Origin of the sequence: Paenibacillus sp. S-38 (assembly GCF_049942825.1) — a bacterium.
Lineage (GTDB): Bacteria > Bacillota > Bacilli > Paenibacillales > NBRC-103111 > Paenibacillus_G.
Genome location: NZ_CP187970.1, coordinates 1,249,165 through 1,479,850, shown reverse-complemented (window position 1 = coordinate 1,479,850; position 230,686 = coordinate 1,249,165). Strand labels below are relative to the sequence as shown.

Annotated in this window: 200 protein-coding genes, 7 tRNA genes, 3 pseudogenes, 2 riboswitches and 1 other annotated feature (2 of these 213 running past the window's edge); of the genes and pseudogenes, 72 read left to right on the top strand and 138 right to left on the bottom strand. The window is 57.6% G+C overall.

Annotated elements, in window-relative coordinates:
- On the top strand, positions 1-953 hold the 3' portion of the coding sequence (locus ACP26L_RS06990) for a Gfo/Idh/MocA family protein (RefSeq protein WP_426451845.1). It extends 76 nt beyond the left edge of the window; the window shows 953 of its 1,029 coding nt (coding positions 77-1,029); the start codon falls outside the window, past its left edge; the stop codon is at positions 951-953.
- A gap of 309 nt (positions 954-1,262) precedes the next feature.
- On the opposite strand, the gene ACP26L_RS06985 is transcribed toward ACP26L_RS06990, so the two are convergent.
- Together ACP26L_RS06985 and ACP26L_RS06980 are read right to left on the bottom strand one after the other, a co-directional pair.
- Positions 1,263-1,964, bottom strand: coding sequence for a YesU family protein (locus ACP26L_RS06985; protein WP_426451844.1), 702 nt, complete (start codon positions 1,962-1,964; stop codon positions 1,263-1,265).
- 93 nt (positions 1,965-2,057) lie between these two features.
- Complete coding sequence (locus ACP26L_RS06980) at positions 2,058-2,657, bottom strand: TetR/AcrR family transcriptional regulator (RefSeq protein ID WP_426451843.1); 600 nt, start codon at positions 2,655-2,657, stop codon at positions 2,058-2,060.
- Positions 2,658-2,823: 166 nt separating this feature from the next.
- Here ACP26L_RS06980 and ACP26L_RS06975 point away from each other — a divergent pair, with 166 nt between their 5' ends.
- Positions 2,824-3,252 carry a VOC family protein gene (locus ACP26L_RS06975; protein WP_426451842.1) on the top strand — a complete coding sequence of 143 codons (429 nt, stop codon included), beginning with the start codon at positions 2,824-2,826 and terminating at the stop codon, positions 3,250-3,252.
- A gap of 3 nt (positions 3,253-3,255) precedes the next feature.
- Positions 3,256-3,597 (top strand): DUF1801 domain-containing protein, encoded by a 342-nt coding sequence (locus ACP26L_RS06970; RefSeq protein ID WP_426451841.1) that lies wholly within the window; start codon positions 3,256-3,258, stop codon positions 3,595-3,597.
- 71 nt (positions 3,598-3,668) lie between these two features.
- Here ACP26L_RS06970 and ACP26L_RS06965 read toward each other — a convergent pair whose 3' ends face one another.
- From ACP26L_RS06965 to ACP26L_RS06940, 6 genes are all read right to left on the bottom strand, one after another.
- Positions 3,669-3,848, bottom strand: coding sequence for a hypothetical protein (locus tag ACP26L_RS06965; protein ID WP_426451840.1), 180 nt, complete (start codon positions 3,846-3,848; stop codon positions 3,669-3,671).
- A 78-nt stretch (positions 3,849-3,926) separates the two neighbouring features.
- A complete protein-coding gene (locus ACP26L_RS06960; RefSeq protein WP_426451839.1) occupies positions 3,927-4,211 on the bottom strand; it encodes a hypothetical protein in 285 nt (94 codons plus the stop codon).
- A 281-nt stretch (positions 4,212-4,492) separates the two neighbouring features.
- Entirely contained in the window at positions 4,493-5,467 is a 975-nt protein-coding gene (gene yjfF, locus ACP26L_RS06955; protein WP_426451838.1) for a galactofuranose ABC transporter, permease protein YjfF, read from the bottom strand.
- Positions 5,467-6,483 (bottom strand): ABC transporter permease, encoded by a 1,017-nt coding sequence (locus ACP26L_RS06950; RefSeq protein ID WP_426451837.1) that lies wholly within the window; start codon positions 6,481-6,483, stop codon positions 5,467-5,469. The genes yjfF and ACP26L_RS06950 overlap by 1 nt, the downstream gene beginning before the upstream one ends.
- Before the next feature lie 5 nt (positions 6,484-6,488).
- Entirely contained in the window at positions 6,489-7,976 is a 1,488-nt protein-coding gene (locus ACP26L_RS06945) for a sugar ABC transporter ATP-binding protein (protein ID WP_426451836.1), read from the bottom strand.
- 264 nt (positions 7,977-8,240) lie between these two features.
- Positions 8,241-9,290 (bottom strand): ABC transporter substrate-binding protein, encoded by a 1,050-nt coding sequence (locus ACP26L_RS06940; protein ID WP_426451835.1) that lies wholly within the window; start codon positions 9,288-9,290, stop codon positions 8,241-8,243.
- A 280-nt stretch (positions 9,291-9,570) separates the two neighbouring features.
- Here ACP26L_RS06940 and ACP26L_RS06935 point away from each other — a divergent pair, with 280 nt between their 5' ends.
- The 3 genes from ACP26L_RS06935 to ACP26L_RS06925 are packed head-to-tail and all read left to right on the top strand — an operon-like array spanning position 9,571 to position 13,982.
- The gene (locus ACP26L_RS06935; RefSeq protein ID WP_426451834.1) at positions 9,571-11,370 is read left to right on the top strand and encodes a cache domain-containing sensor histidine kinase; all 1,800 of its coding nucleotides are present in this window, start codon (positions 9,571-9,573) and stop codon (positions 11,368-11,370) included.
- Positions 11,371-11,377: 7 nt separating this feature from the next.
- Complete coding sequence (locus tag ACP26L_RS06930) at positions 11,378-13,012, top strand: response regulator (RefSeq protein WP_426451833.1); 1,635 nt, start codon at positions 11,378-11,380, stop codon at positions 13,010-13,012.
- Positions 12,996-13,982, top strand: a complete 987-nt coding sequence (locus ACP26L_RS06925; protein ID WP_426451832.1) for a substrate-binding domain-containing protein — start codon at positions 12,996-12,998, stop codon at positions 13,980-13,982. Before ACP26L_RS06930 ends, ACP26L_RS06925 begins: the two co-directional genes overlap by 17 nt.
- Before the next feature lie 106 nt (positions 13,983-14,088).
- Here the strand turns inward: ACP26L_RS06925 and ACP26L_RS06920 are convergent, their stop codons facing one another.
- Positions 14,089-14,406 carry a hypothetical protein gene (locus ACP26L_RS06920; RefSeq protein ID WP_426451831.1) on the bottom strand — a complete coding sequence of 106 codons (318 nt, stop codon included), beginning with the start codon at positions 14,404-14,406 and terminating at the stop codon, positions 14,089-14,091.
- A 277-nt stretch (positions 14,407-14,683) separates the two neighbouring features.
- Between ACP26L_RS06920 and ACP26L_RS06915 the strand changes: the two genes are divergently transcribed.
- A complete protein-coding gene (locus ACP26L_RS06915) occupies positions 14,684-16,330 on the top strand; it encodes a hypothetical protein (protein WP_426451830.1) in 1,647 nt (548 codons plus the stop codon).
- A gap of 344 nt (positions 16,331-16,674) precedes the next feature.
- Here ACP26L_RS06915 and ACP26L_RS06910 read toward each other — a convergent pair whose 3' ends face one another.
- From ACP26L_RS06910 to ACP26L_RS06900, 3 genes are all read right to left on the bottom strand, one after another.
- On the bottom strand, positions 16,675-17,340 hold the full coding sequence (locus ACP26L_RS06910) for a hypothetical protein (RefSeq protein ID WP_426451829.1): 666 nt from the start codon (positions 17,338-17,340) through the stop codon (positions 16,675-16,677).
- Between the two features lie 159 nt (positions 17,341-17,499).
- Positions 17,500-18,891 carry a group II intron reverse transcriptase/maturase gene (gene ltrA, locus ACP26L_RS06905; protein ID WP_426445489.1) on the bottom strand — a complete coding sequence of 464 codons (1,392 nt, stop codon included), beginning with the start codon at positions 18,889-18,891 and terminating at the stop codon, positions 17,500-17,502.
- A gap of 461 nt (positions 18,892-19,352) precedes the next feature.
- Positions 19,353-20,864: an extracellular solute-binding protein gene (locus ACP26L_RS06900; RefSeq protein WP_426451828.1), complete on the bottom strand. Its 1,512-nt coding sequence runs from the start codon at positions 20,862-20,864 to the stop codon at positions 19,353-19,355.
- 688 nt (positions 20,865-21,552) lie between these two features.
- On the opposite strand from ACP26L_RS06900, the gene ACP26L_RS06895 reads away from it, so the two are divergent.
- On the top strand, positions 21,553-22,218 hold the full coding sequence (locus ACP26L_RS06895; RefSeq protein ID WP_426451827.1) for a glycoside hydrolase family 73 protein: 666 nt from the start codon (positions 21,553-21,555) through the stop codon (positions 22,216-22,218).
- Between the two features lie 129 nt (positions 22,219-22,347).
- Here the strand turns inward: ACP26L_RS06895 and ACP26L_RS06890 are convergent, their stop codons facing one another.
- Positions 22,348-23,724: an aldehyde dehydrogenase gene (locus ACP26L_RS06890; protein WP_426454839.1), complete on the bottom strand. Its 1,377-nt coding sequence runs from the start codon at positions 23,722-23,724 to the stop codon at positions 22,348-22,350.
- A 442-nt stretch (positions 23,725-24,166) separates the two neighbouring features.
- On the opposite strand from ACP26L_RS06890, the gene ACP26L_RS06885 reads away from it, so the two are divergent.
- Together ACP26L_RS06885 and ACP26L_RS06880 are read left to right on the top strand one after the other, a co-directional pair.
- A complete protein-coding gene (locus ACP26L_RS06885; RefSeq protein WP_426451826.1) occupies positions 24,167-25,819 on the top strand; it encodes a rhamnogalacturonan acetylesterase in 1,653 nt (550 codons plus the stop codon).
- Positions 25,820-26,162: 343 nt separating this feature from the next.
- On the top strand, positions 26,163-26,696 hold the full coding sequence (locus ACP26L_RS06880) for a hypothetical protein (protein WP_426451825.1): 534 nt from the start codon (positions 26,163-26,165) through the stop codon (positions 26,694-26,696).
- Positions 26,697-27,105: 409 nt separating this feature from the next.
- On the opposite strand, the gene ACP26L_RS06875 is transcribed toward ACP26L_RS06880, so the two are convergent.
- The 10 genes from ACP26L_RS06875 to ACP26L_RS06830 form a co-directional block, all read right to left on the bottom strand.
- Entirely contained in the window at positions 27,106-27,555 is a 450-nt protein-coding gene (locus tag ACP26L_RS06875; RefSeq protein ID WP_426451824.1) for a PTS sugar transporter subunit IIA, read from the bottom strand.
- 24 nt (positions 27,556-27,579) lie between these two features.
- Positions 27,580-28,965, bottom strand: coding sequence for a PTS fructose transporter subunit IIC (locus ACP26L_RS06870; protein WP_426451823.1), 1,386 nt, complete (start codon positions 28,963-28,965; stop codon positions 27,580-27,582).
- 28 nt (positions 28,966-28,993) lie between these two features.
- The gene (pfkB, locus tag ACP26L_RS06865) at positions 28,994-29,950 is read right to left on the bottom strand and encodes a 1-phosphofructokinase (RefSeq protein ID WP_426451822.1); all 957 of its coding nucleotides are present in this window, start codon (positions 29,948-29,950) and stop codon (positions 28,994-28,996) included.
- Positions 29,951-29,953: 3 nt separating this feature from the next.
- Complete coding sequence (locus ACP26L_RS06860; protein WP_426451821.1) at positions 29,954-30,748, bottom strand: DeoR/GlpR family DNA-binding transcription regulator; 795 nt, start codon at positions 30,746-30,748, stop codon at positions 29,954-29,956.
- Positions 30,749-31,078: 330 nt separating this feature from the next.
- Positions 31,079-31,303, bottom strand: a complete 225-nt coding sequence (locus ACP26L_RS06855) for a hypothetical protein (RefSeq protein WP_426451820.1) — start codon at positions 31,301-31,303, stop codon at positions 31,079-31,081.
- A gap of 334 nt (positions 31,304-31,637) precedes the next feature.
- Complete coding sequence (locus ACP26L_RS06850) at positions 31,638-32,408, bottom strand: SDR family oxidoreductase (protein ID WP_426451819.1); 771 nt, start codon at positions 32,406-32,408, stop codon at positions 31,638-31,640.
- A gap of 35 nt (positions 32,409-32,443) precedes the next feature.
- Positions 32,444-33,265 (bottom strand): MerR family transcriptional regulator, encoded by an 822-nt coding sequence (locus tag ACP26L_RS06845; RefSeq protein ID WP_426451818.1) that lies wholly within the window; start codon positions 33,263-33,265, stop codon positions 32,444-32,446.
- Between the two features lie 170 nt (positions 33,266-33,435).
- Positions 33,436-33,837: a VOC family protein gene (locus tag ACP26L_RS06840; protein WP_426451817.1), complete on the bottom strand. Its 402-nt coding sequence runs from the start codon at positions 33,835-33,837 to the stop codon at positions 33,436-33,438.
- Between the two features lie 97 nt (positions 33,838-33,934).
- On the bottom strand, positions 33,935-35,443 hold the full coding sequence (locus ACP26L_RS06835) for an extracellular solute-binding protein (RefSeq protein WP_426451816.1): 1,509 nt from the start codon (positions 35,441-35,443) through the stop codon (positions 33,935-33,937).
- Between the two features lie 138 nt (positions 35,444-35,581).
- Complete coding sequence (locus ACP26L_RS06830; protein ID WP_426451815.1) at positions 35,582-37,876, bottom strand: helix-turn-helix domain-containing protein; 2,295 nt, start codon at positions 37,874-37,876, stop codon at positions 35,582-35,584.
- Between the two features lie 318 nt (positions 37,877-38,194).
- Between ACP26L_RS06830 and ACP26L_RS06825 the strand changes: the two genes are divergently transcribed.
- The gene (locus ACP26L_RS06825) at positions 38,195-38,365 is read left to right on the top strand and encodes a hypothetical protein (protein ID WP_426451814.1); all 171 of its coding nucleotides are present in this window, start codon (positions 38,195-38,197) and stop codon (positions 38,363-38,365) included.
- A gap of 100 nt (positions 38,366-38,465) precedes the next feature.
- Here the strand turns inward: ACP26L_RS06825 and ACP26L_RS06820 are convergent, their stop codons facing one another.
- Positions 38,466-39,341 (bottom strand): copper amine oxidase N-terminal domain-containing protein, encoded by an 876-nt coding sequence (locus tag ACP26L_RS06820; protein ID WP_426451813.1) that lies wholly within the window; start codon positions 39,339-39,341, stop codon positions 38,466-38,468.
- A 254-nt stretch (positions 39,342-39,595) separates the two neighbouring features.
- Here ACP26L_RS06820 and ACP26L_RS06815 point away from each other — a divergent pair, with 254 nt between their 5' ends.
- The 3 genes from ACP26L_RS06815 to ACP26L_RS06805 are packed head-to-tail and all read left to right on the top strand — an operon-like array spanning position 39,596 to position 41,306.
- Positions 39,596-40,492 carry a hypothetical protein gene (locus ACP26L_RS06815; protein ID WP_426451812.1) on the top strand — a complete coding sequence of 299 codons (897 nt, stop codon included), beginning with the start codon at positions 39,596-39,598 and terminating at the stop codon, positions 40,490-40,492.
- Positions 40,489-40,629: a hypothetical protein gene (locus tag ACP26L_RS06810; RefSeq protein ID WP_426451811.1), complete on the top strand. Its 141-nt coding sequence runs from the start codon at positions 40,489-40,491 to the stop codon at positions 40,627-40,629. Before ACP26L_RS06815 ends, ACP26L_RS06810 begins: the two co-directional genes overlap by 4 nt.
- Positions 40,626-41,306 carry a hypothetical protein gene (locus ACP26L_RS06805; RefSeq protein WP_426451810.1) on the top strand — a complete coding sequence of 227 codons (681 nt, stop codon included), beginning with the start codon at positions 40,626-40,628 and terminating at the stop codon, positions 41,304-41,306. Before ACP26L_RS06810 ends, ACP26L_RS06805 begins: the two co-directional genes overlap by 4 nt.
- Positions 41,307-41,835: 529 nt before the next feature.
- On the opposite strand, the gene ACP26L_RS06800 is transcribed toward ACP26L_RS06805, so the two are convergent.
- Together ACP26L_RS06800 and trhA are read right to left on the bottom strand one after the other, a co-directional pair.
- Positions 41,836-42,300 (bottom strand): hypothetical protein, encoded by a 465-nt coding sequence (locus tag ACP26L_RS06800; protein WP_426451809.1) that lies wholly within the window; start codon positions 42,298-42,300, stop codon positions 41,836-41,838.
- Positions 42,301-42,682: 382 nt separating this feature from the next.
- A complete protein-coding gene (gene trhA / locus ACP26L_RS06795) occupies positions 42,683-43,327 on the bottom strand; it encodes a PAQR family membrane homeostasis protein TrhA (protein WP_426451808.1) in 645 nt (214 codons plus the stop codon).
- Positions 43,328-43,662: 335 nt separating this feature from the next.
- Here trhA and ACP26L_RS06790 point away from each other — a divergent pair, with 335 nt between their 5' ends.
- The 3 genes from ACP26L_RS06790 to ACP26L_RS06780 all read left to right on the top strand — a co-directional run bounded on the left by ACP26L_RS06790 (position 43,663) and on the right by ACP26L_RS06780 (position 46,424).
- Positions 43,663-43,944 carry an ArsR/SmtB family transcription factor gene (locus tag ACP26L_RS06790; RefSeq protein WP_426451807.1) on the top strand — a complete coding sequence of 94 codons (282 nt, stop codon included), beginning with the start codon at positions 43,663-43,665 and terminating at the stop codon, positions 43,942-43,944.
- Between the two features lie 73 nt (positions 43,945-44,017).
- Entirely contained in the window at positions 44,018-45,223 is a 1,206-nt protein-coding gene (locus tag ACP26L_RS06785; RefSeq protein WP_426451806.1) for an MFS transporter, read from the top strand.
- A 172-nt stretch (positions 45,224-45,395) separates the two neighbouring features.
- Entirely contained in the window at positions 45,396-46,424 is a 1,029-nt protein-coding gene (locus tag ACP26L_RS06780) for an LLM class flavin-dependent oxidoreductase (protein ID WP_426451805.1), read from the top strand.
- 126 nt (positions 46,425-46,550) lie between these two features.
- On the opposite strand, the gene ACP26L_RS06775 is transcribed toward ACP26L_RS06780, so the two are convergent.
- Positions 46,551-47,132, bottom strand: a complete 582-nt coding sequence (locus ACP26L_RS06775; RefSeq protein WP_426451804.1) for a LysE family transporter — start codon at positions 47,130-47,132, stop codon at positions 46,551-46,553.
- 120 nt (positions 47,133-47,252) lie between these two features.
- Between ACP26L_RS06775 and ACP26L_RS06770 the strand changes: the two genes are divergently transcribed.
- Positions 47,253-47,804, top strand: a complete 552-nt coding sequence (locus ACP26L_RS06770; protein ID WP_426451803.1) for a helix-turn-helix domain-containing protein — start codon at positions 47,253-47,255, stop codon at positions 47,802-47,804.
- 222 nt (positions 47,805-48,026) lie between these two features.
- Here ACP26L_RS06770 and ACP26L_RS06765 read toward each other — a convergent pair whose 3' ends face one another.
- Positions 48,027-48,194 (bottom strand): hypothetical protein, encoded by a 168-nt coding sequence (locus ACP26L_RS06765; RefSeq protein ID WP_426451802.1) that lies wholly within the window; start codon positions 48,192-48,194, stop codon positions 48,027-48,029.
- Between the two features lie 1,220 nt (positions 48,195-49,414).
- Here ACP26L_RS06765 and ACP26L_RS06760 point away from each other — a divergent pair.
- The gene (locus tag ACP26L_RS06760) at positions 49,415-49,750 is read left to right on the top strand and encodes a hypothetical protein (RefSeq protein WP_426451801.1); all 336 of its coding nucleotides are present in this window, start codon (positions 49,415-49,417) and stop codon (positions 49,748-49,750) included.
- A gap of 154 nt (positions 49,751-49,904) precedes the next feature.
- On the opposite strand, the gene ACP26L_RS06755 is transcribed toward ACP26L_RS06760, so the two are convergent.
- Genes ACP26L_RS06755 through ACP26L_RS06745 form a run of 3 tightly spaced genes read right to left on the bottom strand, consistent with a single transcriptional unit; the run spans position 49,905 to position 51,797 of the window.
- Positions 49,905-50,405, bottom strand: a complete 501-nt coding sequence (locus tag ACP26L_RS06755; protein ID WP_426451800.1) for a hypothetical protein — start codon at positions 50,403-50,405, stop codon at positions 49,905-49,907.
- A gap of 32 nt (positions 50,406-50,437) precedes the next feature.
- Positions 50,438-50,842 carry a hypothetical protein gene (locus ACP26L_RS06750; RefSeq protein ID WP_426451799.1) on the bottom strand — a complete coding sequence of 135 codons (405 nt, stop codon included), beginning with the start codon at positions 50,840-50,842 and terminating at the stop codon, positions 50,438-50,440.
- A 28-nt stretch (positions 50,843-50,870) separates the two neighbouring features.
- On the bottom strand, positions 50,871-51,797 hold the full coding sequence (locus ACP26L_RS06745; RefSeq protein ID WP_426451798.1) for a tyrosine-type recombinase/integrase: 927 nt from the start codon (positions 51,795-51,797) through the stop codon (positions 50,871-50,873).
- A 69-nt stretch (positions 51,798-51,866) separates the two neighbouring features.
- Between ACP26L_RS06745 and ACP26L_RS06740 the strand changes: the two genes are divergently transcribed.
- On the top strand, positions 51,867-52,169 hold the full coding sequence (locus ACP26L_RS06740) for a YolD-like family protein (RefSeq protein WP_426451797.1): 303 nt from the start codon (positions 51,867-51,869) through the stop codon (positions 52,167-52,169).
- Positions 52,170-52,262: 93 nt separating this feature from the next.
- Here the strand turns inward: ACP26L_RS06740 and ACP26L_RS06735 are convergent, their stop codons facing one another.
- Both ACP26L_RS06735 and ACP26L_RS06730 read right to left on the bottom strand, forming a co-directional pair.
- On the bottom strand, positions 52,263-52,679 hold the full coding sequence (locus tag ACP26L_RS06735) for a hypothetical protein (protein WP_426451796.1): 417 nt from the start codon (positions 52,677-52,679) through the stop codon (positions 52,263-52,265).
- Positions 52,680-52,717: 38 nt separating this feature from the next.
- Complete coding sequence (locus tag ACP26L_RS06730) at positions 52,718-53,515, bottom strand: hypothetical protein (RefSeq protein WP_426451795.1); 798 nt, start codon at positions 53,513-53,515, stop codon at positions 52,718-52,720.
- Between the two features lie 250 nt (positions 53,516-53,765).
- On the opposite strand from ACP26L_RS06730, the gene ACP26L_RS06725 reads away from it, so the two are divergent.
- The 3 genes from ACP26L_RS06725 to ACP26L_RS06715 all read left to right on the top strand — a co-directional run bounded on the left by ACP26L_RS06725 (position 53,766) and on the right by ACP26L_RS06715 (position 55,783).
- Positions 53,766-54,200 (top strand): hypothetical protein, encoded by a 435-nt coding sequence (locus ACP26L_RS06725; protein WP_426451794.1) that lies wholly within the window; start codon positions 53,766-53,768, stop codon positions 54,198-54,200.
- A gap of 331 nt (positions 54,201-54,531) precedes the next feature.
- Positions 54,532-55,272, top strand: coding sequence for a DUF6973 domain-containing protein (locus ACP26L_RS06720; RefSeq protein WP_426451793.1), 741 nt, complete (start codon positions 54,532-54,534; stop codon positions 55,270-55,272).
- Between the two features lie 76 nt (positions 55,273-55,348).
- Positions 55,349-55,783 carry a hypothetical protein gene (locus ACP26L_RS06715; RefSeq protein WP_426451792.1) on the top strand — a complete coding sequence of 145 codons (435 nt, stop codon included), beginning with the start codon at positions 55,349-55,351 and terminating at the stop codon, positions 55,781-55,783.
- Between the two features lie 730 nt (positions 55,784-56,513).
- On the opposite strand, the pseudogene ACP26L_RS06710 reads toward ACP26L_RS06715, so the two are convergent.
- Positions 56,514-56,750, bottom strand: a pseudogene (locus ACP26L_RS06710) (AbrB/MazE/SpoVT family DNA-binding domain-containing protein); the annotation flags it as partial.
- A gap of 197 nt (positions 56,751-56,947) precedes the next feature.
- On the opposite strand from ACP26L_RS06710, the gene ACP26L_RS06705 reads away from it, so the two are divergent.
- On the top strand, positions 56,948-57,400 hold the full coding sequence (locus ACP26L_RS06705; RefSeq protein ID WP_426451791.1) for a PLAT/LH2 domain-containing protein: 453 nt from the start codon (positions 56,948-56,950) through the stop codon (positions 57,398-57,400).
- Between the two features lie 374 nt (positions 57,401-57,774).
- A pseudogene (locus tag ACP26L_RS06700) lies at positions 57,775-57,885 on the top strand (carbon storage regulator); the annotation flags it as partial.
- 491 nt (positions 57,886-58,376) lie between these two features.
- Here the strand turns inward: ACP26L_RS06700 and ACP26L_RS06695 are convergent.
- The 7 genes from ACP26L_RS06695 to ACP26L_RS06665 form a co-directional block, all read right to left on the bottom strand.
- Entirely contained in the window at positions 58,377-58,823 is a 447-nt protein-coding gene (locus ACP26L_RS06695; RefSeq protein ID WP_426451790.1) for a helix-turn-helix domain-containing protein, read from the bottom strand.
- Between the two features lie 531 nt (positions 58,824-59,354).
- On the bottom strand, positions 59,355-59,981 hold the full coding sequence (locus tag ACP26L_RS06690; protein WP_426451789.1) for a hypothetical protein: 627 nt from the start codon (positions 59,979-59,981) through the stop codon (positions 59,355-59,357).
- A gap of 478 nt (positions 59,982-60,459) precedes the next feature.
- Positions 60,460-61,203, bottom strand: a complete 744-nt coding sequence (locus ACP26L_RS06685; protein WP_426451788.1) for a GTP pyrophosphokinase — start codon at positions 61,201-61,203, stop codon at positions 60,460-60,462.
- 138 nt (positions 61,204-61,341) lie between these two features.
- Positions 61,342-63,882, bottom strand: a complete 2,541-nt coding sequence (locus ACP26L_RS06680; protein ID WP_426451787.1) for an Ig-like domain-containing protein — start codon at positions 63,880-63,882, stop codon at positions 61,342-61,344.
- Between the two features lie 244 nt (positions 63,883-64,126).
- Complete coding sequence (locus ACP26L_RS06675; protein WP_426451786.1) at positions 64,127-66,760, bottom strand: glycosyl hydrolase family 95 catalytic domain-containing protein; 2,634 nt, start codon at positions 66,758-66,760, stop codon at positions 64,127-64,129.
- Positions 66,761-66,900: 140 nt separating this feature from the next.
- Positions 66,901-67,065 carry a hypothetical protein gene (locus ACP26L_RS06670; protein ID WP_426451785.1) on the bottom strand — a complete coding sequence of 55 codons (165 nt, stop codon included), beginning with the start codon at positions 67,063-67,065 and terminating at the stop codon, positions 66,901-66,903.
- A 74-nt stretch (positions 67,066-67,139) separates the two neighbouring features.
- Complete coding sequence (locus ACP26L_RS06665; protein WP_426451784.1) at positions 67,140-69,212, bottom strand: glycoside hydrolase family 65; 2,073 nt, start codon at positions 69,210-69,212, stop codon at positions 67,140-67,142.
- A gap of 185 nt (positions 69,213-69,397) precedes the next feature.
- Between ACP26L_RS06665 and ACP26L_RS06660 the strand changes: the two genes are divergently transcribed.
- The gene (locus ACP26L_RS06660; RefSeq protein ID WP_426451783.1) at positions 69,398-69,541 is read left to right on the top strand and encodes a hypothetical protein; all 144 of its coding nucleotides are present in this window, start codon (positions 69,398-69,400) and stop codon (positions 69,539-69,541) included.
- A 430-nt stretch (positions 69,542-69,971) separates the two neighbouring features.
- Here the strand turns inward: ACP26L_RS06660 and ACP26L_RS06655 are convergent, their stop codons facing one another.
- The 3 genes from ACP26L_RS06655 to ACP26L_RS06645 form a co-directional block, all read right to left on the bottom strand.
- The gene (locus ACP26L_RS06655; protein ID WP_426451782.1) at positions 69,972-71,555 is read right to left on the bottom strand and encodes an extracellular solute-binding protein; all 1,584 of its coding nucleotides are present in this window, start codon (positions 71,553-71,555) and stop codon (positions 69,972-69,974) included.
- A 130-nt stretch (positions 71,556-71,685) separates the two neighbouring features.
- Positions 71,686-72,555 (bottom strand): carbohydrate ABC transporter permease, encoded by an 870-nt coding sequence (locus ACP26L_RS06650; RefSeq protein ID WP_426451781.1) that lies wholly within the window; start codon positions 72,553-72,555, stop codon positions 71,686-71,688.
- On the bottom strand, positions 72,555-73,454 hold the full coding sequence (locus ACP26L_RS06645) for an ABC transporter permease (protein WP_426451780.1): 900 nt from the start codon (positions 73,452-73,454) through the stop codon (positions 72,555-72,557). The genes ACP26L_RS06650 and ACP26L_RS06645 overlap by 1 nt, the downstream gene beginning before the upstream one ends.
- 151 nt (positions 73,455-73,605) lie before the next feature.
- Here ACP26L_RS06645 and ACP26L_RS06640 point away from each other — a divergent pair, with 151 nt between their 5' ends.
- Positions 73,606-73,818, top strand: a complete 213-nt coding sequence (locus tag ACP26L_RS06640; protein WP_426451779.1) for a hypothetical protein — start codon at positions 73,606-73,608, stop codon at positions 73,816-73,818.
- A gap of 95 nt (positions 73,819-73,913) precedes the next feature.
- Here the strand turns inward: ACP26L_RS06640 and ACP26L_RS06635 are convergent, their stop codons facing one another.
- From ACP26L_RS06635 to ACP26L_RS06590, 10 genes are all read right to left on the bottom strand, one after another.
- Positions 73,914-76,214, bottom strand: coding sequence for a helix-turn-helix domain-containing protein (locus ACP26L_RS06635; protein WP_426451778.1), 2,301 nt, complete (start codon positions 76,212-76,214; stop codon positions 73,914-73,916).
- Between the two features lie 274 nt (positions 76,215-76,488).
- Positions 76,489-78,786, bottom strand: a complete 2,298-nt coding sequence (locus ACP26L_RS06630; protein ID WP_426451777.1) for a glycoside hydrolase family 88/105 protein — start codon at positions 78,784-78,786, stop codon at positions 76,489-76,491.
- Positions 78,787-78,810: 24 nt separating this feature from the next.
- A complete protein-coding gene (locus ACP26L_RS06625) occupies positions 78,811-80,100 on the bottom strand; it encodes a Gfo/Idh/MocA family oxidoreductase (RefSeq protein ID WP_426451776.1) in 1,290 nt (429 codons plus the stop codon).
- Between the two features lie 302 nt (positions 80,101-80,402).
- Positions 80,403-82,109, bottom strand: coding sequence for a methyl-accepting chemotaxis protein (locus ACP26L_RS06620; RefSeq protein WP_426451775.1), 1,707 nt, complete (start codon positions 82,107-82,109; stop codon positions 80,403-80,405).
- Positions 82,110-82,329: 220 nt separating this feature from the next.
- Positions 82,330-83,895 (bottom strand): ABC transporter substrate-binding protein, encoded by a 1,566-nt coding sequence (locus ACP26L_RS06615; RefSeq protein WP_426451774.1) that lies wholly within the window; start codon positions 83,893-83,895, stop codon positions 82,330-82,332.
- A 271-nt stretch (positions 83,896-84,166) separates the two neighbouring features.
- Positions 84,167-85,792: an extracellular solute-binding protein gene (locus ACP26L_RS06610; RefSeq protein WP_426451773.1), complete on the bottom strand. Its 1,626-nt coding sequence runs from the start codon at positions 85,790-85,792 to the stop codon at positions 84,167-84,169.
- A 340-nt stretch (positions 85,793-86,132) separates the two neighbouring features.
- Complete coding sequence (locus ACP26L_RS06605) at positions 86,133-87,014, bottom strand: carbohydrate ABC transporter permease (RefSeq protein WP_426451772.1); 882 nt, start codon at positions 87,012-87,014, stop codon at positions 86,133-86,135.
- Positions 87,015-87,045: 31 nt separating this feature from the next.
- Positions 87,046-87,963 (bottom strand): ABC transporter permease, encoded by a 918-nt coding sequence (locus tag ACP26L_RS06600; protein ID WP_426451771.1) that lies wholly within the window; start codon positions 87,961-87,963, stop codon positions 87,046-87,048.
- Between the two features lie 270 nt (positions 87,964-88,233).
- On the bottom strand, positions 88,234-89,991 hold the full coding sequence (locus ACP26L_RS06595) for a sensor histidine kinase (protein ID WP_426451770.1): 1,758 nt from the start codon (positions 89,989-89,991) through the stop codon (positions 88,234-88,236).
- 1 nt (position 89,992) lies between these two features.
- Complete coding sequence (locus tag ACP26L_RS06590) at positions 89,993-91,543, bottom strand: response regulator transcription factor (protein ID WP_426451769.1); 1,551 nt, start codon at positions 91,541-91,543, stop codon at positions 89,993-89,995.
- 377 nt (positions 91,544-91,920) lie between these two features.
- Between ACP26L_RS06590 and ACP26L_RS06585 the strand changes: the two genes are divergently transcribed.
- Complete coding sequence (locus ACP26L_RS06585; RefSeq protein WP_426451768.1) at positions 91,921-93,204, top strand: amino acid permease; 1,284 nt, start codon at positions 91,921-91,923, stop codon at positions 93,202-93,204.
- 133 nt (positions 93,205-93,337) lie between these two features.
- On the opposite strand, the gene ACP26L_RS06580 is transcribed toward ACP26L_RS06585, so the two are convergent.
- The 5 genes from ACP26L_RS06580 to ACP26L_RS06560 all read right to left on the bottom strand — a co-directional run bounded on the left by ACP26L_RS06580 (position 93,338) and on the right by ACP26L_RS06560 (position 103,470).
- Positions 93,338-93,553: a spore germination protein gene (locus ACP26L_RS06580; RefSeq protein ID WP_426451767.1), complete on the bottom strand. Its 216-nt coding sequence runs from the start codon at positions 93,551-93,553 to the stop codon at positions 93,338-93,340.
- A gap of 211 nt (positions 93,554-93,764) precedes the next feature.
- The gene (locus ACP26L_RS06575) at positions 93,765-93,875 is read right to left on the bottom strand and encodes a hypothetical protein (protein ID WP_426451766.1); all 111 of its coding nucleotides are present in this window, start codon (positions 93,873-93,875) and stop codon (positions 93,765-93,767) included.
- A complete protein-coding gene (locus ACP26L_RS06570) occupies positions 93,872-94,702 on the bottom strand; it encodes an S-layer homology domain-containing protein (RefSeq protein ID WP_426451765.1) in 831 nt (276 codons plus the stop codon). The genes ACP26L_RS06575 and ACP26L_RS06570 overlap by 4 nt, the downstream gene beginning before the upstream one ends.
- A 129-nt stretch (positions 94,703-94,831) precedes the next feature.
- Positions 94,832-98,299 (bottom strand): immunoglobulin-like domain-containing protein, encoded by a 3,468-nt coding sequence (locus ACP26L_RS06565; protein WP_426451764.1) that lies wholly within the window; start codon positions 98,297-98,299, stop codon positions 94,832-94,834.
- An 86-nt stretch (positions 98,300-98,385) separates the two neighbouring features.
- On the bottom strand, positions 98,386-103,470 hold the full coding sequence (locus tag ACP26L_RS06560; protein ID WP_426451763.1) for an Ig-like domain-containing protein: 5,085 nt from the start codon (positions 103,468-103,470) through the stop codon (positions 98,386-98,388).
- 665 nt (positions 103,471-104,135) lie between these two features.
- Between ACP26L_RS06560 and ACP26L_RS06555 the strand changes: the two genes are divergently transcribed.
- On the top strand, positions 104,136-105,083 hold the full coding sequence (locus tag ACP26L_RS06555; RefSeq protein WP_426451762.1) for a cation diffusion facilitator family transporter: 948 nt from the start codon (positions 104,136-104,138) through the stop codon (positions 105,081-105,083).
- 123 nt (positions 105,084-105,206) lie between these two features.
- Here the strand turns inward: ACP26L_RS06555 and ACP26L_RS06550 are convergent, their stop codons facing one another.
- The 5 genes from ACP26L_RS06550 to ACP26L_RS06530 form a co-directional block, all read right to left on the bottom strand.
- Positions 105,207-106,346, bottom strand: a complete 1,140-nt coding sequence (locus ACP26L_RS06550; RefSeq protein ID WP_426451761.1) for a glycoside hydrolase family 88 protein — start codon at positions 106,344-106,346, stop codon at positions 105,207-105,209.
- Positions 106,347-106,398: 52 nt separating this feature from the next.
- Entirely contained in the window at positions 106,399-107,466 is a 1,068-nt protein-coding gene (locus ACP26L_RS06545) for a LacI family DNA-binding transcriptional regulator (protein ID WP_426451760.1), read from the bottom strand.
- Positions 107,467-107,645: 179 nt separating this feature from the next.
- Positions 107,646-108,413 carry a succinate dehydrogenase iron-sulfur subunit gene (gene sdhB / locus ACP26L_RS06540; protein WP_426451759.1) on the bottom strand — a complete coding sequence of 256 codons (768 nt, stop codon included), beginning with the start codon at positions 108,411-108,413 and terminating at the stop codon, positions 107,646-107,648.
- A 2-nt stretch (positions 108,414-108,415) separates the two neighbouring features.
- On the bottom strand, positions 108,416-110,176 hold the full coding sequence (gene sdhA, locus ACP26L_RS06535; RefSeq protein ID WP_426451758.1) for a succinate dehydrogenase flavoprotein subunit: 1,761 nt from the start codon (positions 110,174-110,176) through the stop codon (positions 108,416-108,418).
- A 16-nt stretch (positions 110,177-110,192) separates the two neighbouring features.
- Positions 110,193-110,849 (bottom strand): succinate dehydrogenase cytochrome b558 subunit, encoded by a 657-nt coding sequence (locus tag ACP26L_RS06530; RefSeq protein WP_426451757.1) that lies wholly within the window; start codon positions 110,847-110,849, stop codon positions 110,193-110,195.
- 268 nt (positions 110,850-111,117) lie between these two features.
- Here ACP26L_RS06530 and ACP26L_RS06525 point away from each other — a divergent pair, with 268 nt between their 5' ends.
- Positions 111,118-112,029, top strand: coding sequence for a LysR family transcriptional regulator (locus tag ACP26L_RS06525; RefSeq protein WP_426451756.1), 912 nt, complete (start codon positions 111,118-111,120; stop codon positions 112,027-112,029).
- Between the two features lie 76 nt (positions 112,030-112,105).
- On the opposite strand, the gene ACP26L_RS06520 is transcribed toward ACP26L_RS06525, so the two are convergent.
- The 3 genes from ACP26L_RS06520 to ACP26L_RS06510 are packed head-to-tail and all read right to left on the bottom strand — an operon-like array spanning position 112,106 to position 115,421.
- A complete protein-coding gene (locus ACP26L_RS06520) occupies positions 112,106-113,335 on the bottom strand; it encodes a cation:proton antiporter (protein WP_426451755.1) in 1,230 nt (409 codons plus the stop codon).
- 56 nt (positions 113,336-113,391) lie between these two features.
- Positions 113,392-114,054 (bottom strand): potassium channel family protein, encoded by a 663-nt coding sequence (locus ACP26L_RS06515; protein WP_426451754.1) that lies wholly within the window; start codon positions 114,052-114,054, stop codon positions 113,392-113,394.
- A gap of 14 nt (positions 114,055-114,068) precedes the next feature.
- Positions 114,069-115,421 (bottom strand): TrkH family potassium uptake protein, encoded by a 1,353-nt coding sequence (locus ACP26L_RS06510; protein ID WP_426451753.1) that lies wholly within the window; start codon positions 115,419-115,421, stop codon positions 114,069-114,071.
- A gap of 77 nt (positions 115,422-115,498) precedes the next feature.
- Positions 115,499-115,647: riboswitch (cyclic di-AMP (ydaO/yuaA leader) on the bottom strand.
- Between the two features lie 232 nt (positions 115,648-115,879).
- Here ACP26L_RS06510 and ACP26L_RS06505 point away from each other — a divergent pair.
- Positions 115,880-117,562, top strand: coding sequence for a CPBP family intramembrane glutamic endopeptidase (locus ACP26L_RS06505; RefSeq protein ID WP_426451752.1), 1,683 nt, complete (start codon positions 115,880-115,882; stop codon positions 117,560-117,562).
- On the opposite strand, the gene uvrC is transcribed toward ACP26L_RS06505, so the two are convergent.
- Positions 117,498-119,513, bottom strand: coding sequence for an excinuclease ABC subunit UvrC (uvrC, locus tag ACP26L_RS06500; protein WP_426451751.1), 2,016 nt, complete (start codon positions 119,511-119,513; stop codon positions 117,498-117,500). The two genes, ACP26L_RS06505 and uvrC, sit on opposite strands and share 65 nt — an antisense overlap.
- A 166-nt stretch (positions 119,514-119,679) precedes the next feature.
- Positions 119,680-119,997, bottom strand: coding sequence for a thioredoxin (gene trxA / locus ACP26L_RS06495; RefSeq protein ID WP_426451750.1), 318 nt, complete (start codon positions 119,995-119,997; stop codon positions 119,680-119,682).
- A gap of 167 nt (positions 119,998-120,164) precedes the next feature.
- Here trxA and ACP26L_RS06490 point away from each other — a divergent pair, with 167 nt between their 5' ends.
- Complete coding sequence (locus tag ACP26L_RS06490; RefSeq protein WP_426451749.1) at positions 120,165-120,314, top strand: YqzM family protein; 150 nt, start codon at positions 120,165-120,167, stop codon at positions 120,312-120,314.
- A 92-nt stretch (positions 120,315-120,406) separates the two neighbouring features.
- Here the strand turns inward: ACP26L_RS06490 and dnaI are convergent, their stop codons facing one another.
- From dnaI to ACP26L_RS06475, 3 genes are all read right to left on the bottom strand, one after another.
- On the bottom strand, positions 120,407-121,363 hold the full coding sequence (dnaI, locus tag ACP26L_RS06485) for a primosomal protein DnaI (protein WP_426451748.1): 957 nt from the start codon (positions 121,361-121,363) through the stop codon (positions 120,407-120,409).
- A 40-nt stretch (positions 121,364-121,403) separates the two neighbouring features.
- The gene (locus ACP26L_RS06480) at positions 121,404-122,909 is read right to left on the bottom strand and encodes a helicase DnaB (protein WP_426451747.1); all 1,506 of its coding nucleotides are present in this window, start codon (positions 122,907-122,909) and stop codon (positions 121,404-121,406) included.
- Positions 122,910-123,076: 167 nt separating this feature from the next.
- The gene (locus ACP26L_RS06475; RefSeq protein WP_426451746.1) at positions 123,077-123,361 is read right to left on the bottom strand and encodes a YuiB family protein; all 285 of its coding nucleotides are present in this window, start codon (positions 123,359-123,361) and stop codon (positions 123,077-123,079) included.
- A gap of 442 nt (positions 123,362-123,803) precedes the next feature.
- Between ACP26L_RS06475 and hemQ the strand changes: the two genes are divergently transcribed.
- Positions 123,804-124,550 (top strand): hydrogen peroxide-dependent heme synthase, encoded by a 747-nt coding sequence (hemQ, locus tag ACP26L_RS06470; RefSeq protein WP_426451745.1) that lies wholly within the window; start codon positions 123,804-123,806, stop codon positions 124,548-124,550.
- A 75-nt stretch (positions 124,551-124,625) separates the two neighbouring features.
- Here the strand turns inward: hemQ and ACP26L_RS06465 are convergent, their stop codons facing one another.
- The 3 genes from ACP26L_RS06465 to ACP26L_RS06455 all read right to left on the bottom strand — a co-directional run bounded on the left by ACP26L_RS06465 (position 124,626) and on the right by ACP26L_RS06455 (position 127,725).
- Positions 124,626-126,089: a glycosyl hydrolase family 18 protein gene (locus tag ACP26L_RS06465; RefSeq protein WP_426451744.1), complete on the bottom strand. Its 1,464-nt coding sequence runs from the start codon at positions 126,087-126,089 to the stop codon at positions 124,626-124,628.
- A gap of 169 nt (positions 126,090-126,258) precedes the next feature.
- Complete coding sequence (locus ACP26L_RS06460; RefSeq protein WP_426451743.1) at positions 126,259-126,531, bottom strand: hypothetical protein; 273 nt, start codon at positions 126,529-126,531, stop codon at positions 126,259-126,261.
- Positions 126,532-126,534: 3 nt separating this feature from the next.
- A complete protein-coding gene (locus ACP26L_RS06455; RefSeq protein WP_426451742.1) occupies positions 126,535-127,725 on the bottom strand; it encodes an NAD(P)/FAD-dependent oxidoreductase in 1,191 nt (396 codons plus the stop codon).
- Positions 127,726-128,149: 424 nt separating this feature from the next.
- Between ACP26L_RS06455 and ACP26L_RS06450 the strand changes: the two genes are divergently transcribed.
- Positions 128,150-129,136 carry an NAD(P)/FAD-dependent oxidoreductase gene (locus ACP26L_RS06450; RefSeq protein ID WP_426451741.1) on the top strand — a complete coding sequence of 329 codons (987 nt, stop codon included), beginning with the start codon at positions 128,150-128,152 and terminating at the stop codon, positions 129,134-129,136.
- A gap of 108 nt (positions 129,137-129,244) precedes the next feature.
- Here the strand turns inward: ACP26L_RS06450 and sda are convergent, their stop codons facing one another.
- The gene (sda, locus tag ACP26L_RS06445; protein ID WP_013917435.1) at positions 129,245-129,400 is read right to left on the bottom strand and encodes a sporulation histidine kinase inhibitor Sda; all 156 of its coding nucleotides are present in this window, start codon (positions 129,398-129,400) and stop codon (positions 129,245-129,247) included.
- A 317-nt stretch (positions 129,401-129,717) separates the two neighbouring features.
- Here sda and ACP26L_RS06440 point away from each other — a divergent pair, with 317 nt between their 5' ends.
- Positions 129,718-130,014, top strand: coding sequence for a DUF4870 domain-containing protein (locus tag ACP26L_RS06440; protein ID WP_426451740.1), 297 nt, complete (start codon positions 129,718-129,720; stop codon positions 130,012-130,014).
- 232 nt (positions 130,015-130,246) lie between these two features.
- On the opposite strand, the gene ACP26L_RS06435 is transcribed toward ACP26L_RS06440, so the two are convergent.
- Together ACP26L_RS06435 and ACP26L_RS06430 are read right to left on the bottom strand one after the other, a co-directional pair.
- Positions 130,247-130,606: a HesB/IscA family protein gene (locus ACP26L_RS06435; protein ID WP_426451738.1), complete on the bottom strand. Its 360-nt coding sequence runs from the start codon at positions 130,604-130,606 to the stop codon at positions 130,247-130,249.
- 126 nt (positions 130,607-130,732) lie between these two features.
- Positions 130,733-130,927, bottom strand: coding sequence for an aspartyl-phosphate phosphatase Spo0E family protein (locus ACP26L_RS06430; protein WP_426451736.1), 195 nt, complete (start codon positions 130,925-130,927; stop codon positions 130,733-130,735).
- 443 nt (positions 130,928-131,370) lie between these two features.
- Between ACP26L_RS06430 and mqnE the strand changes: the two genes are divergently transcribed.
- Both mqnE and ACP26L_RS06420 read left to right on the top strand, forming a co-directional pair.
- Positions 131,371-132,471: an aminofutalosine synthase MqnE gene (gene mqnE / locus ACP26L_RS06425; RefSeq protein WP_426451735.1), complete on the top strand. Its 1,101-nt coding sequence runs from the start codon at positions 131,371-131,373 to the stop codon at positions 132,469-132,471.
- A gap of 29 nt (positions 132,472-132,500) precedes the next feature.
- Positions 132,501-133,565 (top strand): NAD(P)/FAD-dependent oxidoreductase, encoded by a 1,065-nt coding sequence (locus tag ACP26L_RS06420; RefSeq protein WP_426451733.1) that lies wholly within the window; start codon positions 132,501-132,503, stop codon positions 133,563-133,565.
- On the opposite strand, the gene ACP26L_RS06415 is transcribed toward ACP26L_RS06420, so the two are convergent.
- Positions 133,566-133,820, bottom strand: a complete 255-nt coding sequence (locus tag ACP26L_RS06415; RefSeq protein ID WP_426451732.1) for a YuzB family protein — start codon at positions 133,818-133,820, stop codon at positions 133,566-133,568.
- 80 nt (positions 133,821-133,900) lie between these two features.
- Between ACP26L_RS06415 and ACP26L_RS06410 the strand changes: the two genes are divergently transcribed.
- The gene (locus ACP26L_RS06410) at positions 133,901-134,149 is read left to right on the top strand and encodes a NifU family protein (protein ID WP_013917428.1); all 249 of its coding nucleotides are present in this window, start codon (positions 133,901-133,903) and stop codon (positions 134,147-134,149) included.
- An 83-nt stretch (positions 134,150-134,232) separates the two neighbouring features.
- Here ACP26L_RS06410 and ACP26L_RS06405 read toward each other — a convergent pair whose 3' ends face one another.
- The 5 genes from ACP26L_RS06405 to ACP26L_RS06385 form a co-directional block, all read right to left on the bottom strand.
- Positions 134,233-135,036 carry an SDR family oxidoreductase gene (locus ACP26L_RS06405; protein ID WP_426451730.1) on the bottom strand — a complete coding sequence of 268 codons (804 nt, stop codon included), beginning with the start codon at positions 135,034-135,036 and terminating at the stop codon, positions 134,233-134,235.
- Between the two features lie 79 nt (positions 135,037-135,115).
- Entirely contained in the window at positions 135,116-135,871 is a 756-nt protein-coding gene (locus ACP26L_RS06400; RefSeq protein WP_426451729.1) for a Cthe_2314 family HEPN domain-containing protein, read from the bottom strand.
- Between the two features lie 260 nt (positions 135,872-136,131).
- Entirely contained in the window at positions 136,132-137,106 is a 975-nt protein-coding gene (locus tag ACP26L_RS06395) for a DMT family transporter (protein WP_426451727.1), read from the bottom strand.
- Positions 137,107-137,191: 85 nt separating this feature from the next.
- Positions 137,192-138,142 carry a COX15/CtaA family protein gene (locus ACP26L_RS06390; RefSeq protein ID WP_426451726.1) on the bottom strand — a complete coding sequence of 317 codons (951 nt, stop codon included), beginning with the start codon at positions 138,140-138,142 and terminating at the stop codon, positions 137,192-137,194.
- A gap of 276 nt (positions 138,143-138,418) precedes the next feature.
- Positions 138,419-138,844: a thioredoxin family protein gene (locus ACP26L_RS06385; protein WP_426451724.1), complete on the bottom strand. Its 426-nt coding sequence runs from the start codon at positions 138,842-138,844 to the stop codon at positions 138,419-138,421.
- Positions 138,845-138,915: 71 nt separating this feature from the next.
- On the opposite strand from ACP26L_RS06385, the gene ACP26L_RS06380 reads away from it, so the two are divergent.
- Both ACP26L_RS06380 and ACP26L_RS06375 read left to right on the top strand, forming a co-directional pair.
- A complete protein-coding gene (locus tag ACP26L_RS06380; RefSeq protein ID WP_426451722.1) occupies positions 138,916-139,761 on the top strand; it encodes an SPFH domain-containing protein in 846 nt (281 codons plus the stop codon).
- Positions 139,762-139,773: 12 nt separating this feature from the next.
- Positions 139,774-139,974 (top strand): hypothetical protein, encoded by a 201-nt coding sequence (locus ACP26L_RS06375; protein WP_426451720.1) that lies wholly within the window; start codon positions 139,774-139,776, stop codon positions 139,972-139,974.
- Between the two features lie 488 nt (positions 139,975-140,462).
- Here the strand turns inward: ACP26L_RS06375 and ACP26L_RS06370 are convergent, their stop codons facing one another.
- Complete coding sequence (locus ACP26L_RS06370) at positions 140,463-142,046, bottom strand: copper amine oxidase N-terminal domain-containing protein (RefSeq protein WP_426451719.1); 1,584 nt, start codon at positions 142,044-142,046, stop codon at positions 140,463-140,465.
- 222 nt (positions 142,047-142,268) lie between these two features.
- On the opposite strand from ACP26L_RS06370, the gene ACP26L_RS06365 reads away from it, so the two are divergent.
- Positions 142,269-143,438 carry a DUF2515 domain-containing protein gene (locus tag ACP26L_RS06365; protein WP_426451717.1) on the top strand — a complete coding sequence of 390 codons (1,170 nt, stop codon included), beginning with the start codon at positions 142,269-142,271 and terminating at the stop codon, positions 143,436-143,438.
- A 183-nt stretch (positions 143,439-143,621) separates the two neighbouring features.
- Positions 143,622-145,214, top strand: coding sequence for a DNA-binding protein (locus ACP26L_RS06360; protein ID WP_426451715.1), 1,593 nt, complete (start codon positions 143,622-143,624; stop codon positions 145,212-145,214).
- Between the two features lie 371 nt (positions 145,215-145,585).
- Here the strand turns inward: ACP26L_RS06360 and ACP26L_RS06355 are convergent, their stop codons facing one another.
- From ACP26L_RS06355 to asnB, 4 genes are all read right to left on the bottom strand, one after another.
- A complete protein-coding gene (locus tag ACP26L_RS06355) occupies positions 145,586-147,250 on the bottom strand; it encodes a putative polysaccharide biosynthesis protein (RefSeq protein WP_426451714.1) in 1,665 nt (554 codons plus the stop codon).
- Between the two features lie 61 nt (positions 147,251-147,311).
- Positions 147,312-147,794 (bottom strand): DUF456 domain-containing protein, encoded by a 483-nt coding sequence (locus ACP26L_RS06350; protein WP_426451712.1) that lies wholly within the window; start codon positions 147,792-147,794, stop codon positions 147,312-147,314.
- A gap of 34 nt (positions 147,795-147,828) precedes the next feature.
- The gene (locus tag ACP26L_RS06345; protein WP_426451710.1) at positions 147,829-148,572 is read right to left on the bottom strand and encodes a Cof-type HAD-IIB family hydrolase; all 744 of its coding nucleotides are present in this window, start codon (positions 148,570-148,572) and stop codon (positions 147,829-147,831) included.
- Between the two features lie 201 nt (positions 148,573-148,773).
- The gene (gene asnB / locus ACP26L_RS06340) at positions 148,774-150,648 is read right to left on the bottom strand and encodes an asparagine synthase (glutamine-hydrolyzing) (RefSeq protein WP_426451708.1); all 1,875 of its coding nucleotides are present in this window, start codon (positions 150,646-150,648) and stop codon (positions 148,774-148,776) included.
- 244 nt (positions 150,649-150,892) lie between these two features.
- Here asnB and ACP26L_RS06335 point away from each other — a divergent pair, with 244 nt between their 5' ends.
- Positions 150,893-151,732: a sugar phosphate isomerase/epimerase family protein gene (locus ACP26L_RS06335; protein WP_426451707.1), complete on the top strand. Its 840-nt coding sequence runs from the start codon at positions 150,893-150,895 to the stop codon at positions 151,730-151,732.
- 624 nt (positions 151,733-152,356) lie between these two features.
- Here the strand turns inward: ACP26L_RS06335 and ACP26L_RS06330 are convergent.
- The 9 genes from ACP26L_RS06330 to ACP26L_RS06290 all read right to left on the bottom strand — a co-directional run bounded on the left by ACP26L_RS06330 (position 152,357) and on the right by ACP26L_RS06290 (position 162,889).
- Positions 152,357-153,238 (bottom strand): metal ABC transporter permease, encoded by an 882-nt coding sequence (locus ACP26L_RS06330; RefSeq protein WP_426451705.1) that lies wholly within the window; start codon positions 153,236-153,238, stop codon positions 152,357-152,359.
- Complete coding sequence (locus tag ACP26L_RS06325; RefSeq protein ID WP_426451704.1) at positions 153,235-154,203, bottom strand: metal ABC transporter permease; 969 nt, start codon at positions 154,201-154,203, stop codon at positions 153,235-153,237. Before ACP26L_RS06325 ends, ACP26L_RS06330 begins: the two co-directional genes overlap by 4 nt.
- A gap of 5 nt (positions 154,204-154,208) precedes the next feature.
- On the bottom strand, positions 154,209-154,976 hold the full coding sequence (locus ACP26L_RS06320) for a metal ABC transporter ATP-binding protein (RefSeq protein ID WP_426451702.1): 768 nt from the start codon (positions 154,974-154,976) through the stop codon (positions 154,209-154,211).
- A gap of 69 nt (positions 154,977-155,045) precedes the next feature.
- Positions 155,046-156,029: a metal ABC transporter solute-binding protein, Zn/Mn family gene (locus tag ACP26L_RS06315; protein ID WP_426451700.1), complete on the bottom strand. Its 984-nt coding sequence runs from the start codon at positions 156,027-156,029 to the stop codon at positions 155,046-155,048.
- Between the two features lie 197 nt (positions 156,030-156,226).
- Positions 156,227-158,281, bottom strand: coding sequence for a peptidoglycan D,D-transpeptidase FtsI family protein (locus ACP26L_RS06310; RefSeq protein WP_426451698.1), 2,055 nt, complete (start codon positions 158,279-158,281; stop codon positions 156,227-156,229).
- A 2-nt stretch (positions 158,282-158,283) separates the two neighbouring features.
- Positions 158,284-160,323, bottom strand: coding sequence for a peptidoglycan D,D-transpeptidase FtsI family protein (locus tag ACP26L_RS06305; protein WP_426451697.1), 2,040 nt, complete (start codon positions 160,321-160,323; stop codon positions 158,284-158,286).
- A 31-nt stretch (positions 160,324-160,354) separates the two neighbouring features.
- Entirely contained in the window at positions 160,355-161,056 is a 702-nt protein-coding gene (locus ACP26L_RS06300; RefSeq protein ID WP_426451696.1) for an HAD-IA family hydrolase, read from the bottom strand.
- Between the two features lie 183 nt (positions 161,057-161,239).
- Positions 161,240-162,382: a transglutaminase domain-containing protein gene (locus ACP26L_RS06295; protein WP_426451695.1), complete on the bottom strand. Its 1,143-nt coding sequence runs from the start codon at positions 162,380-162,382 to the stop codon at positions 161,240-161,242.
- 72 nt (positions 162,383-162,454) lie between these two features.
- Positions 162,455-162,889, bottom strand: coding sequence for a hypothetical protein (locus ACP26L_RS06290; protein WP_426451693.1), 435 nt, complete (start codon positions 162,887-162,889; stop codon positions 162,455-162,457).
- Positions 162,890-163,136: 247 nt separating this feature from the next.
- On the opposite strand from ACP26L_RS06290, the gene ACP26L_RS06285 reads away from it, so the two are divergent.
- From ACP26L_RS06285 to ACP26L_RS06275, 3 genes are all read left to right on the top strand, one after another.
- Positions 163,137-164,303: an MFS transporter gene (locus ACP26L_RS06285; RefSeq protein ID WP_426454837.1), complete on the top strand. Its 1,167-nt coding sequence runs from the start codon at positions 163,137-163,139 to the stop codon at positions 164,301-164,303.
- A 477-nt stretch (positions 164,304-164,780) separates the two neighbouring features.
- Positions 164,781-166,346, top strand: coding sequence for an S-layer homology domain-containing protein (locus ACP26L_RS06280; RefSeq protein WP_426451692.1), 1,566 nt, complete (start codon positions 164,781-164,783; stop codon positions 166,344-166,346).
- Between the two features lie 218 nt (positions 166,347-166,564).
- Positions 166,565-166,924 carry a toprim domain-containing protein gene (locus ACP26L_RS06275; protein ID WP_426451690.1) on the top strand — a complete coding sequence of 120 codons (360 nt, stop codon included), beginning with the start codon at positions 166,565-166,567 and terminating at the stop codon, positions 166,922-166,924.
- A 3-nt stretch (positions 166,925-166,927) separates the two neighbouring features.
- Here the strand turns inward: ACP26L_RS06275 and ACP26L_RS06270 are convergent, their stop codons facing one another.
- The 9 genes from ACP26L_RS06270 to ACP26L_RS06230 all read right to left on the bottom strand — a co-directional run bounded on the left by ACP26L_RS06270 (position 166,928) and on the right by ACP26L_RS06230 (position 174,645).
- Positions 166,928-167,854 carry an AEC family transporter gene (locus ACP26L_RS06270; RefSeq protein WP_426451688.1) on the bottom strand — a complete coding sequence of 309 codons (927 nt, stop codon included), beginning with the start codon at positions 167,852-167,854 and terminating at the stop codon, positions 166,928-166,930.
- A gap of 63 nt (positions 167,855-167,917) precedes the next feature.
- A complete protein-coding gene (locus ACP26L_RS06265; RefSeq protein WP_426451686.1) occupies positions 167,918-168,523 on the bottom strand; it encodes an SCO family protein in 606 nt (201 codons plus the stop codon).
- Between the two features lie 92 nt (positions 168,524-168,615).
- Positions 168,616-169,563 carry a heme o synthase gene (gene cyoE, locus ACP26L_RS06260; protein WP_426451685.1) on the bottom strand — a complete coding sequence of 316 codons (948 nt, stop codon included), beginning with the start codon at positions 169,561-169,563 and terminating at the stop codon, positions 168,616-168,618.
- Between the two features lie 265 nt (positions 169,564-169,828).
- A complete protein-coding gene (locus ACP26L_RS06255; protein ID WP_426451684.1) occupies positions 169,829-170,674 on the bottom strand; it encodes an urease accessory protein UreD in 846 nt (281 codons plus the stop codon).
- A complete protein-coding gene (ureG, locus tag ACP26L_RS06250) occupies positions 170,667-171,329 on the bottom strand; it encodes an urease accessory protein UreG (RefSeq protein ID WP_426451683.1) in 663 nt (220 codons plus the stop codon). The genes ACP26L_RS06255 and ureG overlap by 8 nt, the downstream gene beginning before the upstream one ends.
- Positions 171,330-171,397: 68 nt before the next feature.
- Positions 171,398-172,099 carry an urease accessory protein UreF gene (locus tag ACP26L_RS06245; protein WP_426451682.1) on the bottom strand — a complete coding sequence of 234 codons (702 nt, stop codon included), beginning with the start codon at positions 172,097-172,099 and terminating at the stop codon, positions 171,398-171,400.
- 35 nt (positions 172,100-172,134) lie between these two features.
- A complete protein-coding gene (gene ureC, locus ACP26L_RS06240; RefSeq protein ID WP_426454836.1) occupies positions 172,135-173,859 on the bottom strand; it encodes an urease subunit alpha in 1,725 nt (574 codons plus the stop codon).
- Between the two features lie 9 nt (positions 173,860-173,868).
- A complete protein-coding gene (locus ACP26L_RS06235; RefSeq protein ID WP_426451681.1) occupies positions 173,869-174,234 on the bottom strand; it encodes an urease subunit beta in 366 nt (121 codons plus the stop codon).
- 72 nt (positions 174,235-174,306) lie between these two features.
- Positions 174,307-174,645, bottom strand: a complete 339-nt coding sequence (locus tag ACP26L_RS06230) for an urease subunit gamma (RefSeq protein WP_426451679.1) — start codon at positions 174,643-174,645, stop codon at positions 174,307-174,309.
- Between the two features lie 371 nt (positions 174,646-175,016).
- Here ACP26L_RS06230 and urtA point away from each other — a divergent pair, with 371 nt between their 5' ends.
- The 7 genes from urtA to ACP26L_RS06195 all read left to right on the top strand — a co-directional run bounded on the left by urtA (position 175,017) and on the right by ACP26L_RS06195 (position 181,333).
- Positions 175,017-176,285 carry an urea ABC transporter substrate-binding protein gene (gene urtA, locus ACP26L_RS06225; RefSeq protein ID WP_426451677.1) on the top strand — a complete coding sequence of 423 codons (1,269 nt, stop codon included), beginning with the start codon at positions 175,017-175,019 and terminating at the stop codon, positions 176,283-176,285.
- A gap of 16 nt (positions 176,286-176,301) precedes the next feature.
- Positions 176,302-176,442, top strand: a complete 141-nt coding sequence (locus tag ACP26L_RS06220) for a hypothetical protein (protein ID WP_426451675.1) — start codon at positions 176,302-176,304, stop codon at positions 176,440-176,442.
- A gap of 14 nt (positions 176,443-176,456) precedes the next feature.
- The gene (urtB, locus tag ACP26L_RS06215; RefSeq protein WP_426451674.1) at positions 176,457-177,362 is read left to right on the top strand and encodes an urea ABC transporter permease subunit UrtB; all 906 of its coding nucleotides are present in this window, start codon (positions 176,457-176,459) and stop codon (positions 177,360-177,362) included.
- A 39-nt stretch (positions 177,363-177,401) separates the two neighbouring features.
- Positions 177,402-178,508 (top strand): urea ABC transporter permease subunit UrtC, encoded by a 1,107-nt coding sequence (gene urtC, locus ACP26L_RS06210; protein ID WP_426451673.1) that lies wholly within the window; start codon positions 177,402-177,404, stop codon positions 178,506-178,508.
- A 102-nt stretch (positions 178,509-178,610) separates the two neighbouring features.
- Complete coding sequence (urtD, locus tag ACP26L_RS06205; RefSeq protein ID WP_426451671.1) at positions 178,611-179,408, top strand: urea ABC transporter ATP-binding protein UrtD; 798 nt, start codon at positions 178,611-178,613, stop codon at positions 179,406-179,408.
- Between the two features lie 79 nt (positions 179,409-179,487).
- On the top strand, positions 179,488-180,273 hold the full coding sequence (urtE, locus tag ACP26L_RS06200; RefSeq protein WP_426454834.1) for an urea ABC transporter ATP-binding subunit UrtE: 786 nt from the start codon (positions 179,488-179,490) through the stop codon (positions 180,271-180,273).
- A gap of 229 nt (positions 180,274-180,502) precedes the next feature.
- On the top strand, positions 180,503-181,333 hold the full coding sequence (locus tag ACP26L_RS06195) for an aldo/keto reductase (protein WP_426451670.1): 831 nt from the start codon (positions 180,503-180,505) through the stop codon (positions 181,331-181,333).
- Positions 181,334-181,958: 625 nt separating this feature from the next.
- On the opposite strand, the gene ACP26L_RS06190 is transcribed toward ACP26L_RS06195, so the two are convergent.
- The 3 genes from ACP26L_RS06190 to ACP26L_RS06180 all read right to left on the bottom strand — a co-directional run bounded on the left by ACP26L_RS06190 (position 181,959) and on the right by ACP26L_RS06180 (position 186,544).
- Positions 181,959-183,611 carry a transposase gene (locus ACP26L_RS06190; RefSeq protein ID WP_426454832.1) on the bottom strand — a complete coding sequence of 551 codons (1,653 nt, stop codon included), beginning with the start codon at positions 183,609-183,611 and terminating at the stop codon, positions 181,959-181,961.
- A gap of 707 nt (positions 183,612-184,318) precedes the next feature.
- Positions 184,319-185,191, bottom strand: coding sequence for an SDR family oxidoreductase (locus tag ACP26L_RS06185; RefSeq protein WP_426451669.1), 873 nt, complete (start codon positions 185,189-185,191; stop codon positions 184,319-184,321).
- A gap of 366 nt (positions 185,192-185,557) precedes the next feature.
- Positions 185,558-186,544 (bottom strand): NAD-dependent epimerase/dehydratase family protein, encoded by a 987-nt coding sequence (locus ACP26L_RS06180; RefSeq protein WP_426451668.1) that lies wholly within the window; start codon positions 186,542-186,544, stop codon positions 185,558-185,560.
- 302 nt (positions 186,545-186,846) lie between these two features.
- Between ACP26L_RS06180 and gerQ the strand changes: the two genes are divergently transcribed.
- On the top strand, positions 186,847-187,566 hold the full coding sequence (gene gerQ / locus ACP26L_RS06175; RefSeq protein WP_426451666.1) for a spore coat protein GerQ: 720 nt from the start codon (positions 186,847-186,849) through the stop codon (positions 187,564-187,566).
- Between the two features lie 154 nt (positions 187,567-187,720).
- On the opposite strand, the gene ACP26L_RS06170 is transcribed toward gerQ, so the two are convergent.
- Both ACP26L_RS06170 and ACP26L_RS06165 read right to left on the bottom strand, forming a co-directional pair.
- Positions 187,721-188,179, bottom strand: a complete 459-nt coding sequence (locus ACP26L_RS06170) for a DinB family protein (protein WP_426451665.1) — start codon at positions 188,177-188,179, stop codon at positions 187,721-187,723.
- A 91-nt stretch (positions 188,180-188,270) separates the two neighbouring features.
- Entirely contained in the window at positions 188,271-188,564 is a 294-nt protein-coding gene (locus tag ACP26L_RS06165) for a hypothetical protein (protein WP_426451663.1), read from the bottom strand.
- A gap of 206 nt (positions 188,565-188,770) precedes the next feature.
- Between ACP26L_RS06165 and ACP26L_RS06160 the strand changes: the two genes are divergently transcribed.
- Entirely contained in the window at positions 188,771-189,907 is a 1,137-nt protein-coding gene (locus tag ACP26L_RS06160) for an acyltransferase (RefSeq protein ID WP_426451661.1), read from the top strand.
- A 99-nt stretch (positions 189,908-190,006) separates the two neighbouring features.
- Here the strand turns inward: ACP26L_RS06160 and ACP26L_RS06155 are convergent, their stop codons facing one another.
- A complete protein-coding gene (locus ACP26L_RS06155) occupies positions 190,007-190,306 on the bottom strand; it encodes an HAD domain-containing protein (RefSeq protein ID WP_426454830.1) in 300 nt (99 codons plus the stop codon).
- A 134-nt stretch (positions 190,307-190,440) separates the two neighbouring features.
- Here ACP26L_RS06155 and ACP26L_RS06150 point away from each other — a divergent pair, with 134 nt between their 5' ends.
- Positions 190,441-190,887 carry a hypothetical protein gene (locus ACP26L_RS06150; protein ID WP_426451659.1) on the top strand — a complete coding sequence of 149 codons (447 nt, stop codon included), beginning with the start codon at positions 190,441-190,443 and terminating at the stop codon, positions 190,885-190,887.
- A 242-nt stretch (positions 190,888-191,129) separates the two neighbouring features.
- Here ACP26L_RS06150 and ACP26L_RS06145 read toward each other — a convergent pair whose 3' ends face one another.
- Positions 191,130-192,062, bottom strand: a complete 933-nt coding sequence (locus ACP26L_RS06145; protein WP_426451657.1) for an L-lactate dehydrogenase — start codon at positions 192,060-192,062, stop codon at positions 191,130-191,132.
- Positions 192,063-192,122: 60 nt separating this feature from the next.
- Complete coding sequence (locus ACP26L_RS06140) at positions 192,123-192,914, bottom strand: formate/nitrite transporter family protein (protein ID WP_426451655.1); 792 nt, start codon at positions 192,912-192,914, stop codon at positions 192,123-192,125.
- Between the two features lie 446 nt (positions 192,915-193,360).
- Here ACP26L_RS06140 and ACP26L_RS06135 point away from each other — a divergent pair, with 446 nt between their 5' ends.
- The gene (locus ACP26L_RS06135) at positions 193,361-194,374 is read left to right on the top strand and encodes a pectate lyase family protein (protein WP_426451653.1); all 1,014 of its coding nucleotides are present in this window, start codon (positions 193,361-193,363) and stop codon (positions 194,372-194,374) included.
- 401 nt (positions 194,375-194,775) lie between these two features.
- Positions 194,776-195,708, top strand: coding sequence for a manganese-dependent inorganic pyrophosphatase (locus tag ACP26L_RS06130; protein ID WP_426451651.1), 933 nt, complete (start codon positions 194,776-194,778; stop codon positions 195,706-195,708).
- Between the two features lie 414 nt (positions 195,709-196,122).
- On the opposite strand, the gene ACP26L_RS06125 is transcribed toward ACP26L_RS06130, so the two are convergent.
- The 4 genes from ACP26L_RS06125 to ACP26L_RS06110 all read right to left on the bottom strand — a co-directional run bounded on the left by ACP26L_RS06125 (position 196,123) and on the right by ACP26L_RS06110 (position 200,275).
- Entirely contained in the window at positions 196,123-197,541 is a 1,419-nt protein-coding gene (locus tag ACP26L_RS06125; protein ID WP_426451647.1) for a HEAT repeat domain-containing protein, read from the bottom strand.
- Between the two features lie 222 nt (positions 197,542-197,763).
- Positions 197,764-198,273, bottom strand: coding sequence for a hypothetical protein (locus ACP26L_RS06120; protein ID WP_426451645.1), 510 nt, complete (start codon positions 198,271-198,273; stop codon positions 197,764-197,766).
- 200 nt (positions 198,274-198,473) lie between these two features.
- A complete protein-coding gene (locus tag ACP26L_RS06115) occupies positions 198,474-199,235 on the bottom strand; it encodes a YheC/YheD family protein (RefSeq protein WP_426451644.1) in 762 nt (253 codons plus the stop codon).
- Positions 199,236-199,300: 65 nt separating this feature from the next.
- Positions 199,301-200,275, bottom strand: a complete 975-nt coding sequence (locus ACP26L_RS06110; RefSeq protein ID WP_426451643.1) for an aldo/keto reductase family protein — start codon at positions 200,273-200,275, stop codon at positions 199,301-199,303.
- 271 nt (positions 200,276-200,546) lie between these two features.
- On the opposite strand from ACP26L_RS06110, the gene ACP26L_RS06105 reads away from it, so the two are divergent.
- The 5 genes from ACP26L_RS06105 to ACP26L_RS06085 all read left to right on the top strand — a co-directional run bounded on the left by ACP26L_RS06105 (position 200,547) and on the right by ACP26L_RS06085 (position 204,769).
- Positions 200,547-201,275, top strand: a complete 729-nt coding sequence (locus ACP26L_RS06105; RefSeq protein ID WP_426451642.1) for a superoxide dismutase family protein — start codon at positions 200,547-200,549, stop codon at positions 201,273-201,275.
- A 179-nt stretch (positions 201,276-201,454) separates the two neighbouring features.
- Entirely contained in the window at positions 201,455-201,601 is a 147-nt protein-coding gene (locus ACP26L_RS06100; protein ID WP_426451641.1) for a hypothetical protein, read from the top strand.
- A gap of 94 nt (positions 201,602-201,695) precedes the next feature.
- Positions 201,696-201,794, top strand: a riboswitch (purine riboswitch).
- Positions 201,795-201,845: 51 nt separating this feature from the next.
- Positions 201,846-203,282, top strand: a complete 1,437-nt coding sequence (locus ACP26L_RS06095) for an NAD(P)/FAD-dependent oxidoreductase (protein WP_426451640.1) — start codon at positions 201,846-201,848, stop codon at positions 203,280-203,282.
- A gap of 228 nt (positions 203,283-203,510) precedes the next feature.
- On the top strand, positions 203,511-203,663 hold the full coding sequence (locus ACP26L_RS06090) for a hypothetical protein (protein WP_426451639.1): 153 nt from the start codon (positions 203,511-203,513) through the stop codon (positions 203,661-203,663).
- A 320-nt stretch (positions 203,664-203,983) separates the two neighbouring features.
- Positions 203,984-204,769 (top strand): YheC/YheD family protein, encoded by a 786-nt coding sequence (locus ACP26L_RS06085; protein ID WP_426451638.1) that lies wholly within the window; start codon positions 203,984-203,986, stop codon positions 204,767-204,769.
- Positions 204,770-204,958: 189 nt separating this feature from the next.
- Here the strand turns inward: ACP26L_RS06085 and ACP26L_RS06080 are convergent.
- The 10 genes from ACP26L_RS06080 to ACP26L_RS06035 all read right to left on the bottom strand — a co-directional run bounded on the left by ACP26L_RS06080 (position 204,959) and on the right by ACP26L_RS06035 (position 211,476).
- Positions 204,959-205,030, bottom strand: a tRNA-Gly gene (locus tag ACP26L_RS06080).
- Between the two features lie 3 nt (positions 205,031-205,033).
- Positions 205,034-205,120: transfer RNA gene (locus ACP26L_RS06075), tRNA-Leu, on the bottom strand.
- A 10-nt stretch (positions 205,121-205,130) separates the two neighbouring features.
- Positions 205,131-205,203 (bottom strand) — tRNA-Lys (locus tag ACP26L_RS06070).
- A 13-nt stretch (positions 205,204-205,216) separates the two neighbouring features.
- A tRNA-Asp gene (locus tag ACP26L_RS06065) sits at positions 205,217-205,293 on the bottom strand.
- A gap of 17 nt (positions 205,294-205,310) precedes the next feature.
- Positions 205,311-205,386, bottom strand: a tRNA-Val gene (locus tag ACP26L_RS06060).
- 12 nt (positions 205,387-205,398) lie between these two features.
- Positions 205,399-205,470, bottom strand: a tRNA-Glu gene (locus ACP26L_RS06055).
- 20 nt (positions 205,471-205,490) lie between these two features.
- Positions 205,491-205,566, bottom strand: a tRNA-Ala gene (locus ACP26L_RS06050).
- 290 nt (positions 205,567-205,856) lie between these two features.
- Positions 205,857-208,748: a family 78 glycoside hydrolase catalytic domain gene (locus ACP26L_RS06045; RefSeq protein ID WP_426451637.1), complete on the bottom strand. Its 2,892-nt coding sequence runs from the start codon at positions 208,746-208,748 to the stop codon at positions 205,857-205,859.
- Between the two features lie 46 nt (positions 208,749-208,794).
- Positions 208,795-210,177, bottom strand: a complete 1,383-nt coding sequence (locus ACP26L_RS06040; RefSeq protein ID WP_426451636.1) for an MFS transporter — start codon at positions 210,175-210,177, stop codon at positions 208,795-208,797.
- Between the two features lie 39 nt (positions 210,178-210,216).
- Entirely contained in the window at positions 210,217-211,476 is a 1,260-nt protein-coding gene (locus ACP26L_RS06035) for a glycoside hydrolase family 1 protein (protein WP_426451635.1), read from the bottom strand.
- A gap of 290 nt (positions 211,477-211,766) precedes the next feature.
- Between ACP26L_RS06035 and ACP26L_RS06030 the strand changes: the two genes are divergently transcribed.
- A complete protein-coding gene (locus ACP26L_RS06030; protein WP_426451634.1) occupies positions 211,767-212,756 on the top strand; it encodes an AraC family transcriptional regulator in 990 nt (329 codons plus the stop codon).
- A 169-nt stretch (positions 212,757-212,925) separates the two neighbouring features.
- Here the strand turns inward: ACP26L_RS06030 and ACP26L_RS06025 are convergent, their stop codons facing one another.
- The 3 genes from ACP26L_RS06025 to ACP26L_RS06015 all read right to left on the bottom strand — a co-directional run bounded on the left by ACP26L_RS06025 (position 212,926) and on the right by ACP26L_RS06015 (position 217,272).
- A complete protein-coding gene (locus ACP26L_RS06025) occupies positions 212,926-215,064 on the bottom strand; it encodes an ABC transporter ATP-binding protein (RefSeq protein ID WP_426451633.1) in 2,139 nt (712 codons plus the stop codon).
- Positions 215,061-216,884 (bottom strand): ABC transporter ATP-binding protein, encoded by a 1,824-nt coding sequence (locus ACP26L_RS06020; protein WP_426451632.1) that lies wholly within the window; start codon positions 216,882-216,884, stop codon positions 215,061-215,063. The genes ACP26L_RS06025 and ACP26L_RS06020 overlap by 4 nt, the downstream gene beginning before the upstream one ends.
- Positions 216,885-216,975: 91 nt before the next feature.
- Complete coding sequence (locus ACP26L_RS06015) at positions 216,976-217,272, bottom strand: hypothetical protein (protein ID WP_426451631.1); 297 nt, start codon at positions 217,270-217,272, stop codon at positions 216,976-216,978.
- A 102-nt stretch (positions 217,273-217,374) separates the two neighbouring features.
- Between ACP26L_RS06015 and ACP26L_RS06010 the strand changes: the two genes are divergently transcribed.
- Complete coding sequence (locus ACP26L_RS06010; protein WP_426451630.1) at positions 217,375-218,358, top strand: metal-dependent hydrolase; 984 nt, start codon at positions 217,375-217,377, stop codon at positions 218,356-218,358.
- A 203-nt stretch (positions 218,359-218,561) separates the two neighbouring features.
- Here ACP26L_RS06010 and ACP26L_RS06005 read toward each other — a convergent pair whose 3' ends face one another.
- Positions 218,562-218,786 carry an alpha/beta-type small acid-soluble spore protein gene (locus tag ACP26L_RS06005; RefSeq protein WP_269868893.1) on the bottom strand — a complete coding sequence of 75 codons (225 nt, stop codon included), beginning with the start codon at positions 218,784-218,786 and terminating at the stop codon, positions 218,562-218,564.
- A gap of 148 nt (positions 218,787-218,934) precedes the next feature.
- Here ACP26L_RS06005 and ACP26L_RS06000 point away from each other — a divergent pair, with 148 nt between their 5' ends.
- Positions 218,935-219,114 carry a DUF5325 family protein gene (locus ACP26L_RS06000; protein WP_426451629.1) on the top strand — a complete coding sequence of 60 codons (180 nt, stop codon included), beginning with the start codon at positions 218,935-218,937 and terminating at the stop codon, positions 219,112-219,114.
- Between the two features lie 1,218 nt (positions 219,115-220,332).
- On the opposite strand, the gene trpS is transcribed toward ACP26L_RS06000, so the two are convergent.
- Complete coding sequence (trpS, locus tag ACP26L_RS05995; RefSeq protein WP_426451628.1) at positions 220,333-221,322, bottom strand: tryptophan--tRNA ligase; 990 nt, start codon at positions 221,320-221,322, stop codon at positions 220,333-220,335.
- Between the two features lie 52 nt (positions 221,323-221,374).
- Positions 221,375-221,675, bottom strand: a binding site (T-box leader).
- Positions 221,676-221,798: 123 nt separating this feature from the next.
- Here trpS and ACP26L_RS05990 point away from each other — a divergent pair.
- The 5 genes from ACP26L_RS05990 (at position 221,799) to ACP26L_RS05970 (ending at position 226,962) form a co-directional block, all read left to right on the top strand.
- Positions 221,799-223,034 (top strand): permease, encoded by a 1,236-nt coding sequence (locus ACP26L_RS05990; RefSeq protein WP_426451627.1) that lies wholly within the window; start codon positions 221,799-221,801, stop codon positions 223,032-223,034.
- A gap of 107 nt (positions 223,035-223,141) precedes the next feature.
- Entirely contained in the window at positions 223,142-224,140 is a 999-nt protein-coding gene (locus tag ACP26L_RS05985; protein WP_426451626.1) for a TIGR03943 family putative permease subunit, read from the top strand.
- An 87-nt stretch (positions 224,141-224,227) separates the two neighbouring features.
- Positions 224,228-225,181, top strand: coding sequence for an aldose 1-epimerase (locus ACP26L_RS05980; RefSeq protein ID WP_426451625.1), 954 nt, complete (start codon positions 224,228-224,230; stop codon positions 225,179-225,181).
- Positions 225,182-225,384: 203 nt separating this feature from the next.
- Positions 225,385-226,572, top strand: a complete 1,188-nt coding sequence (locus tag ACP26L_RS05975) for a CapA family protein (protein WP_426451624.1) — start codon at positions 225,385-225,387, stop codon at positions 226,570-226,572.
- Positions 226,573-226,809: 237 nt separating this feature from the next.
- Positions 226,810-226,962, top strand: coding sequence for a hypothetical protein (locus ACP26L_RS05970; protein ID WP_426451623.1), 153 nt, complete (start codon positions 226,810-226,812; stop codon positions 226,960-226,962).
- Here ACP26L_RS05970 and ACP26L_RS05965 read toward each other — a convergent pair.
- Positions 226,952-227,443, bottom strand: a complete 492-nt coding sequence (locus tag ACP26L_RS05965) for a hypothetical protein (RefSeq protein ID WP_426451622.1) — start codon at positions 227,441-227,443, stop codon at positions 226,952-226,954. The genes ACP26L_RS05970 and ACP26L_RS05965 overlap by 11 nt on opposite strands.
- 96 nt (positions 227,444-227,539) lie before the next feature.
- On the opposite strand from ACP26L_RS05965, the gene ACP26L_RS05960 reads away from it, so the two are divergent.
- Positions 227,540-227,767: an alpha/beta-type small acid-soluble spore protein gene (locus ACP26L_RS05960; RefSeq protein ID WP_269868902.1), complete on the top strand. Its 228-nt coding sequence runs from the start codon at positions 227,540-227,542 to the stop codon at positions 227,765-227,767.
- A gap of 460 nt (positions 227,768-228,227) precedes the next feature.
- On the opposite strand, the pseudogene ACP26L_RS05955 reads toward ACP26L_RS05960, so the two are convergent.
- The 3 genes and pseudogenes from ACP26L_RS05955 to ACP26L_RS05945 all read right to left on the bottom strand — a co-directional run.
- Positions 228,228-228,608 (bottom strand): annotated as a pseudogene (locus ACP26L_RS05955) (KGG domain-containing protein); the annotation flags it as partial.
- Between the two features lie 155 nt (positions 228,609-228,763).
- Positions 228,764-229,159, bottom strand: coding sequence for a VOC family protein (locus tag ACP26L_RS05950; protein WP_426451621.1), 396 nt, complete (start codon positions 229,157-229,159; stop codon positions 228,764-228,766).
- 88 nt (positions 229,160-229,247) lie between these two features.
- Positions 229,248-230,686 carry the 3' portion of a M3 family oligoendopeptidase gene (locus tag ACP26L_RS05945; protein WP_426451620.1) on the bottom strand. The gene runs 358 nt beyond the window's last position, so 1,439 of the gene's 1,797 nt are visible here — the last part of the coding sequence; its start codon lies beyond the right edge, outside the window; the stop codon is at positions 229,248-229,250.

The window sequence follows — 230,686 nt, the reverse complement described above, 5'->3', positions numbered from 1 at the left end:
AGGACGCCGAGATCGTGGCGCTCGTGGACCTCTTCGAGGAGAGTGCACGCCGGATGGCCGAGGAATTCGGGCTTACCTGCCCCCTCTATACGGATATCACACAGGCTTTGCAGCAGACGGACGCTAACCTGGTCTTCGACGTCACGATCCCGGCCAGCCGGGTTCAGGTGGTCTCGGCCGCACTGCGTCACGGCTGCCATGTCATGAGCGAAAAGCCGATGGGCAGCACGATGGAGGAAGCGCGGGCTATGGCCCGGTTAGCGGATGAGCACGGCCTGCAGTACGCCGTGATGCAGAACCGGCGGTACCTGAAGGATATCCGCGACTTCCGTTCGCTGCTTGCGAACGACACCATCGGGCGCCCGGGCTTCGTGAACGCCGACTTCTTCCTCGGCCCGCACTTCGGCGGCTTCCGGGATGCGATGGAGAGCCCGCTCGTGCTCGACATGGCGATCCACACGTTCGACCAGGCGCGCTTCCTGACCGGCGCGCACGCCCTGTCCGTGTACTCTCACGAGTTCAACCCTCCGGGCTCATGGTACCAAGGGAATGCGGCGGCCATCTGCATCTTCGAGATGTCGGACGGCTCGGTCTTCTGCTACCGCGGCTCGTGGTGTGCCGAAGGAGCTCCGACTTCGTGGGAGGCCGACTGGCGCATCACCGGCGAGCGCGGCACCGGCCTGTGGGACGGCCGGTCTGCCCCTTACTGCGAGGTCATCGAGCCTGCGGAGGCGCAGCCGTTCCTGAACACCTACCGCCGCGTCGAGCCTAGGGAAAGCTGGAAGGGACGCGAGCACCACTTCGGCTGCCTCGACGAGATGTTCCTCGCTCTGGCGGAGGGACGCCCGGCCGAGACCGCCAGCAGCGACAACCTGCACAGCATGGCGATGGTCTTCGGCGCACTCGAAAGCGCGGCCAAAGGGCAGAAGATTCTGCTGGACACCAACCGGTAGGTTAGCATACAGCGGACAGCGGACTGCTGACAGATGACCGCTCCGTACAAAGGCAGCACGGCCGATGCCTTGTTCCAACTTGGCCGACATGCCTTGACAATGCCTTGACAAGATATACAGTTCTTATAACAAAGGCCGGTATCCAGCAGCATGCTGGATACCGGCCTTTGCCCTCTGCTTGGGAACGGGGCAATTCCGCCGGCTGCCCCCAGCCTTCCCGCTTTGCGGTTCGGAATTCAGACCGCTTGTCCTGAAGCAGGGATCGCCCCGGTCTTGGGGGTCGGCGCGGCTGCCTGCCCTGTCCAAGGATTATCCCTCTATCGGCTCAAGCGCATACACTTCCAGGTTCGCATAGTCCGCGATGAGCGGCACGAGCTGACGGAAGCCAATACGGCCGGGACCGAGCACCGGGCCCAGCGTCTCCCCGTCGTCGATCCAGTTCAGCACGGGCAGGCCCTGGATCATGAAGCGGATGTCGCCGCCCGCCTTCACGAGCTCGATCCGGTACGTGCCCTGCACCTCGGCGACGCCGGGAATCGGGTCCGCTCCCTGGGCGACCAGGTGCATGCCCCGGCTCTTGCGCAGGTTGCAGACATGCAGCGCCCGCTCGTCCGGCAGCGCCCGGCGGAAGTAGGCGATATGATAGGCGTTGATATCCCCGCTGTGGTATTGGTTGTACGGACCGCTGCGCAGTGCCAGCGAGGGATCGAAGAGATCTTCGCCCTGCGCTCCCGCCGCCGCGAAGAACAGCATGCAGAGCCCCGGCTCGCGGATCGGGCGGAAGTCCCACCGGACGACGAAGAAGTCCGGGAATTCCACCGGGCACCACAGCACGAAGTTGGCGTTCTGACCCGCAGACGGATCGAGCCGGCTTTCCATCCGCATCATCCCGTTCGGGAACGAGAGCACCCCCGGCCCTTCCATCCGGAAGCCCTCCACATCCGCCGGGCTCTCCAGCTTATTGGCATAGAGCAGTTCCCCCTGCCTGTACCGGTTCAAACCGATGTCCATCTGTTTCTCCTCCTCAGCTTTTGTCCATATCTCCCCATCCCCCACCTTACACCTTCGCCGGCCTGCCTTCAATACGACTTTCTTGCAGCCGCCTCAGGAATCCATCTTGAACATCCGTTCGCTGATCAACCGGAGAAACTGCCCCCATTTCTCTTGGAACTCGGGCTCCTCGGGGGTATGACCCGTAATCATTCGTGTCACATTGCCGTAGAGGAGCGGATAGACCGTCAGGCTGGACATCATCAGCGTGATCAGCGCAGGGTCCAGCTCCAGAGGGACGAGTCCTTGGGCCTGCTTGGACCTCATATCCTCGTTATAGGACTGCAGCATTTTGTGCCTCAGCTCTTCGCCATTAACGTTCTCAGGCAGCACATCAATGGCTTCCCAGGCGGTAAATTTCAAGAACTCCAGCAAATGCTCCTGATTGACCTTGAGCCGGAATGCCGCGATGTCGACGGGACTTTCCGGCAGCTTAAAATTCCCAGACGGGAGCGAGGTGAGAAAGTCTTCTATCGTCTCGTTGATGAGCTGATCCTTCCCCTTAAAGTAGTGGTAGATCAATTGTTTATTAATCCCGGCGCGCTTCGCTATCGATTCAATCCGGGCTCCCGTGTACCCCTTCTCGAAAAACTCTTCCCTCGCGGCCTGGAGGATTAGGCTTCGTGTACGCTCGGCATTGCGGATTTCACCCAATTGCTTTCACCATCCTTGTGTTACCAATACCTACAGCCTAGTGATATGGAAAGGTAAAGTCAAGAATGCAACTTAACAAAAGGAAAGTTGTAACTTGACAAGTGGTAAGTTAGATTTTATGCTTCTTCATGACAACCTAATTTATCTATAGGAGAGGCTGATGGACATGGGAGCACAGTTAACCCCTTTTTTGATGTCGGAGGATGCAAGGACGCAGGCGGAATTTTATAAAAGCGCTTTAGGCGGAGAGATCCGGTCGCTCACGACCTTCGGTCAAGTCCCCGGAACGCCCGAGGCTGCCAAGGATAAAGTCATGTACATGGAATTGGCACTGGCCGGGTCCAATACGCTGATGATGTCAGACTCCTTCGAGCCGCTGGTCCCCGGCAGCCCACTCTCCCTCTCCTTAACCTATGACAGCGAAGCGGAAGCGAGAGAAGCCTTCGCCAACCTGCAGCAGGGCGGCCAGATGAAGTACCCGTTCGAGCTGCAGCCATGGGGCGCCTATTTCGGTGAGGTGGTAGACCGCTATGGTGTTCTGTGGCAGATCCTGAAGCCTGTCCAACAGCCTGCCTATGCTGAACAGGAGGGATGAGGAATGAGCCAGGAAGTCATGGAATATATCGGCGCCGTACAAGCTCCATGGCAGGCTGAGCTTTGCGTTCAGCTTCGGGATGCGGTCCACGGAGCAATCCCCGGCGTACAGGAGCGGATGCAGTACAAGAAGCCGCATTTCCTGAGGAACGGCAAATATGCCGCTGTCATCTCCGTGGCCAAGGATACGGTCAGCTTCACGATTTTTAATGCCGCTGCCCTTGATCTGCCGGAAGGCCTCTTCGAGGGACCTCCCGAACGGAAGACCATCAAGCTGCGCCAGAACCACACGGCTGATCTGAATCAGCTGTCTTCCTGGGTGCGTGAGGCCGCCGGGACGCTATAATGAGTTTCAGATAGAAGCGTAAACAAAAAGCCCATTCCCTAGGGAAGATGGGCTTTTGGGCGGCTCCAGCCTTATTTGATCAGCATCCTCAATAACAATTCGACAGCCTTCACATCATCTCGATCATGAAAACCCAAAGTAATCAAAATCACGATGAACACGAGAATCAAGGCTGCTGCACCCGCTGCTCTGCCATAGCGTTCTTTAATAACAATGGTTGCGGCCCCACACCCGATAACTAAAACATACATAAGAACTTTCAAAAACGTTTCTATAAGAAACAACCTCTGGATAGACTCATCATTCCATTTTAGCATCGCTCCCGGTTTTTAATAAGCCCTTGAAGCGGAAAGAAGATCCCCCTCACGCTCAAGATAACGCAGCATGGTTTCAATGTCTTCAACTTCATAACTTCTCACAATAATCAAGTGCGGAATATGTATCCCTGGTGGATTTATATCAGGTCGCGAAAGGTTATTGTGCAGTCTTTCGGGTGTGTATACAATACTCCACCTTTTGCTGCCGTCCTCTAAGAACAGAGTAATCTCCACCCAATTCCATTCCTCTCGAGAACCACTGATCTTGTCATCAAATTTCCAGCTAATCAACTTCATAGTTCACCTGTCCCCGATCACGCCGGCAGCCTCTTCTTAGGCTGAGATTATAGAGCTGCAACTTCCATCATCCTTTCTTTTGACCTTTGTAATTATAGCGACCGTGGAAGCCTCTACATAAGTGAACGATTTGTGAAAGATGTGATAAAAAACACAGGCTGCGGTTAAGCATCCTGCAGTACCGAGTACCATTACATCCTAACGAAAAAGGACAGCCCCCACACAGGAAGCTGCCCTGAAACATGATACATGCTATAGCTTGCACGGCTTACGGCATTATCCTAAGCCGCCTTCGCCTTGCGGGAGACGAGCACCCGCTGCAGCAGGATGAAGAGGAACAACAGGACTCCAATCGCAATCTTCGTCCACCAGGAGCTCAACGTTCCTTCGAACATGATGATCGTCTGGATGATGCCCTGGATCAGCACGCCGAACAGGGTGCCGGCGATGTAGCCGACGCCGCCGGTCAGCAGCGTGCCGCCGATGACGACGGCTGCGATCGTGTCGAGCTCCAGGCCTACCGCGTGCAGGCCGTAGCCCGAGAGCATGTAGAACGTAAACACGACACCGGCCATCGCGGAGCAGAACCCGCTGAACGTGTAGACCAGGATCTTCGTGCGGCCGACGGGCAGGCCCATCAGGAGGGCGGAAGCTTCACTGCCGCCGATCGCGTAGGTGTTGCGGCCGAACTTGGTGTAGTGCGCGAGATATATCGCGAGGCCTACGACCAAGAGGGCGAGCACCACCGAGATCGAGACGTAGTTGCCGCCCGGCAGCGGGACTTTGGCCTGCGAGATGGCGGTGTAGGTCTCGTTGGTGATCGTGATCGTCTCGATCGAGATCACGTAGCAGAGACCGCGGGCCAGGAACATGCCGGCCAGGGTCACGATGAACGGCTGGATCTGGTACTCGTGGATGATATAACCCATGACCCATCCGAACAACGAGCCGATCACGAGCACGAGCGGGATCACGACCAGCGGCGACCAGCCGTGATGCTCGACCAGGCTCGCGGAGATCATCGTCGTGAGGGCGATGACCGAACCTACGGAGAGGTCGATGCCTCCGGAGATGATGACGAAGGTCATGCCGACCGCCGTAATGATCAGGAAAGCATTGTCGATGAGCAGATTCAGGAACACCTGCGCCGAGAAGAATCCGGTATAGTGGGCCGACGCCGCCAGGAACATCAGGCAGAACAGCACCATAGTGACGAGCGCCGGGACGAACTGGCTTCCGATTCGCAGCTTGGACATTATGCGGTTACCTCCTTCTTCGAAGGCACCTTGCCTGCGGCCTTGTCCTTCTTCCATTTTTTGCGGAACTGCTCGGAGCCGATGAGGCATACCAGCAGGACGACGACCGCCTTGACGACGAGCGTGATCTCCGGCGGTACGCCGAGCGAGTAGATCGTCGTGGTCAGCGTCTGGATGATCATCGCTCCGATGACGGTGCCTGCGAGATAGAACCGGCCGCCGTTCAGCGACGTGCCGCCTATGACGACCGCGAGGATCGCGTCGAGCTCATACCAGAGGCCTGCGTTGTTGCCGTCGGCGCTGGAGACGTTGGAGCTGAGGATCAGCCCGGCGATCCCGGCGCAGAGGCCGCAGAACATATACACGAGGAACACCACGAAGGTCGAACGGATCCCCGCCAGGCGGCTCGCCTCCGGATTGCAGCCGACCGATTCGATGAACAGGCCGATCGCCGTGCGGCGGGTCAGCAGGGCGGACACGAGCAGGACGAAGGCCACGATGAAGATCGAGAAAGGCAGACCGGCCAAATACCCGGCCCCGATGAAAGAGTACGGCTTCGACGAGATCGTAATGATCTGTCCGTCGGTCACCAGCTGGGCGATCCCCCGGCCGGCCACCATCAGGATCAGGGTCGCGACGATCGGCTGGATGCCGATCCCGCCGACCAGCAGTCCGTTCCAGAGGCCGGAGACGACCGACACGAGCAGAGCGGCCCCCAGGGCCATCCACACGACACTTAGGGAAGAAGCATCCTCGCTCTTTGAGATCGTCAGGCAGGCCAGGGCGCCGGAGATGGCGATGACCGAGCCGACCGACAGGTCGATCCCTTTGGTGGCTATGACGAGCGTCATGCCGACCGCCACCAGAATCAGCGGAGCGGCACGGTTCAGAATGTCGATCAGGCTCCCGAACAGATGCCCGTCGACCATCGTGATCGAGAAGAAATCAGGCTTATGGATTACATTGATAAGCAGCAGAACGGCCAGCGTAACGAGCGGCCAAGTTAGTCGTTTCATTCGTGTCACCCCCCGGCTATGGCCTGCATGATATGCTGTTGACTGATATCCTCGTTGACGATCTCCGTCACCTTGTGACGGTCCCGCAGCACGGCGATCTTATGGCTGACCCGGAGCACTTCCTCGAGCTCCGAGGAGATGAAAACGATCGACATCCCCTTCTCGCAGAGCGAGAGAATCAGCTTCTGGATCTCCGTCTTCGCCCCGATATCGATCCCTCGTGTCGGCTCATCGAGGATGAGCAGCTTCGGATCGGTGAGCAGCCAGCGGGCGAGCAGCACCTTCTGCTGGTTGCCTCCGCTGAGGTTCTTCACGAGATGCTCCGGGTTCGGCGGGTTGATGTTCAGCTTGCGGATATACTCATCAGCGATCTCATCCTGCCTTTTGCGGGAGATATACTTGAATGAACCCATCGAAGCCTGCAGGGCCAGGATGATATTCTCACGGACCGTGAGGTCCGGAATGATGCCCTCGGTCTTGCGGTTCTCGGAGCAAAAAGCCACCCCGCTGTCGATCGCCTGCCTCGGGGACGACATCGGCACCCGCTTATCGCCGATGCGGATCTCGCCCTGGTCGGGCTTGTCGGCACCGAACAGGAGGCGTGCCGCCTCCGACCGCCCCGAGCCGAGCAGGCCGGCCAGCGAGACGACTTCGCCTTCCTTGACCTCCAGGTCAAACGGCTGGATCGATCCCCTGCGGCCTGTGCCGCTCGCCTGCAGCAGCGTCCTGCGCTCCGCCTGCCGCTTCGCGCCGGCTCCCTCAGTCTTCGGCAGGGACTCCAGCGCCCCGAGGTCCTTGCCGATCATTTTGGCGACAAGCTCAATCCGTGGCAGATCCTTCGTGAGGTATTCGCCGACGAATTCGCCGCCCCGCAGGATCGTGATCCGGTCGGTAATCTCGTAGACCTGATCGAGGAAGTGGGTTACGAAGAGGATCGCCAGCCCCTCGGACTTCAGCTTGCGCATCACCGTGAACAGTTCTTTGACCTCATTCGTATCCAGGGAAGACGTCGGCTCGTCGAGGATCAATACCTTGGCGTCGATGAGCAGGGAGCGCGCAATCGCCACCATCTGCTGCACCGCCACGGAATAGTGATTGAGCGGCTTCGTGACGTCGATCTTCACATTCAAGCGGTCCATAAGCCCGGCGGCACGACGGTTCGCTTCCTTCCAGTCGATGCGTCCCCAGCGCTTCGGCTCGCGGCCGATGAGGATGTTCTCCGCCACCGACAGGTTCGGACACAGATTCACCTCCTGGTAAACCGTGGAAATCCCGAGCCGCTGCGCTTCCAGCGGGCCGCCTACCGTGATTCCCTGCCCCTCCAGGGTAACCGTGCCGCCGTCAATCGGGTGAACCCCGGTCAGCACCTTGATCAAGGTGGATTTGCCGGCGCCGTTCTCTCCCATGAGCGCATGGACCTCACCGGGGAACAGCCGCAGCCGGGCTCCTGACAGCGCCTTGACGCCGGGGAAGCTTTTGACGATATCTTTCATTTCCAGAGTTGGAACAGATGCAGGTGCACCAGCTGTACTCATTATGGTCTTCTCTCCCTTCCGTTCCGGTTCGTGCCGGTGATCTGAATCTCCGCCCGATTCTCTCTCTTTTCTTCTATACAGGCTGCCCTTCAGCCATGGAATGCCCAGGGGGAAAAGCCGCTTACGGCGGCACGGTCTTGTCACCGAAGCAAGCGGCTTTCCTCTGACGTCACGTACGCTGGACCTCCCGGCCCTTTTTTACACCTTCCATCCGTACAAACCTTAGTACTTCCGGTTAGGCAGCTCTTTCTCGGCGGTTTCCTGCGGGAACACGCCTTCCTTCGTGACGATCCGCTTCGGCAGCGACTTGCCGGCTACGACGTCTTTGGCCGCCTGCATCAGCTGAGGCCCGAGGAGCGGATTGCACTCGACGACCACGTTGATCTTGCCGTCCTTCATAGCCACGAACGCGTCTTTGATGCCGTCGACGGAGATGATCAGGATGTCCTTGCCCGGCTTCAGGCCGAACTCTTCGATCGCCTGGATGGCGCCGAGCGCCATATCGTCGTTATGCGCATAGACCACGTGAATCGGCTTGTTCTCGGATTTGGAGGACTTCAGGAACGCCTCCATGACTTCCTTGCCCTTCGTGCGGGTGAAGTCGCCAGTCTGGGACTTGACGATCTTCAGGTTCGCATTTTCCTTGATGACTTCCTCGAAGCCCTTCTTGCGGTCGATCGCCGGAGCGGAGCCCGTCGTGCCCTGCAGCTCCACGATGTTCATCGGCTCCTTGGCGTCCTTCGCCTTGTCCACGAGCCATTTGCCTGCCTTGCGGCCCTCTTCCACGAAGTCCGATCCGATGAAGGAGACGTAGAGCGAGGTGTCCTTGACGTCAACGGCACGGTCGGTCAGGATGACCGGAATGCCCGCATCCTTCGCTTCTTTCAGCACGGTCTCCCAGCCGGATTCCACGACAGGGGAGAAGGCGATGACATCCACCTTCTGGGCGATGTAGGAGCGAATCGCCTTAATCTGGTTCTCCTGCTTCTGCTGCGCGTCGGAGAATTTCAGCTCGACGCCGGCTTCCTTGGCGGATTCCTGGATCGACTTGGTGTTGGCCGTTCTCCAGCCGCTCTCCGCACCAACCTGGGCGAAGCCCATCGTGATCTTCTTATCTCCGTCCTTCTGAGCGGTGGACGTATTCGTCTCTGCGGCCGCCCCTCCCTTCGCATCTCCGGCTGCCGGCTTCGAGCCGCCGCCTCCGCAGGCTGCGGTAAGCATCAGGACCGCCGACATCATCAGAACGGCGCCCGTTTTGGCGAAATGTTTCATGGATAAATCCTCTCCCCTTGTCTGCAGTCACCAGTTCGTTGTGGTGTAGGCTTATTATAAAACGCTTTCTTCCGCCAAGGAATGGAATCTCTCTTGCGTTTCTTTCAATATTTTGAGTTCCTGCGGCGCCTGCTCTCCGATTTGTTGGAATTCCTTATGCCGTTTGTATAAATTTTTTCGGAGCCTTCTCCGGGCCGTGGCTAACCCCCTGCAAATTTGGTATGATGAAGACAATTAAATTGAAACCGTATACATTTAAAATGAAGAAGGTTGCCCGCCCATGATTCTAGTCCAGCGCATTACCTCCAGCCTGAGGGCCAAGCTGCTTACCATCTTCGTGCTGCTTACCATGATCCCCCTGATCGGGGAAGGACTCATCTCTTATATGAAGTCTTACCAGACCGTATCCGAGCACAGCACCGCGGCGAATGCTCTGATAGCGGAAGGCCTGCGCCGCGACATTGATATTTTGTTCCAGGATACGACAAGCTTCCTGCAGATCCGCAAGAGTCCGCCCGTGCTCCGCTTCCTCACCACCCAGAGCGAGACGTATGAGGACGCCAAGGAAATTCTGCACACCTTCGAGCTCTACCGGGAGACCTACAAGCTCGGGGAGCAGATCGTCAACATCTCGATGGTGAACACGTACGGCAAGGGCATCTCGGAGAAAAAAGGGGTGTTTCAGATGGACGCCGATCCGCTGAAAAACCCTCACTTCCTGACGCTGCTGAACAATCCGGAGCAGACGCTGATCATCCCGCCCCAGGCAGCTAGGCCCGAGGACCGGATCGACGGCTCGGATTATGAGGGACGCCGGGTCATCTCCATCGCCAAGGCGGTGACCCAGCGCGTGACGCATGAGATCATCGGCTTCATCCTCATTGATCTGGATGACCGGACGGTCGAGAATTTCTGCGATACGACCCTGATCGGGGATACCGGTTTCTTCTATGTCGTCGACGAGCAGGGCAATCCGATCTTCCTGCCCTCCCGTGTGGAAGGCATCGATCCTGCGGCCCTGGCCTATGCGCCGGATACCGCGAAGGGCACCCGGATCGACCGCTCGGGAAGCAGCCCGCTGTTCTATGTGCATACCCGCTCCGAGATGACCGGGTGGAGCATCGTCGGCCGGGCCCCTCTGAAGGAGATTATGCGGGATGCCGACGAGATCAAGAGCCTGACCCTGTATTCGCTGCTCTTCAATATCCTGTTCACCGTCTCCCTGTACTTCTTCCTGACGAACCGGCTGATCCGCCCCGTCCAGTATCTCAAGAACAAGATGCGCCAGGCGGCCTCGGGCAACCTGGATGCGAAGGTCCGCAATACCGGCACCGACGAGATCGCGGACCTCGGGCGTTCCTTCAATATTATGCTCGGCCAGATCAAGCAGCTGCTGGAGCGGAGCCTGCGGGAGCAGGAGCAGATCAAGAAGGCGGAGCTGCGGACGCTGCAGGCGCAGATCAACCCGCATTTTCTCTACAACACGCTTGAGTCGATCATGTGGATGGCCGAGACGCGCAAGCACGACGAAGTGATTGCCCTGGTCAAGGCGCTCTCGCAGTTTTTCCGCATCACACTCAGCAAGGGCCGCGACCAGATTCATATCCGGAGCGAGCTTGATCATATAGAGAACTATCTGGTGATCCAGCGGATGCGCTACCGCGATATTCTCGACTACGAAGTCGAGCTTCCCGAGGAGCTGAACCCCTATCCCATCGTCAAAATGTCCCTGCAGCCGCTTGTCGAGAACGCCCTCTACCACGGCATCAAGAACAAGCGCGGCCGCGGCCTGATCCGGATCACCGGCGGCTTCACACCGGAGGGCGACATCCGCATCGACGTGCATGATAACGGCGCGGGTATTCCCGAGGCCAAGCTGGCGCAGCTGCAGGAGCAGCTTGCTCACGGCCCCGGCGCGGCGGCCCTGGAGGCGGATACGGCGTCCTCGGGCGGGTTCGGACTGCTCAATGTCCACCAGCGCATCCGGATGCACTACGGCGACCCTTACGGCGTCAGCATTGAAAGCGAATACGGCGAAGGCTCCTGCATCTCGGTGCGGATTCCCGCCGCTTGGAGGTAAAGACCCGATGAAGAAAGTTTTTCTGGTGGACGATGAGATTGTGATCCGCGAGGGGATCCGGGACCGCATTGCCTGGAACGAGGAAGGCTTCGAATACTGCGGTGATGCGCCTGATGGGGAGCTGGCCCTGCCCCTGATCGAAGAAACGAAGCCGGACATCGTCATTACCGACATCAAGATGCCGTTCATGGACGGCCTGGAGCTCAGCCGCATCATCCGGGAACGGTTTCCTTCCATCAAGATCATCATCCTGAGCGGCCATGACGAGTTCGAGTATGCCCGCGAAGCTCTGCGGACCGGGGTGACCGAATACTGCCTGAAGCCGGTCTCCTCCGCCGACCTCATGAAGCTGCTGCAGGACGTGAGCGCCCTCATCGACCAGGAGGAGCGGGAGCGCGAAGAGATGGAGCGCCTGAAACGGCGTGTCGACGACGGGGTCCGGCACAGCCGGGAGAAGCTGCTCAGCGACCTGTGCAGTGGCCTCGTCACCACCTCGGAGGCGATGCAGACGGCGGCGAAGCTGCAGCTGAACCTCGTCTCGAAGTGCTACGCTGTCGTGCTCAGCGAGCAGGAGGGTCCGGCCGATGCCCCGGAGGCCGGGGAGGTCTGCCGGAGGCTCGAGGAGCTGATGCACGGCCGGTTCGGCGAGAGCGCCTCCTATCTCTCCTTCAAGCGCAGCAAGAAGGAGACGGTCTGGATTCTCCAAGGCGACAGCGCCGCCCAGCTGCAGGGTCTGGAGGAGAAGCTGCTGAAGCCGCTGGCCGAGGAGGCGCGGTCCGCGCTGTCAAGCCGCGTCCGCTTCGGGCTCGGGAGCATCAAGGACCGGCTGCAGGGGCTGTACCCCTCCTTCCAGGAAGCGGAGGAGAGCCTGAAGCGCCAGCATCTCCCCGGCAGCCTCCCCGGCCCCGGGGGCGACTGGCAGGAGGCCGGCGAGGCGGGCGGCCCGCTCCGCTACCTGGACCGCAGCCCGCTGATCCGCTTCCTGAAGCTCGGGTCTCCGGCGGATCTGCCCGCCTTCGTCCGGGAGTATGCCTCCTGTCTGGCCGACTGGGACGGCAGCCGTTCCTTCTATTATTACTACCTGCTCCACGACATGACCGCGACCGTCTCCCAGCTTGCCAAGGAAAGCTATCCGGAGCACGAGCGGATCGAAGACATGCTCCAAACGCTGCAGAGCCAGGTCGGTCTTATTCAGCGGGCGGATGAGGCCTACCGCTATCTTGAGGGCATGATCGGCGCCTTCCTTCAGGTACGGGACGGTAACGCCGACAAGTACAGCGGGCTGATCCGCCGGGTGAAGGACTACATGCATGCGAACTACGGCCAATCCGAGCTGTCTCTCCAGCATATCGCCGAGCATGTGAGCATGAGCCCGAGCTACATCTCCTCGGTGTTCAGCAGCGAGACCGGGCAGACGATTACGGAATACCTGACCGGCCTCCGGATCGGCAAGGCGATGGAGCTGCTGCGCTGCACGCATGCCAAATCGTATGAGATTGCGTATCAGGTGGGCTATCAGGATTCCCATTACTTCTCGAACCTGTTCAAAAAGTCGACGGGCATGACCACCAGGGAGTTCCGCAGGAACCAGGCCGCAGCCGGCCCGCATGAGGGGGAGGAACGGCATGCCGCTCTCTCGTAAGCTCGGCCTCCTCCTGTTCCTGGTTGCCGGCATGACCCTCGTGCTCGTGTCCTGCCGGGAGCTGTGGCCCTGGCCGGGTGAATCGCCGCTGGCCCCGCCAGCCGAGCGGACTGTGGAGGCCAGCGAGCCTAAGACCTTCGCCGTCATCTACCCGATGAGCCATCCTTACTTCGAGTGGATCACGGAGAGTACGGAGGCGGCTGCCAAGGAGATGGGCGTCAAGCTGCTGGTAAAGGCACCGGATGAAGCCCACCTGGAGCAGCAGATCCGCATGCTCGAGATGACCATCAGGCAGAAGGTCGACGGCATCGCGATCGACCCCGTCGATGCCGAGACTCTGTCGCCTTACATCGACAAAGCCGTCGAGGCCGGCATTCCCGTCGTCTGCTTTGACTCGGATGCGCCGCTCAGCCGCCGGGCCGCCTTCATCGGCAGCGACAATACGCTGGCCGGCCAGCAGATGGGTGCGCTCATCGACAAGATGCTGAAGGGCCGCGGCATGATCTTCATCGGTGTCGGGATGGAGAGCATGCTGAGCCAGCAGCAGCGGCTGCACGGCCTGCTCGATTACCTGCATTCGCGCACGGGGATCCAGGTGCTCGAGATCCGCGCCAATGAAGGCTCCGAGGACCTCGCCGTCAGTCAGCTCGAAGAGATGATCGAGGCGCATCCGCATTTCGACGCCTTCATCGGTCTCGACTCGGTCTCGGGGCCGGCATCGATCCTGGTGTGGAAGGCCATGGGGCTGCACCAGACGGCGGTGACCTTCGATCTCATGCCGAAGATCATCGAAGGCATCAAGAACGGCCAGGTGTCCGCTGCGCTGTCCCGGCAGGAGCATACCTGGGGACGCCTGATCGTGAAGCGTCTGCTCGAGGCAAGCCAGGGAGTGCCCGTTCCCGAGTTCGAGGAAACGGATACCGTCGTCGTCTCCCCGGAGAACGTCCGGGAGACCGACGGATGGCGGTAGATGGCACAGCCCGGCATCTCCTGTGAAGGAAGGTGCCGGGCTGAAGTCCGTTGCGATGAAGGGCAGCGGCCTGCCGCTCTTTGATATGCCGGGTATACCTCCCCTCCTACTGAAGAAGGAACGAGTCGTTCCGGTGCCACCGGCCTCCTTCATCCATGCTGCGGTAGTAGAGGACGGCCGCGCGCAACGCCCCCTTCGCCGCCTCTTCCGCCGAATCGAACGAATTCACCGCCGAGACCTTCGGGTCGGCTGCGTCCGCCCCGCGGTACGTGTGGCTGGTTTCATAGAAATAATGCCCGCTCGCATTCCGGCAGATCCGGATGCCGATCTCCTGCCCGTCCACCCGGGCTTTCAGGCTTTGTACGATCTCGTGGACGGATTGGATATCCGCATGAAGCTCCTCCAGCTCCTTTAAATTCACCATGTCGGGCCTCCTGTCTCCTGTTCGGTAAGATAACGGCTGCAATTCACATGCAAGGTGATCTTTCATTTCTGCGAACGATGCCTTCCTGACGGCGGTACTCCCTGTTTCCCATAAGGATGCCCAGCATGCCCTGCTTTATCCACTTCTCCTTCGGCTGCCCGTGCCACACACTCTCTCCCACCTAAACCCTTTTTTAGCAACAAAAGAGCAGCCAAACACGTATGTGTCTTAGGAGAATGGTTCCCTGATTCCCTATACCGCTTACGGAGGTCTCTTCATGACATTTCTTACCGGCCTGCTCAATAACCGGCTGCAAAGACTGCTCACTGTGATCATGCTGGTCGCCGGGCTTACCTGGCTCTATCTCTGGTGGAGGATTCTCGACCATACGCTCAGCGCTTACTTCCAGGCGGGCGGCTTCTGGCTCGGCCTGCTGCTGTTCCTCTCCGGTCTCGTTCCGGGCCCTAACGGCTCCGGCAAAACCGGACGTCTCGAATTCACGGCGGGAGCCCTCTTGATGCTCCTGTGGCTGTTCCTGGCGTTCGTCTACGGCATCACCACGGCCGACGACAAATTCCAGGCCGCGAAGGCCGAGGTACGCGACGCGAAGATGGAGCAGATCGATATCAAGCACATTCCTTCGGTCCCCAAGGCGTTCGCCAAGTACAAGGGCGACAAGATGCTTGGCCAGGTGCCGAACTTCAGCTACTACCAGATGGGCGATTACAGTATCCAGAAGATCGACAACGAGCTCGTCTGGGTCGCTCCCATCGAGTACAACGGCTTCTTCAAGGCGCTGAGTGCGAAGGCTGTCACCGCTTATGTCAAGATCTCGGCAGAGGATGAGAACGCCCCCGCCGAGCTGCTCTCCGGCTATTCCATGAAGTATGTGCCGAGCGGTTATTTCTCAGGCAATATTTACAGGCACATCCGTGCCGACTATCCCGCCGCGGTGCTGTATGAAGCCTCCTTCGAGCCCAAGGACGACGGAACGCCCGTCTATGTCGTGCCTTACGGACACTATGAGAAGTTCCGGAACGTGCCGTTCGTCGACGGCGTATTCCTCGTGGACCCGGAGTCGGGAACGATTGAACAGTACAGCACCGATCAGGTTCCCGCCTTCGTCGATCAAGTAATCCCAACCTACATCGCGGATACCTACAACACGTACTTCGGCAAGTACAAGCACGGCTTCCTGAACTCCATCATCGGCAAAAAAGACCTGCACATGCCCACCACCTGGGAAGAAGGCGACGAAGTGGTCGCTGTCTTCGACCAGGAAGGGAACATGTCGTGGTTTACCGACCACACGACTCTGGATGAGACCTCGAAATCCCTCGTCGGATATTCGCTCATCAACGCCCGGTCCGGGAAGTTCACTTACTATGGAGGCCAAACCGTCTCCTCCAGCGGCCTGGCCAACGGCAGCGCAGCCATCAGCAGCGTCAACAAGACCTTCATCAAAGATCAGTGGACCGGCACCTCTCCCACGCTGTACAACATCTACGGCGAGGATACCTGGTTCGTCCCCGTGATTGACGGCAACGGGCTGCTGCGCGAGCTGGCTCTCGTCAATGCGAAGAATCCGCAGATTCTCGCCCATCATAAGAACAAGGCGTCCGCTTTCGCCTCCTACAAGAATCTCCTGGTCTCATTCGGCTCCGGACAGATGGACCCCACGAGCACCGCGCAGCAGAAGGAAACCCAAGGCCGGATCGTCCGCGTCTCCTTTGTCTCCGAGGGAGCAGACCTGCGCGTCAAGTGGATGATGGAGAACTCGGACAAAGTGTTCGTCGTCCTGGAATCGCAGTACCCGTACGCCGGCTTCCTTCAGGCGGGAGACCAGGTGCAGGTACAGTATGTGGATACCGAGGAGCTGGTCGTTACAGCAAGCAAGGTCGTGAACCTGACGGTGAACAAATAAGCGCTGCCTTTGACGCGTCAAGTCGGTTTTCTACCTGAGCCCTGTGGGCGCAGCCCTGCTCTAAGCAAAAACCAGCGGCATCCCTTGTCCGGTGCCGCTGGTTTTATTCTCGTATACTCCCTTTGGACCATGCGAACTCTTGTGCAGCCCCCACCGGCTCACTCCAAGAAGGTTATATAGATTCAGTCCAATAGGTACTGGAGGTTCATCAATGAGGCATCATCACGTAACCCTTGGCCCTCCGTGATTCAAACACTCTAATCGTCTGGTGCTGCAAAGAAGCATCGCAGGTTACCTTGATGATCACCTCACTTTTGCGGCCCGCAAAAACGTTCGGCTTCTTTTTACTGACCGCTAAGGCAAAAAAGAAACCACTGCCAGTCCACAATGGCAGCTGCGCTGCTAAAATCGCCGAGGAACGAATAGAGCCAGGCACGAATGGCCATGGCCTTATAGCAAACAAAGATCCACCACGCCAAAACAAAGGTGCCCACAATCGTACTGCCACCATATAGCTGCCCCAAGCCGGGTGTTAAAATGGACCAGACCATCCCCGCCCAGGGATTTTTCTTATCCAGGATGATAACATCAAAAAAGCTAACATCTGAAGGTGTGATCGGTGCATCTTCAATTTCAGCCAGAACGTGACTTTTTTTGATCTCAACAGCATAACGGTAACTGTCCCAGATGCTGTATACATATACTCCAACATAAAGCAGAGCCCAGTCCTGATTGATTTGAGCCTTTGCCTCCTCGAATCTGCCGAGAAAGGATAAGGCAATCCCCATGTTCAGATTGGACAGGTCGTTTACCATGAGCTCCCATATGATCAGCACAAAACCATGCAGATACTTGCCCAAATACATATGCCCAAATCCTGGAAAAGCAGCTGACCACCAGGCCGAAATCCAAGGCGTGCGGGGATATACAGAGTTAATCCCAAAGACGGAGATATGCCCTTTGGCATAGCGGGGTTTTATGTCAGCTGACGGGAACTTCTGGTGCGGCATAAGTGATCTTCTCCTGCGCCTGGATGTCTTTGACTAATATAACCAATAACTGCCTTAGTTATTTCGCAGGGCTTGGAGCAATCGAGTAGGAGGAGGCGGCTAGCCTCCGTCCTCTCACACCACCGTACATGCGGGTCCGCATACGGCGGTTCCAAAAGGTTAACAAAGTTCCGAGTAACGAGAAAGCAAACTTTTAAGCCCTTTCGCTTCCCAGTAGGAAGTCGGGAGGGCATTGTTTGTGCTACGGGACATTTCCCACGGACCTCGACGGGAGTTTGCCAACATATAGGCAGCCCAGTTCGGAACGCCGAGCGCACGTAGTTCGCGAATGCGTGTCTTCACCCGTTTCCACTGTTTCCATAGACACATGCGGAGTCTTCTCCGAATCCACTTGTCAAAGGCTTGGCAGTGCGTCTTCGCCGAGGCTAGGCGAAAATAACCTAGCCAGCCCAGCATGTACTGGTTCAGGCGCCGGATGCGTTCCTCCATCGGTACAGGCTTGGTTCGGTTCGTCAGTTCCCGGACTTTCTCTTTGAATCGCGAAATTGTCTTAGGAGCCAGCCGAATCGTCGCCTGTTTGTTCGACAGGAAACTAAAGCCTAGGAATTTGCGGTTCCATGGCCGGTCCACTGCACTTTTATCCCGGTTCACTTTCAGTTTCAGCTTTCCTTCCACAAAGCGAATCACCGATTCCATCACGCGCTCCCCGGCTCGCTTGCTGGAGACAAAGATGTTGCAGTCGTCCGCATAGCGGACAAACCGCAGTCCCCGTCTTGTCAGTTCCTTGTCCAGATCGTCCAGCAGGATGTTCGCCAGAAGCGGACTGAGCGGACCGCCCTGCGGCGTGCCTTCCGGTGTGCGCTCCAACGCTCCATGCGACATGACTCCGGCGTTCAAATAGGAGCGGATGAGCTTCAGGACACGCTTGTCCTCCACCTTCCGTGCTACTCTAGCCATGAGCATGTCATGGTTCACCCGGTCAAAGAATTTCTCCAGATCCATATCCACGACCCATCTGAGGCCGCTTTGGATATAGCTTTGTGCCTGCTTTACGGCGTCATGCGCCCGTCTTCCCGGGCGGAAACCGTAGCTGTACCCCGAGAAATGTGCATCAAAAATCGGATTCATCACTTGCAGAAGCGCCTGCTGGAGAAAACGGTCCATTACGGTCGGGATGCCAAGCAGCCGTACACCGCCTCCGGGTTTGGGGATTTCCACCCGTTTGACTGGCGCGGGTCTGTAGCTTCCCGTCAGGAGGTTGGCTTTCACCTGTTCCCAGTGGGTTTTCAGGTAAGCTTGTAGCTCGGCTACCGTTACACCATCCACTCCGGGCGCTCCTCCGTTCTGTACCACTCGCTTGTAGGCGAGCCGAAGGTTGTGCCCTTCGAGCATCTTCTCCAGCAGCCTGCTCTGGCCTTTGCGAGAGAAAAGGTCGGCTTGTGCCGGCGAAGAACTCGGCGCTCCGGCATACCCTGGCGGCTTCACCGCTTCTCTCTGCCGCGAGCTCCCTTGCGGAATATTCTGCTGTCTCTGCTCTTCACGCGAACGCACCGGTTTCCTCTCTCCTTTCGGTTCAGCCCTTCCGCTTTCCGGCGTCCCGTACTCGCGTACTATGGCCTCTGCTGACTCCTGCGGATTCAGCGCGGCTTCTCAGCCGCGGTTACGAAGTCACTTCGCGTATCCGCAGGCCTCCCCAGATAAGAACGCCATCTGTCTGCCCGCGACCACCTAAGTTTACAGCATCAGCCCTTGGCGGCTTTGGATTTCGTCTTGTCTTGGAGACTCATCCGACTGACACTGCCTCAAATTAGGTTCGTGTACCTTGGCCCGTGCATTTGCCTCCGGCTTCCTTCAGATTCCGCCTCACGGCCGACACCCTTGCCCTTGGCTAACGGTAGGCGCTCGCCAGCCCCCGTTCGGGACTCTCACCCTAGAGATGGCGCCCATGCTGGGCGTACAAAAAAACAGGATGACTGAGTGATGCTCAGCCATCCTGCCTTTGTTGTCCGCCCTTACTTGCCGCCGTTCTTGTACTGCTCGTTGTATTCGTCGATGATCTTCTGGCCGCCGTCTTTCTTCCACTTGTCGACTGCCGCCTTAAAGCCGGCTTCGTCGATTTTGCCCAGGATGAACTGGTACGTAGCGTCCCTGATGATGTCCTGCAGACGGTTCCCCGTCGAGTTGTATGTCGGCGAGTCCAGAGCCGCCGTCGGGTCTTGTACCATGAACTTCTCTGCCGCGATCGACAGGTTGTTCGCTTTCTCATGAGCAGGCAGTGAATAAAGCGCAGGCTTCACGTTCGTTGTCTCGTAGAGAGCCAGGTTCAGGTAAGGTCTGACTTCCTTCTCGATGAGCTTCGGATCCTGTGCCGGCTGCACTTTGCCATCCTTCAAAGTATAGTGTTCGTTCTCAATACCATACTTCAGCAGATCGGCCACTTCCGGAGAATAGAACTTGTCCATAACACCGAGAATCCGCTTCAGCTCGTTCTCCGTCTTGATTGCGGATTTAGGGAACACCACTACCGTGCCATAGCCGGAGAGACCCCAGGATACATTTTTACCGTCTACGCCTTTAATTTCGTTCGTTACGTCGTACATTGCATCCGGAACGTTCTTGGCTGTCTTCTCCTGCATCGTCTTCACGTCGCCCATCGTACCGATATACATGCCCGATTTGCCGGAGTACATCAGGTTCTGCTGGTCGGTTTTACTGGTTACAGGGAAGTCTTGGTTGATCAGGCCTTCCTTGTGCAGCTTCTGGAAGAACTTCATGGTATCGACATAGCCCTTGGTTTCGAATTCTGGTACAAGCTTGCCATCCACGACACCCCAGTTGTTAGGTGTGCCGAAGTACATGGAGACCGTCTTGAAAGCACCGTATACAAGGTCGCTGCGGTCAGCCAGTGGAATCGTGTTGCCTTTGCCGGCTGCGTCGCTTTCCTTGAACTTCTTCAGCATGTTGTAAATATCATCTGCGGTCTGGGGTGCGGCCAGGCCGAGTTTGTCCGCCCAATCTTTACGATAAATAATACCGGTACGCGAAGGCTGGCGCTCCTGATACAGCGTGTAGATCTTGCCGGCGACCGCCGTATTCTTCAGCGTCTCCTGGTTCAGGCTCTTCAGGTTCGGATAATCCTTCAGCAGCGGACCGACCTCCCAGAACTGGCCGTCCTTCATCGCGTCTCTCATGAGAATGAAGGAAGCCTGGTTTTTCAGGTACACCACCTGAGGAAGGGTACCGGTAGCGAAGGAAGCTTGGAACTTCTCATCATAGGAACCGTCCGGAATCCACGAGATCTCGAGCTGGGAGTTCGTCTTCTCCTCAATGAGTTTCTCCAGCTTATCCGACGGAACCTCCGGAGTCTGCAGGTTCGCCATCATCGTGATTTTAACGGGACCTGTATCTGCGGCCGCATCGCCTGCAGCGCCCCCGTCCGTTTTATTCGCGCAGCCTGCGAATACCGAAGCTGCTAACGTAAGCGCACAGAATGCACTGAGTTGTTTGAAACGCTGTGTCTTCATTCTCTTTCTTCCTCCCCTATGAGCTTCCTGTCTGAGCATTGAGCCTTGCGTCTCTCTGCCTCTTATAGTAAACCCTTTGCCGGATTACATCCATAATCTCTGGATTATATCTTGCCTCAGCCCCCGCTTGGGGTGCGGCTTTGCCTCTCAATCTGAGACAATGATTATCCCCGTCAAACTTCGACAAAAAAGAAGCATCCGACCGGACAGGCAGGGCCGTTTGGGAGCTATCTTTCACCGGGTATATCCGTGTTGGACGGAATCGAAACGGAAAGCATGCATCCCTCCCCTCCGGCAATCAAGCTCGCCGCGCGTAACGATGGGGTATACTTTCTGGGGGACGTGAACGACCTTACGGAGCACGCGTCGGAGCCGGCAAACCTTCAGCTGTCCTTCGGTCCCCCGACTCTCCTTATGAACAGGTCTGTCTCCCAAGTGCAGTGATGAGCTCCCCTGCATTCTATGCTTTTCTATGCTCCCCAGCAATACTCCCGGCGGCCATGGGGCGGAATAGATGCGATCTGATCTAATTAGATGCGATCTGATCTAATGATTATCGGTGGAATCGCGGGATGCATCTCCTGTACAGCTGCCTGTCCGGTGCATTCGCATTGGTTCCCATGGGACGGTCCCTGCATATCCTGATAGCGTAAGGCTGCAGAACTGCACATCACAGGGGGTGATGAGAATGAAGCCTCAGGAGTTCTTCGACCTGCTTGGTCCGGCCGCGGCGGCCGAACAGATCGAGCATGGCATCTTGGCCTCGGTCACATTGGCCCAAGCTGCACTGGAGAGCGGCTACGGCGCCTACGCGGAAGGCAACAACTTGTTCGGGATCAAGGCCAAGGGCTCCGCGAACAGCGCCAACCAGACGACCAGCGAGTATATTGACGGGGAATGGAGACAGATCGTCGACAGCTTCCGCGTCTACGGCACCTGGGCGGAGAGCATCCGGGATCACAGCGAATTTCTGCTCGAGAACCCCATCTATACCAGGGCCGGCGTATTCACCCGTTCGCGGGCACTCGATTATAAGGGAACGGCGAGAGCACTGCAGAGCGCAGGGTACGCTACGGACCCGGACTATGCGAACAAGCTTATTTCGATTATCGACAAATACAAGCTGCAGGAGTGGGATCTGCAGGCAGCGGAGGAAGGGGGATGGATACCGATGAGACTGCAGCACGATTGGCAGTGGAAGCAGCTGGGGGATGCCCTGCAGGGACTGCTTGACCAAGGGGTCATCACCGACCCGGCCTGGGCCCGGAAGGCATACAGCAAGCAGCTTACCCTGACGGAGCTGACCTGGCTCAATGCGATCATCCTGGCGCGGCAGAGCGGCGTCAAAGTGTAGGGATCGTGTTCACCGGCACCGAGCGAATGCCGGGTATCCTTTCTGTTCTTTCAAAAAAAGTCTGCCAAGCCGCTTAGGCCGGGCAGACTTTTCGCTTGATAGGGCAAGTGTGCGCTATCTTGAAGAGGCTTATTTCATGAATCTTCGCATAAGCTTCAAGCCGCTCTTGGCCGAAGGGTACCGGAAGGCGATATCGAATAGAGTCGTCTGCTTCAGCACGCTTTTGAAATGGGAGAACGCCTTGAAGCTGCTCTCGCCGTGATAGCTGCCCATCCCGCTCTCCCCCACACCGCCGAAGGGCAGATGAGGCGTCGCGATGTGCATCAGCGTATCGTTGATGCAACCTCCGCCGAACGGAACCTTCTCCACCACCTCGCGCTGCACGCCGGCATCCTCCGTAAAAAGGTACAGGGCCAGCGGCTTCGGCCTCGCGTTCACCGCCGCAATCGTCTCCCCGATCTCGCGGTAAGTCAGCACCGGCAGGATCGGGCCGAAAATCTCCTCCTGCATCACCGGCGCTTCCGGGCTGACGCCGTCCAGCACCGTCGGAGCGATGCGCAGCGCCTCGTCGTCCGACTGTCCGCCAAAGACCGCCCGCCCGTCGCCGAGGAAGCGCACCAGCCGGTCATAATGCCGGCGGGATACGATCCGGCCGTAATCGGGACTTCGCAGCGGCTCTCTGCCGTAGAACTCCTCCACGGCCCCCCGCAGGTGACGGAGGAATTCGTCCTTGACCTCCTCATGGACGAGCAGATAGTCCGGTGCGATGCAGGTCTGGCCGCTGTTGGCGAATTTGCCGAAAGCCACCCGTTTGGCGGCCAGCTCCAGCTTCGCATCGCGGTGGACGATGCATGGGCTTTTGCCCCCGAGCTCCAGCGTCACGGGAATCAGCCGCTTCGCAGCCGCCTCCATGACGATCCTGCCGACCGGAACGCTGCCGGTGAAGAAGATGTAATCGAAGGGCTGCCGCAGCAGCTCCGTCGTCTCCTCGACGCCGCCTTCGATGACCGCGACCACCTCGGGAGCGAAGGTATCCGCGACGAGGCGGGCGAGCAGCGACGAGACGGCAGGCGTCAGCTCGGAGGGCTTCAGCACGGCCGTATTGCCTGCGGCTATCGCACCGACGAGCGGCGAGAGCGCCAGCTGGAACGGATAGTTCCAGGGCGCGATGATAAGAGCCGTGCCGTAAGGCTCGGGAACGATGACGCCGCGGGAGCCGACGTGCGTCAGAGCGGTCTTTACCTTCCTTGGCTTTGCCCAGCCCTTCATACGCTTGCTTACGAAACGGATCTCTTCGAGCAGGAAGCCGATCTCCGTCGAATAAGCCTCGAGCTCCGACTTGCCGAGGTCCGCCCTCAGAGCGGCGATGATGTCGGCCTCATATCTCTTCACCGCCCCGCGAAGCGCGTCCAGATGGGCCTGCCGGACGGCAAGAGAACGGGTTAAGCCCCGGTTAAAATGGTCTTTCTGTTGTATGATCACGGATCGGATCCGCTCCGAGTCCATTCCTCTCACCTCGTTCATTCTCCCGTATTCCCCCCTACTCTATCCCAAGGCTCCCATGCCGTCAAATCGACCCCGCCCCTCTCGATTCCTAGCGGTTGACTTTAGTCCACTTACAATTTCACACTATCTAATCCACATATTCCCTGAATTTTGGAGAAAAAACACTGATTTTTGTACTTACCTCGAAGCGGATTTCCATTACAGTAGATTCCATGGGACAACCCTAGCCACAGATTACCGAAAAGGAGGGAATGCTCACCATCCTCTTGCATGCGCTTACATCATGAGAACAAGCTGCCTTCATCTTTTTACTCTATTCAAGCAAAGGAGCCTGTTGATATCCGCCCCAATGAACCGTACCGAACCAAGCCGGCCCTTCGGGCCATGCTCTAACCCTTGCCTAATCCATAGAAGAAAGAGGTGCCCCTCCATGTACAAGTTCATGAGTCAAAACATCTTCAAGACCGTCTCCGCCGTCCTGCTCAGCGCCGCGCTCGGTGCCGGCAGCCTGCCGGCCGGACTCCCGTCCGTCCAGGCGGCCGATTCCGCCGATGCTGCAGGCACAGCAGCCAAAAGAAGCCTGCTGCTGCTCGACTGCGGACCAGGGACAGCCGCTCCGGGCTATACCCGGCTCCAGCCCTCCACACTCTACAAGTCCTCGTCCGGCTTCGGCTTCCTGAACCCGAAGCTCGTCACCGGCGCTGACCGGGGCACACCGGATGCGCTCCGCGGCGACTTCTGCGCGCCGAAGAGCCCGCTGCGTGCCGACGTGCCGAACGGCGAGTACCAGGTGACGATCCTCTCGGGCGACAGCGCCGAGGCTTCATCCACTTCCGTGACTGCCGAAGGTACCGTCAAGGCCGACTTCACTGCCCCGGCCGGCCAGTACGACCAGAAGACGCTTACCGTTCCGGTCACCGACCGCAGGCTCGATCTCGAGTTCGGCGGAACGGAGCGGCGGATCAATGCGATCGAGATTTCCCGCGTGTACAAGTTCGATTTCGGACCGGGTGCCGTGGAGCAGGGCTACACGCCGGTCAGACAGACAAGCGCCTACAGTGGTGCGGTGGGCTACGGCTTCTCCGATGTCACCAAGGTGACCTACGGGGCGGACCGCGGCGCACCGGATGCCCTCCGCGGCGACTACCTCGGAGCGGATGGAGCCGCGTTCCTGCTTGATCTGCCGAACGGGGACTACGAGGTCAGCCTGATTTCCGGCGACCAGACGGAAGCCAACCTCGTGGACATCAAGGCCGAGGGAATCTATAGAGCCCGGGCGCTGGCGGCCGCCGCTGGCGAATTCAGCACGGCGAACTTCAACGTCGCCGTGATTGACGGCCAGCTCAGCATCGAAGTGCTCGGCGCCGTGCCGCGCCTGAACTCCCTTGTCGTCAAGAAGCGGCCCAACCGCGTGAAGGGGGACAAGCCGACGGCTTACCTGGCCGGCGATTCGACCGTTCAAACGTACAGCTCCCGCTACTATCCGCAGGCCGGATGGGGCCAGAAGATCGGTGAATACTTCACGGACGACGTCATCTTCGCCAACAAAGCGATCGGCGGCCGCAGCTCCCGCAGCTTCGTGAACGACGGCCGCCTCGATACGATTCTGAACGAGATCCGGCCCGGTGACTACCTGTTCGTCCAGTTCGGCCACAATGACGCGTCCTCCAATCCGGAACGCTACGCCGCACCTTACACGACCTACAAGGAGTACCTCAAGATGTACCTGGACGGCGCCAAGCAGCGGGGAGCGACTCCGGTTCTCGTGACGCCGGTTGGCCGCCGCAGCTGGGATGCGAACGGCCTGTTTAAGAACGACTTCCCGGACTACTACGCTGCCATGAAGCAGGTAGCTGAAGAGCAGAACGTGCAGCTGCTGGACCTCAACTCACGCAGCATCGCTTTTTACAACACGGTAGGCATTGAGGAAACCAAGGCTCTCTTCCTGTGGCTCGAGCCGGGAGTGTACCCGAACTTCCCGAACGACGTGCAGGACAACACGCACTTCCAGGAAGCCGGTGCCGTTGAGATCGCCCGGCTCGTCACCGAGGGGATCCGTGATCTGCAGCTGGGGATTGCTGCTTTTATTAAGTAGGGGCGCTTGGCGCTCGGGTCTATCTTTTTGCGCTCGGACGCTCGGGTCTATCTTTTTGCGCTCCGTTGTGCTTCGCACAAAGGTCGCTATCAAAAAGATAGATCCTCGCTGGCAGGGGAACACGTAACTCCTTTTTGCGCTACATTGTGCTTCGCACAAAGGTCGCTATCAAAAAGAATAAGGGAATAGGGGCGCTCCCCAACGGAGCGTCCCTTTGTTATGCGCAGGGTTCCCCATGCGGCCGAAATGACAGGGCCCTGGCTTTGAATAGGCTGAACTGCAACCTTGGAGCAAATCGCGGCGTCCGTTACTTATCATGCTATTAGACAGGAGCGTTGAGAAAATGACGGTTAGGTTTAAATGCAGCAAACGCTCCTTTACTCTCTTCGCGGCGCTTTTTCTGGTCATTGTACTGTATGGGGCCAGCCGGCTCTATCTCCTGCTGGGACCGCGCGAAGCCCATTATGTGCTCACCGCCAGTACTTCCCTGACGGAAGAAACGCTCGGCGGCTTCCAGCTCGGCCAGCGTATCGATGCCATAGATCCGCCGCCGGTGCCTGATACTAACAACAGCGTCCTGGATTATTACCGGTATGCTGACGGCACGACGGTTGCTGCTGAACCCGGTACGCCCCGTGTCGTACGCATTATCCTTCCTTCCGGTTCGAAGGCGGCGCTTCAGACCTCCAAGGGCATTGGAATAGGAGATCCTGCTGCCAAGGCCCTGGCCGTTTATGGCGACCATTACTATCGCCGTTCTGAACAGGGCGCCGAAATCATCGGATATATCGATAAATTGAACCACTCCACCCTTGAATTTTGGCTCGACGGCGATACGGTATCCATGATCCGATTGGATTCGGACGAGCTGAAGTAGTGTTTGTGATGTTTTGCATCAGATCATTTCAAAAGCAGCATAGTTACGGGGGTTATCCGATGAAAAACATCATATACACTGAAAAGTGAGCCAAAAAAACCAGGCAATGCGGAACAAACGATACAAAACATCAGATAACCCGGGGGAGACAAGGACTTAGACATTTATATGATGTTTTGTATCGCATACCGGTTGTCTAAGACCCGAAGACAGCCCGGGACCGCCAGGATCGGAGCGCCATAGACCTCCGCTTCTGTATATTACCGATACAAGCATCCTTTTGTGTGAGAGAGTATTCAGGAGTCCACCTGAGACACAGCACAAACAGCAATAAAAAAGAACCGCAGCCTCCGCTGCAGTCCCTTTTACCGTACAACCAACCTATGTTGAAGCGTCGCAGCTTCTTTGATTAAAAATCCAGCGCCTTCAGCACATCTTCCGCCGAAGCGGCATCCGCCAGCGTTTGGCGGAACGACTCATGGATGAGCTTGCGCGCCAGCGTAGTCAGAATCTTGAGGTGCTCCTGCCCCGCCTGCTCGACCGGTACGCCGATCAGGAAAGCCATCGTCACCGGCTGGCCGTCCATCGACTCCCACTCGACCGGCTCCGCGAACTTCGCGAAGGCCAGGGCCGCCGACTTCACGCCGGACGACTTGCCGTGTGGGATCGCTACGCCGAAGCCGATGCCTGTCGACGAGCTGCTCTCACGGAGGAGCACGTCCTTCACATACTGGTCCTGGTCGCTGAGGAAGCCGGCGTTTCCGACCAGGGCGGCCATCTTGGCAATCGCTTCTTCCTTCGTCGCTGCCGTCATGTTCAGTTCAATCGTTTCGGTACGCAGAATGCTTGCAATGTTCATCTCTATTCTCTCCTTACGCAGCCCTTAGGCTGTGGTTTTGTTGGATTTAAGCAGATTCACTGTAATGGCCGTTACCACCATGCCTGCCGCTATCGCGATAGCATAGAGCAATACATGCTCGACCGCGTGCGGGATCGCCATCACGAAAATCCCGCCGTGCGGCGCCTTCAGCGTCACATGAAACGCCATCGACAGAGCCCCGGTAACCGCCGAGCCGGCCACGATGCTCGGAATGACGCGCAGCGGATCGGCCGCGGCGAACGGGATAGCCCCTTCCGTGATGAACGAGATCCCGAGGATGGAAGCCGCCTTGCCCGCTTCGCGCTCTTCCTTCGTGTACTTCTTCGGTGCCAGCATCGTTGCGAGCCACAGCCCCAGCGGAGCCGTCATGCCTGCGGCCATTACCGCAGCCATCGGCGCATATACGGAGCTGCCGAGCAGCCCGATTGCGAAGGTGTACGCGGATTTGTTCACCGGCCCGCCCATATCGAACGCCATCATGGCGCCGAGGATGAGGCCGAGCAGAATCGCATTGGTCGAGCCCATGCCCGTCAGCCAAGCCGTCAGGCCGTCCATGACCGCCTTCAGCGGGCTGCCGATGACGTAGACCATGAGCAGGCCGACGGTCAGCGTGGAGAGCAATGGGATGAGCAGGATCGGCTTCAGGCCTTCGAAGTTCTTCGGCAGCTTGAGGTACTGCTTCAAACCCTGCGCGATATAGCCGGCCAGGAAGCCGGAGATGATGCCGCCAAGAAAGCCCGCGCCAAGCTGGGAAGCGAGCATGCCGCCGACAAGACCCGGCGCCAGGCCGACCCGGTCGGCGATCGAGAATGCGATGAAGCCCGAGAGAATCGGAACCATGAGGGCGAAGGCCGCTCCACCACCGATATTCATGAGGGCGGCTGCCAGAGTGCCTTCCTGCTTGAAGGCCTCGATGCCGAAGACGAACGACAGCGCGATGATCAGACCGCCGGCTACCACGAGCGGCAGCATGTTCGATACGCCGGTCATCAGGTGCTTATACAGACCCGAGCGCTGCTTACTCCGCTCTTCCTTCGCCTGCTCCACCTGCGCGATGGCATCCCCTGCGGACACCTGCTTGGCTTCCTTCGCCAGCGCCTGATCGAGCAGCCCGTTCGGGTTCTTGATCGCTTCGGCGACCGCCACCTTCACGATGTTCTTACCGGCGAAGCGGGCTTCCTGCACGTCCGTGTCGGCCGCAATGATGACCGCATGCGCCTCGCGGATCTCCTCATCCGTGAGGCCGTCCTCGACCCCCATCGCTCCGCGCTTTTCCACCTTGAGCGGAATGCCGCGGGTCCCTGCCGCCTGCTCCAATGCTTCCGCCGACATATACGTATGTGCGATTCCCGTAGGACACGCCGTAACGGCCAATATCTTTTTCTCCATGGTGAATTCCTCCAGTTCCAATGTAGCCTTACAGTGGATGCACTCCGATTGAATGTACCTCGACCCGGTGAACATGCTCCTGCACTTCGGCGAGCGTGCACAGCTGGGTGCCTTCCTTGGAAGCGGTCAAGGTGCCGGCCGCAGCCGTCCAAGCCGCTATATCGCGCAGTCCCTTGTCCTGCAGCAGGCAGTGTACCAGGCAGGCGACCATGGAATCCCCGGCGCCCACCGTGCTTTTGACGGTGATCTCAAAAGGCTTCACCCGGTACGCTTCCTCCCCGCTGACAGCCATGGAGCCCGCTTCGCCCATCGATACGATAACGATCGACACGCCCTGCCCAAGCAGCTCCCTCGCCGCTCCGACGATCTCCTCATCCGAACCCAGCGTCCGGCCGAGCAGCCGCTCCAGCTCGTGAATGTTCGGCTTGACCGCGAACGGAACCGCTTGCAGCCCTTCCCGAAGCGCTTCGCCATCCGCATCCAGCACCGTCTTCACTCCGTGCTCCCGGGCAATGCCGGCAAGCCGGGCATAGATCGTGTCGGGCACGCCCGGCGGGATGCTTCCGCCCAGAATCAGGTACGAGACATCCTGCAGCTGCGCGGTAAAATCCCAGATGAAAGCAGCCAGCTCCGCCTCCGTCACTTCCGCTCCCGCTTCGTTAATCTCCGTCGTCAACTCCTTCGACGAGTCGACGATCTTTAGGTTCGTCCGCGTCCGGCCCTGCACAGGCGTGAAGCTTGCCGCAATGCCGTCCCGCTTCAGGTATCCCATCAACGCCTCGCCTTCGGCGCCTCCGCTCCAGCCGGCCGCCGTAACTCCAACGCCGAACTCGTGCAGCAGACGGGCTACGTTAATCCCTTTGCCCCCGGGATCGAGCCGCACTTCCGACGTCCGGTTCAGCGAACCGACCCGCAGCTCGGGCAGCACAATCGTCTTGTCAATCGACGGGTTCAACGTTACCGTCAGTACTTCCGATTTGGTCATGGTCTAATCATTCCTATCCGTATCTACCGTCACTACCGTGATGCCGCGGCTGCGAAGGCTTTTGATATCATTCTCGGGGATGCCCCCGTCCGTGATGCACGTGTGGACCTGCTCGAGCTCCCCGAACTTGGCAAAATGCGTCCGTCCGAACTTCGACGAATCCGTTACGAGCACCACTTCCTGTGCGCAGGAGATCATCCTGCGCTTGATCGCCGCTTCGGCCATCGTCGGCGTCGTCAATCCCTGCACGGGATCCACTCCGTTGGTGGCGATGAAGCACTTATCCACCCGGATCAGGCCGAGGCTCTGCTCGGTGAACATCCCGACCATGGACTGCGTCTGGGCCCGGAACGTTCCGCCCAGGAAGATCAGCTCGATCCCCGGGTGGTGGTCCAGATGCTGGGGAGAAATGACGGCATTGGTGACGACCGTCAGCTGTTGAAACGCTTTCAATTCCTGCAAAATATAGAATGTCGTCGTCCCCGAATCCAGCAGCACCGTGTCTCCCTCGCGAATCCACTCTACCGCCTTGCGGGCGATGGCCTGCTTCTCGCGCTGGTACTGCACTTCCTTCTCGCGGAAGCTCGGCTCGAGGTTCACCCCGTTCTTCACGGCGATCTTGTTCGACACCGCGCCGCCATGTGTGCGCTTGAGCAGCCCGGCCTCTTCGAGCTCCCGCAAATCCCGGCGGACCGTGGATTCGGACACTTCGAGGCTCTGGCTCAGTTCGACCACGTCGACCCGTTCCTCGCGTTCGAGCCGTTCCATGATCTTCGTTTTTCTCTCTTCTCCGAACACGGAATCCTTTCACCCTCCATCGGCAATGCACATGATTTTAAACTAACCTGCTCTAACCTGACTATATCTGCTCATTTATGATTATCTATGCTTGAATTTGATTATATACCTTTTGTAATCGTTGTCAACAATCAATTTTCGTTCACATTCAATCAGAGTTGTTCATAAGCAGTCTACCTTCCCTATTTTTCCCGTATCACTGCACAATCACCAAGTTTCGCTGCTCATAAAAAAATAATAAAAGCCATCGCGTTGTTACCTTAGATGCATTGAATGGGGCTGGAGATATTGGCGCAAAAAAACACCCCCCCGAATGATGGGAGGGCGTACTTATTGTTCCTTCCTTCGTTCCGACAAGATGAGGTACGCCAAACCGGTGAGGAACAAGATCACACTGATGAGATCCGGCACCCAACCGACCGTCTTATAATATTCGAAGAAGTAAACCGTTTGTCTTATATAGCTAAGAGTGGTGATAGCCGTAGCAACCAGTTTGGCGCTGAAAACAAAGACGGCCATGAAACAAAACATCACACCTGCGAATCTTTGGTTCAAAGAGATCGCTCCTTCCTTACGGCCTAAATTCGTACACAGCTCACTAAGAAAGCTTCAACTTCATTGAAATCTTATACTTTCTTATATCTTAAGAGCAAAAAGCCCCCTTGGGGCTTCCCGCATCACACGGAAGAAGGGCGGCTGATGCAAGCTTCAACGATTTATTGTCTATTAACGCCGTGACGATTTCTCGACTCTCCAACTTATGATTCCCGATGGTCGCGATCCTAGGGCGGCAACCCTTTCAGGCTGTTCTACTCCCCGGCTCCCGCATTACCGCTGTCAGCCACTCCCCGCCGCTTCTTCCCTTTCCTGCTTCCCTGCCTCGCCGCGCTTACAAATGCGAACCGCCGGTCGCATCGATCATCTGGACCGTCACCCAGCGGCTGTCGTCCGAGGCCAGGAAGCCTGCGATATCGGCAATATCGCCCGGCTGCCCCACACGGCCCAGGGCGGACATCTCCGAGGCGAACTTCCAAGCCTGGGGCTCATGCAGCCAGGCGGCATTCATCTCGGTATCAACAATGCCCGGCAGGATCGCATTGACCGTGATGCCCCGGGGACCGAGCTCCTTGGCGAGCGTCAGCGTCAGCGTGTTCAGCGCTCCTTTGGTCATGTTGTAGGCCGCCAGGTCCGGATACGCAATCCGGGTTACGCCCGAGGAGATGTTGATGATGCGCCCGCCATCCCTCATTCTCGGCAGAGCTCCCTGGATCAGAAAAAACGGGGCCTTGACATTCACCGCCATCAGCTCGTCGAACATGGCCTCCGTCGTCTCGCCGATCTTCGCCCGGGTGCCAATCCCGGCATTGTTGACCAAGATATCGAGCTTGGCTTCACCCGTCAGCTCGGCCAGCTTCGCCTCCAGCTGCCCCCACATCGCGTCGATGCTCTGCAGGCTCCCGAGATCGGCCCCCACCGTGAAAGCCAATCCGCCCTCTGCCTTGATGCGTGCGGCCGCTTCCTCCGCGGCTTCCTTCCGGCTGCCATAATGAATGGCTACCACAGCCCCATCCCGGGCCAGCCGCTCTGCGATGCCTCTTCCAATCCCGCGGCTCGCACCTGTCACCAAAGCCGCTTTGCCTTTCAAACCGCCTGTATTCATCCTCGATCTCCTCCTTCATCATGGTTCCGTCTTCGTCAGTCTATGATCCGTTCTACGGGGATCAGCAGCTCCGCATGACGCAGCGCTCCGGTGCCCTCCCCTTCCGCTTCAGGGTAGAACAGCTCCCGCTGGGGAAGCCCATCCGCGATCCGGCATCCGTTCGTCTCGATCCACCGGGCCAGCTGGGAAGAGGCTCTGCATACGCCCCAGGGGTCGCAGCGGTGCAGGAACGAGGCGACGAGCGGCATCTCCGGCAGGGCTGTCACTCGAAAGCGGCCGTCCTCCCTGATGCGTTTTCCCAGCAGGATGCCGACCTCGATATCCACCCGGCCGTCCGGCAGGCCGCAGTCATGCCACTGCACCACCAGCGGGCCGGGTGCAGCCCCCTGCTCCCGCGCATACCGCTCCGCCTCCGCAGCAAGCTGGCCGATATGGGATCTTGGAACCTGGACCCGAAGGGTCGCGGCCAGTTCCGCGTCAATGCTTTTGAACACCGGTTCGCTGACCGGCGCCTTCCCTTCCTCCAGGCGGATCTGCTGCACCCGCGCTTCGATCCGGGCCAGCCGCGCCTGCTCCTCGAGTACCTTCTGCTGCAGCTCCGCCTGCTTCAGCCGCAGCATGCCGTTGATTTCCTCGCACGATACCTCGTCGAGAATCGGTCCGATCTGCTCGAGCGTGAAACCGAGATCCTTGAACGCCAGGATCCGGTGCAGCCGGTACAGCTGGTCGGCCGTGTAATAGCGGTAGCCTGAATCCCCGTCCGTATGGGCGGGCCTCAGCAGCCCGATCTGATCGTAATACCTCAGCGTTTTCACCGATACCCGGCTGAGCTTTGAGAAATCACTGATTTTGAACATGCGCGCACATCCCTTCCTATTTCCTCTCCTTCACTGGTTGATCGAGGCCTCTGAAGCGACTATATACCTTCCCCTATAGGGGAGAGTCAAGAGGAATTTTCCTTTTTTTCCAATCTGCACTGCAGTCACAATAAAAAGCCCGACCTGCGCGATCGGGCATCTTCCCATCCTTATGAAATGTCCTGCTGCCCCATGTCGGAATCGGGGTTAAACTGCAGCACTCCCCCCAAATTCCCTTCCGGATCATAAAACTTGAGCACCCAGGCGAAGCCGTCATTGCGGTACAGCTGAATCCGCGTGCCCAACTCCTTCAAACGGTCATGAAGCTCATGAATCCGCTCCGTCCGGTATAACAACACCGGAAAATCCGTACCGTTCACCGTATAATGCGCATAGGTCGTCTCATCATCGGTCTGCCAAAGCATCAAAACCGGACCTTCCGGCAGGGTCAGGAAGGCGGTGCTTCCTCCGTCGCGGTTCGCCAGCCGAAAGCCCAGCTCCTCGGTATACCACTTGATGGCCCGGTCCATCTCACGCACGGGAATCTGCATATGCTCAAGCGAAGTAAGCAAGCTCCCATTCTCCTCTCTCCCCTTTAGAACTACACCCCCACATTTTACCAAAGGGAAGGGCTGGGAGGGAATCTTTTCCTGCGTCAGCCCATGGCCATCACCGGCCGGAAGACGCCTTCTTATACGCTTCCTCATACTCCCGCATCATCTGCTCGCCGCCCGCCTTCAGCCAGGCCTGCACCTCCGCCTGCCAGCCCGCTTCGTCGATCCGGCCCATGATGAACTTCGTCTGGGCGTCCCCGATGCGCTCCTCGAGCTCCCTCCCCCGCTCGGTGTAGGTCCGGGATTCGAGGCCGGCGGCCGGGTTGCGCACCGCCGAAGCAAGGCTTTCCTTCGGAATCCGCTTGCCCTTCTCCCCGAGCGGCGTGTCCTTGAGCGGCACGCCTTTGTAGCCCTCGAGGTTGAAGAAGGTATCCCGGTAAGGCTTCACTTCCTTCTGGAACAGCTCAAAGTCCTTATACTCCGCAGCCCCGCCTTCCGTACGGACGTAATGCCGCCCCTCGAGTCCCCGCAGCTGCAGCGTCGCCATCTCTTCATCGAGCATCTTGTCAATGAAGCCCAGAACCCTCTTCAGCTCCTCCTCGTTCTTGACGGAGGACTTCGGGAACACATAGAAGCCGTTGTTGCCCGGCTCCGCCGTCGCCCTGACCCCGGAGGGGCCAGTCATCGGCGCGAGATCGTACTCGCCCTTGATGCCCGAGCCTGTGAGCCGGTCCTGCATGCCCTTCGCGTTCTGGGCCACGCCGACCCGCAGGCCTCCGCGGCCGGTGTCATACTGCTTCTCCGCTTCATCGTCATCCAGGACCGCGAAGTCGCGGTTCACGAGCTTCTCCTCGTACAGCCGGCGAAGCAGCCTGAGTACGTCCATATAGGGCTCGGTCATGAACTCCGGGGTGAACTTCCCTTGTTCATCCACGCCCCACTTGTTCGGCGCCCCAAGAGAAACCGCAATCCGCGTGGTGGTGGCTGCAGAGCCGTCGCTGTATTTTTTGCCGAGAATGAGTCCGTACGTGTCGTTCCTGCCGTTCCCGTCCGGGTCGCCCAGCGCCATGGCCCGGCAGACCTCGTACCACTCCGCAGCTGTAACGGGCAGCTTCAGCCCCAGCCTGTCCAGCCAATCCTTCCGGTATACGACGGCGGAACGGGCAATATCCCGAAACAGCGGGATACCATACAACTTGCCGTCCACCCGGATGTTGTCATAATACTGCGGACTGAGCGCTGACAGGTTGGGATAGGCGTTCAGATACGGACCGATCTCCCAGAACAGGCCCGACTGGATCGCGCGCACGGATGGAGCCGTCGACTTCAGGCGCAGCATCATCGGAAGCTTGCCCGAGGCGATCATCACACTCACCTTATCATCATAGGCGGCGCTGGGAATCCACTGGATGTCCAGACGCGTGCCCGTATACGCCTCGATCGCCCCTTCCACATCATTGCCGTCCGCCAGCGCCTCTCCCACCTGGGCCGCTGCAATCGTTATAGGGAACCGCTCCGCACTGCCCGCTTCCGTTCCGTTCACCCGTTCTTCACCGGCGCAGCCGGCAAGCAGCATCGTGCAGCAGGCCGTAAGGCCGGCCGCCATTCGTTGCACTGAACCCATCCGCATTCCTCCTCTGCCGCCTTCTTCCTTTGGAGCCATACGACCTGTACCGGCCTTCTTCTCTTAGCTTTCTTCTCCTAGCTTTCTTCTCTTTGCCTTCTTGGCCTTCCCCTCTTAGCCTGCCTCTCTTGGCCCTCCTCACTTGCCGCTGCATTGCTCCCTGTATTTGCCCGGGGTCATGCCGACGACCTTGCGGAACACCCGGATGAAGGCCGAGGTGTTCGTGTACCGGAGCTTGTCCGCAATATCCGAGATGCGGATATTCGATTCCTCGAGCAGCTGCTTGGCCACCTTCATCCGGTACTCCATCAGGTACTCGCTGAAGTTGACGCCGGTCTCCTTTTTGAATACACGGCTGAGGTACACCGGGTGAAAATTCAGGGCCGCCGCGCACGAATCGAGCGACAGGTCCTCATCATAATGCTCCTGGATCATGCGGAGCATCCTTCCCGCAATGTCCATATGCTGCGAATCCGCCTGCCGGTTCAGGTGGGACGACACCGGTCCCAGGAGATCGTTCGTAAACCAGGATTTGAGCTGCTCCAGGGTATACAGCTTCAGGAATACCTCCATGGACGCTCTCGGCCCGCAGATGTTCTCCACCGTGTCCCCCTGCTCCTGCACGAGCCCGTAGACCTTCGCCACCAGCTGGATCATCACGGCGGCATATTCCCCGAAGCCGATCTCCTTGTCCGCCACCGAGCCCATATACTCTTCGAACAGCTCCGGAACCCGGTCGGGATTCATCTTCAGGGCATGCACGATCTGATCCTCCAGCAGCCGGAGATGGTGCGAACCCGCAGCGCTGAGTCCCCCGCCCGTGCCGATATCCCCGTAATGCACCACGATGTCGCTCCCGAGACTGAGCCGGCTCCGGAGGGCATACAGGGATTCGGAGTATGCCTCCGCCGCCTCCCCGATGCATCCGAACGGCCGGGACACGCCGATGCTCACCTTCAACCCGAGATATTCGTCCACCTTGGTCCGAATCTCTTCGGCCACGGCGTGCACCTGGTTCTTCAGCTCCTGCGGGTCCTCCCGGTCGCTTGCGAATAATGTGACTTGGGAGGATTCAAGAATGATGGGGCTGAACCGCAGCGGCTCCGGCAGCAGCTCGCCGACCATGTTGTTTATCGCGAACAAAAGGAGATCCAGATCCTCTTCGCGGTACCGCGTGCCCTTCAAGGAATCAATCTGGAGGGTTAACACCGTGAGGTGCTTCCAGCTTCTCGGAAACCCGTACTTCTCCGCCTGATAATGGTAATCCTTCTCACTGGCCTGCCCGGTAAACAGCTTGAGCACATGCAGCTCCTTGAGCTGTCCGGCGTGCTTCGAGAGCTGGTCCCGCAGCTCCCTGCCGGTGAGCGAGAGGTCCCTCAGCCGGTTCTCGATGTAAGAGAACTCGTCGAGCGCGGCCGCCGTCTCCCCATCGCCGCCCATCGCCCGGGTGGCATCGAACAGCCTGCGGATCGGCGTGTACATCCTCCGGCTTCCATAGAAGGCAAGCACGGCCACGAGAGCGGCGATCGACAGGCAGACGAGTCCCGTAATCACCGCAATCTTGCGGGAGGCCGCTCCCATTTCTTTCATGGACACTACGGAAGTGTAGATCCAGTTGTTATAAGCGGATTTGCGGAAGGATACCCCGAGCTCTTCCCCGCTGCCATCCTCCATCCGGAAAAAGCCCTTCTCCTCCCCGCTGGCCAGCACCTTCTGGACAATCAGCGGCGTGCGGCCGGACGCGCCTTGGGGCACACGGCCCACCACGACCTCAGCCCGGCCCGGGTCCAGAACATAATGGGTCCCGCTCCCTTCTCCGGTGCCGAGCATCGTCTCGATGTCCTCCTCCGGCAGCTCGATCACCAGCATCTGCTGCGGTTTGGCTGCCGGCACGGTAGGAATCTTGAGCACCATGCGGATCATCGGTTCCCCGTCCGCCGTCTCGCGTTCCTCCTGGCTTCTGGCATCCGCCTGCCCCGGGGTCACCCAGAAGAGACTCTCCTGGTGCCCGGCATACGAAAGAAAGCGCTCTCGGGAAGGGTCGGAGGATAAGGTCCGGAACAGACGGTAATTGACCAGCCAGTCATGCTTGAAATTAATGAGATACGCATCATTAATGCCGGTCAGCGTCTGCAGCTGGTACAGGCCTTTGGACAGCGTACGGATTTCTTCGTAATCCTCTTCGGTAAGCGTCCGGTTCGCCATATCGGAGAATTCGGGCGAATTCACGAACTGGATCGCCGACAGCTCGAGCGTCTTCAAGACCTGCTCCACCCGCATCTGCGTCTGAAGCAGCACCTGGCCGCCTTCTTCCTTCACTTTCTCTTCCATATCGCGTGATGAAGCCGTATAAGAGAGCCACCCCGTAAGCAGGACGGGAAGCGTGCCCAGTAGAAAACTGAATAGAAGTAAGCGCTTTAAATAATTCGCCAAATAGGGCCCCTCCCCGGATCACCGTGAATCTTTTGCTGTCGATTCGTGCCTGTTGAAGATCATTATACCATAAAATGACTGATTAATCGTCTATCAGACATGCTGCTTTCCTTCCTTCTTTTTCCTCCCGAAGAAATCCCCTGCCGCGGCCATCTGCTCCGTCCCCCTGACTTGCGTCGACCGCTTTCCGCTGTACTGTGGAGAACGCCCGTGCCCCCAAACCCATAGGGAACTCCCCATGGATGGTGCCGCTTCACCGTACGTGGTATAGTTGGATTTGGAAGATATTACTTAATAGAGGGAGGTGCAGCTTGAGGCATGAAACGCTTTTTCCTCTTCACCCCGCTATTTATTCTGTTGAACCTCTTCATCAGCTGGAATTCGATCTCGAGCTGGGGAGCCTTGGATCTATTCCGGATCTTCATCCCAGCCGTCATCTTCGGCGTCATCGTGTCCGTCCTCTCTTCCCGAGGGGATTCATCCCCATAGTGAAGCCTGCGGATCCTTCAGCGCAACCGCTGCCGCGCGGCAAAAAGAAGCCCTTGCCGGACGGCAGGGCTCCTTCTGTTTCACTAGTATAAAAAACGGATTATTGCTCTTCGTAGATCACGACGAACTTCGTTTCGTTCTCCCACTTCACCGTTGCCTTCAGAGCTTCGCTGACGAAGCGGACCGGTACGACCGTGCTGCCGTTCTCAATGGCTGCAGGTACTTCCAGCGTTACTTCCTCGCCGTTTACGTAAGCCGTCTTGCTGTCGATGAAGAGCTTCACGGTGATCCCGTCACGGGTTACCGTTACGGAACGCTCCTCCGCATCCCAGCTCACTTCCGCCTTCAGGGCTTCGGAGATCGCACGGAAAGGCACGAGCGTATTGCCTTCACGGATGAACGGACGAACCTCCATCGAAGGCTCTTCGCCGTTCACATACAGCTTCACGCCGGCTTCGCCGGACTTGTCGAGCAGCTTGCCGAGCTTCTTGTAGGAGTCGATGTTCTTCACGTTGACTTTAACGGCTTCCTTCTGGACATAGACCGCTTCCGTCACGCTGCCTTGAGCGTCGAGCACGTCGGCTGCTGCCGTCAGTGCCGCATCCGCTTCTACGAGGGCTTCGAATTCAGCCTTCTGCTCAGCCGTCAGCTGGCTGCCGTACTTGCTTACGAGCAGGTCGGCGATGACGGCGCCCGCCGGCTTGTCCTTCACGTTCTCGATCGCCTGAAGCAGGCCCTTGTAACCCTGGTGCCCGTGCTCACTGTACGTATCGGAAGTTACCGTAGCGTCCGCCTGCGCGTCCACCTTCACCTTGGCATCCTTCTCTTCCTTCGCCGCAGTGGCTTGCACCGAAGCGGAGGCTGCCGCGTTTGCGGAAGCATTGCCGTTCTCCGATTTCGCGAACGCGGAACCGGTCATCAGACTGGTAGCGACGATCGCCGAAGCGGTGATCATCCAAGGTTTGTTCATTTTCATCATTTGTCTCTCCTCTGAGGTCTTCCCCATGTAGTGTGTCAAGCTCCCTAATCTGTTCGTGCCCCCCGCATGCTTTGTAGGGGTGAGAGATCGCATTGCCACATTCCTAATGATGGAAAGGATCAGAGCCCCATGCCCCTCCCCCGTCTTCACGATATCTTAAAGTTCCGCGCAGCACGGTTCCGTTATAATGAAGGAATCCCCAGGGCCGGACCAAGCCCCAATCGGCCCGCAAGATTTGCTAAGGAGGAACCATGCGGATTCACAGACGCTTCAACACCATTTTTCACCGGCTCGTATTCTCCTATATCCTTCTGATCATCCTGACCGCGATCTTCATGGGCATCGCATCGTATCTCTACTTCTCGAACCACTTCAACCGCGAGATCGAAAAGGCGCACGAAGTCACCCTGGAGAACGTCAGCTCCACACTCCGCCACCAGGTCTTCGACCGCATGGTCCAAACGTATGCGGAGCTTACCGTGAACAAGCTGAACGCGGAGCATGCCCTGTTCTTCTTCACGAATCCGGTGAAGCAGCATAACGCCAAGATCGGCGAAGCCCACAGCTACCTGCAGTATCTGGCCTCCGTAAGCGAAGGGACGATCCGTTCCATTGATATCTATTATAAAAAGAACCGCATGCTGATCTCCTCCGAGCAGGGTTACCGGCAGCTGCAGGGCTCGGAGCCCTGGCCTGATGTCGAACGGCTCGACGGGATGGATTTCTCGGAGAGCTCCCTGCTGTGGCTCGACGACGCCTCCCCCCTCACGGGAGGAATACCGGGCGAGATCACCCTGGCCGCCTCTTATCCGTATGTGCCCGGGGAATCGAATCAAGGCTATGTCGTCATCCGTGCCGATGCGCAGGCCCTCTCGCGTCAGCTCGGCCGCTCTTCCCTGAGCGAGCATGGTCTACGAGCTGAAGCCGAACTGCACGCCGGAGGATATCCGGACCAGCTTGGAGACGCTGTCCGCCCGGCTGCTGGCGCTGCAGGAAGGGGCGGGCATATGAGCGGCGATAGAGACGATCGTTTGCTGGAGTTGGCCCTAGCGGGGTCTAAGGTCGACTGCACGCGGGTGGGCAGCCGGGTTGGCGGGGAGACGTCGGCCGCCAGGCTGCAGGTACTGCAGAAAGGAGTCGGCGTATGAGCGGTAGTGGAAGTGATCGTATGCTAGAGATGGCCGTGGCGGGGCTTAAGGTCGACTGCATGCGGGTGGGCAACCGGGTTGGCAGGGAGACGTCGGCCGCCAGGCTGCAGGTACTGCAGAAAGGAGTGGGCGTATGAGCGGTAGTGGAGACCGTTTGCTGGAGATGGCCGCTGCCCATGCTCCCGTCATGCTGCTTGACGAGCATGAGCCCTTCCTGCCCGTCCGCTGCGGAGTGACGCTGCTGGAGACCCCCGGACCTTCCCCGTCGTTCCGTCGCGAGCTGCGCTTCGATCCGGCCGAGGTTTCCTCGGTGATTGAATATGCGGTCTACTGGGACTATGACATCGGCCACCTTTATGACCTCGAGCATGTCTGGATCTACCTCGGCCATCAGGGAGAAGTCTTGCGGTGCGAAGCCAGCTTTCACGGAAAATTCTTCCTTGGCCTGCTGCCCGACCGCAGCAACCTGGAAGACGGCCGGCGGCCCGTGCTTCATGTGCAGGCCGGCAAGCATGCCTTCGGTGCGATGCCGGAGCTCTTCCGCCTGCTGCCGGACGGCGAGCGGGCCGGAATGGAGCTCGCCGGTGAGGGCGGTGTGCTCGTGCCGGACCTGTTCCTCGGCACGTTTGCCACTGACGCCGAGCTGGATGGGCTCGCCGTACGGCATCTGCAGGCGTTCCGCTTCCGGCCCTCGCACCGCTACCGGCGGTACGACTGGCCCGCGGACGCCTTCGTGCCGTGGAGCGCGCTGCGCGCGGAGATTCCACAGCGCATCAACGCGCTCCTGGCGCGTCTTCGTGCGGAGGTGCAGTAAGGCGGCGCGGGCGGAGCCGATGTGCCTGCACCGCAGGGCACCTGCAGGCGTTCCGCTTCTAGCCCTTGCACCCCGCTATGGCGGTATGAGTGGCCCGCGGACGCTTTCGTGGCGTGGAGTGCGCAGAGGCCCACCGCAGGCGGCTTTATCGGGCAAGTCTACTCCGTTGTTTATCTGATCCACCAAACTAAAATAACGGAACTCAGATGCCTTATCGCAGTATTTCCCATCATTTCCCGAGAAATAGCGGAACTCAGGTATCTTATTGCTAGAAAGACAGGGATTTCTCCCCCTCCCGACCAAAATAGCGAATCTCAGTTCCGCTATTCGCCAAACCAGCCGGCAAAAGCATAAGGAGCGGAGCGGCCGGCCGCACAGCATCCGCTGTCCCTGTGGAAGCCCCCGCCGCATACAACAAGAGGCACGCTCACCCGAGCGTGCCTCTTGGTTACATTGCTGCGCGAGCCAACGGAAAGCCGCGGCCGCAGGAATCCTCTTGCATACCCTGCCTGGCCGCCGCACCCCTATCTTACTGGATCGGATCAGGCACCATGCCGCTTTCCTTGACCTCTTTGTTCGTCGGGTAGTCCGACATCACCTTGCCGAGCTGCTTGACCTCTTCCTCGTTGTTCGACATCCGCCCGTTCTGGGCCTCGTCAATCGGCGTGGATTCGTTCTTGTACGGCTCGCCCTGCAGCTTCTCCCGCAGGGTCGCAAGCAGCTTGTCCGCCTTGGCGGAAACCTCCGCAGGCACCTCGCCCTCTCCGGCGAAACGGGCCTGGCTCAGGTCAACCACGAGCTGGTTGTTCTCCGCAGGGCGGGTATACACGCGGAACGGGTAGCCTTTGGACTCCCCTTCCGAGCGGATCGGAAGCTCATAGAAGCTGTTCTCCTTACCGGCCACTTCATCGAATCCGTGGGCGGTGAGAAGGGTATGCACATGGGCAAAGGGTTTCGTGAACGAAGACGATTCATTGCGGTTTTGGATACTCATAGGGAACACTCCTTCGTTATGGCCGCCCCCTGCAGAGGGACGTGCCTCGGTTACCCTTTTTTACCCCCAAAGGGACCGGGCTTAAACATCGGAGGGCCAATGTCGCTATGATCCTATACATACAGCAAAAGGCCCTCTGCGGAAAGCCTCAATAGAGTCCAAACTCACTCTTCACCAGCCCCCCATGCCCTAACCCTTCCTCCCAGCCGCCCTCACTTCCCATATTCGGTTCTATAAAACCGCTTCAGCCAGCACCCCATAATACCGGCTGCCGAGAGCCAGCAGTCAGACGGCACCTTCGGATGATAAGCCGTTCTATATCACTCCCATCAGGGAACGATGAGCGAGCCAACCCATAGCAGCCGGTCAATCCCACCCCCATTCACCTTCCCGGCAGAGGAGCCAGATAAGCATACACCGTGATAAAATGGCAGCCGCTGCCTGCCAGCACGAAGAGATGCCAGATCACGTGGTGGTACCTGAGACTGCGCCAGACGAAGAACAGAATGCCCGTGCTGTAGAGTACACCGCCAGCCAGCAGCCAGGCCAAGCCTTCGGGCGGCAGCTTGTCCTGCAGCGGCCCGATCAGGAAGACGATGAGCCAGCCCAGCACGAGATAGTAGATCATCCCCCAGGGCATGAAGCGGCGGATGATCCAGCGGACGAGCCCGATGCCGGTGAAGGCCAGTGCCCATACCAGACTCAGCATGGCATAGCCTGGCGCCCCGGGGAAGGTATAGAGGAGAAAGGGCGTATAAGACCCGGCAATCGCAACAAAAATGGCCGCGTGATCCAGCCGTTCGAACCGTTCGCTCCACTTCGCGGAGCGCGCGCTGTGAAGCAGCGTGGAGGACAGGTAGAGCAGAGTGAAGGACACCCCGTACACAGCGCTCGATATCGTATAAGCCGCATGGCTGAAAAGCGCGGCCCGCTGCAGCAGCAGGACGAGCCCGGCCGCACTCAGGACCGCCCCGATGCCGTGAGTCCATGCGTTCCACCGCTCTTCCCGCAGCCTGGCGTGATCCATAGGGTAATGCCTCCTTCCATTGGTCGCATGCTTGTTAGCCGCTGGCAATCTCCCCTAGGTTTCCCGGCCGGGGCCTGAAGCATGCGAAGCCGGAGCCGGAGGCGGCAGATGCAGTGATCGCTTTCGAAGGCTTCAGGCTGGTCAAACGGCAGAAGAACTTGTACAGCAGTTCCCGGTAATTCGCCCCTTCACTCAGGGGTCCAAGCTTGTTCTCCTCCCTTCCCCTAAACCACACCCTCTCAACCGGAAAAATGGGGTTTACAACCAAGGAAGGATATGGTAACCTAATTTCCATAGTTATAGAAATATCAAAACACAACAAGGGTGATCGCCTTATGGTCCAAGAGAACGCAGAATTACGCGAAGCCGTCAAAGTATATAAGGCGCTCGGAGAACCTACCCGCCTGAAGATCGCCATGCTGCTCACCGAGGAGAAGAACCTGTGCTGCACCGATATCAGGAGCAAGCTGGAATCCATCGCCGGATCGACGCTTTCCCATCACCTGAAGCAGCTGACGGACTGCGGACTGCTCGACCTGCGCAAGGACGGCACGTTCATTTATTACAGCGTGAATAGAGAGATAGCGCAGAAATACGCCCCTTACCTGCTGCAGTAATTTTTTTTATTTGTTATTTCTATATTTTTAGAAATATAAAATTATATGAGGTATGAAAGGAGCTTAGTACTACATGTCGAACACGTGGAAAATCTACCTGCTCGCTGTCGCCAGTTTTCTGGTCGGTACGTCGGAGAATATCATTGCAGGCATACTGGATAAGGTGGCGGCTGACATCGGCGTATCGGTCTCCGCTGCCGGTCAGCTCATTACCGTCTTCTCCCTCGCCTATGCCTTCGGTACGCCCGTCCTGATGGCAGCTCTGGCCCGGATCGAACGCAGGAAGCTGCTGCTCTACTCCCTGGCCGTGTTCGTAGCCGGCAATCTGCTTGCGGTTGCCCTGACCGGCTACTCCTTCCTGATCGGTTCGCGGATCATCCTTGCGCTCAGCACCGGCGTCTTCGTCGTCACCGCCCTCACCGTAGCCTCCAAGCTCGCTCCTCCCGACAAGCAGGGCAGTGCCATCGCTACCCTCGTCATGGGCTTCAGCACCTCCCTGATCGTCGGCGTGCCTCTCGGAAGAGTCATCGCCGCGGCGTATGACTGGCAGTGGATCTTCGGCGGCATCGGCGTACTGGGTGTGCTGGCTATGCTGGCCGTAGGCTGGGTCATTCCACGGACAGAAGGCGAACAGCCCGTACCGATCCGGGACCAGCTCGCGCTCCTGAAACAGCCGAAGATTGCCGCTGCTCTGCTCGTCACCTTCTTCTGGATCGCAGGCTATTCGATCACCTATACGTACATCTCCCCGTTCCTGCTTACCGTAACCGGAATGAGCGAAAAAGGCGTGAGTGCCGCCCTGTTCGCCTTCGGCATCGCCTCCCTGCTTGGGTCGAAGCTCGGCGGCTACGGCACCGACCGCTGGGGTGTCCCCCGCACGCTCATCGGCGGCATGCTGCTTCATGCGCTGACCCTGCTCGCGCTGTCCCTCGCCGCCCATTCTCCCGCAGCCATGTTCCCCCTGCTGATGCTGTGGGCCTTCTCCGCCTGGTCGTCCGGCCCGACGCAGCAGTACAACCTGATCCTGCTTGCGCCGCAGGCCTCCGGGATCATGCTCAGCCTGAACTCCTCGGTGCTGCAGCTGGCGATGGCCGCAGGTGCCGGCATCGGCGGTGTGGTCATCCAAGGCGTCTCTCTCGCCTCCATCTCCTGGATCGGGGCGGCGGGCGTAGCCGTGGCTGCTGTGACTGCGGCGGCTTCCCTCCGGCGTTCCCGCACCGCAGCTTCCCCCGCACAGGACGCCGATGTCGAAGCGGTGCTGCAGAAGGCCGGAACCTGATCCGAGGGGAAATCGACCGAACGGCGCCCCCTTTGCTAATGCAGGGAATCAGCCTTGCATGACCAGACCTTAGCACGGAGATCCTAAGGGTTGTTGTTCCCCCGCCACTTCTGTTATTATATTAGTAACAGTTGCAAGGCATCACGCTATCCTTAGGAGGTACTTTACGATAATGACTGCTACCCATACAGACGACCTGCTGCAGAACCTGACCCTCTCCGTGCTGGACCTGGCGCCGATCCGCACCGGCGGCACGGCCGCTGAGACCTTCGGCCATACGCTCGACCTTGCCCGGCATGCCGAGCAGTGGGGCTACCGCCGCTTCTGGCTCGCGGAGCATCACAGCATGCCCGGCATTGCCAGCTCGGCCACTTCCGTGGTGATCGGCTTCGTCGCCGCGGGCACGGAGACCATCCGCGTCGGCTCCGGCGGCATCATGCTGCCGAACCACGCACCGCTGATGATTGCCGAGCAGTTCGGCACGCTCGAGTCCATGTACCCGGGCCGCATCGACTTGGGCCTTGGCCGCGCGCCGGGCTCCGACCAGTTCACGGCCCGTGCTCTCCGCCGCGGCCTCGGCAGCGACGGCAGCGACTTCCCGGAGCAGCTCAGCGAGCTCCGCGCCTACCTGAGCGGCGACCCTGACAGCCGCCCGATGGGCGTGCGCGCCGTCCCGGGTGAGGGCCTCGACATTCCGATCTACCTGCTCGGCTCCAGCGGCTTCAGTGCCCAGCTGGCCGGCCAGCTCGGGCTGCCGTTCGCTTTTGCGAGCCATTTTGCCCCCGAGTACCTGCTGCCGGCCCTCGATCTGTACCGCAGCAACTTCCGGCCGTCGGAGGTGCTGGAGAAGCCCTACGTCATTGTCGGCATGAACATCGTGGCCGCCGACACCGACGAAGAGGCGCAGCGCCTCGCCACCTCGCACCAGATGGCGTTCCTGAATATCATCCGCGGGCGCACCGGCCAGCTCAAGCCTCCGGTGGACAGCATGGATGCGCTGTGGAACGAGCAGGAGAAAGCCATCGTGCTGAAGCAGCTCGGCTACTCGATCGCGGGCAGCAAGGCCACCATCCGGGAGAAGCTGCCGCGCTACCTGCAGGAGACCGGTGCGGATGAGATTATCGTCACCGGCCAGATTTATGACCACGAAGCCCGCCTGCGGTCGTATCAGCTGCTGGCTGAGGCAGTGAAGGGCCAGTAAGGCGAGGCCTCAGCATACTGCATTGATAAGCTGCATTGATAAGCTGCATTGACAAAAAGCCAAATGCATCCGGCCGGCGGCCGGGTCATTTGGCTTTCTTTGCTCTAAAGCTGAATAGGCGTGCGCTCACATAAAGATCGCCGCGGCGCTGTAGATCAACAGCAGGCCCATCAGCAGATTGAAGGACCTTTGCCAGCCGGAGAGGAATCTCTGGAACAAGGAACCGAAGAGCGCCCAGCTCGAAGTCGACAGGACCCCGACCAGCGCGAGACCCAGCGAGAATAAGATCAGGCTCAGATGCGACTGGTAGAACGGCAGAATGAAAGTGGAAGTGACCGTGATCCCGTACAGGATCGCCTTCGGATTGACGAACTGCAGCATGGCGCCGGCTGCGAAGGAGTTCAGGGATTCGGGCTCCCCGTCCGGAGCGCCCGGTTTGCTCCGTATGATTTTGAACGCAAGATAGATCATATAGGCGCTCCCGAGCAAGCTCATCACGAATTGGATCGTGGGGATGAGATTGTACAGGAACAGATTGAAGTAGCTGCACAGCAGGACAATCACGAAGAAGCCGGCGCCTACCCCCAGACTGAAGCGAAGCGTTCTTCCGAACCCGTACCGGCTGGCATTGGACATTGCCATGAAGTTGTTGGGCCCCGGAGTGAAGCTGGTCACAAGCACATACAGCAAGAACGGTACAAAACCCATTGTGATCCACCCCTATTATGCTCTATAATTGCACAAAAAGTGCGCCTTAACGTATGTACGTTATGATTATACAATAAAGACGCCATAGCGCACAACCAAAAAAGGGGGATCGTCACAAGCATGGACAATATTAATGTGGTGCTCGCCAAAAATCTCAAGCTGCTGCGGGAGAAAGAGAAGCTGAGTCTGGATAAAGTGGCGGAACTGACCGGCGTCAGCAAGACGATGCTCGGGCAGATCGAGCGCGGGGAGTCCAATCCGACGATCAATACGGTATGGAAAATCGCGAACGGCTTGAAGGTGAGCTTCACTTCGCTCATCCATGATCTTCAGCCGGATGCCGTGGTGGTGCCGAAGAGCGCTATCCGTGCGCTCCACGAGGATAACGGCAGCTACCGGATCTATCCTTTTTTCCCTTTCGAGGACGGGAGGCGGTTCGAGGTGTATACCATTGAGATCGACAAAGGAGGCTACCTGAGCGCCAATCCGCATCAGCCCGGGACGGAAGAATTCATCACGGTCTTCGACGGGGAGCTGACGGTCCGGATCGACAATGCGGAATATACGGTCAAGGCTGGGGATGCTATCCGCTTCAAGGCGGACAAGCCCCATGACTATCACAATTCGGGCAGCGTAATGACACGGATGAGCATGGTCATCCACTACGCCTGATGCCGCCGCGGAGCAGGGTTTAAACATACATCAGGCAGTACCCGCTCGTTGTCAGATCAGCGGCCTTCGCCGCTCTTTACGGACGATGCACGTTTATAAGATTACAGAATCGAGCCCTGATGAGATTTACATTCCTATATTTCAGCGAAAAGGGGCTGTCCACAAGGCGATTAGTGATTTTTAATCCCCCACTTTGAATAAGAATTCAGCTATAAATGATCTCTACTTTTGGGACAGCCTCTTTGGCCTGCTTGTAGAGGAGGAGCGGTGGAACGAAACAGGTCCGGGCCGTCGGCCGTCAGGCTCGACCGGCGATTGCAGCCGTCCTTGGGCCCCGGCCAGCCCGGCGATGATGAAATAGAGGAACTCCAGTGCGTTATTCTTGCTCACGACAGGGCTGTTTTCATTATAGCGGAACTGGGATTCGCTATTTCGGTGTTTGAGGCGGCTTTTCCCCCAAACGGACAGCAATAGAGCACCTGAGTTCCGCTATCCGTCGGGAAGCCGCGGAAAACGGGCCAATAAGGCATCCTGGTTCCTTTATTTATTCAACCGGTTGGCTGCAACGCCGCCATTCTCTATTCGGACAGAACGATTCGATCCTTCCTCATCTCCTCGCCCCGTCGTACCATTCCACTTCCAGATAGACGCTGCTAATGGGAGCCCGCTTTCCAATAGGAGTCTCTTCCGTGGAGCCCAGATCCATGGGATCTTTGAAGGAGATGCTTCCCGGCGGTCCCGATGCGGAACCGCACCCTACGGATTCAGTCTGCTGCTTCCCTTCCTGCTGTTCGTATAAAGTACAGAGAAAATAAGACGTTTACTTGATTCATAGATCATCGTTGACAGGCTACTGGAGCACAACTATACCAGCAAACTCATCTCTCTCCTGGAATAGTTGGGCTGAATTCCCGGAAGGACTGAAGAGTGGTGATTACACGATTACGTTCTCCGGCGGAAACTATGACGTTAGCGGTACTTACTTGGGGAAATCAGCAGACGGCATTTCAGCATTCACGACTTTGCCCGTTAGTCCTAGCTTCTGAAAAGATATAGATTTCCCGATGGACTACAGCTAAAACAAAGGATCTGATGGCGATATATTAATTAAACAGGAACCATAAACGAATATGGAAGCCTATCCGGTACCGCAAAGGGATCTAGTAATGCTAAAAAAATATTAAACCTATTCGGTTTAGTTGTTGGTGTAATTATTCTTATTACTTTTAACTACATTATCTGGGGTAAGTCTGTTTCCCCAAATGAAATAGGCTTTCAAAGTGTTATTGTCTCAGAAAAGCACATTATTTTAGAGGGCTCGTTCGCCTCAAGTGCACTTCAATATAAAGGCTATAAGAAAGATTATCTAAACGGAACTCTGGAGATAACGGTCAAAGCTGGTTTGATTGCATTCCCCCATGAAGGTGGAGGCATCAGAATAATCTTAGAAAATAAATATCAGGATTTGCAAAAGATTATTTTGGTGCGTGATCAAACTACTAGTTTGGTTTGGTCAAAAGGCCACGAATGAATAAATACAAGTTATCCATACATAAAGCCAAAAAGACTAAAGGAATACAGAAAACATTTGAAGGAATGATGTGCCGCCCATGTCGCGTTTAAGAAAGAAGATTGCATTAGCATCAGTTACTGTATTTTCGATTGCAGTCGCCGCGGGTGTTGCTGCTTTTGTTTTTAGTGAGATACCGGAAGAAAAAGAAACAGACATGGTATATGTACGCACTTTTTCCGCTGAAGAATTTGATCAACTTTATGGCCATGTAGAGAAAATGGCAAGCCCTCATGTTACGTATAGCTTGGTCTCCGCCGAGCAGTTCGATAGGTCCAAGTACAGCCAGTCTGAGATTGTAAAGGACATTGAAGATACAACGAAAAAAACGAAAGTTATCATTGAAAACGACGGGGACATTTATATTAAAGAATGAAGGACAGAGACAGTGAGATACTTGGGAACGATGGCACAAAAAGTTTGTCGCGGCTATCAGTCGCTCATGAATAGACTAGGAAGCGTATCGGCTGCCGCACCATACGCTTCTCTTTATGTGCATCCAAGATTGCTTGTTGCCCCTTTTGGCCATGTTAGGATTCACTATTATTTTTATCAAAAAATACATCTAAACCGTTGAAACCAATATCATCGTTATATTTCTCCGGATTGCATATGTCCTGCAGAAATTCATCCACATTGTTTTGTAAAATCTGTTCATACCCCATCAGTTGCATTTCGAAATGTGCGATTAATGTCTTTCCCGAATACCCTTCATCCAGAAGTTTGCCCAGCATATCTAGGACATCTTTTCTGTAAAAGGAAGTCTCGTTGCTTCTTGCATACATACGACCAACGTTTTGAATATGTTCTAACCATTTATTTGGGGTAAATCCCTCCTCAGAAGCCTTACAAAACTCATGAGCGTAATATGCTGGAGATTGACTGTAATCATCCAAAGCATAGAGCACAGGGCGATACTTTTCAAAGAGTTTAAGCGCAGCTGCTTCATTCATTTGGGGGCGATAATTCAATATCTCTTTAATAATGTAATACTCAAACCCATCTAGCTCTTCAAGCTTTGGGGTAGGCATCGATTCAGCTACCTCCTTTTTATTTGACGTGATTAAGCCACGTGTCCTTCAGTATCCTCTTCTAACAAAGTTATCCCCTTTTTGCCTCGCTTCCCCCGCCGTTTACGTTTAGGTACAGATACATCACCTACAAAGTATCGTTTAACACAGGAGATATTCGTTAGCTTATAGTCTTCTTGCTTGTCGTTTAGTTGACCCTTAGTATATTTTACGACTTTTGCTCTAAAGATGATTCTTTCACCTTCGACTAAGTTAAGTTCTGTGAGCTCCGGATTGGAATAGATCCAGATATGGTCTGTCAGCAAAAGATCATCCTCATTCTTTACATTGAGGAGAAGCACTGTCCCTTTTCTTCCCCTTTTTGAAGAGAATGTTTTTACATAGTCTGCTGTAAAAACTCCCTTGATCTCAACCATTTCTTTCAGCTTTTGGCGCATATCTTCCCCCTGTTTGATTTTCTATTATCTATGCCTCCACCAAACGGTCAATGTGTCTTTGTAAATCCTTCAATGTTGGTACGGTATAGATCATCTGTGTCCTGATATTTGGTTCTCCGGACTTGGTGAAGTGTCCTGCGATATATGCAATGTACGCAGGGGGGACCCCCTGATCTGTGAGCTTCTTTAAGCATGTGTGACGCAGAGTGTGTGGTGTCAGGTGAGGAATATTTGCCCGTTCCCTGTACCGATCGAAGATGTAATTTATCGTACTGACGGCCAGTGCCGGACGGTCATCAGCCCTATCATCTGGCTTGCCAGGTTTGCTCTTTTGGCTGTAGAAGTAGTAGTCCACCGGCTTGTATTCCTCTTCGTATTTCTTTAGAGCATCGATAACGGTTTTGTTCAGCGGCACGACCCGCGGCTTATCACCCTTGCCTTTTCGGATATGGGCTTCACCTACCCGGTCCTTATAGACCAGATCGGGTACCCGCAGCTGGCATATCTCCTCACGCCGCAAGCCGGCTTGACGCATCAGCTCCACAATGGCAAGGTTCCGGGAATTCCTTTCCTTTTCCACCTCACGCATGAATCGGTGTTCCTCAAGTCGATCCAGCCATTTGGGATCCCGGATAAACTCTACGGTGACAGGTTCAATGCCGGCAGCTGGATCGTCAGGCATTATCCCTTCCTCAACCGCCCACCTGCAGAACTTCTTGATCGCGTAAACGAATGTGTTAATGGAACGTGGGCTCTTTTTCTCCTGTACCATTTGGCGTTTGAAACTGGCGATATCCCGCGGCGTGATGTTCTCCAGAATAAACGGCTCCTGGTTGTAGATCACGAACCATTTTGCGAATTTGCCCACCTCGCTGACATACTGCCTGATTGTTGTCGGAGCTATCTCCCCTGCTGACTCCATCTTTTCTTTAAAGGAAAGAATAAGCTCGTTCATCATCAAGGCCCCCTTTCACAGAAAATATATTACGGCTATAATAAGAACAAACATTCGTAGGAGGGCGTTATGAAGGAGACACGGCTTACCCCAGGATCCAATATGCGCTGGTCCACTAAATTCATGTTGCCAGAGCATATAGAGGCCCTACAGCAGCATACTCTGAAGTCCCGCCAGAAGGCCCGACCCACGCTCGATGAGCAACTGCTTCAGGATTTCGCCTCATACATACAGCGGTCCAAGCAAGACAAGATTCCTCTAAAGATCACCCTGTTCGATCCATACATAGATGAAGTGCTCACCGGCGTAGTCGAACACGTAGACCAGTCGCAACGAAAAATCGTACTGCTATTGGAAGAAGATGAAACCTGATCGATCCGTCTGGACGATATCATCGATATGTCGATTTTCAACTGAATTCAGGGATAGGGAGGCTTAACACGTGTTAAGTACTCCCTATTTTGTTTACCGTAACACAATGGATAACGAATTAAGCATTGCATGGGTCCGTGTAAGCAAATAATATAATTCTGCATCTGAAAGAGTATGTGAGATTCCATGCGTGTGCTTATTGAGAAATTGGAACCAATCTGTTGCTTGCTTTATATCGTTTTCTAAGAATTTAGCCATAGGACCATGGGCAATATGACGATAAATATACTTGAACCTCGCCGGCCGTGTTGGCTTATCGTTACTATAGAAAGTCGGATCTTCTGTCCACTTCCTGACCTCTTCGTCAGGAGCTAGGGTATGAATAATGTGAGTTAGCAACTCCCGAAGTGAAACAGTGACGTGCCTGACTTTATCAGGATTGGACGACCCAAGCGCATCACAAGCTCCCAACCACAATCTTTCTAATTGTGGTACTGCTGTTTTGATCACATCTGGAACCTCCAACAACAATTCCGACTTTTCCTTAATCACAGGGGGGGCGTTTCACTTTCCGTTTCTGCCCCCTGAGCCTTGCTAACTTGTTCAGCTAACTTTAACTCATTAGCATATTCTTTATGAGAGACCTGGACCAGCTTCAGAAGGTCAGGGTCGCTTGTATCGAGGTCCTTTGTCAATTCAACGTAAGACTCGGTGAAAGGAACAAAATTCGTTTCTTCAATGATCGGTGCCCAAGGGCGAGTTACACGTGATTGGGTTAAGGATGTTGCGTCAATCCACTGAGAGGATCTAAGCAACTCCTGTAATGGACTCATCATTTTTTCCCAACGATGCCAATAGTCCAGCATTTTAATTCCTGACGTGCTCATCTCTTCTGCTCTAATACCAAAACCAAGAGTGAAATTCACCCTTTCAGCTAAACTAGAATAATCCGCAGCTGCAGAAACAGTCTCAGAGATCATTTTCCACTGAGCCTCAGTACCACGAAGAGCCTCCGAAATCGGCTGCCATTGAGCTTCCGAAATTCGAGCAGCTTCTGTGATTGATATAATCTGGTTCCTTAGCTCGGAGAAACCATTTGATTCCCCTGCAATACCGCGGAGCTCCAACCCATCTGTAAACCCTGGGAGCCTCAGTCCATCTGTAATCTTCATCACTTCACTACTAATCCCCATACCTTTAATCCGGTCGTGAAAGCTTGTCACTTCGTTCATTGCCTTACCAAACTGGGATACAACTGATTTGGGGAGATTTAAGCCAGCAGTCCGGTCTATTACCTGTGATAAGGACTGCACAGTACGGCTGGCATTTTCGAAATAATCAGCCATACCCTTATGTAGTCGATCAAAGAATTCTTGGTCCGGGCCGTCAATGTATTGCGAGAAAATGGGGTCAAGGGAAATGATGTGTTTACCAAATTCAATCCACGATTCGTCCTATGGGACTTTCTTGGAAACTTGAAGAACTTAATAAGTAATATTGAATGGAGGGTGCATCACGTTGTGGTGTGCCTTTCTTCATGGAAATGTAAGAAATTATCATGTAGAATAAATATAGGAAGTAGTCAGGAGGAGAGATATGCAAAAATATATAAGATACTCTTTTTCACTCGGGTTCGCATCAATTATTTTAGCTTTGTGTTATAAGTTAAATGTTTTTAATTTTTCTTTTTTAGGTATGGAACAAGGCTCGGAAGATGGTTATGTTAGACTCTGGGCTAACGCAAGTCTTCTACTAGGTGTATTCATATCGATTTTGACAATACCTTTTCTTTATAAAAATGTAGTATTAAAAAAGATATTAGCCCTCATTTTACTCTTATTGGGGGTAGCATCAATCATTATACAGGGACCACCTATATTTTGGTGGACACTTACAGGACTCGGAAGATATGCATATCTACTAGTTGACTTGCTTCATATAATCGTTCTTGTGCTGTCTGTTACATTAATAGTTCATATTTGTTACGCATTAAAATACAACAAATGGGAAAGAACAAATGGAGAACAATAAACTCCTTCGGGATCGACGATAATGCGAATGTCTCTAGATTCTTATGTAAGCCGGGATTTCCCGGCATTCCCCTTTCCGTCGCCAAATGACCCGTTACGTCCGCACTCTAAATGTACGGTATCCCTTCCTCCACACCTTTCGGTCACCAAAAAAGGAAAATAGAACCCTCAGCTTTCTGGCTGAGGGTTCTATGTATTTACGATGTTACTGTAGAATACCGGCCCCCCCTCCTGACCATTATATATGTTATTTATATTAATATATTGTAATATTATCCTTAGATGGTAGAGTTATACATGTATTACATATTATATAAATAGGAGTGAGATACATGTTCAAAAAGTTGGCTCTCGCAAGTCTGGTGTCGGTTTCCTTGGTCTCTTCAGGTACAGCAGCATTTGCTGCCCAGGAAGAGCATAGTGTTGAGGCAGGTAAAAAACAGGAAAAATTGACGATAGATCAAATTCTGAAAGATCCGAAATATAAAGACCTTCCTAAAGATCATCCTTTAATTCCGTTTTACAAAGAAATTGAATTATATAAGAAACAAAATCCGTCGCTAACTACCGAACAGGTGCTTCAGCATTTTACACAAGGGGCCAATTCCCAACGTTCTATTTCTCCAGCCGTATCCTACTCTGAATTCGAAGCACTTACCGCTACGGAGAAATACTGGGTTGTTATGAACCCTCCGTTTGCAGCACTTACTCTCATGACAAGACAAAAGGCATTCAAATATACCGATAATAACTACGGACGACATGATTCCCTTGGCGACGAAGGTGATGCATTTCGTCATGCCATTTGGAATGCCTTGATGTGTAAGTATATTACCAAGGCATGGGCGGAACTGTATGCCACAGCTCATGAAGATAAGCCTACAAGCTTCCTGGAGCAAATCAACAGTGATGGATATTCCAATTATGAACATCGCCGTATGGATCTCCATAACAACCAAAAAGGCAGAGATTGTTGGTTGTGGTCTGATTCAATCACCACGATCACTGATTCAGTTTTACAAAATAGAGTCATTGCGAAAATCGATGCCGGCCAGATGGTAATCTTGCATTAATAAATAAGAATATGTAACAATGGGATGGAAGGAATTCCCTGTCCTTCAATCTGGTTCTAAGAGCGGAGGGTAGACTGTGAAAAGGATTAACTTCTTTTTACTGATTATTATTACGGCAACAATCCTTATTAGCTGTGGGAAAGAACCTACTCCCATTCCAAAAGCTAGTGTAACAACAGCCGGTAACATTTCATTAACCACTCATCAAATGGGATCGTTCTGGAATGGTAAAAGGGAGTACAGTACCAGACTGATTCTAAAGGATAAAGAAGCAGATGTAGTGCCGGCCAACTCCCAAATAAAAATCACCTACGATATACCTCCAAAAGAAAATACTTTGGATATTATTCTCTGGCCAGAGCAGTACACCGGAACTGCATTTGAAAAAGTAAAACTGGAGAATAATAGCTTCACGGTTCCAGCGGATAAAGGACTATATATTTATTCCTTTAGGGCTCAGTGGGCTGGTGGGGATGAAATAGAATATGGTTTAAAAATACAAGTGGAGTAATTTGGGCACTGTCATGGTTATCCCTGGCAGTATTTTTATAATTCATTCTTCACCGCAAACACATCCACCTAAGACCATATTTACTGATCAATTACTTAAAATGATCTTTTAGAACGACATAAGAAAAAGCAGACCTCTCTACGAGGGCCTGCTTTTTCTTTGCATCAAAGTGCCATTTTTTTTAATTCGCTTGCTCCTCCATGGAAGGTTCTTTCTTAATTATCTCTTGCCTTTTGTCGTCCCCGCCTACGCTCTCGTACAACTCTTCTAGTGCTACTAAGTATTCAGAAAGTTGCCAATAAGTCATGAGAAAAAAGGCCCTGTAAAGGGCCTTAAAGGGTCTTTTAATAAAGAATCATTAACTTACATTCACCCAGCTAGACAGACGCCTTGTCGTTCAAATGAATCTACAGAGTTCCGTAACACATGTTTAAGCCCTGTTTCGATTCTTCGCCTTTGAGAGTTCATCTTGAAGCTTAAGCAGCTGGTATACCCTTTGTGGAGTAACATCCAAAGCCGCAGATAACTCTTTGTAAGATGCTTTTGGATGCTCAGTAAGGTAAGCCTCAATGCGGGTAAGTTTTTGGAGCGTTGGCCTCTTTAGTTTGATTGACTGCTGGTTAACCTGCTTTTTTTGTTCCATTGAGGTTTCTTCTACGTATGCTGCAGCCGCAACTTCTCCTGCAGCTGTCTCGAGCTCAACCAAGGGTGGGTCTGGATCAGGAAAAGCTTCATGGAGACAATCGGAACAGATCATTTTACCCTTGAAGTATTTCAAATCATCATTAGACCCTTCGCAAAAAAAACATGACTGTCCTATATATCGCTTCAGGTATATCCTGTTCTCATCCGTGTAAATTTCAAGGGATGTCCCTTCGTTGATTAGCATTGCACGCCGCATTTCGATAGGAAACACGATCCTCCCTAATTCATCAACCAAACGTACGATACCTGATTGACGTTTCATCACCTCACCTCCAGAAGATTAGAATACTTGCTAATTTTAGCACATTATTACTCCAAATAAAAAACACTTCCCTGCCTCTACACTATCGAAAATGTGTGATATTTCACAGAATGGTGTCGTAGACATATTACGCCATTATATGGTATATTTCTTCTCGGAATACTATTATTCCAATTTAATACAAAGGTGGAATTTAGATGAAAAAGAGACTTCTCCGTGTACTGTCTACTGTATTAGCTGTTCCAATGATCGTAGGTGCTCTCGCTGCACCGGCTTCTGCTGCTACCAAAGGCTATACTGTTTACGTTCAAACAGCGAACGTAGATAATGCAGGAACTGATTCCAACATTAAGATTAAGATCCTTGGTGCTAACGGCAGTCTTGGTCCCACGCCGCTGGACAACCCCGGCGTAAATGACTTCGAACAAGGCGCTTACGAGAAATTCCCTACCATCTCCTCGCCAGACTTGGGAAATTTGAGCTCGCTCATACTATATAGCGACGGGTCTGGCAGCAAGTCAGGTTATCTGGTTGATTATGTAAAAGTGTATGCGGACGGGGTTCATGTGGGTACATTCCGTCCAAAAGCTAATGAATGGCTGGGTGAAGTTGCACTTACATCGGATTCAATCACTTTGGTTAAACTATAAAGTTCAAATAATCCAGAATTACTGGAGAGTATACAAAAAGGAGCCCAGAAATGGGCTCCTTTTTCGCAATTCGTGCCGTAGATGGATGATTACAGATAGAAAGTGCCTTGTCGTTGTATATGTGTCCACATGTTAAGCTCCGTTTCGTTTCTTTGCTTTGGATAGTTTATCTGGAAGCTTATGCAGCAGATAACCTTTGTCGGGTATCATCCAGAGCCTCAAGTAAGGCCCTATAAGACGCCTGGGATGCTCAGTAAGGTAGCCTCCACGCGGGCAAGCTTAGCTGCCTTAGGGGCAAGCCCTTCCCCTTTGATGTGGTATAATCATGATTATCTTCTAAGCACCCATCCGAAGAAGCTGAAAGAGGTGTATCTATGCTTGTGCTTTCACGCAAGGTAAATGAATCCATCATGATTGGTGAAGAGATCGAAATCATCGTGGTTGGAGTAGACGGAGACACAGCAAAGATCGGTATAAGGGTCCCATGCTCCAGAAAGTAAAAAGAACCGTTCTGCTGAGAATGGTTCTTTTTTATTAACACGTGTTAATTCTGCTTAACATTCATGTAGGCCACGATTTAATTTCGCTCTAAATTCTATGGTCTGGACCGGCCGACACTAGCGCTTTTTATTATTAATCCTCTCATCTTCATAGTGATATTTCGGATAAGCCTCTGTGGTAAAATGAGGGCATAGCGCGTAGAATAAAAAGAGCAGGGGCGGCCACCCCTTCCCTCAGTACTTGTTTTTGAGCGCACCATCCGTTAGTTAGCGCACAGCAAACATAGAAATGACCGTCCGGACCGTAAACTCATTAGGTCGGTCATTTCCGTTTGCCGGCATCGGTCATAAAAAGCACCCCACCGAAGTGGAGGCGCTTTTTAGGGATAGTAGGGTAGTATCTTTATCACTGGTGAATAGGAGTGCTTTTACAAACGCATTACTGTCCCACTGGACCCGGATAATCGTATCTGTTTTCATTCTTCGTCTATACCACTCCCAGCAGGATCGTCAAACTCTACTGCAGCATCACCAATAAGCTGCTTTCTTGTTTGCAACACCCTATCTCGGAGGGAAACACGTTCCTTAAACTGATCTTTGGGAATACGGTATCCCTTTTGGGAAAAGGGCCCTTTATGGGCTTTGATCTTACCGGTGTGAATCCATTTATAAATGGCTTGCTCAGAATAATTGAATCGCTTGGCAACCTCAGCTACCGAATAACATCCATCGTTCACTTTTGCTACTAACACAGGAGACTTGGAATATCCAACCCGTTTGGCCTTGGCCTTACCTAAGTTCTGAATAAGTGTATGAAGCTCTTCAGCCGTTAAAGCAACGGTAACACCCTGTCCAGTCTCCTTAGCTTTCTGTTCAAGCTGGTTCAGCTTTTCTTTAAGCTCACGCTCGGCCACCTTAACCATTTGCATGACCTCCTATCCTATATTTATATTATACCACGTCATTTAACTTTTTATACACGTTTTTAACTTTTTAAACCAATAAATCAACAATCGAATGCCGGTGCCTAACAAGACTTCTCGTTGATTGAACACAGGTTGGATATGTCAGGTCTGATACTTGCTCATTTTCGAAACGTCATACATTTATTCCATTCCCAACAATTGCCGCGGTGCGGCCACTTGTCTGCTGCAGGTGAGGCACTTGCCTATTCCTGGCTACACAAACTGATTAAATTGTGCTTTTGAGGATCCTTCTTACTAAACATGTGTTAAGATTTTTATTCTTCTTCATTCGAGCAAGGGAAATAGACAAGCTGAAGGTTACAATTGGGACACATAGGGGGTCTACCTTGTTTCCTGATATCCTTCAGTGTCTCATTGGCTGCTAACAAACTTGTGGCTGGCATGACAAATGTATTGTGTCCGCATACCACACAACATAAGGAAATACCGTACTTTACCCCCATAAATCTAACTCCTTCAGCAGACGTATTACTTGCGGAATTTTCTCTCCTTTTTATCAAATACATCTATAAACTGTTTCCATGCTTCTTCTGCGGTATCGCAGTTGTATGTATAGTTTGCTAGTCTACATGGAAACCACATACTATCGGGATCCTCCAAACCATTCGAAAGGGCAACAAACACAGGTTTACCTATTCCTACAGCATAGCCAATCTCCGCTATCGTACCGTAAGCATCATGACTATCTATCCAGGCAAACAAAACAGAAGAGGAGTATATGCCATTCAAACATTTATTCAACACAGTGTATCGAGTTTGCCTGGCAGGTTCTTGTCCATTATATTCATCAATCCCACCTCGACAGCCAGTACTTACTAAGCCCCTTCCATGACTATTTTCCCCATGATAACAGCCATGATCACACTTGATAAAATATGGTCCGCAATAATGAAATCCATCTACCTTGCTCATTTCAAATCCGTTTTCCGCATACCTTAGGTCTGTAAATATTTGATGTCTCCAGTCATTCTTACCGATCTTACCTGCCATATAGACCAACAACTTCCCCATTAAAACCGCGGCGCTATCCTTGGGGTCCCCCACATGGGTTAACTTCGCTCCTCCCCGCCACAGCTTGTCTTTGGTACGGACCACCGTATAATGCTCCACCTTCCAGGTCGGGCTCTGCCCGCCGAAAGTTTGAACCTGGACTGTTTGCTCGCCCTTCCGGGATATCGTATGTATAGAGAACGTTGGATCCACCCGGAGACACAGAGTAGGCCGAAGGTGACGGTATTGGTCAGAACCAATAGGATGAGCAGCAGGGTAATCAGCCGTTGATTGATTTTCATTCCCTCCTCTTTTCTTCCCTGCAACCCCCCACAATTCTTCTCTCACTTCTTATCCATCAGGAAACTGACCACGGTTCTAAGGTAGATCCTGGCATCGTGGTCACTCGGGACACGGGACCTGAAATGGCAGAGCAAGCTGTTTCAGGGCAGCAATGAATGCCTGACCAAGTACATCCTGCGACGGCTGCTGCAAAACAAAAAACGATGCTCGCCATAACGGCTAACATCGTTTCGCTCTCTTTTTATCGGATGGCACTCTAGTACGGCCGCCCACGAGGTCACTACTCCGTCCCCTCGTCCGCCAGCCTCAGCAGCGCCTCCGGAATGGGCAGCCCCTTCCCTCCGGTCAGCTGCCCCAGCAGATTTGGCTCGGCCGAAGCCTCGTCGGCGGATTTGATCGCTTCGATTTCCTTATGCAGCTTCTCCATCTTCCGGTCCAGGGCCGTCGCGGAATCGGCGGCGTCCTTCAGCTCTTCGAGCAGACGCGGCGGCACGGAGCCGTCGTATTTGTAGAAGATTTTGTGCTCCAGGCTCGCCCAGAAGTCCATCGCGATTGTCCGGATCTGCACTTCCACATACACGGGCTCCTGCCTGTCCGACATGAACACCGGCACCTGAACCAGCAGGTGGAGGCTGCGGTAGCCGTTCGGCTTCGGATTCTTAATGTAATCCTTGATCTCCACGACATGGAGGTCGGATTGATTCTGGAGCATCTCGCTGATCCAGTAAATATCTTCAACGAAGGAGCAGGTGATGCGCAGCCCCGCGATATCCCGGATCGTTTCTTTGATGCTTGCGAGCGATTCCCCTCCCCCTTTGCGGTTCAGCTTCTCCAGGATGCTCTCCGGCGATTTGATGCGGGATTTGGTATGCTCGATCGGGTTGTATTCATGCAGAAAATGAAATTCCTCATTGAGAATATCGATCTTGGTCTCAAGCTCCTCCAGAGCAAACTTGTACATCATCATGAAGCGCGTCACTTTATTGCGGATATGGCGCAGTTGGTCGATCTGTCTCTTTTCCATGGCTGTTCTCCCCTCCGAAGGATGCCCTTAGGGTTTCCTCCATTGGAAGATAATATAGCGTACGGTCCGCATGGCGGCAAGCTCAAAAAAAGCGCTGCCCCCTTCACAGGGACAGCGCCTTCCATCCGGTACATCCGGTTACAAATCCTCCGGCACTCCGTCATCCGATGAAGCTCCCGAAGCTTCCGTTCCCGCCGCGGTGTCAACGGAGCTTTCCTCCACCCGGACGGAAGCGGTGCGCGGATCCCAGTTCAGGACCAGCACCTTCGGTTCGGCCGGGTTGCCGTCCCTATCCACGGCCTGCAGAGTGAACTTGTTCGGCCCCGGATAGAGCTTCACATCCGCCGTGAAGCGCAGGGAGGCATCCACCTTCGCCGCCCGGTTGTTCACACTCACGTTCGCCGGCTCGCTCACCGATCCCGACAGCCGGTACACGGCCGAGGTCACCGTTCCCGATCCATAGACCGATGCATTCACCGTGCCGCTCTGCTGGTCCGGACGGATCTCCGGAAGCCCGGCCAAGCTCACCTGGCGGAACACCGACGTATTGTAATTGTCGATGAGGTTGTTCTCCTCGGCAGCTTCGGCCGCCAGACCGATGTACACCTCATTCATGCCCGGGAACGAAGCCGAGGAGACAAGCCTCCAGTCCGTGCCGTTCTGCGAAATGTAGCCTTCGACCGTATCGCCGTTCTTGGCCAGCTTCACATAATACGGCGTATGGAGCGCCACGATCGGCGGCGTCTCAGCCAGAGGCTGCCCCGCTTCCCCGCGGTGATAGAACACGCCGACATACGCCTCCCCGCGGACGGACAAGGCCATCATGGCCTCCCGCGCCAAGGGCTCCAGGCTCTCGCGGATGAGGACGCCCGCCCGGTTATGCGGCGTCGTGTTCGTCAGCGTGTCGATCCGGGCTACGATCTCGCCGCTGCCTTTGAGCTTGCGGTAAGCGGTATGGAAGGAATCGTTCTCCCGCCAGTTGCCCGCCCCCTTGACCGTGATGCTGTCCCCGCTGACCGACACGTGGCCGCGGATCCCCGGCTCCCCCACATCCTTGGAGATCCAAGGGTAGGTTGATCCCTTCGTATTCACATGAAGCGGAACGGTCGAGGAGTCCGTCGCGTAGCCGCTGCGGTCCACCGCTTTGGCCCTGAGGAAATAACTGCCGTCCTTCAGGTTCTTCCACTCGAAGCTGTACGGAGCGGAGGTATCCTCCCCTAGGAGCACATCGTTCGCATAAAACTGCACCTTGGCGACCGCACCGTCCCCATCCCGCGCTTCAGCCCTCAGGGTTACGCTGCCGCCCGTCTCGGCAAGCCGATTGATCGACGGCGAAGTCAGCCGGACGACCGGGTTCCGGTCTCCTTTCCAAACGATGGAGTTCAGGTACCGTTCAAGATGCGTATACCCACCCGGCGTCTGCGTACCATTACGGTCCGCGTCATCCGCCGGATTCAGCCCTTCGGCGGTCTCCCAGACGTCCGGCATGCCATCATGGTCGGTATCTGCAGGTGCCGGCGCGCTCTTGAGCTCAGGCCAACCGCCCACCTCCGACTGCGAGTTGATCTGCCGGCCGGTCCGGTCCCGCACATCGGCCGTCAGCCGCGCATCCACGCTGTCGCGTTTGGGCAGCACCGAACCCGCCTGCTCCAGCACGAGACGGTAAGCTTCCTCCGCCGAATGCGTCGTGACAGGGTACGCCGGGATCGGCTCGGAGACGCGCTCTTTGCCCGCATCCAGCGCCACCCCGAGCCAGTTATCCGCCGTCACATCAGGGAACGAATCCACATAGTTGCCGTCCACATACACCTTGCCGTTCGCACCGGTCAGCTCGTACAGGTTGGTCCGCTCGGAGATCGCCGTATCCGGACCATACTTATAGTAATTATTGATCATATTCACGTCCGCATGATCGCCGCCGTAGGACGTCTGGTAATTCCAGTTGTAGATGACGTTGTTGCGGAAATCTAGTGTTTTGCTCTCCGTCAGCGTGCCCTTGTAGCGTGCGTTCCGGCTGGCGTTATGGATGAGCAGGTTGTGGTGATACGTGGAATTGCCCGCCCCCCAGAGGCCGCCGAAGCCATGCCGCCCTTTCTGGTGCCTGGACATGTGCAGCGCCTCTCCCGCGATAGACCACTGAACCGTGACGTTGCGGTTCTCGTAGGGCGAGAGCACCTCGTCGATCGCCCACGTGAACGAGCAGTGGTCGATGATGATGTTCGCATGCTTGCGGATCGACATCGCATCCTCCTCGGCCAGTACGACGTCACCGGGACGGAACCGCAGGTAGCGGAAAATGATGTTATCCGCATCGACAATGACGGGATAATGGTTGATTGAGATCCCATCGCCCGGCGCGCTCTGTCCGGCGAAGGTGAGGTTCGGGCTGCGGACGATGAGCTTCGACTTCAGGTTGATGTTCCCCGACACGCGGAAGACGATCGTGCGGTTGCCCTGCGAGACGGCATCCCGCAGGGAGCCTGGGCCCGAATCGTTCAGATTCGTGACCTCATACACGGTGCCGCCGCGTCCGCCGGTCGTGTACATGCCGCCTCCTTCCGCGCCGGGAAAAGCGGGAAGCGCCTCCTCCGCCGCAGCGGACGGGGGGATGGAGCCCAGCAGCAGCGAAGGAACCAGCAGGGCCGCAAGCAGCCGCTTCTTTCCTTGTCTCTTCCTCATTCATTCATCATCTCCTTGGGATAAAATGGGCCCGTGAACAGGTGTCCCATTGGAGCGGGGCGGACACCGTCTCAATGGACCGGCTTGCTTCGGTCAACGCCTGATCCGGTGCAGTCGGTCCCGGATCACCTCCTTTCCCAGGCGGAGCAGCGGGCGGGCCCGGAGAAGCCGCTGAAGCGGACAGGCGGCATACATTCCCATCAAAATCCACCTACATTCACACCAAGGCCTTACCTGCTCTACATTACTTTCCAAGCCCCGCCTTCGCCGTAAACCTCAGCGTACTGCCTGCCGCCAGCCGGACGGGGAGGGCCGGACCGGTGCAGCCGGCCGCCCAGTCGCCCCCTTCGGCTTCTACCGCCGCCAAGCGGAACCCCGGCGGCAGCGTGAGCAGCAGGTCCGTCGGCCGGGCAGCCGCCAGCTCGGCTTCGAGCTGCCCCTGCTGCAGATCCCAGGCGAAGGTGACGCGGCCGGTCTCGAACCGCAGCTCCCGAACGCTCCCCCGCGTCCAGGAAGCGGGCAGGGCCGGCAGCAGCTTCAAGCGCCCTGGCGCAGCCAGGAGCAGCATCTCCTGCACGGCGGATACCCAGCCGAGGTTGGCGTCCATCTGGACCGGCGCCCGGCCGTAGGATAAGCTCACGCCCATATGCCGCCAGTCGTTGTGCACGGTATAGAGATTATCCTGCAGGCAGGAGCGGGCCAGCATGGACAGACAATCCAGCGCCTGCTCTCCTTCCTCCATCCGGGCGTAAATATTGGCAAGATGGGCCCACGACCAGGCGGTCTGGTCTCCGACCCCGACGACCTGCCGCCGGCGCACCGCCTCGGCGAAGGCTTCGAACAGCGCCGGATCGCTGTCCCGCGTGACTTCATAAGCCGGGAACACGGGATAAATATGCGAGATATGCCGGTGCCGGTAGCGGTCCTTGAAATCGGGATGAAGCCACTCCCGGACGGCCCCCTCCTCGTTACCTTCATAAGCGGGAATCCGCTCCAGCAGCTGCCTCCACCGCAGGACCGCTTCCGGCCCGACCTCCTCTGCGTCCTCCACGGCCTCCAGAAGATCCGTGAGCAGCTCCTTCAGGATCGCGAAGTCGAGCAGCGCATTGACCGCCGTCGGCATGGCATGGGCCATCGCCCCGAAGGTGCCTTCTTCGGAGATATAATTGCCCGGCGTATTCTCCGGCGACACGGACGGATACGAGAGGAGCTTCCCGTCCTCCCCCTCCACCAGGAAGTCCTCATAGAACAGCGCCGCTTCCCTCATGAAAGGAAGCGCCCGCGTACGGAGGAATTCCAGGTCGCCGGTAAACCGGTAGTATTCAAAGAAGTGGCGGGCCAGCCACCCCGCCGCCCCCGTCCAGTGCATAATCACCGGCACGGTCTGGAACGGCTCGGCCATCCCCGGCGTCGTCCCGGCAGGGATGAAGATACCCCGGCAGCCGTACAGCTTCCTCGCGTTGTCCCGAAAGATCTCCAGGCGGGATTCGTAATAGTCCAGCATGGGCAGGATCAGCTCGGAGAGGCCGCCGGAGGCCGCGTGCCAGTACATCATCTGCACATTCTCGTTGGCCATATAGTGGCTCCAGACCGCCTTGTAATCGCCGCCCCACAGGCCGTACAGGCCAAACGGAAGCCCGCCCGGACGGGTCCCCGAGATAAACAGGTAGCGGCCGTAAGCCCACATCAGCTCCGCCAGCCCCTGGGTCAGCCCGCCGTCGTACACCTCCTGAAGCATCTCATCCGTGCAGGTGAAGTCCGCCTCCTCCCCCTCCCCGCCCAGCTGCAGGTCCGCAGAGCGCATCAGCGGCCCGTGCAGCGCCGTATGGCGGTCGAGCAGTTCGCCGTACGTGGAAGCCACTGCCTCAAGCTCCGCTTCGAGCCTCGACCAATCCTCCGAGCGGCCGCCTCCGGCAAAAAGCTTCACCAGAATCAGCACCCTGCCGGCGCCCGCAACAGACAGACGGCCCTGAGCATGACTCAGCGTCCCCCCGGAAGGCACCACCCGCAGCACTGCGCCGAAATCCCGCCCGTCGTCATTGCGGGCAGCATACCGGAGGAAGCCGCCCTCCGCCGTGATCTCCAACGACTCGGACACATAGGTGGGAATGTCCGCCCGGCTGGCCGTCCCCTTCTCATGCGGCTGGAGGAGCAGGTCCACATCCACGCTCCCTCCCCGGGCCCCCAGCTCATAGACGATAACATCGTCCCGGCGGGAGACGAACAGCTTCCGTTCGTACGCCGCTTCTCCCTCCTCCCAGCTGACGGTCACTTCTCCCGTCTCCAGGTCCAGCTCCCGGCGGTAGCGGCGGAAGCCGGCCCGGGCCGTACGCAGCACCTTCAGGTCCGCCAGCGGCAGCGGCGTCTCGCGGACCGGCTCGTATCCGGCCTCGCGGAGCCGGCCCTCCAGCAGCCCGTTCGCTTCGCGGTAGGAACCGTCGTCCATCAGGCGCCTGATCTCGGCCAGCGTGCCGCTGACCTCCGGCAGCTCCTGCTTCGTGCCTCCGGTCCACAGCTGCGCGTGGGTCAGGAGCACCGTTTCGCTGCCGATAGCCCCGTGCACGGCAGCGCCGATCAGGCCATTGCCGGAAGGCAGCGCCTCGCGCCACAGCTGGCCCCACCACGACGCCGGCCTCCGCAGGACCAGCCTGCGCCGGTTCCGGCCGCCGTAGGTCGGCTCGCCGACCTCTTTACCGGCGTGCCCGTCAAGTAATGTCGTCATGACGCCCGCCTCCTCTTCAGCTGACTTGCTCTCCGGCCCGAAGGCTTCGGCGTGCCCGGCTGCAGCAGTCCCGCGACAGGCCCACGGTCTGCCGCTCCGGACCGGGCGGCAGCCAAGCCCCCGCTTCCAGTCGCTCCATATGCCGATTCTTCTCATGGTTACCTCCCGCCTTTCGGCCGGCCGGCAGCACTGTGAAGGCCTCGGGCGGCCGGCGGGCTTCCCTCCTCTGCCGGCAGCTTCGAGTGCATAGGAATACCTCCACCCCGCCTGCACGCCGTTCTGCAGTGAAGGGAGCCTCAGGGGCAGTGCTCCTTGACCGGCCTGCCCCGCTGTTCACCTTCTTCAGACACGTACTTGCCCGACTGAAGCTCTCTTCCGCGCATCCCCTCAGATCGCGCCGGCTGATTCATCCCGCTCACCCCGAGGATACCGCGGATCGGATCGCCGTCCGCCGGGCGCACGAGGGCCGCACCTCTTCATCCGAAGGACCTTACACTTGCCTTCTTGCCCTACGTTGTCCCCTCCGCCTTACGGCTTACAGCCAAGGGTTCAGCCCCTCGGCCCGCACGGTCCAGCTGCCGTCCTGCGGGAAGCCGGGCGCATGCCCTTCCGGCCCGCCCTGCCAGCCTCCAGCCATCAGGGCGACGGCCGCCAGCAGCCCGCCGTTGCCCGGCAGGTAGGCGGTCAGCCCCGGCCTCTGGTAGTTGTGGCCGCTGGGCAGGTAGGTGTTCTTGACCTCCTCCTTCAGGAGCAGGTCGACGGCCAAGGCGCCCTCTCCGAGCCGGGCGGCGGTCATCGCCGCCATCGGGAAGTCCCAGCCCCAGGACGTCTCCCACCGCCAGCTCTCAAGCACCCGGCCAAGCGTAGCCCGCATCACGTCGGGCTTCACGAGCCTGCCGGGCAGCAGGCCCAGCGCCCCGAGCATCGAGGGATGATCCGTGTTGAAGGCGGTATAGGTGTCCGGGCAGCGCTCATGCGCCAGGTACACGCCGTCCTTCTCCGGCAGCGCCGCGAGGTGACGGCACACGCGCTGCCAGCGGTCCGGCACCGGCCGCCCGATCCGCTCGGCCCAGCGGATCGCGGTCTCCAGCCCGTGATGCCAGTATTCCAGCTCATAGGCCGGGTTCCGGCAGCCCGCGGGCTTGTGGTTCTCCTGCGCCGGGATCACCGGCGGCCCGAGCACATACAGGCCTTCCGCCTCGTCCCAGGCGGCGAAGGAGGCCATGAACTCCGCGGACTCCAGCACGATGTCCGCGAAGCGTTCCAGGGTCTCCGCGGTCGGATCGGCCTGATAGGCCAGCTCCGCGAACACGATCGGGTGCGGCTGCTGCCAGATCAGCAGTGCCGCGATCGGCGACGGGCTCTGGTTCCCCTCGGGACCGACCATCTTCGGCCACCTCGCTCCGGTGTAGCCCTGCGAGGCCGCCAGCGCCTTGGCCTTGGGCAGGATCTCGCGGTACCAGTCCATGCTGCGCAGCAGCAGCTCCGTGCGGCCCCACAGCGGAAAATGCACCGCATGCCACCAGTGCATCTCGAGATGCGGCTTGCCGAACCAGCTGTTGTAGAGCAGCCCGGTTTCCTGAGGAGGCACGGAGCCCGCCGAGTGGATCGCGGTCAGGAACTGCGAGAGCACGATGCGCCGCTCCAGCTCCAGAGCGCGGGGATCCCGGCTGTCCGCCAGCTCCACAGCCGCCCCCTCCTGCCAGAAGCGCTCCCAGTGGCGGCGGCTCGCCTCCAAGGTGCCGATGACACCGGCAAGCTCCGGCGGCTGCCGGTCCTGCGGAGCGAACGAGAGCGTGAGCTCCAGCCGCCCGCCGGGAATGACGCCCCGCACAGCGTACGCATGGGGCTCCTCTTCACGCGCCAGCTCTCCCTCCGAGAGCCGGAGCAGCGCCCCGTACCCGTCCACATCCATCGTCCGCCGGATGAGGAAGCTGCCGCCGCTGAGCCTCTCCAGCTCGCTGCGGTGCTCCTCCGGCCCGCCCCAGTGCAGCCCCGTCGTCTTGTCCCAGGCCTGTGAGGTGACTCCCGGGGCGGGGAACCGGAGAGAGAGCCCCAGCCGGCCCTCCGCGAGCAGCGGGCTCTCCACCGTCACCCCGATCCCGTCCAGCTCCGGGTGGCAGACGGTCTGCACCGCCACCGGCACGCCGTCCGCGCGGAACCGGCTTGTCAGAACGCCGGTCCACAGGTCCAGCGTCTGCTCCGCGTCCGTGATGTCTTCCGGCGTCATCCGCCCGCCGTTCTCTTGCAGGAGCAGCAGACCCAGCTGGCCGAGCTGCAGCCGGTGCGGGTTCTGCCTCAGCCAGTGATACGCTTCCTCCCGGTCCTCGGCATGCACCGGATACCCGCCGAGACCCGTGGCTTCATCACGGTACTGCAGCCGGACATCGTCCAGCGTCCAGACCTCCCGTCCTCCCGTAGAGTGCCAGCCCCACTGGGACTGGGTGCCGAGCGGCACCTCGTACGCTTCCGGAAACGTCTGAAGCCCCGTCAGGTCCGCCGTGAATGCGAACTCCCCGTTGCCGACGGACAGCGGCGAGAGTGGCACAACCTCCCGGATCACCGGATTGTGCCGGCCGACCAATGCCTTGCGATCGATTATTGACATAGCTCCTCCTTCTAAGAACAACGCCTGTCGGCGCTCATTAAGATTACTCTCACTAATCTCCCTCCGGTTTGCCCTGAAATTGATGTGCAGCTGTACTGCCTGTACCGCTGGGAGGCGGCGGGCCGGCTGTTTTTCAACCTATCCTGGCAGAATCCCTACCTCAACGCGGTCCATGCGGGACAGAGATGCGGGGAGTATGCCTGCCGGACGGATGGTTTCAGCTGCAGCCGCTGCAGGCGGAACCGAACTGCTATTTGCCTCAGGCGGCCGCGATCCGCGACCAGCAGTTCGAGCCGGAAGGTATACGGTTCAGCCTCCGCCTCCGGTGACCGATCGTTTTAAAATAGCGGAAGTGAAGTATCTTATTGAGGGTTTTTCCGGCATTTCCAGGAAAATAGCGGAGCTCAAATTCCTTATTAGGGAAAAACGGGCCTGGAAACCACCCCCAATCCTACAATAGCGCATCTGAGTTCCTTTATTTCTGGTGGGAACCATCGAAAAGTGGAAATAACGCACCGTGCTTCCGCTATTTTCATAGATGGCTTGCGCGCCAGCAGAATCGAGCCCTGAAGAGATCTAAAATGGATAATATTTAAGACAAACGGCTTCGCCCTCCTATATGGACGGCAAGCGCAGAGGGAGCCTGCTCCAACCGGTCCCCTGCTGCGCTGCGCATCGTCACCCTGCTGCTTCCATCCGTAATCCTGGAAGTCCTTTTTCTACTCTCAAACTCGCTCCACCGGGGATTCCTCCCCTCCGTCACTGCGACTGCTTCTGAAACTGCTCGACCCGGCCGTACCATTCCTGTACGCGTTTGGTGACCGCGTCCCCGCCGGACGACTTCCACTTCTCCACGAACTCGTCGAATTTCTCCAGCGGCCATTCGCCGATGATGATCTTCGCCACGTACTGCTGGAACAGCTTGTGCGACTGGATGTCCGGGAAGCCCTCATAGACGGAGGAGCTCATCCCGTCCCCGGCGATCCGGCGCGCCTGCGAGATGCCGACATCGAAGATGTCCATGACCATCTTCACCTGGTCGGCCGGATACGTCTGCTCGATCCGCTTCTGCATCGTATCCTTCGTGTTGAAGTTCTGCATACCCAGTGCGATCGGACGGTCCTCCGACTCCGGCAGGAGCCTTTTGACACCATCCACCACTTCGTGCTGCTGGCCTTCGATCCCGAAACGGACGAATTCCTCGTTCTCCGGATTGTAGAAGAAATCGAGCAGCTTGAGCGCATTCGGCGCGTTCTTCTCGGAGGCCGTCGGGATCATCCATTCGACCTCGCCCATGGACTTCTGCGTGACGAAGCCCGTGAAGCCCTCCACCTTCGGCAGCGGCATACCGGCCACATAGGCGTCCGGCGCCGTCTTTTTCATTGCCGCATATTTGTCCTTGAGCGAAGCGGGCAGATGGTACCAGTGGCCGACCAGGTTGTTGTTGATCTTCGCCTGCCACACCTCGCCCTTGTTCAGGAACGTCTCGTTGTCGAGCAGCTTCTCCTTGTACATGTCGCGGATCATGGAGATCGCCGCCTTCATGTTCGGCGTGATGCCCGCATACTGGATCTTGCCGTCATAGATGTCCCACTCCGGGTTGCCCTCCCACATCGCGACGCCGTACATCCCGAACAGGTGGTCCATCCACTTCCCGAGCTCGCGCCCTGTCGTCGGCAGCTCATCCGCTTTGCCGTTGCCGTTCGGGTCCTTATCCCGCATCGCCCGCATCATCTCGAAGTACTGCTCCTTCGTCTGCGGCATCGATAGGCCGAGCTTATCCAGCCAGTCCTTGCGGATCATCGGAACCCGCTCGGGAATCGTGTACACCTTCGGGACAAAATAGATCTTCCCATCCGGCGAAGCCGCCCGCACGATGTCCCACGCTTCCTCCGGGATCAGCTTCCACACGTTCGGCGCATATTTCGGCAGCAGGTCGTCGAGCGGCAGCGCGCCCCCCTGCTGGATCAGCGTCTGCTCCACGCCGCCGATAGGCCGCAGAATATCCGGCAGATCGTCGGAGGCGATCATCACGTTGAGCGTCTCTGCCGGGTCGGAGCCGGGTGCGGAGGTCATGAGCTGATACTCGACGCCTGTCCGGTCCGCAATATATTTGATGTGCTCGTTGCTCCCTTCGGGAATTTTCCCTTTGCCCAGGTGGCTCTTGAACACGCGGACCTTCACCGGCTTGCCGTCCTGCCCCGCTTCCGCAGCCCCTTGATCCGCTCCCTTGTCGGAGCTGCAGCCCGCCGCCAGCGCCGCCGCCAGCACAACGGCGAGACCCGGCCGGGCCGCCGCACCGTAACTCCGCTTTTTGCCTTTTTCCACAGCCATTTTTGCCATCCCCTGCCATCCCCCTTTTCATGTTCAACCTTTGATCGACCGGATTGATGTTCACCTTTTGATCGACCCGACTGATTTTCGTCCTTTAATCAAACGCCTGAGCTCTCCCTTTCATCAAACCGACAGATGTTCACCCTTTGATCGATCCGATCAGCGCTCCCTTAATGAAGTACTTCTGCAGATAAGGATACACGAGCAGGATCGGTACCGCTGCAAAAATAATCGTCGCTGCATGCAGCGTCGCCGCGTTGTAATCGAACGTGCCCAACATTTGGCTCGTCGTGATAAGCTCTTCGTTGCTCATGAGATACTCCCGCAGCTTCATCTGCAGCGGCCACAGGTCCGGATTGCGGATGAAGAGCACCGCCCGCTGGAATGTGTTCCAGTAGCCGACGGCATAGAAGAGGCTGACCGTGGCTAGCACCGGCTTCGAGAGCGGCAGACAGATCTGGAACAGGATGCGAAGATCGTTGCAGCCGTCCATGCGGGCCGAATCGTCGAGCTCGGGCGGGAGCTCCATGAGGAAAGTGCGAATGATGATCATGTTGAAGGTCCCGATGAGACCCGGAATAATGTAAGCCCAGAACGAGTTCAGCATCCCGAGCTCCTTCACGGTAAGGAAGAACGGTATGAGCGGCGCGTTGAAAATCATCGTGATCACGATGCCCAGCATCACGGCCTTGCGGAGAAGGAATGCCCGCTGGGCCAGCGGATAGGCGGTAAGTACCGTGAAGAGCATACTCATGGCCGTGCCCACGGCCGTGATCATCACGGTGACCCAGAAGGCCCGCCACAGGTCATCCTTGTTCAGGATGTAGTCCCAGGAGGCCAGGGTAAAATCCACCGGAAGCAGGAGCACCTGCTTCGCATCGGCGGCATAAGGCGAGCTGAGCGATACCGCCAGCAGGTGAATCAGCGGCAGCACCATCGACAGTGAGGCGGCCGCGAGGAAAATGTAATTGAGCGGCTTGAACAGCTTTTCTCCCCAGGTCTCTGTCATCACCACAACCCCTGTTCCGATTTTCTCGCTAATCTGTTAAAGATCCACAATAAGAGGAACCCAATGACCGATTGGAACAAGCCGATCGCCGTCGTTACGCTGTACTGCGCCTGCAGCACCCCGGCTCTGTACACGTATGTCTCAATGATATCCCCGACAGAATAGGTCATCGGCGTCAGCAGGTTGAATACCTGGTCGAAGCCTAGTTCCAGGAAATTGCCGATCCGCAGCAGGAACAGCACGAGAATCGTGGGCATCAGCGACGGCAGCGTGATGTAGATCGTCTGCTTCCATTTGTTCGCCCCGTCGACGACCGCCGCCTCATAGAGGTGCGGGTTGATGCCGGCGAGCGCCGCCAGATAGATGATCGTGCCCCAGCCGACCTCCTTCCAGATCCCCGAGATGACGACGATCGAGCGGAACAGCGACTCCTCCTGCATGAACAGGATCGGGGAGAGCCCGAACCAGCCCCGGATCATGTTCGCAATCCCCTGGGCGGACAGCAGCTCGAAGACAATACCGCCGACCACCACCCACGACAGGAAGTGAGGGAGGTAGAACAGGCTCTGGAAGAGCTTCTTCGCCAGCGCCAGCCGCACTTCGTTGAAGAGGAGCGCGAGCAGGATCGGCGCCGGGAACCCGAACACGAGATGATACATCGCCAGGAGCAGTGTATTGCGTAGGACATTGTAGAAATCCGGGTATGCAAAAATGAACTTGAAATTATCCAGCCCCACCCAGGGGCTGTCCCAGATCCCGCGCATGATCTGGTACTTCTGGAACGCGATGATGCTTCCCGCCACGGGCACGTATTTGAATACGATATAGTAGGCAATGCCCGGGAGGATCATGAGATAGAGCATCCAATGCTTCTTGGCATTCTGCCAATACTTGGCCAATCGTCACACCGCCTTTCTTCTGAACGGAGTCCATAGTAGGAATGGGATTGGCCTCATCGTACCCGGCAGGGCGGGCCGTGGCAATCGATCATTCCGTTATCCCGTGCGCCGAACCGGGATGGCGCCCCGTTCTGAAGGATCGGTTGGTCCCGTGGCCGTTCGGTTGATTCTGTCTGCGGCTTCGACCGCCGGGGGATGGCCGCGCAAAAGAAGCGGTCAGGCTGCGGGCGGGCTGCCTTGGCCTAGCGGCGCTTCGCCGCGGGGACAGCCGTGCCGCGTTTGCGCCGGCCCTTCGCTGTGGGGACCGCTGTGCCACGCCCGGGCGGCGCTTCGCTGCGAAGACAGCCGTGCCACACTTGGATAGCTGGCACGCCTGCACCAAAAAGCCCCCTTGGAGCGAAAATGAATTCCGCTCCAAGGGGACTCTGCCCTGCCTCTATTGACCTTGCCGCCTGCCCGCTATTCGGCTGCCGGCGCGGCTTTGGCTTTCATCAGCTCCCGGTATTTGCCCGGCGTGATGTCCTTATACTTGCGGAACACCCGGATGAAGCTGTTCTCATGCTGGTAGCCGACCATCGAGGCGATATCCGCAATCTTGCTCGGCGTCTGCAGCAGCAGCTCCCCGGCCCGCTCTACCCGCAGCGCCGTCAGGTAATCATGGATCGTCTCGCCGGTTTCCTGCTTGAAGAGCTGGGAGGCCAGGGAGATCGAGATGCCGGCCGCCGCCGCAATGTCCTGCACGCCGACGTTGTCGCCGAGATGCTGTCTCATGTATTCGATCATGCCCTGCACCTGCAGATACTCCTTGCTGCGGGCCGTACGGGCAAAGCTTTCCGCCAGCTCGCGGATCTCTACAGCCATGGCTTCGCCGATCTCGCTCAGCGGCATCGTTTCGCCGTACGAGGCCTCCCTCGCTTCCACTGCGCCGCCGTGCTCCTTCACGCGGGAGATCCCGTTCAGTCTTCGCTTCAAGGCAATCACATAGGAGAGGGCGGCGGCCGGCGCCGATTGCGATGCTTCGAGCTCCCGCCGGACCCGCTCCCACAGGCAGAGCGCATGGTCTGCAGCCCCTGCCTCCACCGCGTCCGCAAGCCCTCCGATCAGCGATTCGGAGGGCAGACTGCCTGCTCCGGCGCCACGTTGAAGCGTTTCATCATACGTGATGACGCTCCCGCATCCGAGATACAGCCTGTAGGAAAGGGCCGTCTCCGCCTCCTGCATGGCCCTTTGCAGCGAACCGGCATCCGGACTGGGCCGGCTGATGCCTGCCGAGATGCTGAAGCTCAGCAGGCGCCGGATCGTCTCCTCCGCCTCCCGCAGCTCCTGCTCCGGCCCCTCTGCCGCAGGCTCCCGCGGCTGAAGCAGCAGCGCCATCCGGTCCTGGCCGAGGTCCAGGCATACGGTCCGCCACTTCGCAGCGAACAGCTCCTCCGTAATATTCGCGAGGGCGTACTTCAGGAGCAGGTGATCGTGGTCGGGGTAACGGCGTCCCCACTCCCCGTACCGGTCGATAGAGAGCACGGCGAGGGTCAGCGGCCCCTCCTCCCAATCCCGGAAATAGCACGCCCACTTATGCGTCCATTCCTTGGAGGAGCGGATCTGCCCGGCGAGCGCTTCCTTCACGAACTTCGAGGCGGCCTCCGGCATCGTCTGCCGGATGAGCTGCGACAGCTTGTCGTGATCGCTGAGCAGCCGGCCGGTCACCTGCTCGAGGTCGTTGAGGTCCGGAGATACGCCTTCCTTCTTGTATGCATGCAGCATGGAACGCATGCGCCGGACAGGCTGGAATGCCACGGAATTAATGTGGACAATCGTCCAAGCGCCGAGCAGCAGCGCACCGGCCGCCACAAGAAGAACGACGTCGCGGATCTTCTCCGTCTTCGCCAGCAGCTCGTCCTGGGAGACGAGCGAGACGAATTCCCACTGCGTGAGCTCGGAACGGGTATGCGACAGGAGCAGCCGGCCTTCCTTGTAAGCCAGCTCGCCGAAGTGGTCCCCTCCGAGGTCCTGCAGCGCGCCGAGCACCGTACCGGTATCCACGCCAAGATCCTCCGCCCCCGCAGCAAACACGAGCTTACCCGCCGAATCGAAAATAAACTGCGGACTCTTCAGGCTCGATACCTCACTGCCCGTCATCTGGGAGAACAACGCATTCGGGTTGAAGTTCACTGCAATCAGGCCTTCGCTCTGTCCCGCGATCTTGATCGTGCGGTACAGGGTCACCTGGTCACGGCCGGAATGGCTCGTACCTTCCGGAAGCTTGCGGCTTGCGATCATCATCGGGCGGTCGCCCATCGCTTCGGCTTCCTTGACCCAACTGTTGTCCGGGAACGTCTCAGGACGCGAGCTGTATCCGTCCGGGTAGCCGATGAAGCTCTGCCGCTCCTTGTCATATATATGGATGCTGTCAAGGTAAGGGGAGTTCAGGAACAGCGCATCAAGCACCCCATAGAGCTGCGTCGTCGGACCATAAGCCCCCTGGTCGGTTGTCGTGAGGAATTCCCTCACCGCCGGGTGCAAAGAGACCTTGACCGCCAGCCGATTCGCCTCATCCACCTGTTTGTCGATATAGCTCATCCCTATCCTCAGCTTGAGGTGCTGGGGCTCACTGAGCTCACTCTGCAGCACGGACTTCGAGGTATAGTAGGAAGCGAGTCCCACCGTGAAGATGATCAAAGAAACCGAAAGCGTCATAATCAGCACCAGCCGGGTTTGGGTATTGCGCCAATTGCCCTTGAGCCACTCCTGGAATCTGGACATCCCGTCACCTCCCGTGTGTATTGTAAGCGCACTCTTTTTTATATTCGACTAAGCGGGTGCCAATTCCTACCTTGACTGGCCGTTCCCATGAAAAAACAGACAGCCGCCGGGCTTCAGGCGGACTGTCTGCCTTATTCGGTTCTTCCGGTATCCCCGCGAGGACGAAAGCATCGCTCAGCTGGCGAACCGTGGAGGCCATCGCCGCTCAGGTCCCTGGATGCCTTGCCGCGGAGGCGGGCAGGGTTCCTGCCCTTCCCGCCTCACTCCCCGGCGTCTATCGCTTACCCGCCGCCTCAGCCGGCTGTGTCCCGGACGCCAGATGCGCCTGCAGGCGCAGCGTCTCGATCCCCGCCAGCAGGACGATGCCGATGCCATGCGTATCGTTGAGCAGCCAGGACAGACGTTCCTTATAATACAGCGCCGAGTAGGAATAACCCGAGCCGCGGCACACGCCGTACACATTGCCCTGCTTGTCGATACAGGTACGGGTGAGCCCGTCGAACCCCCGGCGCACCGCCTGCACATAAGGAGCCGGATCGGGCAGCCAGCCGAAGCGGACGCCGCGGGCGAAGGCGTAGATGAACATCGAAGTGCAGGAGGCCTCCGGGTATGACTGCGGATCCGTCAGCACCTGGTGCCACAAGCCGTTCTCATCCTGCAGCGCCGCGTACCCGGAGCACAGCTCCCGGTAGAAGCTCAGGATCTCGCCGCGCTTCGCATGCCCTTCCGGCATCGTCTCGAGCAGCTCGGTCAGCGAGAAGAGCACCCAGCCGTTGCCGCGGCCCCAAGGTACCGTATTGGGCTTGCCGAAGCGCAGGTTATACACATGGTGCATGATGCGGCGCTCCGGCATGAACAGCAGCTCCTTGTACCGCAAAAACTGGTTCGCCGCATCCGTCAGATAAGCTTCGTCGCCCGTCAGCTCGTAGTACCGGCACAGGAACGGAGTGCTCATGTACAGATCGTCGCACCACACAGTACCGTGCATGAGCTGGCTGTGCCCCCGCCGGCGGTACAACATTCCGTTCGGCAGACGGTCCTGCTCCCGGGTGATGTACTCGGCGATCCGGTCCGCCGCCCACCGGGCACCCGGCATTTCCCTCTCCCGAGCTGCCCTCAGCAGCGTGGCTCCGAAGGAACCGCAGTCATCCAGCGAGTCGATCAGCGCGAGCTGGTGATTCGTTCCCGGTCCGCCATAATGCTGCGCATCCCATCGGGAGTACTCCCCAAGCCGGGTGCACTGTCCGATATGATCGGCCGCATAGTCGATATAATCCGCACGGCCAAGCTCTTTGCCGGTCTGGAGGATGCCGTAGAGCGTCACCCCGAGCGGATAATTCCACCGGCCGAACAGCGTGTTCTCCAGGTACGGCCGCACCCATCCCCCCGGCTGGTCCACCCGCCAGTAGACCCGGTCCTCGCCCTCGCCGAACAGCGTATCCATGCTTGGCACCTCGCTGAGGGAAGGCGCAATCCCCTTCGCGAAGGGCCCGAGATACAGCCATAGGTCTTCGCCCATTCCCTTCACGGGATAAGGCTTCGCCCACCGCACGTCCTTCGTCTCGCCGAAGGGCTCGAAGTCAAAGCTCCAGGGGGCGCCTTCGTCCGGACATTCACTGCGGACCACGAAGTCATGGCTGCCGACCGGCACCTGCAGCGTCTCAGCCAAAGCCCCGGCTCCGCCGCTGCCGCCTTCCGCCGGAGTCTCATACACAAGCCGGCCCCCAAGGTACAAGGCGCAGCGGCCGGCTAGGCGGCCCTTCAGCGTGACCTCGGCCGGCGCAGCGCCCCGGTTCTCCAGCTTCGCCCACGCGAAGGCGAGCTTCCCTGGCGCCGTCCCGCCCAGCACCCGGGCGAAGCGGCCGCGCTGCGCCGCCTCCGCGTCCCAGGTCCTCTCCGGCAGCCACCGGACCGGGGAGCCGCTCTCCTGCGCCAGCGATTCGATGCGGAACGCCTCGCTTTCCGGCGCCCCCATCGGCTCGACGCCCGAGAGCTCCGCCTCTGCCGGCCTCACCCCGTACCACCTGGCCGCCTGAGGCTCGCTGTAGACCCACCCTTCCTGCCCTTCCCTCTCCCGTGTCGGAGCCAGGAAGTGCAGCGGCGCCGCCTTGATCAGCCCGGTGCCGAAGCGGCCTCCGCAGCCGGTGGCAGCGCTCATGAACTCGAGCACCACGTGATTCCAGCCCCGGCGCAGCGGCGCCTTGAACTCCGCCGTCTGCTCGGGCAGCACATCATCCCGCTGGTTCGACTGGAACACCCAGCCGTCATTCACGAACACCCGGACCGGGCCGTAGCACGAGATCCGAAGGGACTGCTCCCCCTCCTGCTCGCCCCACAGCTTAGCCCAGGCATACACGAAGAGTCCGTCCTCCAGCTCCCCGAACCTCTCCGCCAGGTTCATCTCGTAGCGGTACTCCGCGTCCCTCAAGAACCCGCCTCTGTTGAACACTCGGTACACCGGCGGCAGCTTCGGGTTCGCCCCGATATAGCGGTTCACCACCGCCGTCAGCATGTCCTCCGTCCGTCCGGCTGCGCGTACGGCGATCGATTCGTGCTCCTCCACGTAAGCCATATCCGTTCCCGCTCCCTTCGCGTTTTAGATTCGTACCAGATCGTCGACCCGCACCGGCAGCCCTGTCCGGATCGACCGGTTGGCCGCGATGCCGGTCAGGATGGATCTTGCCCCATCCACATGGTCTGCCGCCCGCCGGAACGGGTCTACCGCCGGCTCGCCGAACAGGTCGTTCAGCAGGGCGGGATCCCCGCCGCCGTGGCCGCCCGCGGCGAGCTCCACCTCCACCTCGTACGGCTGCCCGAACATCGGGAACACGCGGATCGAACGGCTCTTCACTGCGCCCTCCTGCGCTTTGTCTCCGCCGGAGTTCACATATGATTTTTCGCCGACCGACATCTCGATGCGCCCCTTGCTCCCGTTGAAGGCAATCCGGTACCCTTCCCAGGGCAGGTAAGCGTTCAGGGAATACGTCAGGATCGCGTTATTCTTGTACCGCACCATGACGCCCATCGTGTCCTCGATGGAGATGCCGTCCCCGAACACGCTCTGGTCGCGCCGGTACCCGTCCTCGTGCTCCGCATCCAGGTACATCGCCTTCAGATTCTCGTTGCGGTCGAGATGCAGGGCGAACGGATCGTCCTCTGCCAGCGGATTGCCGGTAGCCCGGTCGTAGAACCGGGTCTCGCCCCGCCGCTCCGCATTCTCCTTACCGTAGAAGAGCAGGTCACCTAAGGCGAACACCGTATCCGGCCGCGACCCGATCCAGAAGTTCACGAGATCGAAGTGGTGTGTCGACTTGTGCACAAGCAGCCCGCCGCTGTTGCGCTTGTCCCGGTGCCAGCGCCGGAAATAATCCGCACCGTGCTTATGGTTTAGCAGCCACTCGAAATGCACCGAATGAACATCACCGATCGTGCCGCCTGCGATCAGCTCGCGCGCCTTCGTGTGGTGCGGCGCATACCGGTAGTTGAACGTCACGCGCACCCGGCGGCCCGTCCGTTCCACCGCGTCCAGGATCGCCTGGCATTTGTCCTCATCCACGGTCATCGGCTTCTCCGTAATGACATCGCAGCCGAGCTCCATCGCCCGGATAATATAGGTATGATGCGTACGGTCCACGGTGGTCACGATGACCGTATCCGGCTTCACCTCGCGAATCATCCGGTCGAAGTCTTCCGCCTTGTACGCCGGAACGGCTGCCGCGCCGTACACTTCCGTAAGACGCTTGTTGGCATAGTTCATCCGTGTCTGGTTCGTGTCGCAGAAGGCCAGCAGCTCCGACGTCTCCTTGAACTGCGCCGCAATCGCGGACCAATAAAATTCCGCCCGTCCTCCGGATCCTACCAGCACATACGTTTTTTTCGTACCCATAACTCCAGTTCCTCCCCCAGTTGCACCGGCTGCCGCGCGTCCTAAGACCCCGGCTCCGGTGTTCTTCTCGGGCTTATCGTACCGCGGTGCCCTGTGCTCCACAATCGCCCGTTCCCCCAGACCATGGACCATTGCGGCAGAAGCCCCTCTCCTGCACGATCGGTTGGTGCCGTGGCGGATCGGTTGGTCAGGTACCCGGCGGCAAAACGCCAAAAACACCCGGCTCTCCCAAGGTAAGGGATGAGCCGGGTGCTCCGGGTGAAGACTATACGTTAAACTTCATGCTATATTTTAAACTCACGTTACACTTTAAATTTAATGGTCAGGCGCTGCAGCTCCTCGGCCATCTCGGAGAGGGCTTCGGAGGAAGCGCGGATCCCCTGCATCGAAGCCAGCTGCTCTTCGGCTGCCGAGGACACCGCCTGGGTCCCGGAAGCCGTCTCTTCCACCATTCGCGTAATCTCGTCCATATGGTGGACGACCTGCTCCGCTCCCGTGGTGACTTCCTGCACCGAAGCGGACACCTCCTCGATCTGGCTCGTCACATCGCCTACGGAAGAGCGGATCTGCTGGAACGACTGTCCCGCATCCGCTACGACGCCCATGCCCTGCGTCACTTCCTGGGCAACGCTGTTCATGGAGAGGACGGCTTTGTTCGCTTCTTCTTGAATGAGTGATACGAGCTGCGAGATCTGCTGAGCCGATACCCCGGACTGCTCAGCCAGCTTGCGCACTTCGCCGGCCACTACCGCAAAGCCGCGGCCGTTCTCGCCTGCCCGCGCCGCCTCGATCGCCGCGTTCAGAGCCAGCAGGTTCGTCTGGCCGGCAATGCCGGTAATGACTTCGACGATCTGGCCGATCTCCTGGGACCGCTCACCGAGGGTCTTGATGGTTCCCCCAAGGCCTTCCACATTCCGGTTAATGGAGCCCATCTGCTTCTCGATGGTTTGGATCGACTGCGCCCCCTTTTCCGCCTTCTCCAGCGTCTGGGAGGCATTCGATGCCGCCTGCTGTGTGCTCCGTGCAATCTCGGTCATGCCCGTGGACATCTGGCTGATGACGTCGGACGATTTCTGGATGCTCGTCACCTGCTCCTCGGCTCCCGCGGCGACCTGCTCCACCGTGGAGGCGATATGCTCCGAAGCCTTGTTCGTCTGGCCGGCGCCGGAGGTCAGCTGCTCGGCTGCACTCGACAGCAGCTTGGTGCTCGTCCCGATCTGCCCGATCAGCTCCCTCAGGTTCTGCGACATGGTATCGAAAGCCGCGGCCAGCTGCCCCGTTTCGTCCTTGGCGTTCACCTGAAGGCCGCCCCCCGTCAGATCGCCTGCGGCCACACGTTTGGCCGCTTCGGTCAGCGCCACAAGCGGTCTGCTGATCGACCGCACCAGCAGGAATCCCGCAGCCAGCCCGATGAGCAGCACAACCGCGGCTGCCCCGAATACGACGCTGCTGCGCTTCGTGCTGGATTGAACGCCTTCCTGGTGGGCCTGCTGGGCCAGCTGCTGCTGCAGCTGAATCAGCTTTTCAATTCCCTTGACCGTTTCACCGCCGTAGAGCGTGGTCGTCTTGGCTCTCCACTCCGCCGCTTCTTCGAACTTCCCTGCTCCATATAATTCGAACCACTTCGGACGTGCATCCATGTACTTTTGATAGGACTCCTGCAGCGACACAAGCATGGTCTTTTCTTCTTCCGTCCGGCTGCCTTTCGCATAGGCGTTCAGATTATCGCTGAACACTTGGTACAGCTTCTTCTCGTCATCGAGGATCTTCTGCTTGTCCTCCGGCTTGGTCAGCACCATGAACTGCGCGAGACCGAACCGGAGCTGCCACAGCGCGTTCTGCGCATTGCCGAGATACACTGCGGACATGGTATTGTTCTCGTAGATCATGCGGACCTGTTCATCGGACTGCCTGCTGTTGTACTGATTCAACATCTGAAGCCCGAGCATAGCGGCCAGGAAAAAGCCGACCAGCACATACAGCTTGGATTTGATCGTATTCAGTTTCATATGGTGCGCTCCCTTGTTGTTATGTAACTGCATACTCTCTTTTTCGACATATGGCGACATTTTCTTTAGCTTTGAGATATACTTTTTTCCTTCTATTCCCAAAGCCGTTTCGTTGAAAAAGAATCCCACTTGTGCAGGACCTATCCGTATTCGCACGGACACATCCTAAGCAGACCGTCCGTCCGCCGGAGTTCTTCTTCTGGTGGCACGGGAAGCGGGGTCAGGAACCGGCAGGAATGCGGGCTGCACCGCCGCCCTCTTCTCGGAACCTGTCGAACTGCTCCTGGATCTCCTCCACCACATGGTCGATGCCCGCATCCTTGAGCTTGGCACGGAAGTCGCTCATGACCCTCTCCCAGTCCACATCCGCTTCATAGAGCTGCGGAAGATATTCGCCGGTGATCACCTGAAGCTGGGCCATTTCGGATTTGACGGGCGCCAGGTCCGGTACGAATCCCAAGGTGGGCGCAAGCACGGCATCGTCATCCCAGCTTCTCAGCGCCGCTGCGTATTCCGGTGAAATGTGCTCGCTGAACCGGGCATACCGGATATCGTCCCAGGCCCAGTGGACCGGCGTATAGCGGCGCTCCGGTGGGATTCCGTCATAGGACAGGGCACCGTCCTTCAGCTTATAATGAACCCCTTCGATCCCATAAGTAAAAAGATCGAAGTTCTCCTGACTGCTCCTCAGCCAGTTCACGAAGGCCACCGACTCCTTCACATGGGCGCTGGTGGACAGGACGGACAGGATGTTATCCGCCGCCGTGAAGAGATACTTGGGCTTCTCCGGGTGAAGATACACGTTCTCGAGCTCGCCTTCCGGATGAGCCTCCTTGAAATCATCAATCCGCTCCGTCTGCTTCATGACCACGCTCCATGTTGCAGCCACCTGCCCCGAGAGGAAGGCTCCCTCGGGATCAGGGAACTGCGAGGTGACGGAAGGCGGGTAAGGCGCATAGCCTTTGGCCTGCCACTCGTGCATCTTCGCCATGATATCCTTGAACCGGTCGGATTCGTAGGTGTTCCTGACCAGCAGCTGCGGATCGGCAGGATCGATATAGACCGGGGAATTGAAGAACCCCCCGGCGAGGAACGCCGCATTGCCGTATTCGCGCAGCAGAAACTTGCCCGTATCATAATAGTAAGGGACGATCTCCTTCTCGTGCTTCGACACCGCCGCGAGATAGGCATCCATGTCCGCGATCGTGCGGATCTCCGGCAGGCCGTACTTCTTCCTCAGATCGCCCCGGATCTGCAGGAAGCTCTGGAATTCCGCCATCGGCATCACCCGCGGGATCCCGTAAATGCGGCCGTTTACCGTCACGCCCTTGAAGGCGTAAGCCGGGGTGTACTTCATCAGGCTGGGGCCATAGCCGGCGAGCGCCTCATCCAGCGGGGCGAGCACCTTCTTCGCAGCGAGATCCGGAATATTCGAATAAGCCGTCACCACGAGATCATACGGTTCCCCGCTGGCGGCAAGCAGCCATATTTTGTTCCAATATTGAGCATAGGGGATGTAGGTAATGTCCAGCTTCAAAGGGAGACCGTCCCGCGCCAGCTTGGCTTCGACGGCCCGGATCACCTCGGCCTCGTTCGCAGGTCTCTCCAGCGGGAAGACGATCCTAAGTGCCGCAGGCTGAAGGGACCGGCTTTCGGCCTCCGGCCGGGAGGACGCCTGTCCGGGGCCTTCCGGCCGGGAGAAATGGCGAACGAGGAGGAGCATTCCTGCTGCAGCAAGCACCGCGGCGAGCAGAAGCACGAGCGGAGCGTAGATTTTCTTTTTCAATGAAGCTCCCCCCCTTCGTTAACTGTAAACGGATACAAACAAATCCCTTCAAGCCGGTCCGCCGCTCTTCTCCCGATTGTACCTCAATCCTTCCCCGCGGGGATACACCATTCTACTTTCTACTCGTATCGTTGTCCCCCGGCTTCATCAGCACCCATAACAAACACAGCAGCCCCCTTAGGAGACTGCTGTGCGGTGAACCGGAATTTAGGTTCCTGTACCTTCTGCTTCACGACCATGCGCTCGGACCACTCTCCGGCATCCCGCAAAATTATTTTTTGCCCGCCGCCTGGTAGCGGTCGTACTGCGCTTGTCTGCCTTTGATTACGTCTTCAATGCCCATTCCGTTCAGTACCTTCATGTAAGTGTCGAAGTTATCGAGGCTCTCCTTGCCCGTGATGAACTTGATATTCATCTCATTGACGTAGGTGGTGATATCCGGCATGACCGTATTCTCGGTGCCCGCTTCATCCGGCAGCGCGTAGACGAACGGGAACGGCGGCTTGATATACTTCTCCATCTCCTTGTCGATCTTGGCATGCCAAGGCGCCACGAGGACATCGGTGGATTCGACCGACTGCTCGATCGGCAGGTTCACCGGGTTGATGCCGAATTTCTGGATAAAATCATTGTCCTTCCCTTTCTCGGTGAACTGCTTCTTGCCGTCGACCACCTCATACGTCTCTCCCTTGAGGCCCCAGGCATAAATCTCCTTGGCCTCCTCGCTGCTCGCATAGTCGAGGAACCGGAACGCCAGCTCCGGGTCGGCCGCGTTCTTCGAGATCCCGAATACCCCGGTAATCGGGTTGCGGCCCATGTAGAACTGGTCGCCATGCGGCCCTTTGAGCGGGGCAATGCCCTTGATCAGCGGCGTGTTCGGATCGTAGTCCTTGAAGAGCTTGCTGTACACCATCGACGTATAGTAGCTGAAGTTGAACGTAACTCCTGTAATGTTCTGCGAGAACTTCGAGGTGATCTGGTCCGACGTCGTGGAGGCGAAATCCTGCTCCAGCAGGCCTTCCTTGTACAGCCCGTTCAGATAAGTGAGGTATTCCTTGTAAGCCGGCTCGTAGTAGGCATAGTGCACCTTGCCGTCCTTATCCGTATAGAAGCTGTTGGCCAGATCCATGCCGAACACCGGTCCAAAGGCGCTGGCAAGCAGCTTAGGCTGGACGGAGAACGGAATCTCGTCCGCCTTGCCGTTGCCGTTCGGGTCGCCGGACTTCATCTTCCGGAGCATCTCTGTGAACTCATCCAGCGTCGTCGGCTCCTTCAGCCCCAGCTTATCCAGCCAGCGCATATTCACCATAAAAGTCGGCATATAGTTCTTGGTGACCGCGAGCTGCGGGATGTAATATATTTTGCCATCCGGGGTCGTTAGGCTCGCCTTCAGCTCGGGATATTTCTCGAACAGCTTCTTGATGTTGACGCCGTACTTATCAATGTATTCGTTCAGCGGCTTGAACAGGCCGCCCTGGATATTCTTCATCGTCTGGTCCTGGTCGAGCAGGTAGACGATGTCCGGCAGATCCGCCCCCGCCGCAAGCCTCGGACTGATCGCATCCTGATACGTCGTCGGAGGGATGAGCTCCCAGTTCACGGTCACCCCCGCCCGCTTCGTGACCTCCTGTACGATCGGCGCGTTCGTCAGATCCACGTTATTGCTCCACGCGTTGGTCGCCAGAATCTTCAGCGCTGCCGGCTTATCCGTCACCGGCCCCGCCCCTGTATAGTTGAAGCTAGGCGACGCCGTATTGGTCCCGCTCTGCGCCCCCGCCGTCTCCCCTCCGCCTGCCGAAGTTCCTCCGGTACCGGTACAGCCCGCTGCCAGCACCGCCGCCAGGCCTGCCATCACCGCCGGTTTGGCCATGCTTTTCGCCTTACTCTTTTGGTTCATGATTTTTGCCTCCCTGGGTTTTATTGTATTGCTGTTTTGCCTTTTGCTGTTTTGCTGTTTGGGTTTTGCGGTTTGGGTTTTGCTAGTTTGGGCTTTACGGTTTTGGTGTTTTGTCTTTTGAAGCCCTCATTTTGAAAGCGACCTTTGAGCGAAGCTCAACGGAGCGCAAAATGTGCGTCTGATTTTAACGTTTTGGCGTTTTGATGTTTTGTCGTTTCATGTTTGGCTGTTTAAAGGTTTTGCTGTTGTGTCTTTGCCCTTCCCCCTTGCCGGCGAAAATATGTCATTTTGGTAGCGACCTATGAGCGAAGCTCATCGGAGCGCAAAATGACATATTGAGCTATCCTTTGACCGCCCCCAGCGTAATCCCCTTCACAAAATACTTCTGGATAAACGGATAAATCGTGATAATCGGCAGAATGCTCACGACAATCGCCACATACCGCACCTGCAGCGTCGAGACAGCCAGCGATGTGGCGGCCGTCTCCCCGCCCATCTTCTGCAGCACCTCCGGTGACGCCATGATGAGCACCCGCCGCAGGAAAATCTGCAGCGGCTGCAGCTCCTGCTTGCCCAGATACAGCAGCGCGTTGAAAAAGTCGTTCCAGTGGGCCACCGCATAATACAGCGTGAGCACCGCAAGCGTCGGCTTCGTCAGGGGAATCGCAAGCCGGAACAGGAGCGTGAATTCCCGGGCCCCGTCCATGCTCGCGCTCTCGAAGATCTCATTCGGAATATTCTCGAAGGCCGAGCGCAGGATCATCACGTTGAACGTACTGACGAGCACCGGCAGCACCATCGCCCACCGGGTGTTGTACAGGCCAAGCTCGGTGATCACCATGTAGAGCGGGATGAGCCCGCCCGAGAAATACATCGTGAACGCGATATAGAAATTCAGCTTGCGTCTGAGGAAAAACCGTTTCCTGGAGAGCGGATAAGCAGCCAGACACGTCGCCACGATATTGAACACCGTCCCCACCACCGTATACCAGATCGTGTTGTAGTAGGCCCGCCACAGGTCCGGGTACTGCAGCACCATCCGGTAGCCGCTCAGGCTGAAGTCGACCGGAAACAGCGTGACGAGCTTCTTGTCGATCGCCTCCACCGAGCTCAGCGAGACACTGACCACGTACAGGAACGGATACAAGGTGATGACCACCGCCAGAAGCGTGAGCGCATACACCAGCACGTAGAAGCTTTGATCGATCCATGATTTTTGCATAACCGCCTTCACACCTCCCTTTGCTTGACCTCTACCACAGCGACATATCGTTCACCCGCCGGCTCAACCGGTTGGCGAAGAACACCAAGGCGAACGAAATCACCGAGTTGAACAAACCCACCGCCGTAGCAAAGCCGAAATTCTGCGATTCGATGCCCTGCCGGTAGACGTAGGTCGAGATGACATCCGCCGTCTCGTAAGTCGCCCCGTTGTAGAGCAGATACACCTTCTCGAAATTCACGCTCATGATGCTCCCGATGGACAGCAGCAGCAGAATGACGATGGTCGGCTTCAGGCTGGGCAGCGTCAAATGCCAGACCTCCTGGAACTTGTTCACGCCGTCGATGCGCCCGGATTCGTACATCTCCTGGTCGATGCCCATGATTGCCGCAATGTAGATGATCGAGGAGAAGCCGAAGCTCTGCCAGATCCCCGAAGCCGTGAAGATCGTGCGGAACCACTCGGGGGCCATCATGAAGTTGATCCGCTCCATTCCGAGGCTGGCGAGCAGGGTATTCACGATGCCGTCCGACGGCGACAGGAAGTTGATGATCATCCCGGCGATCACCACCGTGGAGATGAAGTGGGGCAGGTACGTCACCGTCTGCGCGAACCGCTTGAACAGCCCGTTCTTCAGCTCGACGACGCAGATCGCGAAGAGGATGGGGATGGAGAACCCGATGACCAGCGGGTAAAAGGCGAGCAGGAACGTATTGCGCAGCAGCCGCCAGAAGTACCGCGAGTTCACGAACTGGAGCAGCCACTTGAACCCGACCCAGTCCCCTCCGAAGATGCCTTGGCCCGGTGTATAATTCTTGAAGGCGATCAGAATGCCCGGCATCGGCAGATAACAGAAGATGAAGTAGTACAGGAATATCGGCAAAAACATCAGGATCAACGCTTTGTCCCTTCGCAGCAGCTTCCCGAGGGGGATTCCTTTATTGTCCAAATGCACACGGCTCCTTCCCGGATGAATGAACGGAAGGTACCGTCCCGTTCCTTGTAGAGTAAGTGTAGCAAACGCTTTCTTTTGCAGAAATCCGAGATTTTTTCGATTTCCGGTACTTTTTTAGGGCATTGGGCCAAAAAAATACGCCTGCACTGATCGGATTCCGAATCCGATCGGCACAGACGTCGTTATGGTGGAAGGGGAGCCTATACTATACGGGTTATCTCCTCAACGAAAGCCGTCCCGAAGCGCCTACAGCTAGCTTTCGAACTATCGGTCTTCCGGAAGGGACACGCCTTCCGTATATCGCGGAAAGGCCAGGGTCACCGTCGTCCCCTGTCCCAGGGCGCTTTGCAGGCTCAATCCATAGTCCGCCCCGAAGCGGAGCTGCAGGCGGTCATTGACGTTCTTGAGGCCGTAGCCTTGGGAGCTGGCGATCAGCACCTCCCGTGCCGTCACCGCATCCATGCCCGGCCCGTTATCCTCGATGGTGAACGTCACCCGTTCGCCCTCCAGGAACCCGCGCATGGCGATCCGGCCCCGGCGTTCCCCCTTGCGGATCCGGTCGATCCCGTGCTCCAGCGCATTTTCGAGGATAGGCTGGAAGATCAGGTTGATGGTATCAAACTCCAGCACCTGCTCCTCCACCTCGCAGTGGAAGTCAAAGCTGTGGCTGTGCATGACGAGCTGGATCTGCATATACGCCTTGGCGTTCTCGAGCTCGTGCCGCACCCGGATGATATTCCGGCCCTTGTTGAGTACCGTGCGGTAGAACTTCGATACGTTGGTCGTGATCTCGCTGATCTCCAGCGCGTCGGCCTGCAGGGCCTTCCAGTTGATAATGGACAGGGTGTTATAGAGAAAATGCGGATTGATCTGCGTCTGCAGCGCTTTCAGCTCGGCTTCCCTCTGGGTGATTTTGCTCTGGTAGACTTCTTCAATCAGGGTGTTGATATTGTGCAGCATCCGGCCGAAGCGGTTGGTGAGCTGCCCGATCTCATCACGCGAAGGACTCGAGACCTCGACCTTCAGGTTCCCGTTCTCGACCAGCATCATCGTCGTGTTCAGCTTCGTGATCCGGTTCACGAAGGTGTTCGAGAACATCCGGATGAGGAACACCAGGATAATGAGGCATACCGCGATAATCAGCGCCGTGGCCCCGACGATGCTGCGGGCATCGACCGCGATGGCATCCTTCGGCGTGTAGTAGAGCAGCTCCCAGCCGGCGCCCGGGATCTCCTTGCGGAGGTACAGGTACTCCGTCTGCCCTACGGTCAGGTAGCCGCTGCTGTTCCCGGGAGCCTCCGGCTCGCCCGGAGCATGCCCCTCCGGCACCTGGAAGTCCCCCGGCATCGCAGCGCTCCGGGCGGTGACCGTCCTGCCCTCCCGGTCCCGGATGCTGACATGATAGGCATCCGCCTGAATCTCACGGAGCCCCTGGAACAGGCTGTCCTCGTCGAGACTGAGGAACAGCACCGCCGAGGAGGCGGTATTCGTCGCCATGTCGTTGTCGGCGAACAGCCGGGTGGCGAACACCTTGCCGTTGTACCCCATCCACTGCGTGCCCTCCTGCTTCAGGCTGCGGGACCACTGCATCCCGTGAATGAGCTCCAGCGGCAGAATGTAATTCCCCCGCAGAATCTCGGGGTTATCCGTGAATACGGAGATCTGGAGCAGATCCGGGTTGAAGTCGAGGATATTGCTGAAGAACGGGTCGACATAATCGCGGTACAGTCCCGTGATATTCCCGTTATGATGGACGAAGATCTGCTTGAACACGATATTCTGCGTCACCGAGTTGATCACCGCTTCGAACTGCCGGGTCCGGAAGTCCAGTCCCTCCGCCAGTCCGCCGATGGATTCGCCCAGGTTCTGCTCCGCCTGCTGCAGGAGGAATCGGCTGGCCTGATAGTAGGAGAACGCCCCCAGGACGAGCAGCGGGATAATGCAGACGACCAGATACGAGCTGAACAGCTTCTGCTTGAACCGCAGGTTCTGAAAGTAATGGAGCAGCCGGTTCATTCCCATCTCAGGAGCTCATCTCCCTGTACTTGGCCGGGGAGACGCCGTAGTGGTTCTTAAAGATTTTGCCGAAGTACGAATCGCTCGTATATCCCGCCCGCTCGCTGATCTGCGCCACCGTCAGATGGGTATCGCGCAGCAGCTCCGCCGCCTTCTGCATCCGCACCCCCGTGATGTATTTAATCAAGGGCTGTCCCTTCTCCCGGCTGAACAGGTAGCTGAGGTAGGTCTGCGTGAGGTGCACCTGCTCGGCAATCCAGCTCAGGGAGATATCGTGCATATAGTTCGCCTCAATCAACCCCACGACATCTTTGATGACCTTCTTCGTGTGGAGGGCTCCGCTCTCATGAGCGTCTTCCACCGGGATCAGGTCGAGCGCCCTCTGCACGCTGCTCTCCAGCTCCTCCAGGGAACGGCAGGAGAAGAGCCCTTCGGCGTAATGGGACCAATCAGGCTCCCCTTCCCTGCCTGCGGTCTGCAGAGCCTTCCGGGTCAGCTCCATGCACAGATACTTGGTATAGATGACCGAATGCTGACCGCTCCGGCCCACCGTCTCGAAGAACAGCCCCATGCCGCGGCGGAACCCGTAGTCGTCCTTCGCCTCCAGATGCCAGTACAGCCGGTCCAGCAGCTTCGTCAGCGCGTCCGCCGGGAGCGGCCTTACCGCCTGTGTCCGGTCGGTGTAGAACACGGTGCCTTCCTTGAAAAAGAACTGGTTCTCGAGCAGACCCTCCATCCGCTCATACTCGTCCTTGAGACCTTCGGGCGTCTCCGGCCTGCCGACCACGACCGTACATGGCTGCCCGTACTCCATCAGTCTTTGCTGAAGCCGCTCCCCGAGATCCCCCTCCGGCTCACTCAAGGCCGTCTGCTCCTCGGAAGTCAGAATGAACAGCAGGCACTGGCTTTCGTTCAAGTGGACGAGCTCCCAGTCACTTTGTACCATCTCCCGAAGATCCTTCTGAAAGGCTTGGTCGTTGCGCCCAAAAAAGCGGCCCTCCATGTGCACCAGCATCATCCGGATTCTTCGCCCGCTCAGCCCCACTCCCGCCCCGGCCAAGGCCTCCCCCGCATCACCGTCCGTCCGGCCGCCGATGAGATCAAGCAGCAGCCGCTCCTTCTCGTAGACCAGGCCTTTATGGTAGCCGTCCCTGAGTGTGATCTGCTGCGCCTCCAAGGCCTTCTCCTGCCGGCACAGCTCCATGGCTCCCGTCAGGACAGCCGTAAACTCCTGCACGTCGATCGGCTTCAGCACGTAGGAGTGAATGCCGTAACGGATCGCCTGCTGGGCGTATTCGAACTCTCCATAGGCGCTGTAAATGATGATCCGAAGCCCGGCGTATCGCTCCCTTGCCCTCCGGCACAGCTCCAGCCCGTCCATGAACGGCATCTTGATATCCGTAAATAATAGATCCACCGGATGCGCGGAGAGCACCTCCAGCGCCTCTTCGCCGTTCTCCGCTTCGAGCACCGTCAGCTCCAGTCCGAACTTGCGGATGAGGAACCGGATGCCGTCCCGCTCTATCGCTTCGTCGTCCACGATCAGGATCTGCAGCATGCTTGATCCCCCTTTATATATGCAATCGCTTTCATACTTTGCTGCACTTCTGTGCTCCTTGTACAGGTATAGCATATTCAGTGAAAGGTTCTCAAGGATTTTCCTCCCAGCGATCTGGATGGATCAGTCCTGCACCGTGCATAAGTTATCCGCCCGAAAAGCGACCCCTCATTCATTATTTTACCGGAAGTTAATTAACCACCTTTTCCACCTTTCAACTTTCCTCAGAATTTGTTAGAATGCAATGTCGGAACTTGTAGGCGCAGAGGCCTAACAAGAATCTAATATGGAAATATTTTCTTGATAAGGGTGGCTGAATTAACATCGTGGGAACGAATGGAGAACTTCAAAAGAAGCTGCTGCCCAGGCACATCAGCATGATGGCCATGGGCGGCGCGATCGGCACCGGCATCTTCAAGGGCAGTGCGGAAACCGTCTCCCTGGCCGGACCGGGTGTGGTCCTGGCTTATGTATTTGCAGGCCTGCTGCTGCTTGTGGTCATGGGAGCGATTGCCGAGATGGCCATCGTCTACCCGAACACCAATATCAAGGGCTTTGTGCTCAAAGCCTTCGGCAGCCGCGCCTCGTTTGTCATCGGATGGCTCTACTGCCTGCTCTGGCTGGCGGTCTGTGTAATCGAAGTAGTCGTAGCCGGGAGCTTCCTGCAGTATTGGCTGCCGCAGATTCCGATCTGGCTGCTCAGCCTCATCTGTACCGGATTCCTCATCGGGGTGAACCTGATGAATGTCAAGCATTACGGTGAATTCGAATTCTGGTTCGCCGGCCTCAAGATTGCGATGATCATCGTGTTCATCATTCTCGGCGGCTGCATCCTGCTCGGCATCATTCCGAGCGGCCAGACGGACTACTGGAGCAACTTTACGCAGCACGGCGGCTTCTTCCCGAACGGGGCGGCGTCCATCTTCTCCGCTCTGCTCATCGTGATGTTCTCCTTCGGCGGCTCGGAGCTCATCGGAGTCTCGGTCACGGAGGCTAAGGATGCGGAGCGCGTTCTGCCGAAGGTCATCAAGAACTTTATCTGGAGAATCATCCTGTTCTACACGCTGCCGATCCTGGTCATCTGCGGTCTCATTCCATGGAATGAGCTCAGTGACCAGTCGAGCCCCTTCGTCCAGGTGCTGTCGATCTCGGGCCTGCAGGGTTCGGCCCACCTCATGAACTTCATCCTGATCATCGCGGTCCTGTCAGCGGCCAACTCCGGCATCTACGGCTGTACCCGGATGCTGCATTCCCTCGCCGTTGAAGGGGAGGCGCCGCGCGCCTTTGCGAGAGTGTCGGACAAGGGCGTGCCGGTCTACAGCTTGACCCTCACCGCGGCGGCCTTGGTCTGCGGCTCCATGATCGCTTATGTGGCGCAGGATCAGGTCTTCGGACTGCTGATGGCCTTCCCGGGCTTTGTCGTCTCGCTGGTCTGGATCGCGATCTGCTTGGCCCAGCTCAAGCTGCGCCGTATGTATCCGTCGAATCCGAGCTTCAAGCTCTGGGCCTTCCCTTATATTACACTTTTCACCACGGTGGCCTTAGGGATTATTGCCGTACTCTTCGTACTCGACGAAGCCAACCGGATCAGTATCATCGCATCCCTGGTTGTTCTTGCCGCACTCACCGTCATTTCCATCTTCAAGTTTAAAGGAAAGTAATCGACCATCCCCCGAAGACATGCCTTACCGCATGACCCGGGGGATTTTGGCATGTCATACGGCAGAGGACCGGATATAGGTGCAGCCTCTACACCGCTCATCTCCAATAGGAGCTTACGGGCGCCCCCTTTTATCAGCGGCTGTTGTCGACCACATCCGGGTCATACGTCACCACCCGGTTATTCTGGTTATTGCTGACGCTCCCGTAGCTGTCCCCCGGCGAGAAGGAGCTCGCTCCCCCGTAATTTTTGGACGCGCTCGACAAAATAATACACACGGCGTCCCCGATGTGTACCGTAGAGCTCGGTCCGACGCTGTCGACTTTGACATTCCCTACAATAGACGGCATTCGTCAAACCACTCCCTTCCCTTTCTCGTGATCCATGATATTCGCCCAGCGCCCGATCGGTGCCTGTATACAAAAAAAGAGGCCCTCCAATATTGCTGCGAATGACAGCTGTTTCAATCTGAACGATCTTCCCCAAGCCTGAAGGATATGAACGAATATAATAAAACAAGCTGAAGCCCTTAGGTAACTGGGCTTCAGCTTGTTTTTTCAGTTATTCAATGATGTTCAGAGACTGAAGAGCACGTAGAAGAATCGTTACCCCTTGAGCCCGATCCGCATGGGAAGACGGAGCGAATTCATTATCTCCCATACCTTGGATCATTCCCGCTTTGATGACAAAGGCGGCTGCGTCACTTGCCCATCCGAAATTTGGTTATTGTCTGCGAATCGCGCGAACAGCTGTGTTTTTTCCGCTGCACTGATCCCATCGGTCTGGACACGGCCGCTGAACTTCATGGCGTTGAACATCATCTGAGCCATCTCCTCCCGGCTGACCTGTGCATTCGGCTTAAAAGTGCCGTCGTTATAGCCGTTGATCAGACCCGCCTTGGCTGCGGCCTGGATTGCCTCAGCATGAACGTAATCCGTTGCCACGTCGCTAAAAGATGCTCCGGAGTCCGCTTGTGGAACAATTCCGAGTGCGCGGGTCAATAATGCTGCGAATTCCGCGCGGGAAATACTGCGGTTCGGCGCGAAGGAGTCGCTGCTATCGCCGGTCACAATCAGTTTGGAAGCCAATGTATCGATGCTTTCCTTCGCGTAATGTCCCTCTGGTACATCGGAGAACTCTTTTTCATTCTCGATGACCATATAAATCATATTTCCATGGGTCGGCAGGATGGCTGTGTGCTTTCCATTCTCGACCGCAAAGGTCGTAGGTACCGGATAAATGCGCTTGGTAACCGGATCAATCATAACTCCTGCCAGGTGTTTGGTCTGAACGTCCGCTGCGCTTTCCGGAAGAACAAGTGTATTCGTCATATTAGGCTCTAACGTCATCTTCTGTCCTTCTTTGGTGACAGCTTCTACGCGAACGGTAACCGGTGCTGTCAGCACCCTAGCTCCCATACTGGTCAACAGGCAGCCCGCTTCAGAGTTCGACTCGGCTACCGTGACAGAAATTTGAGTCTGCTCCGGCGCCAAGGCCATCTTGTCGAGCTGCTGCGTATATTACAAATAAGCAGAAACGGGTCCATTATGGATTTACCCTTAATGAACCCGTTCCCCTTATCCTGCCATATTCGCGTTGTCAGAAGGTTAGATTAGTACGCTGCCAACTCAGTCTTTTTTTTGTAGAGAATCCAGCAGGGACTTGATATCCGGATTCAGATTCAGCGTATTAAGAATGATTTGGAGAGCCTCCGCCCGCGTAGAGCTGCTGTTAGGCTCAAATCGGCCCGGACCTTTTCCTTGAATGATTCCTGCTTTGGCTGCATCCTGGATTGTCTCCTTGGCATAGGACTCTCCTACGTCTTGGAAATTCCCTGGTGCCTGGTTCTTGTCTACCTGATTCATGTTGATGAGCCGGGACATGATCACGACAATCTCTTCACGGGAGATCGTCCGGTCCGGTTGGAACGTGCCATCTCCATAGCCTCCGATAACACCGGCTGCCGCGAACTGCTGAATCGCATCCGCCGCCCAGTGATCGCCGATATCCTGCAGATTCACCTGCTGCGAGCCGCTGACTTGAAAGAGGCGGGAGAGGATGGAGACGAATTCCCCGCGGGAGATGGCTTGATCCGGCTTCGCCGTTCCGTCCTCATATCCTTGGATCACGTTCAGTCGGACGAAGAGATCGAGGGTCTTTTGTGCCCAGTGTCCCTTCGTATCCGATACCTCCGCAGGAGCTGCAGTTTTCTTGGCTTCCTCCACTTTGGCCAATACGTTCTCCTTCACGCTGCTGTCAGATTTTACAACGCTGCTGTTGAAAATCCCGGCGTGTTCGGGGTTAGGTGGTGCAGGTTTGGTATCCGGCACGGGTGTGTTGGGTGCAGGTGTGGTTGGTGTAGATGTTGATGTGCCACCTCCACCACCCCCGCCGGAAGATTTCCGTGCAGCCTTGAGGACGGTCAGCGTGAACGCCTTGGTATCCAGCGCTTGGCCCTTCTGTACCGTTGCCGTCAAGATCACTGCCGCATTGCCCGAGCTGTAACTCGGGCGTATCACGGTGCCCGTATCCGATATCACGTTCGTCTTATCCGACGACCAAGTGATCGTTGTGCCGTTCAGGCCTGCAGCAGGCAGCGTAACATTACCTGTTACGGAATCCGGCTGGTCGTTGGACTGCAAGCCTACGAGCAGTGCCGCTTTATCGGCTGCCACTGCCGCAGCATCGGACAACGGTACAGTGAGGTCGAAGGTCTTCTCCAGCGTCGCTGCACCCTTGGAGATGGTCGCTGTCACTTGGACTGTTTCCGTTGTATCGCCGCGTGTCACTGCACCACTTGCGTCTACCCGGTTTACATTGGTGCTGGTCCAGGTAATAACCGTGCCATGAAGTCCGTTCCCAGGCAAAATCACATTCTGCGTTACATGAGCAGCAGAATCTCCGCTGGCATAGCCAACTTCGAGCGCTTCCTTCGCCAGGGTTACGGCATCGGCGTCGGATAAAGCATCAATACCGCCGCTCGATCCCCCATCAGGTTCGTTGCTGGTCGATCCTCCGTTGGAGCCTTCCGAAGAGGTCTGAGCAGCCTCCAGGACGGTCAGCGGAAACGGCTTGGTATCCAGGGCTTGGCCCTTCTGTACCGTTGCGGTCAAGACCACTGCCGCATTGCCTGAGCTGTAACTCGGGCGTACCACGGTGCCCGTATCCGATATCACGTTCGTCTTATCCGACGACCAAGTGATCGTAGTGCCGTTCAGGCCTGCAGCAGGCAGCGTAACATTACCTGTTACGGAATCCGTCTCGTCGTTGGGCTGCAAGCCTACGAGCAGTGCCGCTTTGTCGGCTGCCACTGCCGCAGCATCGGATAGCGGTACAGTGAGGTCGAAGGTCTTTTCAAGCGTCGCTGCACCCTTGGAGATGGTCGCTGTCACTTGGACCGTTTCCGTCGTATCGCCGCGTGTCACGGCACCACTTGCGTCTACCCGGTTGGCATTGGTGCTGGTCCAGGATATTGCCGTATCATGAAGACCGCTCGCAGGCAAAATCACATTCTGCGTTACATGAGCAGTAGAATCTCCGCTGGCATAGCCGACTTCAAGTGCTTCCTTCGCAAGAGCTACGGCATCGGCATCGGATAAAGTATTCGGTGCCGGCTCCAGTACTGTCAGTTGAAACGGCTGGGTGCGGGTAGCTGCACCCCGGCTGATCGTTGCCGTCAGCGTAACGGTTTGGTTCCCCGTCCCATTCGCGGGCCTGCTGACCACGCCTGTGTTGGTGATGACCCCGGCGTCGCTCGTCCCCCAAGAGATAGCGGTACCGTTGATCCCACTGAGTGGAAGCGTCACATTCTGGGTTACGGCGCCGGCCGTATCCCCAGGAAGATAACCGACCGACAACGCTTCTTTGGCCTCCTCTACCGCTTCTTCATCGGTCTGCTCCAAACGCAGAACCTTCACTGGGAACACTTGGGTATCCGATGCATTCCCTCGGGTAAGAGTCGCCGTCAGCGTGGCAGTCACGTCACCTGTCGAATAGGCCGGACGTGTCACGGCCCCACTGTTCGTGACAACAGCCGGTGTGTCTGAAGACCACGAAACCGTCGTACCTTGGGCTCCGGAGGTCGGAAGCGTTAAAGCGCTCTTCACCGTATTCTGATCTTCAAGAGGAGCATAGCCCACCGCAAGGGCCATCTTCGCCTCCGCTACCGCCTGCGCGTCACTCAGCGCTTGTTCAAGGACGGTTAGCGTGAAAATTCTAGTGTCCGTAACATTTCCTCTAGTAATCGTAGCGGTAAGGTCTACAGTGGCATTTCCTTGTCCGACAGCGGGGCGCTGCACGGTACCCTGCTCGGAGATCACCGAAGGATCGCTGGAGCTCCACGTTACCGTCGACCCGTTGTCTCCCGCCTGAGGCAGCGTGACATTGCTTTGTACGCCGGCATCGGATTCATTCGCCGCATATCCGATGGCGAGTTCACTGAGATCTTCTGCTACGGCTTCATCATCGGGCAGCAATACGGAGACATTGGCATCCGTCAGCGAGAAGGCACCCGCATCTTGATTAGTGGTGATGATGCTTCCGTTAGCTGATTTCATCGTCACCGATGTAAACGCAATGGAAGTAGGAGCTGCGGGGGCATCATCCTTCACATCCATAATCAAGTCCATCACTACCTCATCCGAGCTGGCTTGAATCGGATTGTCCGGGTCGTCCGCCTTGATATTTAAATCCATCGTATACGTACCGTCCCCATTGTCGACTACGATAGGGGCATCCACGGTGGCATAGCTTGATAGATTAGGACCAGCGGAATAATAGCCGGAATCTGTATACTGCCAACCTCCGTCAATGGGTACCGTATAATTGGATGTGTCGAACACATCGCCGTCATACGTCAACCGGATATGCAGCTCTTCCGCATCGGCATCGGATGTGAGTCCGAGCTGGTCTCCCCGGATGCTGATGGATGCCACAAGATATCCACGGTCATACTCCGGGGAATCGGTGGTTACCTTCAAACCAATTGGATTGGTAGAGGCCAGTACTGTGGACGTTCCGCCTCCGATCGGGGAGAGCACCAAGGTTGCTGCAAGCAGGGCGTTCATGAAGCGTTTGGTGAAGCGAATACGATACATTGGATTTCCTCCCGTTACCATCTTGTTGTAGATCGAAAGGGCTGCTCGTACAAGCAGCCTCTCTCGGTCTTCCTTCATTCATTTCCTTAAGGGGTATGAGAAAATAGGGTTGAATAATTCAGCGGAGTGAGATCCCATTCCCCACTCATCTGGAATGCCGTGGATCCTGTCCTAATCCCTTTTTTACGGATCATATTTCCGATGGTCGGAAGCGGCTCCGTGTTATTGGAGGAAGGCCTCCAATTCTTGTCCCCGATCACATCGACAACCTGGCCATTCTTGACGAGCTCGAACGCACAAACGACATATCCATTCCCGGTCATCTCCAGTTCGTTGTGATACCATTGAACTGGTGTAATGTCCATCAGATCATAGAATGTATAATTGATTACAATGCCGAGCGTTCCCGGGTATATTTGATTCACAGCAGCATAAGGCAGCGGATTGATATCTCGATTCTTCATGACTTCCATCTGCTGTGTATTCCGATTGTACCGATACCCTACTACCGTGTAATTCTGTTCGCTCTCCGAGTGGTTGTAGAACTCCAGTTCAATCCTTCCCTCTGGCCCCCGGGCATACTCCGCAAAGTATACGCCTGCGCCCTGCTGTTCTTGAACCACAACCTCGATAAAAGCACCTGTCCCATCTGCAGCGATCACCCAATACCCAGTGGTTCCCAGTCCGGATACAGCCACTTTAAACACCTTCCCGTTCAGCGGCTGCGGTACGTCCGGGGTCATCGCGCCTTTCGGTTGGTTGTATATGGTAAGGCTGTTCTGCGTCGGGAAGAAAGCGGAGAGATCATACGAAACATCCGAGACCCCCTGCTTGGTTAGGATCTGTTGGTTATTCACAACCTGGACGGCCATTACATCGATCGTCGCATTCGTGACTCCGCCGCGCCCATCATCGGCCGTCACAGTTACCGTGGTTCTGCCATGCCCGGCACCCGGAGAGATCGTCAGCGTGCTGCCGTTCATGGAGGCTTGCACCAGATTTCCATCTGCCGCGGTGGCGGTATAGGTCAACGTATCGTTATCCGGATCACTGAACAGATGAGCAATAGAGAACTGGTTGGCCGGCACGCCGGTGCCGATCAGCTGCAGCGGTACGGTCCCTGCGACTACAGGCGATTCATTCGAAGAAACGTTCGCCGAGAAGGTGGTTTGCACCGAGTTGCCCGCAGGGTCGTGGGCGGTCACGGTGATAACGGCTTGTCCGTCCGCCATGCCCGTTACGATGAGCTGGCTGCCGTTAACAGAGACGGAAGCGATGGCTGAATCGGAAGAGACTGCTTCGTAAGTGAGCGTATCCCCGTCTGCATCACTGAACACAGGTGTCAGATTCACCGTCACGTCGCGGTTCGGGTTCATCCGCTGGCTGCTGATTGGAGCTGCTACCGTAGGTGCCTGATTGGGCCGAACAGTGACTTCAAAGGACCGGGTCACTGTACCGCCATGGCCATCCACTGCGGTGACGGACACGCTGGCCGTACCCACAGCCACTGGGGAGAGAGTCAGCCGGCTGCCGTTCATGGATACGGCTGCAGCAGCCGCATCGGACGAAACGGCAGTGATCGTCAGCGCATCCCCATCCGGATCGGTGAAGATACCGGACAAATCGATCGTTGTATCCCCACTGAAGAGAGTGACCGTCTGGTCCTGGATCGGCGAAGCTTGAGGCGCCCGGTTGATCCGGACAGTGAACGTGTCGCTTTGCTGTCCGCCCCGGCCGTCATTGGCGGTTACCCGAATCTCGGCTGTCCCACCGGTCACTGGGTGAATCGTGAGCTGCCCCTGACTCAGTGCAGCCGCCGCCACATTCGGCGACAGGGACTCTGCAGTCAGCGTCAGGGAGTCTTGATCTTCGTCGCAAAAGAGCGTGCTCACATCCAGTTGCAGATCGCTGTCTCCCCAAGTCATCGCCTTGTCTTCCAGGGCGTTCAGCACCTGCGGAGCACGGTTGATATCAACGGCAAACGTCCGGCTCAAGCTTCCTCCCCTGCCGTCCTTTGCGGTGACCGTCACCGAAGTCGAGCCCGCGGCCACCGGCGTAAGGTGAACCTGCTTATCCGTAACCGATACGCCAGCCAGACCCGGATCGGCCGATACCGCTTCTATCGTCCAGGAGTCTCCATCCGGATCCGTGAACAGTCCGCTGAAGTCTACCGTTTGGCTGCCCTCACCGATCGTGATCGTTTGGCCCGTCAGTGAGCCTGCCGCTTCCGGCTTACGGTTTACCTTTACCGTAAAGCTGCCGCTGACCGTGCCCCCACGACCGTCGTCCGCCGTTACCGTGACCTTGGTGCTCCCGAAGGACACCGGTACGGCCGTTAGCTTAGTACCGGATACCGATACCGTGGCGATGCCGGTGTCAGCGGAAGCTGCAGTCAAGGTCAGGGCATCCCCGTTGGCATCCGTAAAGCTCCCCGACAAGTCCACAATCTCCGCGCTCCCGTTCTCTTGAAGCGTAAGATCGGCGATCGGCTGTCCGAGCGCCGGTGCCTCGTTCACTCGAACGAGGAAGTCGTCCGTCATCGACCCGCCATGACCGTCGTCTGCTGTAAGGGTAACGGTCGTCGAACCGCCGGCGACCGGTGTAATCTGCACCTGCTTGCCGGCGAGGCTCACAGCGACAATGCCCGGATCAGCAGATACGGCCTGCAGAGTCAGGGAATCGCCATTGGTGTCACTGAATACGGAAGTAAGATCCACCGTTAGGGGGCCCGCACCGATCATGACGTCCTGATCCGCAGATGGGCTTGCCACCTGCGGAGCCCTGTTCGTACGGACGGTGAAGGCTTGAGAGGCTTGTCCGCCTTTGCCATCCTTCGCCGTTACCGTCACAGTGGTTTGTCCATCCCCTGCCGGTGTGATCTGCAGCTCAGAACCGTTGACCGTAACCGCAGCAACCTGCAGATCCTGCACGGCGGCCTCGAAGGTCAGCGTATCTCCGTCCAAATCTTCAAAGGCATTTGACAGCCCCACCTTGCCTGCCGTTCCCAGTGTCACGACTTGTTCTGCAATGACTGCGTCCGCGGCAGGAGCACGGTTGGTTGTGACCGAGATCATTTTGCTCACGGACCCGCCCTTGCCATCTATCGCTGCAACCGTAATGGAAGCGGAGCCAGGCCCCACCGGCGTCAAGATCAGCTCACTGCCGGATACGGTCCCCGCGGCCACCTCCGGATGATCCGAAGCCGCGGCCTCATACGTGAGCGCATCGAGGTCCGGGTCGTTGAAGTACGTGTTCAAGTTCACCCGCGTATCCCCCGCATTCAAGGTGACGTACTGCTCCGGAACGTCGGCTGCCACAGGGTGTTGATTGACCGTGACGATGAAATCGTCGGTAGCCTTGTTGTTATACTTGTCGAATGCCTGGACCCTGACCGTTATTTTCCCTTTCAGCCGCGGCTCCACCGTCAGAATGTTCCCGTTGACCGCCGCCGTTACAATCTCAGGTGCAGAAGCCGTTTTTACGAGCTGCGCTTTGTAGGAAGTAATATTGTTGTCAGCATCAGAGAATACTTGGAAAAGATCGATATCTTTGGTCGAGCCCATCGTGATCGTAAAATCACTGATCGGGCTTGCCACCTTCGGCGAGCTCCCCGTAGAAGAACCTCCGCCGGAGGAGCTGGTAGTAGTCGTTGACGCTGGAGCTGAAGTACTTTGTACTCCATTCACCGCCCCAATCTGCGACTGGACTTGGGTGTAGTTCGTAACGGCACTGCTCGGTGCAACCCCCGCCGGCAGCGTCAAGCTCTGCACTTGCGTTTGAGCACCCAGCGTAACCTTGGATGCAGCCGGTGCCAGGTCGAGCTGATTGACCGTTCCCGTGGTTCCCAATGTTACAGGAGCGGTCGTATCAACGGTCACTTTGCCGATATTGGCATTCCCCGTAATGGTAGAAGCCGTATTCACCTGCAGAGAGCCGACAGTTCCCTGAAGCTGTACGCTTTGAGCGCCAACCTTGACTGTCACCTGGTCGATGCTCGCTTCACCGCTTCCCACGAGCGTGGCGTTCGAAGCGACATTCACCTCTTGAACAAAAGCCTGTCCGAGCACCTCGACCCGTACGTCTTCCTTATTCACATCCACTGTAGTTAAGGTGGAATCCTTAAAGACTACAGTATTTGTGTCCCCGCCGTTGACCAGCGTCTTCCCCTTCACATCGATACTTTCGCTGTAAAAGTCCTGCTGCAGTGCACGGCTGACCTCCAGGTCGCCGGTAATCGTCAGATCCTTCATGGAGATAAAGTCGGCCGCTACTTTCAGCGTCCCATCAATCACACCCTGCTGACCATTCAGCAGCAGGTTGCCGCTGAACTCTTCTCCGCCGGGCAGTGCGGCTTTCCCGCTGCTGCGCAGCTCCAGGTACGTGATCTTGTTGATTTGGCCATCCGCTTCCTCGAAGCGAATCTTGGCCCCTTGCAGAATCTGGCTGTTGCGGGGGTGCAGAATGCCCTGCACCTGTTCGGACGCCGTGTATTTCCGTCCGCCGATGTATACCGCATCGCTGGAGATACGCTGGATCGTATGGGGCGCCCTCTGAAGGAAGCGTCCGGCCACCATAGCTACGGCTTGACGGTCCGCTTCGTCCAGCGGACGGAAGCGGCCGTCATCGCCGCCTTCGATCAGTCCAAGTTCTGCAGCTTTGGCTACGGCCGCCTTGGCATACTCCGCAATGGCTTCGGCATCCTGGAATGTGACAGAAGCGGCAGCTCCAGCAGGTGCCGCATCCTCAAGCGAAGCTGCGAAAATAACCGCCATATCCTGGCGTGTCAGAGGCTGAGCACCACCGAAACGGCCTTCGCCCATCCCGCTGACCAGCCCGGCCTTCACGGCGGCCTCAATATATGGATAAGCGTAGTGCTGCTCCGGAATATCTGTGAATGTGGGAGCCGATGGCGGGTTGGAGATATCCAATCCGAGTGCGCGGGTCAGAATGATGACGAAATCCTGCCGCGACATTCGGCCTGCGGGGTTGAACTGACCTTCTCCAACGCCTTCTACGATACCCGCTTCCACGAGCTGCTCAATCGTGCCTTTGGCATAAGAATGTTCAATATCTGTAAAGGCCCTCTTCAAGGGGCTTGCCTGAACTGGAGAAACGAGAGTACCCAAAAGTGCTGCAGTGGTCAGCACCTTGATTGCCTGATGTCTATACATGGGATGTACGTTCCTTCCTTCATCGGTTCTCATTGGTTTCATTGTCTTCCTATTCTATTTATGTCGGTTTTTGTCGAATTAATATTTAGAATCAATTTCCGGTTAACTAACGAATGCCCTCTGTCCTTAGGGATGCCAAAGGTCTGGAATGTACAATAAAAAAGACACGCTAATGGCGTGTCTCGGCCTGTTAACCCACCTTCCAAATTAGGAAGCATCTACAGGTCTTTTTTTGTAGAAGTTTTAATAAGACAAAAAAAGAGGCCCTCCAACGGGGAGGGCCTTAAGGTGTATATATTAAAAAGGGGGTCTTGAGACTTATCATACAGCCTTAAGATGAAAAGCATGTAACAAATAGATTTCAGTTGTGTAACAAATTTGAAAGCGCTGCAGATATAATGAGAAAGACTCTCATGATAATGAGAAAGGCTTTCAAATCTTTGATAAAACTTATCATTATAATGAAAATCAATATCAAATCGCTGAAAATCGCTATCAATTAAAGTATTTGCCAAAATTTCAGCCTTGACGTATAATCCGAGACATACAGCCACTCTATTCCTTCTAGTGGATGACAGCTAGAGAATACTGGGCTAATCCAGCCATCCGGACAACATACAGCATGGACTTCCGGAGAATACACTGTAGGAAAGGTCGGTGATCCCATGTACGACTACCATCATCTGCACCATGTCAAGGAACAGTCCCGTTCCAAGAAAACCTTATGGATTACGCTGCTTCTCACGGCTTTCTTCACGGTCGTGGAGATCGTCGGCGGCCTGCTCTCCAATTCGCTCGCCCTCCTCTCGGATTCGGCTCATATGATCTCGGACGTCATTGCCCTCGGGCTGAGCATGACCGCCATCTATCTGGCCTCGCGTCCGCCCAACGCCCAGTTCACGTTCGGCTATCTGCGCTTCGAGATCATCGCCTCGTTCCTGAACGGGCTGGCCCTCGCCGTCATCGCCATCGGCATCTTCATCGAAGGCGGGCGCCGGTTCATCGAGCCCCAGACGATCGATTTCAAGCTGATGCTGGGCATCGCCTCCATTGGTTTTCTCGTGAACCTGACCTTGACGCTGGTTCTCAGCCGCAGCATGAAGGAAGAGGAGAATCTCAATATCCAGAGCGCCTTATGGCACTTTATCGGTGATCTTCTTAGCTCTGCCGGTGTCATCGTATCGGCCGTCATTATTTATTTTACCGGGCTGCAGTGGGTCGATCCCTTGGTCAGTATGCTGATCGGCGGCATCATCTTCGCAGGCGGCGTCAAGATTCTGAAGGAATCGTATCTCATTCTGATGGAATCCGTTCCTGACCGCTTCAATCTCGATGAGATCCGTTCGGCCATCGGCAATGTCGAAGGCGTCGAAGACGTGCATGAGATGCACCTGTGGGCCGTATCGAGCGACCATTACTCGCTGACTGCCCATGTCTTCGTTGACGAAAAAGTGCAGCCCTTCTGCATCATCCTCGCCATCAACGAGACGCTGAAGGAGAGGTTCGGCATCGAGCACTCCACCATCCAAACGGAGCATGCGACAATCCATCCGCACGGTGACTACGGTAGGGAATTCCTGCGCAGCAAGGAAGAAGGCCAGTCCTTCTCTTGATGCCTTCATCCTTGGCCCCCCCCCCAAAAAACAACCCCCTTTCCCCAGCGTTCGGCTGGAGAAAGGGGGTTATCCATGTCGGCGTACCGCCATGCACCCAACTTATAAAGGCATATGAATGAATCAGTCCTGTCCCCGTTCGTACCAGTAGCCGGGAATGTCCCGCTCCAGCCGGAGCAGCGTCTCCAAGTAGAAGTAATCGCCCCAGCTCATATAATCGTCCGGCGACCTGTTGTCACGGACACTGTAAGAGCCGTGCAGCAGCAGGCCTTCCGCGTCGGGCTGGCCCATGGTGGAGTAGTTCTCCACCAGGGAAGTGACCGAACGCTGCAGGGCCGCTTCGATGTAGGCGCGCTCCGTATGCGCACTGTCCAGATGCGAGAGCAGCTCGATTGTGCCGGCTGCGGCAATCGCCGAAGCCGAACTGTCGCGGCGCGTCTCCCCGTTCACCGGCGCATCGAAGTCCCAGTACGCTACGCTGTCTTCGGGCAGATGCTCGTAGAAGAAGCGGGCCAGCCTGCGAGAGGTCTCCAGGTACAGCGGGTTCTTCGTATACCGGTAGGACAAAGCGAAGCCGTAAATGCCCCAGGCCTGCCCCCGCGTCCAAGTGGAGCCGTCCCGGTAGCCTTGGGCCGTTCCACCGCGCAGCGAATCGCCGTTCTGCGGATCGAAGAAAAACGTGTGATACGAGGAGTCATCTCCCCGGACAAGGAAGCGGCGGGAAAGATCTGCGTGCCGTACGGCGACGTCACGGTATTTCTCTTCTCCCGTCTGCCCGTAAGCCCAATACAGCAGCGGCAGATTCATCAAGCAGTCGATGATGATCCGGCCGCCGTTATGCGGGTCTCCTTCTGCCCCCCATGCCTGGATGAAGCCGCCTTGGGGACGCCAGCGCCGCATGAGGACATCGGCTGCTTCCAGCGTGAGCTTCCGGGCCTCTTCGTCCCCCTCGATCAGCCATTGGGCTTTGGCCGAGAGCGAATACAGGAAGCCGATATCATGGTGATCAAGCACTCGGTTCTGATCGAGCCGCTGGCGGAAGCTGTCGACCGTGCGGCGTGCGGCCTGACGGAAGATCGCATCGCCCGAGTATTCATAGCACAGCCAGAGCATGCCGGACCAGAAGCCTTCGGTCCAGTCCGTATTGTCGTTCAGAATGTACTTGTCTCCTGCACCTACATGAGGGAATCTGTCGCCAAACCGGTTGATGTTCTCTCTCGTCTTCCCTACCGCATCTTCGATGGCCTGCTGCCACAAGGTCATTAGCCGGACACTCCTCTTCGGATTGGGATGGGACCAGCATTCATCATTTCTCCTAAGGCTGGGTGGACAAACGGGCAATGAGCCCGAGCGGAATACGGATCTCCGGGGTATCGACAGCGGTGGTCTTCTCCTGAGGCGTCTGTTCTTCTTCCGCTTCCCCTTCATTGCCACCGAGCTTCTCGAGCATGAGCTCCATCGCAAGCTTCGCCTGATCGTTGTAAGGGATATCCAACGTCGACAGTCCCGGATAGCAGAGCGCGGACAGAGGATCATTGTTGATGCCGATGATCTTGTAATCCTGCGGCACCCGGAACCCCAGGCTCTGTACGGCCGACATGAAAGTGAAGGCCGTAAAGTCATCGAAGCCGATCAAGCCGACCGGTCCCTCACCCGCTCCGAGCTTTCCGATCCCTTCCACGGCTTCTTCTACCGAACCGGGGTACCGCTGCGTCTCGAGAATATCGGATGGCACCCGCTCCGGGAGCCGGGCGAGCCCCGCCTGGAACCCGAGCCGCCGCTGCGCGTCCACCGCATGCGCTTCCGGCCGGCTGAGGTAATAGAGCCGCCGGCAGCCGCTCTCATAGAGATGCAGCACAGCTGCCTCCACACCGCCCGCGAAGTCGAGATTGACGGCCCCGATGGCGATATCGCCCGGCCAGCCCCAGCCGTTGAAGAGCACGAGCGGCGTTCCGTCGCGGACAATCTGCCGCGTCGCTTCCTGCGACATCGCCAGACCGTGGCAGAACAGGCCGTCAACCCGGCGCTGCAGCAGCACGTCGAGATGCCGCTTCTCGATCTCCGGATCAAAGCCGGCAGCCGAGAACACGGACAAGTGGTAGCCGTGCAGGTGGGCCATGCGCTGCATTTCCTCGGCGAACCGCCCGTAGTAGCCGCCGAAGCCGGGCACGAGCATGCCGAGCTCATAGGACTTGCGCCGGCTGAGGCTGGCCGCCATGACGTTGCGGCGGTAGCCGAGCTGCTCCGCGGCTTCTTCGACCTTGCGGATCGTCTCCTCGGACATCGGAACATTCCGGCGGTTGAGCACGTTCGAGACCGTAGCGATCGAAACGCCAGCCGCTTCAGCAAGATCTACGATAGTAATCTGGCGTTTTCTGCTCATGCCATCCACAACCCCTTTACCTTGCAGAAATGAAGAGTAAGGTCCTTCATCCTGTTAATTGAAACGTTTAAACACATTTTACCTCCTCCATTTCTGCCCGTCAATGATTTTTCAAGCCCTCTATGAAAAAAGCTCCCCTTCCCTGCTGCCGCAGTGAAGAGAAGCCGGATAAGACCTGTTTACACACCAAGCCATTTCTTGAACAGATGCTTTGTCGTGTCGAGGTTCATCGCCGCGATGGAAGTCGTCAGCGGAATTCCCTTCGGGCAGGAACGCACGCAGTTCTGTGAGTTCCCGCAGCCCTCGATGCCGCCGTCTTCCATCAGCGCTTCGAGACGCTCATGCGCGTTCATCTCACCCGTTGGGTGAGCGTTGAACAGACGCACCTGCGATACGGCCGCCGGCCCGATGAAGTCCGTCTTGTCGTTGACATTCGGACAGGACTCCAGGCAGACGCCGCAGGTCATGCATTTGGACAGCTCATAGGCCCACTGGCGCTTGGCTTCCGCCATACGCGGCCCCGGTCCCAGATCGTACGTGCCGTCGATCGGGATCCATGCCTTGACCTTCTTCAGCGCCGAGAACATCCGCTCCCGGTTGATGACCAGGTCACGCACGACAGGGAACGTGGACATCGGCGCAATACGGATCGGCTGCTCGAGCTTGTCGACGAGCGCGGAGCACGCCTGGCGCGGCTTGCCGTTGATGACCATGGAGCAGGCGCCGCACACTTCCTCAAGGCAGTTCGATTCCCAGCATACCGGCGTCGTTGCTTTGCCCGAAGCGTTCACCGGGTTACGCTGAATCTCCATCAGCGCAGAGATGACGTTCATGTTGGGGCGGTAAGGCACTTCGAATTCCTCAGTGTAGGACTTGCCGTCTGCGGAATCCTGGCGTGTGACGATGAATTTAACCTTCCTGCTTGCAGCTGCGGTTGCTTCGGCCATGATTAATGACCTCCCTTCTTCTTATCGGTCGTATAGTCACGCTTACGCGGTGCAATGAGTGAGACGTCGACTTCCTCGTACGAGATCTGCGGGCCTTCCGCCGTCCATGTCGCCTTGGTCGTCTTCAGGAACTGATCGTCATTACGCTCAGGGAAGTCCGGCTTATAGTGAGCTCCGCGGCTTTCGTCACGCAGCAGGGCGCCGAGGGTCATCGCATGAGAGAGCTCGAGCATGTTCCACAGCTGGCGGGTGTAAGCAACCCCCGGATTGTTATAGCGTGCGGAGTCATTGATATTGATGTTCTTGTAACGCTGCTTGAGCTCGTTGATCTTGGCGATCGTCTGCTCCAGCTTCTTGTTATAGCGAACAACCGTCATGTTATCGGTCATCCATTCGCCGAGCTCTCTGCCCAGCACGTACGCATTCTCTTTGCCGTCCATCTTCAGGATGCTCTCATACTTGTCCGTATGCAGCTTGCCGTAACGGTCGAAGACGGAGGAGGAGATGTCGTCGGCCGACTTGTCGAGGCCACGGATATACTCGATGGCTTTCGGACCGGTCACCATCCCGCCGAAGATGGCGGACAGCAGGGAGTTCGCACCGAGACGGTTCGCACCGTGGTACTGGTATTCGCACTCGCCGCAGGCAAAGAGGCCCGGAATGTTCGTCATTTGGTTGTAGTCGACCCACATACCGCCCATCGAGTAGTGGACCGCAGGGAAAATCTTCATCGGAATCTTCCGCGGGTCGTCGCCCATGAACTTCTCGTAGATCTCGATGATCCCGCCGAGCTTCACGTCGAGTTCCTTCGGATCTTTATGGGACAGGTCAAGGTAAACCATGTTCTCGCCGTTGACGCCGAGCTTCATGTCTACGCAGACCGCAAAAATCTCCCGCGTTGCAATATCACGCGGTACGAGGTTGCCGTACGCCGGATATTTCTCTTCAAGGAAGTACCATGGCTTGCCGTCCTTGTACGTCCATACACGGCCGCCTTCGCCGCGTGCGGATTCGGACATGAGACGCAGCTTGTCGTCGCCCGGGATCGCCGTAGGGTGAATCTGGATGAACTCGCCGTTGGCATAGTGCACGCCCTGCTGATACACGGCACTCGCCGCCGTACCGGTGTTGATGACGGAGTTGGTCGTCTTGCCGAAGATGATGCCGGGGCCGCCTGTTGCCAGGATAACCGCATCGGCTTTGAACGTGTTGACTTCCATGCTTCGCAGGTCCTGCCCTGCGATCCCGCGGCATACGCCGTCGTCGTCGAGAATCGCGCCGAGGAACTCCCAGTGCTCGTACTTCTTGACAAGACCGGCGGTCTCCCAGCGGCGTACCTGCTCATCGAGCGCGTACAGCAGCTGCTGGCCGGTCGTTGCGCCCGCAAACGCGGTACGGTGGTGCTTCGTCCCCCCAAAACGGCGGAAATCCAAGAGACCTTCCGGCGTACGGTTGAACATAACGCCCATCCGGTCCATGAGGTGGATGATGCCCGGTGCGGCTTCGCACATGGCTTTAACCGGCGGCTGGTTCGCAAGGAAGTCGCCCCCGTATACGGTATCGTCGAAGTGCTCCCAAGGCGAGTCGCCTTCCCCTTTGGTATTGACGGCACCGTTGATGCCGCCCTGAGCACAGACGGAGTGAGAACGTTTAACCGGTACCAAGGAGAACAGGTCGACGTGTACGCCGGCCTCTGCTGCTTTGATGGTCGCCATCAAGCCTGCCAGGCCTCCACCGACTACGATAATTTTAGAATTCGCCATGATTGTCCGTTCCCCCTTAGTGCGTAGCCATCTGCGGCACTTGCTGGAACTGCGGATCCGTGAAGGCCGTCAGAGACAGAATGAACATAATAGACATGATTACGAACACACCCATCCACACGTAAGTGGAAACACGCTGTGCCCGCGGACCTACCGTAACGCCCCAGCTGACGAGGAAAGACCACATCCCGTTGCTGAAGTGGAACACGGCGGCCACAATCCCGATACAGTAGAATACAAAGTTAACAGTGTCGGTTGCGATGCTGTGCATCTGCACGCCGATGGCTTCCTGCGCCACATTGCCAAGCGTAATCTGGAAACGTGTCTGGAAGAAGTGGAACGCCACGAAGATGAAGGTGATGACACCGGTTACTCGCTGCAGGAAGAACATCTGGTTACGGAAGTAACCGTAGTTATTCACGTTGTTGCGGGCGGTGTAAGCCACATACAGTCCATAGATGGCGTGATAAGCCAGTGGAATCCAGATCCCGAAGATTTCAAGCACAAGCACGAGCGGAAGGCCGTGAAGCCATTCGACATGCTCCAGGAATCCCTCATGCCCTCCCTTGAACGCTGAGTAATTCGTCAGCAGGTGCTCGATCAGGAAGAAACCGACCGGGATAACACCCAACAATGAATGCAGCTTTCGAGAATAATACGAGTTTTTAAACATTACAATCCGTTCCCCCCTCAAGATAAGGCTTGTCACCGATTCGCCAAAACCATTTACCATTGTACTCCCGCGTACCTAGAGCGTCAACCGAGAAACCCCATCTTATTTTCCATGAATCGACAATCTTTTATGCAGTTCGCGGCAATCTTTGTGAACATGTCGTGACATTACCATACTACTCCCGTTTCGCTTATAATGGAAGTGCAGATTATTTATATCCTCTTATAACCTATATGCATAACCAATCCGTAAAAAGGGGGCCGCTCCCATGGAACATCTCATTGAATTCGCTGCTGTCGTCGAGCAGCAGAGCCTCAATAAAGCCTCGCAGCTCCTGAATCTATCGCAGCCCGCCCTCTCCCGCAAGATCATGCGGCTCGAAGAGGAGCTCGGGGTCGCGCTTTTCAAGCGCAGGGGCAAGCGGCTCGAGCTGACCCGCGCCGGCGAGATCTGCTATGAATATGCGATTGAGCAGAAGCGGCTCGAACGCAAGCTCCGTCAGGCGCTGCAGGCTTATTCCACCGACAGCAAGCCTGCCAGCATTATCATCGGCGCGTCGCTGACTACGCTGCAGTCCACCCTGCCGGAGCTCATCACCATCTACACGCAGGCTTATCCGCATACGGATATTAAGGCGGTGACCGGCAAGACGCACGAGATCGTCCCGCTCGTCAAGGACAAGAAGGTCGACATCGGGCTGGTGGCTTCCCAGATGTCCGATCCGGCGCTGACCTGTGTGCCGCTGTTCGACGACCATCTCTGCCTCGTGCTGCCTGAAGTGCATCCGCTTCAGGGTAACGAAGAAGTCGACATCCGCGATCTCCACGAGCTGCCGATGATCCTCTTCTCCCGCGGCACGTGGTACCGCGTGCTCATGGACGAGATGTTCCACCGGTACGAGGTGTATCCCGACGTCAAGATGGAGATCGACTCCTTCGAGGCCATCATCCGGCTGGTCTCTACCTGCAAGGCGGCTACGCTTCTGCCGGAGTCCTATCTGCGGCACAACTGGCTGGCGGACAACGAGGTCACCGTGCGTTACATTCCCGAGCTCGAGCAAACGAAAAGAACGACTTCCCTGCTGTTCACAGAGGATGCCGTTCTGGAGCCTTCCATACGCCGGTTTATCGACCATGCCGTCCTTCACTTCCGTTCGGAGGGCGGCACCCCCGCACCATAGGCGGATCCTGGCGCGGGAAAATCCGTTTCTTCTATTATATAGCGATATTCGCGGAGATGGGGAACGCCGGCCGGACCTATGGCCCCGGCTTCTCCTCCAGCCCGAGCTTCCGTGCCGCATAGGCTGTCGTCCCGGCCTGCAGCAGAATGGTGACAAGCACGGCCAGGAAGGTGACCGAAGCGATGATATCCGCATGCTCTACGCCCATCCCCACCACCATGCCGGAGAGTGCGGCCGGAATGACGCCGGTCTCGCGCACCCAGAACATGAAGAGCAGTTCATTGCGCTCCCACTGCGCCCGAGTGTCGGGAAGAGCGCACAAGAGAACCGTGATCGGCCGGGAAATCAGCATGAAGATGGCGATGACCCCGAGACTCGGCCAGAGATAGTCCAAGATGATCCCAAAGTCGACCTGGCTGCCGAGCAGGATAAAGATCAGCATCCGCAGGATGACCGTGAGGTTCTCCGCCACATGATGGAGCTCCTGCTTCCGGTCGGCAAAATCCAGCCCGAACAGCTCCGCATTCCCCCAGATGAGCCCCGCGGTGAAGGTGGCCATGAACCCGCTCACATGGAGCATCTCCCCTGCAAGATACGCGCCCACCGCAGCCACCAGCATCACGATCCCCGAGTAGTCCCGCAGAAAGCCGTACGACATGTGGGCCGCCAAGAAAGCAAGGACAAATCCGATCGCAATCCCGAGCCCGATACCGCCCAGCGCGGTAATCAGGAACTCCTTGACCGAGCCCCCTACGGAGATCGCTCCCCCGCCGGTTACCGCAGCAAGCAGGGTAAACGTAAGAATCGATCCGGTTGCGTCGTTAAAGGCGGATTCGCTTTCCACCGTCTCCCTGACTTTGGCCCGGATTTTCACCTGCTTGAAGACGGGTATCAATGTCGCCGGGTCGGTTGACGAGATGATGGCACCCAGGAGAAGCGCGTACATCCACGGCAGATGAAGCAGCCAATGGGAAGCCGCCGCGACGATCGCACACGTAATGAGCACGCCCGGAACCGAGAGCAGCGTAAGCGTAAGCCAGACCTTCTTGAGACCCCCGAGCCGGATATTGCGCCCACCGTCAAAGAGGATCAGGGTGGAGCCCACCGTCAGAATGAACTGGTTCGTAAAGGAGCTGCTCGGCTCCTCAATCCAGTGGAGGAGGGGGCCAAGCGCGATGCCGGCAAGCAGGAACAGCGCAACGTCCGGAAGCTTGAGAAGACCGGCCAGCCGGCCCACCAGCATTCCCGTCAGCAGGACGATGACAAGCAGATACATTACATGTTCCAGTGAAATTCCTTGTTCCATTTCGTCATCCCACCATTTTGATTTGCTTAATCGTGTTGTTCGTGAACGCCGGCCCGTTAGCGGATAACCGCATTCTCGAAGGTCTCGATCTGCTGATTCGTCCCGATAATGACCATAATGTCCTTCTCTTCCACCGTATCGGTTGCGGTAGGGGCAATGATGACGCCATCCTTCTTGTTGATGGCCACCACACTGCAGCCGTACCGCGCGCGCGTATCAAGCTCCTTCAGCGAACGGCCGGACAGACACCGTGGAACGGCCAGCTCGGCAATCGTATACTCTTTCGAGAGCTCGATATAGTCCAGCAGATTCGGCGAGACCAGCTGGTGCGCCACCCGGATGCCCATATCGCGCTCCGGATAGATGATCCGGTCCACACCGATCTTGCTCAATACTTTGCCATGGAGCTCCGAGAGCGCTTTGGCCACAACCGTACCGACACCGATATCCTTCAGCAGAATGGCCGTCAGGATGCTCGACTGGATATCATCCCCGATCGAGACGACCACACAGTCGAAGTTGCGGATGCCGAGAGACCGCAGGACCTCTTCATCCGTAGCGTCGGCTACGACGACATGGGTCAGCTTGTCGGCCATTTCCTCGACAGACTCCTCATCCTTATCAATGCCGAGCACCTCATAGCCAAGCTTCATGAGTTCCTTTGCTACGGAGGAGCCGAAGCGGCCCAGTCCGATGACAGCGTATTGACTGCGTTTCATGTGTTGTTGTTCCCCTATCCAATCGTAATTTTACCTTCCGGGTAACGGTATAATTCTTTCTCGGCTTTAGGTCCGAGAGCATAAGCTAAGGTCAGCGGGCCGAGCCGGCCGGCGAACATCGTAAGCGAGATCATTACTTTGCCGAACTCGGTTAGATCCGGTGTCAGCCCCATGGTGAGTCCCACCGTTCCGAAAGCCGAGGTCACCTCGAACAGTATCATCAGGAAGGAATGATCCTCGGTGGTCGTCAGCAGCATCGTAACGAAGATCACCAGGAACAGCGCGATCATCGTCAGGGTGATGGCTTTGAGAATCCGGTCCTTGCCAAGCCGGTAATGGAAGAGGACGATGTCTTCCTTGCCCCGGATCATGGCCACGATCGCCCCCACCAGTGTAGTGAAGGTGGTCGTCTTGATCCCCCCGCCCGTAGAGCCCGGCGAAGCACCGATGAACATCAGAATGATGGTAAAAAACTGACTCGCCTGCCGCATTCCGGCGATATCCACCGTGTTGGCTCCCGCCGTACGGGGGGATACGGATTGGAAGAGCGAGGCTAAGAACTTGCCTGACCAGGTCAGCGGGCCCAGTGTCTTCGCATTCGTCAGCTCGAACAAGAAGATGACCACCGTGCCGATGACGATCAGCAGTCCCGTGGCGCTCAGCACCACTTTGGAATGCAGCGACAGCTTCTTGATCCGCTTATATTCAATCAAATCGGAGATCACGATAAACCCGAGACCTCCAAGAATAATTAACATCATGGAAACCAGGTTAATCACCCAGTCGTCCGCGTAGGCGGTAAGGGAACTGAATTTCCCCGTAACCGATCCGAACAGGTCGAAGCCTGCATTATTGAAGAAAGAGATCGCATGAAAGATTCCGTAATAAATGCCCTTAGAGACTCCCAGGTCGAACGACCAGCGGATGGAGAAGATTACTGCGGCTATCGCCTCGATCGTCAGCGAGTACCGAATCACCTTGCGGATGAGCCGTACGATCCCTTCCATCGAGCCTTGATTCATCGCCTCCTGCAGAATCAGCCTTTCCTTGAGCGATATTCTTTTCTTGAGTACGAAGGCGAACAGCGTCGCCATGGTCATGAACCCAAGTCCCCCTACCTGAATCAGCAGGATGATGACAATTTGTCCGAAGACAGACCAGTACGTTCCCGTGTCGACGACAACCAGACCGGTCACACAGGTGGCGGAGGTTGCGGTGAATAAAGCATTGAGGAACGGTGTCGACTGACCGCTGGCTGTGGCCACAGGCAGCGACAGAAGAATACTGCCAATCAGAATAATGGCTGCGAATCCGAGCACCAGAATCTGCGGCGGCTTCAGCTCGAATTTCTTGGCGGCTGGCTTCAAATATCGTACACCTCGGTTCTCGAAATAAAGGCTTTTTTGCGCAAAAAAAAGACACTGGAAACCCAATGCCAAAAAATAGGTTCCTGTAACAAAGCCTACGAGGTTAGCTGACGGATTCGGATGTACAGGCACCCTATCATCACCGGCCTTAAACGGCCTTTGGATGAATTCACCCCTAAACTCATGGTTCCCCCGTTTTCCTTAAGAAATTCGGCTTTTTATTCAATTGATTTGAATTATAATCCTCTTTACTCTGCAGCACAAAGGCGTAATTCACCTAAAAGTCACGATAATCCCCTGGAAAGGGTATTTGTAAGCGTTATCTCCCTATTGACGCTCTCCCAATCATCTGTTTTCCTGCGCTTGCTCTTGAAATCATTGGATTTCGCGGAAGCATGTATGCTAATTTAGAAGAATATAATATACCTCACCCATTTCTGTCCCAAAAGGAGCTGTCCATGTCCAAGCGAATCAAGGAGCCGTCGCTTCTGCTGCTTGCCGTGATCGGATGCATTCTTTATTTCGGTGTCAACCTGTTCAGTCCTTATATGGAGGATGCCGAACGGATGGAGGAAGCGACTGAGGGGGTTCCCTCCGTTACACAGGGGCAGGCCGCCGATGCCGCCCTGCGCTTTGCCAGGGAGAAGCTGGGCCTCCGAGCGGAGAATCCCGCGACCCATGTGATCTACCAGGCCGTAAAACAGCAGAGCGGCTATCTGCAGAAAGAGCGGCTGTACGACGAATATCAGGAGCGCTTCGGAGAGAAACTTCCACTGGAGTTCTATGAGGTGGAGATCGGCGAACCGGACACCGGACTTACCCATTATATCCAAGTGAACTATACCAATCTCGGCATCATCGGCTGGGAAACCGGCCGTTCGGCTACCGCCCGCAGCGAGGGCGTCTCTTCGGAGAACGCTCCGGACTCCGAAGCCGTCATCCGGCAGACCCTGACCGATCTGGGGTATTCCCCGGATACGTTCGCCCTGGTTCCAGGCGGATCGAAGGCGCCGGGCCCGAATACCCTTCGGGTGTATCGGAGCAAAGCGGACACCATCGGTGAATCCCCGCTTGAGCTGCACGTCAAAGAAACCCGGGGCCGGATCACCTTATTCCGTCCCGAGTTTCCTGTGCCTGAAGCCTTCATCGACTGGCAGAATGCCCAGGATGACAAGGCCTCCCTGATGACCTGGACTTCCATGGGCCTGTCCACCGTCATGACGCTGACGGCCTTCATCCTGATTATCCGGGGCCGCCGCGACATCCGGTTCAGCCGAGGACTGGTCCTCACGCTGATCTTCACCGGCGTGTATCTGCTCAATAACTTCAACATGCTCCCGGCCTTCCGCACGGAGCACGGAAGCGGCCCGTCCGAGCCGCAGGCCGTATTCTACTTATGGTTCGTCAACATCTTCGTGCTGTTCATGGCGGCATCGACCTATCTGTCTCTGCTGGCCGGCAGGCAGCTGTGGCTGCGCAGAGGACTGAACCCCTGGCCGGTCTGGAGCGACGCCTCGTTCGGAGACAGCGTCCGTACGGCTATGGTCCGCGGGTACCTCTTCTGCCTGTTCGTGCTTGGCCTGCAGCAGGTCATGTTCTTCGCCGCCGCCGAGCTGTTCGATGTCTGGGCCGTGAGCGACCCGGCCGACTCGGTCTACAACATGCGGGTCCCCGGCGTCTTCCCGCTGATGGCCTGGGCGGCCTCCATCTCGGAGGAGGCCGTGTACCGGCTGCTCGGCATCGCCCTGGTGCTGTCGCTCACACGCAGCCGCTTCCTGGCGGTACTGCTGCCGAGCATCATCTGGGCGATGAGCCATACGCAGTATCCGATCTACCCGGTGTACACCCGGCTCATCGAAGTGACCGTCATCGGCCTCATCTTCGGCTATGTGTTCCTGCGCTACGGCTTCCTGACGGCGATCTTCGCCCATGCGGCGATGGACTCCATCCTGATGGGCCTGTCGCTGATGATCACCGGCAGCGCCGCCAACACCGCCGTGGGCGCATTCTACCTGCTCCTGCCGGCGCTGGCAGGCTGGCTGCTCTCCTGGCTTCACGACCGGTTCGGACCGAAGCCTAAGCCTCCGCGTGCTCCTCAGGAGCTTCCGCCGAATCCGCTTCCTCCGGCTCCCCAGCCGTAGCCTCCCCTTCCGTCCCGTTCAGGGACTGGAGGATGGTCAAGGCCAGCTTTTCTCCGATACCAAGAGGCTTAAAGTCTTCGGGCTGAGCCTCTTTTATTTTTTTGAGCGAGCCAAAATGCTTCAGGAGCGCCTTGCGCCGCTTCTCGCCGATCCCCGGCACCGAGTCCAGCGTGGAGACGACCATCGACTTGGCGCGGGTCTCCCGGTGGAAGGTGATCGCGAAGCGGTGCACCTCTTCCTGGATGCGCTGCAGCAGGTAGAACTCCTGGCTGTCCCGCGGCAGCGGAACGATCTCGGCCGGGTCGCCCATCAGAAGCTGGGCCGTCTTATGCTTCGCGTCCTTGACGAGGCCGCAGACCGGGATATAGAGCCCGAGCTCATTCTCGAGTACATCGACCGCCGCCGACAGATGGCCCCGCCCGCCGTCGATGACGATGAGATCCGGCATCGCCAGTCCTTCCTTGAGGACGCGCTCATACCGCCGGCGGACCACTTCCCGCATCGTCTCGTAGTCGTCCGGTCCCTGCACGGTCCGGATTTTGTACTTGCGGTACTCCTTGCGATCCGGCTTGCCGTCGGTGAAGACGACCATCGCCGATACCGGGTCGGAGCCTTGGATGTTCGAGTTGTCGAACGCCTCGATTCGCCGTACCGTACCTGTGCCCAAGTACTCACCGAGATTCTCGACGGCCTTCACCGTCCGCTCCTCGTCCCGGGCGAGCAGCCGGAACTTCTCGTCGAGCGCGACCCTCGCATTCTCGTTCGCCATGTCGACCATGTTCTTCTTGAGGCCGCGGCGCGGCACATGAACCTTGACCTTCAGCCAGCTCTCGAGCGCTTCCTTGATGTACTTCTTCGACTCCGGCGCGGCTTCCTCGTCTCCCTGCTGGGCCGCCGCTTCGGCCGTACCGGAGGTGTCTTCCACACGCTCGGCGGCAGCGGCCGCTTCGCCTTCCGCCCCGGTCTCCTCCTCGCCCCACGAAGGCAGGAACACTTCCTTCGGCAGGGCCGGATTCTCGCTGTAGTACTGCGTGACGAACGACAGGAAATCCTCGTAAGCCTCCCCGTAGTAAGGGAACATCGACGCATGGCGTTCAATCAGCTTCCCTTGGCGCATGTAGAGGATCTGGACGCACATCCAGCCCTTCTCGATCGCGAAGCCGAAGACGTCCCGGTCCGTCGCATCCGTCGTCGTGATCTTCTGCTTCTCCATCACCGTGTCAATATGCTGGATCTGGTCGCGCAGCTCCTTCGCCCGCTCGAAGTTCAGCTCCTCAGCCGCCTCCTGCATCTTTCGGCTGAGGTCCTTTTTGATCTCGTTATGCCCGCCGTTCAGGAATTTCGCGATCTCCGTGACCATCTTGTCATAGGTCTCCTGCTCTACTTCATACTCACAGGGGGCGACGCATTGACCGAGATGGTAATAAAGACACACCTTATCCGGCAGTGTGCGGCACTTGCGTAGCGGATACAGGCGCTCGAGCAGCTTCATCGTCATGTTCGCGGCATAGGGGTTTGGATAGGGGCCAAAATACTTGCCCTTGTCCTTCACCACCCGCCGGGTTACCTCGAGACGCGGGTGTTCCTCATTCGTAATCTTGATATAGGGAAAGGACTTGTCATCCTTGAGCAGCACGTTATAACGCGGATAGTACTTTTTGATCAGATTGCATTCCAGAATGAGGGCTTCCATGTTGCTTTCCGTTACAATATATTCGAAGTCGACAATCTCGCTGACGAGCAGCTGTGTCTTGATCGTGTGGCTCCCGGTAAAATAGGACCGCAGCCGGTTGCGCAGCACCTTCGCCTTGCCGACATAAATCACCTTGCCGTCGCGGTTCTTCATCAAATAACAGCCGGGCTGCTCCGGAACGAGCGCCAGCTTATTTTTGATGCTCTCCCGCACCTTGCGGCGCTCCTCGGGGGTCAGCTCCCCCTGTGTCGTCGTCATCTTCGGTTTCTCCCCTTTCCCTGCCGGTCCGCGGAGGACAACGGCAAAAAGCTCTTTTTCCCAGCATAGCAGAAAAAGAGCTTTGGTTCATGACTCAGAAAGTGTAAAATTGCGCGCAGCCTTGCTCTCTTACACTTTCCTCATCACGCGAGAGCTTTGCTGCCTCTTATTGGTGGCGGCCCAGCACGTTCTTCAGCGCGTCCTTGGACTGGAAGCCGACAACCTTATCCACCGGCTGGCCGTCCTTGAAGACGATCAGCGTCGGGATGCTCATCACGCCGAAGCGGGAGGCGGACTCCGGATTGTCGTCCACATTGACCTTCGCAATTTTGACGCTTTCGCCAATCTCTTTATCCAGCTCCTCAAGAATAGGAGCGATCATTTTGCACGGTCCGCACCAAGGAGCCCAAAAATCAACAAGAACCGTACCGGATCCTTCTACTTCGGCACCGAAGGACTGGTCAGATACATTCACGATAGCCATAGTTCAAATCTCTCCTTTTGCGGAATAAAGTCAACATGTAAAGTATACCACATCACTCCCACATTTCAACCGGACCAAAGTTTGCACAATTGTCACTTCCTGTCCTTTACATGCCTCTTGAAAATTGGGTATACTAATTCTATATGTGTGTCAAGGAGGTACTTGTCATGACGAACGATCCGAAACATCCGGAACTGCACGTGTATGAGGAAGGCCGGGACGATCTGATGGATACGGCCATGGGTTTCGGCGTATTCTTCGGTATCCTCTTCCTGATCGGTGTTGCGGCAACGATCATCTCGCTGCTGGTCAAGTAACGATTCCTGAACAAGAGAAAAGGCCTCTTCCGTCCATCCGGGCGAAAGAGGCTTTTTTGTGCCGTTAACCGGCGGGCGGTTATGGGGACATTTCAGGATACCGAGCCCCGCTTGTTATAACCGGACACTGAGACGACTTCCACGAACGGCCGGATCCGGTCCATGATGCGCCGCCCTTTGAATTCCTCGTCCCCGTCCTTGCTCGTGAAGCTGAAGTGCTTCTCAAGCGCATCGAGGTCATGGTTCGAAGTGAAGAACGTGGGCTTGCGGTTCATCCGGTAGTTGAGGATGGCGCCCATGACATGGTCTCTCAGCCACGGATTCAGGTTCTCCGCCCCCATGTCATCGAAGACAAGCAGATCGGTCTCCTTCAGGATGTCGATCGTCTCCTTGAGCTTCATCGGATCGTTGAACATCGACTTAAGGTCCTCCGCAAAATCCGGCATATAGACGATCGCGCCGGTGTACCCGTCGAGCGCCAGTTCATGCAGCATATAGCACATGAGGAACGTCTTCCCCGTGCCAAAGTGCCCTTCGAGGTAGAGCCCGGTCTTCTGCAGCCCGTCCTGGCGCGTGCGGAAGATGTAGCGAAGCAGCTGCTGCACTGCCGGCTGCCGCTCATCGTCCTTATCGATGATTTCGATCGTCGAATAGCCTTCGGATAGCGCTCGCTCGTCCACATAAAAGCTGCGGATCCGCTTGCGTACCGACTGCTGGGCCTCGTGGGCAAGGAACTTCTTGCAGGCCACCTTCTGGTCATGCACCCGCGTGCGGTCCTCCCCCGGCTCCACCGACAGCATCGAGTAATGCCCCTGCATGTCATTCGGGCACTTGTCGAGCCCCGGACAGTTCGAGCAGTTCTCGTATTCCTTTACATATTGATGCAGCTTGTTCAGGTTAAGCTTCATCGTCTGATAATCGAGCTGCGGATACTTCTGCCGCAGCTTCACGATCATCGGATCGGTCGCCACTTCACGCAGCTTGTCCTCCGCCTGCTGCAGCAGCCTGCGTCCCTGCCCTTTGCTCAGCATTTCCCCAAGCGATTCCATCCGGCTTCACCCTCCCAAGATGTCTATTGATATCAAGCCGCTACTCCTTGCGGATCCGCTGCCTGTCGAGCTGCTCGGCCATTCGGCGCAGCTCTTCCTGCTCGGCCGCCGACAGCTTCTTCGGCGCCGTCTCCTTCACGATCGGGATTACCGGCTTCTGGCGCCCACGTCCCCCTCTGGCGTTCGCGCCGCCGGCCGCCACCCCGCGTGCTTTTTGCTGCTGCTGGAACTTCTCCTGCTCCCGGATATACTGGACCGCCCCTTCGAACGTTGTGATCTGCTTGCCGAGCATGTCGGTAGCGGTCACGACGATCGACGATTTGGACCATGATCTTTTATTGACATAGATATAATGAATAAGTACGTTAATCACCGGTTCCGGGAGCCCGTTCACAAGCACGATCTCGGCGATGATCTCAAGCAGCTTCGTCGGCACCGAGCCATTGGAGAAGATCATGTCGAGCAGGAACGTATACGGCTCATTGCGCAGAATATAGTTATATTGATGCTGGTTGCATTCGCCCACGAACTTGTCGGGCACTTCCAGATAGAACTCCATCTCGACGACCTTGTCGCCGGAGCCCTCCGCGTCCGCATCCCCCGCGGCCTGGTCCCCTCTCGGCTTTGCGCCTTCCATCTTGGCCAGCACGAGCTTGCGCTCATCGCTGCGCTTGCGGTCGGCCAGGAAGGTCTGATTGGCCTTCGCCTGCAGCAGATCGAGATTGATCTGCCCCCGCTCGTCGAACACCCCGTCTTCATCCAGCAGCCGGCACAGGTCGGTCAGATACAGGTTGTACTTCTTCGCGACGAAATTCAGCGTCGCCATCTGCTCCGGCTCGTATTTGAGCTGCTCCACGTATTCCCGATTGGACGAATAGCTAGGGAAATGCATGATGATCTCCGCATATTGGAAGCCCTTCGGAGCCAGCTCCGGCTTCGTCTCGGCCGGGGCGGCGGCCGAAGCTTCGAAGAAGGCCTGCTCGAGCTCATAATCGATCACCTGCGTATTCAGCCGGAACAGGTCATAGAACGGTACCGACAGATTCTCGGAATTCGCATCCTTGAGATCCTCCGCTGCGGGCATCAGCAGCTCGTCGCGGAGGGCAAACACCGTGTACTTACCGACCTTGTCCCTCAGCAGCAGCGTCAGGTGCTGGTTGCGGAAGAATTCGCCCGGCGCCAGCGGCGGGAAGAGCGTATATTCATAAACATAGTCCTCGGACGCTGCGGCGAACCGCCTGCAGGTCTTCAGCAGGCCTACGGCCTCAAGCTTCGACGTCATCTCGATGAACTGCTGGCGGCCCCGCTCCCCGGACTCGAGCTCAAGGGCCATGAAGAGCTTGCGCTGCTGCTCCATAGCCGAGCATCCTACCTTGTCCGAAGGAAGCTGCTGGAAGAGCGTCTGGTAGACGGCGACCGCGTACGCCCCGATCATCGGCTGGTACATCGTCGCGAGCACCTTGTAATCCAAGGGGCTCAGCGAGAAGTCGCGCAGCACGCAGAACCGGTGATATTCACTAAAGTGGAGCCCATTCGTAATCCGCATTTCTGGTCAAAACCCCATCCGTGTGTTGAGTCTTACTCTTCATTTTAGCATAGGTGGGTCTATCCTTGTAGGAGGAAAAAGAAGGAGCCCGTCAGGGTCTGCAGTCTGCCGATCTGTAAGGAAAAGCAAAGCCCCGCCAAAAAGGCAGGGCCCGTCGATTGCATCCGTTAAAACATTTTGTATCCGTTCGTGCGCAGATACTTGATCGTAGAGCCGCTCAGAATGGCTCCGATTAGACCGCCCACCGCGGGAACATAGTCGACAAACGAGTACTCCGTGATGTTGGACGCCAGCGAGCCCGTGCCCCAGCCCCAATAAAGGACAAGCCCGATAACCAGCGCAATGTAGCCGTAGATCGGGAACCAGGTGGTCTTCATCAGCATGTTTAGGATAAAACCGAGCCCGAAGAAAAGAACGAACAGCAGCACGGTTACGATAATTAACTGCAGCAAGGCGAACACTCCCTTATTATCCTTATGGTCCCATTGTATATAAAAACGCCATCAGGGTAAAGTGAACGCTTGTTGAACTTGGGTACGCACACCGCCTTGCCATTCCTTAAGGAATTCAGCCTGCGAACAGCGACCAGATCAGCCGGAACCAGCCGATGATCGCCGCCCACAAGGGCAGGCTCAGGAGGACTCCCCACAGAATACCCAGATGAAATGTGCTGATGGTCCGCATGCGGCAGTCCTCCTCTCTCTACTATTCCATATATCGGCCGGAAGCCGGCCAATGTTTACCCTGCAGCCTCCTATATAAGGAAGAATTCAGAGAATCTTCACCTGGGTTTATTTGCCCTTTGGGGCGCTTTTCGCTACAATGATGAGGCAAGAAGGACTGTCTGTCGGAGCAAAATAACCTATCCCCCTACATACAAAGGAGAGATCCCCCATGAGTGAAGTCGTCAATACATTGGAAGGCTGGTACTGCCTACATGACTTCCGCGCGATCGACTGGAACGCCTGGAAGAGCCTGACCGCTTCGGAGAGAGGCCGCGCGGAGGACGAGCTGTACGGACTGCTGCGCCGCTATCAGGACACGGAAGATGCCAAGCAGGGCAGCACCGCGTTCTTCTCCATCGTCGGGCAGAAGGCGGACTTCGTCTTCATGCACCTGCGTGAGACGCTGGATGAGCTGAACGAGCTGGAAACTGAGTTCAACAAAACGATCTTCGCCCAGGTGACTGTACCGACGTATTCGTATGTCTCCGTAGTCGAGCTCGGGGGTTACATGGCGAAGCCCGGCACCGATCCGATGCAGGATCCGGACATCCTGGCCCGCCTGAAGCCGACGCTGCCGAAGGCGAAGCACATCTGCTTCTATCCGATGAACAAGCGCCGCGAAGGCAATGACAACTGGTACATGCTGTCGGCCGAAGAGCGCCGCAACTTCATGCGCGGCCACGGCATGATCGGCCGTAATTATGCCGGCAAAGTGAAGCAGATCATCAGCGGCTCCATCGGCCTCGACGATTGGGAGTGGGGCGTCACGCTGTTCGCGGAGGACCCGCTGCAGTTCAAGAAGATCGTGCACGAGATGCGCTTCGACGAGACGAGCGCGCGCTTCGGCGAGTTCGGCGACTTCTATGTGGGCAACCTGCTGAATCAGGAGAAAATGGCGGCCATGCTGAAGCTGTAGTCAGAGCGGCTAGGCATCGCTGCAGAGGAATAGAAAAAGCCGGATGTCCCGCCTGGGTCATCCGGCTTTCTTCTATTATTTAATGGTATAGGTCGCAGTTGCCGAGCTGGTGGTGATCTTGGTCGAAGCGGCGGTTACCGCCTGGGCCTTATAAGTCCCCTTCAACGTTTTCTTCTGTGTGTAAATGATGAACTTTTTGACCCCGGTGGAATCGGTCGTGCCCGTATACTTCGTTACCGCGCCCGTTGGGGAGGTCACGGAGAGCGTCACGGAAGCTCCGGACACCGGCTTGCTGTACGCATCGGTAACCTTGGCCGTAACATACACGGTCTCACCCGCGGCATATGCAGACTTGCTCGGCGCGAGAGTAGTCGTGCTGGTCATTGGGCTCGCAGTCGTTGTTGTCGTTGTGCTCGTCGTCGGGCTCGTGCTTGTTGTCGTTGTGCTCGTCGTCGGGCTCGTGCTCGTTGTCGTTGTGCTCGTTGTCGTCGCACCCAAACCTGCCTGCACGGCCTTCCAGAATGACTCGTCCTCCAGACGCAGGCACCACATCGACACGCCCGCAAGGTTGTACGTACCCGCGAGACGCGTCTTCGCCTGGATGCTGTCCGCATTCTCATACCACAGCGTATGGGAAGATCCGTCAGCCGCCGTGTAGGTGGCATAAGGCGACTGCTGTACCGAATCCCATTTTGCGGAAGCTGCGTTGTTCGTCAGCAGAGCCGGCACATTCTTCCATGCCACCGCTTTGTGGCCCGTATTCGTCGTCGTATTCCAATCGTAGCCGTAAGCGGGCAGTCCCATCATGATTTTGCCGGAGGGAATCTGCGTTACCGCGTATTTCAGTACGGATTCCACCCATGGCAGTCCGGCTACCGGCCCAGGAGCCCCCCACGGACCATTCTGGTCATAGGTCATGAGCTGAATCAGATCGGCCGACTGCCCGAGGGTGTAGTAGTCGTATACACCCGACCAAGCGCTTGTCGGCATATCGCTGGTTTTGGCGATCACGGATACGATCGTCTTCAGTCCGTTGGCACGCATGGCAGAAGAGAGCTCACTGATGAATTGATTAAAATAAGGACGGTCCGAAGCCAGCATATCTTCGAAGTCTATGTTCACACCCTGGTACCCGTTTGCCTTGGCCGTGCTCAGAATCCGGTTCACCGCGTTCGCGCGGACCGCCGGGTCACTGACAATCGCATGAGCGACAGTGGAGGAGAAGGCGCCGTTCGCCTGGTTCGTGACCGCTGCGAACGATTGAATGCCCTTCGATGCGGCCAGCGTGATGGCGCTGGAAGGAGCCGTGCCGGTCACATTGCCCGTGGCATCCGCATTGAACGTCATCGTAGACATCGAGTTAAAATAGGAGCCGTAGCTGGAGACCGAGTTGTATGACTGGGTATCTCCGGAATAATAGACGTTGTAATAGCCAAGAACGACCTTGCCGGTAACCGCTTTCGCCTTGTTCGCGGGAACCGTCAGGGAGCCAAGCATCAGCATGGCAAGCGATGCGGCCAGGATGGAGTTTCTCTTCATGATGTCTTCTCCTCTAGTAGATTATGTAGCTTAATAGCACTAGAGTAAGAGAAACTTCCGAAGAAAGATACAAGCAGTTGATTCCAAAAGTGATATCAGGACCGGGGTAGGATAACACACAAAAAACCCTGCTACCGGAGTACCGGTAAAACAGGGCTTGCTTCACTTGCTATTCATCGTCTTCGGCTTCCAAGAGAGCCATTTGGCGTTCGATTTCCTTGCGCCGGAGATACTCCTCGGTATCCCGGTCCCGCTGCCGCGATTTTTCTTTGAGCCGCTCGATGGCGGGGAGAATCAGAATATCAATTTCCTTCTGGACGGTATGCACGAGATCATACCGGTCCTGCGCTTCCAGGTAGTGGCCCACGTCGATCAGCGCGTTGTAGCGGTCCAGCTCGTCGCGGGTCAGAAGCCCTCGAACTTGGACGCTGCAGTGCCGCACGTGCTAGAAGCGGCCTTTCTTCAGAACCAGCGGAATGCCCCCGATGATGTACAGGTACCGCAGGTCGACGATCTTCTTCATGACCGCCGCCGTGCCCCCCTTGATCTTCTTGGAGCCGACAATCCCGATCGCTTCGCCGCGTCCCAGGGAGGCCACTGTCCCCTTCGGCTTATACTCGAAGCTCTTCAGCTGGGACCCGCGGATCTGGGCCACCAGGTTGTGCGCACAGACATCCGCCTGCTGCATCGAGATCTGCGCCGTCGGAGGATACGGACGCCCCTCCGGGCTCATCACGATGGAGCAGTCTCCGAGCACATAAACGTTCTCATGCCCCGGCGCCCGCAGCGTTTCGTCGACCTTGATGCGCCCGCGCATCGTTTCGAAGCCCGCTTCATCCAGCATATGGTTGCCTCGGATCCCGCCGGTCCAGATGACGGTGGCGGACTTGATCTCCTCGCCCGTAGCAAGCACGACGCCTTCCGGCGTGCATTCTTTGATGGCGGTGGCAATCTTGAACGTAACGCCCTTGTTCTTCAGCACGTTCATCGCATACTCGACAAGCTCCGGATCGAAGCCCGGAAGGGCTGTTGGAGCAGCTTCCACATTGTATATTTTAACGATGGACGGATCGACGTCGAATTCCTTGCACAGCTCAGGGATGCGGTCGGCAAGCTCCCCGACGAATTCAATGCCGGTGAAGCCTGCGCCCCCGACAATGAAGGTCAGATAGTCCGTACGGGACGGCTCACGCTTGAACCTCGCGAACTGATACTCGATGTGCTCGCGAATAAACCGGACGCTGTTGATCGAGCGGATATTGAGCGCATATTCCTTCAGACCCGGGATGCCGAACGTTTCGGGCTCCCCACCCAGGCCGATGACCAGGTAATCGTACGACAGCGTCCCTTCCTCAAGGATGACCTTCTTCTCTTGAGGGCGGATCTGGACCACAGTGGATTTCACGAAGTCGATTTTGAACTCATCAATCAGCTTCAAGATATTGACACGCGCGTTCTCCGGGTTATCCGTCCCGGCCGCCGGCATGTGCAGATGGGTCGTAATATAATGGTAGTCATGTTTATTGACCAACGTTACATCCGCTTCATTGTAGTTCAGCTCTTTTTGCAAACGAATAGCCGTTACAATGCCTCCGTATCCTGCGCCCAAAATGACTATTCTAGGAATTCGACTCATGGTTCTATCCCTTCCATCACAGTAGATTTTCTCTATTTTTATAAGATCTGCTAAAACAATTTGTGAAATTTTACACAATCAGGACCAAAAAATAGGATTTTCTTTCCCTATTTTTCACTTCATTTACGCAAATTATAAGCTTGTCAAGTGCGTTTTAGAAAACAGTTTTAACCAATTCACCTGAAATAATATAATGATACGTGTGAAATAGCAAGCTTTATTTTGATTAAAAACCCGCGTAAATCGGCAATCTACCTAGAGTTACAGCCTATTTTCCATCCTGCTCCGCACAATCGAATTAAAATATATTATCACCCCCATCAATTAAATCATTCAAATGAAAAGAGGAACTCGTATTTTCATACCTGAGGAGTCCGATTATAATGTAGTGGATTAACAAGTTACGGAGGTGCATCATTTCAACATGACTAGCGAAGTGGTTGACATTATTATTGTGGGCGGCGGTCCGGCCGGGATGTTCGCGGCATTCTACGGCGGTATGCGTCAGGCCTCGGTCAAAATTCTCGAGAGCATGCCGCAACTCGGCGGCCAGCTCGCAGCCCTTTATCCGGAGAAGTACATTTACGACGTAGCGGGCTTCCCGAAGGTAACGGCGCAGGAGCTTGTCAACAATCTCCTTAATCAAATGAAGCATTTCCCTATTTCGGTTTGCCTCGAAGAGAAAGTGCTTAAGGTTGAGAAGAAAGATGAGCGCCTCTTCGAAGTGACGACGGACAAAGGAACGCACCAATCCAAGGCTGTCATCATCACCGGCGGCGTTGGTGCATTCGAGCCAAGAAGACTGGAGCTTCCGGAAGCGGCAGGCTATGAGAAGAAAAACCTCCACTACTTCGTAAGCGATCTGAATCAATTCGCGGGCCAGCACGTGCTGATCAGCGGCGGCGGCGACTCCGCGGTGGACTGGGCGCTCATGCTGGAGCCTATCGCGGCTTCCGTGAAGCTGATCCACCGCCGCGACAAGTTCCGTGCCCACGAGCACAGCGTGGAGAACCTGATGAACTCCAAGGTGCAGGTCATTACCCCGACCGAGATCACGAAGCTCGAAGGCGAGGACCGCATCGAGAAGGTTACCCTGAAGGACGTGAAGAGCGGAGAAGAAACCCTTCACGACGTGGATGCCGTGATCGTGAACTTCGGCTTCGTCTCTTCTCTCGGCCCGATCGCCGAGTGGGGCCTGAACATCGACAACGGTTCGATCGTCGTCGACTCCCGCATGGAAACGAACATTCCGGGCATCTTCGCAGCCGGTGATATCACGACCTACCCGGGCAAGCTGAAACTGATCGCAGTCGGCTTCGGCGAAGCACCGACGGCTATCAACAACGCTAAGGTTTATATTGACCCAACCGCCAAGCTGTCCCCAGGTCACAGTTCCAACATGAAGATGTAGCCTGTTTTACCGGCGCCTCCTTCTTTTCGAAGGAGGCGCTTTTTAGTTTTCATCTCACACCGTCTTCCGGCTTCGTCTGCTTCTCCCCCGAAAAAAAGAACCCAGGCATCAGCTCACCTGGGCGTCTCCATCTTTATAGTAGTCTAACTTGATCTCTCTGCGTTGAATTTCCTCAAGGAGCAGCTCTACAAATTCATCTTCCAGCTTCAGGCTGATGGCTTTGAAATACGAATCCACCAAAATCTCATTGCTAATCAATTTCATGGGAAGAATCACCTTATTCCTTAAAGTACCATCATATTATCATGCACCCAAAATTAGAACAAGCGTTCCTCTTATCCACAATTTACTGTGTACAACATGTGTATAGCCTGTTAATAACTGGTTAATACCAAGTAGAGCCCGGGGGGTAATGTGGACAAGGTTATACACAGGCTTGTAAGCCCTTCAATTGATAAAAAACAATAATCATATTTATTCGGGCGAAAAGAATATCTTTGGGCCCCATGCTCTGCAACGTACTCTGCGTGCCCCCGTATTACTAAGCATCCATCCGCGTCCTAAAAGAAAGGAGTTTTCTTATGGATACAAGGAAGATTACCGCAGCCCTCTGCTACTTCAGCATCTTCTTTGCCGGATTCCTGGTCCCGGCCGTCGTATATTTTCTTTCCAATGATTACGAAGTACGGCATCATGCCAAGAAAGCCTTGATCTCGCACATCCTGCCCTTCCTCTCTCTGTTCATCCTGATCATCCTGTGGCTCGCAGCACCTACCTTCACCGGCTTCTTCCTCTTCGGAATACTTGTCGCTTTACTCTATGGAGTGGTGATCATCTACAATGTCGTCAAAGGCATTGGCGTACTGCTCGAGCGATGACTCAGCCGCAGCAGACACTCAACTGGGAGAACCGTCCGATTGGGCGGCTCTCTATTTTTTTGGGATCACCATCTTTACAAATGAGGGTGTTTCCATTATGCTCAAAGAGTAAGTGATTTATTTCACATCCAATTGTGAAAATATTCACCAGCAGCAAAACAAAAAGAGCTTTCCGCTCATTCCCCTAATTCGAGGGAACGAAGGGAAAGCCCGTAATCTTCATGACATCATGTTACTCGTCGCATTTCTCCGGTGTTCCTTCATATCCGGCCGGCTTGAAGGATGAACCGCAGCCGCACGAGGCCACGGCGTTCGGGTTATTGATGGTGAAGCCGCCGCCCATACCGGATTCCTGGTAGTCGATCTCCACACCGTAGAGGTACTTGGAGCTCTCGCCGTCAACGACGACCTTGAGGCCGTGGATGTCGTACACTTTATCTTCATCGTGCTGGTTATCGTCGAAGCCCATGCCATAGGAGAAGCCGCTGCAGCCGCCCTCCTTGACACCAACGCGCAGGAACAGGTCAGGCGCTTCCTCCGCAGCCAGCATGAGTTTGATTTTATCCGCAGCCGATTCGCTGATTGTGATCATGAACGTTCTACCTCCTTAGGGTATATCAAGCCGTCAGACCTTAGAAGGTCCGCTGATATTGTAGAATAAGCGGATCGAGTATATCCCATCCGTTACTTCAGATTATACTCCTTCCCTCCGTACGGCTCAAGAGGGGGTGTTCTTGTGATGACGGACCGTTTCGTAATATTTGAGGAGCAGTTCATCCAACTGCCGACTGCACTCCTGCACTTCCGGATGCATGAGACCGAAACGGATGCCGAGCGTGACGAGCCGCTCCCTGAGCTTCTCGATCTCAAGGGAAATGCTTGACTGCAGATCGAAGGAACCCGGGACCAGCAATACCGCACCGCCTTATGTATGATGAACACCTGCAGGCAGCAGGAGCATCTTCTGATTTGCTAAAAAGTAAGTATACTAGAAACACTCCCTATTGAGAATAGGAAGCATTCCGTTTTATTGAAATTTCAGCCATACATGCCGATGTCGATTGGTTTTTACTGTATCACGGTACCGCGGGAAGCCGAAGCGATTGTCGATTCCTGTATTGCCCCTTACAAGTGGTAGGTTTATAATAGGAATATTGTGTTTTGAAAAGTACCCTCATACCGGGCCTGATTCCATCCGTCATTTCATCAGAATCACCGGTTGGCCTTCCTGCACAAATACAGGCGGCCTCACGGGATACACTATACCCAATCGTACTTTTCCTGCAGTTTCATTTCGCGTTCCCAGCAGCATATCCTTCAGGAACGCTTATACAGTTAACGGAGGTGGGTTTGATTATGAGCACCATCATCAGCGGCCAAGATAGACGCATGGCTGAAATCGCCGAGAAAGTGGAGCACGGCGAGCGTCTCACCCTGGAAGACGGGGTATTTTTGTATGAGTCGGACGACCTGCCGACCATTGGCCAATTAGCGAATCGGGTCAACCTGCGCAAGAACGGCAAGAAGGTGTACTTTGTGGACAATATGAGCCTTTATTTTACCAATGTCTGCGAAGAGCACTGTGCGTTCTGCCATTTCCGCCGGGATGAAGGGCAACCGGGGGCTTATACCCTGTCTCCGGAGGAGATGTTCGAATACATTGATAAGCATTACCATCCGGGCCTTCAAGAGTTTCATATCACGGGCGGACACAACGCCAACGTTCCGTTCAAGTACTATGTGGAGAACATCCGCGCTCTCAAGAAGCGGTATCCGAACATCACCATAAAAGCTCATACCGCTGCCGAAATTGAGTTTTTTTCCCGGCTGAGCGGGGTAAGTTATAAAGAGGTCCTGCAGCAGCTTATGGATGCCGGGCTTGATACGATGCCGGGCGGCGGGGCGGAGATTCTCTCCGACCGGTACCGCAAGAAGATGCATCTGGTCGACAAAGCATCCACCGACCAGTGGCTCGAAATCCAGCGCACGGCGCACCTGCTTGGGATGAAGACGCATGCAACGATGCTGTTCGGATCGATTGAGACGCTGCAGGAGCGCATACAGCACATGATCTACCTTCGTGAGCTGCAGGACGAGACCGGCGGCTTCATGGTATTCATTCCGAATGCAGTCCAGCCGGCCAGTGGTGCGGGACTGAAGCGTTTCGTATCGGCCACCGACAACCTGAAGACGATCGCCATCTCGCGTCTGATGCTGGACAACATCCAGCACATCAAAGCTTACTTCATTAATCTCGGGACTCAGCTGACGCAGATCGCCTTGAACTTCGGGGCTTCCGATGCGCATGGCACCATCATTCAAGAACGTATTTCCCACGCGGCGGGAGCCCTGTCTCCGGAAGGCCTGACACGGGATGAGCTCGTCTTCCTGATCAAGGGAGCCGGACGGACCCCGGTGGAGAGGGACACCTTCTATAACGAGATTAAGGTTTATTAATACGTAATACAGAAAGGGTTTGCCGTGCTATGAAAAAACTTGTGATTTTGGGCGGAGGCTACGGCGGTCTGACCGTAGCTCAAGAACTGCTGGATGGGGACCTGCCGGCAGATACGGTGATGATTCTCGTCGACCGTATGCCGTATCAGGGGCTCAAGACGGAATATTACGCGCTTGCCGCGGGAACTGTGTCCGACAAGGACATCCGGGTATCGTTCCCGGTGGATCCGAGATTGATCCTGAAGTATGGGGAAGTCTCTTCCGTGGACCCGGAGAACAAGCTGGTGCGTTTTGATAACGATGAGCCGCTCTCTTACGATTGGCTGGTAATCGCCCTCGGCTGTGTGGACAAATACCATAACATCCCGGGTGCCGAAGAATACTCTCACAGCATCCAATCCCTGTCATCCACGCGCAAGACGTACCAATGCGCCAACGATATCGCTCCCTACGGCCAGGTTTCCATTGTCGGCGGGGGACTCAGCGGGGTCGAGATGGCGGCGGAGCTGCGCGAGAGCCGTCCGGACCTCAATATCCGGATTATCGACCGCGGAGCGAGCGTGCTCTCCCCATTCCCCGATAAGCTGCAGCGCTTTGTCCGGGAGTGGATGACGGAGCACGACATCGAGATGCGCACCCACGTCTCGCTGGCCAGACTGGAGAGCGGGCTGCTGTACAACCAGCAGGAGATTATTCATACGGACATGACGATCTGGACGGCCGGCATACAGCCAAGCCCGATCGTCCAGCAGCTGGATCTGCCCAAAGACAATCAAGGACGGCTTACCATTAACGAGTATCACCAGCTTCCGGATTACACCAACGTGTATGTCGTCGGCGACTGTGCGTCGCTTCCCTTCTCTCCGAGCGGCCAAGCCGCCGAAGCGCAGGGGAAGCAGGTCGCGGAAGTGCTTCAGGCCTTATGGAAAAACGAAACTCCCCGGCTCGGCAAAATCAAGCTCAAGGGAGTTCTCGGTTCACTCGGCAAAAAATCGGGTTTTGGCCTGATGGGCAAACGCACCGTCATGACGGGCAAAATGCCGCGGGCCCTCAAAAGCGGTGTCCTCTGGATGTCCAAATTCCACCTCGGCTGATCAGCCGCCCAAGAGATCGAGCATATCCTCGATCTCTTTGATTTTTTGGGCTATCAGGATTTCCAGTCCTTCCGCATCCGGTGCGGCCACGATCTCTCCGTTCACCAAAGCGAAGGGAGCCAGGTAGCACTCGCCGCAGTTGCCCAGGCATCCGTATTCGATCACATCATACTCGGGGTTCTCTTCGAGCTTCTTCATAAGCTTCTCGGTCCCGTGATGCATATTGTTCGTGCAAAATTCAATAATGGGTCTCATATCCCTGCTCGCCTGCCTCTGAGCCATTTTAATTTAAGACGGTTTGTAATATAATATAAGAAAGAAGGGAGATGATGCAAATGAGCGAGAATACACAGCAAAGCACTACGTATGACGAGGTGCTTGAAGTTCTAGATAAACTGCGACCGTTTCTTCAGCGTGACGGCGGCGACGTTGAGCTTGTAGACGTCGAAGACGGAATCGTGAAGCTCCGTCTGGTTGGTGCCTGCGGCAGCTGCCCAAGCTCGACCATCACATTGAAGGCCGGGATCGAGCGTGCCCTGCTCGAGGAAGTCGAAGGCATTCAAGAGGTTATGCAGGTATTCTAATCCCGAGGGCCTGATCACCGTCAAGCCCGCCTCGTTCCAACCAAAGATAGCCCTGTGCCCGCCGTTCCTGCGGCGGCGCAGGGCTATTTGCTTGGACCCGGCGGGCCGGACGGGCGGGGGATCATCGCACGGATGGGATCCAGACCACCCGAGACATCCATAATATTGCCGGTGAGAAAGTCGGACCGGTCCTCGCACAAGAAAGCAATGACCCGCGCGATATCCTCTCCCGTGCCCGGGCGTCCCCTCGGCGACTCGTCATCGAGGATATGTTCGACCTCGTGAATCATCCGTTCCTTATTATCCCCCCGGATATCCCCAGGACAGATCATATTGACCGTAATCCCGCTGGCCGCTTCTTCCACGGCGAGTGTCTTCGTGAAGGATACGAGTCCGACCTTCGCCGCGGCGTAGACCGCCCGGTGAGGCCAGCCGCGCGCTTCGGACGCATGGCCGAAGCCGAAGTGGATAATCCGCCCCCACTGCCTGCTTCTCATCATGGGAATGACAAGATGATCCAGATGCATCACACCGAGCAGATTGCCCTGCATCAGCTCCGTAATCTCATCGGTTCCGTATTCGCGGAACAGCCTGCGTTCCCGGACGAACGGTCCGGCATTGTTGATCAGCACGTCGATGCTTCCGAACCGGTCTGCCGCTTCCCGCACCAGCCGCTCGCGGTCTTCCGGCCGTGCGACACTGCCCTGTACGACATGGCAGGCAGCCCCTTTGGCCTGAATCAGCCCGTAGAGCTCCTCCGCTTCCCGCTCACTGTGCACATAGTTGATGACGAGATTAAACCCCTGCCCGGCCAGCTGAAGTGCGGTCATTTTCCCGAGCCCCTTGGCGCTTCCGGTTATGAGGGCCGTTCTTCTATCGTGTACCATGACTCCTACCTCCGGGATATGCGCATGGCTCATGTTGCCCATGCCTCATCCCAAAGTATAGTGGATGCCCGGAAGGGATTCAACTGTCCCTCCCCTTCCCGCGCGCCTTCTCTCTGGCCTTCTGCTCCTCCGCCGCCGGAGGATGGACGAGATAATGGAAGGCGGTCGCTACGGTCTTGAAAGCCATCAGGCAGGCCTCTTCAAGGTCCTTCATATTCCCCTGGATATCCTCCGTCCCGATGCGGGTCCGCTCTCCGTATTTGGCCTGCTCCGCTTGAAGCAGATCGTCGAGCAGGTCCGCATTGATCGTATGAATCTCCGTGTTCCGCTGCTCTCGCAGCCGGGTAAGCGGTTCCTTATGCTTGGTCTTGAGCTCATAGAGCATCTGTTCGAGATCGGGATAGAGGCCGTTCTGATGCATGTTCCGCAGTACGGTAAAATAGGAAAACCGGGTCTTGACCCGCTCCGTCTTCAGTTCGAAGCGCTCGTTCAAGAAGTATCCCAGCTTGTCGAGGATCGCGAACAGGCGGATAATCGCATTCTTGTAAAAATAGATATGGCGGTGATAGTTGGCATGCTCCTCCGCCGGCATCTGGTCGATGTAAGCACTGCTTACACTGCGTCCGTACTGGGCGGCGGCATATTGGCTCTGCTCTAGCTCATCCAGCGCACGCAGGAAGCTCTGGCACCAGATGATGAATTTGCGCTCCTGGGGGGACTGCTTGGGGGACGGAATCGTCGCCAGCCTCTCCAGGTATTCCCGGATGGCCTGGTTGGCCTCCATAAGCTCTCCCGTCTCCTGACGGGGCGGTTCTCCGAATAGGGCTCTCAGCATAAGTTAGGTCTCCGTAATCTGGTAGTGTAGGAAGATGTCAAGGTAGTATACCCGAAAATGGGAGGGGTGAAAACACCCCGGTGCTGCCGACGAAGCTCCGCTCGCCCCGATTCCGTATGCTGAGCGGCTTATTCCTTCCTATGTTAGGCGTTATTTGGGAGAAAGGGCGGCGCGGTGCTGGTGTCTGATGCGTTCATGCGTCCAGACCCGTGCCGTGCTGCATGAATGCAGAGTAAGCCCACGGCAGGCCTCTTCAGGCGCTACGCCTGCTTCTCCGCACCGCTTACAGGCGGTGCAGCGGAAGCCTTAAGCAGCTGCATCCGGTCCCGCTGGACCAGGTACATGGCGAAGAGGACGCCGGCCCCGCCCACATACTGGTTCCAGCCGAGCTCCTCGCCGAGCAGGACATAGCCTGCGGCCGCCGCTGTAACCGGCAGCAGGTAACCGTAGACCGAAGCCTTGAACGGCCCTAGACGGGCCAGGCTCCAGTTATGGATGGAGAAGCCGATCAGGGTCGCGAACAGCGCGGTGTAGGACAAGGACAGCCAGGCAAGATCCGAGCGGGACAGAAGATAGGCCATATCCGCGTTCAGGAAGAGGAACGGCAGCAGGGCGACTGCGCCCGCCGTCATCTCCAGCGATACAAGCAGTGCCAGCGGATAGCGGCCGACCAGCCGGTTCATGCCGATCAGGTACAAGGCGCCGAGGAAGCTGCGGAGCAGCAGAAGCAGATCCCCACGAAGCGTCTCCGGCCCTAGGTGGAACCCGTTCGGTCCACCGGCGACGATCAGAATCACGCTTCCGAGCGCCAACGGAATGCCGATCATGACCGTTGGCGTCAGCCGAAGATCTTTGAGCAGCAGCGCGATACAGGCGGTGATGACCGGCATGAAGCCGCGGCCGAGGACCGCGCCGTTGGCGGAATTGGAATACTGCAGCGCATACTGCAGGACAACCTCCATACCTACGGCGGAAACCACGCCGAGCAGGGCTACAAGGGCCAGATCCCGCGGTGTGATCTGCAGCTTGAGACGCCCCCGGTGCTTCCGGAAATACCACCAGGTATATCCCCATAGAAACGGAAGGATAGAGGCATAGCGCAGAGCACCGAATACGAGCGGATCCCACTGCTGTCCTCCGAATTTCATCGAGCAAATATTAATCCCCCACAGCACATAGACGATAACGAAGCCCAGGTGCGGTAGCAGCCGGGAAGCCCGGATGCTCTCCTGCATATGATAACTCCTCCTTAGAACGAAACCCCGGCGTACTCCGGATCATTGTTGTCATTGTATCCTAGTCCCAAGCAAAAAAGAAGGCTTACGGCAGCCGGGAAGCCGCGTAAGCCTTCGCAGAGGATCGTTCCGCCGTTTGCACGGAAGCAATCCCAAGATAACAAAGAACACCGAACAGGAACGATACCAGCATCGCATGAAGCAAACTTGCGAGCAGATAGATGTCGTAGCCGATCGCCAGCGTCACGAACCCGCCGCTGAGAATCTGCAAAGTTACAAGGATCAGGGAGTACAGCGCGGCTTGATACACTGCGCTGTCCCGCGACGCCTGAGCCCGGATGAAGAGAAACAGCGTGAGAATCGAGAGACCCAGCAGGGCTGCCGCCACGCGGTGAATGAACACAATCGCCGTCCCGCCCGCCATCTCGGGGATGACCTGCCCGTTGCACAGCGGCCAGCCGATACAGCCGCCAACCGCCTCCGTATGCCGGACGAAAGCGCCCAAGTAGACTACAACATAGGAGTAGATCAGGACTCCCCACACCGCCCATCTGACGCCGGAGGTAAGTCTGGTTCCGTCCCCCTTGTTCATCGCTCCGCCGAACCGGGTGTATACCAGGTACAGAAGAAGCGTAAAGGCAAAGGAAAGCAGCGAAAACCCGAAATGCAGCGCCAGCACAGCCGAGGATTGAGGCCATACAACCGCCATGGCGCCCAGGATCGCCTGGAGCACCGTGAACAGCATCGCTCCCCCGACGTACCACTTGGCATCCTTGCGCTTGCTGTAGAGGAACACCATAATCGTTGTGGCCAAAAGGATCAGACCGACCACGCCCACAACGAAGCGGTGACTGTATTCTATGAAGGATTCAATCGTATATGCCGGCACGAACTTGCCGTTGCACAGCGGCCAATCGTCACCGCAGCCGCGTCCCGATTCCGTCTTGGTCACGAGTGCGCCCATCACCAGGATCAGGAACATTCCGGCCATGGAAGCGAAGGATAAATGTTTGAGCCACTTCTGTATATTCATCATGTGTTTTTACCTCACCCGCTCCGCTTCAATAATCATTGCATGTGTCCTTGGAAACACGTTCTGCCGCATGAAAGTCGACAACAACTGACAAGCCTGAAGACTCCTCTACATTATAGCGATAAACAGAATGGGAATCCATGCGCAATTGTTACAAAGCCTTGAAAGAAGGATTTGGCGGGGGGGAGAGTTCATAGAACCGAAACAGATTGCCGGTTTGAGCAGCCGCGAAAGCCCGCCGGAATCAGGTTCCGGCGGGCTTTCGCGGCATACGGACTTTTATTGGGAGAGCGCTTCGGATACCTGGACGGCGCGGTTCAGGAATTCCTCGATCTCCTCCCGGGTCTTGCGCAGCTTGCTCACGAACCGGATCAATTCCTTGCCTTCGCGGAAGGCGATGAAGCTCGGAATACCGAGAATATTCAGCTCCGAGCAGAGATCCGGAAGATCGTCGCGGTCAATATGGATGAACGTGAGCTGATCGGCATAAGCCTCTTCCAGCTGGGGCATGAACGGGTCGATGAAGTGGCAGTCTTTGCACCATGTGGTCTTGAATACCGCTACGGTCAGCTTGGAGGCGCCGACCCTCTCCCTGAATGCCTCTTCGGTACGGATTTGTTCCATGACGGGCACCACCTTTTTTAAGTTTGCCTTAGGGTAGCATTCCCTGCAGCCCCTGTCAATAATAGTACGGACTTCCGGCATACTTTGGTTTACAGTTATTTCTAAAAGTGATATCATATCAGTATCAACTCAAGATGAAGGAGCGATACCGTATGAAAGAAAGAAACGCTTGGGCCGTCAGCGGATTTATCGGAATTCTTGTCATTGTGCTGCTTTATGCCGCCGGGCTCGGCTTGCTGGCCACAGAGACCCTCCCTGTTCTGGGCGTCCTGCTCCTTGCCGCATCCGTACCGATTCTGGCCGGCTTCGCCATCGTGCAGCCCAACCAGGCGCTTGTCGTGACCTTCTTCGGCAGCTACACGGGCACCCTGCGCGAGAGCGGCTTCTGGATGACGGTGCCCTTCTCCGTCCGGAAGAAAGTATCGCTGCGAGTACGCAACTTTAACAGCACCCGGCTGAAGGTGAACGACATCGAAGGCAATCCGATCGAGATCGCCGCGGTCGTCGTCTTCCGTGTCGTGGATTCGGCCAAAGCCTCCTTCGATGTCGACCAATACGAGCAGTTCGTCGAGATTCAGAGCGAGACGGCGCTCCGCCACGTAGCCGGCAAGTATCCTTACGATGCCTTCGACGACAGCGGGTACTCTCTGCGTGGGAACTCCGATGAGGTCGCCATGGAGCTCAGCCGCGAGCTGCAGGAGCGGCTCTCCGTCGCCGGCGTGGAAGTGCTCGAGGCGCGGCTGACCCACCTCGCTTACTCGACCGAGATCGCCAGCGCCATGCTGCAGCGCCAGCAGGCCTCCGCCATCATTGCCGCACGGACCAAAATCGTCGAGGGCGCCGTAGGCATGGTGCAGATGGCGATTGCCCAGCTCCAGCAGGAAGGCATCATTGAGCTCGATGAAGAGCGCAAGGCCGCCATGATCAATAACCTCCTGGTCGCCATCGTGTCGGACCGCTCCGCGAATCCTGTCATCAATACGGGCAGTCTGTACTGACGGGCTCCGCCTATGGCACCCAAGAAAAACTTCCCCCTCCGTCTGGATCCCAAGCTCTATGAGGTGCTGGAGCGCTGGGCTCAGGATGAATTCCGCAGCGTAAACGGGCATATCGAGTTCTTGCTGCGGGAGGCCGCCATCCGCGCCGGCCGCGTTCCTTCCGCGCGGCCGGGCGTGAAGAAAGAAGAGCAGGAGCCGGACGGAACACCGTAAGACCTGCTCCATGCCTACAGCAGCAGCCCCTTGGATCCCGCGGAGCGGATCTTCAGGGGCTGTTTTGGGTGCGCTGCGGCTTCAGGGGAGCCGCAGCGCCGGGGCTGCACGATGTGAGCCCTGGTGTCGTCACCGGGCCAACGTCAATCCTGCACCGGAGGCAGGCTGGCCCCAGAAGCAGCCGCCCGTCCCCGGAGAGGGGTCGCCGCGGCTTGCACGCACTCTGGACCCCGCTGTGAAGAGGCAGCTCCGCTCCCGGCGCTTCCCCACAAGGGCAGCTGCCGGGAAAGCGGATGCCTTCGTGCAGAACCTCCCTCCAGCGGGCATCTCCGCTGTTGAGAATCCACGCCGATGAAGTACAACAGCCCCGCGTTCCGTACCCTGATGGGTATGAAACGCGGGGCTGTTCGTATCCTCTTATTAAGCCGTCAGCGGGCCGGGGAACGATTCAGCTTGGAACCTTCTCCGCTCTGCTGCTGCCTGATGCACTACTCGCGTGTGATGACAACGGTTTGGGTATCCTGCTCCCAAGCCACATTCGCTCCCATGCCTTCGGAGACGACACGCACCGGAACGTAAGTCGCGCTGTTCACGAGCTGCGCCGGCTTCTCGAGCGTCAGCGTCTTCCCGCTGACGGCAGCTTCCGTACTGCCGATCGTGAGCTCAATGATCGATCCGCTGAGAGGGTCGGTAATCGTCACTTTCTTCGTTTCGCCGTTCCACTTCACGTCCGCATCCAGCTGCTCGGTAACGAAGCGGACCGGAACCATCACCGTTCCGTTATCATTGTACGGCTGCGTACCGTATACTTCCCCTGCCGGAGCAGCGGCCAGACGGATGTTTTTGCGCGTCACGTGCAGGTCATCCTTCAAGAGCTTGTAGAGCGCCGAATTCGGCTCCAGCGATGAGAGCAGCTTCCCGGCCGTAATGCGGCTGGACGGCTCCCATTCATTCACGCCTTTGGAGACGTCGACTTTGGATACGGTCACCGGCTTGTTCACATTCCAATTCTCGGAGGTGCTTGTCACTTTAACCCCCTGGATCGGGCTGCCGCTGTCCTCAGGCAGGGTCAGGTTCCATTCGAAGGCCGACTTGCGCGGCAGGTAGTCCTTGTCTACCCACAGGTCAAGCTTGATCCAGTGCTTGTCGCTGAGCAGCGGCTTCACCACTTCTCCTCCGCCTTCCGTCAGGGAAGCCACGCTCTGGTCATACTGGGCAAGCGCCTGCTGGAGGCTGGTCTTGATGTAGTTATGAAGGAACTCCACCGCCAGGGTTTTGTTGTTCAGATAAGGAGCGATCGCCGCATTATTGCCTGCTTCCCCCTGCTCTTCCATTACCGCTTTTACGAACGGAGCATAGAGATCATACAGCGTGCTGATGAAATCCTTCAGGCCGGCATCGTCCGCCAGCACATTCGTCAGGAAGCCCTTGACGAGCGCAGCCAGCTCGGTGCCGTACACTTCGGCATGGACCTTCGTCAGGGACAAGCTCTCCCCGTAGACCGTTTCGGTTACTTGACCCGCCGTGATCTTGCTCGGGTTCGGGAAGTTGTTCACGAAGAAGCCTCCCAGCTGCGGTACCTTCTCCACGGCGTTCTTCGCGAGATCTTCGATCTCCTGCTGCAGCTTCTCCGACAGCTCAACGCCGCCTGCCGCTCCCTGCGGGAACGCCGCCGGGTTATTTTTGAACACGATCGGCTTCTTGGCTCCTTCGATCCACAGTATGTAGTCCATCTCGGAGATTTCAAGGTGGAATGGAATTTTGCCCTTAGAGTATTCCAGGTTCCCTTTGATGGAAGCATGCAGCGCGTCTTGGGTCTTCGCTTCGGTAATGTCAAACTTCAGTTTGCTGAGCAGCTCGAACGCTTTCTTCTCTTCCGGTGTTTGGGTGGACGACGCGGAAGGCGTGAGCTCCAGAGCCAGCGTCGAACGGCCTTCGCCCGACTTCACGGCGAACGAACTGTTAATCACCTTATTGACATCGACATTCGAAACAGGCTGGCAGCCTGCAAGGACAAGCAGTGCACCGGCCATGACGGCACTGAACTTCATGCTCCAATTTTTCCTTTTCATATAAACCTCCTGGAATCATAAGAATAAAAAGTAATGCATTTCTTTCATACCATTTAGTACGCAAATAAATCCAAAACGTTGCACTTCTGGAACAAAAAAGTATACAAACTGTATCCAAAGAAAGCTGTAGGGGTGAAGCGATTGACTTCCGGCAACCACCGTTGGAGTGGAAAAGACCTGCTGAAGAAGCTTGCGGAGTGGCCCGGAGAGGCCGTTGTGTGGATGAAAGCCAAGCTGCAAACTGAAGATTACGAGAAAAAAGTGCTGCACACCTCCCGCCCGCTGGAAGTCACCGGTTCCTCGGCAGATGCGCTGCGGAGACGGCTTCATCTTCTGTCTTCGGCAAGTGAAGCCCCCCTGAGGCTGGCGGAGAAGACGCTGCTGGAGCGGATCCGCAGGGAGTCGGGCCGGCAGAACCGCAATAACGTCACGCGCACGGAAGCCTACCGGCGTACGTATGCCCGTCGCCCCGAGCTGCATTGGGCGCTGCTTGCCCATATGGTGTCCCGGAACGGAGGATGGTGCATGACGGATCTGCAGGGGGAGCTGCTTCCCTACCTGCTCAGCGAAGAACAGCGCCGCAGCGTATTTGCGTTCCTCGAGCGAGCCAACGCCCTGATCTTCGGCGACGCCTATCCCCAGCTGCTGCTTTACGAGGAGAGCCTGCGGCAGCAGCGTCCGCTGTTCCACCTGCTGCCACACCTCGGCGTGTCCCTTTTCATGCGCGGGGTCTGGGAACAGTTCTGGCAGGAGCGCAGCTCCCCTGTACTGACGATCGGCTTGATCGTGAACGAACAGCATTTCATTGAAGAACGGGTTGTCCGCAACCCCCTTTACCGTCGTACCGTATTGGACACACTATTCTTTCATACCCAATCCATCCTCCAGCTGAATCAGGTGGTCTTTCCCTACCATGATGGGCGTCTGATCCGCCTCGGCGGCTTGACGCTGGAGGACTTCAGCAGCAAGAAGGAACGCATCGAAGTCGGCAAAAAGCTGTACGGCCTCCTCTTCGGCCTGCCCTCGGTGAATCAGGGCATCCTGCGCTTCGCCTCCGGTACGGCACATACCGGTTCGCGCACCGATTTCTGGCCTCACTTGTTCTCCGCCCGCAGGCTGAGTCCCCCGGTTCCGCGGGGCGAGCTTAAGGAACGCCTGGACGGCTGCCGGCTGCGCCCCGGGGCGCTTCCCCTGTACAGTCCAAGGCTGGAGGAAGCATGGGAAGACCAGCCGCTGACCCCTCCGGAGCCCGGTGACTGGTTCCGGAAGCCGGATGTGCTGGATTACTTCCGCACGATTGCCCCTCCTTCTTCATTCGAGATGACCCAGGCCTATGGAGCGGGACTCGGAAGAATCGAGCTGGCGGTACTCGCCGGAGATTTGTTTGAATGATCCGCTAGTTTATTGGGATTATCAGATCATTTATTGGAATGAGCTGCGGATTGGGGCAGTTGTAGGCTGGAAGAAAGGCCCCTTTATAAAAGTTTAAAACTGCTTCCTCCTCCCGTGTGGTACGATGGACAAAGACAGACATTCTGCTGTAATTATCCAAATGAGTGAAACGTTAGGAGGAAGATGAAGTTGAAGTGGAAAAATACGAAAAGACTGCTGCGCAAGCTCAGCAGCTGGATGATGGCGGGCGGCCTGGCCGCAGCCGTATCGCTGCCTGCGGCAGCACTCGCTGAGGGCCCGGCCGATCCGGCTCCCGTCCTGAACCCCGCCTCCCCGAACGGCAAGAAGGTGCTCTTCGACAATACGCACGGCCAGACGGCCGGCGCCGCGGATTGGGTGATCGACGGCGGCTTCTCCGATTTTGCGAATGCGCTGGCCGGCAAAGGGTATTATGTGAAGGAGCTGCGCAAGTCCACCCCGATCGTACTCAGCGATCTCTCCGGCTATGACGTCGTGGTCATCGGCGAAGCCAACATTCCTTACAAAATCTCCGAACAGTCCGCACTGCTGCAGTATGTGCAGGGCGGCGGCTCGATCTTCTTCATCTCGGACCACTATAACGCGGACCGCAACAAAAACCGCTGGGATGCCTCCGAAGTATTCAACGGCTACCGCCGCGGCGCCTGGACGAACCCGGCCAAGGGCATGGGCACGGAGGAAGCCGCTTCCGCCGCTATGCAGGGTGTGGCCAGCTCCGACTGGCTCGCATCGAACTTCGGCGTGCGGTTCCGCTATAATGCGATCGGCGATGTGACTGCGAACAGCATTGTCGCGCCGTCCCAAGCCTTCGGCATCACCAACGGCGTCTCTACGGTGGCCATGCATGCCGGCTCCACCCTTGCTATCATCGATGGGAATAAAGCCAAGGGTATCGTTTATCTGCCCACGACCACCGCGAAGTGGAGCAATGCTGTGGATCAGGGCGTCTACAACGGCGGCGGCAAAGCCGAAGGGCCTTATGCGGCTGTAGCCAAAGTCGGCGGCGGCAAGGCAGCATTCATCGGCGACTCTTCGCCGGTGGAGGATGCAACGCCGAAGTACAAGCGGGAAGAAACCGGCACGGCGAAGACGACCTATGACGGTTTCAAAGAGCAGAACGACGGCACCCTGCTCGTGAATATGATGAACTGGCTGGCGACCAAGGAGAGCTACATGGCGCTGAACCAGGTGCCGGGCCTGACCCTCGATCAGCCAACCTCTCTCTACAGCTGGGAGGCGCCTTCCGCTTCCACGGAGCCTCAGGCGGAGCCTTGGGCCACTCCGGCCGCCGGCTACAAGTGGTGGGACCCTTCGACGTTCAAGGCAGGCTCCTACGGAGCCGGTACGACCTCGGGCGGCGGCGGCACAACGACGAACCCCTACGGCTTCGTGCATCAGGCGCAGCTGCCGAACAACGCCGTGTTCCAGATCAAGATCGTCCTGAACGGCCTGACGCCGGGCAGTACGGTCTCCGGATATGAACTCGGTATCTACACCAGCTCCGGTACCCAGGTGGTGAAGGTACAGAACAGCAGCGGCACGTGGCCGACATCTTACGGCTACACCTCCATCTCCTCGTTCACGGCCGACTCCAGCGGCCATGCCGAGAAGATCGTGAATGTGCAGATTAATCCCAGCGCCTCGGGCGCGGCCAACCTGCGCCTTCGCCAGAACGGCTCGGCGAAATTCACCGAAGCGGTGACGATCGCCAATGTGCCAGCGGAGCCGCTGCCGTAAGGGAGCCGTAAAGATCAGCACGGCTGTCAAGCGATGCTGCAAGGGAGAAGGCCTGCGATTAGGCGGTGACGGTCCCCGGCAAAGCCAAGAGATGCGCGTGCCAAAGCGAACGAATCAAAATAGCCCCAAACCGTTCCTCTTCCGGAGGAGAACGGCTTGGGGCTTCTTTCTTTGTCACTGCATCTGCGGGTTTGCTGCCGCCCTGGGGTATCGCAGGGCAGCTGAAAGCGGGGATGCCTGAAGGCAGGATCTCTCAGCACCGGGGACCTAATGCCGCTGCCTGGCAGCAGCCTTCCGCCACCCGCGCCATTCGCTGCGTTTGGGGCCGCGGCGGTGCGTGCCGCGCTTCACAGCACGGGCACGCACCGCCGTCAGCCGGTCTGCCCGGACCGTCCAAGCCGGCGCTGCAGCGGCTTCGCCAGCTTCCGCAGCGGTCCCGGCATCCGGTCCAGGTCCTGCAGCGTCATGACGCGCGTCAGGAACAGGAGCAGGATATAGGCCGCCCCAGTGATGGCGCAGACGATTCCCGCCTGCAGGAAGCTGTCCGCCCGCAGATGGCCGAAAGGGTTGACCGCATCGCGGCACAGCACATCCAGCAGGATGCCGATTCCCGCCACGGCGGCCGTGGAGAAGGCCAAGCCCACCCAGCGCCGCAGTCCGAACACCCGGTAGGGCACGGCTCTGCGCAGCACGCTGAGGTTGATCGCGGCCATGACGATAAAGCACAGCGCCGTAGCGGCCACGAGGCCGTAGATGCCGAGAAGCGGGGCCAGCGCGAAGCTCGCTGCGAGCTTGACGGCGATCCCGACCCCGACGCCGGCCATCAGCGGTTTCATCCGGCCCATGCCCATGAGGACGGCCCCGGAGGTCTGCATCACGATCTGGAAGATCGCGGTCACCGTCAGGGCCGCAATGACACCTGGGGCGAATCTATCGTCGATCAGCGTTCCCGCTTCGTTCTCGAAGATGAAGAAGTTCAGCGGCCTGGCGGCCAGCGCAATAACCAGGACGACCGGCAGTCCGGTCAGAATGGACAGCTGCAGCACCTTGCCCGTCTGCTCGGATACCTGCTTCAGATCGTTCTGTGCATATGCCGAGGAGATGATCGGCACGACCGATTGGCTGAGCGCCACGGCCAGTATGATCGGAATGCCAGCCAGCGACTGGGCCTGACCGGTTAGAATGCCGAGCACCCGGCCCGCATCCTCCAAGCCCATCGCCCCCTTAAGCAGCGGGGTGGCGAGCCACGAATCGATCAGGTACACCAGGGTGACCGTGACCGAGAAGATAACGATCGGCACGGACAGGCGGAACAGCTGCTTGTAGATCGTGCCTGCGGTCAGCGCTGCCGCGGCAGCCTTCTGCTCCGGAGGGACGCTGTCGCCCCGCTCCCGGAGATCCTGCCGGCGGAGCTTGCTGCCGTAGTACAGCATGACGGCGAGGGCCGCCACGCCGCCGATCACCCCGCCGAACGAGGCGCCGGCCACCGCATAGACCAGGCCGCGCTCCAGCAGCAGATACGCCAGCGCGACTGAGGTCACGACGCGGAAGATCTGCTCGATCACCTGCGAGATCCCGTTCGGCGTCATCATGCGGCGGCCCTGGAAGTAGCCGCGCATGATCGCGATAACCGGGAACAGCAGCAGGGCGGGAGCGATCGCCCGGATCGCCAGGACCGCCTTCGGCTGCTCGCTGCTTGCCGCGAAGGACGGCGCCACGAACCACAGGATCAAGGCCATGACGATGCCCGCCCCTACGGCAAACTGCAGGGCCGACTTATAGATGCGGTCTGCTTCGGCGTACCGGCCGAGGGCGGTGCGCTCGGAGATCATTTTGCTGAGTGCGCTTGGAATGCCCGCTGTAGCTACGACGAGCAGCACGGAATACAAGTTGAACGCCACCCCGTACGGGGCCATCCCCGCCATGGTGAGCAGCGCGACGAGCGGTATGCGCTGAATCACGCCGAGCGCCCTGGCCACAAGCGCAGCCAGGGACAGGATCAGCGTTCCTTTGACTAACGAATCTTTGGACGACACAAGGTTCCCTTCTTCCCCATGGACCGCTTACTTCGGAGCATTCAGATCCTATCGAATTAGTTTAGAAAACAAGCCAGGCAATGAACAGGACAATCATGAGACCCTGCAGCAGGACCTTCGTCACGAGGCCGGAGAAAAATCCGACCAACGCGCCGACGCCCGCCCGCACCGCCTGCTTCAGCTCGGTGCCGGTCACCAGCTCTCCGATAACCGCTCCGAGGAACGGACCGATGAGCAGGCCCACAACCGGAATCAGGAAGGGGCCGACAATCAGGCCGATCGTGCTGCCGATCACCGAAGCCCGTTTGCCCCCGAACTTCTTAACCCCTACCGCATTCACCGCATAATCGGCCACCATCAGGACCGCCACCAGCGTGGTCTGTACACTCCAGAACCACCAGCCGAACGGCTCCCAGCCGATCATGAAGCCGTAGACGAAGAATGCGGCATAGATGGCCAGGGCTCCCGGGAGAATCGGGTATACGGCACCCGCCATCCCTACCGCGAACAGCAGAACAATGATGATCCAAGCGGCAATCGTCATCTGCGTATCCCCCTTTTTCTATATCACACTCTTTCTAACCGAGCACAAATTCCCGGATAATCTTGGCTACCCCGTGCTCCTCATTGGTAACGGTCACCCGGTCGGCCAGCTTCTTCACTTCCTCCTGGGCATTGCCCATGGCCACTCCCAATCCCGCCGCGCGGATCATGGCGACATCGTTCAGGCTGTCTCCCATGGCGATGACTTCCTTCATGGTGATACCGAGCATGCCGCAGACCTGCTCGAGTCCGCTCGCTTTGCTGATGCCCTTGGGATTCAGCTCCATGTTAAAAGGGTGCGAGTTGGTGATCTCGAGAAGATCCCAGCTCTCGATCTCTTTGCGGATGGCCGCCAGCACTTCCGTGTTCTCCACGTAATAGCCGAATTTGAGCCATTCGTTCTCTTCGATCTCCGCCTCCGATGCCCAGCGGTCTTTATTGTAGATATCGCCGACGCTGTAGGCCCAGAACCAGGTGTCGTACTGGACTGCGAGCTCATGCAGCTTGCGGAGCAGGCCGCGGTCGAGCAGATGGCGCTCATGGAGCACGCCGGGCGACTTCCAGACCTCGCTTCCGTTGACGGTAACGATCGGCGACTTCAGGCCGAGCTCCTCTACATAGGGGAGCGCATTCTGGATGCCCCGTCCGGTGGAAAAAGCCACCGTCACCCCGCGGTCCGTCGCTTCGAGGATGGCCGCCCGGTTTTCTGCGGAGATCGCTTTGTCGTCCGTGAGCAGTGTGCCGTCGAGATCTAATGCTACAAGTTTATAGGCTGGCATGGTTTCCTCCATACGGAGAAGTTCCGTCGGCTGGCTGGGTCGGGATACCGGGAACGGCTCCCGGCAGGATGCCTTCCCGTTCACCCTGCTGCCGGCGGACTTCCTTCTAATTTGATTGAAATGCTGCGGCAGTGCGCAGCCGGGGCCTCATGGCCATACGGGAATGCCTTCGCCAAGCGCGGCTTCAGCCGTTAACCCTGCCTACTGGGCGTGTGCGAGCGAAGGGCTTGGCAGCTCCTCCATATAGGTGCTGTGCCAGAGCGCGAACATATAGACCGTCCAGATGCGGCGGGCGTAATCGCCCTGGCCGCTGCGGTGCGCGGACAGCATGTTCCTCACCGTGTCCATACGGATGTAGTCTTCGATGCCGCTGCCGGCGATCTGTTCCATGATGACATTGCCCTGCGGGCCCTTCATCCAATCGCGCATCGGCACAGGGAAGCCGAGCTTCGGCCGGTTCAGGATGTTGTCCGGGATGATGCCCTCCATCGCCTTGCGGAACACATACTTCGTCGTCCCGCCGGCAATCCGGTGATGCGCCGGGATGCGCCGGGATACTTCATACAGCTCCACGTCGAGGAACGGCACCCGCAGCTCGATCGAGTGCGCCATCGTCATTTTGTCCGCCTTCATCAGAATGTCGCCCGGCATCCACAGGTTCATATCGATGTACTGCATCCGGGAGACCGGGTCGAGGTGACGGCTCTTGTCGTAGAACTTCTTCGCGATCTCCACCGGATTCTTGTAGCTGCGCAGCATCTCGCGGTCGACGCGTACGAGCTCGGCCTTCATGTCCTCGCTGAAAATCTTCGCGTTGCCGAGAAAGCGCTGCTCAAGCGGTGTCGTACCCCGCAGCAGGTAGTTGCGTCCCTTGACGCCTTCGGGCAGCAGACGGGCCAGAGCATTCAGCATCCGCTTCACGGACACGGGCATCCGCTCGATCGGAGCCAGCGAGTTCGGCTCGTTGTAGATCCGGTAACCGCCGAACAGCTCGTCCGCCCCTTCGCCGGAGAGGACGACCGTCACATGCTGGCGTGCCAGCTGTGCCACATGGTAGAGCGCGATCGCCGACGGATCGGCTACCGGCTCATCCTGGTGCCATACCGCCTTCGGCAGTGTGGCGAAGTAGTCCTCCTGCGTGATCACTTTCTCGTAGTGCTCGGTTCCGAGGGCCTGGGCCGTCTGCCGGGCGATGATCGTCTCGTTGTTCGCCCCTTCGAAGCCGACCGAGAAGGTGCGGATCGGCTCGATGCGCCGCATGTGGGCGGCAATCGCAGTGGAGTCGATCCCGCTGGAGAGGAAGCAGCCCCGTTCCACGTCGCTCTGCATGTGGTGGACAACGGAGTCCTGCAGCTTCGCCCGGATCTGCTCGATACACGATTCGAGTGACTGCTCCTGCGGCTCGAGCATGGAATCCCAATACTGGCGGATCTTCATCTCGCCGTCCGCGGTCACCGTGATGCTGTGCCCCGGGGGCAGTTTAAAGATGCCTTCGAACATCGTCGTCGGCTCCGGCACATACTGGAACGTCAAATAGTTGAGGAGGCTCTCCGTGTGGATCGTGCGCTCCACGCCGGCGGCCAGGATGCTCTTGATCTCCGAGCCGAACAGGAACCGGCTGCCGTCCTTGCGGTAATAGAACGGTTTGATGCCGAAGTGGTCCCGTGCGCCGAACAGGCGCTGCTTGCGCTTGTCCCAGATCACGAAGCCGAACATCCCGCGGAGCTGCTTCACGCAGTCCTCGCCGTACTCTTCGTACATATGTACAATAACCTCGGTATCGCTGTGTGTCTTGAACTGATGCCCTTTGGCCTGCAGCGTGTCGCGCAGGTATTTATAGTTATAGATCTCGCCGTTGAACGCGATCCATACCGTGTCATCTTCATTGGCCAGCGGCTGGTGGCCTTCCTTCAGGTCGATGATGGACAGACGGCGAAACCCCAGCCCGATGCGGCTCTCGCTCCAAAATCCGATATCGTCCGGTCCCCGGTGCTCGATACAATCGGTCATGCTCTTCAGCAGGGACGGGGACGGTACGCGGTCCTCAAAATACATCACGCCGGTGATCCCGCACATATGGTGTTTTTCCTCCTCAAGCTGCGGTGTCCGCTAGGCGGCGCGCCGTCAGCGCATACATAATAGTCCGATACAACAGTATACCATATTCGCAGCGTTTTCAGGAAATGGCGCCCTTTTGCACGGGAATGTCGCGATTTCCGAGTAGACAGCCTGCCCCCCGTTCGTTAGAATGGAGGCGCTCAAGGGCTCCCTGTTCGGGGTTGTCCGTATTTATGTACGTGAAAAAAGGAGCGTGTTCTTCATGATCAAAGGACTTACACGGGCGGGACTCGGCCAGACGCCTTCCCTGCCGGAATTCGTCTCGCTGGCTTCCCGCTTTGGGTTCGGCGCCGTTGACGCCGCCGGTTCGGAGCTTCAAGAGTGGATCGAATCCGCTGGAACCGAAGGGGTTCTGCAGGCGCTGCAGGAGCAGGGCGTCATCATCGGTGCGATCGGCTTGTCCCCGGAATGGAGACAGACGGAGGACGTGTTTCGCGCCGGCCTCCCTCGTCTCGTGAAGGACGCGGAAGCGGCCGCCAAGCTCGGGGTGACAAGCTGCTGCACCTATGTGCTGCCGTCCATCGACTATCCGGCGGCTCACTTCATGGCGGTGGCCACCCGCAGGATGCGGACCTGCGCCGAGATCCTGGGCGCTTACGGCATCCGCCTCGGCCTCGAGTTCGTCGGCCCGCATCATCTGCGCACCCGCTGGAAGCATCCGTTCATCTGGACAGCCGAGGAGACCCTCGACTGGATCGACGCGATCGGCTGCAGCAACGTAGGCCTGCTGTACGACGCCTTTCACTGGTACACGACCGGCGGCACGATAGAGGATATCCGGAAGCTACGTGCGGACCAGATCGTGCATGTGCATCTCAACGACGCCAAGGACGTGCCGCTGGCCGAGGTGCTCGATAATGACCGCGTGTACCCCGGCGAGGGCGTGATCGATCTGGCGGCCTTCCTGCAGGGGCTGCAGGAGATCGGGTACCGGGGCGTGGTGGCGCAGGAGATCCTGACGCCGCAGCCGCCGGCCGAGCCGGTGGAGGAGCTGCTCGCGCGGTCGCGGGACGGCTACGCGAAGGTTTGGGGACGCTCGTAGAAGGCTCGTAGTACCCTTTTTGAGATGCTCGTAGTACCCTTTTTGCGTTCCGTTGGTGGCTCGTAGTACCCTTTTTGCGTTCCGTTGAGCTTCGCTCAAAGGTCACTTTCAAAAAGGGTATACGTCGCTGGGTAGGGAAAGGCGCAAGGGCAAAAGCAAAAAACAACAGCAAGAGCAAAAGCAAGAGCAAAAGAGCAAAAGAGCAAAAGAGCAAGAGCAAAAGCCCCTTTCCCAATGGTTAGGTAGGGGCTGATTGGAAGACAAAATTGCTCCTGCTGGCTATGGGACCGGACTCCCTGCGAGGACAAAAAATAGAGGAACTCCGATGCGTTATGGGCCTCAACGGAAGGGCGATTTCAAGTTTAGCGGAACTGATATTCGCTATTTTGATGAAAGAGACCGCTTTTCGTCGAATCAGAAGCCGATAAGGAATCCCAGTTCCGTTAATCGCCGGGAAATCACGGGAAATATCCGAATAAGATCTCTCCGTTCCTCTATTTCATGAGTGGTGTCATGGAAGCCATGCAGGGCCAGCCTCGCAATCGCAACTTTAGCAATAAAAAGCTCCTTCTCATCTACGGGAAGGAGCTTTTTAGCGGCTGCGTGCCAATACTCCGGCCTGATTCAAGCCATGCGGGCGGCACTGCGCTTCTGACGCCACTTGCGGATGAGGACGCCGTGCGAGGGGGAGAAGAGCAGCGCCAGGACGAACAGGACGCCGGCCATGGTGATCATGCAGCCCGCGATCGAAGCGTCCAGCGCGACGGAGACATAGTACCCGGAGACCGCGCTGAGGATGCCGATGCCCATGCTGTAAAAGATCATGCGGCTGAGCACCTCGGTCAGCAGGTAAGCGGTAGCGGCGGGGACGACGAGCATGCCCACGACGAGGATCGCCCCTACGCTCTCGAAGGAGGCCACCGTGGTCACGGAGACGAGGCCCATCAGCAGGTAGTGGAACAGCGCCACCGGGATACCGACGGCGGCCGCCATAGCGGGATCGAACGCGCAGATTTTGAACTGCTTGTAGAATACGCCGATGAGCACCACGCTCAGTGTCAGGACAAGACCCAGCGCCCATACGGCCTTGGGGCCGATCTCCGTGCCGCCCACCTGAAGCGTCTCCCAGGGGACGGCGATGATCTCGCCGTAGAGCACGCAGTCCAGATCAAGATCGACCTGGCGCGTGTACAAAGAAACGAGCAGAACGCCTAAGGCAAACAGAGCCGTAAAGACGACACCGATCGACGCGTCGGACTGGACGCCGCTCTGGTGAAACCACTGGATGAGGAACACGGTCACGAGCCCAATGACCGATGCGCCCAGCATCATGAACAGCGATTCACGCGAGCCGCTGAGGAGGAACGCGATGACGATGCCCGGTAAAACCGAGTGCGAGATCGCGTCCCCAATCATCGCCATGCGGCGAAGCACGAGAAAGCAGCCGAGTATGCTGCAGGAACAGGCGACGAGACAGGCTGTAAGAATAATCCAAAAGTCATTCACGGGGTTCCCTCCTCTCCCGCTGCGGATGCCGGATGCTGCACGCTGTGAAGCTGCGCCTGAGGTCTCAGTCCGCGGACAACATCCTTCTTCACCGCGGTGCGCTCCAGCAGCTTGGCCACGAGCCCCCGCCGGGGAGCGAACAGCACGGACACCACGAACAGCGCCGTTGCCGACAGTACGCTGAGCGGACCGGTCGGCAGATTGTTGGCCGCCCCGCTGATCCAGGTGCCGAGGAAGCCGCTCACCGCGCCGAAGGCGCCGGATAAAGCGACCATGACTCCCAGCCGCTCGGTCCAGTAGCGGGCCGACACGGCCGGAGTGATCAGCAGCGCGGACATGAGCACGACGCCCACGGTCTGAATGCCCACGACCACCGCTACCACGATCAGGAACATCATGAACTGGTCGAGGAAAGCGACCGGCAGTCCGATGCCCTTCGCAAAGCCCTGGTCAAAGCTCAGCAGCTTGAACTCCTTGAAGAGCAGCGAGCAGACCAGCACGAGCAGCACGGCAACGATGGCCATGGTGACCACATCCTTGAACACCATGGAGGCCGCCTGCCCGAACAGGAACTTGTCGAGCCCGCTTTGGTTGCCGCTGCTCCCATGCTGAATCTTCGTAAGCAGAACGATGCCGAGGCCGAAAAAAACGGAGAGCACAATCCCGAGCGCCGAATCCTGCTTGATCCGGGTATGGCGCGTGACGTAGCCGATGCCGAACGTGGCGATCAGCCCTGCGGCCACAGCGCCGATCAGGAAGAAGAAGATCGACTTCGTGCCGGTAAGCATGAAGGCGATACAGACGCCCGGCAGAGCGGCATGAGCCAGCGCATCCCCCATTAGGCTCTGCTTGCGCAGGTAAGCGAAGCTGCCGAGCACGCCGCTGCTCAGTCCGAGCAGCATGCTGCCCAGCAGAATCCACTGGGCGTTCGGGTCGCGGAACATCTCGAAGAGCAGTGTCAGCATGGCGGTCACCTCGCCGAGACGATGACGGCGTCATCGTCCCTGTCGAGCAGCCCGAGCCGGCCGCCGTAGGTGCGCTGCAGATGCTCCTTGGTAAACCACTCGCCGACCGGACCGATCCCCATGAGCTCCACGTTCAGCAGCAGAATCCAATCGAAGTACTCCTTGACGGTGGCCAGATCATGGTGGACGACCAGCACGGTCTTGCCCTGCTTCTTAAGCTCATTCAGCAGCGTGATGATCGCCTTCTCCGTAGCCGCATCCACGCCGACGAACGGCTCATCCATGAAATACAGCCGGGCATCCTGCGCCAGCGCCCGCGCCAGGAATATCCGCTGCTGCTGCCCGCCGGAGAGCTGCGAGATCTGCCGCCCCGCGAAGTCGGCCATGCCGACCTTCTCGAGGCAGTCCATCGCAAGGCCCCGCTCTTTCGCCCCCGGCCGCTTGAACCAGCCTAGATGGCCGTAGCGGCCCATCATGACGACGTCGAGAGCCGAGGTCGGGAAATCCCAATCCACCGATTCGCGCTGCGGCACGTAACCGATTAGCTTTCTTTGTTCGGCATAAGGCCTGCCATAGATCGATACTTCGCCGGTAACGCGCGGGATCAGGCCCAGGACTGCTTTGATCAGGGTCGATTTGCCCGCCCCGTTCGGGCCGACGATCCCGATCAGCTTGCCCTCCGGGATCTCAAACCCCACATCCCGCAGCACCGGCTTCTTCTGGTAGGCTACCGTCAAGCCTGCAACCGACAATGGTGACAACGACGCTCCCATAACACTTCAACTCCTCTTCCTGGCCGGCGCCCCTACGGCGCCATCTCTATGTTTATTCGCCCGGCTCCGCTACTTCAGAGCTTTGACGATCGTGTCGACATTATGCCGCACCATGCCTAAGTACGTACCCTCGGCCGTTCCTTCTTCGCCCATCGCATCGGAGAACAGCTCTCCGCCGATCTTAATCTCATGCCCCTGCTTCCTGGCCCCTTCGATCATCGCCTCGATGGATTTCTTCGGGACGCTAGACTCGACGAAGACGGCCTTGATCTGGTTCTGAACCAGATAGTCCCGCAGATCGATCACGTCCTTGGAGCCCGGCTCCGATGCGGTCGAGATGCCCTGCAGGCCCATGACCTTGATGCCGTACGCGTCACCGAAGTATCCGAATGCGTCGTGTGCCGTCACGAGAACCCGCTGCCCCTCGGGAATGGAAGCGATCTGCTCTTTGGCGTAGGTATCCAGCTCTTTGAGCTTCGCTAGGTACGCCTCCGCATTCTTCTTGTAATCCTCTGCGTGGGCCGCGTCCAGCTTGGAGAGTTCGTCCCTCACCGTCTCCGTCGCCGTCATCCAGTGCTTGACATCGAACCAGATATGCGGGTCATGCGAGGCCGTACCGTCATCCATGCTCCGCAGCTTCGATTCCGGTATATTCTTGGAGACCGCTACCGTCGGCCTCGATTTCTGCATGTTCTCGAAGATCTCGACCATTTTGCCCTCAAGGTGCAGGCCGTTATATAGAATGAGATCGGCCTGCTCCAGCTTCTTGACATCCCCCTGAGAAGCTTTATACAGATGGGGGTCGACCCCAGACTTCATCAGCCCCGTCACTTCCACATGCTCTCCGCCGACCTCGCGCGCAATATCCGCAATCATGCCGATGGTCGCCGTTATTTTTACTTTGCCGGACACGCCGGTTTGAGCGGCTTCATCCCTACCGCAGGCGGTAAGGCCCGCAGCCAGCCCCAGGAACAGAATCGTCATGATGAACCGTTTCCATGAGGATGGCAGAGGTTTCTTCGATTTCACGGCCTTCGCTCCAATCTTAGTCATAGTATTAGTCCTCCAAGTATATGTTGCCAAAAAGTTGTCTTAGTCCTTAATTGTTGTACTCGATTATGATTGTTGTACTGGACAATGATTATTGCCTTCCCGACTATATTTTTATTATATACAAATAAGTTTCCCTTGTGCAACAATTTTCTTAAATAAAGAAAGCCTCCCGCTGGGGAGGCTTCTGCCGTGTACCGCTATGGAGTGGTTACCGGTGTTTTGGGGCCTTTGGGCTTATCGCTCAAGCCGTAATATTGATCATAGGCATCAAAAATCTTGCGTGCGATCGGTGCCGCGCCGTAGGAGCCAAAGCCGCCTTCAGGCACAACGACCGCTACAGCCAGCTTCGGATCCTCAATCGGCGCGAAGGCGATAAAGACGGCGTTATCGATCTCCTTGCCGCCGGCCACCCGCTGGGTAGAGGTACCGGTTTTGCGGGCAAGCGTATAAGGGAAGTCATCGAAGCCCTGCACGCCGACCTTAGCCATCCCTCTGATGACCGCATCCCAATACGTTTTGGGGAACTCCGTTTTGTCCAGCACGACCTTCTCGTTGAATTCCTTGACGAGCTGCCCCTCATAGGTCTCGATCCGGTCCACGAGCAGCGGCTTAAGCCGCTCCCCTTTCGTAGCCAGCGTTGTCACATACTGTGCCAGCTGCAGGGTCGTGTACTTCTCGTTCTGGCCCCAGGAGGCGAATACCATCCGCTGCTGGACGGATTCCTTGGTATTGCTCTCGAATTCGCTGAGTCCCGCATATTCTCTCGGGAGCCCGCTGCCTGTCAGAACCCCCAGACCGAATTTGGCCAGGTAGTCTTTCCAGATCGTTACGGCTTCCGTACCTTTGCGGCGGTGCAGCTCATGGCCGATCATCGCCGACATGAAGGTGTTGGAAGAGTGCCAAATGGCATCCGTGGCATTAATCGGGCCCCAGGCCGCGCCGTCCGAGTTAGAAAGCCTTGCGTTGTTGTCCTTCCCGTACGTGAAGACGCCCGTATCATGATAGATCGTATTTGTAGTGAACAACCCTTCATTGAGCCCGATCAGCACGGAAAGCGGTTTGACGACCGACCCCATATAGACGATGGATGTCGGATGGTATTTCAGTTTGTCTTCGGGATAGTCCGGATAAGCCGTCGTGATCGTCCCGTTATTGATCTTGGACTGAATCTCGGCATATTTTTCATTCGAGATCGGTCCCGACCAGACCTTCGGGTCGTAATCCGGCATGCTCGCCATCGTAACGACTTTACCTGTCTTGACTTCGATAGCCACCGCATAGCCCGCTACGGCATTCGAGCCTTTGGCCGCATAACGGTTGGACCGGGCAGGGCCTTTCAGCCAGGCGAGATGATCCATAATCGCCTTTTCGGTAGCAAGCTGAACGTTCCGGTCGATGGTCAGGTACAAGTTGTTCCCCTTGGTCGGGGCGGTGACATCGACCTTGCCGATGATTTTGTGGGCGGCGTTCACGGGATAGGTCTTGAATCCGTTCTTGCCCCGGAGCTCCTCCTGGTACAGGTACTCGATCCCGTCATATCCTACGTATTCCGTATCGAGGTATCCATCGGTTTTCGTTTTGTCTTTGTAGAGATCCAGGTTCAGGTTGGACGCGCGGGCTCTGGAGAACTGCCGCATGTATCCAATGAGCTGGACTGCCGGCGTGTTCTCATAATCGTACTGGCGGATGCTCTCCTCCATGATCTCCAGCCATTTGAGCTCGTCACGATGCTCCATCAGATAAGCAATCTCTTCCTGGGAAAGGTCGGTCTTCAGCCTCCGCGGTACGGAATAATAGCTCGGCGCATCATTTGTTTTCTGCTTGTTGAGATCGTAGCCTACATCCATCTCGATGATGATTTCTTCCGCGGTAGGCTGCTTCTCTCCTGGGCGCCCGTACAAGGAGAAAATCCTTGCCAGCTCCTGCGCCAGAGCCACGACCTCGTCCTTCGGCTGGTTCTGCTCGATCCGGAAGTACAGCGACTGCGTGGAGGTCGTATAAGCCAGCGGCACCTTCTGCCGGTCATAAATGTTCCCGCGGATCGGGGCAATCGGCGTGTTCGCTTTGTTGATGTCTTCTTTCTCCGCCTTCAGTTCTTTCCCCTCGACGAATTGGAGCATCGCAAGGCGCACGATCAGGACGGAGAACAGGAAGAACGTGAAGAAGAAGAACAGATTGATACGTAGGGTAAAATGGCGGCGTTTCGACGTTTCCTGTTTCGTCGGATCTTCCATCTCGATCGGCTTTTTCATCCTTACTGCGGCTCCTTTCCTGCAGGGACCTTCGGCGTGCCGTAAAGTCCTATGCGTTCATTGTAAGCATCAAAAATCTTCCTGGCAATAGGCGCGGCGCCGTAAGCGCCATACCCGCCTTCCGGCACGACGACCGCCACGGCAAGCTTCGGCTTCTCCGCAGGCGCGTAAGCGATGAAGACGGCATTCTCCAGGCTCTTGCCGGCTACCGACATCTGGGAGGTGCCCGTCTTGGCGGCTACGGTATAATCCGCTTCGCTGCCTTCGAAGCCGGTCTTCGATACCTTGAGCATCCCCTGGTGAATGACATTCCAATATTCTTCGGGGAACGTTTCCTGGCCGAGGACCTCCGGCTGGATTTCCTTGACCACCTGCTTGTTGTCATACGTGACGATCCGGTCTACGAAGAGGGGCTTCAACCGTTTGCCCTTATTCGCGAGCATCGCCGTGTACTGGGCCAGCTGGAGGGCGGTATACCGGCCCTGCTGGCCGAACGAGGCCTGGACAAGCGCCGCCTGCGTACTGGCCTGCTTGACCGTATCGTAATAATAGATATCGCCCGGGCTCTCGCCGGGAAGATCGCTTCCGGTCCTGATGCCGAGACCAAACTTCTTCATGTATTGATCCCATACGTCGAGCGGGCTGCCGCCCCGGTTGTAGAGCCGCTCGCCGATCATCGCCGCCATGAACGTATTCGACGATACCTCGATGGCCTTCGACGCATTGATGGGGCCGTTGGCCTTGAAGCCCGAGTTGTTCACCCGGCTCTTGTCCTTCCCGTAGGTATAGGTGCCGGTGTCATTGTAGGTCTCATACGGTGCGAACAGCTTCTCGTTCAGTCCGAGAAGTACGGTCAGCGGCTTGATCGTAGAGCCCAGCGGCACCAGCGAAGGCGGGTGCTTGCTGATTTCCTTCTCCGGCACATCCGCGCACCGTTCCCGGATCGCCCCGTTAAGATACCGGCAGCGGATCTCGTTCCACTCCGTACCCGATACCCCGCCATGCCATACGTTCGGGTCGTAATCGGGCATGGAGGCCATCGCCATCACCTTGCCGGTATCCACTTCCATGGCTACCGCATAGCCCGCAACGGCTTCACGCCCTTGTGCCAGGACGGAACCGCCCGAGGCTCTCTTCATCGCCGTCAGGTGCTCCGTGACCGCATCCTCAGCCGCCTGCTGCACCTCCCGGTCCATCGAGAGAATCAGGTTGTTCCCCTTGACCGGAGGTGTCAGCGTATAGGGACCGGTAATCTTCTGAGCGGCGTTGATCGGGTAGGATTTGGTCCCGTTCTTGCCCCGGAGCTCTTCCTGGTACAGATATTCCAGCCCGTCATAGCCGACGTATTCGTCGCCGAGGTATTCATCCTTCTTATCCCGGTAGGTACTGAGGTAGGAGTTCTCCACGTTGACTGCCGCCGAGAAAGGCCGAAGATACCCGATGAGCTGCACGGCCAGGTTCCGGTCGTCGTAGACCCTTGCGCTTTCCTCGGTGACCTCAAGCCACTTCAGCTCGTCCCGGTGCTCCAGCACATAGGCGATCTCGTTGGCCGTCAGATCCGATTTGATGCGCCGCGGCATATAGGAATAGCCGTTGATCTTGGTTTCCTTCTTGTTGATGTCGAAGCCGACATCCATCCGCTCCACGATCTCGGCCGCTGTCAGCGGCTTGACGTTCGGGCCGCCGTAAGACGCGAAGATCTTCTCCAGCTCGCCCGCCAGCGCGATGATCTCATCCATCCGCTCGGAGAGATCGCCTTCGGTAATGCGGAAGAAAAGCGACTGTGTCGACACCGTATAAGCCAGCGGAGCCCCGTTGCGGTCGAAGATATTCCCCCGGATCGGCGCGATCGGTGTCGAGCTCTCGGTGAACTCCGTCTCCGCCTGCTTGAGCTCCGCCCCCTGGACAAACTGGAGCATCGCAAGCCTTACAACCAGAATGGAGAACAGCACGAAAACAGCAAAAAACAGCAGATTCATCCGCGTCCGCCGCGAATCCCAGGGACGCTTGCCCGGCTCCTTTGTTCGGAATAATGTATTCATCAGTTCAGCAACCTCTTGTTTTGTACAAATTTTACAGGTCCAGCAGCTCCCTCAGGGAACGAATGCCCTCCCCGGTATGATAGTCATAGCGGAGAATTTTGAGTGCATCCATGCCGACCTGGTTCGGAGCCCAGACGTCGTTGATGTCATGGTCCCCCACATAGAGCACGTCGGAAGGGTGCAGACCCGCTTCTTTCAAAGCCAGTGTGAAGATGGCCGGATCCGGCTTCTCGAGTCCCGCCAGCGTGGAGACCACCACCGGATCAAAATAGTGACGGATGCCTTTGCTCTCCAAGATGGCCGGCAGCGTCGGGGCAAAGTTCGAGATCACGCCCAGCCGTAAACCGCGGGCCTGCAGCGACGCCAGCACCTCCTGCACATCTTCGAAGAGAGAATAGTGCTCAGGCGAGGTGAACAGATCGTACAGCTCATGACAGCAGGCATGCACCTGTTCCCGGGTCCACTTCCGTTCTTCCACGCCCAGATGCTCGAGAATATAGCCATAGAGCTTCATCCAGAACTGCCTGTCGGACTCCGGCGTGCACGCCTCGAAAGCTCCGACCTCTTTGCCATAATAAAATAGACGAAAGGCCTCCGTAAAAAGTTCGCCGATCCGGGCTTCCCCGGGATGAAAATCACGGGCGGCGAGAAACTGCCCCATGATCACCTGGGCTGCCGGAATGGTCAGCAGCGTATCGCCCACATCGAAGAACACCGCTTTATACTCATCCAAACGTTTGCTTAGTGCCAACCGAACGCACCTGACCTTTCTTTGTGCCGTTTTTCAGTGTACCACAAAACCATGGCAGGTTAAAAAAGACCCGGAGGAGAGCCCATCTTGGCTCCTTCCAGGCCTGACTGCCCCGGTAACCGGGTCACCACGATCCGTTCCTTACACTTCAGCTTATACTTCATCTTACACTTCCTTGATATGCGTCTCCTGGAAGTTCGGCGGATTGAACCAGTTGCCGCCCGAAGCCACCCAGGTGGAATCCAGCGGTACCCACCGCTTCTTCTCCGCGAGATATACCTCGTTCCAGGCATGCGGCCCGTATCCGCCTCTCCCGTCGTAGCCGAGGCCGGTAACCACCTTGACATCGAGCCCGATGGAGCGCGCCATGACCGCATAGAGCCGCGAGAAGTCGATACACACGCCCTGCCTGGTGGCGAAGGTCTCTTCCGGCGTCTGCTCCTTCCAGATCCGCTGCTCTTCGTAGAGCCGCACCTTCTCCCAATCGTATTTCACCCGGGTTCCGACCCATTGATAGAGCAGCTTCGCCTTCTCCTCATCGTCTCCGCCCTTCGCCGCGACCTCCTTGGCCGCCTCGGCGATACTGCCGGGGATATGGGCGTCCACCACCTCGTACTTGCGCTGCAGGATATCCGCGAATTCCTGCTCGACCTGCCGGGTGAACACCGGAAGACGCTGCTCGATGAAGTCCCCGGTAACCGGGCGGATCACTTCCGTCGCCCCCTTCCGGTACAGCTCCGAAGCGCCGATATACGAGGTCAGCCCATTCTGCGGCAGCAGCGTCGTGAGAATAAAGAGCAGCGCTATGATCATCAGGCTGCGGCCCGCTCCGGTTACGGCGCCGATCACTCCGCCGACCAGCGAGCTCAGGAAGGAGGGCGAAGTCCGCTGCCCCGCCGCCGGGGCCGACAGCCAGCCGTCCACGAACGGATCAATGAGACGATAGAGCAGCTGCTTAATGAGGCCGTAACCGATAACAAAGAGGATCGCAAAGCGCAGGAGCGAAAAATCCCGCAACCCGGTTACTGCCGTATAGTACAGCTGCTCCCAGAAGCCCAGCTCCTCGGACGGAATAGCCAGGCCCAGAGACACCAGACGCTCCTGTACCTGCGGGGACGCCCACTCGGTCAGCTCCCAGGAGAGGAAGAGCCCGAGCAGCGTGGCCGCTCCTTCGGTTACCATGAGCGCGAGCCGCTTGGCGGAGGAAGTCGCACCGCGAAGCAGTCCCTGCAGCACCGAGATGCCGAAGACCACGGAGATCAGCACCGTTACCAGATTGAGCCCGCTCACATAGCTCCATATGTCCATCTGTCTCCTCCTCCCTCCGTCTTGGGCCGCCTTGCGAATATATCGTTCATGGGCACAGCTCCGGCTGGAAGCTTACCCCGCCGTTCCCGATTTGGCCTGTTCGATGAACCGCTTCAGCACATCATCCACCTTCAGGGTGAAGGTCTGGTTCATGAAGGTCACCTGCACGTCGCTCGCCCCCGGCTTGCCGTCGATCCTCACGCTCTTGGTTTTGACCGTAAAGGTGCCATCCGGATTCTGCGTATACTTCGCTTCCTTCGCCTCGTCGGTGACCGTCTTCAGCGCCTGGTTCTTCACATCGGCGGCCACCTTGGTGCCGAGTGCGGATCCATACTCCAGCAGCTGATCCTTATAGCTCGCTCCATAGAAATAGACGGCGGCCACAATCCCGAGAATGATAACCCACTTGATAACTGTTTTTACCAGTTTGATCACTAGAAACAGTATGACCAGCGCGCCTGCGATGACATACCAGCGCTGCGCCAAGAACTCCGTTAAGAACTCCACGTTCGATTCTCTCCCTTATTCGTCTTCTTTCCTGACCCTCATCCACGCTTACTCATCATACAACAGCCTCCAGGGACTCTTCATTACTTTTTTTTGGAAGAGAATAAAGGTCCTTTCAAGTAAAACGTGTAAAAGCGAGTACGGTTTCAGCTCCGCCAAATCCTTGTACTTTGTACTAACAGCCCCCTCCCCCACGTAAGATGGAGAAGGACTCCTAACGGACAACCAATGATGCGAGGTGATTCAGGTGAAAACAGCCGTATGGCTCTATTTGTTCATGTTCGTCGCGTTCTTCGATCTCCACGCCCAATACCCGATCCTCTCCCCCTTCGCCATCTCACTCGGCGCGGCGCCATCCTTTATCGGACTGATCCTCGGCGTCTATTCGATCACTCATATCCCAGGGAACCTCCTGGCCGGGTACGGGGTCGACAAATACGGCAGCAAGCCCTTCATCGTCTTCAGTCTCATAATTGCCGGTCTCGTGCTGCTCGCCCAGTCGAAGGTAACCGACCCTTGGGATCTGCTCTACATCCGCTCCGTCAGCGGCTTCGTGCTTGCGTTCCTGTCGCCCGCTTGTCTCTCGCTCTTGGCCAAGCTCGCCTCGGATCAGGTGCAGCAGGGCAAGCTCATGGCCGGCAACGGCATGGTCCACACCATTGCTTCCGTGCTCAGCCCGGCGGCCGGCGCTTACCTCGTCGCCCAGTTCGGCTTCGAGCGTTCGTTCACCTTCCTCGGCTGTGGACTTATCGCTACCGGTCTGCTTGCTTGGTTCGGCGTGAAGGAGAGCCAGTACAAGAAGGCGGCCGCCGAGCTGTTTCCGTCCCCGCTGTCTGAGCATGGCAGCCCACAGACGCCGAATGCCGGAAGTGCCGGGGATTCGTCCGTTCCCTGGCTGTTCTTTACCATGCCGCTCTCGATCTCCTGCTCCCAGGGCATCCTCTTCTTCGAGCTGCCGCTGATGAAAGAGACCCACGGCTCCATCCTCACCTCCGGTGTCTTCTTCTCGCTCGTCAGCCTGGGGGCGCTTGTAACGCTCAGCATGCTGTTCCTGAGCCGAATTCCGCCGCTGATCAGAGTCTCCTACGGCTCGCTCGCGCTCGCCATCATTTTCTTCGGGATGTCGGTCAAATGGCCCCTGCCGATGTACGCCTCCCTGATCCTGATCGGGATGGCCAAAGGGGTGATCTTCCCGGCCATCGCCTCGCTGCTGGCCGCTTCGACCACTTCACAGCGCTATGGCCGCCTCTTCTCGCTGCTATCCATCTCCTACTCCATCGGCGCTTTCATCGGCCCCATGCTCGCCGGCCATCTGCGTACCCATGTCTCCTCCTACTTCCTGGCCTTCCTCTGCCTAATGTTTGCCCTTTCCCTGCTCCCTCTGCGTGCCACCCGCCGTCCCGTACAGGCCTGAAGTCGGCTGACCAAGCTTCGGTGAGGAGCGGGCTTCGAATGGGAACGTAAATCCAAAGGACGGACAGCCCCATTTTGACAAAAAGCTCATCCCTGCAAGTCCATTCCGTACCTCTCCAAGGCCGTCCGATTTCCGGACGGTCTTCTTCTGCGCTCCTCCCGCCGAATTGGTACCTATTCCCTATTTATGTAGGACCAAGGCCTTTTTGGTCTCCACTTCTGCAACCTTTAATTATGGACCTGCGTTAGGTAACCGAGGTGTTTCGTACTGGACGAGCTTGGGTAATACCCCTAAGACTGCCTCAATAACGCAGGGCAAACATGGCAGGACGGACATAAACTAGCGTGTCCAGTCGAAGTCATCTAACAGAAGATTATGGAAAAGAAGGAGGTGAAAAAGCATTTGTCCAGGAAATTTGTTCCTCGCACCAAAGATTCTTCTTCATTATTTGTAAACCAGAATAGGAGTGAAACCCGAATGAAGCCTGCTGTTCTTCAGAAGACAGCGCAAGTCACTGTTCTCATGCTGATCATCTCCGTACTGCTCCCGGTGCTCGCCTTTGGATCGGGATTCAGCAGCGGAACGACCTACAAGAAAGGCACGGTCACCGGCCAAGTCTACCTCGATGTGTATAACAGCGTCTATCCGAGCGTCTATGCATACTCGCCGGAAGGCTCTCTGTTGGATGTCGCTGACGTTACATACAGCAGCAAAGACGTTAACGGCGCTGTATACTTCAAATTCACTTCGGATGTGGGAACCTACAACTATGTGAAATTGAAGTTTAACGACCCCAACAACGTGAACAGCTCGGTATACCAAACGGTCTACCGTTCTAAGAACAGTCCTGGCGGCGGCGGCGGCCCATCGGGCGGCAGTGCATCCGGTGCGGGTGAGATCTCCGCGAACTCCGACGGCTCCGTGAACGCCGACCAGCTGATCAGCTCGCTGAACCTGTATGACACGGTAACGATCAACATCACAGGCGACTTCGCACTGATCCCTGCCAAGGCACTTGTGGGCTTCACTTCCGGTAACAAAACCATCATCGTGAAGAACGCGAACGGCTCCTATGTGCTGCCGGTCAAAGTTCTGAACGTGAAGGACCTGGCTTCCCAGCTGTCCGCAACAACGGACGATGTGAACGTGAAGGTAACGGTTGCCAAGGCAAGCCAGGCGATCGCGGACAGCGTGGCTTCTTCGGCCAAAGCCCTGGGCGGTGAAGTCGTTGCAGGCGCAGTAGACTTCAACCTGACGGCCGTAGGCAAAAACAATGCTTCCGTTGCCGTAAACCTCGGCGGTACTTATGTATCCCGCTACCTCCCGCTGCCTGCTTCCGTAGACTCGGATTCGGCAACAGGCGTACTGATCGACACAACGACGAACAAGCTTTCCTTCGTTCCGACGGTATTCAGCTCCACCTATGCCGACCTGAAGCGCAACGGCAACAGCGTGTACGCGGTGATTAAGCTTGACAAGAGCTTCAGTGACGTTAGCGGCCACTGGGCACAGAACAACATCGAACTGCTGGCGAACAAACTGGTTGTCGATGGCGTAACCGACACCTCTTTCGAGCCTGAGCGCAGCATTACGCGCGCCGAATTCGCAGCACTGGTTGTCCGTTCCCTCGGTCTTACGCCGATGACCGGCAGCTCTTCCTTCAGCGATGTGGAATCCTCCGACTGGTTCTCCAGCACGGTGAACTCCGCAGTCTACGCTAAGATCATCGACGGCTATGAAGACGGCACGTTCCGTCCGAACGCTACGATCAACCGCGAAGAACTCGCAGCTATGGTTGTCCGTGCGCTGAACTATGCAGGCGCTAAGCCGGCGGTAACAGCATCCGAACAGTCCACCCTGCTCGCGAAATTCTCCGACTCCGATGAAATCGTCTGGGCGGAAGCGGAAGTGGCGACAGCGATCAAATCCGGTATTGTCGACGGCCTGACCGACGACACGCTGGGTGCCCGTGACACGGCTACCCGTGCACAGGCAGCTACGATGCTGAAGCGTCTGCTGACTACAGCGAAATTCATCAACTAGAACGCAGATGCCGGCATACTGCCGGCACTGCCGCTGCAAACATAAAGACCTGACATTCGTGTCAGGTCTTTTCCTTTTCGCTGCAGGACAGCCGGTAAAGCGCTTACCAACATTCGACATTTCCTGGGAAATGCGGTTCGCATGAGAATTGGGCATAGGCCGGGAATGGGGTTATACTACTTTATATCAGCTTACTTGAAGCCCAAAGGGGGATCTCCATGTCCATTGCACTCATTGTGGAAGGAAAGAATGACAAGAGCCGGCTCCGCCGTCTGCTGACCGACGATATTCTGATTCTCTGCACGTACGGCTCCCTGAACACCACCCGGCTTGAGGAGCTGAAGAAGAAGGTCGGGGAACGCGAGGTGTTCCTCTTCACCGACAACGATTCCTCCGGCAAGAAGATCCGCGGCATTCTCCGCGATACCTTCCCGGATGCGGAGCAGATCTATACGCGGCGCGGCTATGCCGGTGTGGAGGGCACACCGGATGAGTACCTGATTCAGCAGCTCGAAAAGGCCGGCCTCGAAGAATACATCGTATATCCTCCGGTGCTGCCGACCTTTGAGAAATTCTAAATTCTAGGAAATAAATTTCATGAGATAAATGACGAGCGTGACCGTAAAGATGCTGAAGATCGTGGATGAGAACACGACCTGGGACGAGAACTCCGGCTCGTTATCGTACTCTACGGCTATCAGCACGGAGCTGAGCGAGGTCGGTACCGCACAGGAGAGCACAAGCGCCTGAGCCATAACCCCCTCAATGCCGAGCAGCAGCACTACCGCGAAGCCTACGGCAGGACCGACACAGAGGCGAAGCAGATTCGACAGCATGACATCCGAGAAATTGAGCTGCCACTTCATGCTCCCCAGCTGCACGCCAAGCGTGACAAGAGCGGTTGCGACGAAGGCATCCGATACATAATTGATCGGGGCGTAGATCGGCCCCGGTACCGGAATGTCGAAGCCTTTCATGAAGAAAGCGATCGGGATGATATAGATGACCGGCAGCGTGAGGATCGTACGCATCGTCGCCTTCATATCGTTCTTCTTGGATGCGTTGACCGCATAGATGCCGTAGGTATTCGGCAGAAGACTCTGCATCATCATGATGATGATCTGGATCGAGAGCGTGAACGCATCGCCGACGAACACCAGCTGATTCAGCGGAATCGCGTAGTTGGCGCTGTTGTAAAAGATGACGCTGTTGCGCATGGCCGGCACCATACCGCCCCGATAGCCGCGAATCCGGATGACGAGCTCCACCAGCAGATACATCGCGGCGAAATAAACGAAGAAAAACAGCAGCGTCTGTCCCAGCAGGTTCAGCGACAGCTGGGATTCATAGAGCATTTTGAACACCAGCGCCGGCGAGAACAAATAGAAATTCAGCTTCGACAGCGTCTTGATGTCGAGCTTGAATGCCCGGTAGAGCACAATACCCACGACGATCATGATCGTCAGCGGGATGACGTTGTTCAGCAGGATATGAACCAAATAAGTCATATGCGGGCCTCCAGGTTGGTATGTTCTTCATGCTGCATGCGGGTGACCCGCCGATTCCGAGCTCTAGTCTTTGGAGATTTGGATGAGATCCTTGGCCACTTGCTCGATGTCGAGGTCCTCGGCATCCCCCTTGTAATACGTGCGGATCTGCCCCTTGGCATCCACAAGCAGCCACAGGTTGGAGTGCGTGAAGGTCCCGTCCTTCGGATTCTTCACGACGAGAACCTCGTACTGCTTCGCCAGGTCGATAACATACTTCTCATCGCCGCGCAGGAAGTACCAGCCGCTGTAGTCCGGCTGGAACCGGCCCGCGAACTCCTTGAGCCTCTCCCGCGTGTCATTCGTCGGATCGAACGAGATCGACATGATCGCCGTTTTGGTTCCGAAGACGCCTTTCTCCTTGAGTACGTTCTGTACCTTCGAGAGATTGTAGGTCGTCGGCGGGCAGACGTCCGGGCAGGTAGAATAGAAGAAATACACCAATCTCGCTTTGCCCTGCGTCCCCGAGAGCGTGACCTCCTGCCCGTCCAGGTTCTCCAGCTTGAAATCGGCCGCCGGCTTGATGACATCGATCTTCTTCTGGTTCCCCTGAACCAGCATGTACCCCAGGGTACCGATCAGCCCTAGCAGCAGGATGATCACTACGATACGAAATGCGCTGTTCTGCATCTGCTTTTTACATCCCTTCTTCAAAAAATAAATCCCAGGGACTAGGCCTTGGGATTATGACTCTATATGAAACTGAAGCACGGTATCCTCTCTCAGCCGAGGGGGCCGCCTGCCGTGCAAACGATCATGATGATGAACAAAAGCATGAGATAGTTGACCGAGTAGATGAACATTTTCTTGGCCCACAGCACTTCGTCTTCCCCCTGGAGCTTGTATCCCTTCAGGCAGAGGAACGCCCAGTACAAGCCCATGGCGGCCGCGGCGAAGAAATAATACACGTTCACATACTGATATACATACAGCAGCATGGACACTGGAACAAGCAGAACGATGTAGCGGATCATGCTCATCTTCGTCACGTAGGTGCCCCGGACTACCGGCAGCAGCGGAAAACCGGCCGCACGGTACTCTTCCATCCGGCGGATGCCCAATGCCCAGAAGTGCGGAGGCTGCCACAGGAACATGATCCCGAACAGGATCCATGCGCCGGCATCCAGCTCCGGCGTTACCGCACAGTAGCCGATCATCGGAGGCACCGCTCCGGAGAAGCTGCCCATGAAGGTGCTCCATACGGAAGTGCGTTTAAACCAGGCCGTATAAATCCACACATAGAGGAACAGGCCAATCAATCCGAGCAGCGCCGAGATCGGGTTGGCCCCGAACCACAGGGTGGCCAGTCCCAGCACGCCGAGGATAAACCCGTACCATAGTACGGTTTGCGGTGAAATGGCACCGGTCACCAGCGCCCGCTTCTGCGTCCGCTCCATCTTGTTGTCCATATCGCGGTCAAGATAGTTATTCAGCACGCAGCCGGAGGCCATGACGAGCACCGTTCCGAGCAGCGCAAATATCATCGTCACCCAATCGATCTTCCAAGCCGACGCCACCCAGAACCCGCCGAACGCGGTCATCGAGTTGGAGAATAAGATCCCTGGCTTGGCAAGCTGTACGAAGTCCCTCCAGCCGGCCGAGGTGCCTGCCGCAGGATCTGCAGCGGCTGCCGTCTCGATCCCCAGTTCGAGGCTAGCTTGATCCTTCAATTCGTGTTACCTCCTTGTGTGAAGCTTCCATCTTCATTTCTATCTCCATGTAAGTATGTCGGAATAGTTCAGCTTCCTTTTCGTGCACATCCCCTTAATAATATCAACCAGGGGAACGTTTGACAACAAAGATGGGGGGTGTTCAAAATATTGTCGATATGTCGGGTTTACAAAGAAAACCGCCCGGCTGTCCGGACGGTCTGATCGTATGACCCTACTTTTGTTCGGGGTGGGGTACTGCAGCTGCAGCTATACATGAGTCCGCTCACTTCGGCACCCGAAGTGGATCGAGCCCGAAGACGACGCGGCGGAGAAACCCCCACGCGCAATCGAGCAGCTCCTGCATCTCGTATACCCGCCGCCCCAGCACCTGCACCGCAAGGCCGTGCTTATAGGTCAGGGAGCTGCCGAAGTACAGCCCGGGCGCATCCGAGAACCGCTCCTCCAGAAGGAGGCGCAGTTCTTCGGCATGGCGGGCCTCGAGCCGGTCCGAGAACAAATTCAAGTTCCCGAAGTGCGTGTGCCCATCCCACCGGGAGACCGATACCGGAGCCGTCCCCCGCGGCTCCACCCGCATCCGGCCGCTGAACACCAGCTCCCCGCCGTAATGCACCGTCATCCGGTTGGCATACCGCTCATACTGGAAGGATTCACCCCGGTGCAGACGGCCTGGACAGACGATCTCGCTCAGGAACAGCGCGGAGCCCGGTTCCATCCTGACGCTGGTCTCGGCGTCGAGGGCGGCCTCGGCATAGAGCATCAACGGCTCCGGCATGTACTCGACATAGCTGCCGGTCTCGAGCGTGAGCCGCTGGACCTGGGTGCTCGGCCGCCAAGCTTCGTCCGGCGCCGTGCGGGAAGGGTGCACCTTCGTATAGGACTGGTTGGTGATGAAGGCGCGGGCCCCCTCCGCAAAACGCCACTGCAGCTCGTAGGTATCCCCTGCCATCATCCCCGGCGAAGCATCCATGACGTATACCCCCAGCAGGTCATCGGGGAAGGGGAAGGTCTTGGCGATCTTCAGCGGATACGATTGGGCATGGGAGAGCAGCTGCGTGGCTCCGCCCGCCCGCGAGAGTGCGGCGTCGACGGAGCCTGTGACCTTAGGCATGGCTGTATTCGTGCTCCACCCAGCGTACGATGTCATCCAGTCCCTGGCCATCGAACAGGTTGGAGAACACGTACGGCTTGCTGCCCCTCATCTTCACCGTATCTTCTTCCATGACCTTCAGGGAAGCGCCGACGTGCGGAGCCAGATCGATCTTGTTGATGATGAGCATGTCGGAACGCATGATGCCCGGTCCTCCCTTGCGGGGAATCTTCTCCCCCTGCGCCACATCGATAATATAGATGAAGCGGTCCACGAGCTCGGGGCTGAACGCCGCCGCGAGGTTGTCGCCGCCGCTTTCGATGAAGATGATGTCCAGGTTGCTGAAGCGGCCTTCGAGCTCTTCGATCGCTTCAAAGTTCATCGAAGCGTCCTCGCGGATGGCCGTATGCGGGCAGCCGCCGGTCTCCACGCCGATAATCCGGTCCGCCGGAAGCGCTTCGGAGCGGATGAGGATATTCGCATCTTCCTTCGTGTAGATATCGTTGGTGATCACCGCGATGCTGTACTTGCCGGTCAGCTTGCGGGCAAGGCGCTCCACCAGCGCGGTCTTGCCTGAGCCGACCGGGCCCCCGATCCCAATGCGCATCGGGCGCTCCTGCCGGCGTCCTTCCGGAGTTTCCCAACCGTGGTGATGATGATTGCTGCCTTGGCACATAGTAAACCCTCCTAAGAATCCCTATTTTTAATATGTAAGTAAATTAATCAAGTTGATTCCAACCACCGTCAGGACATGAACAACCGCGAATACAGCCCCTCATGCCGCATCATGGCAATCTCCGCTTGGGGACTGCTCGCATAACCGTCCTCAAGCGGATCGAGCTCAGCTGCCCCCTGCCAGGCGGCAGAGATGGAAGGAAGCAGGGCGGCCAGCAGCCGCTGCCCTTCCGTCTGCCCCAGCGACATCAGCCGCAGCCCGCTGTTGATGCAGGTCATCGTGCAGGTGTAGAGGTACCCTTCGGCCGCCTGGGTCAGCGGTACGCCCAGCCCATAGGAGAGCCAGCTGTGAATAAGCGGGTGCGTGCCGATGCATTCGCGCCTGGCCAGTGCGCCGGCCAGGGGCTCCCAGCCGAGGTCCGGGTACACGGACCTCGCGAGCTGGTACAGCCTCCGGCCCATCTTGGCCACCCCTTCGCGCGTCTCGCTCGCCGCACGCTGCACATGCTGCGTGCAGTCCACCCGCCACAGTTCCTCCCAGCGCTGCTCGGGAGCATACCGGTAGACGGCCTTGACCGCCAGCGCATCGACCGGAGCCCAGCTGTGGAGCAGCATTGCTTCAATATATTCCCGAAGCTGCTCCGGCCGCTCGAGCCGTCCTTCCTGCACGAGCGTCTCGAGGCCGAACGAGTGCGAGAAGCCGCCGATGGGGAGCGCCGAATCCAGAAGCTGCGTATAGGCCAGCCAGGAGAAGCCTTCGTGATGCCTCATGCCTCCGCCTCCTCTGTCTCCATGATCTTCTTCCATTAGAATAAAAAGTAACGCTGCGCCATCGGCAGCACGTCGGCGGGCTCACAGGTAACCGGCTTCCCGTCCACCTTCACTTCATAGGTTTCGGGGTTCACCTCGATCGACGGGGTTTCTCCGTTATGGATCATATCCTTCTTCGTGACGCTCCGGCAGCCTTTCACCGGCTCGATCCGCTTCTGCAGGCCGAGCTCCAGGTGGACTCCCTTGTCGTAAGCCGCCTGCGACACGAAGGTAATGCAGTGGTTCAGCGCGCGGCCGAAAGCACCGAACATCGGGCGGCCGAATACCGGCTGCGGCGTAGGGATGGAGGCGTTCGGATCGCCCATCTGGGCGAACGCGATGATCCCGCCCTTGAGCACCATGTCGGGCTTGACGCCGAAGAAGGCCGGGGTCCATACGACGAGGTCAGCCAGCTTGCCAACCTCGACAGAGCCCACTAGGTGGGACACCCCATGGGTGATCGCCGGGTTGATCGTATATTTGGCCACATACCGTTTGATCCGGTAGTTGTCGTTGTCCGTGTGTGCCGCTTCCGGGCTTTCGTCCGGAGCCGGCAGGTAACCGCGCTGCTTCTTCATCTTGTCCGCCGTCTGCCACGTCCTCGTGATCACTTCGCCCACCCGGCCCATCGCCTGGGAGTCCGAAGAGATCATGGAGAACACGCCGAGATCGTGCAGAATGTCTTCCGCGGCGATCGTCTCCGGGCGGATCCGCGAATCCGCGAAGGCGACGTCCTCCGGAATTCGGCTGTCGAGATGATGGCAGACCATCAGCATGTCGAGATGCTCTTCGACCGTATTAACCGTATAGGGACGCGTCGGATTCGTCGAGGAAGGAAGCACATTGAGCTCCGAAGCAATGCGGATAATGTCCGGCGCATGCCCGCCTCCGGCTCCCTCCGTATGGTAGGTATGAATCGTCCGGCCGCCGATCGCCCGGATCGTATCTTCCACGAAGCCGGATTCGTTCAGCGTGTCCGTATGGATCGCCACCTGCACATCGTACTTGTCGGCTACCGCCAGGCAGGTGTCGATCGCCGCCGGCGTCGTCCCCCAGTCTTCGTGGAGCTTCAGGCCGATCGCCCCCGCTTCCACCTGCTCCTCGAGCGGGCCCGGGAACGCGGCATTCCCCTTGCCGGTGAAGCCGAGATTCATCGGGAACGCTTCGGCCGCCTCCAGCATGCGGCGCATGTGCCAGGCTCCCGGCGTGCAGGTCGTCGCGCTCGTCCCGGCTGCAGGTCCCGTACCGCCGCCGATCATCGTGGTGACCCCCGAAGAGAGCGCCGTCTCGATCTGCTGCGGACATATATAATGGATATGCGAGTCGATGCCGCCGGCCGTTATGATCTTGCCTTCCCCGGCAATGACTTCCGTCGAAGCGCCGACCACCATGTTCGGATCCACGCCGTCCATAATATCGGGATTGCCCGCCTTGCCGATCCCGACGATCACCCCGTCCTTGATGCCGATATCCGCCTTGATGATTCCGCTGTGGTCGATAATGACCGCGTTGGTGATCAGAGTGTCGATCACACCCTGGTCCCGGGTATGCCGGCTGGATTGGCCCATCCCGTCCCGGATGACCTTGCCTCCGCCGAATTTGCACTCATCCCCGTAGACGGTGCGGTCTTCCTCGATCTCCGCCCACAGCTCGGTATCGGCAAGACGGACAGCGTCCCCCGTCGTCGGTCCGAAAGTGAGGGCATAGGCCTTGCGGTCCATGTGTGCCACCTACATACCCTCCTCCCATTCGGTCAGCCGGATGCGGACCGGCTCACTGAGCTGCCCCCGGCGCACCCTGCCTTTGGAGAGGTTGTTGAGGCCATAGGACAGCCGGTCCCCTCCAAGCTCCACCAGCTTCACCGGCTTCTCCTCGCCCGGCTCAAAGCGGACGGCCGTTCCTGCCGGGATGTCGAGTCGCATGCCGAACGAGGACTCCCGGTCGAACTGCAGGGCACGATTCGTTTCAAAAAAATGATAATGTGATCCTACCTGAATCGGACGGTCCCCCGTATTCACAATGACGAGATCCGATTTCTCCTTGCCAGCGTTCAGTTCAATGCTGCCTGCCTTTACCCGGAATTCTCCTGGAATCATAAAAGACCGCTCCCTTCCTGCGCCGGGATTTCCCCGGAATATGTAGTAATGTCACTTAAACTTACATAAAGTTTATTCTATAGAAGATGGGCTGCCTGCCGCGGCTCCCGCACGGATCGGCTGGTGCACCGTGACAAGCTTCGTTCCGTCGGGAAATGTCGCCTCCACCTGCACTTCATGAATCATCTCCGGCACGCCTTCCATCACCTGCTCGGCAGTAAGCACCGTCGTACCAAAGTGCATCAGCTCCGCCACCGTCTGGCCGTCGCGGGCCCCTTCCATAATCTCCGAGGTGATCAGCGCCACACTCTCCGGATAGTTGAGCTTCACGCCCCGCGCCAGCCGGCGGCGGGCAAGATCGGCGGCCACCGTAATCAACAGCTTTTCCTTCTCCCTCTCTGTCAGGTACATGTCAGACCTCCGTTTTCACGCTTCATTCTTTAGGAAGACCCTGCTCTCAAACACGAATATTCACGTTTCTGTATCCCTATTATATTCGCGATTCCCGATGTTGTAAACCTTTTATGTAATTTTTTATTACATGCATAAACGAATATAATCCGTATTTATCCCGTATTTTGGTAATTTGTCACACCGACATTTCAATAAGAACAGCAAAAAAACATAATTAACGAATCACAAACAATTTGTGTTAACTATATTGACACATAGGTTTCATTCCCCTATAGTAGGGCATGTGAAAAGCAAGGCTTCCTAACTTTTCCACAACACGGTACGCAGCTTCACATGGAGACACCAAACATTATGGGGGAGTGGAATCGATGAAATCTAGAAAAAGAGGACTCACCGCACTACTGGCCGTCAGCTTGTCGCTCTCGGCGATGCTGGCCGGCTGCGCCACCAAGCCTGCCGCCACAACCGGCTCCGGCACGGCAGCCGAAACCAAGACGGAGACGGCTGCCGCAGGCGGAGATACCGTCCCGGTCGGCGTACTTCACTCCCTGACCGGCACCATGTCCATCAGTGAGGTCTCCGTGCGCGACGCCACACTGATGGCGATCGAGGAAATCAACAAGGCGGGCGGCGTGCTCGGCAAGCAGATCAAGCCGATCGTCGAAGACGGCGCTTCAGACTGGCCGACTTTCGCCGAGAAGACGAAGAAGCTGCTGCAGAAGGACAAAGCCGTGGTTATCTTCGGCGGCTGGACTTCCGCGAGCCGCAAGGCGGTTCTCCCGGTCGTCGAGCAGAACAAGGGCCTCTTTTTCTACCCGGTGCAGTATGAAGGTCTGGAATCTTCGCCGAACATCTTCTATACCGGCGCGACGACCAACCAGCAGATCGTTCCGGCCGTCACCTGGCTGCTCGAGAACAAGGGCAAGAAGTTCTTCCTTCTGGGCTCCGACTACGTCTTCCCAAGAACGGCGAACAAGATCATCAAAGAACAGCTGAAGGCCGAAGGCGGCACGCTGATTGCAGAAGAATATACACCGCTTGGCCATACGGATTACAATACGATCATTTCGAAGATCAAGAAGGAGAAGCCGGACGTCGTGTTCAATACGCTCAACGGCGACAGCAACGTAGCGTTCTTCAAGCAGCTGAAGGACGCGGGCATCACCTCCAAGGATCTCACGACCCTCTCCGTATCGGTGGCCGAGGAAGAAATCCGCGGCATTGGCGCTTCCGTGCTCGAAGGCCACTACGCAGCCTGGAACTACTTCCAGACGACCGACACGCCGGAGAACAAAAAGTTCGTCGAGGCCTACAAGGCCAAGTACGGCAAGGACCGCGTCACCGACGACCCGATCGAAGCAGGCTACTTCGGCGTCTATCTGTGGGCGGAAGCGGTCAAGAAGGCCGGCTCCTTCGAGGTCGACAAGGTGAAGGAAGCCGCGAAGGGCATCGAATGGAACGCGCCGGGCGGCAAGGTCAAGATCGACGGCGAGAACCAGCATGTGTACAAAACGGTCCGCATCGGTGAGGTCCAGGGGGACGGCCAGTTCAAGGAAGTGTGGAATTCCGGGCAGCCGGTGAAGCCGGATCCGTTCCTGAAGACCTACCCTTGGGGGGCGGAAGTCACCAAGAAGTAACGCTTACAATCAAAAAATGAAGCTTCATTATAAGAACACCAAGCCACAGCAAAAGAACATCAAACAGCAGCAAAAGCCGCTCAAAGAGAGATCAGGGGCTGCCTCCGGGCAGTCCCTCGGTTTTCCCTCTCTTGAAGAGGATCGAATCGATACTTAAGGAGGCACTGCCCCATGAGCCTGCTCCTGCTTCAGCTGTTCAACGGCATCTCGCTCAGCTCCATCCTGCTCTTGATCGCCCTGGGCCTCGCCATCACCTTCGGCCTGATGAATGTCATTAACATGGCGCACGGCGAGTTCATCATGATCGGCGCCTACATGACCTATATGATCCAGGGGCTCTTCCAAAAGATGCTGCCCGCTTCGGCGTTCGGCTACTATTTTGCTCTCTCGCTCGTGGTGGCTTTCCTTGTGGCCGCCGCCATCGGATGGCTGCTCGAGAAGACGCTGATCCGCTTCCTCTACGGGCGGCCGCTCGACAGCCTGCTCGCCACCTGGGGCGTCTCCCTGGTGCTGCAGCAGCTGGCACGCACGATCTTCGGAGCGCCGAACGTCGCCGTGAAGGCGCCCGAATGGCTCGAAGGAGGACTCGCAATCACGGCCGAGCTGACCCTGCCGTATAAGCGGTTGTTCATTATCGCGCTGGTCATCGTCTGCATCACCGCGATCTATCTCTACCTCTACCACACGCGCGGCGGACGCAGCATGCAGGCCGTGATGCAGAACCGCGGCATGGCCGCCTGCCTCGGCATCTCCACCGGCCGCGTCGACGCCCTGGGCTTCGCGCTTGGCTCCGGGATGGCCGGCATCGCCGGCTGCGCCCTGACGCTGCTCGGTCCGATCGGCCCCTCGATCGGTACCTATTACATCGTCGACGCGTTCATGGTCGTCGTGCTCGGCGGCGTAGGCAAGCTGATCGGCACGGTCGCGGGTGCGCTCGGCATCGGAGTACTCAGCACCGCCTTCGAATACACGACGAGCGCCACGCTGGCCAAGGTGATCGTCTTCACGCTGATCATCGCCTTTCTCCAGTGGCGGCCTGCAGGCCTCGTTACCATGAAATCGCGTGCCCTCGATTAAGAACCCCACATTTTGATAAAAGGAAGGAGTGCTGACTTCATGCTGCTGCAAAGTTCCGGCACCAAGACCAAACTCATCCTCAGCGTGGTGCTGCTGGCCCTGATGCTGCTCGCCCCGATGCTGCTGTCCGAATTCCGGCTCTCCCTGCTCGGCAAGTTCCTCTCCTTCGCCGTGCTGGCCATGGGACTGGATCTCATCTGGGGGTACACCGGCATCCTGAGCCTCGGTCACGGCGTCTACTTCGGGCTCGGCGCCTACTGTATGGCGATGCACCTGAAGCTCGCCGCCTCTCCGGACGGCCTGCCCGACTTCATGTCGTGGAGCGGTGTGGAGCAGCTCCCCTGGTTCTGGGCCCCGTTTCAGTCGGCCGGCGCCGCCCTGCTGCTCGCCATCCTCGTACCGGTCATCGTCGCGTTCGCCCTCGGCTACCTGACGTTCCGCAACCGGATCCGAGGAACCTTTTTCTCCATCTTGTCCCAGGCGCTCGTGATCATCACGGTCACGCTGTTCGTCGGGCAGCAGGGCTACACCGGCGGCACGAACGGGCTCACGAACTTCGATACGTTCCTCGGCCTGAAGCTCGGCGATCCTTCCGTGAAGCTCCTGCTCTATTACATCACGATTGCAGCAGTCGGCCTGACTCTGCTGCTGTCCCTCTGGCTCGCTTCAAGCCGGCTCGGCAAAATTCTGGTTGCCGTGCGCGACGCGGAGAACCGTGTCCGCTTCATCGGCTACAACCCGGTAGCCTATAAAGTGTTCATCTACTGCGTATCCGCCGGGCTCGCCGGCCTGGCCGGCATCTTGTTCGTCCTGCAGGAAGGGATCATCTCCCCCGCTCAGATGGGCATCGTACCGTCGATCGAGATGGTGCTGTGGGTCGCCATCGGCGGCCGGGCCACCGTCATCGGAGCCATCATCGGCACGGTCGTCACGAACGCCGCGAAGACGACGTTCAGTGAAGCGTATCCCGAGTTCTGGCCGTTCCTGATGGGCGCGCTGTTTGTCGTCGTGACGCTCTTTTTCCCCAAAGGCATTGTCGGCACGCTTCAAGAGCTCGCGGACAAGTGGCGAGCAGGCCGTACCCGAAGCACCGAGCTGATCGGAGCCAAGGCGCTGGCCTACAGCGAGCCGTCCAAGCCGCAGTAGCGGCTCCGCTTTAAGGCAGGCAGGCGAAGCCGCTTGTAGCCCGCGCCGTGATTCACGGACCGCATCCCCAACCCCGGGAACCCCGAAAAAGGAGGAAGGCAGATGGCTATGCAGTATAATGAAACATCACCACGGAAAAACGTATCCGAGCCGATCGTCCGCGTAGAGAAGCTCGAGGTGAATTTTGACGGCTTCAAGGCCATCCGCGGTCTTGACTTCGCCCTCTCGGCCGGCGAGCTCCGCTTTCTCATCGGACCCAACGGGGCAGGCAAGACGACGCTGCTCGATGTTCTGTGCGGCAAGGTCAAACCGTCGCAGGGCAAAGTGCTGTTCAAGGAGCAGACCGATCTCGCCCGGCACCAGGAGCATCAGATTGCCCAGCTGGGCATCGGCCGCAAGTTCCAGGCCCCTTCCATCTTCGTCACACTGACCGTCCAGGAGAACCTGCTTCTCTCCATGCGGCAGAAGCGCGGCCTCCTCAGCACGCTGGTCGCCAAGACGACCCCGGAGCAGCGGGAGCGCCTGCACCACTATCTCGAGATGATCGGGCTCACCGGCAAGGCGAAGGAAAAAGCCGGCTCCCTCTCCCATGGGGAGAAGCAGTGGCTCGAGATCGGCATGCTGCTCATCCAGGAGCCGGAGCTGCTCCTGCTCGACGAGCCGGCCGCCGGCATGACCGACAGCGAGACCGAGAAGACAGGCGAGCTGCTGCACCGCATCTCCGACAAGCAGACCGTGGTGGTGGTGGAGCATGATATGGATTTTGTCCGACAGTTCGCGAAGACCGTGACGGTGATGCATGAAGGCACCGTGCTGTGCGAAGGAACGATGGCGGAAGTGCAGAACGACGACCGCGTGGCGGAAGTGTACCTGGGAAGGCGGGGCGAGCGCAATGACTGAGAGCAGAACGACGGGGAGCGGGATGGCGGAAAGTGGAAGGGTGGAGAGCAGCATGACGGATGGCAGGATGACTGGCAGCGTGATGGAAAGTACAAGGACCGAGAGTATAGTGAGGGAACCCCACGTACAAAGAGCTGCTGGTGCGGGATCCCAACCAGGCGGCAGCTTGGAGCTGCAGCATCTGGAGGCCGGCTACGGAGAGAGCATGATTCTGCGTGACGTCTCCCTGACCGTGAAGCCAGGCCAGGTCGTCTGCCTCATGGGGCGCAACGGCGTAGGCAAGTCGACGCTGATGAAAACCGTGATGGGCCTCATCAAGCCGAAGCGCGGCACGATCGCTTACGGCGGACAGAACTACACAAAGCAGCCGCCGGACCGCCGGGCCAAGGCGGGTATCGGCTATGTGCCGCAGGGCCGGGACGTCTTCCCGCAGCTGACAGTGGAGGAGAACCTGCTGCTCGGCCTGGAGGCGGCGGACGCCAGGCTGCGCCGGGCGGGTATTCCCCAGCACGTGTTCGACAAGTTCCCCGTGCTGAAGGAGATGATCCGCCGCAAGGGCGGCGACCTCAGCGGCGGCCAGCAGCAGCAGCTCTCCATCGCCCGGGCGCTTGTCTCGGAGCCGAAGCTGCTCCTGCTCGATGAGCCGATGGAAGGCATCCAGCCGTCCATCGTGCAGGATATCGAGCGCGTCATCGAGTCGATCAAGGCGACCCGGACGATGTCCGTCCTGCTCATCGAGCAGAGCCTGTCGTTCGCCACCTCGATCGCGGACTATTATTACGTGCTCGATAAAGGTGTCATCGTGGCCGAGGGCAGCTCGTCCGAGCTCAGCGAAGACCAGGTGCGCCGGCATCTGGCGGTCTAACCTGCAGGGCTTTTTGGCCCTGCGGGCCTTTTTTTGTTGATGGGGCCTCTGACCGGCGTATCCTGTACTACTCCCTCGCTGCCGCTGATTCAGCAGGCTCCCAGCGGGGTAATGGTCCATAATGTTCTGCGATTTTCAATGGCTTCTTCCGCTGTGCTAAAATGAACGGTGAAGGAGCCGCACGTTCGCTGTGCACCTTTATTCGATTCTCAGGGAGGGACAAGTATTCATGACAACCTATCAGCAAATCGGCGATAGAACACTCCTGCATGACGGCGTACATATGCCTTGGCTCGGACTGGGCGTTTGGCAAACCAAGGGCGACGAAGTCACCCTGGCGGTCACAAGTGCGATTGAAACCGGCTACCGTCTCATCGACACGGCCGCAGCTTACAAGAACGAGGAAGGCGTAGGCCAGGCCATCCGCGACAGCAGCATTCCGCGGGACCTGCTGTTCGTAACGACCAAGATCTGGAACGGGGATCAAGGCTACGACTCCACCCTCAAGGCTTTCGAGGAGAGCCGCAAGAAGCTGGGCCTGGAGGTCGTCGACCTGCTGCTGATCCACTGGCCGGTGAAAGGAAAATATAAAGATACCTGGAAAGCGCTCATCGAGCTGAAAAAGCAGGGGCATGTCCGTTCGATCGGCGTAAGCAACTTCCAGCCGCATCACCTGCAGGACATCATTGACGACAGCGGCGTAGTGCCGACCGTGAACCAGGTCGAGTTCCACCCGCTCCTCCAGCAGACGGAGCTGCGCGCCTTCTGCCGCCAGCACAACATCCAGCTGCAGGCCTGGAGCCCGCTGATGCAGGGAAACCTGGACGTGCCGCTGCTGGCCGAGATCGCCGAGAAGTACGGCAAATCGCCGGCCCAGGTCATCCTCCGCTGGGATCTGCAGCACGGCATCGCCACGATCCCGAAATCCGTGAAGAAGCACCGGATCGAAGAGAATGCGTCGGTCTTCGACTTCGAGCTCTCCGATGAGGATATGACCCGGATCGACGGCCTCAACCAGAACAAACGCTTCGGACCGGATCCGGACAACTTCAATTTCTAAGTCCCGGCCTTCCCTCTTGTACGCGGGTACATTGGGCTCAGGCCGTACAGGGTAACCGGTCAGCAAGCACGGTTGTGGGCGGATGCACTGTCGCCCCGGTGCCGACGGCCGACCGCAGCAGGCTTCACGGCCGGCAAAAAGAAAGCGCAGACCCTTGGGGTTTGCGCTTTCTTTTTGTATTGGCCCGGGGCTGGAGTCCGATGCAGAGACTCGTAGGGCATTAGCCCGTTCCGTCCCTATCGCACAATGCTCGAAGCAGGCTTGCAGGCATTGCTCTCTTTGTTCCGGCTCACCTCAGGCTCCATGCGAGGCTTCGCCAGACTGAAAGCGAGCGGAGCGGATAGGATCCATCCACCTCAGCACGGCATCCCATAAATAGCGGAACCAAGATGCCTTATCGCCTTATTTCCCGGCATTTCCCAGAAAATAGAGGAACTCAGATGCCTTATTAGTCTCCCTCCAGTCAAAATACAGGGGTATCCCCTGAAATAGCGAACTTCAGGAGAGTGTCGATTTATTCTCCCACGTATGGCTCCCTCATCTGCAAGAATGGAAAATCGGCAGAATAATGAGGTATAGAGGTTTATACGACCGCCCATTTGGTGCCTTTTGCCACTTACTGGCTTCATTGAACCTGTAAAACGGGCAGCACCAAACAAGGGGGACGTTTTCTAACGAACCCCAAGGTCAGTGGATTTCTTTGTTTTACGAGTTGTTTGAGGTTGACTACCATGCTTACGACTTTCACGTACACGCGGCGTCTCTCTCTTGTGTAAGTACGGGCGTGCCCGAGGCCGTTATGGTTTTTCAACTCGTTATTCTTGCGTTCGATCGCATTGCGCTTTTGGAAGAGTTTTTTAGCTTCTTCAGTCTTATTGAATGTCTTGGCCTCTTGAAATTCGTTGTAATAGTCGCTAATGAACACGGTCCGCCCCTGCACACTTGTTGTGCACTGCTCCCGAAGGCTGCAGGTATGGCAGACTTGCTTTGGAAAACTGTACTGCGTTCCTTCAAGGTGGCGATTGTAGTTTTTCTTCTGGGTAACTTGTCCTGCGGGACAAGTTACAGCCTCACCTTTCGAATCATAAGTAAACTTTTCGTTCGAGTACAAGCCCGTAGAGTTATCGCCCACAGCCTGAAGAGGTGCCGCAAATGTAATCCCCTCGGTTTTCAAATGGCGGCGGTGGTAACCACGGCCGTATGCGGAGTCCGCTACGACAGAGTGAGGCTTCACATCATGCTTCTGCTGTACTGCCTTCAGCAGTTCCTGCAAGCGGTGTGCGTCGGTCTCATTGCCCGCGACGGGCTCGGCCAGGAGCACCATGTCGTTGGCGGCAGACATGATGACTTGGATTTTGTCCCCTCTGTAAGTGATCGAACGTTTCTTGCTCACTCGCGCATCGGGGTCCATGCTGCTGAGCAGTTGGTTCGCAGGACGTTCTTTGCGCGGGCGTTTGCGGTAGGCCCGATCGGGATCATTCGGGTCCTCCGGGTCACCGGGCAAGGTATTCTCGGTTAGAATGCGGAATAGAATCGCTTGTCTCTCCAGGGAAGTCAGCTGCCGATCACGGTTCTTCCAGGACCAAAACACTGCACGTACGGCTTCCTTTTCAAACCAATGCAGCAGTCCGTAAGCAAGCACAACCAACCGGCTGAACGAAGCGGCAATGTCTTCCGGATTGGCTTTTGCAGGCAGCTTTTGAGTCAAGGGCTGCAGGTCCAATTCGCGTCCAAGCTGCCGGTACAGTGCGGGGTGGGCACGTTTGAGATGATTGACTACCCGAAGAATCGCTTGCTTAATAAGCCGGTAAGCGGACAAACGAGCAATATGTCCGTTCGTATGAAATGAATCGATCAGCCAGACGTCCTCATTGTCGCCCCACAGCCCCTTTTGCTTCGCTTGGGCTAGAATATGATGGTGGCAGGCGTCGAACAGCGCAGAACCCATTCGTTCCCGGTCCAGCCCGATCGTGCTGTGATCGAATCCAATAAAGCTTACAGGCAAACCCAAAAACCGTTTGATGAACAAATCGCCGATCACGCGTTCTTCCATCTCACGGTCCGATAAATTGTAATAACGCTGCACAATATGCAGTTTCAGCTTCAGGGAGGGGGCATACGGCCTTGGCCCACGTGTGGAGTAGAGCGGTGCACAGATTTCATCGGCGAAACTGAAGTCGAGCAGTTCGGCTGCACGACTCCAGACCGGATGCTCGGGCAAGACCGAATATACCTCCAAATCGGCAAATGACATCTGATCTAATTGTTTGTACCGCACCTGCTTCAACCGAGCCGCCTCCTCTCACAATAAACACATTATACCATTAGCAGTGTGCGAGAGGATGTAATTAATCGACACTCTCTTCAGTTCCTCTATTTCAAATATGCCCCTCCTTTTGCCAAACATAGAGCATCTGAGTTCCGTTATTCTCACTTTTCCTCCCGACGGGACTGTACGGAGGCGCTGAATCTGCTAGGCCTCACCTTGGGGTCGGCTAAACCCACCCACAATTATGGGGTGGGGACTATCGGCGTTTGCACTGCGGCGTTTGCTGCTTCCTTCTGACTACCACTGCCCTGGTCCGGCCGCAATCCCGACACCATCTTCTCCACCCTGTCAGCCAGCCGCCCTCCCCGCCCTTACCACAGCATCCGCTGCACGATGCGCTCGTCCCAGCGCCAAGGCAGCAGTGACCGCCCGCGTCTGCGCAGCCTGCTCCTCGTCTGGGCCGCCTACATGCCGCCTTCGCGGCTCTCATCTCAGCATCCGCCGCACGATACGCTCGTACCAAGGCCACGGCAGCAGTGAACGCCCACATCTGCGCAGCCTGCTCCCCGGCTGGTCCGCCTACCTGCCGCCTTCGCGGCCCTTACCACAGCATCCGCTGCACGATGCGCTCGTACCAACGCCACGACAGCAGTGACCGCCTACGTCTGCGCAGCCTGCTCCTCGGCTGGGCCGCCTACCCGCCGCCTTCGCGGCCCTCATCTCAGCATCCGCCGCACGATACGCTCGTACCAGCGCCAAGGCAGCAGTGACCGCCCCAGCAGCGAGAGCGCCACCCCCCTGCCGAGCGGATACCGCAGCTTAGGCCGCGGATGGCGTAGGATGCGGAGTACCGCATCCGCAACCTCCTGAGGATCGGGCGCGGTCTCGGCGGTCCGCTGCGAATAGCGCAGCACCGATTGGAGCTCGCCGTGGTAAGGCGATCCTTCCGGGGTATGGATGCCTTCAAAGCCCTTGCGCCAGATCTCGGTACGGTATGCTCCCGGTTCGAGCAGCACTACATCCACACCATACGGCTGCATCTCCAGCCTCAACGCTTCGCTGAACCCCTCCACAGCGAATTTCGATGCGGCACAAGGCCCGTATCCCGGGAAGCCGGCCCGACCGCTAATCGAGGAGATATTCATAATGCAGCCGTTCCTCTGTTCCCTCATTACCGGCAGAACCGCCCGCGTCAGGGCCACAAGCCCAAAGAAGTTGGTCTCGAACTGGGCCCGCCAGGCCTCCATCGGAATGTCCTCCGTATAGCCGCCGACCGCGAATCCCGCGTTATTCACCAGGACGTCTATACGGCCGTAGTCTTCGGCCACCTCCCGCACGGTGCGCCGCACCGCATCTTCGTCGCAGACGTCGAGCTTCCTGCAGTCCACCCGTTCCTCCGCTCCTGCCCGGCGGGCTGCCTCCAGCAGACTCTCTTGCTTAGACAAGTCACGCATCCCCGCAATGACCCGGTAGCCCTCGGAGACCAACGCTGCCGCAATACGCAGCCCTAAGCCGCTCGAAGCTCCTGTTACCAGTGCCACCCGGCTCCTGCCGCCCGGCCCGTCTACTTCTGACCCGCCGCTTCTCATGCCAGCGCCCCCTCACTCTCATTCCCATATTCCGTATTGTGTCACATGCGAAAAAAGGATTCCAGCAGGCTGCACATTCAGCACGTTGGATCCAGGCCCATTAAGCTCTTACCGATGATCTATCCTGCGCCCTGCTTGGGTATACTTGCCAGCCGGACCAGCCCCTCGATTTCATTCCCGCTCTCCCCATGGTGTCACTTGCGGAAAAAGGAATCCAGCGGGCCGCCTCTTCAGCAGCGTGATCCGCCAGGCCCCCTATGCCCCAACCCGTCTGTCATGTGCCCCGTCAGGAGGCCGGCACAGCTCCTCACGGGATGTATCGCCAGTCTCCGTCCTGTATCTCCAGCCCCCTTCCTTCGCTGTCCGTCAAGCTCCCTGCCAGGAGGCAGCCAGCCGGGCCAGCCCCTCCGCCGCGGCAATACGCGGTTCATAGCCCAGCTCATCCCGGGCCGCCCGGATGTCCAGCGTCTGGCTGCGCCCCAGGACACCGACCATATAGCGGGTGAGCAGCGGCTCCGGCCGCCCGCCCCGCAGCGTGGAGGCCGCTTCCATTGCTGCGGCCAATCCGTATGCCGCCTTGTAAGAGAGCGGTCTGGTCTTCAGTATCTCGCCCAAGGTGCCGAATACCCGCGGCAGCAGCTGAGCCAGGCGGGCCGCCTCCCCGTTCGAGATATTGTAAACCCGTCCGAGCGCCGATGACGGTGCCGCCTGGCAGAGCAGCAGTGCGTCGACCACATTGTCAACGAAGGAGTAGTCGACGACCGCCTGCCCGCCGTTAATCAGCGGCAGTCCCATACGGGCATTCGTCCGGAGCAGCCTGGTCAACAGTGCCCCTCCCCCTTCTCCCGCGATGAGCTGCGGCCGGATCGTTACCACAGGCAGGCCGAGCCGGCCCGCCGCTTCCACCTCCAGCTCCGCGAGCCGCTTCGTCTGCAGATAAGCGTTCGCCATCCGGGCGGGCAGCGGACTGCTTTCGGCCACTCCCAGCCGGTCCGTGTAGTCGAAGTACACTCCCGCCGTAGAGACATGAACCAGCCGACCCACATCATGCCGCAGACATCCCCGCAGCAGATGCCGAGTCCCCTTGACATTCGTGTCATAGAATTCGCGGAAGGGCCCCCAGAGCGAAGTCCGTGCCGCACAGTGAAAGACGGCATCCATCCCTGCACAGGCGGCTCCGGTCCGCACCCTGTCACCCAAATCCATCTTGATAAAACGAATCCCCCGCTTCTGCAGCCTGCGCCCTCTCTCCTCCAGCCGCCCTGCTGCGGTCACATCCCACCCCAGCATGGCCAGCCGTTCCGCCAGACGTCCTCCAAGGAACCCGGTTCCTCCGGTCACCAATGCCCGCATCTCTCACCATTCCATTCGACATTCTTATCTTTATTGTAAGAAATTCGAATGCCGCCGTAAGTACTAACTTCCCCTAGTACCGCGAAACGGTGAACCGCCCTCAAAAAAATCAATCTCCCCCCAGTCAAGAATTCTGGGCGCACCTCATAGAATGAATCGTGTGCCTACCGCAGTAATCCTAACGATTGCCGGCGAAGAGTTCCAAACGGCCGCTTCAAGCTTCCTGCAACACTGTCCGGCCGTGTCATGCATTCCACTTAAGCAGCGTCAAGCTGCGAGTCCTGAGGAGGTTCCAACAAACCATGTACAACAACCCCTATCCTACCGGCTCGGGCCCTATAGGCTATCCCGGCTACCCTTCCGTTCCCGGCGGCGCGCAGCCTTCCGGCCAAGGTTTCCCGGGTGGAGGCTTCCCGCCCGGCTATCTGCAGCCCGGGGCTCCGGGAGCGCCTTCGCTCCCGACAGGACCTTCGGTTCCGGGCCAGCTCCCTATCGAGCAGTCGTACATCGAGAACATACTTAGGCTGAACCTCGGCAAGATCGCTACGCTGTATATGACCTACGAGAACAACTCCCAGTGGAACGCGAAGATTTTTAAAGGCAGACTTGAAGCCGCAGGCCGCGATCACATCATCATCAGTGACCCGGCGACAGGAATGCGCTACCTTCTGCTCATGGTGAACCTTGACTACATTACGTTCGACCAGGAGCTACAGTACGCGCCTTCCTTCGGTGGTGGTCTCAGCGGCGGCGGTCTCGGCGGCGGTGGTCTCGGTGGTGGCGGCCTCGGCGGCGGGGGCCTCGGTGGCGGCGGTCTTGGCGGCGGCGGCCTCGGTGGCGGCGGTCTTGGTGGCGGCGGTCTTGGCGGCGGTCTCGGCGGCGGTGATCTCGGCGGTGGCGGCCTCGGTGGCGGCGGTGGTACGGGCGCTGGTGGTATGGGCGGCGGTCTCGGCGGCGGTGGTATGGGCGCCGGTGGTATGGGCGGCGGCGCCGGAGGTGGAGGAGGAACCGGCGGCAGGTAAACCCGGACCGGTCCACCCGCCCCCCCAGGACAGATCATTTTCAGGGCAAGCTTAACAGGCGGAACGCTGCTGCGTTCCGCCTGTTGTTTTGGACAGCCGAGCGTTCACCGCCTGCCCCTCCGGCTCCTACCGAGCCAGGGTGCTCTTAATCTCTTCAATCAGGGCCGTATGGCCGAGCATATGCAGGGCCAGAAGCTTTCCACTGCTCCACGCTCCGAACCCCGAAGACCGGATGCGCCATGGAGCAGCCGCTGTCCTGCCGGGCAGCCGGCACCGACGAGAAGACAGTCTCCAGCTGCGCAAGGGACTCGCCGAGCCGCTGTCTCGCTTCTTCCACACTGCCGAGCCGCCCGGACGGATGGCCGGAGGGCGGGGCATTGTATTTGACGGAACGGTCGAGCAGACCCGCAAGAACCTTAGGCGGCACGGCCGCCCCCGCAGGAGCCTGAAGCACTCCGTGCAGCGCCTCCGCCACGAACATCTCCATGGCATACAGATGCTCGAGGTTGCCGAGCACCGACCAGCCCTCTCCGATCCGCGCATCGAGCTGCGCCTCGGTCAATCCTGCTGCGCTTTTCCACAGTTCCCGCCTTGCTTCCTGCAAGGATGCCAACCCCGCCGCCTTCCCATATGTACCTTATTTTGGATGATGCCCCATTGTATAAGAAAGCGGAAGGCGGTGTAAACCTCCGGCTCAGCAGGGCTCAGCCATTCAACCCGACAAGGATGAGCAGCTTCCCCGCTATGAGCACCAGGCCCATCAATGTCCCTACGAAGAAAAGAAATAATAAAACCGTAACCATCTTCCTGACCCGTCCGCGGATCGGTTCATCAATCATAAAGGTGAGGACGACCGTAAGCAGAATCAGCAGGGCATATCTCCACATATACGGAACGCCGAAGGCCATCGAGAGACCGTAGAGCAGCGAAGACGGGTACATCAGGTACTTCGTTTTCAAGGTCATGTCTTCGTTTGTCTTTTTTACCTGTGGGATCAACGTTCAAGCCCTCCATTTAATGAAACCGGATAGTACTGCAGCTTCTAAGCTATATGTCTGCAGGATGAAATCATTCCTCTATCCATTCATTATAAACGAACCTTCGTCATCCTGGGGCTCTACGGCCGATTCCAAATCCAGGAGGTGAAAAAACACATCGAACCCCCTATAATGAAAGGCATGCTTAACGTAAAGAAGGAGAACCCATGCGCCCAAGAAAGCCTGTCATTGAGGAGATCGATTATCTCCGCGGATTTGCCTTCCTCGCCGTGGTGATGCAGCATGTTGTCGGCCATTACGCATTCGAGCCGAAGCTGCAGCTTGCGGACGGGGTCCTGCTCGGCATCCTGCTGCTGCTCGCGAAGTTTGCCGTGCCCCTGTTTATTTTCATCACAGGCCTGGTCCTGTTCTACAATTATGATTCGGGAGTGGCCTATGGGCCCTTCCTCCGGAAACGGAGCAGGGACATTCTGCTGCCCTACCTGCCGTGGGCCATCCTGTATGCATTCATCGTCATGGGGGCAGCCGCTTTCACGTCCGGGGAGGGCCTGTGGAAGTTCAGCCGTCTCCTCTTCACCGGAGAAGCTTCATACCATCTCTGGTACGTTGTGATGACATTCCAGCTCTATCTCTTCTTCCCGCTTCTGCGCAAAGCCGTGCTGTGGCTGGACCGCCGGGCAGGCCGCGCCGGCGCAGCCCTGCTCGTTCTCGGAGGGGTGCTCTATGTCTGGTATTCAGGGCATCACAGCCTTGTGGACGAGACGATGATCGGGCTGCAGATCCCGATCCTCTCGGATCTGTTCGGGGATTACAGGGACCGCAACGCCTGGTACTTCCTGTACTACTTCGTGCTTGGGGCGGCGGCCGGACTGTATCTGCCCAGGTGGAGGGAGTGGATTGTACGGCGGCACTATGCCATCATCGGCGCCTATGCAGCCGTCATCCTCTACCTCCTGTACCGGATCGTCTCGCACTTCGAGCTTCAGCCGGAGCTTGTCATGCGCTACAATGATACGTTTCTCGTCCAGCCGCATATGGCCGTGTTTTTGATCGTTTCCGTGGCGGCCATGCACGCCTTGTCCATCCGCTTCGCGCAGCATGCCCCTGCCGGCTTGAAGCGGATCATCAAGCAGACGGGCTCCTGCTCTTACACTGCCTATCTGGCGCACGCTCTAGTGCTCCAGGCCGCCGTGTGGGCCGCGGACCTGACCGCCCCGTTCACCTCCGTCCTCTTGCGGACGGTGCTCTCGTTTCTTTTCTGTGCCGCCGGCTCAGTCGGCTTGGCCCTGCTGCTCCGCCGGGCGGCACAGGCTTGGCGAAGCGGTAGAGCGAAGTCCGCTTAGCACCATTTGGCGTCGTCCCTGCATACTCGGCAAACCCAAAAGCCCCTCCTCCCGCAGCAATGGGATTAGGGCTTTTGGGTTTGCTTTTTTCATTTTGCCTCAGGCTGACAATCGTCTTACCGCTTCTTCCTTGATCTCTTCGGTAATGCCCGTCTGAAACTCCGTTTCGATCAACCACCCCCGCAGGCTTCCCATTTCCTCTTCATCATCCAGGATGATGTAGTTCTCGATCTCCATCCCGGAGCCTTCCGTAGTCCGGAGGTAAGCCTCGATTTCCCTGCCGCGGATCTGGTCCTCCAAGACCGGAGTCATCCCCACGACTCCGGATATTCCGTTGATTTCGAAGATCGATTGCAGCTGAAGAAGCATTCTCCCTTCTCTCCATGAAGAAACGACAATATGCCTGACTTACTCACACATCTATCGAAAACAAAACAATACATAATTTATTAATAATAGAATTTATTGTAATTTTTGGAATAATAGTATATTATCAAATTGTAATATATTACATATTTTAGGAGGAAATGTTCGTGACAATTTTTAAAAAAGTATTTTCTACAAGTATCTTGGCAGCCGCTCTTCTGATGGGTGCACAATCCGCTTTCGCAAGTGATGGAATCGCTGATTCTAGAAGCACCGCAACGCTGCTGCCAATAGATTCTGCAGCCGTTGGTACTATCTCCGACAGTACAGATGTTGATTACTTCTACTGGACTAACAATACGGGCTCTGACGTAAGTTGGGGCGAAATTACCCTGTATCCAGGTTCCAGAAACTATGACATTGAATTTACCCATGTCATGTCTAAATATAACAACTATGAGTACTCCTTCGTTGGAGACGATCATGGAGTAGGCTTAAGTGATCAGGTAGGGGTTTCTCCTATTTATGCTGGCGATACTGTCTATTTCAAAATCTATGGGCATGATTCTTCCCAGTACGGTACCCAGCCTTATACAATCTCTTTTACCAGATAATTTATTTACTATGTTACTATCGCCATCTCTCAGAGCACTTGGCTGGGGGATGGTTTTTTAGTCTATACCCAATTCAGTGCATTGGGCCGATATCTACTTGTACTCTCTTGCTAATAATGAATCTGATGCCTTTCTAACCTTTTCTTCAAATATTGACGAAGGAGACAAAAAAGCCCGCCACCACCTTCTGCTCTATGCAGAAGCGGTGACGGACAGGCTTCCCATCGCCCAGCTTGCTAAGGTTACAGCCCGATCGAGCCCAGAACGCCCTTCAGCTTGTCGGCCGACGCCCGCAGGCGCCGCCTCTCCTCCTCCGTGATCTGCAGGTCCAGGACCTGACGGACGCCGGTACGGTCGACCACGCACGGTACACCGAGGTACACGTCCGAGATGCCGTGGTAGTCCTTGAGCAGCGTCGACACGTTCAGCACCGCCGCTTCGCTGCGGAGGATGGCCGTGCAGATCCGGTCGAGCGCCAGAGCAATCGCATAATACGTAGCGCCCTTCGCCTCAATGATTTGGTAGGCGGCGTCCCGCGTATTCGTGAAGATCTCTTCCTTCTTCTCATCGCTAAGCGAGAGCTGGCCGCCGGCGATGTTGGAGAGGCTCCACAGCGGGAGCTCCGAATCCCCATGCTCGCCGACAATATGGGCATGCACGCTCCGCGGGTCCACCTGCAGCTCCTGGCCGATCAGGTACCGGAAGCGGGCGCTGTCGAGCAGCGTACCCGAGCCGATGATACGGTGGGCCGGCCAGCCGGTTTTTTTCCAGGTGAGATAGCTCATGACGTCCACCGGATTCGAAGCGACGAGCAGAATGCCATCCTTGTTGTACTTCAGCACCTGGTCCGTGATGCTCTCCAGAATCGCCGCGTTGCGCTTCAGCAGATCGATGCGCGACTCCCCCGGCTTCTGGGCCGCGCCGGCCGTAATGATCACGATATCCGCATCGCGGCAGTCCTCGTAGGTACCCGCCCATACATCCGTATAGCCGAGGAACGGCATGCCGTGGTTCATATCGAGCGCGTCGCCCTTCGCTTTCTCCGCATTCGCGTCGATCAGGACGAGCTCATCCATCCGCCCCCTGAGCAGCAGCGTGTAGGCGGTTGTCGACCCCACGGCGCCGGTGCCGATCACGACGATTCTTGTCTTTTTCGAATATGGCGTTAGGTTCATACTCCATTACCCCTTTATCATCATAATCATTTCAAACTCACTACCCTGCTTCTTCGGAACTTACCGTCCCGCTTCTTCGGATGAGGCTCCGCTGTTCATATAATGATAGAGCATACCCATCATGACTCCGCCGCCGATCATATTGCCGAGCGTGACCGGGATGAGATTGTGGAAGACACCCGTCCACGAGATCGTCCCCGAATGGTTCAGCACGAGAGCGATCGCGAAGGTGCACATGTTGGCGATGCTGTGCTCGTAACCCGAGATGAAAAAGCAGAAGACGAAGAGCATCATCGCGAACATTTTGGCACCATCGCCCTGCAGCTTCATCGGAATGAAGAAGGCCATGCAGACAAGCCAGTTGCACAGGATCGCCCGGAAAAACAGCTCGAGCGCGGGCGTATTCATTTTCTTATCGACGACGCTCAGCAGGAAGCCGTTCACATGGGAATCGTGATACAGGCCGGTAGCCAGGATCAGCATGGCAAAAGCGGCTGCTCCCAGCGCATTCCCCACATAGCTGCATCCCCAGATCCGCAGCGTTTCCCTCCAGGGGATGCTGCGCCTCATGGAAGCCAGCGAGAAGTAGAACGTATTGCCGGTGAAAAGGTCGCCCCCTCCGTAGTAGATCAGAATAATCGCGGCGCCGAACGTCAGAGCGGCCACCGGGTAAGCGAAGGGCGAATGCTCGAGATAAAAGTAATTGCCCGTCTTGAACGCCACAATCACCCCAAAGCCGATGAACATGGCGGCCAGCATGGAACGGAGGATGAATTTCATCGGGTTGTCCCGGAGAATCCCCCACTTATGCAAGGCCAACTCCTCTACCTTTGCCAGTGCACCGTTTTCCATGGCCAGCTCCCCTTCCGCCTTGTCTGTTGAAGAGAATATAACACGGCTTCTCAAAACAAAGATGTGAAACAGATCACAAGCCAGGGGCCGATTGGACTTCCTCCCGGCGAAGCGAGCGGATACCCAGGTTCCGGCTAATCATTTGATTGGCTTTTGGGCGGGGGTGGCTGAGAAATCGGCGTGCGGGGCGGTGATATACCTCACAGGGGGCGGCCGCTGAACCGTCACAACATTGTTATATTAAGGAAAACAAGGAAGTTAAAAACAGAGGATTGCGTGAAATCGCTGCGTAAGCCTACGATGGAGGCGCAGGGAAACTGCCGCACACGGCACCGCCCCTGCAGATGACGCCCAAGAAGGAGGTGCTCCTGAGTCCAAGCTGCTCCGCGACATCATGCTTGTGCTGTGCCGCACCCGTCCCAACTACATTCAATGGAGGAATGATGATGCGTAATGAAGTTTTGAAGAAAAGTGGAACCGCTTCCCTGACCGCCGCCCTGCTCGCTGCCCTTGTATTGGCCGTACCCGCTCAGGCCGCTCCGAACTTCAGCCAGGTCGGCTTCTCTACCTTGAACGGGGGTACAACCGGCGGAGAAGGCGCGAACGCCGTGACCGTGACCGTCAGCACGGGTGCCGCCCTGCAGGCAGCCATCAAAGCCAAGGATCCGAATAAGCCGCTCAAGGTGTACGTGAACGGCACGATCACCCCGTCAAACTCCTCGGGCTTGTCCAAGATCGACATCAAGGACGTCAATAACGTCTCGATCTACGGTGTGGGAACCACCGGCGAGTTCAACGGCATCGGAATCAAGATCTGGCGCGCCAACAACGTCATCGTGCGCAATCTCAAGATCCACCATGTCCGGACCGGCGACAAGGACGCCATCTCGATCGAAGGACCGGCCAAGAACATTTGGGTCGACCACAATGAGCTCTACAACTCCCTGAATGTCGATAAAGACTACTACGACGGCCTCCTTGATGCCAAAGGCACCGGAGCGGAGTACATCACCTTCTCCTGGAACTATCTGCACGACAGCTGGAAAACCTCGCTGGTCGGCTCCTCCGACAGCGACAACTATGACCGCAAAATCACATACCACCACAACCGCTGGGAGAACGTCAACTCGCGGACGCCGAGCTACCGTTTTGGCACGGGACATGTCTTCAACGACTACTACTACAACATACTGGAATCCGGCATCAATTCCCGCATGGGTGCCAAGCTGCGCATTGAGCATAACCATTTCGAGAAGGTGAGCAACCCCATCACTTCCCTCGACAGCGATGCCATCGGCTACTGGCATGTGGTAGGCAACAAGTTCGTGAACTCGACCGGCAGCCAGCCGACGACCTCGACCACGACGTTCACCCCTCCATACAGCTACACACTGGATGCGGTCGATAACGTCAAGGCACTGGTCACGCAGTACGCCGGCGTGGGCAAAGTCAATCCGTAACACCGCCGGCCACCCGGCGGCGATGGGAAAGCAGGCGGGCAGGACGGTTCCCCTCCTCCCGCTCTTCCAGGGATAACCGTTTCGCGAATCCGAAGCAAGGCGTCTGCATGCGTTTCCGGTTCGTTAAGTCGGGCTGGGACCAAGCCGTATCGCAGCTATGGTACCTTCCTAAACGGTACAAAAGCGGCCACCCCTTCGTGGGAGAGGCCGCTTTTGGGTTATGGGATGACCGCCCCGAATTCCATCCCGATTTTGCAGCGATTCCGACATTTTCTTGACACTTGCCGATTATCTAGGTATTGGAATTGGAATAAGGAGGTTTTAGGGATATAATCTAGTAGGAGTTTGGAATCTATGGTACAATTTCTACGATAAAAATGACGAACAAGGGAGATAAGATCATGGAAAAAACATTGATTTTCGGTCATAAGAACCCGGATACCGACACCATCTGCTCCGCCATCGCTTATGCAGAGCTGAAGAAAGAGCTCGGCCAGAACGTGGAAGCCGTACGCCTCGGCAGCGTAAACGGTGAAACCCAATACGCGCTGAACCAATTCGGCGTAGACGCACCGCGTCAAGTCGAGACCGTTGCAGGCGAAACGAAGAGCGTCATCCTCGTCGACCACAACGAACGCCAGCAGAGCGTAAGCGACATCGACCAGGTGCGCGTGCTGGAAGTTATTGACCACCACCGGATTGCTAACTTCGAGACAAGCTACCCGCTCTACTACCGCGCAGAGCCAGTTGGCTGCACGGCTACGATCCTGCTCAAGATCTACAAGGAGAAGGGCGTGTCGATCCGCAAGGAAGTCGCAGGCCTGATGCTGTCCGCGATCATCTCCGACTCCCTCCTCTTCAAATCGCCGACTTGCACGGAAGAAGACGTTGCGGCAGCACGCGAGCTGGCCGAAATCGCAGGCGTGAACGCCGAGAGCTACGGCCTCGAGATGCTCAAAGCCGGCGCGGACCTCAGCGACAAGACGATCGCCCAGCTGATCTCCCTCGACTCCAAGGAATTCACGATGGGCTCCTCCAAGGTCGAGATCGCTCAAGTCAACGCGGTTGACGTGAACGACGTGCTCTCCCGCCAGGACGAGCTGGAAGCCGCTCTGAACGCGGTTATCTCCGAGAAGGGTCTTGACCTGTTCGTCTTCGTGGTAACGGACATTCTCAACAACGATTCCGTTGCACTGGCACTCGGAAGCAAGACGAACGCCGTTGAGAAAGCTTACAACGTATCGCTCGAGAACAACAAAGCCCTTCTCAAAGGCGTGGTTTCCCGCAAATCGCAGGTTGTGCCTGTGCTGACGGAAGCCTTCAACAGCCTGTAAGAAGCAGCGGTACCTTGAGGCCCTGCGATTACATAAAAACGGACCTTCGCTTGAAGTGCGGAGGTCCGTTTTTCTCATTATAGGGGCGGAGGGATGCCCCGCCCTCAGCATAGAGTGCGAGGGCAGTGGCCGGCCTGGTGAAGGCGTGGCCGCAGGCCGGACCGGGGCTCGTAAGCACTACGCCGGCACGGTACGGCAGGCCGATGCGGCTTATCCCGGCCGATAAGCCGGGCAGGAGAGCCGGCGGTATGCCAGGCGAAGTGCCGTCCCGGCGGCTCCATCCGGGCTTCCCGCTCCGGCTCATGGGCACAGCGTCACAGCGGCCGCTGCTTGCGGGAACCGCCCGCGTCGCCGATCCGCCCGGCGGCACGACCGTCGGGCGGACCGCCGACCAAGCGGCTCCCTCCGCTCCGCTTAAGGATAAAACGTGCTCTGAGGCGTCGTGCTCGGGCACCAGCGCGAGTTCATCAGGAACCGGATCAGCGTGTCCTTCGCCTGCTCCGTTCCGATGTAATGCAGCGCTTCGGCCGCGTGGCCCCGCACATAGCGGTTCTCGTCCTCGAGCGCGGCTGCGAGCTGCGGCACCGCCGCTTCGGCCGGTGCGCCGAGGCGCGCAAGCGCCAGGCCGGCGGTGAAGCGCACCTGCACGTCGGCGTCCTCGAGGCAGCGGGTCAGCCCCGCGACCGCCTCCGCCGCCGGCGCGCCGATGAGGCCGAGCGCTTCGGCGACGGCGCGGCGCACTTCAGCCGGCGCGCCCGCCTCGAGCAGGCGGTTCAGCGCCGGCACGCTGCCGGCGGCGAGGTGCCGCAGTTCGCCGAGCGCGAACGCGGCATACTCGGCCGTGTGCGGCTGCGGGCTGCCGAGCGCGGCGGTCAGGCCGCTCACGGCTTCGGCGCCGGCAGCCGACAGGCCGTACGCCGCCAGCCGGGAAGCGCGCCCGCTGCTCTGCGCAAGTGCCGCGAGCAGCGCCTCCACGCCCGGACCGCCCATACCGGCCAGCGTGTACGCGGCGTTGAGCGCATCCGGCTCGGCCGCTTCCTCCAGCTGCGCCGCCAGCTCCGCCGCACGGCCGGCATCCGCCGGCTGCGTACCGGCCAAGGAGCCGACCCGCCCGCAGAGCCAGTTCCATGTCTCCTCCCACAAGAGATCATGCTCAAGGATCTCCGTGCTGAATGCGGCAGGCCGCCTCCATCCGGCTTCCCGGTGGTCCCAGCTCGGGGCGGCCGGCGCCTGCGTCCGCATGAACTCGAACTTGAGCATATAGCGCTCCTGCCCGAGCAGATTCGGTGTCGAGCGGTGCCAGATGTCGTAATGGATCAGCGCGAAGGTCCCCGCCTTCCCGCTGGCAAGCGCCTCTCCCGGCACCTCATCCCCTTCGAAGACCCGCGACTCGTAGTTCTGGGTTCCCGGCATAATCCCCGTCGGGCCGAGCTCGACAGGCGTGTCCTGCGGGAAATACATAATCATCGCCCACCACGGGTGGTGGTTGCGCATCCGCTGGTAGCCCCAGTAGCTGTCCTTGTGCCAGCCTCCCGCCTTCGGCGAGGCATTGAAATGCCCATGCCGGTGGGTATGCATCAGGTACCCGGGGCCGAGCACGCTCGTCAGTGCCCCCGTAACGATCGGATGGTCGAAGATCATCTGCACCTCGCGGATTCTTGGCAGGAGGTTATTCCCCGGGTTGCCCTCTTTCTCGTAGACATGCGTCAGCTGCTCAAGCAGGCTGCGGTGGAACGCTTCGGGAAAATCCGTCTGTAAAATGAGAAACCCTTCCGTAATAAAAGTTCGCATCTGCTCATCGCTGAGCAATACCGGCTGCCGTGCTTTTTCCATCTCGATCCCTCCCGGAATGTGACTGCTTCTTGCTCTTGACTCTGGTTCCATTATAGGAGGGGAACAGCCGGCGGAACATAGACAAAGCTAAGCCGTATTTGCACAATCCTAAGCTTCCCGAAGACAAATCCTACGCCGCCATCCCGCAAATGCAAAAAGAACCGCCGGCATCTTCTCCGGCAGCTCTCGCTCTCATGACAGCATGCATGTTCAGTTGTGCGTTTACGGAATGTACTGCTGAATGATCCGCACTACCTGTCCCTTCTCCACAACGAGATGGTACGGATACTCCTGCAGGTAAGGCTCGGCCTTCAGAATCTCGGTGAACCGCTGAAGGGAGACCTGCTCGTTCCACTGGATGTCGGCACCGCCCGGCTCACCGGTCCGGTTGTAGATCTGCATCAGCACCTGCGCGTCCGGATGGACGGGGAGCGAGCGCAGCCTCGGATTGTCGTTGACAATATAATAACCGTTCGGCGCCGTGCTCAGGCCCGAATCAGGTTCCTTTTCCGTGAACACCCGGTCGGCTTCGGCTCCTTCATACCACTGGATATAATCGGCCGTAAGGTACAGGCTCCCATCCTCCTGGTAGGTCAAGCCGGTAACATAAGCCGGATGCGTGTCGGGACTTGGGGGGACGGGGGTATAGCCGCCGCCGCTCGAAGCGAGCGCAGCTACAGGGACAAGGAGAGATAAGATCAGCGCATAGAGTACAAGGTGTACTTTGTTCATGGATGCGGCTCCTTTGAATGGGGTTATACTCATCATTACACGTTTGGAGCCGTTTGAAAACAAGCTCCGGTCCCCTGCACCCCAAAAATTTTTGTGGGCCATCCGCTCTACCCCCGTCTCCGCCTCTCTAGGGCTGCCGCCATTTCCCCCTGCTGCGCAAGTGAGACTCCCAGCCCCCTGTGCCGCCCAGTCCCTGCCGCCTACCGGCCGTCCTTTCTTCCGTACTGCCTGGCGTATCGCCGAATCCGGTAGTACATGCTCTTGTTCTTAAGCGCCTTAAGCGGATAGTACTGCGGCCGCGTGTTAACCTCGAGGATCCACATGCGGCGGCTGCGGTCGATCGCCACATCAAGTCCGAGCTCCCGGAAGCCTTTGCGGTGCCGGTCGAAGCACCGTCCGGCCTTCGTGCCCATCCGCTTCAGCTGCCATTTCATGCGGACCCGCCGCCCTTTGGGGATTCCCGCTCCCTTCAGCACTTCGGGAAGCAGCTCAATGCGGCCCCCCTGGTTATAGTTGTTGACCACTTTGCCGGGTCTGCCGAGCTTAGCGAAAATCCCTGTCGACAGCCACCTGCCGCTGCGGGTCTTCTGCACCATGACGCGCAGATCGAACGGCCTGCCCCGGCTCTTCAGCAGATGTATGCCTCGCTGCAGCAGATAGGGACGTCTTCCGGCAAACCGTTTCAGCTCGGCATGCAGACCCGCGAGCGACGGCAGCACCTGCTTCTTATGCCCATGGTGCAGCCGATACTTGCCGGAAGATAGCCGCTCGATCCGTGCGATCCCGTTCCCGCCGGAGCCCCGGGTCGGCTTGAAGTACACGGAGGAGGGATAGCGCTTCAGCATCGTCTGCAGAGCACTCCTCGTAAAAGGCTTCGTGTCGGGAACGCGGGACTTCAGCGGCTTGCTGCCCAGCAGCCATTTGGTTTTTCCCCACTTGTCGTTGTAAGTCAGACTGGTCACGTTGATGCGCAGCCTCCTTTCTCCACAGTGTACGCCAAGCTCCTCCGTTTGCCTCCGCCTCTGCCCTACCTCGCCGGTGCGAAGTCGCGGACTTCGTGCAGAATGCTCTCGATCTCGCTCAGGAGGTCCTCCGGGAGCTGCGTCTCCACCGCCTTCACATTCTCCTCGATCTGGACCGGACGGCTCGCGCCGATGATCGCCGAACTGACCTCCGGCCGGCGCAGCACCCAGGCTAGGGCAAGCTGGGACAGCGTCAGGCCCGCACGCTCCGCCGTACCTTCGAGCTTCTGCACGCACGCCAGCACCCGCTCCTGCAGATAGCTGCGGATGACGCCGTTCACCTGATCGTTGGCCGCACGGCTGTTCTGCGGCAGTTCGGCCCCCGGCTTGTACTTGCCGGTGAGAACGCCCTGCGCCAGCGGAGAGAACACAACCTGGCCGAGCCCGTTTCTGGCGCTGACCCCCATCACATCCCGCTCAATATAGCGCTCGAACATGTTGTAGATCGGCTGATTGGCGATCAGCGGCCGCAGGTTCAGCCTCCGGCCGATCTCCGCGGACTCCGCGATTTGGGGTCCGCTCCACTCGCTGACGGCCGCATAGAGGATCTTGCCTTGGGCCGTCAGGTCATCGAGCGCCCGGAGCGTTTCTTCCAGCGGCGTCCCCTCATCATAGCGGTGGCAGAAGTAGATATCGATATAATCGGTGCCGAGACGCTTCAGACTCGCTTCGCACTGCTCCATGATATGCTTGCGGGACAGCCCCCGGTCGTTCGGACCGCTGTCCATGGGGAAGTAGACCTTCGTCGAGAGCACATAGCTCGAGCGCCGGTAAGGCTTCAGGGCCGCCCCCACCGCCTCTTCGCCGGCTCCCCGGTTATACGCATTGGCGGTATCGAAGAAGTTGATCCCGTGCTCGAAGGCGGTCCGGATGCAGGCGTCCGCCGCTTCCTGCTCCGCTGCCGTACCATACGTCAGCCAGCTTCCGAGCCCGATCTCGCTGACCTGAATGCCGCTGTTTCCTACGCGTCTATATTTCATAGTATTCCTCTTCCTTCCATTCCTGGGTTTAGAGTTTCATCGTTTCCGGTTCATCATCCGATGGGACACCGCTTTCATTGCAGTACAGCGCTATTATAGCTTGGCGGCGGGGGAGGCGGATAGTACGCAATTCCGGGAAACCTAGTTACCTTTACGAAAGTCTCCCCCACCTCCCCCCGAGGATTTCAGCAAAAGTTGATCGGTCCTCTATGGTATAGTAGGATAGAATTTGATATATTCCTACATTTTCCTACGAATTGGAGGATTCCCCATGTCCCGAAAGTACGGCAAGAAGCATATGGCCGCCGCCTTCCTGTGCGGCACGCTCTTTTTCTCCGGCTTATCCTACGCCGCGACGCAGTCGATCGATGTCTCTTTCCCGAAGCTGAAGTTCTTCGTGAACGGCGAAGACAAGACGCCGGAAGCTGAATTCGACAACAACGGCACGAAGGTTCCTTCCTCGCTGGTCTACGAGGGCACTACCTACGTTCCGCTGCGCATGGTCGGCCAGATGGTGACCGAAGCGGTCTACTGGGACGGCAATACGTCTTCCGTCTCCATCGGCCAGCCGCATGTACTGTTGACGGACGCCGCAGGCAAGAGCATCGGCAGCGCCGTACTGACAGCCGCCCCGCAGGGCGTCTCCGTCAAAGTCAGCGTATCCGGACTGACGCCGGGCCTGCACGGCATTCACGTGCATCAGTCGGCCATCCAAGGCAGCGACTTCAAGACGGCCGGCGGGCACTTCAACCCGGAAGGCAAGCTGCACGGTCACGATAACCCCGAGGGTGCCCACATCGGCGACCTGGTGAACCTCGAAGTGAAGGCGGACGGGACGGCCGAAGCCGAGCTGCTCGTGGAAGGCGCTACCTTGACGGCAGGCGATGAGCACTCCCTGCTCGGCAAGTCGCTGATCATCCATGCGGCTGCAGATGACTACAAGACCGATCCGTCCGGCAACTCCGGCGACCGTATAGCCGGGGGCAACATCCCGCAATAATCTCTTGTCCGTTTCGTCTGCTGTTTTTTTGTTCGGCTTCACTCAGCCTGCCGGGGTCCATCCATACCTGGCGGGCTTTTCCTCATGTTCGGACCGTGCGGGCACTTCAGCGGCCGCCAGCCGGCCATCTGGATAATTTGGCCTCCGGCAGTCCATGCTATAAGGCGGAGGTGATCCCCATGGATGAGCAGAAAGAAAGAATTACATCGGTCGACCCCAAGACAGGAGAATCCCATGAAGTCAACCTCGTGCTTGATCACGACGGTCCGGGCGGCATGAAGCTTACTACGGAGCCGGTGCAAAGCGAGAACAAAGAAGGCCGCTGATTTTCAGCAGCCTTTTTTATTTGGGCTCGTCCGCTAAATAACGAACATTTATTGTTGACGGAGTATTAACGTTCGACTATTATAAGGGTGAAGTGATGATTTCATATCGATCAGTCGTATATCTTCGGGAATTGGCCTGAAGGTCTCTACGGGGAGCCTTAACTTCCCAGCTACGACCGGGTTCTTTTGCAGTACCCGGCGAAGCTGGGATTTTTATTTTGGAGAACAAAGGCGGAGATCTGTTGTGAGTCAAAGGTATGATCTGATCGTTGTCGGTGCCGGACCTGCCGGCATATTCGCATGCTATGAGATGACGCTGAAGCGTCCGGGAGCCAAGGTGCTTCTCGTGGACAAAGGACATGATATCTACAAGCGCAGCTGCCCGATCCTCGAAGAGAAAATCCGGCTGTGTCCGCCTCCCGCGGGCAAGAAGGACTTCTCCGGCTGTCTGCCGGCCTGCTCGATCACGAGCGGCTTCGGCGGCGCGGGCGCCTACAGTGACGGCAAATTCAATATCACCACCGAGTTCGGCGGCTGGATGACGGACTATCTGCCCCCTTCCCAGGTGCTCGAGCTCATCCGTTATGTAGACGGGATCAACCTGCATCATGGCGCCGTGCCGGATCTGACGGACCCGACGACCGCACAGGTGCGGGAAATCGAACAGAGAGGGTATGCGGCCGGCCTCAAGCTGCTGCGGGCCCAGGTGCGCCACCTCGGAACGGAGCAGAATCTGCAGATTCTGAAGTCGATCTTCGAATATTTGGCCCCCCGCATCGAGATGCGCTTCAAGACGGAGGTCGAAGACATCCTGACCGTGAAGGATGGCGATACGCAGGTCGTCAAGGGTATCGTTCTCTCCGGCGGAGACACCTTCGAGAGCGACTGCGTGATGATCGCCCCCGGCCGGGACGGCTCCGCCTGGCTCGCCCAGGTGCTCAAGAAGCGCCGCATCCGGATGTTCAACAACCAGGTTGATGTAGGCGTACGGGTAGAGACCTCGGACATCGTCATGCGGGAGATTAACGAGCATCTCTACGAAGGCAAATTCATCTACAATACATCGGTCGGCACGCGGGTGCGCACCTTCTGCAGCAACCCATCGGGCCATGTCGTGGTCGAGAACCACAGCGGCGTGATGGCCGCCAACGGGCACTCCTACAAGGATGCGAATCTCGGCTCGCCCAATACGAACTTCGCCCTGCTCGTCTCCCACAAGTTCACCGAGCCGTTCGACAAGCCGAATGAATACGCGAGGGAAATCTGCCGGAGGGCCAACGACCTCTCGAACGGCGGAGTCATCATCCAGAAGTACGGCGATATTATGCGCGGCCGCCGCTCCACCCCTGACCGGATCAAGGAAGGCTTCCTCGAGCCCACGCTGAAGGAAGCGGTTCCGGGCGACCTGGGCCTCGTGCTGCCCTACATTACAATGAAGAGTCTCGTCGAGATGATTCAGGCGCTGGAGAAGGTCACACCGGGCATCGCGGCGGAGCATACGCTCTTCTATGGTGTGGAAGCCAAATTCTACTCCGCCCGTCCGAAGCTTACCGAACAGTTCGAAACCGAGATCCGCGGCCTTTTCTGCGGCGGGGACGGCGCCGGGGTGACCCGAGGCCTGGCCCAGGCGGGGGCGGCCGGCGTGTGGATCGCCCGCCAGGTGATCGGCCGGCTCGCCTGATTTTCTTCTATGCCTGCCGCGGCAGTGGGCTGTCCGTTCTATCTTGGACGGCCGCCGATTGCCGCGGCTCTTTCTTCGGTTCCTGCTTTATTTACCGTGTTTTATCTAAAGTTTTTTTAAGGCTTTTCGACATACTTTTCAAGATTCATCTGGTATATTTCTCTTACATGATGCAGACACCCCTTCCTTCTCGCCCCGCACCCTCACCCCAACGATCCCGGAGGTATTATGAAGGTTACATTGAAAGTTGAAGAGATCCTCCGCCAGATGGGGATCAGCTATGAGGCCTTTTTCCTTTATCACGAACTCGGCAAGGAATTGGCCGAGAAGGAGAGAGAGCGGGAGAAGGACCCAGAGGACGAAGACGACGGACAACGCTGACCGAATCTCACATTCGGGACAGGCCCGGCGCTTCCTACAATACATCCTGCCCGATATACACCTCCTCCTGCCGTTTCATCTCTGCTTACCTTCATACTCCACTTCTGATATTTCGAAAAAGCTGCCCCGATCTTAATCCGGTGGGCGGCTTTTTTGCTGCAAGCTTTCAGGGTGTGCGAAAGCACCATTTTCCTACGGATCCGCCCTGGACAGGCTTTCGTCCAATTGTTCTGCTCACGAGATGAATACAATGTGTTGGCATGTCACTGCGGGAGCGGAGCACCGCCTTCCCAATCCATCCGTGAAGGAGACCACTGTACATGAAGCCAGCCAAACGGACCCTGGTGAGCAAATGGACTAAAACCAAGAGCCTGCTGCAAAACCGCAGTCTTCGAAAATTCATTCCCGAAACGCGCCTTTACAGCCGTTCAAGCCTCCTGTATTTGCTTAGAAAATACAGGATGATCTATGTCAAACCCGTGAAAGGCTCCGGGGGTAAAGGTGTCATCCGTGCCGAAGTCAGACGGGTGCGCGGCAGAACCCTGTACCGGTATCAGCAGGGCACAGCGATCCGGACCTTCTCATCCTTCGGCGCCTTCTATGCCTCCCTGTCCCGCACCAAGCTGCCGCGGCCTTATCTGGCCCAGCAGGGCATTGCCCTGCTTAGGCTGCGGGGACGTCCCTTCGATATCCGGGTTATGGTGCAGCGAACCGCGAAGAGGGGCTGGAAGACTACAGGCATCATCGGGCGGCTAGCCCATCCGAAACGCGCGGTAACCAACTTCCACAGCGAAGGCCTGCCGCTGCCGCTGCGCATTCTCTTCGCCTCCCGCCTCTCCCCTGTCCGCAGGCGCCGGTTAACGGCTGCTCTCGCGAGATTGGGACTGCGCTTCGCCCATCATCTCGGCCGGAAGTATCCCGGCTTCCGGGAGCTCGGCGTCGATGTGGGCGTGGACACGAGGCTGCACCCTTGGGTGCTCGAAGTCAATACGGCGCCCGATGCGATGATCTTCAACCAGCTGAAGAACAAGCGAATGTTCCACCGGGTGCTGCGGTACGCCAAGGCGAACGGGCGGTATAAGCACCGGAAGCTGCCACGGATGTAACAACCCCCTCTTCTTCCGAGATTGCGCGGCGCCCCTCTCCTTAGTGCGAAGAGTTCGAGCCGAAGCAGACAGCTCTCCGAGGCAGCCCGGCTGTCTGCAGCTTCTGCCAAGACGCTGAGGACAAACAAAAAAGAGACCGTCTACCGGTCTCTTTTTTGTTTGCCTATGATCTTACCGAACCAATCCATAAGCGGAAGACGGGAATCGAACCCGCGACCCTCGCCTTGGCAAGGCGATGCTCTACCGCTGAGCCACTTCCGCAGGTGGTGCGGTCGAGAGGACTCGAACCTCCACGGCTGTTACACCACTAGAACCTGAATCTAGCGCGTCTGCCAATTCCGCCACGACCGCGTAATGAAAGTGAGCCATGTAGGACTCGAACCTACGACACCCTGATTAAAAGTCAGGTGCTCTACCGACTGAGCTAATGGCTCATGAGTGTTGTAATGGCGGAGCCGACGGGATTCGAACCCGCGGTCTCCTGCGTGACAGGCAGGCATGTTAGGCCTCTACACCACGGCTCCGTGCCACATAACATTCATGGTGGAGGCTGACGGGATCGAACCGCCGACCCTCTGCTTGTAAGGCAGATGCTCTCCCAGCTGAGCTAAGCCTCCATGGGATCATGATGACCCGTAGGGGATTCGAACCCCTGTTACCTCCGTGAAAGGGAGGTGTCTTAACCCCTTGACCAACGGGCCATACCAAGTAAAGATGAGGATGGTGGAGCCAAGCGGGATCGAACCGCTGACCTCCTGCTTGCAAGGCAGGCGCTCTCCCAGCTGAGCTATGGCCCCATAGAATATATGAACCTCTTACCTATCGTTTGCCGCTTGCTAACCTGCTAGCTTGCCCCGACGAGAATCTAATTTAGCATATTTCGTCGACCGGTGCAACCTCTAATTTGATTCCATTTTGTTACAGGAAACCGATTCGCCCGGCTGCCGTTTCCGCTCGCAGCTTTTTTTGCCGCGAGGAGTAATCTATCATATTCTGTCGAAAGATGCAAACTTCTCTTTGAGGTTGAACGGCAAACCGCCTGAAATCCCAAGGAATGCGGACTCCAGGCGGCCTGATGTGTGAGAATTTAATAAACGATCCGGTTCAGCTCCTGCAGCAGGCCGGCAACGCGCTCCGCCGTAATCCCTTTGGACTGGTCCTTCATCAGCTGCTTGAGGGTTAAGTTCTTGACATAGAATTTCAGCGGCGGCCGGTCGACCTCGGGCAGATGCTTCACCAGCAGCTGCTTGTCTTCTTCGTATGCCAGCAGCTCTCTGACGAGACTCTCCTCCGTGAAGGCCACCCGGAACAGATCGTCGTTCTTATATGTGAACGTATAATCGCCGGAGCCTACCGTGAGGAACAAGCCCTCCTCCGTCTCCCTGCCCAGCTCGATCCCCTCTGTCCCGGTAAGCGACTGGCCGCCTTCAAGCACGTGAGCCTCCCGTGCGCCGGGCAGCAGCACTTCCGCGCACGTGTTGGCCGGCACGCGAACGGTAACTTCAATCCGGCCGTCAGCCGTACGCCAGCCGGAGTGAATCTCACCGTACATCGACTCGAATGATGCGGAGGCCGATCGCAGCCCCCTTACCGCCGGCTTCGGATGGAGCCTGATCTTCTTATAAGCCGGTGCGGAACCATCCATATCGAGGCCTGCCGCCTTCCGGTACAGCCAGTCCCCGATGGAGCCGTACGCATAATGGTTGAAGGAATTCATGTTATCGCTCCAGAACGAGCCGTCCGGCTTGATGCTGTCCCAGTGCTCCCACACCGACGTGGCGCCCTTCGTAATCGGGTATAGCCACCCGGGATAGCCTTTCTGCTGCAGCAGCTTCACGGCCGTTTGGTGGTACCCGTTATCCGACAGTGCGAAGCACAGATAAGGTGTCCCCACAAAGCCGGTCGTCAGGTGGTAATCGTTCTCGACGATGAGCTCGTTCAGGTCACGGGCGATCCGCTTGCGGGCGGGACCGTCGACCAGTCCGAACACGAGCGCGAGCACGTGAGCGGTCTGTGTCGGTGCGGCCATCCGGCCGAACGGCGTCACATACTCCCCGCGGAAATGCGAGAGGATGCCGTCCAGGAGCCTGCCGTATTCCTCGGCATCCTCCACTCTACCGAGGATCTCGGCGCTGCTGCGCAGCAGCCGGGTGGAGTAAGCGTAATAAGCGGTCGCAACGAGGTCGCGCGGCGTCGCCCCGACGTAGCTGTTTTCCTTCGCATCCAGCGCCAGCCAGTCGCCGAACTGGAATCCGGTGTTCCAGGCATACTCATTCTCGCCCTGCGCCCGGATATATTCGACCCAGGCCTTCATGCTGGGATACTGCTCTTCGAGGATCCGCTTGTCTCCGTAATATTGATACAGTGTCCACGGGATGATGACGGCGGCGTCCCCCCAGCCGGCGGCGGAATCTCCATCCTGGACGTTCGGGATGACGAAGGGAACCCCGCCGTCCGGGAGCTGGTCCGCCTGGAGATCACGCATATACTTCGTAAAGATCGGCCCGCCAGAGTAATTGAACAGGGCGGTGGAGACGAACACCTGCGCATCGGCCGTCCACCCTAACCTCTCGCTGCGCTGCGGACAGTCCGTCGGCACGTCGAGGAAATTGCCGCGCTGTCCCCAGACGATATTGCGCTGAAGCTGATTGACGAGCGGATCGGAGCATTCGAAGCGGCCTGTCCGGTTCATGTCCGTATGCATCACCTGGCCGACGAAGCTGTCCGGCGGGAGCTCGCCCGGCTCTCCCGGATAGCCCTCGACCCGGACATAGCGGAAGCCTTGGAAGGTGAAACGGGGCGCATAGATCTCCGTCCCCTCGCCTTTAGCAGTATATTCGACCTCCTGCCTGGCCTCTTTCAGATTGCCGAAATAGATATTGCCTTCCTTGTCGAGCACCTCGGCATGCTTCAGTCGAATGCACGTCCCGGCGGGAGCCTCCACGGTCAGCCGGATTCGGCCGACCATATTCTGCCCCATGTCCAGCACCGTATCGCCATTCGGTGTGACGAGAACCGCCGCGGGCCGGACCTCCTCTGTGACACGAACCGGCTCGCTCTCCTGGGCCGTCAGCTTGTCCGTCGGTCCGTCCAGCACCTCGACGGCCCTCCAATCGTCATCCTCAAAGGCGCCTGTGCTCCAGCCCTCCCGCTCCAGCCGGGCATCGTATTTCTCTCCGTTGTAGATATTGGAATAAAGCACCGGCCCAGCTTCGGCCTTCCAGCCGGAATCGGTGACGATCCATGCCTCCGAGCCGTTGTCATAGCGGACGCACAGCTGGAGCAAAGCGGCCCGCCGGTCCCCGTACCGGAATTTCCCCTCTCCCATACCGCCCTTATACCAGCCGTCCGCCAGCATCAGGCCGATTCCGTTGCCGCCCTCCTGAAGGAGCGCCGTGACATCATAGGTCTGATACTGGATGCGGTGCCCGTAGCTGGTCCATCCCGGCGTGAGCAGTTCATCCCCTATACGGCGGCCGTTCAGATAGAGCTCGTAGAGCCCCAGCGCCGAAGCGTATATTCTCGCCGATGTGATGCCGCTTTGGATGGAGAAGCTTTTGCGCAGCAGGAATGCCGCCTCTGACGCAGCATCCAGCTCATCTGAGGCAGGGGTTATCCAGTCCGCCTTCCACGGTTCCTGTCCCAGCAGGCCGGTCTCCCACCAGGCTGCTTCGCTCCAGTCCGATTCCGTTCCCCAGGAATCCCAGACTTTGACGCGGTAATCATAACGCGTCCGCGGCGCCAGCTCGGGGCCGTCATATTCGACATGTATGCATTGCTCTGACGAAACGACACCCGAATCCCAGACCGGGTTCTCAAAGATGCCGCCGGAAGCTGACACCTGCACCCGATAGGAAGCCTGCATCGTTCCACGGCGGCCGGATTGGAGCTTCCAGCTGATACGCGGCTTCCCCACGTCCAGCCCAAGGGGGTTCGCCCTGTATTCGCAGGATAATGAATATACGTTCAATGGATTCATCACATCGGTATCCTTTCTCATCGCCTACTCCGCGGTGAAGCTCCCCTTACTTCTCAGACGGAACAGACAGGGATTGCAGCTCCTCCACAATCGAAGGCAGCTTCTTCTCCAGCGTGTACATCATCATAAACCCGATCTGCAGCAGCACCAGGACGATCGGGAACCCGATGTACAGCACCTTGATGGCTGTAATCGCCGAATCGCTCTGTTCGCTCAGTCCGCCGACATACCCCCCGATCGCAAGCGCCCAGCCGACGATCGCGCCCCCGAAGCCGCTGCCGATCTTCGAGGCGAGCGAGGCTCCGCTGAAGATCAGGCCTTCCGTTCGCGCCCCGGTTCTCCATTCGCCGTATTCCACCGTATCGGCCAGCAGGGCGGAGCCCGTCGCTACCGCTGGAGCGACGCCGAGCGTTTTGAGAATCGTACTGATCAAGACAATCCCAAAATCGGAGGAGTCCACCAGGATGAGAAGCGAACCGGCCAGCGTAATGAAGCATCCGACCAATATGGTATTCCTCTTCCCGATGCGTTTCATCAGCGGCGCACAGAGCAGGATCCCCACAATGATCGGAAGAATGCTCGCGATCCCGAGTGCCGCTACCAGGCCGGGGTCGTGCAGAATATATTGGGCATAATAAATATTCAACGCACTGCTGATGCCTGTGTTCAAGAAGAGAATGATCGAGAACAGCAGGACAATGATCCAGTATTTGTTGCGTAGCAGCGCCCTCGCGCCTTTGCGCAAGGGGATGTCCTTCTGCACGACAACGGGCTTGACCCGCTCCCTGGTTGTTTTGTAAGTGATCGCATACAGCAGAGGAGATACCGCGCCAATGATGCCGAAGGTCAGCGCCCAGCCCATTTTGCCCCCGCCAAAAGCATTCACCACCGGCATCGTGAACATGCTGATGGCCACGCCGCCCGTAAGCGACAAAACCATACGCGTTATGTTCAGTACCGTCCGCTGATACGGGTCCTGTGTCATCAGCGAATTCATCGCGCTGTAAGGAATATTGATGGCGGAGTAGATCATCATGCAGACGAAATAGGTGACACTCGCGTATATGATCGCTCCGGTCTCTCCTACATTCGGAGCCGTAAACAAGACCATGACGGACAAGCCGAACGGAACCGCCATCCATTTGATCCAGGGGCGGGCCTTGCCGTGCCTGCTTTTCGTGCGGTCGACCAAAGCGCCGATGCCGATATCAAGGATGCCGTCAACGATCCGGGTGACCAAAAAGATCGTCCCCACCGCGCCTGCCGAGATGCCGGCAATATCCGTATAAAAGAACGTGAGAAAGGTCGAGATCGCGGTAAAGATGACATTCGTCGATAAATCGCCTACGGCATACCCGAATCGTTCCTTCAGCGAAAGCTTCTCCCCATATCCCGCATTCCCGTTGTCAATACCCGCTGAGCTGCTCATGGCTGATCCCCCCAAGATGATATGGTACTAACGCCTGCATCACAGCACTTTCGTGGATGCGATCCGTCCCAAATAACGTGCGCTTTCTTTCACGGTCCGTTCCTGAGTCATTCTGTCTACGCCGATCAGCCCGAACCGCATCGAATAACCGGCATTCCATTCGAAGTTGTCGAAGGTCGTCCAGTGCAGGTAACCCCTTACGTCAATGCCCTCTTGGAGGCATGCGTGAACGCCCTGCAGGCCGCGCCGGATAAATTCGATCCGCCGCTCGTCGTCATCCGTAGCCACGCCGTGCTCCGTGACGAAAATCGGAAGCGTTACCGCTTGGGCCACCTTGCGGATGACCCGCCCCAGCGCTTCGGGAGCATACTCGTATTTCATCTGGGTCAGCTCGGCGTCCGCAGCCGGCGCCACCCGGCCCTCAGGTCCGTAGACTTCACGCGTATAATTCTGGAGACCAAAGAAATCGTCTCCCTCCAGGGCAGGCAAATACTGTTCAAAATACTGCTGCCATTTCTGCTGGGCCAAAGCTTCTCCGCCCGGAACGGACTGAATGTCGGATAAGGCCATCGAAAGCCCGACCTTGGCATTCGGCTGCAGACGTTTGATCGTCTGCCTTGCCCGGCGGTGGGCTTCCATCAGCAGCGTAATCTTCGGCTCGTCCGAAATCATATGGAAGGTGACGTATTGATCCGCCGTCGTGCCGCACAGCTGTGCTGCGGAGGCTCTCCATCCGGGTGCCGTCCAGGCTGCGCCGTCAATGCCGACCGGCGGGATGATGCCGATGCTGCTGAACACCTCGCGGAGCATAACCGGAAGATTGACTTCATTGAATGTGAGCACATAGGGAATAAGCTCGCCCAGCTCCTGAAACACGAATTCGCAATAATTGGCGAAGCGCTCCGGAACTTCATCGCTCCCCCACCCTCCGAAGCGCATCAGCCACTGCGGGGATGAAAAATGATGCATCGCGACGACAGGCGTCAGCCCGTGCTCGCAGCAGGCCAGCAGGACATCCCGGTAATGCGCGATGGCCGATCGGGAATACTGCCCGGGAGCGGGCTCGACTCTGGCCCATTCGATCGAGAAGCGGTAAGCCTTCAGCCCCAGGCTTGCCATGAGTGCGATATCCTCTCTGTACAGCCGGTAGTGGTCTACCGCATCTCCCGACTTGTCTTGGTAGGGAGAGCCCGCCGCATGCTCCTCCGCCCAGAAATCACTGTTGGTATTATTGCCTTCAACTTGATAAGCGGCCGTAGCCGAACCGAATATAAAATGCTGCGGAAAGATAAATTCCATTGGGATCACTCCTCCTGTCATTGTTAATAAGGGCTAAGCGTGCTGCCTCGGAGGGAGGTCCTCCCAAGCAATTTTGTTTCCGCTTTCGTTTCCGCTTTCGTTTCTACGTTTGCTGCCCATGTTGATTCGCTGCCCATTCATCATACCAATGCTTTTCGATGCTGATAATGTTAATATGAAATCGATTGTGTGCCCGAATCAAATCGAAAGTGGATGAATGAAACTTACCAACCCTGATGTATCTATGCTCAAATCAAATTCATCCTCGCATAGGGGAAAGGACAGAACTGATGGAAACCTCCGAACTGCACGATTTTCTAGCGGACAAAAGCAAGCTGTCCGTGGACTGGGAAGAGATCAAGGGAAGACTCCAGCCCAAGGTGCTTACCATCAACGGGATTCCCGTGTTTCTGTTTGACCTGACCTTTGACATCGCCCATATGCTCATTGACGATCAATTGGTCATCTCCCTGCAGCGGCCCTTTGCAACGGTACCGATGCATGTACATCCCTACATCGAGCTGGTTTATGTCTATCAAGGTGCCTGCACCGTTCGGATCAACGAACAGCCGATCGAGCTGGCCCAAGGCGGAATGATCTTAATCGATAAGATGACTCCGCATACCGTACTGGAGACAAGTCCCGGCGACATGGTCATCGATATGAAATTAAGACACGATTATCTGTCCTCCAGCTTTTTGAACCGGCTCACCGGCAAAAGTATTATTTCTCAATTTCTGATTAACTCCATGATCGACAGGCGCAGAACGAACCAATTTCTCCATTTTCCTCTGGATGGTGTCAAGAAGACCGGCCAAATTATGGAGCAGCTGATGTGCGAATATTTCGACCGCGGCGTCAGCTCGCACGACATCATCAACTCGTATCTGGTCATTCTGTTTACTGAACTTGTCCGTCATGTGGATATCCAGGGCGCAGCGTCACCGAGCCGCCGTCAAGAGGACGCCTCGATCGTTGAGTTTCTGCGCTACATTGAAGAACGGTATCGGGACTGCTCCCTTGTGGAGATGGCCTCCCATTTCAAATTCCATCCGAACGCCCTATCGGCCATTCTCAAGCGGGCTACCGGGAAGTCGTTCAAGGATCTGCTTCAGCTCCAGCGGTTGAACAAGGCTGCCCTTTACCTCAAAAATACGAATATGTCGATTACCGACGTCGCCGAGGAAGTCGGCTATTCGGGCATGTCTTTCTTTCACAAGAAATTCAAAGAGGTCTTTGGCGAGACGCCAAGCGAATACCGCAATAGAAAAGGGGAGTGAATAGGGGTATTTGAATTTGAAACGGGTACCGGGGTCGATGGGGTGATTATTTCGCATAACGCCAAGCAAAAAAAGACGCACTTTTGGAATCCAAAAGTACGTCCGGACAGTTACATCTCGGTGTTTTTAATTTATTTTCATCCTACTCGCAAGCCCCAAAACCGGACGTTCACCGCGCCTTCGGCACCGGCTTCTGCTCCTTGTACTGCAGCTCATACAGCCGGTAGTAGTACCCGCGCTGCGCCAGCAGCTGGTAATGGTTCCCCGTCTCGCGCACCCGGCCCTTGTGCATGACGATGATCTGGTCGGCATGCTGAATGGTCGACAGGCGGTGCGCGACGATCAGCGTCGTGCGGCCTTCGGAGATGTTGTGCAGGGCATCCTGCACGATCATCTCCGTCTCCGTATCGATATTGGACGTAGCTTCGTCCAGGATCAGAATCTGCGGGCGGAAGGCGATCGCCCGGGCGAAGGAGAGCAGCTGCCGCTGGCCGAGCGACAGGTTGATGCCCCGCTCGCCGAGCAGCGTGCCGTAGCCGTCCGGGAGGGAGCGGACGAAGTCGTCCATGTGCACCATCCGCGAAGCCTGGCGGATCTCTTCGTCCGTGATCTCCATGTTGTTCAGCCGGATGTTCGAGGCGATATCCCCGGTGAACAGGAAGACATCCTGCTGCACGATGGAGATATACCGCCGCAGATCATCGAGCGGAATCTCCCGGATATCGACGCCGTCGAGCTTGATGCTGCCCTTCTGGATATCATAGAAGCGGCCCACGAGCTGGATGATGGAGCTTTTGCCGGCCCCGGTGGCCCCGACGAACGCGATCGTCTGGCCCGGATGGATCGTGAACGACACATCCTTCAGCACCCAATCCTCGCCGCTGTAGGCGAACCAGACGTTCTCGAAGCGGATCTCGCCGCGGATCTCGGCGGGCAGCTTACGGGGCTGCTCCGCATCCGTGATGGCCGGCTTCTCGCCGAGCGTCTCGAAGATTCGCTCCGCCCCGACCATCGCCGTCTGGATCTGGTTGTACTTCTCCGCAAGGGACAGCAGCGGCTGGAAGAACTGCCTCACATAATGCGTGAAGGCATACACGATCCCGAAGGTAATCCCGCCTTCGATGACGCTGGCCCCGCCGTACCACAGCAGCAGCGCAATCGCCAGGTTGCCGAGGAACCCGATGGCCGGCTGGAAGATCGAGTTGATGACTGTTCCGCGCATCCCTGCCCGGTAGTAGTCGGTATTCAGCCGGTCGAACTGCTCCTGCTGCCGCTCTTCGCGGATGAATAGCTGGGTGATGCGGATCCCCGACAGGTTCTCCGCGAGGAACGAATTCAGCCGGGAAAGAATGACCCGCGAATGGCGCTGCGCCTGGCGGATCACCGACCGGTACCAGAAGGTGAGCGCCGCCAGGAAAGGCAGCACCGCGAACGACAGGAGCGCCAGCTTGACACTGAGCTGCAGCATGACGACGATAATGCCGATAAGCACGATCATATCTTTGACGAGATTGACGACCACCTGCGAATACAGCTGGTTGAGCGACTCCGTATCCTGCGTGACGCGCACGACAAGACGGCCGACCGGATTGCGGTCGAAGTAAGACATCGACATCCGGCTGAGGTGATGGAAGAGCTGCTGCCGGATGTTGAATATGATCGTCTGCCCCGTATACTGCAGCAGGTTGCTCTGCAGGTAGCCGAGCAGGGCGCTGCCGAGGACGGCGGCCAGGAAGACGGCGCCAAGCTCGACGAAGCCGCGGTAATCCTGGGCGCGGAAGACTCCGACCGCCGCCTCGTCGAGCGGCCGGGCCGGGAACTCCCGGCCGCCGGCCGAGAGCACGGCAGAGGCTCCTTCGCCGCGTACCGTCACGGCTGCTTCGTCCTCTCCGGCCCCTGCCGGAAGCCAGCCGTCGATCAGCCACTGCCGGCCCCCGGCGGAGACGATCTGCGCGGGCTGCGCTCCGGCTGCCGCCGCAGACGCCTGATCAGCGGCCGCTTCCTCCGGCGCCAGGCGGACATAGTCCCGGCCGTTCCACTCCGTCACGCGGCCGTATTTCTCCAGCTCGGCGGCGGCCTGCTGTCCGGCCGGCACCGAGAGCATCGGGTGCTCCAGGCCATTGATGTGCCCGTCAATGGCCACCTTCAAGATGTAGGGCCGGACCAGGTCGGCCACCACGATCAGAAAAGCCAGCGAGATGCACAGCAGAATCATCCGCCAGTAAGGCTTGGCGTAAGAGAGCAGCTTGAGCAGCAGCTGTGAGTCCTTCATTTTGCTGCCTTCCGGCGCTTCGGTATGTATGTTCACGCCCCCGCTCCCCCTTTCAACCTGCGCACAGCCTGTGATGCCCCGTCTGCGGCCCCCGCGCCTTCGCTCTCCTGGCGTTCCGCTTCCTCGTCCAGCAGCTGCTTGTGGTACATATCCGCATAGATGCCGTTCTGAGCCACGAGCGAACGGTGGGTCCCCCGCTCCACGATCCGCCCCTGATCCATCACGATGATCTGGTCGGCATTCTGCACGGAGGAGATCCGGTGCCCGATGATGATCGTCGTCCGCTGCGTCATCACCGTCTGCAGCCCTTCGAGGATCAGATCCTCCGTGATCGTATCGACGGCCGACAAGCTGTCGTCGAAGATCAGCACGGAAGGCTTCTTGATCACCGCCCGGGCGATCGATACCCGCTGGCGCTGGCCGCCGGACAGGGAGATGCCGCGTTCCCCGAGGGCCGTATCGAACTGGTTCGGGAACTCGACGATGTTGTCGTACACCTGGGCGATCTTGGCCGCCTGCACAACCTGTTCATCGCTGTACGGCTTCGGATCGAAGCCGATGTTATCCCGGATCGTCGAGGAGAAGAGAAACTGATCCTGCGGCACGATCCCGATCTGGCCGCGCAGGGTCCGCAGCGGGATCTCATGGATGTCATGCCCGTCGATGAACACGGTTCCGGCAGGCGGATTATAGAGCCGCACGAGCAGGTGGACCAGGGTGCTCTTGCCGCTGCCGACCCGTCCGACGATCGCGAGGCTCGAGCCGCGCGGCACCTTCAGCGAGATGTCGCGGAGGGTCGGCCGCTTCGCTTCCGGATAGGAGAAGGTGAGATTGCGGATCTCGATCTCCCCTTGAATCTCCGTAATCTCCTCCTTCGCCATAACGTCGTCCACGATATCCGGCTGGGTGTTGAAGATGTCGAGGAGCCGCAGCTCCGAGGCGCGCCCGCGCTGCAGCAGGTTCACGACTTTGCCGAGGTTCTCGATCGGTCCCATGAGCAGGGATAAGTACGTGTTGAAGGCGACGAACTCCCCGAGCGTGATCGTGCCGCGCAGCACCATAATCCCGCCAAGGACAACGGACACCAGGAACGAGAATCCGACAATGCCGGTGCTGAGCGCGCCGAACAGGGAGTTCGAGCGGACGAACCGCCGGTTCATATCGACCGCCTTCTGATTGTCCTTTGTGAACAAGGCCCGTTCCGCCTTCTCTTGAACGAACGCCTTCACCACCCGGACCCCGGCGGTGAACTCCTGCACCCGGCTCGTCAGGTCCGAGATCGCGGCCTGCATGTCCGCCGACTGCTGCATGATCCGCTTGTTGAAACGGTAGGCAAGCAGGGACAGAAGCGGCAGCGGCAGCATGGTGAGCAGTGTCAGCCACGGATTGACTGAAGTGACCATGGCGGCGACCGACACCACGATGAGGAAGACGGCCTCCATCACGTTGAAGTAGCCCTGCATCGTCACCTCGCGGACGACGCCCACGTCGCTGATCGCATGCGACATGAGATCGCCGATCCGCCGATTGTTGAAGTACTGGGCGGACAGCTTCTCCCAGTGTTCGAAGAGCTCGCCGCGCACCCGCATTTCGAGCTGCCTTGAGAGGCGGAAGAGATAAATCCGGGAGACCGACCGGAAGAAAGCGATACCAAAACCGGCGGCCGTCATCCACACCGCAAGCTGGACCGCCCCCTGGTACGTCAAGCCTCCGACCTGAAGACTGTCGGTAAACCGGCCGAGCAGCCATGGAATGACGAGCTGCAGCACGGAGGAGATGGACAATAATGCAAAACCCATGACATAGGCCCAGCGGTTGCGTTTGATGTGGGACCAGAAGATATCCTTGCGTACCATGGCACTCCTCCCGAGAGGTAATCTTGACTATAAGTAAGATTACCCTGTCAGCAAGAAAGAAACCATGGACTTCCATGCCGCAAAATATGGACTATTTTACTTTTTGGAACGCCCAGATCCGGATCTTCGCAATTCCGCCTTCTACGAAAGAGGGCAGCTCCCTCCACGGCTGCGGCAGGTCCCCCTCCGGACTTCCCCCCTCCCGTGCGGCCTTGAACTCCTCCACCTCGGTGCCGGCAAGTCCCCGCCACACTTCCACGAACAGGTTCGGCTGGCCCTCCCCTTCATAGACCTCCACCCGGGCGTCCTCCTGCAGCTTCCCCGCCCAAGCGAGATACCCCTCCCGGCGAGCCTCCGCGATTTTGTACTCGACGAACACCATGCTCATCTTTTGGGCCCCTTCCGCTTTATTTTAATGAAGAAAATGATACACTATTGGTAATGAAGTGCAATACAATAGGGAAAAACGATCCGTTGGGGAGGAAGGTCCATGGACACTGGAACGCATCTGGTCATCGGATTCGGCCTCGCGGGGCTCGCTTACATCGACCCTGTCGTTGCGGCAGACCCGGCCGTCTCCACGGCCGTACTGTTCGGTACGGTGGCGGGCTCCCAGGCCCCGGATGCGGACACGCTGCTGAGGCTGCGGGGGAACGCGGTCTATGTCCGGAACCACCGCGGCCTATCGCATTCCCTTCCGGCGCTCGCGCTGTGGACGCTGCTGATTGCGGGTATACTCCGCCTCTCCTTCGGCGAGCTGCCGATGCTACACGTCACCGCATGGGTGTTCGGGGCCGTCGCCTTTCACGTGTTTACCGATCTCTTCAATACGTACGGCACGCAGGCCCTTAGGCCGATTTCGGAGCGGTGGGTCTCGTGGAATATCATCCATATCTTCGACCCGTTCATCTTCTTATCCCATGTGCTTGCCATCTTCCTGTGGTCGCTGAAGCTGGCGCGTCCCGAGATGCTCTTTCCCCTTCTGTATGCGGTGATCGGCTTCTATTACCTCTGGAGGTCCTGGCTTCATCACCACCTGGAGAAGAACCTGTACCAGAAGGACATCGGCTATGAGCCCGGCGACCGGTATACGCTGATCCCTACGGTCCACCCCTATCACTGGCAGATCGTGAAGCGTAAGGAGCTCGGGGGGTACGAGCTCGGTGAATACCGGAACGGCACGATCAAATGGGTCGACCGGATCCACTGCCAGGCCCACCCTGCCGTTGATGCGTCAAAGAACCATCCGAATGTCCAGGCCCTGCTCTATTTCTCCTCGTATGCCTGTGCGGAAGTCAGGGAGAAGCCCTGGGGATATGAGGTGGTCTGGACGGATGTCCGGTACCGCCACCGGAAGAACTACCCGTTCGTTGCCGTACTGCTCATGGATCATGCATATCATCCGCTCGACTCTTATGTGGGATGGGTGAGTGAAACGAATCTCGGCAAGAAGCTCCGGGCCGGCGTCTATTGATGTTTCCGGCTCCAGGCGAATCCCCGTGTGGTATAATGGGACGGCCGCAGCCTTTTTAAACGGTATGCTTCCGCTCTATTTCCAGGCGAATGGATGAGGGAACGATGTGCCTCGCGTGGTATACTCTCTATACATTCAAAAAAGCTCAAGGATTTCTCCTTGAGCTTCTATTGATGAATCTCGCCGATCCCGGTTACCCGAGATTAACGTTGACCGCCGGCAAGAGCTTGCTCAGCGATTTGGACCAGACGGCGTGTGATGTGACCACCGATTGCACCAGTGTCGCGAGTAGCCATGTAGCCATAGTATCCGTCTTGCGGGATTTGAATCCCAAGCTCTTGAGCGACCTCATACTTCAATTGATCCAATGCTTGAGAAGCTTGTGGTACTACCAAAACGTTGCTACTACGGGATTGACCTGCACCCATGTTCCAGCACTCCTTTCAATTGAATGATGTCTTTGATGTAGTTGCAAGCTTGCAAAGTTATTATGTGCCCCATGCCCGGAACTATACGCAACTTTTGAAAAAACTTCGTGAGTTTCAAATGTTACTCGGAAAGGCGGGTGGATACCGCATGAACAAAGGACTTGCCCTGCTGTGGGCCGTCATCGGCACGGCTCTTCTCGCAGCGATCTCGTATGGCATGGCCACAGGCAGCACGGGGATGGCCGTTCTCTTCTCTGTCATCTCGTTCTTCTTCATCGGGGCCGGCTTCATCGTCAAGGCCAAGCAGCGCAAACGCAGCGGCCAGTAGGAGTTTGGTGGACAAGCCTTCGGGTTTGCAGGAACAAAGGGAGAGACGGAATGCCCTGACCCAGTGTTTAGGCCGGTACCTCCGGAGCTGAAGGGGCGGGTCGTGCGGAGGCCATGATACCGCAGGAGGCCATGGTGTTACTGAGGGCGGAATGTAGGCCTCGGTACGAAGGGCGGAATGTGGCTTCGGTACCAAGGGCGGAATGTGGACTTCGGTACCAAGGGCGGAATGTGGGCTTCGGTACGAAGGGCGGAATGTGGACCTCGGTACCAAGGACGGAATGTGGACTTCGGTACCAAGGGCGGAATGCAGGCTTCGGTACGAAGGGCGCATGTAGACTTCGATACGAAGGGGGAATGGAGTCTGTGTGAGCATGCTAGTCTCTTCATCGCCCCGTACCAGCACAAAATGCCCGTCCACATAGGTGGACAGGCGGCTGCGCTTCTTGAGACATGCTTATACTCAGAACACATTCCCTCACCTGGGGGGCAAAAAAGAAATAACGGAACTCAGATTCGTTATGTACTCTCTTCAGAGGGCTCATTCTTCAAATAGAGGAACTGAAGTTCGCTATTTGTAGAAATGAGGCAGCTTTTCACTGAATGCAGTACAGATAAGATATCTGAGTTCCGCTATTTTCCGGGAAATGAAGGGAAATATCTCGATAAGCTATCCTAGTTCCGTTATTTCGATTTCTGAGGAATCGTCTGCAGAATTCACTGAATATGCGCAGCGGCAGAAGCCATGGCCCTCTGTTCGGCGCCAGCATGTTCAAATGGGCTCGATCTCCTGGCTGATTGGGAGTTCCCCGTGCCGGTTTACCCCGGTGCCACCTAGTAAGGCAGCCCATTACTGCACTCTGCTGCGTTCGAGCCCGATTTGTTTACCGGCAGCCGTGCGTACAACAAGCAGGCTTACTTTATTGATCAAGTGCAAGTGCTGCACGCACGCTCAAAATCATGCCGGTATCCCCAGCGCTTCACATCAAGCGCCAGTCTGGTGCTGCTCATCGGCGCTCAAGTCAAGCTTCGATGCTTAGCGTTAGGCGCCCTCACCTAAAGCTCGGTCACGATAGGACGCCAAGCCGCCCGCATCATGTCAAGCTCACTCCCTCATGCGTGTGCCGTTTGACGCACGCTTCCTTCATCACGCCTTACGGCGCAGCAGGAAAGCCCGTCCATGACCGTGGACGGGCTTTTCTGTTGACGTACCCCCGCCCTACAGCTGAACGAAGCCCATCTTCTGCTTCACTTCGCGGATCGTAGCTTCGGCAGCCGCCTCGGCGCGGTCCCGGCCGCTGCGCAGGATATCATACAGCTCGCCGGACTCGCGGATCTCGCGGTACCGCTGCTGAATCGGCTCGAGCAGGCCGACGACGGCTTCCGCCAGGTCTTTTTTGAACGGACCGTAGCCTTGGCCCTCGTACTTCGCTTCGACCTCCGCAATGGAGAGATCGGTGCACTGCGTATAGATCGAGATCAGGTTGCTGACCTCCGGCTTGTTCTGCGGGTCGAACTTCACCTCACGCCCCGAGTCGGTCACCGCGCGCGAGATCTTCTTGCGGATGACATCCGGCGCGTCGAGCAGGGCAATGTAACTGCCCGCGTTCGGGTTACTCTTGCTCATCTTCTTCGACGCATCGTCGAGCGACATGATCCGGGCCCCTACCTCAGGGATGTAGCCCTGCGGGATCTTGAACGTCTCGCCGAAGCGCGTATTGAACCGGTGCGCCAGGTCGCGGGTCAGCTCGAGATGCTGGCGCTGGTCCTCGCCCACAGGCACGAGGTCCCCGTTGTAGAGCAGGATGTCCCCGGCCATCAAAGACGGGTAGGTGAACAATCCGGCGCCCACCGACTCCTTGCCTTCCGACTTGTCCTTGAACTGCGTCATCCGCTCGAGCTCACCCATGTAGGTGAGCGTCGTCAGGAGCCATCCCAGCTCCGCATGGGCCTTCACGCTGGACTGCAGGAACACGGTAGCCGCGTTCGGATCGATGCCCGCCGCGAGGTAGACCGCCGCAACGGACTCCGTCTGCTCCTTAAGGGCCGCAGGATCCTGGGGCACGGTGATCGCGTGCAAATCCACCACCATAAAATAACAGTCATGCGTATGCTGGAGCTTGACATAGTTCTTGAGCGCCCCGATATAATTCCCGAGCGTCAGCTGCCCGCTGGGCTGCATCCCCGACAATACCCTCAATTTGGACATGGGAAACGAATCCTCCTTTGAATTTCCGGCAAATACAAAAAGGCCTCCCGCCGCAAGGGACGAGAGACCGTGGTGCCACCCTAATTTATCCGCAAAAGCGTATCCCAATCACTGCAGCTGCAGCAAGAGGACGTAATGCGAACCTTCAGGCTCCTGTAACGGGGAGCGAACCGGAAGCGGCCTACCTTGATCACAGCGGCACTTGAAACTATGGCCTGGGCCCCGGCCCCGCTGCGCACCTTCAACCGTCAGCTCAAGGATCCATTCAGACAGATGCCGCCCGCCGGTTCGCACCACCCACCGGCTCTCTGGAGAACGCCCTTCCGCTTACTTGTTCCTGTCATCGCTTATTAAGCGTCATTGTACCGAAGCGGGCCCCCGGCTGTCAACTCCCGAATTGGCTTTCCTTTGTCCTATATCCGTTTTTTGGGACATAGACTATAATAATAATTACGATAAAGAAGGAGAAATGACCGTTGCCTATTCTCATTCAACGATGGCTGACCCATATTCTGGCCCTGCTCTGCATCATGATGCTCTTCCTCATCTTCACGCAGCGGGAAGCGCCGGACTTGTCCTTCCTGACGGGGGACACCCTTGGAAATTTCAAAACCCTGTTCATCTCCATCATCCTGGAGGCCCTGCCGTTCGTGCTGCTCGGCGTGTTCGTCGCCGCCCTGCTGCAGCGCTTCGTCTCCGAGGCGGCCGTACGCCGCTTCACGCCGAAGAACCCCGTGCTCGGCATCCTGTTCGCCTGCGTGCTCGGGCTGATCTTCCCGCTGTGCGAGTGCGGCATGATCCCCGTGATCCGCCGGCTTATGCAGAAGGGAATGCCCGCCTATGTGGCGGTCGTCTTCATCCTCGCCGGGCCCATCATCAACCCGGTCGTCTACGCTTCGACATACATGGCGTTCCGCAGCCGGCCGGAGATCGCGTACTCCCGGATGGGGATGGCCTTCATCACGGCGGTCGCCGTCGGGCTTCTCGTGTACCGCTTCGTGAAGCGGAACCCGCTCCGTTCGCCGTCCGGGACAGCCACCGGCTCCGGCTCTTCCGCCGCTCAAGTAAACGCCGGCCCCGACGTGCACGCCCACTGCGAGGACGGCAGCTGCGGCCATGCGCATCACGATCACCGGCACAGCCACGGAGAGCATCACAGTCATGCCGGTCTCGACCACCGGCACAGCCACAGAGAGCACCGCAGTCATGTCGGTCTCGACCACCGGCACAGCCATGGAGAGCATCACCGTCATGGGCATCATCACCATCACCACGATCATGCAGAGGCTGCCTCCGGAAGCAGGGTCATGCGCATCCTCTCCGTTTTCGGGCATGCCTCCGACGAGTTTTTCGATATGGGCAAATATCTCATCTTCGGCGCCTTCCTGACAGCCGCGATCCAGACGGTGCTGGACCGGGAGAGCCTCGTGTCGATCGGACAGGGAGAACTGTCCTCCCACCTCTTCATGATGGGGCTCGCGTTCGTACTGTCGCTGTGCTCCACCTCCGACGCCTTCGTCGCCTCGTCCTTCGCCACGACGTTCTCGGCCGGTTCTCTGCTCACCTTCCTCGTATTCGGACCGATGATCGACATGAAAAGCACATTGATGCTCCTATCCGCCTTCCGGGCCCGGTTCGTCCTGCTTCTGTCCGTCCTGACAGCCGTCATCGTTCTCACGGTCTCGTTGGCCTTCCAGACCTTCATCCTGTAACCAACGGCGGCCCTTCTGCCTGCTTCGAACCGGCAGCTTTCTCGGCAGCCTGAGAGCAGCCGGGGCATCCAAGGCCTCATACCATACCAAAGGAGCGATGATCCCTCATGACTTCCCGAACGCTTGGCCTTCACCATCTGCTGAAGACCCTGATTCTCCTGGGCTTCGCCGTCTATATCGCTTATCTGGTAAGGAGCGAGCTCGTTCTCCTCTACATCGCTCCCCGGATGGTCGATTACGTGAAGTGGTCGGCCTTGGTCCTCTACGCTGTAGCGGCCTATCAGCTCTATCTCGCGATCCGGATGCTCCAGGGGAACTCCAAGGCCGCTGATTGCGATTGTGACCATGACCATGCGCCCTCCCGCTCCCTGCTCAAGAATACGCTCGTGTACGGGCTGTTCGCTCTGCCGCTGGCGCTGGGTTTTCTGCTGCCCGATGCCTCCATGGGCAGCTCTCTGGCCGACAAGAAAGGCATGAACCTCAGCAGCGCCAGCGCCGTCAAGGAGAGCCGCACGGAGGCACGGGCGGACCGCGACGCCTCCCAGGATCCAACCCCGGGGCTGGAAGCCGAACCGATGCCGGACTCCGGAACGGCTTCAGGTACACCGGGAGGCGGAAGTTCCGCAGGTCGAGCTCCAGCCGGGGGCACAGGGGATGCCTTGGATGCCCTCTTCCCTGCCGACAAGTTCACGGAGCATTACGCCAAACAGGCGAAGGAGCTGTACAACCAGAAGCTGATCACGATCCGCGAGGATCTCTACATGGAAACACTGACCACCCTGGACCTCTATCTGGACCAATTTGTCGGCAAAAAGCTGCAGCTCACGGGCTTCGTCTACCGGCAGGACGAGATGAGCCCGAAGCAGTTCGTCGTCGGCCGCTTCTCGATCCAGTGCTGCTCCGCCGATGCCGCCCCGTTCGGCGTTCTCGCCGAGTACACCAAGGCCGAGACGCTCGCGGCGGACAGCTGGGTCACCGTGACGGGAACGATCCGCAAGACGAAGTTCAGCGACATGGAGATTATGCAGCTGCAGGTGGAGAAAGTGGCCAAAGCCGAGCCCGCCAAAACCCCATACGTGTACCCGAATGCTGAATTTGGAAACTGACCTGGGCTTTGGCTCTTGGGCATCATCTGCTACAATAGGAACCGGACCGCCCGAAAGCGTCCATCATCTTCACTGAAGGAGTTCATCATGATTAACCGAATCGACTGGGAAGGCACACCGGCCTATGAAATGGAGAACGACCAGCTCATTGTCCGAATCTGCCCGGCCCTTGGAAGCAACGTATACAGCATTTGGGATAAAAGGCTCGGCCGCGAAATCCTGCGGGCTCCCTCGGGACCGCAAGAGCTCGCGGACGCGCCCGTGCAGTACGGCACCCCGATCCTCATGCCGCCAAACCGGATTCGCGGCGCACGCTTTACCTTTGAGGGCCGCGAGTACCAGTTTGACGTCACGAACAGCCACGGCCATCACGTCCACGGGATGCTGCGGAACCAGGCCTGGACCGTGACCGCTACGGGGCACCGGGAAGATACCACTTACATCACATGCGTGCTCCGGCTCGCCGAAGACGAGAACGTGCAGCGGCAGTACCCGCACGCCCTGGAGCTTGAGCTGACCTGCGAGCTGAAGGGCGGCGTGCTCCGCCACTTCCTGCGGGCCGTGAACCGCGGGGATGTGACCGCACCGTTCGGCTACGGGCTGCACACCTGGTTCCGGCTGGACGGCGAGCCGGAGAACTGGAAGCTGCAGCTGCCCTCCAGCGGGATCTGGAGGCTGGACGGGACGAAGGTGCCCACCGGTGAGATCATCCCCCTGGGAGAAGTCTACACGCCTCTGCTGCGGGGCGATACACTCGATGGGTACGACATGGACACCGTCTTCCAGATCGGAGATTACCCCCGCCTCGCCGTTCTCTGCCGAAAGGGCGTCGAGCTGCGTTACAGCGCCTCCGATGCCTTCAAGCAGTGGGTCGTATTCACGAAAGGGGAAGCCTGCGACTTCATCTGCCTCGAGCCTTATACCTGGGTGACGAACGCCCCGAATATTACCGGACAACCGGCGGAAGTCACCGGCCTGCGCGGCATCGCACCGGGTGAGGAACTTACGCTGGAGGTCAGGCTGGAAGTCGTGCATACCTGACCGTCCCTCACGAGCACGGCCCGCCCTGCCCCCGAACCCTTGCTTCAAGACGGTTCGGGGGCTTTTTGCGTCTGCGGTCCCGCAGCCCGTTTCCGTAGCCTACCCAATATTTTCCATACCCCTAGGGCCCGTAATATTTTCCCTGCAAGCGGTACATAGTAGTTATTGGTTTTTTTTGATCACGGCAGAGAGGCGGGTCATCCATGACACTAGCCAAACGGCGGCGCCCCCTTCGATGCTGCGGCATGCTTGCGGCCCTGCTCCTTCTGGTCTCCGGCTGCAGCGATACCGAGCCCGCGGTGCTTCAAGGCAGTCCTGCGCCCCATTCCGGCGAAAGCCCCGCCCTTCCCCCAGCAGGGCCGCCAATCCCGGCAGGCCGCCTGGTGACCCTGGCGGCTGTCGGAGATGTGCTCATCCACCGCTCGCTGTATGAGGACGCGCGGAAGGGCGGCAGCTTCGACTTCAAGCCGATGCTGGAGGCGGTGAAGGAGGAGCTCGGGGCAGCCGATATCGCTGTGGCCAATCAGGAGAGTGTGACAGGCAGTACGGCCCTCGGCCTCTCCGACTACCCTTCCTTCAACTCCCCTCAGGAAGCGGCGGATGCACTGAAGGAAGCCGGGATCGACGTCGTGACGATGGCCAACAACCACGCCCTCGACCGCGGGGAGAAGGCACTCCGCTCGGCCATCCGGCACTGGCGTGAGCTGGGCGTCGAATATGCGGGAGTCAGCGAGTCCGAAGCAGACCGGTCTCGCCTGCGCCTCGTGGAGAAGAACGGCCTGCGGCTGGCGTTCCTGGCCTATACCGAGGGCACCAATGGCATTGCGTCTCCGAAGGGCCGGGCTTATCTGGTGCACCGGCTGGAGGAGCGCCGCATGAAGCGTGAGATCGCCGAAGCCCGCCGGGCCGCCGATGCGGTCATCGTCTCGCTTCACTTCGGCCGGGAATATGAGAGCCTGCCTTCCCCCGGGCAGCGCAGGCTTGCCAGACTGGCCGCCGATGCGGGCGCCGACCTCATCCTCGGCCACCACCCGCACGTGCTGCAGCCGCCGGAGTGGATCGATAACCAGCGTGGGGGCCGCACGCTGGTCATCTATTCGCTCGGCAACTTCCTGGCGGCTCAGCGGCAGCCGGATCCCCGCACGCGGATCGGCGCCATCCTTCATGCGCAGCTTTGGCTGCCCGCCGCCGGAGCGAACGGCGTCCCGCCCGCCCTTCGGACCCGGAACGTCCGGCTGCAGACCACGTTCATCCGCTTCCACGGCTGGCGCGGCTTTCGTGTCGTGCCGCTGGCCGAAGCCGGGGAGTCGGATCTCCCGGAGGCCGGCCTTGTCCGCCGGAATCTGCAGGCGCACCTGCAGCGCTGGATGCCGGACCTCCTGGTACGCTGAGGAACGGCTTGTCCTGCAGTCCATGACATTTGACGAGAGAAACGGGCAAAAGCGAGGTATACCGCCCCCAAAAAAAGGCTGCAGCCTGAAAAACCGGCTGCAGCTCTTTTGTGCGAATCGATCTTATCTTCACAAGTCTCAGGAGTCCGGCATGACAAGCGCACAGACGGCGGCGGGAAGAGCGCACATACGATACATGGAACAACCAATGCCGGACCGGAAGGAGGTGGTTGTTCCATGAAGACACCCCGTATCTCCCGCCTGGAGGAAGTCATGTCCCTGCTCGGCGATAACAAAGACATGAAGCAGATGTTCAAGGATATGCAGAAGCTGCAGAAAGACGTAGAAGCTTTGAAGAAGCTGTCCGCTTCGTTCAAGATCAAATACTGACGCTGCGCTGCAGGAGCTCCTTCACCGTCTTCACCGTGTCCGCATAATACGGCCGGTAATCCAGCGCTTCGACGAAGCGGAGGAACTGCTCCGCGATCGCCCGGACCTGGGCCGCATACGGCCCCTTCGGAATCAGGTAGCGGTCCATCTCGCGCGGGGAACGGCCCTGCCGTTCCTCGAGCTCGGTCAGCTCGATGAGCCCCCCCTCCCGGTGCCTCGCCCGGAAGGAATACCCACGGCATTCCGGATCGCCGCACCCGCAGATGACGAAGGGGACCCGGTGCCACTCGGAGGCCTCGGCCCAGCGGTCGGGCTCCACATCCTCCAGGGCACTCAGCAGCAGTGCCGGGAGGCCCACATCGACACACATCGGTTCATCGATCAGCACTTCCCCGTCGATCTCCATCAGAACATCGGCATGTATGACCTGCAGGTCGGCATCGTGCCCCCAACCGCTGTACTTCAAAACAAACTCCGACAAGACGATCCCTCCCACTTGGACAGAATTACCAATTATGATCACGTGTATAATCACGGTTTTGTCACATACTACCTTACAAGAACGGAGGTGATTACGATGGGCGCAGGACAATCCCGCAGCAGCAACGTATTGGTCGTTCCTCAAGCTTCCCAAGCTCTGGACCAACTGAAATACGAAGTAGCTCAAGAGCTGGGCATCCAAATTCCTCAGGACGGTTACTATGGTTTCATGGCAACCCGCGATACTGGGGCAATCGGTGGCCATATCACACGTCGTCTGGTTCAAATCGCCGAGCAGCAGCTGGCCGGCAAATTCTCCAGATAATGCAATCTCCCGAATACTTAGCTCTTCAAAAAGGCGGTCCCGAGCGGGCCGTCTTTTTCTTTGCCGGTCCCGTCTATCGTCGCGTCTCTGGTCCCGTCTCCCGTACCGATCTCTTCTGTTCCCCCCATTATACCCGAATCCATTCCGATCCGAAAAGCGGAGAATACGCCGCGCCAAGATAAACGGCTTCGCCGTCCTTACGGACGAGGTGCGTTTATAAGTAATATAAGATGTCAGGGATCGAGCTCTGGCGAGGATATAAAATTCTTAGCTTTGCAGCAAAAAGCAGCCGGCCCCTTAGCGGACCGGCTGCTTTCCGAACATCTATATGAAATTAGCGGCTGCCGCCTTTACGGCCGGCTTCCTCACGGCTCATTTTTCCATCCTCTTCCTCATCGCCGTCACGGCTGCTGCCGCGCGCTTCGCCGCCCTTACGCCCGATCTCCTCGAAGTGCTCGCGGTCATGGGATTCGGCATTGGCTTCGCCGCCTTTACGGCCGATCTCTTGGTAGAATTCCTTGTCGTGGGATTCGGCTGTGGCTTCGCCGCCCTTACGGCCGATCTCCTGGTAGAATTCCTTGTCGTGGGATTCGGCTGTGGCTTCGCCGCCCTTACGGCCGATCTCTTCATAGAATTCTTTGCCATGGGACTCGGCTGTTGCTTCGCCGCCCTTACGGCCGATCTCCTGGAAGTGCTCGCGGTCATGAGACTCCGCGTTGGCTTCTCCGCCTTTACGGCCAATCTCCTGGAAGAACTCTTTATCCTGTTTGTTTGCGTTGGCCTCGCCACCCTTACGACCTGCTTCTTCACGGCTCATTTTCTCATCGTTGTTGCGTGCCATTCTACTCATCTCCTCTACATGGTTTTTATCTGTTTTGCTTTGTACTTTACTTGTACGCTCCTTATTTAAACGCTTGTCCGGGGCATGAAACATCTGGGTGGAACCCCAGATTCTTCCGTCTGCAAGAGCGCAGCCTCTGGTGTAACCCCTTCCATTCAGGCTCCCAGTTCCTCCGGATCGCAGTTCAGTTCGATGATATTCCGGTCGGGATCCATGACATAGATCTGGGGAAAGCCCGCCCGGGGACGCGGCCGTGCGTCATATGCCACGCCGCAGCGCTCCAGCCACTCGATGGTCCGGTAATAGCCGGCCACCCGGAGAGCGAAATGCCCGTCCCGGGAATGCATCCCGCCCTCCCTCAGCACCTCCCCCTCATGGACGATAAGATGCAGCTGCTGCCCTGCAGACCCGACGGCGAACCAGGCTCCTTCAAAATCAAACGGCGGCCGCTCCAGCTCCTCCAGCCCGAGCACGTCCCTGTAGAACGCTACCGCCGGCTCCAGCTTCCTGACATTGAGGCTGATGTGGTGAATGGTTTGAATGTCGAGCATTCGAATCCTCTCCTTGAGTGGTAGATAGGGTGACACAAAAGAAAGCCGGCCCAAGTCTTCCGGGCCGGCCTCCGCCATGCTTCTTGTGTTACAGCTGCTCTGTCAAACGCAGAAACTCCTCGACATCTCCGACCGTCATGGACATCGCCCCCTGCCAGAACTCCAGCCGGCGCAGGTCCACGCCCAGATGCTTCTGTGCAAGCTCTTCGACCGTCATGCGTCCCGTATCGCGGAGAAGCGCAACATACTGGTCCTCGAACGCTTCGCCGCGCTTCAGGGCTTCGGCGTAAAGGCCGGCGCTGAACATATAGCCGAAGGTGTACGGGAAGTTGTAGAACGGAACCTCGGTGATGTAGAAGTGCAGCTTCGACGCCCAGAAGTGCGGATGATACTCCTCCAGCACTCCACGGTACGCTTCACGCTGGGCTTCGGTCATGAGCTCGTTCAGCCGGTCCACGCTGACCAGTCCCCGGCTGCGCTCATCATAGAAGCGCGTCTCGAAGAGGAACCGGGCATGGATGTTCATGTAGAAGGCCACCGAGCGCTGGATCTTGTCCTCGATCAGCGTCAGGCGCTCCTCTTCGGACGCCGCCCCTTTGACCGCGGCATCGGAGACCACCATCTCGGCGAACGTGGAGGCGGTCTCCGCCACGTTCATCGCATACTCCTGGGCGAAGGCCGGCAGGTCGTTCATCACGTGCTGGTGGTAGCCGTGCCCAAGCTCATGGGCCAGCGTAGAGACGTTCGAGGCCGAGCCCGCGTACGTCATGAAGATGCGCGTCTCCTCCGCCACCGGGAACGAGGTGCAGAAGCCGCCGGGACGCTTGCCCGGGCGGTCTTCGGCCTCGATCCAGCCGTTCTCGAACGCCTTCACGGCAAAGTCGGCCATCTTCGGCGAGAAGCGGCGGAACTGGGAGACGATGAGCTCGGCCCCTGCGTCATAGGAGATCGTGCCGGTCCCCGATCCGACCGGGGCATCGACATCGAACCAGCTCAGCTTCGGAAGGCCGAGCAGCTTCGCCTTGCGCTCGAGGTAGCGGACGAAGACGTCCTTGCTGTCCTCGATGACCTTCCACATCGTATCCAGGGTCTCCTGAGACATCCGGTTGATGCTCAGCGGCTCCTTCAGGATGCCTTCCCAGCCCCGGCGCTCGTACAGCTTCAGCCGGAAGCCGCCGAGGTGGTTGAGCGCATCCGCGCAGTAGTCGGCATGCTTACTCCACTGCTCCTCCCACCGGCGGAAGACCTTCTCCCGCACCTCTCGCTGGGGACTATCCATCTTATTCGCCGCCTGGCCTGCGGACAGCTCGGTGACGACGCCGTTCTCCTCGTAGGGCACGCGGAACTTGCTCACCGTCGTATTATAGAGCTCGCCCCAGCCGTGGTAACCGTCGACGGCCAGCTCGTTCACCAGCGCCTCCTGCTCCGGAGGCAGCTTCTCGGCCGCCAGCTCCCGGCGCTCCTCGAGCGGATAGCGGATCTCCTGCAGCTCCGGCAGCGCCAGCAGCGCCTCCCAAGCTTCGTCCG

Bases quoted from the DNA above. Each gene is read 5' to 3' on its own strand.
- ACP26L_RS06275 (WP_426451690.1), top strand. From the start codon at position 166,565: ATGTCCATTGCACTCATTGTGGAAGGAAAGAATGACAAGAGCCGGCTC.
- ACP26L_RS06195 (WP_426451670.1), top strand. From the start codon at position 180,503: ATGACAACCTATCAGCAAATCGGCGATAGAACACTCCTGCATGACGGC.
- ACP26L_RS06295 (WP_426451695.1), bottom strand. From the start codon at position 162,382: ATGGACATATGGAGCTATGTGAGCGGGCTCAATCTGGTAACGGTGCTG.
- ACP26L_RS06880 (WP_426451825.1), top strand. From the start codon at position 26,163: ATGACGGTTAGGTTTAAATGCAGCAAACGCTCCTTTACTCTCTTCGCG.
- ACP26L_RS06045 (WP_426451637.1), bottom strand. From the start codon at position 208,748: ATGAATCCATTGAACGTATATTCATTATCCTGCGAATACAGGGCGAAC.
- trhA (WP_426451808.1), bottom strand. From the start codon at position 43,327: ATGGATCACGCCAGGCTGCGGGAAGAGCGGTGGAACGCATGGACTCAC.
- ACP26L_RS06720 (WP_426451793.1), top strand. From the start codon at position 54,532: ATGTTCAAAAAGTTGGCTCTCGCAAGTCTGGTGTCGGTTTCCTTGGTC.
- dnaI (WP_426451748.1), bottom strand. From the start codon at position 121,363: ATGGAATCGCTTGGGGAAATGCTGAGCAAAGGGCAGGGACGCAGGCTG.
- ACP26L_RS06320 (WP_426451702.1), bottom strand. From the start codon at position 154,976: ATGGGAGCGTCGTTGTCACCATTGTCGGTTGCAGGCTTGACGGTAGCC.
- ACP26L_RS06590 (WP_426451769.1), bottom strand. From the start codon at position 91,543: ATGCTGCAGATCCTGATCGTGGACGACGAAGCGATAGAGCGGGACGGC.
- ACP26L_RS06570 (WP_426451765.1), bottom strand. From the start codon at position 94,702: ATGGCCTTGGCGCCGGAGCAGACTCAAATTTCTGTCACGGTAGCCGAG.
- ACP26L_RS06265 (WP_426451686.1), bottom strand. From the start codon at position 168,523: ATGCAGAACAGCGCATTTCGTATCGTAGTGATCATCCTGCTGCTAGGG.
- ACP26L_RS06685 (WP_426451788.1), bottom strand. From the start codon at position 61,203: ATGGAAAAGAGACAGATCGACCAACTGCGCCATATCCGCAATAAAGTG.
- ACP26L_RS06920 (WP_426451831.1), bottom strand. From the start codon at position 14,406: ATGGTGAATTTAAAGGAGCTGGAGGAGCTTCATGCGGATATCCAATCC.
- ACP26L_RS06815 (WP_426451812.1), top strand. From the start codon at position 39,596: ATGCGGATTCACAGACGCTTCAACACCATTTTTCACCGGCTCGTATTC.
- ACP26L_RS06895 (WP_426451827.1), top strand. From the start codon at position 21,553: ATGAAGCCTCAGGAGTTCTTCGACCTGCTTGGTCCGGCCGCGGCGGCC.
- ACP26L_RS06595 (WP_426451770.1), bottom strand. From the start codon at position 89,991: ATGGGAATGAACCGGCTGCTCCATTACTTTCAGAACCTGCGGTTCAAG.
- ACP26L_RS06245 (WP_426451682.1), bottom strand. From the start codon at position 172,099: ATGAGGCATCACGAAGGCTTCTCCTGGCTGGCCTATACGCAGCTTCTG.
- yjfF (WP_426451838.1), bottom strand. From the start codon at position 5,467: ATGTCCAAGCTGCGAATCGGAAGCCAGTTCGTCCCGGCGCTCGTCACT.
- ACP26L_RS06505 (WP_426451752.1), top strand. From the start codon at position 115,880: ATGTCCAAGCGAATCAAGGAGCCGTCGCTTCTGCTGCTTGCCGTGATC.
- urtA (WP_426451677.1), top strand. From the start codon at position 175,017: ATGAAATCTAGAAAAAGAGGACTCACCGCACTACTGGCCGTCAGCTTG.
- ACP26L_RS06630 (WP_426451777.1), bottom strand. From the start codon at position 78,786: ATGGCTTACGTGGAGGAGCACGAATCGATCGCCGTACGCGCAGCCGGA.
- ACP26L_RS06280 (WP_426451692.1), top strand. From the start codon at position 164,781: ATGAAGCCTGCTGTTCTTCAGAAGACAGCGCAAGTCACTGTTCTCATG.
- ACP26L_RS05985 (WP_426451626.1), top strand. From the start codon at position 223,142: ATGACTTCCCGAACGCTTGGCCTTCACCATCTGCTGAAGACCCTGATT.
- ACP26L_RS06960 (WP_426451839.1), bottom strand. From the start codon at position 4,211: ATGAAGTTGATTAGCTGGAAATTTGATGACAAGATCAGTGGTTCTCGA.
- ACP26L_RS06435 (WP_426451738.1), bottom strand. From the start codon at position 130,606: ATGATCACAATCAGCGAATCGGCTGCGGATAAAATCAAACTCATGCTG.
- ACP26L_RS06525 (WP_426451756.1), top strand. From the start codon at position 111,118: ATGGAACATCTCATTGAATTCGCTGCTGTCGTCGAGCAGCAGAGCCTC.
- mqnE (WP_426451735.1), top strand. From the start codon at position 131,371: ATGAGCACCATCATCAGCGGCCAAGATAGACGCATGGCTGAAATCGCC.
- ACP26L_RS06970 (WP_426451841.1), top strand. From the start codon at position 3,256: ATGAGCCAGGAAGTCATGGAATATATCGGCGCCGTACAAGCTCCATGG.
- ACP26L_RS06030 (WP_426451634.1), top strand. From the start codon at position 211,767: ATGGAAACCTCCGAACTGCACGATTTTCTAGCGGACAAAAGCAAGCTG.
- ACP26L_RS06090 (WP_426451639.1), top strand. From the start codon at position 203,511: ATGAAGGTTACATTGAAAGTTGAAGAGATCCTCCGCCAGATGGGGATC.
- ACP26L_RS06745 (WP_426451798.1), bottom strand. From the start codon at position 51,797: ATGAACGAGCTTATTCTTTCCTTTAAAGAAAAGATGGAGTCAGCAGGG.
- sda (WP_013917435.1), bottom strand. From the start codon at position 129,400: ATGAAATTGATTAGCAATGAGATTTTGGTGGATTCGTATTTCAAAGCC.
- ACP26L_RS06915 (WP_426451830.1), top strand. From the start codon at position 14,684: ATGACATTTCTTACCGGCCTGCTCAATAACCGGCTGCAAAGACTGCTC.
- hemQ (WP_426451745.1), top strand. From the start codon at position 123,804: ATGAGTGAAGTCGTCAATACATTGGAAGGCTGGTACTGCCTACATGAC.
- ACP26L_RS06405 (WP_426451730.1), bottom strand. From the start codon at position 135,036: ATGGTACACGATAGAAGAACGGCCCTCATAACCGGAAGCGCCAAGGGG.
- ACP26L_RS06705 (WP_426451791.1), top strand. From the start codon at position 56,948: ATGAAAAAGAGACTTCTCCGTGTACTGTCTACTGTATTAGCTGTTCCA.
- ACP26L_RS06660 (WP_426451783.1), top strand. From the start codon at position 69,398: ATGCGGGGAGTATGCCTGCCGGACGGATGGTTTCAGCTGCAGCCGCTG.
- urtB (WP_426451674.1), top strand. From the start codon at position 176,457: ATGAGCCTGCTCCTGCTTCAGCTGTTCAACGGCATCTCGCTCAGCTCC.
- ACP26L_RS06180 (WP_426451668.1), bottom strand. From the start codon at position 186,544: ATGCGGGCATTGGTGACCGGAGGAACCGGGTTCCTTGGAGGACGTCTG.
- ACP26L_RS06835 (WP_426451816.1), bottom strand. From the start codon at position 35,443: ATGGGTTCAGTGCAACGAATGGCGGCCGGCCTTACGGCCTGCTGCACG.
- ACP26L_RS06695 (WP_426451790.1), bottom strand. From the start codon at position 58,823: ATGGTTAAGGTGGCCGAGCGTGAGCTTAAAGAAAAGCTGAACCAGCTT.
- ACP26L_RS06530 (WP_426451757.1), bottom strand. From the start codon at position 110,849: ATGTTTAAAAACTCGTATTATTCTCGAAAGCTGCATTCATTGTTGGGT.
- ACP26L_RS06780 (WP_426451805.1), top strand. From the start codon at position 45,396: ATGACTGCTACCCATACAGACGACCTGCTGCAGAACCTGACCCTCTCC.
- ACP26L_RS06395 (WP_426451727.1), bottom strand. From the start codon at position 137,106: ATGCAGGAGAGCATCCGGGCTTCCCGGCTGCTACCGCACCTGGGCTTC.
- ACP26L_RS06650 (WP_426451781.1), bottom strand. From the start codon at position 72,555: ATGACAGAGACCTGGGGAGAAAAGCTGTTCAAGCCGCTCAATTACATT.
- ACP26L_RS06555 (WP_426451762.1), top strand. From the start codon at position 104,136: ATGTACGACTACCATCATCTGCACCATGTCAAGGAACAGTCCCGTTCC.
- ACP26L_RS06885 (WP_426451826.1), top strand. From the start codon at position 24,167: ATGAGTCAAAACATCTTCAAGACCGTCTCCGCCGTCCTGCTCAGCGCC.
- ACP26L_RS06085 (WP_426451638.1), top strand. From the start codon at position 203,984: ATGAAGCCAGCCAAACGGACCCTGGTGAGCAAATGGACTAAAACCAAG.
- ACP26L_RS06230 (WP_426451679.1), bottom strand. From the start codon at position 174,645: ATGTACCTGACAGAGAGGGAGAAGGAAAAGCTGTTGATTACGGTGGCC.
- ACP26L_RS06770 (WP_426451803.1), top strand. From the start codon at position 47,253: ATGGACAATATTAATGTGGTGCTCGCCAAAAATCTCAAGCTGCTGCGG.
- trxA (WP_426451750.1), bottom strand. From the start codon at position 119,997: ATGGCTATCGTGAATGTATCTGACCAGTCCTTCGGTGCCGAAGTAGAA.
- ACP26L_RS06315 (WP_426451700.1), bottom strand. From the start codon at position 156,029: ATGACTAAGATTGGAGCGAAGGCCGTGAAATCGAAGAAACCTCTGCCA.
- ACP26L_RS06035 (WP_426451635.1), bottom strand. From the start codon at position 211,476: ATGGAATTTATCTTTCCGCAGCATTTTATATTCGGTTCGGCTACGGCC.
- ACP26L_RS06390 (WP_426451726.1), bottom strand. From the start codon at position 138,142: ATGATGAATATACAGAAGTGGCTCAAACATTTATCCTTCGCTTCCATG.
- ACP26L_RS06100 (WP_426451641.1), top strand. From the start codon at position 201,455: ATGGATGAGCAGAAAGAAAGAATTACATCGGTCGACCCCAAGACAGGA.
- ACP26L_RS05970 (WP_426451623.1), top strand. From the start codon at position 226,810: ATGAAGACACCCCGTATCTCCCGCCTGGAGGAAGTCATGTCCCTGCTC.
- sdhB (WP_426451759.1), bottom strand. From the start codon at position 108,413: ATGGCCGAAGCAACCGCAGCTGCAAGCAGGAAGGTTAAATTCATCGTC.
- ACP26L_RS06935 (WP_426451834.1), top strand. From the start codon at position 9,571: ATGATTCTAGTCCAGCGCATTACCTCCAGCCTGAGGGCCAAGCTGCTT.
- ACP26L_RS06800 (WP_426451809.1), bottom strand. From the start codon at position 42,300: ATGAGTATCCAAAACCGCAATGAATCGTCTTCGTTCACGAAACCCTTT.
- ACP26L_RS06675 (WP_426451786.1), bottom strand. From the start codon at position 66,760: ATGAGAAGAATCGGCATATGGAGCGACTGGAAGCGGGGGCTTGGCTGC.
- ACP26L_RS06950 (WP_426451837.1), bottom strand. From the start codon at position 6,483: ATGAAACGACTAACTTGGCCGCTCGTTACGCTGGCCGTTCTGCTGCTT.
- ACP26L_RS06725 (WP_426451794.1), top strand. From the start codon at position 53,766: ATGCAAAAATATATAAGATACTCTTTTTCACTCGGGTTCGCATCAATT.
- ACP26L_RS06375 (WP_426451720.1), top strand. From the start codon at position 139,774: ATGGCACCCAAGAAAAACTTCCCCCTCCGTCTGGATCCCAAGCTCTAT.
- ACP26L_RS06380 (WP_426451722.1), top strand. From the start codon at position 138,916: ATGAAAGAAAGAAACGCTTGGGCCGTCAGCGGATTTATCGGAATTCTT.
- ACP26L_RS06890 (WP_426454839.1), bottom strand. From the start codon at position 23,724: ATGGACTCGGAGCGGATCCGATCCGTGATCATACAACAGAAAGACCAT.
- ACP26L_RS06520 (WP_426451755.1), bottom strand. From the start codon at position 113,335: ATGGAACAAGGAATTTCACTGGAACATGTAATGTATCTGCTTGTCATC.
- ACP26L_RS06005 (WP_269868893.1), bottom strand. From the start codon at position 218,786: ATGGGTGCAGGTCAATCCCGTAGTAGCAACGTTTTGGTAGTACCACAA.
- ACP26L_RS06105 (WP_426451642.1), top strand. From the start codon at position 200,547: ATGTCCCGAAAGTACGGCAAGAAGCATATGGCCGCCGCCTTCCTGTGC.
- ACP26L_RS06945 (WP_426451836.1), bottom strand. From the start codon at position 7,976: ATGAAAGATATCGTCAAAAGCTTCCCCGGCGTCAAGGCGCTGTCAGGA.
- ACP26L_RS06875 (WP_426451824.1), bottom strand. From the start codon at position 27,555: ATGAACATTGCAAGCATTCTGCGTACCGAAACGATTGAACTGAACATG.
- ACP26L_RS06365 (WP_426451717.1), top strand. From the start codon at position 142,269: ATGAAAGCCAAGCTGCAAACTGAAGATTACGAGAAAAAAGTGCTGCAC.
- ACP26L_RS06420 (WP_426451733.1), top strand. From the start codon at position 132,501: ATGAAAAAACTTGTGATTTTGGGCGGAGGCTACGGCGGTCTGACCGTA.
- ACP26L_RS06385 (WP_426451724.1), bottom strand. From the start codon at position 138,844: ATGCCGGAAGTCCGTACTATTATTGACAGGGGCTGCAGGGAATGCTAC.
- ACP26L_RS06850 (WP_426451819.1), bottom strand. From the start codon at position 32,408: ATGAATACAGGCGGTTTGAAAGGCAAAGCGGCTTTGGTGACAGGTGCG.
- uvrC (WP_426451751.1), bottom strand. From the start codon at position 119,513: ATGACGACGACACAGGGGGAGCTGACCCCCGAGGAGCGCCGCAAGGTG.
- ACP26L_RS06145 (WP_426451657.1), bottom strand. From the start codon at position 192,062: ATGAACCTAACGCCATATTCGAAAAAGACAAGAATCGTCGTGATCGGC.
- ACP26L_RS06125 (WP_426451647.1), bottom strand. From the start codon at position 197,541: ATGGAAAAAGCACGGCAGCCGGTATTGCTCAGCGATGAGCAGATGCGA.
- ACP26L_RS06255 (WP_426451684.1), bottom strand. From the start codon at position 170,674: ATGCCTAAGGTCACAGGCTCCGTCGACGCCGCACTCTCGCGGGCGGGC.
- ACP26L_RS06870 (WP_426451823.1), bottom strand. From the start codon at position 28,965: ATGGAGAAAAAGATATTGGCCGTTACGGCGTGTCCTACGGGAATCGCA.
- ureC (WP_426454836.1), bottom strand. From the start codon at position 173,859: ATGGACCGCAAGGCCTATGCCCTCACTTTCGGACCGACGACGGGGGAC.
- ACP26L_RS06625 (WP_426451776.1), bottom strand. From the start codon at position 80,100: ATGGGTACGAAAAAAACGTATGTGCTGGTAGGATCCGGAGGACGGGCG.
- ACP26L_RS06605 (WP_426451772.1), bottom strand. From the start codon at position 87,014: ATGCAAAAATCATGGATCGATCAAAGCTTCTACGTGCTGGTGTATGCG.
- ACP26L_RS06550 (WP_426451761.1), bottom strand. From the start codon at position 106,346: ATGACCTTGTGGCAGCAGGCCATCGAAGATGCGGTAGGGAAGACGAGA.
- ACP26L_RS06575 (WP_426451766.1), bottom strand. From the start codon at position 93,875: ATGATCCAAGGTATGGGAGATAATGAATTCGCTCCGTCTTCCCATGCG.
- ACP26L_RS06415 (WP_426451732.1), bottom strand. From the start codon at position 133,820: ATGAGACCCATTATTGAATTTTGCACGAACAATATGCATCACGGGACC.
- ACP26L_RS06985 (WP_426451844.1), bottom strand. From the start codon at position 1,964: ATGGACATCGGTTTGAACCGGTACAGGCAGGGGGAACTGCTCTATGCC.
- ACP26L_RS06825 (WP_426451814.1), top strand. From the start codon at position 38,195: ATGAAACGCTTTTTCCTCTTCACCCCGCTATTTATTCTGTTGAACCTC.
- ACP26L_RS06020 (WP_426451632.1), bottom strand. From the start codon at position 216,884: ATGGTACGCAAGGATATCTTCTGGTCCCACATCAAACGCAACCGCTGG.
- ACP26L_RS06585 (WP_426451768.1), top strand. From the start codon at position 91,921: ATGATGGCCATGGGCGGCGCGATCGGCACCGGCATCTTCAAGGGCAGT.
- ACP26L_RS06610 (WP_426451773.1), bottom strand. From the start codon at position 85,792: ATGAACCAAAAGAGTAAGGCGAAAAGCATGGCCAAACCGGCGGTGATG.
- urtC (WP_426451673.1), top strand. From the start codon at position 177,402: ATGCTGCTGCAAAGTTCCGGCACCAAGACCAAACTCATCCTCAGCGTG.
- gerQ (WP_426451666.1), top strand. From the start codon at position 186,847: ATGTACAACAACCCCTATCCTACCGGCTCGGGCCCTATAGGCTATCCC.
- ACP26L_RS05980 (WP_426451625.1), top strand. From the start codon at position 224,228: ATGATTAACCGAATCGACTGGGAAGGCACACCGGCCTATGAAATGGAG.
- ACP26L_RS06785 (WP_426451806.1), top strand. From the start codon at position 44,018: ATGTCGAACACGTGGAAAATCTACCTGCTCGCTGTCGCCAGTTTTCTG.
- ACP26L_RS06820 (WP_426451813.1), bottom strand. From the start codon at position 39,341: ATGAAAATGAACAAACCTTGGATGATCACCGCTTCGGCGATCGTCGCT.
- ACP26L_RS06010 (WP_426451630.1), top strand. From the start codon at position 217,375: ATGGACACTGGAACGCATCTGGTCATCGGATTCGGCCTCGCGGGGCTC.
- ACP26L_RS06490 (WP_426451749.1), top strand. From the start codon at position 120,165: ATGACGAACGATCCGAAACATCCGGAACTGCACGTGTATGAGGAAGGC.
- ACP26L_RS05950 (WP_426451621.1), bottom strand. From the start codon at position 229,159: ATGCTCGACATTCAAACCATTCACCACATCAGCCTCAATGTCAGGAAG.
- ACP26L_RS06185 (WP_426451669.1), bottom strand. From the start codon at position 185,191: ATGAGAAGCGGCGGGTCAGAAGTAGACGGGCCGGGCGGCAGGAGCCGG.
- urtD (WP_426451671.1), top strand. From the start codon at position 178,611: ATGGCTATGCAGTATAATGAAACATCACCACGGAAAAACGTATCCGAG.
- ACP26L_RS06750 (WP_426451799.1), bottom strand. From the start codon at position 50,842: ATGCGCCAAAAGCTGAAAGAAATGGTTGAGATCAAGGGAGTTTTTACA.
- ACP26L_RS06755 (WP_426451800.1), bottom strand. From the start codon at position 50,405: ATGCCTACCCCAAAGCTTGAAGAGCTAGATGGGTTTGAGTATTACATT.
- asnB (WP_426451708.1), bottom strand. From the start codon at position 150,648: ATGTGCGGGATCACCGGCGTGATGTATTTTGAGGACCGCGTACCGTCC.
- ACP26L_RS06975 (WP_426451842.1), top strand. From the start codon at position 2,824: ATGGGAGCACAGTTAACCCCTTTTTTGATGTCGGAGGATGCAAGGACG.
- ACP26L_RS05975 (WP_426451624.1), top strand. From the start codon at position 225,385: ATGACACTAGCCAAACGGCGGCGCCCCCTTCGATGCTGCGGCATGCTT.
- ureG (WP_426451683.1), bottom strand. From the start codon at position 171,329: ATGTGCCAAGGCAGCAATCATCATCACCACGGTTGGGAAACTCCGGAA.
- ACP26L_RS06235 (WP_426451681.1), bottom strand. From the start codon at position 174,234: ATGATTCCAGGAGAATTCCGGGTAAAGGCAGGCAGCATTGAACTGAAC.
- ACP26L_RS06565 (WP_426451764.1), bottom strand. From the start codon at position 98,299: ATGTATCGTATTCGCTTCACCAAACGCTTCATGAACGCCCTGCTTGCA.
- ACP26L_RS06910 (WP_426451829.1), bottom strand. From the start codon at position 17,340: ATGCCGCACCAGAAGTTCCCGTCAGCTGACATAAAACCCCGCTATGCC.
- ACP26L_RS06845 (WP_426451818.1), bottom strand. From the start codon at position 33,265: ATGTTCAAAATCAGTGATTTCTCAAAGCTCAGCCGGGTATCGGTGAAA.
- ACP26L_RS06130 (WP_426451651.1), top strand. From the start codon at position 194,776: ATGGAAAAAACATTGATTTTCGGTCATAAGAACCCGGATACCGACACC.
- trpS (WP_426451628.1), bottom strand. From the start codon at position 221,322: ATGTCCAAATTGAGGGTATTGTCGGGGATGCAGCCCAGCGGGCAGCTG.
- ACP26L_RS06760 (WP_426451801.1), top strand. From the start codon at position 49,415: ATGTCGCGTTTAAGAAAGAAGATTGCATTAGCATCAGTTACTGTATTT.
- ACP26L_RS06015 (WP_426451631.1), bottom strand. From the start codon at position 217,272: ATGAGCATGGTGTTCGTCGAGTACAAAATCGCGGAGGCTCGCCGGGAG.
- ACP26L_RS06620 (WP_426451775.1), bottom strand. From the start codon at position 82,109: ATGAAACTGAATACGATCAAATCCAAGCTGTATGTGCTGGTCGGCTTT.
- ACP26L_RS06440 (WP_426451740.1), top strand. From the start codon at position 129,718: ATGGATACAAGGAAGATTACCGCAGCCCTCTGCTACTTCAGCATCTTC.
- ACP26L_RS06350 (WP_426451712.1), bottom strand. From the start codon at position 147,794: ATGACGATTGCCGCTTGGATCATCATTGTTCTGCTGTTCGCGGTAGGG.
- ACP26L_RS06270 (WP_426451688.1), bottom strand. From the start codon at position 167,854: ATGACTTATTTGGTTCATATCCTGCTGAACAACGTCATCCCGCTGACG.
- ACP26L_RS06730 (WP_426451795.1), bottom strand. From the start codon at position 53,515: ATGGCTGATTATTTCGAAAATGCCAGCCGTACTGTGCAGTCCTTATCA.
- ACP26L_RS06655 (WP_426451782.1), bottom strand. From the start codon at position 71,555: ATGGCAAAAATGGCTGTGGAAAAAGGCAAAAAGCGGAGTTACGGTGCG.
- ACP26L_RS06110 (WP_426451643.1), bottom strand. From the start codon at position 200,275: ATGAAATATAGACGCGTAGGAAACAGCGGCATTCAGGTCAGCGAGATC.
- ACP26L_RS06400 (WP_426451729.1), bottom strand. From the start codon at position 135,871: ATGCTGAGAGCCCTATTCGGAGAACCGCCCCGTCAGGAGACGGGAGAG.
- ACP26L_RS06325 (WP_426451704.1), bottom strand. From the start codon at position 154,203: ATGCTGACACTGCTCTTCGAGATGTTCCGCGACCCGAACGCCCAGTGG.
- ACP26L_RS06635 (WP_426451778.1), bottom strand. From the start codon at position 76,214: ATGTCCAGATTCCAGGAGTGGCTCAAGGGCAATTGGCGCAATACCCAA.
- ACP26L_RS06455 (WP_426451742.1), bottom strand. From the start codon at position 127,725: ATGAGTCGAATTCCTAGAATAGTCATTTTGGGCGCAGGATACGGAGGC.
- ACP26L_RS06120 (WP_426451645.1), bottom strand. From the start codon at position 198,273: ATGAACAAAGTACACCTTGTACTCTATGCGCTGATCTTATCTCTCCTT.
- ACP26L_RS06790 (WP_426451807.1), top strand. From the start codon at position 43,663: ATGGTCCAAGAGAACGCAGAATTACGCGAAGCCGTCAAAGTATATAAG.
- ACP26L_RS05960 (WP_269868902.1), top strand. From the start codon at position 227,540: ATGGGCGCAGGACAATCCCGCAGCAGCAACGTATTGGTCGTTCCTCAA.
- ACP26L_RS06665 (WP_426451784.1), bottom strand. From the start codon at position 69,212: ATGTCAATAATCGATCGCAAGGCATTGGTCGGCCGGCACAATCCGGTG.
- ACP26L_RS06160 (WP_426451661.1), top strand. From the start codon at position 188,771: ATGCGCCCAAGAAAGCCTGTCATTGAGGAGATCGATTATCTCCGCGGA.
- ACP26L_RS06135 (WP_426451653.1), top strand. From the start codon at position 193,361: ATGCGTAATGAAGTTTTGAAGAAAAGTGGAACCGCTTCCCTGACCGCC.
- ACP26L_RS06740 (WP_426451797.1), top strand. From the start codon at position 51,867: ATGAAGGAGACACGGCTTACCCCAGGATCCAATATGCGCTGGTCCACT.
- ACP26L_RS06545 (WP_426451760.1), bottom strand. From the start codon at position 107,466: ATGAGCAGAAAACGCCAGATTACTATCGTAGATCTTGCTGAAGCGGCT.
- ACP26L_RS06680 (WP_426451787.1), bottom strand. From the start codon at position 63,882: ATGAGGAAGAGACAAGGAAAGAAGCGGCTGCTTGCGGCCCTGCTGGTT.
- ACP26L_RS06930 (WP_426451833.1), top strand. From the start codon at position 11,378: ATGAAGAAAGTTTTTCTGGTGGACGATGAGATTGTGATCCGCGAGGGG.
- ACP26L_RS06220 (WP_426451675.1), top strand. From the start codon at position 176,302: ATGAAGCTTCATTATAAGAACACCAAGCCACAGCAAAAGAACATCAAA.
- ACP26L_RS06360 (WP_426451715.1), top strand. From the start codon at position 143,622: ATGAAGTTGAAGTGGAAAAATACGAAAAGACTGCTGCGCAAGCTCAGC.
- ACP26L_RS06370 (WP_426451719.1), bottom strand. From the start codon at position 142,046: ATGAAAAGGAAAAATTGGAGCATGAAGTTCAGTGCCGTCATGGCCGGT.
- ACP26L_RS06465 (WP_426451744.1), bottom strand. From the start codon at position 126,089: ATGAAGAGAAACTCCATCCTGGCCGCATCGCTTGCCATGCTGATGCTT.
- ACP26L_RS06040 (WP_426451636.1), bottom strand. From the start codon at position 210,177: ATGAGCAGCTCAGCGGGTATTGACAACGGGAATGCGGGATATGGGGAG.
- ACP26L_RS06000 (WP_426451629.1), top strand. From the start codon at position 218,935: ATGAACAAAGGACTTGCCCTGCTGTGGGCCGTCATCGGCACGGCTCTT.
- ACP26L_RS06310 (WP_426451698.1), bottom strand. From the start codon at position 158,281: ATGAAAAAGCCGATCGAGATGGAAGATCCGACGAAACAGGAAACGTCG.
- ACP26L_RS06900 (WP_426451828.1), bottom strand. From the start codon at position 20,864: ATGAAGACACAGCGTTTCAAACAACTCAGTGCATTCTGTGCGCTTACG.
- sdhA (WP_426451758.1), bottom strand. From the start codon at position 110,176: ATGGCGAATTCTAAAATTATCGTAGTCGGTGGAGGCCTGGCAGGCTTG.
- ACP26L_RS06335 (WP_426451707.1), top strand. From the start codon at position 150,893: ATGATCAAAGGACTTACACGGGCGGGACTCGGCCAGACGCCTTCCCTG.
- ACP26L_RS06480 (WP_426451747.1), bottom strand. From the start codon at position 122,909: ATGCGGATTACGAATGGGCTCCACTTTAGTGAATATCACCGGTTCTGC.
- ACP26L_RS06515 (WP_426451754.1), bottom strand. From the start codon at position 114,054: ATGAAACGCAGTCAATACGCTGTCATCGGACTGGGCCGCTTCGGCTCC.
- ACP26L_RS06805 (WP_426451810.1), top strand. From the start codon at position 40,626: ATGAGCGGTAGTGGAGACCGTTTGCTGGAGATGGCCGCTGCCCATGCT.
- ACP26L_RS06345 (WP_426451710.1), bottom strand. From the start codon at position 148,572: ATGCCAGCCTATAAACTTGTAGCATTAGATCTCGACGGCACACTGCTC.
- ACP26L_RS06410 (WP_013917428.1), top strand. From the start codon at position 133,901: ATGAGCGAGAATACACAGCAAAGCACTACGTATGACGAGGTGCTTGAA.
- ACP26L_RS06810 (WP_426451811.1), top strand. From the start codon at position 40,489: ATGAGCGGTAGTGGAAGTGATCGTATGCTAGAGATGGCCGTGGCGGGG.
- pfkB (WP_426451822.1), bottom strand. From the start codon at position 29,950: ATGACCAAATCGGAAGTACTGACGGTAACGTTGAACCCGTCGATTGAC.
- ACP26L_RS06560 (WP_426451763.1), bottom strand. From the start codon at position 103,470: ATGTATAGACATCAGGCAATCAAGGTGCTGACCACTGCAGCACTTTTG.
- ACP26L_RS06775 (WP_426451804.1), bottom strand. From the start codon at position 47,132: ATGGGTTTTGTACCGTTCTTGCTGTATGTGCTTGTGACCAGCTTCACT.
- ACP26L_RS06965 (WP_426451840.1), bottom strand. From the start codon at position 3,848: ATGTATGTTTTAGTTATCGGGTGTGGGGCCGCAACCATTGTTATTAAA.
- ACP26L_RS06925 (WP_426451832.1), top strand. From the start codon at position 12,996: ATGCCGCTCTCTCGTAAGCTCGGCCTCCTCCTGTTCCTGGTTGCCGGC.
- ACP26L_RS06580 (WP_426451767.1), bottom strand. From the start codon at position 93,553: ATGCCGTCTATTGTAGGGAATGTCAAAGTCGACAGCGTCGGACCGAGC.
- ACP26L_RS06450 (WP_426451741.1), top strand. From the start codon at position 128,150: ATGACTAGCGAAGTGGTTGACATTATTATTGTGGGCGGCGGTCCGGCC.
- ACP26L_RS06940 (WP_426451835.1), bottom strand. From the start codon at position 9,290: ATGAAACATTTCGCCAAAACGGGCGCCGTTCTGATGATGTCGGCGGTC.
- ACP26L_RS06305 (WP_426451697.1), bottom strand. From the start codon at position 160,323: ATGAATACATTATTCCGAACAAAGGAGCCGGGCAAGCGTCCCTGGGAT.
- ACP26L_RS06140 (WP_426451655.1), bottom strand. From the start codon at position 192,914: ATGGAAAACGGTGCACTGGCAAAGGTAGAGGAGTTGGCCTTGCATAAG.